This window comes from Pararhodobacter aggregans (assembly GCF_003075525.1).
In the GTDB taxonomy this organism is placed as follows: Bacteria; Pseudomonadota; Alphaproteobacteria; order Rhodobacterales; family Rhodobacteraceae; genus Pararhodobacter; species Pararhodobacter aggregans.
In genome coordinates this window covers 108,920-306,987 of sequence record NZ_QDDR01000005.1, presented here as the reverse complement: position 1 = coordinate 306,987, position 198,068 = coordinate 108,920, and the positions used below count along the sequence as shown (strand labels likewise).

Annotated in this window: 185 protein-coding genes, 2 tRNA genes, 1 pseudogene and 1 riboswitch (1 of these 189 cut by a window edge); of the genes and pseudogenes, 114 read left to right on the top strand and 74 right to left on the bottom strand. The window is 68.2% G+C overall.

All coding sequences use genetic code 11. The annotated features are described in order from the left end of the window. The first annotated feature begins 677 nt into the window (after nt 1-677). Nucleotides 678-1,112 carry a DUF302 domain-containing protein gene (locus DDE23_RS12025; protein WP_107754057.1) on the top strand — a complete coding sequence of 145 codons (435 nt, stop codon included), beginning with the start codon at nt 678-680 and terminating at the stop codon, nt 1,110-1,112. Nucleotides 1,113-1,130: 18 nt separating this feature from the next. Here the strand turns inward: DDE23_RS12025 and msrQ are convergent, their stop codons facing one another. From msrQ to xylF, 7 genes are all read right to left on the bottom strand, one after another. Then, nucleotides 1,131-1,763 carry a protein-methionine-sulfoxide reductase heme-binding subunit MsrQ gene (gene msrQ, locus DDE23_RS12020; protein WP_107754055.1) on the bottom strand — a complete coding sequence of 211 codons (633 nt, stop codon included), beginning with the start codon at nt 1,761-1,763 and terminating at the stop codon, nt 1,131-1,133. Between the two features lies 1 nt (nt 1,764). Continuing rightward, complete coding sequence (gene msrP, locus DDE23_RS12015) at nt 1,765-2,667, bottom strand: protein-methionine-sulfoxide reductase catalytic subunit MsrP (RefSeq protein ID WP_107754053.1); 903 nt, start codon at nt 2,665-2,667, stop codon at nt 1,765-1,767. Between the two features lie 193 nt (nt 2,668-2,860). Then, nucleotides 2,861-4,162, bottom strand: a complete 1,302-nt coding sequence (gene xylA, locus DDE23_RS12010) for a xylose isomerase (RefSeq protein WP_107754051.1) — start codon at nt 4,160-4,162, stop codon at nt 2,861-2,863. A 16-nt stretch (nt 4,163-4,178) separates the two neighbouring features. Then, a complete protein-coding gene (xylB, locus tag DDE23_RS12005) occupies nt 4,179-5,612 on the bottom strand; it encodes a xylulokinase (RefSeq protein ID WP_107754049.1) in 1,434 nt (477 codons plus the stop codon). A gap of 1 nt (nt 5,613) precedes the next feature. After that, a complete protein-coding gene (locus DDE23_RS12000; RefSeq protein ID WP_107754047.1) occupies nt 5,614-6,378 on the bottom strand; it encodes an ATP-binding cassette domain-containing protein in 765 nt (254 codons plus the stop codon). Continuing rightward, nucleotides 6,378-7,799 carry a sugar ABC transporter permease gene (locus tag DDE23_RS11995; protein ID WP_107754045.1) on the bottom strand — a complete coding sequence of 474 codons (1,422 nt, stop codon included), beginning with the start codon at nt 7,797-7,799 and terminating at the stop codon, nt 6,378-6,380. The genes DDE23_RS12000 and DDE23_RS11995 overlap by 1 nt, the downstream gene beginning before the upstream one ends. Before the next feature lie 80 nt (nt 7,800-7,879). Continuing rightward, nucleotides 7,880-8,902: a D-xylose ABC transporter substrate-binding protein gene (gene xylF / locus DDE23_RS11990; protein WP_107754044.1), complete on the bottom strand. Its 1,023-nt coding sequence runs from the start codon at nt 8,900-8,902 to the stop codon at nt 7,880-7,882. 219 nt (nt 8,903-9,121) lie between these two features. Here xylF and DDE23_RS11985 point away from each other — a divergent pair, with 219 nt between their 5' ends. Both DDE23_RS11985 and DDE23_RS11980 read left to right on the top strand, forming a co-directional pair. Further along, complete coding sequence (locus DDE23_RS11985) at nt 9,122-10,402, top strand: ROK family protein (protein WP_420330165.1); 1,281 nt, start codon at nt 9,122-9,124, stop codon at nt 10,400-10,402. Continuing rightward, nucleotides 10,399-11,871, top strand: a complete 1,473-nt coding sequence (locus DDE23_RS11980) for a CRTAC1 family protein (protein ID WP_107754042.1) — start codon at nt 10,399-10,401, stop codon at nt 11,869-11,871. Before DDE23_RS11985 ends, DDE23_RS11980 begins: the two co-directional genes overlap by 4 nt. A 59-nt stretch (nt 11,872-11,930) precedes the next feature. Here the strand turns inward: DDE23_RS11980 and DDE23_RS11975 are convergent, their stop codons facing one another. Beyond that, nucleotides 11,931-13,259, bottom strand: a complete 1,329-nt coding sequence (locus DDE23_RS11975) for a cytochrome-c peroxidase (RefSeq protein WP_107754040.1) — start codon at nt 13,257-13,259, stop codon at nt 11,931-11,933. Between the two features lie 58 nt (nt 13,260-13,317). Continuing rightward, the gene (locus tag DDE23_RS11970) at nt 13,318-14,247 is read right to left on the bottom strand and encodes an AEC family transporter (protein ID WP_107754038.1); all 930 of its coding nucleotides are present in this window, start codon (nt 14,245-14,247) and stop codon (nt 13,318-13,320) included. A gap of 105 nt (nt 14,248-14,352) precedes the next feature. Between DDE23_RS11970 and DDE23_RS11965 the strand changes: the two genes are divergently transcribed. Next, complete coding sequence (locus tag DDE23_RS11965; RefSeq protein ID WP_107754036.1) at nt 14,353-15,204, top strand: alpha/beta fold hydrolase; 852 nt, start codon at nt 14,353-14,355, stop codon at nt 15,202-15,204. Here DDE23_RS11965 and DDE23_RS11960 read toward each other — a convergent pair. After that, the gene (locus DDE23_RS11960) at nt 15,201-15,878 is read right to left on the bottom strand and encodes a GntR family transcriptional regulator (RefSeq protein WP_107754069.1); all 678 of its coding nucleotides are present in this window, start codon (nt 15,876-15,878) and stop codon (nt 15,201-15,203) included. The two genes, DDE23_RS11965 and DDE23_RS11960, sit on opposite strands and share 4 nt — an antisense overlap. A gap of 67 nt (nt 15,879-15,945) precedes the next feature. Here DDE23_RS11960 and DDE23_RS11955 point away from each other — a divergent pair, with 67 nt between their 5' ends. From DDE23_RS11955 to DDE23_RS11935, 5 genes are all read left to right on the top strand, one after another. Beyond that, a complete protein-coding gene (locus DDE23_RS11955; protein WP_107754034.1) occupies nt 15,946-17,004 on the top strand; it encodes an AbrB family transcriptional regulator in 1,059 nt (352 codons plus the stop codon). Further along, nucleotides 17,001-18,791 (top strand): gamma-glutamyltransferase family protein, encoded by a 1,791-nt coding sequence (locus DDE23_RS11950; RefSeq protein ID WP_107754032.1) that lies wholly within the window; start codon nt 17,001-17,003, stop codon nt 18,789-18,791. The genes DDE23_RS11955 and DDE23_RS11950 overlap by 4 nt, the downstream gene beginning before the upstream one ends. Before the next feature lie 77 nt (nt 18,792-18,868). Continuing rightward, nucleotides 18,869-19,849 (top strand): D-2-hydroxyacid dehydrogenase family protein, encoded by a 981-nt coding sequence (locus DDE23_RS11945; RefSeq protein ID WP_107754030.1) that lies wholly within the window; start codon nt 18,869-18,871, stop codon nt 19,847-19,849. Nucleotides 19,850-20,067: 218 nt separating this feature from the next. Continuing rightward, nucleotides 20,068-20,991, top strand: a complete 924-nt coding sequence (locus DDE23_RS11940; protein ID WP_107754029.1) for a TAXI family TRAP transporter solute-binding subunit — start codon at nt 20,068-20,070, stop codon at nt 20,989-20,991. Further along, the gene (locus DDE23_RS11935) at nt 20,978-22,906 is read left to right on the top strand and encodes a TRAP transporter permease (protein WP_238149966.1); all 1,929 of its coding nucleotides are present in this window, start codon (nt 20,978-20,980) and stop codon (nt 22,904-22,906) included. The genes DDE23_RS11940 and DDE23_RS11935 overlap by 14 nt, the downstream gene beginning before the upstream one ends. 172 nt (nt 22,907-23,078) lie before the next feature. Here the strand turns inward: DDE23_RS11935 and pobA are convergent. Further along, a pseudogene (pobA, locus tag DDE23_RS11930) lies at nt 23,079-24,254 on the bottom strand (4-hydroxybenzoate 3-monooxygenase). A gap of 109 nt (nt 24,255-24,363) precedes the next feature. On the opposite strand from pobA, the gene DDE23_RS11925 reads away from it, so the two are divergent. Beyond that, nucleotides 24,364-25,227, top strand: coding sequence for a helix-turn-helix domain-containing protein (locus tag DDE23_RS11925; RefSeq protein WP_107754025.1), 864 nt, complete (start codon nt 24,364-24,366; stop codon nt 25,225-25,227). Between the two features lie 94 nt (nt 25,228-25,321). Here the strand turns inward: DDE23_RS11925 and DDE23_RS11920 are convergent, their stop codons facing one another. The 3 genes from DDE23_RS11920 to DDE23_RS11910 form a co-directional block, all read right to left on the bottom strand. Then, the gene (locus DDE23_RS11920; RefSeq protein WP_107754023.1) at nt 25,322-26,167 is read right to left on the bottom strand and encodes a class III extradiol dioxygenase family protein; all 846 of its coding nucleotides are present in this window, start codon (nt 26,165-26,167) and stop codon (nt 25,322-25,324) included. A 15-nt stretch (nt 26,168-26,182) separates the two neighbouring features. Next, entirely contained in the window at nt 26,183-26,542 is a 360-nt protein-coding gene (locus tag DDE23_RS11915; RefSeq protein ID WP_107754021.1) for a protocatechuate 4,5-dioxygenase subunit alpha, read from the bottom strand. 186 nt (nt 26,543-26,728) lie between these two features. Further along, nucleotides 26,729-27,622, bottom strand: a complete 894-nt coding sequence (locus DDE23_RS11910; protein WP_272947877.1) for an amidohydrolase family protein — start codon at nt 27,620-27,622, stop codon at nt 26,729-26,731. 118 nt (nt 27,623-27,740) lie between these two features. Here DDE23_RS11910 and DDE23_RS11905 point away from each other — a divergent pair, with 118 nt between their 5' ends. The 7 genes from DDE23_RS11905 (at nt 27,741) to DDE23_RS11875 (ending at nt 34,622) form a co-directional block, all read left to right on the top strand. Then, complete coding sequence (locus DDE23_RS11905) at nt 27,741-28,991, top strand: LysR family transcriptional regulator (RefSeq protein WP_107754019.1); 1,251 nt, start codon at nt 27,741-27,743, stop codon at nt 28,989-28,991. A gap of 143 nt (nt 28,992-29,134) precedes the next feature. Next, nucleotides 29,135-29,524, top strand: a complete 390-nt coding sequence (gene ligA, locus DDE23_RS11900) for a protocatechuate 4,5-dioxygenase subunit alpha (RefSeq protein ID WP_107754017.1) — start codon at nt 29,135-29,137, stop codon at nt 29,522-29,524. Beyond that, complete coding sequence (locus DDE23_RS11895) at nt 29,524-30,408, top strand: class III extradiol dioxygenase subunit beta (protein ID WP_107754015.1); 885 nt, start codon at nt 29,524-29,526, stop codon at nt 30,406-30,408. Before ligA ends, DDE23_RS11895 begins: the two co-directional genes overlap by 1 nt. Nucleotides 30,409-30,423: 15 nt before the next feature. After that, the gene (locus DDE23_RS11890; protein WP_107754013.1) at nt 30,424-31,368 is read left to right on the top strand and encodes a Gfo/Idh/MocA family oxidoreductase; all 945 of its coding nucleotides are present in this window, start codon (nt 30,424-30,426) and stop codon (nt 31,366-31,368) included. Nucleotides 31,369-31,598: 230 nt separating this feature from the next. Next, nucleotides 31,599-32,501 carry a UTP--glucose-1-phosphate uridylyltransferase GalU gene (gene galU / locus DDE23_RS11885; RefSeq protein WP_107754011.1) on the top strand — a complete coding sequence of 301 codons (903 nt, stop codon included), beginning with the start codon at nt 31,599-31,601 and terminating at the stop codon, nt 32,499-32,501. Nucleotides 32,502-32,533: 32 nt separating this feature from the next. Then, nucleotides 32,534-33,523: a UDP-glucose 4-epimerase GalE gene (galE, locus tag DDE23_RS11880; protein WP_107754009.1), complete on the top strand. Its 990-nt coding sequence runs from the start codon at nt 32,534-32,536 to the stop codon at nt 33,521-33,523. A 22-nt stretch (nt 33,524-33,545) separates the two neighbouring features. Then, nucleotides 33,546-34,622 (top strand): glycosyl transferase family 90, encoded by a 1,077-nt coding sequence (locus DDE23_RS11875; RefSeq protein ID WP_157958014.1) that lies wholly within the window; start codon nt 33,546-33,548, stop codon nt 34,620-34,622. 54 nt (nt 34,623-34,676) lie between these two features. Here the strand turns inward: DDE23_RS11875 and katG are convergent, their stop codons facing one another. Then, on the bottom strand, nt 34,677-36,839 hold the full coding sequence (gene katG, locus DDE23_RS11870) for a catalase/peroxidase HPI (RefSeq protein ID WP_107754005.1): 2,163 nt from the start codon (nt 36,837-36,839) through the stop codon (nt 34,677-34,679). Nucleotides 36,840-37,013: 174 nt separating this feature from the next. On the opposite strand from katG, the gene DDE23_RS11865 reads away from it, so the two are divergent. Then, a complete protein-coding gene (locus tag DDE23_RS11865) occupies nt 37,014-37,952 on the top strand; it encodes a hydrogen peroxide-inducible genes activator (protein ID WP_107754003.1) in 939 nt (312 codons plus the stop codon). Here DDE23_RS11865 and DDE23_RS11860 read toward each other — a convergent pair whose 3' ends face one another. Then, nucleotides 37,953-38,966, bottom strand: a complete 1,014-nt coding sequence (locus tag DDE23_RS11860) for a hypothetical protein (RefSeq protein ID WP_133239549.1) — start codon at nt 38,964-38,966, stop codon at nt 37,953-37,955. Nucleotides 38,967-39,192: 226 nt separating this feature from the next. On the opposite strand from DDE23_RS11860, the gene DDE23_RS11855 reads away from it, so the two are divergent. The 10 genes from DDE23_RS11855 to DDE23_RS11810 are packed head-to-tail and all read left to right on the top strand — an operon-like array spanning nt 39,193 to nt 48,065. Continuing rightward, nucleotides 39,193-39,474, top strand: coding sequence for an STAS domain-containing protein (locus DDE23_RS11855; RefSeq protein WP_133239548.1), 282 nt, complete (start codon nt 39,193-39,195; stop codon nt 39,472-39,474). Then, nucleotides 39,471-39,848, top strand: coding sequence for a response regulator (locus DDE23_RS11850; protein ID WP_107753996.1), 378 nt, complete (start codon nt 39,471-39,473; stop codon nt 39,846-39,848). Before DDE23_RS11855 ends, DDE23_RS11850 begins: the two co-directional genes overlap by 4 nt. Beyond that, a complete protein-coding gene (locus DDE23_RS11845; protein WP_107753994.1) occupies nt 39,845-41,947 on the top strand; it encodes a chemotaxis protein CheA in 2,103 nt (700 codons plus the stop codon). Before DDE23_RS11850 ends, DDE23_RS11845 begins: the two co-directional genes overlap by 4 nt. 1 nt (nt 41,948) lies before the next feature. Beyond that, nucleotides 41,949-42,416: a chemotaxis protein CheW gene (locus tag DDE23_RS11840; RefSeq protein ID WP_107753992.1), complete on the top strand. Its 468-nt coding sequence runs from the start codon at nt 41,949-41,951 to the stop codon at nt 42,414-42,416. Next, a complete protein-coding gene (locus tag DDE23_RS11835) occupies nt 42,413-43,294 on the top strand; it encodes a CheR family methyltransferase (RefSeq protein ID WP_107753990.1) in 882 nt (293 codons plus the stop codon). Before DDE23_RS11840 ends, DDE23_RS11835 begins: the two co-directional genes overlap by 4 nt. Nucleotides 43,295-43,307: 13 nt before the next feature. Further along, complete coding sequence (locus DDE23_RS11830; RefSeq protein WP_107753989.1) at nt 43,308-43,694, top strand: response regulator; 387 nt, start codon at nt 43,308-43,310, stop codon at nt 43,692-43,694. Further along, nucleotides 43,691-44,110, top strand: coding sequence for a hypothetical protein (locus DDE23_RS11825; protein ID WP_107753987.1), 420 nt, complete (start codon nt 43,691-43,693; stop codon nt 44,108-44,110). Before DDE23_RS11830 ends, DDE23_RS11825 begins: the two co-directional genes overlap by 4 nt. A gap of 24 nt (nt 44,111-44,134) precedes the next feature. Further along, nucleotides 44,135-46,516: a methyl-accepting chemotaxis protein gene (locus DDE23_RS11820; protein ID WP_107753985.1), complete on the top strand. Its 2,382-nt coding sequence runs from the start codon at nt 44,135-44,137 to the stop codon at nt 46,514-46,516. Between the two features lie 29 nt (nt 46,517-46,545). Beyond that, complete coding sequence (locus DDE23_RS11815) at nt 46,546-47,502, top strand: CheB methylesterase domain-containing protein (protein WP_107753983.1); 957 nt, start codon at nt 46,546-46,548, stop codon at nt 47,500-47,502. Continuing rightward, nucleotides 47,499-48,065: a chemotaxis protein CheD gene (locus tag DDE23_RS11810; RefSeq protein WP_107753981.1), complete on the top strand. Its 567-nt coding sequence runs from the start codon at nt 47,499-47,501 to the stop codon at nt 48,063-48,065. The genes DDE23_RS11815 and DDE23_RS11810 overlap by 4 nt, the downstream gene beginning before the upstream one ends. A 243-nt stretch (nt 48,066-48,308) precedes the next feature. Here the strand turns inward: DDE23_RS11810 and DDE23_RS11805 are convergent, their stop codons facing one another. Beyond that, the gene (locus tag DDE23_RS11805) at nt 48,309-49,028 is read right to left on the bottom strand and encodes a helix-turn-helix transcriptional regulator (protein WP_157958013.1); all 720 of its coding nucleotides are present in this window, start codon (nt 49,026-49,028) and stop codon (nt 48,309-48,311) included. A 76-nt stretch (nt 49,029-49,104) separates the two neighbouring features. Here DDE23_RS11805 and DDE23_RS11800 point away from each other — a divergent pair, with 76 nt between their 5' ends. The 3 genes from DDE23_RS11800 to DDE23_RS11790 all read left to right on the top strand — a co-directional run bounded on the left by DDE23_RS11800 (nt 49,105) and on the right by DDE23_RS11790 (nt 52,165). Continuing rightward, the gene (locus tag DDE23_RS11800) at nt 49,105-49,623 is read left to right on the top strand and encodes a VOC family protein (protein WP_107753977.1); all 519 of its coding nucleotides are present in this window, start codon (nt 49,105-49,107) and stop codon (nt 49,621-49,623) included. 162 nt (nt 49,624-49,785) lie between these two features. After that, on the top strand, nt 49,786-50,961 hold the full coding sequence (locus DDE23_RS11795; RefSeq protein ID WP_107753975.1) for an alpha/beta hydrolase: 1,176 nt from the start codon (nt 49,786-49,788) through the stop codon (nt 50,959-50,961). A gap of 1 nt (nt 50,962) precedes the next feature. Continuing rightward, the gene (locus DDE23_RS11790) at nt 50,963-52,165 is read left to right on the top strand and encodes an FAD-dependent monooxygenase (RefSeq protein ID WP_107753973.1); all 1,203 of its coding nucleotides are present in this window, start codon (nt 50,963-50,965) and stop codon (nt 52,163-52,165) included. 9 nt (nt 52,166-52,174) lie between these two features. On the opposite strand, the gene DDE23_RS11785 is transcribed toward DDE23_RS11790, so the two are convergent. Then, a complete protein-coding gene (locus tag DDE23_RS11785) occupies nt 52,175-52,606 on the bottom strand; it encodes a MarR family winged helix-turn-helix transcriptional regulator (protein ID WP_238149965.1) in 432 nt (143 codons plus the stop codon). Between the two features lie 82 nt (nt 52,607-52,688). On the opposite strand from DDE23_RS11785, the gene DDE23_RS11780 reads away from it, so the two are divergent. Then, nucleotides 52,689-53,537: a p-hydroxycinnamoyl CoA hydratase/lyase gene (locus DDE23_RS11780; protein WP_107753969.1), complete on the top strand. Its 849-nt coding sequence runs from the start codon at nt 52,689-52,691 to the stop codon at nt 53,535-53,537. A gap of 134 nt (nt 53,538-53,671) precedes the next feature. Here DDE23_RS11780 and DDE23_RS11775 read toward each other — a convergent pair whose 3' ends face one another. The 3 genes from DDE23_RS11775 to DDE23_RS11765 all read right to left on the bottom strand — a co-directional run bounded on the left by DDE23_RS11775 (nt 53,672) and on the right by DDE23_RS11765 (nt 56,757). Then, nucleotides 53,672-55,195, bottom strand: coding sequence for a tripartite tricarboxylate transporter permease (locus DDE23_RS11775; RefSeq protein WP_107753967.1), 1,524 nt, complete (start codon nt 55,193-55,195; stop codon nt 53,672-53,674). Next, nucleotides 55,192-55,650, bottom strand: a complete 459-nt coding sequence (locus DDE23_RS11770) for a tripartite tricarboxylate transporter TctB family protein (RefSeq protein ID WP_157958012.1) — start codon at nt 55,648-55,650, stop codon at nt 55,192-55,194. The genes DDE23_RS11775 and DDE23_RS11770 overlap by 4 nt, the downstream gene beginning before the upstream one ends. A gap of 114 nt (nt 55,651-55,764) precedes the next feature. Next, a complete protein-coding gene (locus DDE23_RS11765; protein ID WP_107753963.1) occupies nt 55,765-56,757 on the bottom strand; it encodes a Bug family tripartite tricarboxylate transporter substrate binding protein in 993 nt (330 codons plus the stop codon). Nucleotides 56,758-57,223: 466 nt separating this feature from the next. Between DDE23_RS11765 and DDE23_RS11760 the strand changes: the two genes are divergently transcribed. From DDE23_RS11760 to ybaK, 6 genes are all read left to right on the top strand, one after another. Then, nucleotides 57,224-57,949, top strand: a complete 726-nt coding sequence (locus DDE23_RS11760) for an SDR family oxidoreductase (RefSeq protein ID WP_107753961.1) — start codon at nt 57,224-57,226, stop codon at nt 57,947-57,949. Nucleotides 57,950-58,050: 101 nt separating this feature from the next. Then, nucleotides 58,051-60,171, top strand: a complete 2,121-nt coding sequence (locus DDE23_RS11755; protein WP_107754065.1) for an acetate--CoA ligase family protein — start codon at nt 58,051-58,053, stop codon at nt 60,169-60,171. Nucleotides 60,172-60,174: 3 nt separating this feature from the next. Then, a complete protein-coding gene (locus DDE23_RS11750) occupies nt 60,175-61,623 on the top strand; it encodes an NAD-dependent succinate-semialdehyde dehydrogenase (protein WP_107753958.1) in 1,449 nt (482 codons plus the stop codon). A gap of 9 nt (nt 61,624-61,632) precedes the next feature. After that, a complete protein-coding gene (locus DDE23_RS11745) occupies nt 61,633-62,466 on the top strand; it encodes a p-hydroxycinnamoyl CoA hydratase/lyase (RefSeq protein WP_107753956.1) in 834 nt (277 codons plus the stop codon). Then, nucleotides 62,467-64,716, top strand: coding sequence for an acyl-CoA dehydrogenase family protein (locus DDE23_RS11740; protein ID WP_107753955.1), 2,250 nt, complete (start codon nt 62,467-62,469; stop codon nt 64,714-64,716). It abuts the gene before it with no gap. Nucleotides 64,717-64,752: 36 nt separating this feature from the next. After that, complete coding sequence (ybaK, locus tag DDE23_RS11735) at nt 64,753-65,226, top strand: Cys-tRNA(Pro) deacylase (RefSeq protein ID WP_107753953.1); 474 nt, start codon at nt 64,753-64,755, stop codon at nt 65,224-65,226. Nucleotides 65,227-65,568: 342 nt separating this feature from the next. On the opposite strand, the gene DDE23_RS11730 is transcribed toward ybaK, so the two are convergent. From DDE23_RS11730 to DDE23_RS11715, 4 genes are read right to left on the bottom strand one after another with little or no spacing between them, the layout of a single operon-like run. Next, nucleotides 65,569-66,936, bottom strand: coding sequence for an FAD-binding oxidoreductase (locus DDE23_RS11730; protein ID WP_107753951.1), 1,368 nt, complete (start codon nt 66,934-66,936; stop codon nt 65,569-65,571). Beyond that, complete coding sequence (locus DDE23_RS11725) at nt 66,933-68,114, bottom strand: alpha-hydroxy acid oxidase (RefSeq protein WP_107753949.1); 1,182 nt, start codon at nt 68,112-68,114, stop codon at nt 66,933-66,935. The genes DDE23_RS11730 and DDE23_RS11725 overlap by 4 nt, the downstream gene beginning before the upstream one ends. After that, nucleotides 68,114-69,814, bottom strand: a complete 1,701-nt coding sequence (locus DDE23_RS11720) for a thiamine pyrophosphate-requiring protein (RefSeq protein WP_107753947.1) — start codon at nt 69,812-69,814, stop codon at nt 68,114-68,116. The genes DDE23_RS11725 and DDE23_RS11720 overlap by 1 nt, the downstream gene beginning before the upstream one ends. An 8-nt stretch (nt 69,815-69,822) precedes the next feature. Further along, a complete protein-coding gene (locus tag DDE23_RS11715; RefSeq protein ID WP_107753945.1) occupies nt 69,823-71,283 on the bottom strand; it encodes an NAD-dependent succinate-semialdehyde dehydrogenase in 1,461 nt (486 codons plus the stop codon). 218 nt (nt 71,284-71,501) lie between these two features. On the opposite strand from DDE23_RS11715, the gene DDE23_RS11710 reads away from it, so the two are divergent. After that, nucleotides 71,502-73,838 (top strand): xanthine dehydrogenase family protein molybdopterin-binding subunit, encoded by a 2,337-nt coding sequence (locus tag DDE23_RS11710; RefSeq protein ID WP_107753943.1) that lies wholly within the window; start codon nt 71,502-71,504, stop codon nt 73,836-73,838. Then, nucleotides 73,828-74,541, top strand: coding sequence for an enoyl-CoA hydratase/isomerase family protein (locus tag DDE23_RS11705; RefSeq protein ID WP_107753940.1), 714 nt, complete (start codon nt 73,828-73,830; stop codon nt 74,539-74,541). Before DDE23_RS11710 ends, DDE23_RS11705 begins: the two co-directional genes overlap by 11 nt. Before the next feature lie 304 nt (nt 74,542-74,845). Here DDE23_RS11705 and DDE23_RS11700 read toward each other — a convergent pair whose 3' ends face one another. Continuing rightward, nucleotides 74,846-75,766: an acyl-CoA thioesterase gene (locus tag DDE23_RS11700; RefSeq protein WP_107753938.1), complete on the bottom strand. Its 921-nt coding sequence runs from the start codon at nt 75,764-75,766 to the stop codon at nt 74,846-74,848. Between the two features lie 144 nt (nt 75,767-75,910). Here DDE23_RS11700 and DDE23_RS11695 point away from each other — a divergent pair, with 144 nt between their 5' ends. From DDE23_RS11695 to DDE23_RS11680, 4 genes are read left to right on the top strand one after another with little or no spacing between them, the layout of a single operon-like run. Continuing rightward, nucleotides 75,911-76,276 (top strand): Rieske (2Fe-2S) protein, encoded by a 366-nt coding sequence (locus DDE23_RS11695; protein ID WP_107753936.1) that lies wholly within the window; start codon nt 75,911-75,913, stop codon nt 76,274-76,276. Beyond that, nucleotides 76,263-76,601 carry a hypothetical protein gene (locus DDE23_RS11690; RefSeq protein ID WP_107753934.1) on the top strand — a complete coding sequence of 113 codons (339 nt, stop codon included), beginning with the start codon at nt 76,263-76,265 and terminating at the stop codon, nt 76,599-76,601. Before DDE23_RS11695 ends, DDE23_RS11690 begins: the two co-directional genes overlap by 14 nt. Further along, on the top strand, nt 76,601-77,833 hold the full coding sequence (locus DDE23_RS11685) for an amidohydrolase family protein (RefSeq protein ID WP_107753932.1): 1,233 nt from the start codon (nt 76,601-76,603) through the stop codon (nt 77,831-77,833). Before DDE23_RS11690 ends, DDE23_RS11685 begins: the two co-directional genes overlap by 1 nt. A 54-nt stretch (nt 77,834-77,887) precedes the next feature. Continuing rightward, the gene (locus tag DDE23_RS11680; RefSeq protein WP_107753930.1) at nt 77,888-78,715 is read left to right on the top strand and encodes an IclR family transcriptional regulator; all 828 of its coding nucleotides are present in this window, start codon (nt 77,888-77,890) and stop codon (nt 78,713-78,715) included. Nucleotides 78,716-78,718: 3 nt separating this feature from the next. Here the strand turns inward: DDE23_RS11680 and DDE23_RS11675 are convergent, their stop codons facing one another. Continuing rightward, nucleotides 78,719-79,735, bottom strand: coding sequence for an amidohydrolase family protein (locus DDE23_RS11675; protein WP_107754063.1), 1,017 nt, complete (start codon nt 79,733-79,735; stop codon nt 78,719-78,721). A 204-nt stretch (nt 79,736-79,939) separates the two neighbouring features. Between DDE23_RS11675 and DDE23_RS11670 the strand changes: the two genes are divergently transcribed. The 8 genes from DDE23_RS11670 to DDE23_RS11635 all read left to right on the top strand — a co-directional run bounded on the left by DDE23_RS11670 (nt 79,940) and on the right by DDE23_RS11635 (nt 88,845). Beyond that, a complete protein-coding gene (locus DDE23_RS11670) occupies nt 79,940-80,881 on the top strand; it encodes a nucleoside hydrolase (RefSeq protein ID WP_107753928.1) in 942 nt (313 codons plus the stop codon). Continuing rightward, entirely contained in the window at nt 80,878-82,740 is a 1,863-nt protein-coding gene (locus tag DDE23_RS11665) for an adenine deaminase (protein WP_107753926.1), read from the top strand. Before DDE23_RS11670 ends, DDE23_RS11665 begins: the two co-directional genes overlap by 4 nt. Before the next feature lie 111 nt (nt 82,741-82,851). Then, nucleotides 82,852-83,883 (top strand): ABC transporter substrate-binding protein, encoded by a 1,032-nt coding sequence (locus DDE23_RS11660; RefSeq protein WP_107753924.1) that lies wholly within the window; start codon nt 82,852-82,854, stop codon nt 83,881-83,883. Between the two features lie 60 nt (nt 83,884-83,943). Further along, entirely contained in the window at nt 83,944-84,780 is an 837-nt protein-coding gene (locus tag DDE23_RS11655; RefSeq protein WP_107753922.1) for an ABC transporter permease, read from the top strand. Between the two features lies 1 nt (nt 84,781). Then, the gene (locus DDE23_RS11650) at nt 84,782-85,570 is read left to right on the top strand and encodes an ABC transporter permease (protein WP_107753920.1); all 789 of its coding nucleotides are present in this window, start codon (nt 84,782-84,784) and stop codon (nt 85,568-85,570) included. Between the two features lie 4 nt (nt 85,571-85,574). Beyond that, nucleotides 85,575-86,633 (top strand): ABC transporter ATP-binding protein, encoded by a 1,059-nt coding sequence (locus DDE23_RS11645; protein ID WP_107753918.1) that lies wholly within the window; start codon nt 85,575-85,577, stop codon nt 86,631-86,633. Continuing rightward, entirely contained in the window at nt 86,630-87,949 is a 1,320-nt protein-coding gene (locus DDE23_RS11640) for an amidohydrolase family protein (RefSeq protein ID WP_107753916.1), read from the top strand. Before DDE23_RS11645 ends, DDE23_RS11640 begins: the two co-directional genes overlap by 4 nt. Further along, nucleotides 87,946-88,845 (top strand): nucleoside hydrolase, encoded by a 900-nt coding sequence (locus DDE23_RS11635; protein WP_107753914.1) that lies wholly within the window; start codon nt 87,946-87,948, stop codon nt 88,843-88,845. The genes DDE23_RS11640 and DDE23_RS11635 overlap by 4 nt, the downstream gene beginning before the upstream one ends. On the opposite strand, the gene DDE23_RS11630 is transcribed toward DDE23_RS11635, so the two are convergent. Further along, a complete protein-coding gene (locus DDE23_RS11630) occupies nt 88,823-89,980 on the bottom strand; it encodes a M20 aminoacylase family protein (RefSeq protein ID WP_107753912.1) in 1,158 nt (385 codons plus the stop codon). The genes DDE23_RS11635 and DDE23_RS11630 overlap by 23 nt on opposite strands. A 73-nt stretch (nt 89,981-90,053) precedes the next feature. Between DDE23_RS11630 and DDE23_RS11625 the strand changes: the two genes are divergently transcribed. From DDE23_RS11625 to DDE23_RS11590, 8 genes are all read left to right on the top strand, one after another. Beyond that, complete coding sequence (locus tag DDE23_RS11625) at nt 90,054-90,740, top strand: phosphoribosyltransferase (RefSeq protein WP_107753910.1); 687 nt, start codon at nt 90,054-90,056, stop codon at nt 90,738-90,740. Between the two features lie 385 nt (nt 90,741-91,125). After that, nucleotides 91,126-92,220, top strand: coding sequence for an acyl-CoA dehydrogenase family protein (locus DDE23_RS11620; protein ID WP_107753909.1), 1,095 nt, complete (start codon nt 91,126-91,128; stop codon nt 92,218-92,220). 11 nt (nt 92,221-92,231) lie between these two features. Then, nucleotides 92,232-93,011 (top strand): enoyl-CoA hydratase/isomerase family protein, encoded by a 780-nt coding sequence (locus DDE23_RS11615; protein ID WP_107753907.1) that lies wholly within the window; start codon nt 92,232-92,234, stop codon nt 93,009-93,011. Then, nucleotides 93,011-94,195, top strand: coding sequence for an acyl-CoA dehydrogenase family protein (locus tag DDE23_RS11610; RefSeq protein ID WP_107753906.1), 1,185 nt, complete (start codon nt 93,011-93,013; stop codon nt 94,193-94,195). Before DDE23_RS11615 ends, DDE23_RS11610 begins: the two co-directional genes overlap by 1 nt. A 5-nt stretch (nt 94,196-94,200) precedes the next feature. Beyond that, nucleotides 94,201-94,953 (top strand): ABC transporter ATP-binding protein, encoded by a 753-nt coding sequence (locus DDE23_RS11605; RefSeq protein WP_107753904.1) that lies wholly within the window; start codon nt 94,201-94,203, stop codon nt 94,951-94,953. After that, on the top strand, nt 94,946-95,650 hold the full coding sequence (locus DDE23_RS11600) for an ABC transporter ATP-binding protein (RefSeq protein WP_107753902.1): 705 nt from the start codon (nt 94,946-94,948) through the stop codon (nt 95,648-95,650). Before DDE23_RS11605 ends, DDE23_RS11600 begins: the two co-directional genes overlap by 8 nt. Nucleotides 95,651-95,653: 3 nt before the next feature. Beyond that, complete coding sequence (locus DDE23_RS11595; protein WP_107753900.1) at nt 95,654-96,538, top strand: branched-chain amino acid ABC transporter permease; 885 nt, start codon at nt 95,654-95,656, stop codon at nt 96,536-96,538. Beyond that, nucleotides 96,535-97,461, top strand: coding sequence for a branched-chain amino acid ABC transporter permease (locus DDE23_RS11590; protein WP_107753898.1), 927 nt, complete (start codon nt 96,535-96,537; stop codon nt 97,459-97,461). Before DDE23_RS11595 ends, DDE23_RS11590 begins: the two co-directional genes overlap by 4 nt. 54 nt (nt 97,462-97,515) lie before the next feature. Here DDE23_RS11590 and DDE23_RS11585 read toward each other — a convergent pair whose 3' ends face one another. Further along, nucleotides 97,516-97,926, bottom strand: a complete 411-nt coding sequence (locus tag DDE23_RS11585) for a RidA family protein (RefSeq protein ID WP_107753896.1) — start codon at nt 97,924-97,926, stop codon at nt 97,516-97,518. A gap of 87 nt (nt 97,927-98,013) precedes the next feature. Here DDE23_RS11585 and DDE23_RS11580 point away from each other — a divergent pair, with 87 nt between their 5' ends. Continuing rightward, on the top strand, nt 98,014-98,739 hold the full coding sequence (locus tag DDE23_RS11580; protein ID WP_107753894.1) for a helix-turn-helix transcriptional regulator: 726 nt from the start codon (nt 98,014-98,016) through the stop codon (nt 98,737-98,739). Here DDE23_RS11580 and DDE23_RS11575 read toward each other — a convergent pair. From DDE23_RS11575 to DDE23_RS11565, 3 genes are all read right to left on the bottom strand, one after another. Beyond that, a complete protein-coding gene (locus DDE23_RS11575) occupies nt 98,714-100,348 on the bottom strand; it encodes a long-chain fatty acid--CoA ligase (protein WP_107753892.1) in 1,635 nt (544 codons plus the stop codon). The genes DDE23_RS11580 and DDE23_RS11575 overlap by 26 nt on opposite strands. A 77-nt stretch (nt 100,349-100,425) precedes the next feature. Next, nucleotides 100,426-102,075 (bottom strand): flavin-containing monooxygenase, encoded by a 1,650-nt coding sequence (locus DDE23_RS11570; RefSeq protein ID WP_107753890.1) that lies wholly within the window; start codon nt 102,073-102,075, stop codon nt 100,426-100,428. A gap of 166 nt (nt 102,076-102,241) precedes the next feature. After that, nucleotides 102,242-103,021, bottom strand: coding sequence for an IclR family transcriptional regulator (locus DDE23_RS11565; protein ID WP_107753888.1), 780 nt, complete (start codon nt 103,019-103,021; stop codon nt 102,242-102,244). A gap of 242 nt (nt 103,022-103,263) precedes the next feature. Here DDE23_RS11565 and DDE23_RS11560 point away from each other — a divergent pair, with 242 nt between their 5' ends. From DDE23_RS11560 to DDE23_RS11530, 7 genes are all read left to right on the top strand, one after another. Continuing rightward, entirely contained in the window at nt 103,264-104,022 is a 759-nt protein-coding gene (locus DDE23_RS11560) for an SDR family NAD(P)-dependent oxidoreductase (RefSeq protein ID WP_107753886.1), read from the top strand. A 51-nt stretch (nt 104,023-104,073) separates the two neighbouring features. Beyond that, the gene (locus tag DDE23_RS11555; protein WP_107753884.1) at nt 104,074-105,294 is read left to right on the top strand and encodes an ABC transporter substrate-binding protein; all 1,221 of its coding nucleotides are present in this window, start codon (nt 104,074-104,076) and stop codon (nt 105,292-105,294) included. A 66-nt stretch (nt 105,295-105,360) separates the two neighbouring features. Then, nucleotides 105,361-106,269 carry an SMP-30/gluconolactonase/LRE family protein gene (locus DDE23_RS11550; protein ID WP_107753882.1) on the top strand — a complete coding sequence of 303 codons (909 nt, stop codon included), beginning with the start codon at nt 105,361-105,363 and terminating at the stop codon, nt 106,267-106,269. Continuing rightward, nucleotides 106,262-108,352, top strand: a complete 2,091-nt coding sequence (locus tag DDE23_RS11545) for an acetate--CoA ligase family protein (protein WP_107753880.1) — start codon at nt 106,262-106,264, stop codon at nt 108,350-108,352. The genes DDE23_RS11550 and DDE23_RS11545 overlap by 8 nt, the downstream gene beginning before the upstream one ends. After that, complete coding sequence (locus DDE23_RS11540; RefSeq protein ID WP_107753878.1) at nt 108,349-108,879, top strand: nuclear transport factor 2 family protein; 531 nt, start codon at nt 108,349-108,351, stop codon at nt 108,877-108,879. Before DDE23_RS11545 ends, DDE23_RS11540 begins: the two co-directional genes overlap by 4 nt. A 15-nt stretch (nt 108,880-108,894) precedes the next feature. Further along, nucleotides 108,895-109,398, top strand: coding sequence for a flavin reductase family protein (locus DDE23_RS11535; RefSeq protein ID WP_107753876.1), 504 nt, complete (start codon nt 108,895-108,897; stop codon nt 109,396-109,398). A gap of 4 nt (nt 109,399-109,402) precedes the next feature. Beyond that, nucleotides 109,403-110,935, top strand: a complete 1,533-nt coding sequence (locus tag DDE23_RS11530; RefSeq protein WP_107753874.1) for an SDR family oxidoreductase — start codon at nt 109,403-109,405, stop codon at nt 110,933-110,935. On the opposite strand, the gene metC is transcribed toward DDE23_RS11530, so the two are convergent. Genes metC through DDE23_RS11485 form a run of 9 tightly spaced genes read right to left on the bottom strand, consistent with a single transcriptional unit; the run spans nt 110,932 to nt 121,142 of the window. Next, entirely contained in the window at nt 110,932-112,089 is a 1,158-nt protein-coding gene (gene metC / locus DDE23_RS11525) for a cystathionine beta-lyase (RefSeq protein ID WP_202863252.1), read from the bottom strand. The genes DDE23_RS11530 and metC overlap by 4 nt on opposite strands. Continuing rightward, entirely contained in the window at nt 112,086-112,931 is an 846-nt protein-coding gene (locus tag DDE23_RS11520; RefSeq protein WP_107753870.1) for a sulfurtransferase, read from the bottom strand. Before DDE23_RS11520 ends, metC begins: the two co-directional genes overlap by 4 nt. A gap of 43 nt (nt 112,932-112,974) precedes the next feature. Further along, complete coding sequence (locus DDE23_RS11515; protein WP_107753869.1) at nt 112,975-114,069, bottom strand: CaiB/BaiF CoA transferase family protein; 1,095 nt, start codon at nt 114,067-114,069, stop codon at nt 112,975-112,977. A gap of 43 nt (nt 114,070-114,112) precedes the next feature. Beyond that, entirely contained in the window at nt 114,113-115,759 is a 1,647-nt protein-coding gene (locus tag DDE23_RS11510; protein ID WP_107753867.1) for an acetate--CoA ligase, read from the bottom strand. Nucleotides 115,760-115,783: 24 nt separating this feature from the next. Beyond that, on the bottom strand, nt 115,784-116,998 hold the full coding sequence (locus DDE23_RS11505) for an acyl-CoA dehydrogenase family protein (RefSeq protein WP_202863251.1): 1,215 nt from the start codon (nt 116,996-116,998) through the stop codon (nt 115,784-115,786). A gap of 11 nt (nt 116,999-117,009) precedes the next feature. Further along, nucleotides 117,010-118,095, bottom strand: coding sequence for a phosphotransferase family protein (locus DDE23_RS11500; protein ID WP_107753865.1), 1,086 nt, complete (start codon nt 118,093-118,095; stop codon nt 117,010-117,012). Next, nucleotides 118,095-118,841 (bottom strand): SDR family NAD(P)-dependent oxidoreductase, encoded by a 747-nt coding sequence (locus DDE23_RS11495; RefSeq protein ID WP_107753863.1) that lies wholly within the window; start codon nt 118,839-118,841, stop codon nt 118,095-118,097. Before DDE23_RS11495 ends, DDE23_RS11500 begins: the two co-directional genes overlap by 1 nt. A gap of 30 nt (nt 118,842-118,871) precedes the next feature. Next, nucleotides 118,872-120,203: an NAD(P)/FAD-dependent oxidoreductase gene (locus tag DDE23_RS11490; RefSeq protein WP_202863250.1), complete on the bottom strand. Its 1,332-nt coding sequence runs from the start codon at nt 120,201-120,203 to the stop codon at nt 118,872-118,874. Between the two features lie 21 nt (nt 120,204-120,224). Beyond that, the gene (locus tag DDE23_RS11485) at nt 120,225-121,142 is read right to left on the bottom strand and encodes a LysR substrate-binding domain-containing protein (RefSeq protein WP_107753861.1); all 918 of its coding nucleotides are present in this window, start codon (nt 121,140-121,142) and stop codon (nt 120,225-120,227) included. A 184-nt stretch (nt 121,143-121,326) separates the two neighbouring features. On the opposite strand from DDE23_RS11485, the gene DDE23_RS11480 reads away from it, so the two are divergent. From DDE23_RS11480 to DDE23_RS11425, 12 genes are all read left to right on the top strand, one after another. Next, nucleotides 121,327-123,612 carry a molybdopterin-dependent oxidoreductase gene (locus DDE23_RS11480; protein WP_107753859.1) on the top strand — a complete coding sequence of 762 codons (2,286 nt, stop codon included), beginning with the start codon at nt 121,327-121,329 and terminating at the stop codon, nt 123,610-123,612. A gap of 2 nt (nt 123,613-123,614) precedes the next feature. Beyond that, on the top strand, nt 123,615-124,349 hold the full coding sequence (locus tag DDE23_RS11475) for a VOC family protein (protein WP_157958011.1): 735 nt from the start codon (nt 123,615-123,617) through the stop codon (nt 124,347-124,349). Nucleotides 124,350-124,353: 4 nt separating this feature from the next. Continuing rightward, the gene (locus DDE23_RS11470) at nt 124,354-125,025 is read left to right on the top strand and encodes an isochorismatase family protein (RefSeq protein ID WP_107753856.1); all 672 of its coding nucleotides are present in this window, start codon (nt 124,354-124,356) and stop codon (nt 125,023-125,025) included. 2 nt (nt 125,026-125,027) lie between these two features. Next, the gene (locus DDE23_RS11465) at nt 125,028-125,957 is read left to right on the top strand and encodes a polysaccharide deacetylase family protein (protein WP_107753854.1); all 930 of its coding nucleotides are present in this window, start codon (nt 125,028-125,030) and stop codon (nt 125,955-125,957) included. Next, on the top strand, nt 125,954-126,886 hold the full coding sequence (locus DDE23_RS11460; protein ID WP_107753852.1) for a polysaccharide deacetylase family protein: 933 nt from the start codon (nt 125,954-125,956) through the stop codon (nt 126,884-126,886). Before DDE23_RS11465 ends, DDE23_RS11460 begins: the two co-directional genes overlap by 4 nt. Further along, entirely contained in the window at nt 126,886-128,205 is a 1,320-nt protein-coding gene (locus DDE23_RS11455) for an amidase (protein WP_107753850.1), read from the top strand. Before DDE23_RS11460 ends, DDE23_RS11455 begins: the two co-directional genes overlap by 1 nt. 165 nt (nt 128,206-128,370) lie before the next feature. Then, entirely contained in the window at nt 128,371-129,975 is a 1,605-nt protein-coding gene (locus tag DDE23_RS11450) for an ABC transporter substrate-binding protein (RefSeq protein ID WP_107753848.1), read from the top strand. Next, nucleotides 129,972-131,018 carry an ABC transporter permease gene (locus tag DDE23_RS11445; RefSeq protein ID WP_107753846.1) on the top strand — a complete coding sequence of 349 codons (1,047 nt, stop codon included), beginning with the start codon at nt 129,972-129,974 and terminating at the stop codon, nt 131,016-131,018. Before DDE23_RS11450 ends, DDE23_RS11445 begins: the two co-directional genes overlap by 4 nt. Further along, nucleotides 131,015-131,860: an ABC transporter permease gene (locus DDE23_RS11440; RefSeq protein ID WP_107753844.1), complete on the top strand. Its 846-nt coding sequence runs from the start codon at nt 131,015-131,017 to the stop codon at nt 131,858-131,860. Before DDE23_RS11445 ends, DDE23_RS11440 begins: the two co-directional genes overlap by 4 nt. Further along, nucleotides 131,857-132,831, top strand: coding sequence for an ABC transporter ATP-binding protein (locus DDE23_RS11435; protein WP_107753842.1), 975 nt, complete (start codon nt 131,857-131,859; stop codon nt 132,829-132,831). Before DDE23_RS11440 ends, DDE23_RS11435 begins: the two co-directional genes overlap by 4 nt. Further along, complete coding sequence (locus DDE23_RS11430) at nt 132,828-133,769, top strand: ABC transporter ATP-binding protein (RefSeq protein WP_107753840.1); 942 nt, start codon at nt 132,828-132,830, stop codon at nt 133,767-133,769. The genes DDE23_RS11435 and DDE23_RS11430 overlap by 4 nt, the downstream gene beginning before the upstream one ends. A gap of 576 nt (nt 133,770-134,345) precedes the next feature. After that, a complete protein-coding gene (locus tag DDE23_RS11425) occupies nt 134,346-135,479 on the top strand; it encodes an acyl-CoA dehydrogenase family protein (protein WP_107753838.1) in 1,134 nt (377 codons plus the stop codon). Between the two features lie 47 nt (nt 135,480-135,526). Here the strand turns inward: DDE23_RS11425 and rfbA are convergent, their stop codons facing one another. The 5 genes from rfbA to DDE23_RS11400 form a co-directional block, all read right to left on the bottom strand. After that, the gene (gene rfbA / locus DDE23_RS11420; RefSeq protein WP_107753837.1) at nt 135,527-136,402 is read right to left on the bottom strand and encodes a glucose-1-phosphate thymidylyltransferase RfbA; all 876 of its coding nucleotides are present in this window, start codon (nt 136,400-136,402) and stop codon (nt 135,527-135,529) included. Further along, a complete protein-coding gene (rfbD, locus tag DDE23_RS11415; RefSeq protein WP_107753835.1) occupies nt 136,399-137,250 on the bottom strand; it encodes a dTDP-4-dehydrorhamnose reductase in 852 nt (283 codons plus the stop codon). Before rfbD ends, rfbA begins: the two co-directional genes overlap by 4 nt. Next, nucleotides 137,247-138,302, bottom strand: a complete 1,056-nt coding sequence (gene rfbB / locus DDE23_RS11410) for a dTDP-glucose 4,6-dehydratase (RefSeq protein WP_107753833.1) — start codon at nt 138,300-138,302, stop codon at nt 137,247-137,249. Before rfbB ends, rfbD begins: the two co-directional genes overlap by 4 nt. After that, nucleotides 138,299-138,865, bottom strand: a complete 567-nt coding sequence (gene rfbC, locus DDE23_RS11405; protein WP_107753831.1) for a dTDP-4-dehydrorhamnose 3,5-epimerase — start codon at nt 138,863-138,865, stop codon at nt 138,299-138,301. Before rfbC ends, rfbB begins: the two co-directional genes overlap by 4 nt. 293 nt (nt 138,866-139,158) lie before the next feature. Further along, nucleotides 139,159-139,701: a hypothetical protein gene (locus DDE23_RS11400; protein ID WP_133239547.1), complete on the bottom strand. Its 543-nt coding sequence runs from the start codon at nt 139,699-139,701 to the stop codon at nt 139,159-139,161. A gap of 232 nt (nt 139,702-139,933) precedes the next feature. Here DDE23_RS11400 and DDE23_RS11395 point away from each other — a divergent pair, with 232 nt between their 5' ends. The 3 genes from DDE23_RS11395 to DDE23_RS11385 are packed head-to-tail and all read left to right on the top strand — an operon-like array spanning nt 139,934 to nt 143,922. Continuing rightward, nucleotides 139,934-141,355, top strand: coding sequence for a mannose-1-phosphate guanylyltransferase/mannose-6-phosphate isomerase (locus DDE23_RS11395; RefSeq protein ID WP_107753827.1), 1,422 nt, complete (start codon nt 139,934-139,936; stop codon nt 141,353-141,355). A 23-nt stretch (nt 141,356-141,378) separates the two neighbouring features. Beyond that, nucleotides 141,379-142,545, top strand: a complete 1,167-nt coding sequence (locus tag DDE23_RS11390; protein ID WP_107753825.1) for a nucleotide sugar dehydrogenase — start codon at nt 141,379-141,381, stop codon at nt 142,543-142,545. 12 nt (nt 142,546-142,557) lie between these two features. Beyond that, on the top strand, nt 142,558-143,922 hold the full coding sequence (locus DDE23_RS11385; RefSeq protein ID WP_107753824.1) for a phosphohexomutase domain-containing protein: 1,365 nt from the start codon (nt 142,558-142,560) through the stop codon (nt 143,920-143,922). A 6-nt stretch (nt 143,923-143,928) separates the two neighbouring features. Here the strand turns inward: DDE23_RS11385 and DDE23_RS11380 are convergent, their stop codons facing one another. Together DDE23_RS11380 and DDE23_RS11375 are read right to left on the bottom strand one after the other, a co-directional pair. After that, on the bottom strand, nt 143,929-144,234 hold the full coding sequence (locus DDE23_RS11380) for a hypothetical protein (protein WP_107753822.1): 306 nt from the start codon (nt 144,232-144,234) through the stop codon (nt 143,929-143,931). A gap of 1 nt (nt 144,235) precedes the next feature. Beyond that, a complete protein-coding gene (locus DDE23_RS11375; RefSeq protein WP_116548241.1) occupies nt 144,236-146,677 on the bottom strand; it encodes a DUF2793 domain-containing protein in 2,442 nt (813 codons plus the stop codon). A 176-nt stretch (nt 146,678-146,853) separates the two neighbouring features. Between DDE23_RS11375 and DDE23_RS11370 the strand changes: the two genes are divergently transcribed. The 4 genes from DDE23_RS11370 to acpS all read left to right on the top strand — a co-directional run bounded on the left by DDE23_RS11370 (nt 146,854) and on the right by acpS (nt 149,095). Beyond that, entirely contained in the window at nt 146,854-147,441 is a 588-nt protein-coding gene (locus tag DDE23_RS11370; RefSeq protein WP_107753796.1) for a hypothetical protein, read from the top strand. Between the two features lie 69 nt (nt 147,442-147,510). Continuing rightward, complete coding sequence (locus tag DDE23_RS11365) at nt 147,511-148,134, top strand: LysE family translocator (RefSeq protein WP_107753794.1); 624 nt, start codon at nt 147,511-147,513, stop codon at nt 148,132-148,134. 76 nt (nt 148,135-148,210) lie between these two features. After that, nucleotides 148,211-148,669 (top strand): hypothetical protein, encoded by a 459-nt coding sequence (locus DDE23_RS11360; RefSeq protein WP_107753792.1) that lies wholly within the window; start codon nt 148,211-148,213, stop codon nt 148,667-148,669. A 24-nt stretch (nt 148,670-148,693) separates the two neighbouring features. Continuing rightward, on the top strand, nt 148,694-149,095 hold the full coding sequence (gene acpS / locus DDE23_RS11355) for a holo-ACP synthase (protein WP_107753790.1): 402 nt from the start codon (nt 148,694-148,696) through the stop codon (nt 149,093-149,095). Between the two features lie 3 nt (nt 149,096-149,098). Here acpS and DDE23_RS11350 read toward each other — a convergent pair whose 3' ends face one another. From DDE23_RS11350 to folK, 7 genes are all read right to left on the bottom strand, one after another. Then, nucleotides 149,099-149,587: an NUDIX domain-containing protein gene (locus DDE23_RS11350; protein WP_107753788.1), complete on the bottom strand. Its 489-nt coding sequence runs from the start codon at nt 149,585-149,587 to the stop codon at nt 149,099-149,101. Further along, a complete protein-coding gene (locus DDE23_RS11345; protein ID WP_238149964.1) occupies nt 149,584-151,488 on the bottom strand; it encodes a polysaccharide biosynthesis protein in 1,905 nt (634 codons plus the stop codon). Before DDE23_RS11345 ends, DDE23_RS11350 begins: the two co-directional genes overlap by 4 nt. A gap of 355 nt (nt 151,489-151,843) precedes the next feature. After that, the gene (locus DDE23_RS11340; RefSeq protein WP_107753786.1) at nt 151,844-152,590 is read right to left on the bottom strand and encodes a pyridoxine 5'-phosphate synthase; all 747 of its coding nucleotides are present in this window, start codon (nt 152,588-152,590) and stop codon (nt 151,844-151,846) included. Further along, a complete protein-coding gene (locus DDE23_RS11335) occupies nt 152,587-153,234 on the bottom strand; it encodes a DUF2062 domain-containing protein (RefSeq protein WP_107753784.1) in 648 nt (215 codons plus the stop codon). Before DDE23_RS11335 ends, DDE23_RS11340 begins: the two co-directional genes overlap by 4 nt. Nucleotides 153,235-153,264: 30 nt before the next feature. Beyond that, a complete protein-coding gene (locus DDE23_RS11330) occupies nt 153,265-155,451 on the bottom strand; it encodes a RelA/SpoT family protein (protein WP_107753817.1) in 2,187 nt (728 codons plus the stop codon). A 23-nt stretch (nt 155,452-155,474) separates the two neighbouring features. Further along, the gene (gene rpoZ / locus DDE23_RS11325; RefSeq protein WP_107753816.1) at nt 155,475-155,831 is read right to left on the bottom strand and encodes a DNA-directed RNA polymerase subunit omega; all 357 of its coding nucleotides are present in this window, start codon (nt 155,829-155,831) and stop codon (nt 155,475-155,477) included. 99 nt (nt 155,832-155,930) lie between these two features. Beyond that, nucleotides 155,931-156,515 (bottom strand): 2-amino-4-hydroxy-6-hydroxymethyldihydropteridine diphosphokinase, encoded by a 585-nt coding sequence (gene folK / locus DDE23_RS11320; protein WP_238149963.1) that lies wholly within the window; start codon nt 156,513-156,515, stop codon nt 155,931-155,933. Nucleotides 156,516-156,627: 112 nt separating this feature from the next. Here folK and DDE23_RS11315 point away from each other — a divergent pair, with 112 nt between their 5' ends. Both DDE23_RS11315 and DDE23_RS11310 read left to right on the top strand, forming a co-directional pair. Then, nucleotides 156,628-157,212, top strand: a complete 585-nt coding sequence (locus tag DDE23_RS11315; protein ID WP_107753782.1) for a LabA-like NYN domain-containing protein — start codon at nt 156,628-156,630, stop codon at nt 157,210-157,212. Nucleotides 157,213-157,317: 105 nt separating this feature from the next. Next, nucleotides 157,318-157,668: a YqaA family protein gene (locus tag DDE23_RS11310; RefSeq protein WP_337589834.1), complete on the top strand. Its 351-nt coding sequence runs from the start codon at nt 157,318-157,320 to the stop codon at nt 157,666-157,668. Here the strand turns inward: DDE23_RS11310 and DDE23_RS11305 are convergent. Then, nucleotides 157,649-158,218 (bottom strand): TetR/AcrR family transcriptional regulator, encoded by a 570-nt coding sequence (locus DDE23_RS11305; RefSeq protein ID WP_170121885.1) that lies wholly within the window; start codon nt 158,216-158,218, stop codon nt 157,649-157,651. The two genes, DDE23_RS11310 and DDE23_RS11305, sit on opposite strands and share 20 nt — an antisense overlap. An 83-nt stretch (nt 158,219-158,301) precedes the next feature. Here DDE23_RS11305 and DDE23_RS11300 point away from each other — a divergent pair, with 83 nt between their 5' ends. The 8 genes from DDE23_RS11300 (at nt 158,302) to trxC (ending at nt 163,048) form a co-directional block, all read left to right on the top strand. Then, entirely contained in the window at nt 158,302-158,697 is a 396-nt protein-coding gene (locus DDE23_RS11300) for a hypothetical protein (RefSeq protein WP_107753776.1), read from the top strand. Beyond that, on the top strand, nt 158,694-159,248 hold the full coding sequence (locus DDE23_RS11295) for a hypothetical protein (protein WP_107753774.1): 555 nt from the start codon (nt 158,694-158,696) through the stop codon (nt 159,246-159,248). The genes DDE23_RS11300 and DDE23_RS11295 overlap by 4 nt, the downstream gene beginning before the upstream one ends. Before the next feature lie 60 nt (nt 159,249-159,308). After that, nucleotides 159,309-160,259, top strand: a complete 951-nt coding sequence (gene ispH / locus DDE23_RS11290) for a 4-hydroxy-3-methylbut-2-enyl diphosphate reductase (RefSeq protein ID WP_107753772.1) — start codon at nt 159,309-159,311, stop codon at nt 160,257-160,259. Beyond that, on the top strand, nt 160,256-160,867 hold the full coding sequence (locus DDE23_RS11285) for a LysE family translocator (protein WP_107753770.1): 612 nt from the start codon (nt 160,256-160,258) through the stop codon (nt 160,865-160,867). Before ispH ends, DDE23_RS11285 begins: the two co-directional genes overlap by 4 nt. Next, entirely contained in the window at nt 160,864-161,466 is a 603-nt protein-coding gene (locus DDE23_RS11280; protein WP_107753768.1) for a class I SAM-dependent DNA methyltransferase, read from the top strand. The genes DDE23_RS11285 and DDE23_RS11280 overlap by 4 nt, the downstream gene beginning before the upstream one ends. Beyond that, nucleotides 161,459-161,911, top strand: a complete 453-nt coding sequence (rnhA, locus tag DDE23_RS11275; RefSeq protein ID WP_107753766.1) for a ribonuclease HI — start codon at nt 161,459-161,461, stop codon at nt 161,909-161,911. Before DDE23_RS11280 ends, rnhA begins: the two co-directional genes overlap by 8 nt. Further along, the gene (locus DDE23_RS11270) at nt 161,908-162,537 is read left to right on the top strand and encodes a trimeric intracellular cation channel family protein (RefSeq protein ID WP_107753764.1); all 630 of its coding nucleotides are present in this window, start codon (nt 161,908-161,910) and stop codon (nt 162,535-162,537) included. Before rnhA ends, DDE23_RS11270 begins: the two co-directional genes overlap by 4 nt. A gap of 64 nt (nt 162,538-162,601) precedes the next feature. Next, nucleotides 162,602-163,048, top strand: a complete 447-nt coding sequence (gene trxC, locus DDE23_RS11265; protein ID WP_107753762.1) for a thioredoxin TrxC — start codon at nt 162,602-162,604, stop codon at nt 163,046-163,048. 235 nt (nt 163,049-163,283) lie between these two features. Here the strand turns inward: trxC and DDE23_RS11260 are convergent, their stop codons facing one another. The 6 genes from DDE23_RS11260 to DDE23_RS11235 form a co-directional block, all read right to left on the bottom strand. After that, entirely contained in the window at nt 163,284-164,135 is an 852-nt protein-coding gene (locus tag DDE23_RS11260) for an ABC transporter permease (protein ID WP_107753760.1), read from the bottom strand. A gap of 6 nt (nt 164,136-164,141) precedes the next feature. Further along, nucleotides 164,142-165,401 carry an ABC transporter permease gene (locus tag DDE23_RS11255; RefSeq protein ID WP_202863256.1) on the bottom strand — a complete coding sequence of 420 codons (1,260 nt, stop codon included), beginning with the start codon at nt 165,399-165,401 and terminating at the stop codon, nt 164,142-164,144. Between the two features lie 103 nt (nt 165,402-165,504). Further along, nucleotides 165,505-166,608, bottom strand: coding sequence for an extracellular solute-binding protein (locus DDE23_RS11250; RefSeq protein ID WP_107753756.1), 1,104 nt, complete (start codon nt 166,606-166,608; stop codon nt 165,505-165,507). Between the two features lie 77 nt (nt 166,609-166,685). Further along, the gene (locus DDE23_RS11245) at nt 166,686-167,783 is read right to left on the bottom strand and encodes an ABC transporter ATP-binding protein (RefSeq protein WP_238149962.1); all 1,098 of its coding nucleotides are present in this window, start codon (nt 167,781-167,783) and stop codon (nt 166,686-166,688) included. Between the two features lie 365 nt (nt 167,784-168,148). Next, nucleotides 168,149-168,235, bottom strand: a tRNA-Leu gene (locus DDE23_RS11240). Nucleotides 168,236-168,264: 29 nt separating this feature from the next. Continuing rightward, nucleotides 168,265-168,786, bottom strand: a complete 522-nt coding sequence (locus tag DDE23_RS11235; RefSeq protein ID WP_107753752.1) for a DUF2306 domain-containing protein — start codon at nt 168,784-168,786, stop codon at nt 168,265-168,267. Between the two features lie 95 nt (nt 168,787-168,881). Between DDE23_RS11235 and DDE23_RS11230 the strand changes: the two genes are divergently transcribed. Continuing rightward, complete coding sequence (locus tag DDE23_RS11230; RefSeq protein WP_107753750.1) at nt 168,882-169,661, top strand: LytTR family DNA-binding domain-containing protein; 780 nt, start codon at nt 168,882-168,884, stop codon at nt 169,659-169,661. A gap of 27 nt (nt 169,662-169,688) precedes the next feature. On the opposite strand, the gene DDE23_RS11225 is transcribed toward DDE23_RS11230, so the two are convergent. Beyond that, complete coding sequence (locus tag DDE23_RS11225; RefSeq protein ID WP_107753748.1) at nt 169,689-170,975, bottom strand: peptidoglycan-binding domain-containing protein; 1,287 nt, start codon at nt 170,973-170,975, stop codon at nt 169,689-169,691. A 100-nt stretch (nt 170,976-171,075) separates the two neighbouring features. Further along, entirely contained in the window at nt 171,076-171,246 is a 171-nt protein-coding gene (locus DDE23_RS25055) for a hypothetical protein (RefSeq protein WP_157958010.1), read from the bottom strand. An 80-nt stretch (nt 171,247-171,326) separates the two neighbouring features. On the opposite strand from DDE23_RS25055, the gene lipB reads away from it, so the two are divergent. After that, nucleotides 171,327-172,037 (top strand): lipoyl(octanoyl) transferase LipB, encoded by a 711-nt coding sequence (gene lipB / locus DDE23_RS11220; RefSeq protein WP_272947878.1) that lies wholly within the window; start codon nt 171,327-171,329, stop codon nt 172,035-172,037. Nucleotides 172,038-172,061: 24 nt separating this feature from the next. Here the strand turns inward: lipB and DDE23_RS11215 are convergent, their stop codons facing one another. Further along, nucleotides 172,062-173,270 (bottom strand): aminotransferase-like domain-containing protein, encoded by a 1,209-nt coding sequence (locus DDE23_RS11215; RefSeq protein ID WP_202863249.1) that lies wholly within the window; start codon nt 173,268-173,270, stop codon nt 172,062-172,064. Nucleotides 173,271-173,575: 305 nt separating this feature from the next. On the opposite strand from DDE23_RS11215, the gene ctaD reads away from it, so the two are divergent. The 3 genes from ctaD to DDE23_RS11200 all read left to right on the top strand — a co-directional run bounded on the left by ctaD (nt 173,576) and on the right by DDE23_RS11200 (nt 176,520). Beyond that, the gene (gene ctaD, locus DDE23_RS11210; RefSeq protein ID WP_107753742.1) at nt 173,576-175,228 is read left to right on the top strand and encodes a cytochrome c oxidase subunit I; all 1,653 of its coding nucleotides are present in this window, start codon (nt 173,576-173,578) and stop codon (nt 175,226-175,228) included. Nucleotides 175,229-175,378: 150 nt separating this feature from the next. Continuing rightward, on the top strand, nt 175,379-176,026 hold the full coding sequence (locus DDE23_RS11205) for a glutathione S-transferase family protein (RefSeq protein ID WP_107753741.1): 648 nt from the start codon (nt 175,379-175,381) through the stop codon (nt 176,024-176,026). Then, the gene (locus DDE23_RS11200) at nt 176,026-176,520 is read left to right on the top strand and encodes a DUF2244 domain-containing protein (RefSeq protein WP_107753739.1); all 495 of its coding nucleotides are present in this window, start codon (nt 176,026-176,028) and stop codon (nt 176,518-176,520) included. Before DDE23_RS11205 ends, DDE23_RS11200 begins: the two co-directional genes overlap by 1 nt. A 6-nt stretch (nt 176,521-176,526) precedes the next feature. Here the strand turns inward: DDE23_RS11200 and DDE23_RS11195 are convergent, their stop codons facing one another. Continuing rightward, entirely contained in the window at nt 176,527-176,994 is a 468-nt protein-coding gene (locus tag DDE23_RS11195; RefSeq protein ID WP_107753737.1) for a GatB/YqeY domain-containing protein, read from the bottom strand. Nucleotides 176,995-177,143: 149 nt separating this feature from the next. On the opposite strand from DDE23_RS11195, the gene DDE23_RS11190 reads away from it, so the two are divergent. The 3 genes from DDE23_RS11190 to DDE23_RS11185 all read left to right on the top strand — a co-directional run bounded on the left by DDE23_RS11190 (nt 177,144) and on the right by DDE23_RS11185 (nt 178,752). Continuing rightward, a tRNA-Ala gene (locus DDE23_RS11190) sits at nt 177,144-177,219 on the top strand. A gap of 566 nt (nt 177,220-177,785) precedes the next feature. Beyond that, nucleotides 177,786-178,145 carry a hypothetical protein gene (locus DDE23_RS25545; protein WP_238149968.1) on the top strand — a complete coding sequence of 120 codons (360 nt, stop codon included), beginning with the start codon at nt 177,786-177,788 and terminating at the stop codon, nt 178,143-178,145. Nucleotide 178,146: 1 nt separating this feature from the next. Then, nucleotides 178,147-178,752: a sensor histidine kinase gene (locus DDE23_RS11185; protein ID WP_420330163.1), complete on the top strand. Its 606-nt coding sequence runs from the start codon at nt 178,147-178,149 to the stop codon at nt 178,750-178,752. A gap of 63 nt (nt 178,753-178,815) precedes the next feature. Here the strand turns inward: DDE23_RS11185 and DDE23_RS11180 are convergent, their stop codons facing one another. From DDE23_RS11180 to DDE23_RS11170, 3 genes are all read right to left on the bottom strand, one after another. After that, nucleotides 178,816-180,195: an aminomethyltransferase family protein gene (locus DDE23_RS11180; RefSeq protein ID WP_107753733.1), complete on the bottom strand. Its 1,380-nt coding sequence runs from the start codon at nt 180,193-180,195 to the stop codon at nt 178,816-178,818. A 156-nt stretch (nt 180,196-180,351) separates the two neighbouring features. Then, on the bottom strand, nt 180,352-181,155 hold the full coding sequence (locus tag DDE23_RS11175) for an IclR family transcriptional regulator domain-containing protein (RefSeq protein WP_107753731.1): 804 nt from the start codon (nt 181,153-181,155) through the stop codon (nt 180,352-180,354). Nucleotides 181,156-181,161: 6 nt separating this feature from the next. Continuing rightward, nucleotides 181,162-182,019, bottom strand: a complete 858-nt coding sequence (locus tag DDE23_RS11170) for a dioxygenase family protein (RefSeq protein WP_107753729.1) — start codon at nt 182,017-182,019, stop codon at nt 181,162-181,164. 115 nt (nt 182,020-182,134) lie between these two features. Here DDE23_RS11170 and DDE23_RS11165 point away from each other — a divergent pair, with 115 nt between their 5' ends. From DDE23_RS11165 to DDE23_RS11135, 7 genes are all read left to right on the top strand, one after another. Beyond that, nucleotides 182,135-182,947 carry a citryl-CoA lyase gene (locus DDE23_RS11165; RefSeq protein WP_107753727.1) on the top strand — a complete coding sequence of 271 codons (813 nt, stop codon included), beginning with the start codon at nt 182,135-182,137 and terminating at the stop codon, nt 182,945-182,947. Further along, nucleotides 182,944-184,086 carry a CaiB/BaiF CoA transferase family protein gene (locus DDE23_RS11160; RefSeq protein ID WP_107753725.1) on the top strand — a complete coding sequence of 381 codons (1,143 nt, stop codon included), beginning with the start codon at nt 182,944-182,946 and terminating at the stop codon, nt 184,084-184,086. The genes DDE23_RS11165 and DDE23_RS11160 overlap by 4 nt, the downstream gene beginning before the upstream one ends. 25 nt (nt 184,087-184,111) lie before the next feature. Further along, on the top strand, nt 184,112-185,005 hold the full coding sequence (locus tag DDE23_RS11155; protein ID WP_107753723.1) for an MBL fold metallo-hydrolase: 894 nt from the start codon (nt 184,112-184,114) through the stop codon (nt 185,003-185,005). A gap of 87 nt (nt 185,006-185,092) precedes the next feature. Beyond that, nucleotides 185,093-186,136: a TAXI family TRAP transporter solute-binding subunit gene (locus DDE23_RS11150; protein ID WP_107753721.1), complete on the top strand. Its 1,044-nt coding sequence runs from the start codon at nt 185,093-185,095 to the stop codon at nt 186,134-186,136. Between the two features lie 70 nt (nt 186,137-186,206). Further along, nucleotides 186,207-188,552, top strand: coding sequence for a TRAP transporter permease (locus DDE23_RS11145; protein WP_107753719.1), 2,346 nt, complete (start codon nt 186,207-186,209; stop codon nt 188,550-188,552). A gap of 196 nt (nt 188,553-188,748) precedes the next feature. Then, nucleotides 188,749-189,186 carry a YeeE/YedE family protein gene (locus DDE23_RS11140; protein WP_107753717.1) on the top strand — a complete coding sequence of 146 codons (438 nt, stop codon included), beginning with the start codon at nt 188,749-188,751 and terminating at the stop codon, nt 189,184-189,186. Continuing rightward, a complete protein-coding gene (locus DDE23_RS11135) occupies nt 189,186-189,611 on the top strand; it encodes a DUF6691 family protein (RefSeq protein ID WP_107753715.1) in 426 nt (141 codons plus the stop codon). The genes DDE23_RS11140 and DDE23_RS11135 overlap by 1 nt, the downstream gene beginning before the upstream one ends. A 2-nt stretch (nt 189,612-189,613) precedes the next feature. Here the strand turns inward: DDE23_RS11135 and DDE23_RS11130 are convergent, their stop codons facing one another. Both DDE23_RS11130 and DDE23_RS11125 read right to left on the bottom strand, forming a co-directional pair. Next, on the bottom strand, nt 189,614-190,048 hold the full coding sequence (locus tag DDE23_RS11130) for a 6,7-dimethyl-8-ribityllumazine synthase (protein ID WP_107753713.1): 435 nt from the start codon (nt 190,046-190,048) through the stop codon (nt 189,614-189,616). A gap of 68 nt (nt 190,049-190,116) precedes the next feature. Beyond that, nucleotides 190,117-190,261, bottom strand: a riboswitch (FMN riboswitch). 35 nt (nt 190,262-190,296) lie between these two features. Next, complete coding sequence (locus tag DDE23_RS11125) at nt 190,297-192,090, bottom strand: acetate/propionate family kinase (protein WP_107753711.1); 1,794 nt, start codon at nt 192,088-192,090, stop codon at nt 190,297-190,299. Nucleotides 192,091-192,378: 288 nt separating this feature from the next. Between DDE23_RS11125 and carB the strand changes: the two genes are divergently transcribed. Further along, on the top strand, nt 192,379-195,708 hold the full coding sequence (gene carB, locus DDE23_RS11120; protein WP_107753709.1) for a carbamoyl-phosphate synthase large subunit: 3,330 nt from the start codon (nt 192,379-192,381) through the stop codon (nt 195,706-195,708). 69 nt (nt 195,709-195,777) lie between these two features. On the opposite strand, the gene DDE23_RS11115 is transcribed toward carB, so the two are convergent. Then, the gene (locus DDE23_RS11115) at nt 195,778-196,206 is read right to left on the bottom strand and encodes a DUF1801 domain-containing protein (protein WP_107753708.1); all 429 of its coding nucleotides are present in this window, start codon (nt 196,204-196,206) and stop codon (nt 195,778-195,780) included. A 323-nt stretch (nt 196,207-196,529) separates the two neighbouring features. Between DDE23_RS11115 and DDE23_RS11110 the strand changes: the two genes are divergently transcribed. Then, nucleotides 196,530-197,009: a hypothetical protein gene (locus DDE23_RS11110; protein WP_107753706.1), complete on the top strand. Its 480-nt coding sequence runs from the start codon at nt 196,530-196,532 to the stop codon at nt 197,007-197,009. A 9-nt stretch (nt 197,010-197,018) separates the two neighbouring features. On the opposite strand, the gene DDE23_RS11105 is transcribed toward DDE23_RS11110, so the two are convergent. After that, nucleotides 197,019-197,546, bottom strand: a complete 528-nt coding sequence (locus tag DDE23_RS11105; RefSeq protein ID WP_107753704.1) for a flagellar basal body-associated FliL family protein — start codon at nt 197,544-197,546, stop codon at nt 197,019-197,021. Nucleotides 197,547-197,557: 11 nt separating this feature from the next. Beyond that, on the bottom strand, nt 197,558-198,068 hold the 3' portion of the coding sequence (flgH, locus tag DDE23_RS11100; protein WP_420330162.1) for a flagellar basal body L-ring protein FlgH. The gene runs 221 nt beyond the window's last position; the window shows 511 of its 732 coding nt (coding positions 222-732); its start codon lies off the right edge, out of view — the gene reads right to left on this strand; its stop codon occupies nt 197,558-197,560.

Below are 198,068 nucleotides of genomic sequence, written 5' to 3'. Positions count from 1 at the left end.
CGCAAAACAGTGAAGCTGACACCTCTATCATCGCGTTACCGCTAAGAGGCCGATATCCAGACGTCCGATCCATCGAAATGAACCAAACCGCCCACATATCCCTTCATTCACCAAATTTTCAAAAAGCGTTCCGAACACAACACGAAGACGTCGCCAGCTCCCTAGCGCCTTCGCTCGCCTTGCATCCAGATTTTCGTTCCGGCGTTTCCGCCGCCGTCGCTGCTTCGTTCGCGTTTCCGCGTCCCCGCCGCTTCGGTGAGGCGGTATCTAGGCCCAGCGACCGGAACCCGCAAGAGAAAAAATGCAGGCTCCGGCGATTTTTTTCCATCTGCCTGTCACATAGCCTTGTTTTACTGGCCCTCTGGGCGCCCCTCGTGCGGGGGCATGGCGAGAGCCCCGCGCAGGCCCCTGCGGCCCGCGTGAGGATAGTTGCGCACCAGACCCGGGTCGCGCAATTTCCTGACCATCCGGACAGGAATCGCCCCCAAATTTTTCTGAATCACCCCGAATCCCCGACTCGATCCGCCGAATCCCCCCGGTGATTCCCCCGAATCCCCTTCCGGCAGGGGGCGATTCTGGCCAACCGCCCGCTACCGCGCGATTCGAAGTGCAAAACCGCCCAAGATATGCATGATCGCGAATGTAGAGACGGGGCGCCCCGCCCCAAGGAGGATCTCATGACCAGAGTGCTTTGCGCCGTGGCGCTGGCCGCGCTGACTGCGGCCCCTGCCCTTGCCGACGAGATGCGGCTCACCCCCAGCGGCATGTCCTTCGAGGATACGACCTTCGCCCTGGAATCGGCGATCGTCGGCCGCGGGCTGGTGATCGACTACACCAGCCATGTGGGCGAGATGCTGGAACGCACCCGCGCCGATATGGGCAGCGAGGTCGTGCTGTTCGCCAATGCCGATATCTACATGTTCTGCTCGGCAGCCGTCTCGCGGCAGGTGATGGAGGCCGATTGGCAGAACGTCGCCTTCTGCCCCTATGGCATCCAGGTGATCGAACGCCCCGGCGAAGAGGTCATGGTCGGCTACCTGCACCGGGACGCGGAAAGCATGACCCCGGCGAACGAACTGCTCGCCGGGATCGTGGCCGAAGTGACAGAATGAATGTGCGGGTCACCCGGTCTACCGGGTGACCGCCCCCGCGGGCGCCCGGGCCGCCGGGCGCCGCTTCGGCACCAGCCGGATCGCCAGCAGGGCGATCACGGCGCCGAGATAGAGGAAGGGCTCCAGCGGATAGCCCTTCACCAGCCAGACGAAATGCACCGCCCCCAGCAGGATCGCCGGATAGGTCAGCTTGTGCAGCTTGCGCCAGCCCAGCGCGCCCAGCCGCCGGATCGAGGCGTTGTTCGAGGTCACCGCCAGCGGGATCAGCAGCACGAAGGCCGCGAAGCCGATGGTGATATAGGGACGGCGCACGATCTCGACACTGATGCGGGACAGGGATTGCAGGTCCAGAAGCGCCCAGACCAGGAAATGCGCCATCAGGAAGCCGAAGGCCATCAGGCCCAGCGCCCGGCGGTACTTGAGCAGGCTGATGTTGGTCCAGGTCCGGAGCGGCGTCACCACCAGCGTCGCCACCAGTAGCTGCAAGGCCAGAAGGCCATAGCGGCGTTCCAGCGCGTTGATCGGCTCGGGCCCCAGATCGCCGTTGAGCCCCAGCCAGAAAAGCCAGCCCATCCAGCCGAAGCCGATCAGGTAGATCGGCCATGCGGGCAGAACCCGCTGGGCGCGGTTGATACGCTGCGCGAGGGTCATTTCAATAATTCTCCCGCAGGTCCATGCCGGCGTAGAGCGAGGCAACCTCGTCGCCATAGCCGTTGAACATCAGCGTGTCCTGCCGGCGCGAGAAGAGCCCGCCGCCGATCCGCCGCTCGCTGGCCTGCGACCAGCGGGGGTGGTCGACCTCAGGATTCACGTTGGAGTAAAAGCCGTATTCGCGGCTGTTCAGGCGGTTCCAGGTGGTCGGCGGCTGCTGGTCGGTCAGGGTGATCCGCACGATCGACTTGATCGACTTGAAGCCGTATTTCCACGGCACCACCAGCCGGATCGGCGCGCCGTTCTGCTTCGGCATCGGCTGGCCGTAGATCCCGGTCGCCAGCAGGGTCAGCGGGTGGCGGGCCTCGTCCAGCCGCAGCCCCTCGACATAGGGGAAGGGAATGACGCGGCTGCGCACGCCCGGCATGTTCTCGGGCTGCACGACGGTCTCGAAGGCGACATAGCGCGCGCCCGATTGGACGCCGATCTTGTCCAGCACATCGGCCAGTTCCACGCCGTTCCACGGCACCACCATCGACCAGGCCTCGACACAGCGGAAGCGGTAGATGCGCTCTTCGCTTTGCAGGCCGCTCAGCAGGTCGGCCAGCGCGTATTCGCCGGGCCGGTCGACCATGCCGTCGACGCGGATGGTCCAGGGGTCGATGTCCAGCGCGCTGGCATAGGCTGCGGGGTCCTCCTTGCCGACGCCGAATTCGTAGTAATTGTTGTAGGTGGAGATCTGTTCCAGCGTGTTGGGCTCCAGCCCCTGCGCCATCGCCGGCGCTCCCGTTGCCGCCAGCGCCGCCGCGCCGCCCATCCCGGCCATGATCTGCCTGCGGTTCAGCCACAGGGGGCGGGGGGTCACATCGTCATGCGTCAGGTCATTGGTCCAGCGGCGTGCCATGGGTCTCTCCTTGGGGTGAGGCCGCGCGTCGCCGCCTCAGGATCGGGTTCACCTGCCTATACGGGCCCAGTGTAGCCCGCGTTTCGCCTGCCCGGCAATTTTTGCCGTAAACCTTTCGTGACGAGGGGGGCGCGCAGACGCGAAAGGCCCGGCGCATGGCCGGGCCCCGTGTCGCGGTGCGGAGGGTCGCGCCTCAGACGAAGCGCGAGACCAGGTTTTCCAGCCGCTCCTGCCGGCCCGAGCGGGGGCGCGGGTCCAGTTTCTTCTCCTCGACCATCCGGGCGATGCTGGCCAGGTCGCTCGACAGCAGCGCCTTGCCCTCGGGCTTGTCCCAACCGGCGTAGCGGGCGGCGCGTTGCTCTTCCAGACGACCGTCGGTCAGCATCGCCGCCGCTGCCTTCAACCCGGCCGCGCAGGCGTCCATGCCGCCGACATGGGCGAGGATCAGATCCTCGGGGTCCAGCGACTGGCGGCGGATCTTGGCGTCGAAATTGGTGCCGCCGGTGGTGAAGCCGCCCGCCTTGAGCACCTCGTAATAGGCCAGCGCCATCTCCGGCACGTTGTTGGGGAATTGGTCGGTGTCCCAGCCGGATTGGTAATCGTTGCGGTTCATGTCGATCGAGCCGAAGATCCCCAGCGAGGCCGCCAGCGCCAGCTCATGCTCGAAGGAATGACCGGCGAGGATGGCGTGGCCCTGCTCGATGTTGACCTTGACCTCGCCCTCCAGCCCGAAATCCTTGAGGAAGCCGTAGACGGTGGCGACGTCGTAATCGTATTGGTGCTTGGTCGGCTCCTGCGGCTTGGGCTCGATCAGGATCGCCCCCTTGAAGCCGGTCTTGTGCTTGTAATCCACGACCATCTGCAACATCCGCCCGGCCTGCGCGCGCTCGCGCGCAAGATCGGTGTTGAGCAGCGTCTCATACCCCTCGCGCCCGCCCCAGAGGACATAATTCTCGCCCCCCAGCTGCTGCGTCGCGTCGAGGCAGGTCTTGATCGTCGCCGCGGCGAAGGCAAAGACCTCCGGGTCGGGGTTGGTCGCCGCGCCTGCCATGTAGCGGCGGTGGCTGAACAGGTTCGCGGTGCCCCACAGCAGCTTCACGCCCGTCTCTTCCATCTTCTGCTGGAAGTAATCGGTGATCTCGCGCAGGCGGGCGGTGTTTTCGGCAAAGGACGCCCCCTCGGGCCGGACATCGGCGTCGTGGAAGCAGAAATAGGGCACGCCCAGGATCTGGAACATCTCGAAGGCGACATCGGCCTTGAGCTTGGCATGGTCCATCGTCTCGCCGAACCAGGGCCGCTCCAGGGTCTGGCCGCCGAAGGGATCGCCGCCCGGCCAGGCGAAGGAATGCCAATAGGCCGCGGCAAAGCGCAGATGGTCCTTCATCGGCTTGCCCAGCAGCATCTCGTCCGGGTTGTAGTGGCGGAAGGCGAATTCGCTGGCGCTGTCCGGGCCCTCGTAACGGATGGGCGCAATGCCGTTGAAAAAGTCAGTCATGAGGGGGCTCCTGTCGTCAGAGATTCCGGATCGCGGCATAGGCCGCCTTGTAACGCTGATGCGCCTCGGCAAAGGCCGGGGCCAGATGCGGGTCGGGGTCATGGCTGCGGGCGACCGGCGGGGGGGTGGCGATCTCGGCGCCGGCGCCGGTCGCGGCCATCATCCCCAGCCGCGCCGCGCCCATCGCCGCGCCGAATTCGCCCTGCGCGGGCACGTCGAGCGGGAAGCCCAGCGTCGTGGCCAGCACATCGAGCCAATAGCCCGAGCGCGCGCCACCGCCGATGGCCAGCGCCCGGCTTATCGTGGTGCCGGTCGCGGCCAAAGCGTCGCGGCAATCGGCAAAGGCATAGGCCACGCCCTCCATCACCGCCCGCGCCGCCGCCTGGGCGTCGGTGGCGTGGTCCAGATGCAGAAACTGGCCGCGGATCTGCGCATCGTTCAGCGGCGTCCGCTCGCCGCCGAGATAGGGCAGGAACAGGGCGCGCCCGGGTGCGGTGACGGGGCCCAGACCCTGCGTGAGCTGCGCTGCCGACTGGCCGGTCAACCGGCTCAGCCAGTTCAGTGCATCGGTCGCGGCCAGGATCACGCCCATCTGGTGCCATGTCCCCGGCACCGCGTGGCAGAAGGTATGCACCGCCGTCGCGGGATCGGGCCGGTAGCCATCGTTCGCCGCGAACAGCACGCCCGAGGTGCCGAGACTCAGGAAGGCCGAGCCGTCATGCACCACGCCCGCGCCGATGGCGGCGGCGGCGTTGTCGCCCCCGCCCCCGGCCACGACGACCGAGGGCAGGTCCAGCTCGATCGCCAGCTTGTCGCGCAACTCGCCCGAGGGGGCGCTGCCCTCGACCAGCCGGGGCATGTGCTCGCGGCTGAGGCCGCAGACGGCCAGCAACTCGTCCGACCAGTCGCGCCGCGCCGTGTCGAACCAGGCGGTCCCGGCGGCATCCGACATTTCCGAGACATGGTTGCCGGTCAGCGCCAGCCGCAGGTAATCCTTGGGCAGCAGGATCTTCGCCGTCCGGGCGAAAATCTCGGGCTCGTGCCGCCGGACCCATTCCACCTTGGGCGCTGTGAAACCCGGAAAGACGATATTGCCGGTGATCGCCCGGAAGCCGGGATCGGCATCCATCTCGGCCGCCTCGGCATGGCTGCGGGTGTCGTTCCACAGCAGGCAGGGCCTGAGCACCTGATCCTCGGCATCCAGCAACACCGCGCCATGCATGTGCCCCGAGAGGCCGATGCCCCTCAACCCCCGACACTCGTTCCGCGCCCGGATCGCCCCCAGCGCCTCGCGCGCGGCCGAGACCCAGGACTGCGGGTCCTGTTCCGACCAGCCGTCATGCGGGCGTTGCACGGTGAGCGGCACGGAATGCTCGGCCAGGACGTTTTGATTGACGTCTATCAAAATTGCCTTCAGCGACGAGGTGCCGAGATCCAGTCCGATATACATGTCAGGCCGCCAGATGCTCGGGCTTCTTGCCCAGGATAATCATGGCCAGGATGTCATCCTCGGTCACCTCATCCACCTTGACCACGCCGACCAGCTCGCCGTTCTTCATCACCGCCGCCCGGTCGCAGAGCCGCTTCACCGCGTGCACGTCGTGGTCGATCAGGAAGATCCCCAGCCCCTGCTTCTTCAGCTCCTTGATGAGGTCCGCGACCATCTGGGTTTCCTGCGGGCCCAGCGCGGCGGTGGGTTCGTCCATGATGAGGACACGGGCGTTGAAATAGACCGCGCGCGCGATCGCCACCGATTGCCGCTGCCCGCCCGACAGCGCCGAGACCGGCGCCTTGAACTTGCGGAAATTGGGGTTGAGGCGGCCCATGATCTTGCGCGTCTCGGCTTCCATGCGGCCGTCGTCGACGAAGCCCAGCGGCGTCGTGATCTCGCGCCCCAGGAACAGGTTCGCTGCGGCGTCGAGGTTATCGGCCAGCGCCAGCGTCTGATAGATCGTCTCGATGTTATAGGCGCGGGCGTCGCGGGGGTTGGTGATCTCCACCTCCTGCCCGTCGATCAGGATCTGACCCGAATCCTTGCGGTAAGCGCCGGACAGGCACTTGATGAGCGTCGATTTCCCGGCGCCGTTATGGCCCAGCAGGCCCACGACCTCGCCCGGGTAGAGGTCGACGCTGACATGATCCACCGCCTTGATGCCGCCAAAGGCGATGGAGATGTCGCGCAATTCGACCATCGGGGTTCCGCTACGGTCAACCATCAGATCATTCCTTTCCGACGCAGCAAAAGGCCAAGCCCCGCCGAGATCACAACCGCCAGCGCCACGAAGAGCCAGGAGGCGAAGAACCACACCAGCACCGGCAGCAGGATCAGATGCACCAGCAGCACCTTCGGCCGGATCGCCGCCATGCGGTAGGCGATGTCCAGCAGAACGGCCTCGACCAGCACCAGCCCCACGACGATGTTCTGGAAGGGCGCGTCGACCCCGACCATGGCCATCCCCGATTGCAGCGATTGCATGATCAGCGCGCCGAGGATCGCGCCGAAGATCGTGCCGATGCCGCCCGACAGCGCCGTGCCGCCGATCACCGCCGCGGCGATGACCCTGAGTTCGTCCAGCGTGCCGATATCATTGGCGTGGTTGGTCAGACGGGCCGAGGCCACGACCGCCGAGAGCCCGCACAGAAAGCCCATCATGGCGAAGACCTTGACGGTCAGCATTCGGGTGTTGATGCCTGACAGCTCGGCCGAATCCGGGTTGCCGCCGGTGGCGAAGATATAGCGGCCGAGGCGGGTCTTGCGGGCGATGACCGTCATCACCACGGCCAGCAGGATCAGCAACAGCACCGAGATCGGCAGGCCGTAGCCTTCGGTATAGCCCTCGGGCAGGGTCTCGCCCCTTGCCTCGAACACCCGGCGCAGGCGGGCCGCGGGGACCTCGTAGGCGTTGACGATGGCGACGAAGCCCAGGATGCAGGCGGCATAGACCACGGCCAGCACACCCTCGGCCCAGAGGGGCTTGACCGGGAATTCATGCGCCACCTTGGCCCGGCGGCTGGAAAAGAGCGCCCAGATCGACGCCGCCGCCGCGACGATGCCCAGCCCCCAGCTGATCGTCGCGCCAAGCGTGCCGTTGATGCCGCCGAACAACTGGAACGTCTCGTCCAGCGGGCCGATGGTCTGCCCGCCCGTCACGTACCACGCCACGTTGCGCCAGATCAGCAACCCGCCCAGCGTGACGATGAAGGCCGGGATCGTCAGGTAGCCGACCAGCCAGCCCTGCACCGCCCCGATCAGCGTGCCGACCGCCAGACCGACAAGGATGGCCACCGGCGCGATCAGCGGCGAGCCCAGATCCAGCCCCAGCTCGGGCAGCCAGACCTTCTGCGTCATGGCCATGAAGGCCGAGCAGGTGGCGAGCAGCGCGCCGACCGACAGGTCGATGTGGCGGGTGACGATGACGAAGACCATGCCGGTCGCCATGATCGCCACGCTGACCGTCTGGATCGACAGGTTGAAGATGTTGCGCGGGCTGAGAAACCGGCCCTCGGTCATCACGTTGAAGGCAAGGCAGATCACCACGAAGGCGGCGATCATGCCCAAGAGGCGCGTGTCGATTTCAAGGGAATCGATCACCGAACGGCGCCGAGGCTGGGCGGCGGGGCGCGCGATATCGCTCATGGCGGACTCTCGAATGGGGGGAAGGATGCCGGTGCCGATGGAACGCCCCGGCGGCCGGAACCGCCGGGGCCGCTGTCAGATCAGTTGCAGGGGGCCGGGCCGTTGGTCACGCCCTGGCAGAGCGCCTCTTGCGTGATCCAGCCCGCGTCCACGACGACCGACAGGTTGTCGCGGGTCACCGGCACCGGGGCCAGGAAGCGCGAGGTCATGACCGTGCCCGCGGGCGAGGTCCATTCCTGCGCGCCCTCGACATCGGCCATGGCGGTGCCACCGGCCAGCGCCACGGCGATCTCGGCCGCGGCACGGCCCAGTTCGCGGGCGTCCTTCCAGACCGAAACGGTCTGCGTGCCCAGCGCGATGCGGTTCAGCGCGGCATGGTCGCCGTCCTGACCCGAGACCGGGAGGCCCTGCATGCCCTGCGCGGTCAGCGCGGCGACGACACCGCCGGCGGTGCCGTCGTTCGAGGCCACGACCGCATCGACGCCGTTGTCGGTGGCGGTCAGGATCTGCTCCATGTTGCGCTGCGCGTTGGCGGGCAGCCAGCCGTCGGTATAGGCCTCGCCGACGATGGTGATGGCGCCCGAGTCAATCGCCGCCTGCAGCACTTCCTGCTGGCCGCCACGCAGGAAATCCGCGTTCGGGTCGGTGGGCGAGCCCTTGATCATGACATAGCGGCCCTCGGGCGCGGCTTCCAGAACGGCGCGGGCCTGCATCCGGCCGACTTCCACGTTGTCGAAGGTCAGGTAGAAGGCGCGCGGGTCCTCGATCAGACGGTCATAGGCCACGACCGGGATCCCCTCGTCGGCGGCGGCCTGCACGGCCGGGCCGATGGCCTGCGCGTCCTGCGCCAGCACGATCAGCGCGTCCACACCCTGGGCGATCAGCGCCTCGATATCCGACAGCTGCTTGGCCGAGGACGATTGCGCATCGGCCGAGACATAGGTCGCACCGGCGGCTTCCAGCGCCGCGACGATCGCGGCCTCATCCGTGCGCCAGCGCTCTTCCTGGAAGTTCGACCAGCTGACGCCGACGGTCAGTGCTGCGGCCATCGATGTGGTAAGACCCGCCGTCGCGACGACAGCGGCAAACAATGCTTTGCGCATTCCATTCCTCCCCTATGGTGCCCCGACTCCCGGGGCTGCGGGCTCCATCCCGACAGCCGGAAGCATAGGATATTTTGTTCACCTGTCAAAATAAAGATTCTCGCGTTGATCGAAATTTCATGCTTGGATAGGGTCAAAGGGCCGATGTTTGCGCGAACTCGGAACGTTTCCTTGGATCGCCGCGACGCAGCGAAGGAATATTTTTTGAGCCGTGAAGTTATGATGCCCGCAGATGACGCGATTGCCCTGGCCGCCAGCCCGACCCTGCCGCTGGGCTGCGGCCCCCTGCTGCCGGGTCCGGTGCAGGACCCCAAGCCCTTGCGCCAGAAGGTTTTCGAGCATGTGCGCGCCACCGGCACCGCGGCCCGGGCCGATGTCTCGCGCGCGCTCGGCATCAGCGCGGGCTCGGTCACGCAGCTCACCTCGGACCTGATCGAGCGCGGTTTCCTGCGCGAAACCGACGACAACCCCCGCGACCGCCGCGATGCCGGGCGCGGGCGGCCCGCCGTGGCCCTCACCGTGGTGCCCGAATCGCGCCGGGTGATCGGCATCAAACTCTCGGACGAGCGGCACACCGCGGTGCTGGCCGATTTCGCCGGCACCATCCTGGCCGAGGCCATGCTGCCCACCCCCGCGGTGCGCAAGACCCTCGACCAGATCGCCGAGGAAACCGCGGCGCTGGTCGAACGGCTGCTGGAACAGGCGGGCCTGCCCCGCGACGCCATTTCCGCGGTCGGCATCGGCATCTCGGGTCTGGTCGAGCCGATCGAAGGCACGATCCCCTGGTCGCCCCTCATCGCCGGCAAGGACCTGCCGCTCCGCGCCGCGCTGAACCGGCGGCTGGGCCTGCCGGTGCTGATCGACAATGACGCCAACATGCTGACCCTGGCCGAACTCTGGTTCGGCGCCGGGCGGGCGATGTCGGATTTCGCCGTCGTCACCATCGAGCACGGCGTCGGCATGGGGCTGGTGGTCGGCAATCGCCTCTATCGCGGCACCCGCGGCATGGGGATGGAGCTGGGCCACACCAAGGTGCATCTCGACGGCGCCCTCTGCCGCTGCGGCCAGCGCGGCTGTCTGGAGGCCTATCTGGCCGATTACGCGCTCGCGCGGGAGGCCGCCACCGCGCTCGGCCGCAATCCGCGCGCCATGGCCTCGGCCCAGGCGATGCTGGAGACCCTCTTCGCCGAGGCCAAGGGCGGCAACATGGCCGCGCGCTCGATCTTCCGCCGCGCCGGGCGCTATCTGGCGGTGGGCCTCTCGAACGTCATCCAGCTGTTCGATCCCGAGCTGATCATCCTCTCGGGCGAGCGGATGCGCTACGATTACCTCTATGCCGACGAGGTGATGGCCGAGACGCTGGAACTGACCCTCAACCACGGCCGCTCGCCCTGCCGGGTCGAGACGCATAATTGGGGCGACATGGTCTGGGCCCGGGGCGCGGCGGCGCTGGCCCTGGGCTATGTCACCGATACCGCGCTGGGACAGGGGGCGGCATGATGCGCTGGCTGCTGCCGTTCCTGCTGGCCCAACCCGCGGTGGCGAGCCCCTTGTTCGAGGATCTCTCGGGCACGATCCCCGACCATCGCTATACCGGCGGCTGGGAGCATTTCGTCGGCGGCGGGGTCGCGGTCTTCGATTGCAACGGCGATGCCCGGCCCGAGATCCTGGCGGCGGGGGGTGAAAATCCGATGTTGCTGCTGGGGAATGACGGCGGGTTGCGCTTCGCCCCTGTCACTTTCCCCACAATCACCGGCGCGACCGGGGCCTATCCGCTGGATATGGACGGCGACGGGTTCCTCGACCTTTTCATCCTGCGCGCCGGGCCGGACATGATCCTGCGCGGCGGGGCCGACTGCGCCTTCGCGGATGTGACCCAGGACTGGGGCCTGCCGCAGGAAGACCGCTGGACCACCGCTTTCACCGCCTGGTGGGAGGGTGAGCGCCCGACCCTGGCCATCGGCCATTACGTCGACCGTTCCAACCCCAACGGCCCGTTCCAGGCCTGCGATTCCAACAGCTTGATGAGTCCCACGCCGACCGGCTGGCAGGCCCGGGCACTGGAACCCGGCTTCTGCGCCCTCTCCATGCTGGCCGCCCGCGACGCCCGCGACCGCCCCACCCTGCGGATCTCGAACGACCGGCATTATTACGTGCGGGGCGGCTACGAGCAGATGTGGGACATCGGCAGGCACCGTTTCCTCACACCCGAGGACGGCTGGCAAAACGTTTCGCTCTGGGGCATGGGCATCGCCTCGCAGGACCTGAACGGCGACGGACGGGACGAGGTGATGCTCACCTCGATGGGCGACCAGCTGCTACAAATCGCACAATCCGACGGCACATACGCCGCCGCGCCCTATGCGATGGGCACTTATGCAACCTTGCCGCATGACGGCAGCGACGGCCGCCCCTCGACCGGCTGGCACGCGCAATTCGGCGATGTGGACAATGACGGCCTGCCCGACCTCTTCATCGCCAAGGGCAACGTGGACCAGATGCCGACCAACGCCATCCACGACCCGAACGACCTGCTGATGCAGGCGCCGGACGGCAGCTTCCATCAGGTCGCGACCGAGGCCGGGATCGCCACCAGCGAACGCTCGCGCGGCGCGGCGCTGGCCGATCTCGACGGCGACGGGCGGCTGGACCTCATCGTGGTCAACCGCCGCGCGCCGATGGAGCTTTACCGCAACATCACGCCCGACACCGGCCATTGGCTGGCCGTGGACCTGCGCCAGCCCGGCGGCAACACCCGCGCCATCGGCGCCCGGATCACCGTCACCACCGATCAGGGCAGCCAGTCGCAACAGGTGACAATCGGCGGCGGCCACGCTGGCGGGCAGGCGATCCCCCGGCATTTCGGCCTGGGCCCCGCCACCAGCGCGGTGATCCGCGTCGACTGGCCGGACGGTAGCAGCACGGAAACCGAGGCCACGGCCGACCAGATCCTGACCCTCACGCCCTGAGGCGTGGCCGGGCGGGCGGGTGCCGCCGAGCGCAGCGACGGCGCAGGCGCCCTGCCCGGTTACGGATTGGGCACCGTCAGGCCCGAGGGCACCGATGCCGGCACGCCCAGCCGCCCCGTCACCGCCACCGGATCGGTCAGCGTCTCCAGAAACGCCACCAGCGCCGCGATCTGGCCCTCGTCCGGCCGGAAGCCCCGCACCGCCGCCTCGGCAATGGCCGAGACCTGCGCCGGATCGTCCAGCACCGCCCAATCCTCGACCTCAAGTGCGGGCAACACGGCCTCGGCCCGGTCATAATCCACCGCCCCGCCATCGGTGTGATGCGCGAGGAACCCCGCCAGCGTCCGATGCGCGCCGCTGTGGCCATAGGGCGCGGTCAGCGCCACGTTGCGCAGCGCGGGCGTGCGGAAGGCGTACCAATCGCCCGCCTGCCCGGTGACCCGGAACCGCCCCTCGTCGCGGTGATGCGTCTCGAACCGCGCGCCCTTGCCGGGGCCGAATTGCGGCTCGCCCATGGCGTGGAAGCCGTGGTCGGTCAGGAACGGCCCGGCGTGGCAGCCTGAACAGCCCGCCTCGCCATAGAACAGCGCCATCCCCTCGGCCGCGCGCGGCGCCATCGTCGCCTCGCCCCGCAGCACCGCGTCGAAGGGCGCGCTGTCCGAACGGAACTCGAATTCCATGAAGGCGGCGATGGCGTTCGAGACATCGGTGAAGGCGATGGGCCGCCCCGCCGCCACCTCCGGATAGACCTCGGCGAAGAGCGCCGCGTATTCCGGCACCCCGGCCACCCGCGCCGTCAGCCGTGCCCAGGCCCCGTCGGGGCCCGAGATCATGCCCAGCCGCACCGCTGTCGAGATCTCGTTCTCCTGATAATGCCCGGCCATCTCGTCGGGCGAGACCACGGGAAACATCGTCTGCGCCGCCAGCATCGAGGCGAAGCCTGCCGGCATGTCCTCATCTAAAGGCGTGCGCATCCCGTTCGGGCGGCTCTGGTCCACCTCCACCCGCCCGTCATGGAACATCGACTGATATTCCAGCGCGCCGAGGTTCCACAGGGCCTGCGCGTTCCGCGGCACGCGCTCTTCCGGCAGGTTGTCGGGATCCGCCACGCGGTCCGGCCCCAGCCCCCGCCCGCCATCGCCCAGCCCCAGCGACAGCCCGTCCGAGGTGCCGAAGGCCGGGTGGTGACAGGTGGCGCAGGCGACCTCGCGGTTGCCCGACAGGATCGGATCGTAGAACAGCAACTGCCCCAGCCGCGCCTCCTCGATCCGCACCGGGCGGAAATCGGCGTCGCCCAGCGCGCGGGGCAGCGCGGGCGGCGTGTCGCTCGCGTAGGCGGCGATCCCCGCCACGGACAGAACCCCCAGCACAACGCCCGACCTGCGCATCACGAACCCCTCCCTGTTAGCGCACACAGTGCCAGCCGGAGGGGCGTCGCGCAACAGATCAGGTCAGGGAGGCCAGCACCAGCGTCACCGTCACCACCGAGGCCAGCGTCGTCACGATCAGCGCGGTCGAGGCGACCTCGCGCAGCGCGAAAGGCGCGGCGAGGATCGGGAAGACGGTAACCATCGGCAGCGCGGCAAAGAGGATGCCGACCGGCACCAGCGCGACCGGCACCCCCGGGATCAGCAGCAGCGCCGCCGCCACCAGCACCGGATGCAGCAGCAATTTCACCGTGGCGACCGAGATCGCCCGCGGCCAATGCCCGCTGACCGACATGCCCGCCACCGTGCCGCCGATCACGAACAGCGCGACCGGCGCCGCCGACATCGCCAGGGCCGAGATCGCGCGCTCGGTCGGCTCACCCAGCGGCAGGCCGGTGAAGCGCACCACCAGCGCCGCCACCACGGCGATCAGCAGCGGGTTTCTGAGCATCGGCTTCATCGCACCCCGAACCAGCGCGCCCAGCCCCTTCTCCGTCCCGCCCGCCATCAGCGCCAGGATCGTCGCCGCCGGGATGATGAGCACATTCTCGACGACCATGGTCATGGCAAAGACCACCGCGCCCTGTTCGCCGAACACGAGGCTGGCGATGGGGAAACCCAGAAAGCCCGAGTTCGACGTGGCCATGCCCAGCGCCAGCACCCAGCCTTGCTGCCGATCCAGCCCCAGCTTCATCCGCAGCAGCGCATAGCCCAGCCCCAGCGTCAGCACCGAGCCCCCGGCATAGGCCAGCAGGAACGGCAGGTTCAGCCCGACCTCGCCATGCGGCAGGGCGATGGCGAACAGGATCAGCGCCGGCAGGCAGACCTTCAGCGTGAACTGGCTCAGCGCCGGGACATGCGCGGACTGCAGATAGCCGCTGCGAAAGGCGATATAGCCCGCGATGATCGTCAGATAGATCGGCAGGGTGGTGAGGATCACGGCGATCATGGCGGCGCTCCGGTTGCTGGGGGTTCCTTAACACCGCAAGGGACGGGCGACGAGGGGATTTGCCCCCCGATTTGCCCTGCCCCGCCCTCGCACTATCCTTGCGCCATGCAAGAACCGACCGCACATCGTGTCACCCGGGACACGCTCACCCTCGCCGCCGAGAGTTTCGGCAACCCCGAGGATCCGCCGCTTCTGCTGGTCATGGGGGCCACGGCCTCGATGCTGGGCTGGCCCGATGCCTTCTGCCGGACGCTGGCGGCGCAGGGCCTGCGGGTGATCCGCTTCGACCACCGCGATACCGGCGGCTCGACCACCCTGCCGCCGGGAGAAGCCAGCTATACGGTCGAGACGCTGGCGGGCGACATCCTCACCCTGCTTGATGCCTTCGAGGTGTCGCGCGCGCCCTTGGTCGGCATGTCGCTGGGCGGGTATCTGGCGCAGATGGCGGCGCTGCGCTGGCCCGGGCGCGTGGCCTCGCTGACGCTGATCGCCTCGGAGCCGCTGGGCTGGGACGGGCCGGACCTGCCCGGATTGTCCGAGGCGTTCCTGTCACATTTCGGCACCCTCGGCAGGCTCGACTGGAGCGACCGCGCCGCCGTCGCCGCCTTCCTCCTGGAAACCGAACGCCTCTGCGCCGGGGCGGATTTCGACGCGGAGGTAGAAGCCGCGCGTGTGGACCGGGTGCTGGCGCGCACCCGAAGCCCTGCCAGCATGTTCAACCATGCCACGCTGTCGGTGATCGAGGACTGGACCGGTGCCTTCCGCCGCATCGACTGCCCGACGCTGGTGATCCACGGCGACAGCGATCCGATCCTGCCGCTGCCGAATGGCGAGGCATTGGCCGAGGGCATCCCCGACGCCGACCTGATGGTGCTGCCCGACACCGGCCACTGCCTGCCCGCGCGCCATCACGCCGCCATCGCCCGGCGCATCGCCGCGCAGGTCCGCGGGCTTTAATCCGGCACGTCGTCGGCAGGACGGCTTCGGAACTGCCGCAACCGCACCGCATGCGCGGCGGCCACGTGCCGCCGCATCGCCTGTTCCGCCGCCAGTTCGTCCCGGGCATCGAGCGCCGCCAGAACCTCGGCATGTTCCTCGATCGCGCCGCGCGCCCGCTCCTCGCCCTCCAGCGTCGTCGGGCCCAGCAGCAGCAGCGTTTTCTGCAACCCCGCGACCGAGCGCGCCAGATAGCGGTTGCGCGCCGCATCCAGCAGCGCCGCGTGGAACTGGCGGTTCAGCTCGTACATCCGGGCCGGATCGCCCAGCGCCGCCGCCATCTCGGCGTTGATCGCCGCCAGCTCGTCGCGCTCCACATCCGAGGCCGCCCGCGCCGCCAGCCGCGCCGCCGTCCCCTCCAGCACGCCCCGCATCTCATAGAGTTCCGTGACCTCGCCCGGATCGAGCCCCCGCACCGCCGCGCCGACGCGGGGCACATGCACCACCAGCCCGTCGGCCTCCAGCTGCCGGATCGCCTCGCGCACCGGGGTGCGGCTGATGCCCAGACGGCCGGCCAGCTCCACCTCCAGCAGGCGGTCACCCGGCTTCAGGGCGCCCGCGCGGATCTCCAGCAACAGACGGCGATAGGCGTCCTGTCCCTGCGGCAGATCGGGGTTCGGATCGGAATTTCGCATGTGCACCTTGCAGATTGCATCCATTGGTATACAATAGGCCACAACAACCGCTCTTCATAGGCCCAAAATGTCGCGCCTCGCCGCCTCGCTGCCGCCCCTGCAGCGCAGCCTTCTGACCCTTGCCCTGTCGCTGCTGGGGGTGCTGGTCTTCTGGCTTTTGCACCTGCCGCTGCCCTTCCTGTTCGGGCCAATGGTCGCCTGCCTGCTTGCCGCGCTGATCGGCCTGCCGCTCAGGGGGACCGGGCAGATCGGCGTCGGCGCGCGCACCATCCTCGGGGTTGCGGTGGGCGCCACGCTGACCCCGGCGCTGATCGCCTCGCTGCCGTCGATGCTGGCCTCGGTCGCGCTGATCCCGCTCTATATCGGGCTGATCGGGCTGATCGGCGTGCCCTTCTTCCGCCGCATGGGCTATGACCCGGCCACCGCCTGGTATTCGGCCATGCCGGGCGGGCTGCAGGACATGATCATCTTCGGGGCCGAGGCCGGGGCCAATCCCCGCACCCTGTCGCTGATCCACGCCACCCGCGTGCTCATCATCGTCACCGTCGCCCCCTTCTTCATCGTCCATGTCTTCGGCGCCTCGCTCAGCCATCCGGTCGGCGAACCGGCCCGCGACCTGCCCCTGACCGAGATGGCACTGATGGCCGCCGCCGCGCTGATCGGCTGGAAAGGGGGCGAGAAGATCGGCCTGTTCGGTGCCTCGATCCTCGGCCCGCTGATCGTTACCGGCGCGCTGTCGCTGGCGGGCCTGATCCATCACCGCCCCCCGGCCGAGGCGATCTATGTCGCGCAATTCTTCATCGGCTCGGCCATCGGCGTGGGCTATACCGGCATCACCCTGACCGAGATCCGGCGCGACGTGCTGGCGGGGGTCGGCTTCGTGGTCATCCTGGCGATGCTGGCGGCGCTGATGTCGGAACTCGTGCATCTGATGGGCATCGCCCCGCCCTTGGAGGCCTTCCTCGCCTTCGCGCCCGGCGGGCAGGCGGAAATGACCGTGCTCTCCATCGTCGTCGGCGCCGATCTGGGCTATGTCGTGGTGCACCATGTGCTGCGCATCCTGCTGGTCATCACCGGCGCCCCGATCGCCGCGCGCCTGATGCGGGTGTCCCGCAAGGAGGGATGATGACCTTCACCACGCGGCCCGAGCTGAGCGGCACGTTCGGCATGACCGCCTCGACCCACTGGATCGCCACGGCGGTCGGCATGTCGGTTCTGGAGCGCGGCGGCAACGCCTTCGACGCCGCCGTCGCCATGGGTTTCGCGCTGCATGTGGCCGAGCCGCATCTGAACGGGCCGCTGGGGGACATGCCGGCGCTGATCTGGCCCGCCGGCGCTGACGCACCGACAATGATCTGCGGTCAGGCCCCCGCGCCCGCCGGCGCCACCATCGCCCATTACCGGGCCGAGGGGCTGGACCTGATCCCCGGCTCCGGCCTGCTGGCCACCGTCATTCCCGGGGCCTTCGACGCCTGGATGCTGATGCTGCGCGACCACGGCACCTGGCCGCTGGCCGAGGTTCTGGCCCCCGCCATCCACTACGCGGCGACCGGCATCCCCCTCCTGCCCCGCATCAGCGCCGAGATCGCCGCGGTGGCCGATTTCTTCCGCGCGGAATGGCCGACCTCTGCCGCGACCTGGCTACCGGGCGGGCAGGTCCCCGCGCCGGGCGCCCTCTTCCGCAACCCCGACCTTGCCGCCACCTGGCAAAGACTCTGCGCCGAAGTTGCCGGCATTCGCGGGCGCGAGGCGCAGATCGACGCCGCACGGGAGGCCTTCGCGCAGGGCTTCATCGCCGGGGCCATCGACGATTACCTGCGCGAGGCCTGTGTCATGGACGCCAGCGGCCAGCGCCACAAGGGCGTGCTGACCGGGCAGGACATGGCCGGATGGCGGGCCTCCTACGAACCCGTGCTCAGCACAAATCATGCAAATTGGCAGATTTTTAAGGGCGGTTTCTGGTCGCAGGGGCCGGTCCAGTTGCAAGTTCTCGACATTCTGCGCGACGAGCCGCTGGCGGATCTCGACCCGCTCGGCCCCGAGGCCGTGCATCTGACCACCGAGGCGCTGAAACTCGCCTTCGCCGACCGCGAGGCCTATTACGGCGACGGGCCGGGCGTTCCGGCTGAGGCGCTGCTGTCGCCCGCCTATGCCGCCCGGCGCCGCGCCCAGATCGGCGAACAGGCCAGCGACGCGCTGCGCCCCGGCGCCATCCCGGGGGCCGGACCCCTGGCCCGGGCCGCCCTGGAGCGTCAACGCTGGCTGGCCGGACGGGCCAGCCACCGGGGCCCGGGCGTCGGCGAGCCGACCATGGGCCATCTGAAGAAACCGGGCGATACCGTGCATCTCGACGTGGCGGACCGTTGGGGCAACATGGTCTCGGCCACGCCCTCGGGCGGCTGGCTGCAAAGCTCGCCGGTGATCCCGGGCCTGGGCATGCCGCTGAACTCGCGGGCGCAGATGTTCTGGCTGGACGAGGGGTTGCCCACTTCGCTGGCCCCGGGACGGCGGCCGCGCACAACCCTGTCACCCAGCTTCGCCCGGGCACCCGACGGCACGCGGCTGGCCTATGGCACGCCGGGCGGCGACCAGCAGGACCAGTGGCAGGTGTCCTTCATCCTGCGCGTGATCCACCACGGGATGAACCTGCAACAGGCCATCGACGCGCCGCTGTTTCACACCAACCACCTGCAGGCCAGCTTCGACCCGCGCGGCTTTTCGCCTGCGCATCTGCTGGCCGAACCGGCCTTCCCGCAGGCGACGCTGGACGCGCTGCGCGCGCGCGGCCACCGGCTTCAGGTCGCCGCCCCCTGGTCGGCCGGGCGCCTGACCGCGGTCAGCCACCGGCCGGACGGGATGATGAAGGCCGCCGCCACGCCGCGGCTGATGCAGGCCTATGCCGCGGGGCGCTGAGGCCCTGTGCCAGCGCGACAACCCCTTGTAGGATGGGCAATATTGCCCATCCTACGCCCCCTGATCCAAGGTCCGCGATGAAGATCCATATCCTCGACGACTGGCACGACACGCTGCGCCACCTCCCCTCCTTCGCGAAACTCGCGGAACATGAGGTGACGATCTGGACCGACCATGTCGAGGATCCGGCGACGCTGGCCGAACGCCTGCAGGAGGCCGAGGCGCTGGTCCTCTTCCGCGAGCGTACCGCCATCGGCGCGGCGCTGCTGGACCGGCTGCCCCGGCTGCGGCTGATCTCGCAGCGCTCGCTCTATCCCCATATCGACGTCGCCGCCTGCACCCGCAACGGCGTGCTCCTGTGCTCCAACATGGCCGCCGACGCGCCCTCCATCGCCACCGCCGAACTGACCTTCGGCCTGATGATCGCCTGCGCGCGCGACCTGCTGAACCAGAACGCCAGCCTGCGCGCCGGGCACTGGCAGCGGGCACCGGGACAGACCCTGGCCGGGCGGATGCTGGGGCTCTATGGCTATGGGCGGATCGCCCGGCAGGTGGCGGTCTACGCCCGCGCCTTCGGCATGGGGGTGCAATACTGGGGCTCGGCAGAGGGCCGCGCCCGGGCTGCCGCGGCGGGCGAACAGGTGCCGCAAAGCCGCGAGGCCTTTTTCGCCACCTCCGATCTCGTCTCGCTCCACATCCGCCTCACGCCCGAGACGCGCGGCATCGTCACCAGCGCCGATCTTGCCGCGATGAAGCCCGGCGCCAGTTTCCTCAACACCTCGCGGGCCGGGCTGGTCGAGCCCGGCGCGTTGCAGGCGGCGCTGGCGGCGGGCCGTCCGGGGCGGCTGGCCCTCGATGTCTTCGACCGCGAGCCGCTGACCGATCCGCAGGATCCGCTGGTCAACCACCCGAGGGTCATCGCCACCCCGCATATCGGCTTCGTCACCGAGGACAATCTGGACCTGCAGTTTTCCGACATCTATGACCAGATCAACGCCTATGCCGCGGGCGCGCCCTTGCACATCATCAACCCCGAGGTCTGGCGCAGCAATGTCTGACCTTTCGGGCCGGCTGACCGGACCAGCGCAGGCCGGGGGTCGGCCAGAGGTGGGGTGACGTCCCACCCTGCGCCGCCACGCTCGAAATCCGGGGCCGGAGGCGCCCGCAACCCGTGCCCCCCTCGCAACTTTACAAGCGCCGCGATATCTGGATGACTGACATCAGGACGCGCGCCCGGCCCCGCCGGAGCCGCTGACCGAAACCACGGAGGATCACCATGAAACACGCCACTCTTCTTGCGGCGGCGCTGGCCGCGGCCGTCGCCCTGCCCGCCGCCGCGCAGCAGCGCGTCTCGATCGGCACCGGCGGCACCGGAGGGCTCTTCTACGTCATCGGCGCCGGCATGGCCGACCTGATTACCGAACACATGGAGGGCACCACCGCCCGCGCCGAAGTCACCGGCGCCTCGGTCGAGAACATCCGCCGCACCGCCGCGGGCGAGCTGGAGATGGGCTTCTCCTCGTCCTCGACGCTTTACGAGGCCGCCACCGGCACCGGCGCTTTCGAGGGCGATCCCCAGCCCGTCGCGGCGATGGCCTATCTCTATCCGGCCGTGCTGCAGATCGCCACGACCCAGGGCACCGGCATCACCTCGATGGCCGACCTCGCCGGGCACCGGATTTCGATGGGCCCGCCCGGCTCGAATGCCGCGGTGCTGGCCGAGCGCCTGCTGCAGGCCTATGGCGTCTATGACGAGAACAACGCGCAATACCTGTCCTATTCGGAAGGCGTCGACGCGCTGACCAATGGCACGGTGGATGCGGCGGTCGTGCTGGCCGGGGCCCCGGTCGCGGCGCTGATCGACCTCGACGCGCGGGCCGACATGGTGCTTCTGGGCGTGGACGAGGCCTCGGTCGCGGGCATGGTGCAGGAATACCCCTTCTACCAGCTCTACACGATCCCGGCCGGCACCTACCCGGACGTGACCGGGGACACGCTGGTCATCAACGACCCGGCGACGATCTTCACCCGGCAGGACGCGGACCCGGCGCTGGTCCAGGGCATGATGGCGGCGGTCTTCGACCACCTCGACCAGCTGTCGCAGGTCCATGGCGTGGCCCGGCTGATCTCGCCCGAGACGGCGGTCAACGTGCCGATCCCGCTGCACCCCGGCGCTGACGCCTATTTTGCGGCGCAGTAAGCCGGTGCTGACCGGCTGGATCGAGGCGCTGCGGCTGGAAGCGCCGCAGCGCAGCCCGCGCGAAACCGCCGTGATCTCGCTCCTCGTCGCCACCCTGGCGGTGGCGGCGACGGCGCTGGTGATCTACGGCGCCTATTTCGGCCTGATTACGGCGCTGATCCTGCGGGCCATGTTTTTCTCGCTGGTCGCGGCGGGGGGGCTTCTGCTGGTCGGATTGAAGGCACCCTGGCTCTGGCTTCGGGCGCTCAGCTACGCGCTGGCGCCCGTGGTCCTGCTGCCGGGGCTGCATATCTGGGACAGCTACGCCCAGATCGTGCGCCGGGGCGGCATGGCGCAGGACCTCGACATGTGGATCTTCGCCGGGCTGATGGCGGCGCTGGTGCTGCTCATCATCCGGTCGGTCGGCTGGGCGCTTCTGGTGCTGGTGGCGCTGGCCGTGGGCTATGCGATGTTCGGCGACCTGATCCCGGGTGAATACGGGCACCGCGGCTATACGCTGACCCGGCTGGCCTCGATGCTGATGCTCTCGACCGAGGGGATTTTCGGCCTGCCGATGGGCGTGGCCGTGCAATACATCTTCCTGTTCGCGCTGCTCGGCGGCCTCTTGATGAAGATCGGCACCGGCGAGGTCTTCGTCGACATCGCCCGGGGCCTGACCGGCCGCATGCGCGGCGGGCCCGGGCTGACCGCGGCGCTGTCCTCGACCATGCTGGGCACGATCAACGGCTCGGCGGTGGCGAATGTGGTCACGACCGGAACGTTTACCATCCCGCTGATGAAACGCGCGGGCTATTCCGCGACGCTGGCGGGCGCCATCGAGGCCGCGGCTTCGTCCGCCGGGCAGATCCTGCCGCCGGTGATGGGCGCGGCCGCGTTCCTGATGGCCGAGATCATCCGCGTCCCCTATGCCACCATCGCGCTGGCCGCGCTGATCCCCGGGCTGCTTTACGTGCTGGCGCTGATGATCGCTGTCTGGGCCGAGGCCGGGCGGCTGGGCCTCGACCGCGACCCGCAGGCGGGCTTCGCGCTGCTGAAAGAGACGCTGCTGAAACGCGGCTACCTGCTGTTGCCGCTGATCGGTTTGGTCGGCTTCCTCGCCCTGGGCTATACGCCGACCCGCGCGGCGGTCCTGTGCATGGTGGTGGCGCTGGTCATTTCCCCCTGGCGCCGCGAGACGCGCGTGGGCCTGATCGCCCTGATCCAGGTCTGCCGCGACACGCTGGTCGCCACGCTGCCCATCGTGACGGCCGTGGCGGCGGCGGGGGTGGTGATCGGCGTCCTGAACCTGACCGGGCTGGCGCTGATGCTCTCGGGCGCGATCGTCGATCTGTCGGGCAGTTCGATGCTGGCGCTGCTGGCCCTGACGGCGGTGGTCTCGTTCTTCCTCGGCATGGGGCTGCCGACCTCGGCCGCGTACCTCTTGCTGGCGGTACTGGTGGCGCCCGCGCTGACCCGCATGGGGATGGAGCCGGTCGTGGCGCATATGTTCATCTTCTACTATGGGCTCGTGTCGGCCATCACCCCGCCGGTGGCGCTGGCCGCCTATGCCGCGGCCTCGATTTCCGGGGCGGACGCCAACAAGACGGCGGTCGAGGCGGTCCGGCTGGGCTTCGTCAAGCTGCTGGTGCCGTTCCTGTTTGCCACCATGCCGGGGCTGTTGATGGTGGGATCGGGGGGCGAGATCGTCGTCTCGGCGGCGTTGGCCACGGCCGGAATCGCCGGGCTGACGCTGGCCTTCGGCGGCTGGTTCCTGGCGCCGATCCCGGGGCACTGGCGTCTGGCGGCGCTGGTTGGCGCGGCGCTGGTCCTCTGGCCCGCGCCGGTGCTGTCGGTCGAGCCACTGGTGCTGCTGGCGCGTGGAGTCGGGCTGTTCCTGCTGGCGGCGATGGTCTGGCGGCAGGCATCGCGCGCCTGAGGGGTTTCGCCCTCGGTGCCCTCGGGCGACCGGAGGCGGGGGGCTGCTCGCCCCCCGCACCCCCTCGCCAAAGGGGGGCACGCCCCCCTTTGGAAACCCCGTGGATATTTGCAGAACAAAGAAGACAGGGCGCGTTTCTTGCAGAATGGTAAACGCGCCCTGGCAAGGGAGATCAGAACGGCAGGCCGACGTAATTCTCGGCCAGAGACGACAGCGCCGCTTCCGACGAGAAGAGATAGGCCAGATCGGTATCCTGCAGCCGCTGGTCATAGGTCAGGCTGTCGGGGAAGCGGTGCAGCAGCGTCGTCATCCACCAGCTGAAGCGCTGCGCCTTCCAGACCCGGGCCAGCGCCTTCTGCGAATACTGGTCGAGCCCGGTATCGTCGCCATTCAGGTAATGCCCGACCAGCCCGTGATAGAGGTAATAGATGTCCGACGCCGCCGAGTTCAGCCCGCGCGCCCCGGTCGGCGGCACGATATGCGCGGCGTCGCCCGCCAGGAACAGGTTGCCCCAGCGCATGGGTTCCGCCACGAAGGACCGCAGCGGCGCGATGGATTTCTCGATCGAGGGGCCGGTTTCCAGCCGCTCGGCGACTTCCTCGGGCAGGCGCTTTTTCAGCTCGTCCCAGAAGGCCTCGTCCGACCAATCCTCGACCTTGTCGGTCAGCGGCACCTGGATGTAATAGCGGCTCAGCACCTGGCTGCGCAGCTAGCAGAGGGCGAAGCCGCGCTCGGATTTGGCATAGATCAGCTCCGGATTCACCGGTTTGGTGCGGCTCAGCACGCCCAGCCAGCCGAAGGGATAGACCTTCTCGTATTCGGTCAGCACATCCTTCGGGATCGCCTTGCGGCTCGGCCCGTGGAAGCCGTCGGCGCCGATCACATAGTCGCAGTCGATCCGCACCACCTCGTCGCCGTCGCGGTAGGTCACCCAGGGCTTGCCCTCGGTGTTGAGGTCATGCAGCGCCACATCCTCGACATTATGCACGACCTTGCCGCCCATGCGGTCGCGCGCCTCGTAGAGGTCGCGGGTCAGTTCCGTCTGGCCGTAAACCATGACCGAAGAGCCGCCCGAATACTTGTGCAGATCGACCCGCTTCAGGATGCCGTTGTCGGCAATCTCGAACCCGTCGTGGATCTCGCCCTCGCGGTCCATCCGCTCGCCGCACTGCGCCTCGCGCATCAGCTCGGCAAAGCCGTGCTCCAGCACGCCGGCGCGGATCCGCCCCAGCACGTATTCGCGCGAATGCCGTTCCAGCACGACCGTGTCGATGCCCTTGAGATGCAGCAGCTGGCTGAGCATCAGCCCCGAGGGGCCGCCACCAATGATACAGACCTGGGTTTTCATGGAAGTCCTCCTCCTGCGCGGGCCGGGGGGCGCCGCCTTGGGGGCCAGAATAGGAATATCCACGATCTTTGAAATGGACCCTCTGGGGGAAAACTTGTACGAATCGCGCATGAGCCGCAGCCCTGCCCCCCTGATCCCCAACTACAACCTCTTCGGCGAGGCGGGCGACCTGCCCGATGTCGTCCATTGCGAGACGATCGAGACCCGCTCGCGCCTGCACGATTGGGAACTGGCCGTCCACCGCCACGCGCGGCTGCATCAGGTGCTGCTGCTGCAGGAGGGCGGCGGCGAGGCCAGCCTGGAGGGCGCGCGCCTCGCCCTGCCGCCGGGCACGCTGCTCAATGTGCCGCGCGGCGTGGTGCACGGGTTCCGCTTCGAGCCCGAGACACGGGGACTGGTGGTGACCTTCGCCGCCGAGATGCTGGACCAGACCCTGCGCCCGGGTGAGGGATTGCGCGAAATCCTGGCCGAAGCGCGGGTGATGCCCGCCGATCCGGAGGCCACGCAAAGCCTGACCGCGCTGCTCAACGCCTTTTCGGGCCGCGATTTCGCCCGGGCACAGATCCTGCGCTCGCTGGCCGGGCTGGTGCTGGGTCAGCTGGCGCGCGCCATGGCCGGCTCGGGCGCGGCCAGCGACGCCGCCCCCGCGCCCGAGCTTCTGGCCCGGTTCGAGGCGCTGATCGACGCGCATTACCTGCAGCATTGGGGGGTGGCAGATTACGCCCAGGCGCTGGCGGTCAGCGCCGCGCATCTGTCGCGGCTGACCCGCGCGGCGACCGGGCGGCCCGCCTCGGCGCTGATCGAGGACCGGCTGGTCCGCGAGGCGCGGCGCAACCTCGTCTACACGAACTTGCCCGTATCGCGCATCGCCTATGCGCTGGGATTCGAGGATCCGGCCTATTTCACCCGGGTCTTCACCCGCGCCACGGGCCTCTCGCCCCGCGCCTTCCGGCAACGGCTGGCGCAGGCCTGATTTTTCACTTTGTCGAAAATACGCAGGGGGGTTCTCAGGGGGCGCCTGCGCCCCCTGAGGCAGGGGGTCCGGGGGGCGGCAGCCCCCCGGCCTTTCAGGCACATTCCAGCAGCAGGGTCCCCGCGGCGGTGTTCGAGATCGGGATGTGATAGTTGCGGGTGATCTCGGTCACCTCGTCGCCCAGCGCGCCGCGCATCATCATCCACATCAGGAACTCGGTCCCCTGGGCGCCGGCCTGTTTCACCAGCTCCTGCCGGGTGATCTTGGTCAGTTCCTCGGGGTTGTGGACGATATTCTCCAGGCAATATTGGTCGAAGTCCTTGTTGATGAAGCCCGCGCGCTGGCCGTCCAGCTGGTGCGACAGCCCGCCGGTCCCCAGCACGACGATCTTGGCGTCCTCGGGGAAGGACAGCAGCGCCTTCCGCAGCGCCTTGCCGAAGTTCAGCGCCCGGTTCAGCGTCGGGATCGGGTGCTGCACGGTGTTGGCGCTGATCGGCACCGCCTTCGGCATATGCGGATGATGCGGCGCGCCGGGCCAGAACAGCTGCATCGGCACCACGAAGCCATGGTCCACCGCCAGTTCCTGGCAGGAGGTGATGTCGAATTCATCCGCCACCAGCGATTCGATGATGTGCCAGCTCAGCTCGGGCGCGCCGGGGAACGGGTCCAGCGCGGGCAGGCCCCAGCCCTCGTCCTCGTTGCGGTACTCATGCGCCGCGCCAATGGCGAAGGTCGGCATCCGGTCGAGGAAGAACCCCAGCCCGTGGTCGTTGTAGATGTTGATGACGTAATCGGGACTATTGTCCTGGATCCATTGATGGACCTTCGGATAGCCGTCGAAAAAGGGCTTCCAATAGGGATCGTCGTGGAGCCCCTTCTGGATCGCGTTGCCCACTGCCGGAATATGCGAGGTGGTGATCCCGCCGAGAATGCGTGCCATCTGGATGTCCTCCGCTTACGCCTGGCTGGCGAGATATTCCTTGAATTCCTCGGTGGTGCGGCCGGTTTGCAGCCCGCCCACATCCTGCACCGAGAGCTTGAAGATCCCGGCCAGCTTGGCGAGGTAATAGATGTTCCCGCCGGCATCGATCATCGCCAGGATGTCGCGCTGGCGCACCGCGTCCTTCTGCGGCTCGGTCAGGCCGTACTTGGCCATCCAGCCCTCCTCGTCGGCCTTGAAGCCGTCGCGGTTCACCGCCTTGTTGAAGTCGTAGCACATCTTGTTCAGGGCATAGCCCTTCATGGCCTGGGTGCCGTCGAACAGGACGGTGCCGGGGATGTCGATGTGGTAGTCGTATCCGGGCATGTCGTGCATGGGATCTCCTCCTTCGCTCATGTCCCGTTGTCGCATGGGCCGGGGGCGGCCTATTTGACCTGAATCAAGTGGCCGGGGCCCCGGACGCGAAACGAATAGAGGCGACGGAAAACTTATGGCCGCGCGGGCGGCACCCATGAAAAAGGGCGCCCCGGGGGCGCCCTGCGTTCTGCCGTGTCCGGCCGCTCAATCGGCCCAGTAGAGCCGCATCGGGTTGTCGACCAGCAGCTTCTGGCGCAGCGCTTCCGTCCGGGCGATGCGGGGAATGTAATCGACCAAGAGGCCATCGTCCGGCATGTGCGATTTCATGTTCGGATGCGGCCAGTCGGTGCCCCAGAGCACGCGATCCTCGAACCGGTCGACGATCGCCTGGTAATAGGGGACGACATCGTCATAGGGCTCGCCCTGCACCGTCAGCCGCTCGGGGCAGGTCACCTTGGTCCAGATCCGCTCGTTCTGCGCCATCAGGTTGATGAAGCGCTGGAAATCGGGGTGATCGACGCCCTTCTTCACATCCGGACGGCCCATGTGATCGACGACGATGATGCCCGGCAGGGTGTTGAGGAAGGGCTCGAGGCGCTCCAGATCCTGCGCCTCGAAATAGACCACCGTGGACCAGCCGAATTCCTGGATCTTGTCGGCGATGCCCAGGAAAACCTCGGGCGGGGTCGCATCGACCAGACGCTTGACGAAGTTGAAGCGCACGCCGCGCACGCCGCCCTCATGCAGCGCCTTCAGCTCGTCCCGCGTGATGTCCTTGCCGACCGAGGCCACGCCCCGCGCCTTGTCGCCCGCGGCGATGCAGGCGTCGACCATGGCGCGGTTGTCCTTGCCGTGGCAGGTGGCCTGAACGATCACGTTGCGCTCGAAGCCCAGATAATCGCGCAGCGCGAACAGCTTGTCCTTGCCCTGATCGCCCGGCGTGTATTTGCGTTCGGGCGCATAGGGAAACTCGGCCGAGGGGCCGAAGACGTGGCAATGCGCGTCCACCGCGCCCTTGGGCAGGACGTAATCGGGCTTTTTCGGGTTGGGGTGGACCACCAGCCAGTCGGCGTCCATCGGTTGCGGTTGGGTCTTCATGCGTCTCATCTCCCTGGGCAGCCGGCCGCCGCCTTGGCGGCGCATCCTGCCGCATCCCGGGCGAATTGCCTATTTCGAACTGAGGCCCTAGAATAAGTTTTCGCTATTCGGGTGCAGCATGACCGAAGCCCTGCCCAACCTCCGCCACATGCGGGTGTTTCTGGAAACGGCGCGGACCGGCTCGGTCTCGGCCGCGGCGGAACGCTGCCTGCTGTCGCAGCCCGCGGCGACGCAGGCCATCGCCCGGCTGGAATCCGAGGTCGGCACACCGCTGCTGGTGCGCCGCACCCGCCGCTTCAGCCCGACGCCCGCCGGGACGCTCTTCGTCCGGCGGGTTGAGGCGGCGCTCGATCATCTGCACCACGGCGCCCGCAGCGCGCTGCGCGCCGCCCGCGACGGCGCGACCTGGCGGGCGGGATCGGGGCGCGCGGCCTTCGACCATCTGGTGACGGCGGCGCAGCTTCGGGCGCTGATCGCGGTGGCGGGCAGCGGCAGTTTCACCCTCGCCGCGCAGGCGCTGGGCCTGTCGCAGCCGACCATCCACCGCGCCGCCCGCTCGCTCGAGGATGTGGCGGGCGTGCCCTTCTTCCAGACCACGGTCAGCGGCGTGGAACTGACCGCCGCGGCGCAGGCCTTCGCGCTGGGGGCGAAACTGGCGCAGGCCGAGATCCGGCAGGGATTCGAGGAAATCGGCCGCGAATTGGGCGATGACCGGGGCACCTTCACCCTGGGCTCCCTGCCGCTGGCGCGGACCACCATCGTCCCCCGCGCCACGCATGCGATGATCGCCGAGACGCAGGGCGTGCAGGTCCGGGTGGTGGACGGGCGCTATTCCGAACTCCTGCGCAGCCTGCGCGAGGGCGAACTCGATTGCCTGATCGGCGCGCTGCGCAGCCCCGACCCGGCCGAGGACGTGACGCAGGAACCCCTGTTCGACGACCTGCTGGCCATCGTCGTCCATCCCCGCCACCCGCTTGCCGGGCGGACGCAAGTCTCGGTCGAAGAGACGCTGGCCTACCCCTGGGTCGCGCCGCCGAAATCGACGCCCGCGGGCAGTTACCTCTATGAAACCCTGCGCATTCAGGACCGGCCACGGACCCCGGTGCGGGTGGTTTCCTCCTCGCTGGTCTTCCTGCGCGGGCTGATGGCCGAGGGGGATTACGTCACCATCGTCTCGCTGCACCAGATCAGCACCGAGATCGCCGACGGGCATCTGGTGCCGCTCGATGTGGCACTGACCGGCAATGCCCGCAGCATCGGCCTGACCTATCGCACCAGCTGGCGCCCGACCGCGACACAGGCCCGTTTCCTGGAGCTTCTGCGCCAGTCCAGCCCGGCGGAAACCGGCCGAAAGATACCGGCGCAATAGCTTTTTTCAATGCTAGCCCGCGCGATTCTATTGGCACCGAACCGGCCGGCGGATGTATACATTGCGCGATCGGGTCTCGGCCCGCGCCGGCATCATGGCCGGGCGCGACGGGTTCGGAGCACCGCGATAAACGGGAGAATACCATGCATAAGGACTATGAGGACATCCCCGGGACCTTCGTCTTCGACGCCGACAGGTCCCGCGAGGGCTATCACCTCAACCAGTTCTGCATCTCGCTGAGGTTGCAGAAGAACCGCGACGCCTTCAACGCCAACGAGGAGGCCTATCTCGACGCCTACCCGATGACGCCCGAACAGCGCGACGCGGTCCTGAAACGCGACTGGAACCGCCTGCTCGAGCTGGGCGGGAACATCTATTACACCTCGAAACTGGCCGCCAACGACGGGATCAACTTCCAGAACCTGGCCGGGCTGATGACCGGCATGGGGGTCGAGGCCTACCGCGAGATGATGCTCAACGGCGGCCGCTCGATCGAGGGCAACCGCTACAAATCGGAATGGGAGAACAAGTAATGGCACGCATCGTCGCAGGGGTGGGTTGCTCGCATGTTCCCGCCATCGGTGTCGCGATGGACACCAAGATCACCGACCAGCCCTATTGGCAGCCGGTCTTCAAGGGCTTCGAATTCTCGCGCAAATGGATGGCCGAGGAAAAGCCCGACGTCGTCTTCCTGGTCTATAACGACCATTGCACGGCCTTCGATGCCTCCTGCATCCCGACCTTCGCGCTGGGGGCGGCCGCCAGCTTCACCCCCGCCGACGAAGGCTATGGCCCGCGCCCGGTGCCGGTGGTCTACAACCACCAGAAACTGGCCAGCCACATCGCCCAGTCGCTGATCCTGGACGAATTCGACCTGACCATCATGAACGAGATGGAGGTCGACCACGGCCTGACCGTGCCGCTCAGCGTCATGTACGGCGACAAGACGCCCGAGGACGATTGGGGCGTCAAGGTCATCCCGCTGGCGGTCAACGTGGTGCAATACCCGGCGCCCACCGGCAACCGCTGCTACAACCTCGGCAAGGCCATCAAGAAGGCGGTCGAGAGCTACCCGGAAGACCTGAAGGTCATGATCTTCGGCACCGGCGGCATGTCGCACCAGCTGCAATACAAGCGCGCGGGCCTCATCAACCCCGAATTCGACACCATGTTCCTGGACAAGCTGACCTCGGATCCGGTCGGTCTGTCGAAGGTTCCGCATGTCGATTACCTGCGCGAAGCGGGCTCGGAAGGGGTCGAGATGGTCATGTGGCACGTCATGCGCGGCGCGCTGGACGAGGAAGTGGTCGAGATCCATCGCCATTATCACGTTCCGGCCTCGAACACCGCCGTGGGCCATATCATCCTTGAAAACAAGGATTACCACGAAAGCCGCAAGCGCGTCGCGGCCGAATAAGCAGGGAGGAAACTCATGCGACTCTGTGTAGCCGGCGCCTATGGCGCCTTCGGGATCAAGCATCTCGACGCGCTGAAAGCCATTGACGGCGTGACCGTGACCTCGGTGATGGGCCCGACCCGCGCCAAGATCGACGCGCTGGCCGCCGAGCGCGGCATCGGCCACGCCGCCACCGACCTGGCCGAATGCCTGGCGCGGGACGATGTGGACGCGGTGATCCTGGCCACGCCGACGCAATTGCACGCCGAGCAGGCCATCGCCTGCATGCGGGCGGGCAAGCCGGTGCTGATCGAGATCCCGATGGCCGACAGCCTCGAGGAAAGCGAAGCGATCTGCCGGGTGCAGGAAGAGACGGGCGTGCTGGCCATGGCCGGGCAGGTCCGCCGCTTCAACCCCTCGCATCAGTGGATCAAGAACAAGATCGACGCGGGCGAGCTGAAGGTCCAGCAAATGGACGTCCAGACCTATTTCTTCCGTCGCTCGAACATGAACGCCAAGGGCGAGCCGCGCAGCTGGACCGACCATCTGCTGTGGCACCACGCCTGCCACACGGTCGACCTGTTCCAGTACCAGACCGGCGAGGTGGTGTCCGAGGCCTTCGGGCTGGAGGGGCCGCACCACCCGGAACTGGGGATCGCCATGGACATGTCCATCGGCATGAAGACCCCCTCGGGCGCGATCTGCACACTGTCGCTCAGCTTCAACAACAACGGGCCGCTCGGCACGTTCTTCCGCTACATCTGCGACAACGGCACCTATATCGCCCGCTATGACGACCTGTTCGACGGCTACGAGAAGCCGGTCGACCTGACGGGCGTCGCCGTGTCGAACAACGGGATCGAGCTGATCGACCGCGAGTTCATCGCCGCCATTCAGGAAGGCCGCCAGCCGAACGGCTCGGTGCATCAGGTTCTGGACGCGATGCGCACCCTCGACAAGATCGAGCGCTGCTTCAAGTAAGGGCAGTTCCAGCCCGGAAAAGGCGTCGGCCCCCGGGCCGGCGCCTTTTTGGTGTCCGAAGTTAACCTTAAACATTCGTGACAGACCCGGGGTGGCGGCCTGCCGTGCTATGTGGGACGAATAGGGCGCACGCATCGCGGGTGACTGGCGCAATTCGCGCCGCCGCGATAATCACGAAGCAGGGTCGGCCGCCCAGCCGCCCCGACTACGCAGACGGAAGTTATTCGATCATGAAGAGAATCAAGAAGGCAGTCTTTCCTGTTGCTGGCCTGGGGACGCGGTTCCTCCCGGCGACCAAGGCGATGCCCAAGGAACTCCTGCCGATCATCGACAAGCCGATCATCCAATACGCCGTCGAAGAGGCCATCGCCGCCGGGATCACCGAGCTGGTCTTCGTGACCGGCCGCCCCAAGCGCGCCATTGGCGACCATTTCGACGCCAACCTCGAGCTCGAGTTCCAGCTGTCCCAGAAGGGCAAGCACAAGGAACGCGACATGGTGCGCAACATCGTCCCCGAGGGCGTGCATTGCATCTTCATCCGCCAGCCCGAACCCAAGGGACTGGGCGATGCCGTGCTCTGCGCTGCGCCGGCGGTGGGCGATTCGCCCTTTGTCGTGCTGCTGGCCGACGACCTGATGAAGGGCGCCTCGCTGCCCACCGCCGAGATGGTCGCCGCCTATGAGCGCAACCCGACCAATTACCTCTGCGTCACCGAGGTCGCCGACGAGGACGTGCACAAATACGGCATCGTCAAGCCCGGTCCCGCGGGCCCGGATGGTGGCGTCACCGTCGCCGGTCTGGTCGAGAAGCCGGCGCTGAAGGACGCGCCCTCGCATCTGGCCTCGATGGGGCGCTATGTCTTCGACCCCGAGATCTTTGACGTGCTGCGCCAGACCAAGCCCGGCGCGGGCGGCGAGATCCAGCTGGCCGATGCCATCGACGAACTGGCCGCGCGCGGCCGGGTCGCGGCGATGGAGATGTCGGCGACGCGCTACGATTGCGGCTCGAAATTCGGCTATCTGACGGCGATCGTCGACCATGCGATCGTCCATGACGAATTCCGCGACCGGTTCTATGCTCTGATGCGCGACCGTCTGGCGAAGCACGATGCCGAGGCGGGCAAAGGGGCCTGACGCGTGGGGCGAGCCGGGCCGAGGGAGGCCGAATGACGAGTGCTAGAGTGCTGGTGACGGGGGGTGCGGGCTATATCGGCTCGCATGCCTGCAAGGTTCTGGCGGCCCGGGGCTATGAGCCGGTGACCTTCGACAATCTCTCGACCGGCTGGGCACAGGCGGTCAAGTTCGGCCCCTTCGTGCAGGGCGACCTGATGGACCGCGCGGCGCTCGCGGCGGCTTTCGCCGAATACCAGCCCGTCGCGGTCATGCATTTCGCCGCCTTCAGCCAGGTCGGCGAGGCGATGGTCGAGCCCGGAAAGTACTGGCGCAACAATGTGCTGGGCTCGCTCAACCTGGTCGAGGCGGCGGTCGAGGCCGGGTGCCTCGATCTGGTCTTCTCTTCGACCTGCGCGACCTATGGCGAACAGGACGGCGTGCTGCTGACCGAGGATTCGGTGCAGCAGCCGATCAACGCCTATGGCTCCTCGAAGCGCGCCATCGAGGAGATCCTGCGCGATTTCCGCGCGGCCCACGGGCTGAGGACCGTCATCTTCCGCTATTTCAACGTGGCGGGCGCCGATCCCGAGGGCGAGGTCGGCGAATGCCACCGCCCCGAGACGCACCTGATCCCGGTCATGCTGGAAGCCATCGACGGCCAGCGCCCGGAACTGGTGGTGCATGGCACCGATTATCCGACCCCGGACGGCACCTGCGTGCGCGATTACGTGCATGTCATGGACCTGGCCGAGGCGCATGTCCTTGGCCTCGACTGGCTGCGGGCGGGCCATGAGAGCCGGGTCTTCAACCTGGGCACCGGCGCCGGTTTCACCGTGCGCGAGGTCATCAGCCACGCCCGCGCCGCCACCGGCCACAAGGTCCCGCACCGTGAAGGGCCGCGGCGCGAGGGGGACGCGGCCTCGCTGGTGTCGGGCTCGCAGCGGGCGCTGAGCGAACTGGGCTGGGATCCGACGCGCTCTTCGCTCAAGACCATGATCAAGGATGCCTGGACCTGGCACCGGACGGGCGGCTACAGCGGCTGAGCGCGGGACAGGGGGCGGGGCCATGGACTTTCACCATTTCATGTGCCCGAACGTGCACCCCGAAACCGCCCGCCTGCGCGCCGAGCCCGGGCTGCTGGCACGGTTTCCGGCGCTGATGGGCATGGTCTGCGATCTGGAGGCCGGGCGGATCACCTTTCAGCAGCCCGCCCCCGCCGATGGCAGCCCCGTGCCGCTGGCCGAAACCGACACCGCGGCGGCGCTGGCCGGACCCGAGCCCTTCGGCGCCATGCGGCAGGCAAGGCGCCAGCACCAGATGGTCACGCAGATGGCCGGGCATGGCGCGCGCTGGTTCGTCAGCAACATGCACGACAGCGCCCCCTTCGCGCCCGAACTCTATGTCGGCACCCCGGCGAACCTGTTCCAATACACCCGCCGGCGGGGAGACCGCAGCGCCGTGCTCTGGCGGCTGGATGGCTATTACGAGCCCTCGCCGCGTCTGGGCTGCGTCCCTGACGGCGAGCCCCTGCGCGACGACCTGCCCTTCCGCGACAAGCGCCCCGAGGTGGTCTGGCGCGGCAACTGGACCGGGATCACCTGGACCTCGCCCCATGGTTTCGAGCGGCTGGGCACGCATCTGGACGCCGCCACCCTGCCCCGCCACTACCCCCGCGCCCGGGCGGTGCTGATGTCGCTGGAGGCGCCGGATCTGCTGGATTGCCGCTTCGTCGCCGGGGCCAAGGTCCGCCGAAAGCGCGGCAGCGAGGCGCCGCTGGGTGCGCTGGAGGACCGCAAGCGCAGCCCGGAATGGCTGCTGCGCAACCGCTACCAGCTCTGCCTGCCGGGCAATGACGTGGCGACGCAGCTGTACTGGGTGATCGGCAGCAACAGCCTGGCCCTGAAGGTCGAGACCGAGTTCGAGGTGATCGTGGATCATTTCCTGGCGCCCTGGGTGCATTACGTGCCCATCGCCGGGGATCTGAGCGACCTGCGCGACAAGGTGGCCTATTGCGAGGCCAACCCCGCGCTGTGCCTCGCCATCATCGAACGTGCCAACGAGGCCCATGCACGGATGCAGGACAAGGCCCTCTGGGCCGAGGCGGAAGGGATCGTGCTGGACCGTCTGGGCCTGCTTGCCTGAACGCAGACGGGCGCCGTCCGAAGACAGCGCCCGCCCGATGTTTTGCTGAAAGGATCAGGCGCGGGCGTCGAAGCGGTCCGCGTCCATTACCTTGGCCCAGGCGGCCACGAAGTCCTGCACGAACTTGGCGGCATTGTCGTTCTGGGCATAGACCTCGGCATAGGCGCGCAGGATCGAGTTCGAGCCGAACACCAGGTCGATGCGGGTGGCCGTGCCCTTGACCGCGCCGCTGGTGCGGTTGCGGATCTCGTAATGATCGCCCGCCTTGACCCAGGCGTAGGTCATGTCGGTCAGCACGTCGAAGACATCGGGCGTCAGCGCGCCCACCCGGTCGGTCAGCACGCCGTGACTGGTGCCGCCGTGGTTGGTGCCCATGGCCCGCATGCCGCCGAACAGCACGACCGTCTCGGGCGCGGTCAGACCCATCAGCTGCGCGCGGTCGAGCAGCAGCTCCTCCGGCGAGACGATGTAATCTTCCTTCAGCCAGTTGCGGAACCCATCGGCCAGCGGCTCCAGCACGCTGAACGAATCGGCATCGGTCTGCTCGACCGTGGCATCGCCCCGGCCCGGGGTGAAGGGCACCGTCAGCTCGTAGCCCGCGGCCTTCGCCGCCTGCTCGACCCCCAGATTGCCCGCCAGCACGATGGCATCGGCCACCGAGCAACCCGACGAGGCCGCGATCGGCTCCAGCACCGCCAGCACCTTGGCCAGACGCGCCGGTTCGTTGCCCGCCCAGTCCTTTTGCGGCGCCAGACGGATACGGGCGCCATTGGCCCCGCCCCGCATGTCCGACCCGCGATAGGTGCGGGCCGAATCCCAGGCGGTGGCGACCATCTCGGCCAGCGACAGGCCCGAGGCCGCGATCTTCGCCTTCACCGCCGCCACGTCGTAACCCGTGGGACCGGCGGGGATCGGGTCCTGCCAGATCAGATCCTCGGCCGGGACATCGGGGCCGATGTAGCGGACCTTCGGCCCCATGTCGCGGTGGGTCAGCTTGAACCAGGCGCGGGCGAAGGTGTCCTTGAAGTACTCGGGATCGGCCATGAATTTCTGGCAGATCGCGTTATAGGCCGGGTCCATCTTCATCGCCATGTCGGCGTCGGTCATGATCGGGTTCTGCCGCCTGGACGGGTCCGAGGCATCGACCGGCATGTCGGTTTCGGCGATCGAGACCGGCTCCCATTGCTGGGCGCCTGCGGGCGAGCGGCGCAATTCCCAGTCATGGCCGAAGAGCATGTCGAAATAGCCCATGTCGAACACGGTCGGATGGGTGGTCCAGGCGCCCTCGAAGCCCGAGGTCACGGCATTCGCGGCCTTGCCGCCCATATGCGGGTTGGTCCAGCCCATGCCCTGGTCGATCACATCCGCGCCCTCGGGATCGGCGCCCAGTTTGCTCGCGTCGCCGTTGCCATGGGTCTTGCCCACGGTATGGCCGCCCGCGGTGAGCGCCACGGTCTCCTCGTCGTTCATCGCCATGCGGGCGAAGGTCTCACGCACCTGGGCCGCGGTCCGCAGCGGATCGGGCTGGCCGTTCACGCCCTCGGGGTTGACGTAGATCAGGCCCATCTGCACGGCGGCGAGCGGGTTCTCCATCGTCGAGGGGTCGTTCACGTCCTCGTAGCGGTTGTCGGACGGCGCCAGCCATTCCTTTTCCGCACCCCAATAGGTGTCCTTCTCGGGCGCCCAGATGTCGGCGCGGCCGAAACCGAAGCCGAAGGTCTTCAACCCCATGGATTCATAGGCGACGTTGCCCGCGAGGATGAAGAGGTCGGCCCAGGAGACCTTGTTGCCGTATTTCTTCTTGATCGGCCACAGCAGGCGCCGCGCCTTGTCGAGCGAGGCGTTGTCCGGCCAGGAATTCAAGGGTGCGAAACGCTGGTTGCCGGTGCCCGCGCCGCCGCGACCATCGGCCAGACGGTAGGACCCCGCCGCGTGCCAGGCCATGCGGATCATCAACCCGCCGTAATGGCCCCAGTCGGCCGGCCACCAGGGCTGACTGTCGGTCATCAGCGCCCGCATGTCGGCCTTCAGCGCGTCGTAATCGAGGGTCTTGACCGCCTCGCGATAATCGAAGCCCGGCAGCGGGTTGGTCTTGCTGTCGTGCTGATGCAGAATGTCGAAGTTCAGCGAATTGGGCCACCAATCCATGACCGATTTCGCGCTGGCGGTATTGCCGCCATGCATGACCGGGCATTTGCCCGCGTTGTTACCGTCCATCTTTCTCTCCTTGCTCTCAGGCACGACGAAGGCGCAGCCGCGCGCCACCCCGGCGGGGCGGCGTTTTGCTTGGATCGTGTCGAGGGGTCCTCCCCGCCTTCGTTAGAATCACTCTAGCAAAGGGTTTCGATTAGGATAAGTTTGATTTCCTGATTGGCTCGATAAGAATAACTGATGATAAACCTCACTCTGCGCCAGTTCCGCTATTTCGAGGCGCTCGCCCGTCTGGGCCATTTCGGCCGCGCGGCCGATGCCTGCGCCATCTCGCAACCCGCCTTGTCCATGCAGATCAAGGAGATGGAGGAAACGCTGGGCACCCCGCTCTTCGAGCGCGCGGCACGGCAGGTGCGGCTGACCTCGTTCGGCGAGGAATTCGCCGGGCGGGCGCGCGAGATCCTGCGCGCGGTCGATGAGCTGGAGGATCTGGCCCGTGCCTCGCAGGCGCGGCTGGTGGGGCGGCTCAGGCTGGGGGTGATTCCGACCGTCGCGCCCTATCTGCTGCCTGGACTGATCGGCAATCTGACGCGGATGAACGCCGATCTCGACATCCATGTGCGCGAGACGGTGACGCCCAAGCTGCTGACCGAATTGCACGAGGGGCGGCTGGATACCGCCATCGTCGCCCTGCCCGTTTCGGAACCCGCTTTCACCGAGGTCGCGCTCTGTTCCGAGGATTTCGTGCTGGTCCGCCCCCGGTCCGAGGCCAATCTGCCGGTGCCGACGCCGGACCTCTTGCGTGAGATGCGGCTGCTGCTGCTGGAAGAGGGGCATTGCTTCCGCGATCAGGCGCTGAGTTTCTGCAACTTGCAAAGCGCCCTGCCGCGCGAATTGCTGGATGGCTCGTCGCTGTCGACGCTGGTGCAGATGGTGGGCGCGGGCATCGGCGTCACGCTGATCCCCGAGATGGCGGTGGCGGTCGAAACCCGGTCCGCCGATGTCGCGGTCTCGCATTTCCCCGAGCCGCAGCCGCGCCGCACGATCGGCATGATCTGGCGCAATTCCAGCCCGCTTTCCAAGCAGTTGATGCAGATCGCCGCGGTGGTGCGGGACACGGCACTGGCGCTGCCCGGCCGGATGCAGCCCGGCGCGCCCCTGGGCGCCGGGCCGCGGTGATCATTCGCCCATGAAGGACCGGCCGAGGATCGCCACGATCTGCCCCCAGCCGCGCACGGCCTCCAGCGGCACGTTGGTGCCGACCAGCTGCCCGGTCACGGCCACGTTGGTATAGACCCCGTCCTGCGTCGCCCGGCCCGAGTTCGACATGGCCAGCGTCCCGGTGATGCCATCCACGGTCGCGAAGGGATTCGGCGCCGCGAAGGGATCGCCGCCCGAGCCGCCCTCGCCCGGGACCACCAGGTTGATGACATATTCCTCGTCATGGTCCGACCCCGCCGGGGCCTCGCCCAGCGACATGTTGCCCTCCAGCCGGAACCGGGTGTTGCCGCAGGTCACGTCAAAGGCGCCGTTCCACGATTCGGCGGCGTAGGAATAGACCCAGTCGCCGTTCCAGGTGCAGCCGGTGGCATTGGCCTGTCCGACATGCGGGATGGCGAAGTTGTTGAAACTGATGGAATCGATGCGCGTGTCGTATTCCACCGGCGCGCTGCCCGCCGCGTTCTGCTGCAGATAGGCCAGCGCGTTGCGCCCGATCTCCATGGCCGAGGCCGAGGGGCTTTCCGGCATCATCACCAGATTGCCGCCGAAGGTCGTGGCCTCCTGAGGGGCCGAGCCCACGCGGCGGTAGCCCACCGTCAGCGAGCGCATGTCGGTGAAGCCGTCCTGCGAGCCCGAGATGGTGAAGCCGCCGGCGAAATCGACCCGCGGCACGCTCTGCGACGGGTTGTTGGGGTTCTTGATGACGCCCGAGCCCGAGACCGCACAGGCCTCGTCCGTGCGGCTCAGCCCGAAGAGCGCCGAGGTCCCGGCCGAGCATTCCACATTCAGCGTCGTGGTGCCGCTGCGGTCGTCGATCACCGTGCGGAACACGTCGCGGCGGGCGGTGTCGAAGAGCGACGGCTGGTTGACCTCCATGGTCAGGGTCACCGTCTCGGTTCCCGATTGGGCAAGGGCGGGCATGGCGCCAAGGCACAGCGCCTGAGCCAGGGCGGCCCCGTAAATGATCCGCATTTTGTCCTCCATGGGCAGCGGCTTGAAATAGGTCGTCGAAAATCTCTCCGCCCGGAAAATCAGGGGGGCGGGGCTCGAAGGTTACGCATGTCCGGGCGGGTCAGGCAAGTCCCGGCTGCGTGAACGGCGGCCGGGCGGGGCCTGCCCCTTGGCCACGAACCCATTTTTAAGGGTTGGCTGGCAGATACAGAGGTCAGGACGTTGCTTGTTGTTAAAAGGTGATCCCGTGCCCGATCCCGCTTCCGACCGATTGTTGCTCGATGCCGACGGCTGGAGCGATGCCCCCCAGGTCATCCTCGACCGGCTGCGGACCCGCGGCGCCACCGATCTGGTGATCGACGCCGCCGGTGCCGGGCCGATCCCCGCGCAAGTGGCGCAGATCCTGCTGGCCGCCCGCGCCACCGCCCTGTCCCGGGGCCATGCCTTCCGGATCGAGGATCCTTCCGACGCCGCCCGGCAAAGCCTGGAAGCGATCGGCCTCGGCCAGCTGCTGGAGACCGCGCTATGAATGCCAAGACCATCCTCGCGATCGACGATTCCCGCACCATCCGTCAACTCGTCTCGCAGACCCTGGGCGACGCCGGATTTTCCGTCACCACGGCGGTCGATGGCGCCGACGGGGTCAGCACCTTCCAGAACACCCGCTTCGACGCGGTGATCACCGACATCAACATGCCCAAGCTCGACGGTTTCGGCGTGATCGCGGCGATCCGCGGCGGGGGGGCCAACCGAAAGGTGCCCATCCTGGTGCTGACCACCGAAAGCTCGCCTGAATTCAAGGACAAGGCGCGCAACCTCGGCGCCACCGGCTGGATCGTCAAACCCTTCGAGGACCGGCAATTGGTCGATATCCTCAAACTGGTCACGGGGGCGGAGGGATGAGCAACGAAACCCTGCGCGACACGTTCTTCGCCGAATGCGAGGAATTGATCGAATCACTGACCGAAGGCTTGCAGGTCGTCGCCTCCGGCGCCTGGGACGGCGAGACGATCAACGCCATCTTCCGGGCGGTCCATTCGATCAAGGGCGCGGCCGGCGCCTTCGGCTTCACCGACCTGGTGACCTTCGCCCATGCCTATGAGACGGTGCTGGACCTGATCCGCTCGGACAAGCTCGACATCGCGCCGGATGTGCTGCGGCTCATCACCCGCTCCTCCGACGCGCTGGCCGAGCTGGTCGATACCACGCGCCAGCAGGGTTCGGCCTCGCTCGACCCGGTGCGCGACCTGATCGGCGAGCTGGAGGCGACGGCGAAGGACGCCAAGGCCGACACGCCGCCCGAGCCGGAATTCACCTGGGCGCCGCTGGCGCTCCTGCCGATCGAGGTCGAGGCTCCGGCCCCCGCCCAGGGCTTCACCATCCGCTTCGCCCCGGGCGCCTCGTTCTACGCCAATGGCCACGAGCCGGTGCGCTTTCTTTCGGCGCTCGACGCCTTGGGCAACCTGACCGTCACCTGCGACAGCAGCGCGGTCCCGCCGCTCGACGGGTTCGATTTCGACGCCGGCTATCTGGTCTGGACCCTGACGCTGGAAGGCGCCAGTGACGAGGAAGCGATCCGCCGCGTCTTCGCCTTCGCCGAAGGGCTTTGCACGCTCGACATCGCCCCCCTCGGGGACAGCACCGCCCCCGACCTGCCAGAGGTCGAGGTCGAAGCAGCCCCCCTCTTCATCGCCCGCGCGCCCGCCGTCGATCCCCCGGCCGATCCGCCCGCCGACGCCCCGGTCACGCCCGCCGCCGCCCCGCCCGCCCGCGCCGCCGCCCCCCGCGCGCCCGCGCCGCCGGTCCAGACCACGCTCCGCGTCGATCCCGAACGGGTGGACCGGCTGATCAACAGCGTCGGCGAATTGATCATCAACCACGCCGTCATCAGCCAGAAGCTGGAATCCTGCGGCCTCGGCACCGATTCCGAGATCATGGCCGCGCTGGACGATTACCGCTATCTGGCGCGCGAGATCCAGGAAGCGGTGATGTCGATCCGTGCCCAGCCGGTCAAGGCGCTGTTCCAGCGCATGGGCCGGGTGGTGCGCGAGGCGGGCGAGGCCACCGGCAAGGCGGTCATGTTCATCAGCGAGGGCGAAGCGACCGAGATCGACAAGACGATCCTCGAACGCCTGGCCGACCCGCTGACCCATATGCTGCGCAATTCGGTCGATCACGGGCTGGAAACCGCCGAGAAGCGCCGCGCCGCCGGGAAAAGCGAGGTGGGCAGCGTCCGCCTCAGCGCCGCGCATCGTTCCGGCCATGTGGTGATCGAGGTTTCCGACGACGGCGCCGGTCTCAACCGCGAACGGATCCTCGCCAAGGCGATGGAAAAGGGGCTGGTTCCGCCCGACGCCAAGCTGACCGAGCCCGAGATCGACAACCTCCTCTTCATGCCCGGCTTTTCCACGGCCGAGAATGTCACCAACCTTTCGGGGCGTGGGGTGGGCATGGATGTGGTCAAGACGACGATCACCTCGCTGGGGGGCAAGGTCGGCATCACCAGCCTCGCGGGCGAGGGCTCGACCTTCACCATCTCGCTGCCGCTGACGCTGGCGGTTCTGGACGGCATGATCATCGGCGTCGGCGCCGAGACCATGGTGCTGCCGCTCTCCAGCGTGGTTGAAACCGTGCGCCCGCAACGCCGCGACATCCACGAGATTGCCGGTGAACTGGTGCTCTCGGTCCGCGGCACCTATGTGCCGATCGTCGATCTGGCGCTGCTGTTCGGCATGCGCAGCGCCAAGGGGCAGAGCGCCGAACGCTCCTACGTCCTGCTCGACGCGGGCGGCGCCAGCATCGCCGTCGCCGTCGATGCGATCCAGGACCAGCGCCAGGTGGTCATCAAGAGCCTCGAAGGCAATTACGGCACCGTCCCCGGCATCGCCGCAGCAACCATTCTGGGCGACGGCAAGATCGCCCTGATCATCGATTCCGAGGCGCTGGTCGAGCTGGTCTCACCGCGCCGCAACGCCCGCCCCCTCATCGAACTGGAGGCCTGACATGAGCGACGAGGAAACCAACGACCGCGGCAATACCACTGAATTCGTGTCGCTTTCCGCGGGCGACCAGGGGTTTTGCGTGCCCATCACCTCGATCCGCGAGATCCGCCGCTGGAGCCAGGTGACCGCCCTGCCCTTCGCCGAGGATTCGGTGCTGGGGGTGATGAACCTGCGCGGCGCCGTGATCCCCATCGTCGACCTCGCCGCCCGGCTCGGCCTCGGCACCACCGAGATCGGCGCCCGCAACATCGTCGTGGTGGTCGCCATCGGCCCCCGGATCATGGGGATGCTGGTCGATTCGGTGTCCGAAATCCTCTCGGTCAACACCGAGACGATCCGCCCCAACCCCACCATCCGGCGTGACGGCGGCGCCAGCCACGTGACCGGCCTGCTGCCGGTCGACGACATCATGCTGCGGGTCCTCGACCTCGACGCGCTCTTCGCCCGCGAGGGTGAGGAGGCCGCATGACCACCCTGGCGCGCCCTTCCACCAGCGATGGCGACCTGCCCCTGACCGAGGCCGATTTCGCGCGGATCGCGCGGATCGCCAAGGCGGGCTGGGGCCTGAGCCTGGAAAGTGCCAAGCGGCCCCTGATCCGCTCGCGCCTGGGCCGCCGGGTGAAGGCGCTGGGCCTCGGCAGTTTCGATGCCTATTGCGATGTCGTCGAATCGGGCGAGGCGCAGGAATCCGACCATTTCGTCACCGCCCTGACCACCAATGTCACCCATTTCTACCGCGAGGCGCATCATTTCGAGATGCTCGAAAGCCAGATCCTGCCGCCCATCCTGCAGGCGGCGCGGCAGGGCAAGCGGGTGCGCCTGTGGTCGGCGGGTTGCTCCAGCGGGCAGGAGGCCTATTCCCTGGCCGGCTCGATCCTGGCGCTGGCACCCGACGCCGCGAAACTCGATCTGCGCATCCTTGGTACCGATATCGATCCGACCGTCCTGCAGATCGCGCAGGACGGGGTATACGACCCCAAGATCTGCCTCTTCCCGACCCCCGCGCTCGAGGAACGCGTCTTCGGTCGCGCGCCCCCGACGGGCGGCCTGCGCGCGGTCCGGCCGGAACTCAAGGCGCTGGTGACCTTTCGCCGCCTGAACCTGGTCAAACCCTGGCCGATCAGCGGGCGCTTCGACGTGATCTTCTGCCGCAACGTGGTGATCTATTTCGACAAACCCACCCAGCGCCAGCTCTGGGCCCGCTTCGCCGAGGTCCTGCATCCCGGCGCCTGGCTGCTGATCGGCCATTCCGAACGCATCGCTGACCCCCAGGAGCTGGGACTCGATCCTGCGGGCATCACCACCTACCGCCACGCCGGCGCCCCCTCCGGCAAGGCCCCCAGTTGAAGGCAGATCCGCCATGGCCCTTAAAGACGTCCTCAAGATCATGATCGTCGACGATATGTCGGTCAGCCGCGGGCTGATGACCCAGAGCCTGGAAGAGATCGGCGTCAAGAACATCGACTTCCAGACCTCGGGCGCCGAGGCGCTGAGCCGCCTGGCGGTCAATCCCGCGCATCTGGTGATCAGCGACTACAACATGCCCGGCATGAGCGGCCTCGACCTTCTGGAAACCCTGCGCGCCAACAAGATGACCGCCAAGATCGGCTTCATCCTGATCACCGGCTCGCCCAGCCAGGAGATCCTGGAACGCGGCATGAAACTGGGTCTCAACAACCTGATCAAGAAGCCCTTTACCACGGCCAGTCTGAAAGCGTCGATCGAGGCGGTGGTGGGCCGCCTATGACCCTTGCCGCGCCCTTCCCCATTCCGCCGCTTCTCGCCGGCATGGCCGAGGCCATGGGGGAGATCCGCCTGATGCTGTTGCGCTATGAGGCCGCGATGGTCGAGGCCCCGAGCAACGCCGCCAACCGGCAGGCGGTGCAGGATTTCGACCTTGCGGTCCAGCTGTTGCAGGATCTGGAGCATATCGCCCAGCTTCTGGGGCGCGAACTGCCCGCCGATCTGATGGCCCAGAGCGCCCTGCCGCTGGCGGGCCTGCGCCTCGAACGAAGTCGAACCCGTTTCCTGTCCGCGGGCGCCCGCGACCCTGCCGCAGACCAGCGGCCGCCGCCCCGGATCGATCTCTTTGCTCCCCTTGTTCCGGCTGATGACGACAGCGCGCTCCCGGCCAGACCGGCATCGCTGCCCGACACACCCTAGTCCCGTGCTTTCAGAGGTTTCGCCATGTTCCAACGCCTCACTCAATCCCGCATCGCCCTGCGTTTGCCGCTGCTGATCGCCACGGCGCTGGTCCTGAGCATCGGCGCCTCGACCTGGGTCTACCATTCGCTGTTCCGCACCGAGCTGGAATTGCAGACCGGCCAGCGGGCCCGCATGCTCGCCGAACATGCCGGTACCGCGTATACCAATTGGCTGAACCGGATGTTCCGCACGGTCGAGGATCTGGGCGAAGGCCATCTCGCCCCCGACGCGATGCGCCGCTTCAACGAGGCGCTGGCGCTGCAATCCCCGGGCTGGCAGGAAGAGGTGCGCAGCGCCTATGTCGAGCGCAATCCCCTGCCAGCCGGTCAACGCGGCGATTACGATCGCGGTAACAGCCGCCCCGCCTATGATGCGGTGCACGAAGCGTTCAACCCCTATATGCGGGCCCATCGCGACAGGTTCGGCTATTACGACCTGTTCCTGATCACCGCCGAGGGGGATGTGGTCTACAACATCTCCAAGGAAAGCGATTTCGCGATCAACCTTGGCGAAGGCGCGCTGCGCGATACCGAGCTGGCGCAGGTCTGGCGCGCGGCGATGGAGGGGCCGGTCGGAACCACCTCGTTCAGCGATTTCGCGCCCTACGCGCCCAGCAACGGCGCCCCGGCCGCCTTTGTCGCCCGCCAGATCGTCGATCACGAGGTGCCGGGCAACCCGGTGATCGGCGTGGTGGCGCTCCAACTGTCCGAGGAAGGGATCGGCGCCGCGCTCGAAGCCGCCGATCTGCTCGACCGGGACGAGATCTATGTCGTCGCCCCCGACGGTACCTCCCGCAATGCCAGCCGCATCGGCGATGCCTTCGCGATGTTCGGCGCGCTGCCCGATCTGCCGCAGGTCACCGCCGCGCGGGCCGGCGAGACGGCGGAATTCGACGAAGCGACGGGTATTCACGGTGCCGCGGCCGTCGTCGCCGTCCATCCCTTCTCGGCGCATGGCAACCAATGGAGCGCGGTGGTCGAACTTGACCAGGCCGATGCCTTTGCGGCCCTCACCGATTTCAATCAGCGCGCCATGATCGTCGTGGCGATCGGCGTGCTGCTGTCCCTGGCCATCGGCTGGGCCGTAGCCCGCTCGATCACCCGGCCGCTGGGGAGTTTTTCCCTGTCGATGCAGGCGCTGGTCGACAAGCGTTACGACCTGGCCATCACCGGCACCGCGCGTCGGGACGAAATCGGCGGCCTGTTCCGGGGTCTCGACCTGTTCCGCCAGTCGCTGTCCGCGGCCGAGGAAGCGGCGCAGGCCCAGGAACGGGGCCGCGCCGAACAATCCCGGGTGGTTGCCGATCTGGGCCGCGGCCTGCGCGATCTGGCCAGCGGGCATCTCGATATGCGCCTCGATGACCCCTATTCCGCGGGTTACGAGAAGCTGCGCACCGATTTCAACGCGACGGTGGACACGATGGAAACGCTGATGCGGACCATCGCCGCCAATGCCAGCGAGATCCGCTCCCGCGCCGAGGAGATCAGCGCCTCCTCCGACGACCTGTCGCACCGCACGGAAACCCAGGCGGCGACGCTCGAGGAAACGGCCGCCGCGCTGGACGAACTGACCGCCAGCGTGCGGGCCGCCGCCGAATCGGCCTCGGAGGTCGAAACCGTGGTCGCCGATGCCCGGAAGGAGGCCGAGAAGAGCGGCCAGGTCGTCTCGGAAGCGGTCGCCGCCATGTCGCTGATCCGCAAATCCTCGACCGAGATCTCGCAGATCATCGGCGTGATCGACGATATCGCCTTCCAGACCAACCTTCTGGCGCTGAACGCGGGGGTCGAGGCGGCCCGCGCGGGCGATGCCGGACGCGGCTTCGCGGTCGTCGCCTCCGAAGTGCGGGCGCTCGCCCAGCGCTCGTCGGAAGCGGCCAAGCAGATCAAGATCCTGATCACCGGCTCGACCGAACAGGTCGAGACGGGGGTCGGCCTGGTCGGTCGAGCCGGCGAGACGCTGACCATGATCATCCAGCGCGTCGGCAATATCGACCAGCTGATCGGCGGCATCGCCAATGGCGCCCGCGAACAGAGCTCGGGCCTGCAGGAGATCAATGTGGGCGTGTCGCAGCTCGACCAGGTGACGCAGCAGAACGCCGCGATGGTCGAGCAGGTCACGGCCGCCTCGGTGACGCTGAAGAACGAATCGCTGTCGCTCAGCCAGGTCGTGGCGCGCTTCCGGGTCCGCAACCCCGCCGAGGGGGGGCAGCAGCCCGTTCACCTCGATACCACGCCGCTGGCCGAGCTGACGCCCCGCCCGGCCGCGGACCTGGACCTGGAGCAGGCCTTTGCCGAAAGGGCGGCGGACGAGCTGCCCCCCGCCTTTCCGATCGCGGCCAACACTGCACGCTGGCAGGACTTCTGATCCTGCTGGATCCTTGAAGGGGGGTATTGATGCGCATCCTGGTGGCAGATCCTGACAAGACCCGACGCCGTCGCCTTGCCGAGCGGCTGGCCGCACTGGCCGACGTGACCATCAGCGACCTGTGCAGCGACCTGACCGAGACTTTCAACGCCGTCGAACACCGGCCACCGACTCTGGCCCTCCTGGCCGAGGAGCTGACCCGCAGGCCCGAATTCGAGATGATGGAGATCCTGTTCCGCACCCTGTCGGTGCGCTGGACGGCACTGGCGGCGCGCCCGGGTGCGCCCGGCCTCGACCCCGAGGGAGACGACGCAACCCTGGCCGAAGGACTGCGCCGCTGCCTGGTCGGCGGCCGGCTGCCGCCCCCGGCCGCAGGCGCTGGTCTGTTGCGCGCGGTGGATCCCTCGGGGGCGGACCGGCTGATCCTGATCGGCTCGTCGACCGGCGGCGTCGATGCCTTGCTGCGGGTTCTCGGCAGCTTTCCGGCCGATTGCCCGCCGACCCTGGTGGTCCAGCACACGGGTGCCGCCTACAGCGCGGGGCTGGCGCGGCTTCTCGACCGCAATGTCGTCCCCGATGTGCGCGAGGCCGCCGAGGGCGAAGTCCCGGCTTTCGGCCGCATCCTGATTGCCCCCGGCGCCGAGGCCCATCTGGTATTGGAGAATGCCACGTCCCTGCGGTGCCGCCTGAAGGCCGGGGATCGGCTGAGCGGGCATCGCCCCTCGGTCGACGCGCTTTTTCATTCTGCCGTGCCGGTGGCGCGGCGGGTGACGGCGGCGCTGCTGACCGGCATGGGGCGCGACGGGGCCGAGGGACTCCTGGCCCTGCGCCAGGCGGGCGCCCGCACCATCGGACAGGATCGCGCGACCTCGGTCGTCTATGGCATGCCGGGCGCCGCGCGCGACCTCGACGCCGTGGATCAGGAACTGCCGCTGTCGGCGATCGGGCCGGCGCTGTTGAAGGCAACACAGAGGATACGCGCGTGAGCCCGTCGAAACACTCCTGGCCGGAGGGGTACAGCACGCATGTCGTGCCGGTGATCCGCGGCGAATTCCTGGTTTCCGACGATCCCGATGTGGTTCTGTCGACGGTCCTTGGCTCCTGCGTGTCGGTCTGCCTGTTCGATCCCAATTTCGGGATCGGCGGGATGAACCATTACCTGCTTGCCGATGCCTCCGAGGGCGAGGCAACCAGCCTGAAATACGGCGCCAACGCAATGGAACTGCTGATCAACAACATGCTCAAGCGCGGCGCCTCACGGGCGCGGCTTCAGGCGAAGGTCTTTGGCGGCAGCCGGATGAGCGGCCGTTTCGCCGATATCGGGCCCCGGAACGTGGAATTCGCCCTGCGCTACCTCGCGGCCGAGGAATTCCCGGTGGTCGGCCGTGACCTCGGCGGGGCCGAGGCGCGGCGGGTGAATTTCCATCCGGCGACCGGCAAGGCGCGGGTCGTGCATGTCACCGGCACGGTGGAGCCCGCCATCGCCGCCCCACCGCCACCCCGCCCCTCGGCGCGGCCGACACCCGCAGGGGGCGTTACGTTGTTTTGACGCCACATCGGGAGAGTTCGGGCGCGCGGGATGGGCTGAGGGGCGGCCTTGCGCTCAGGTCCTGGCCCGGTGAGCGCGGAGGCGACCGGAGCGCCACACATTTGTCCCGCCCCCCCATGGCGGCAGGGGTCACGACTTTCCCACCCGAGGGCGCCTCCTCGGCACAGCGTCAGGTCGGTCAGCCAGACAGGCCCGTGGGAGAGCGTGAGCGGCACAACCTCCGTCGAGACGCGCGGCGGATCGTCACCCGGCTCCTGTCTCCAGCAGCCGCCGCAGCTGGTGGCGATCGGCGACACCCAGCTTGGCATAGGCGCGGCGACGGTAGGTGATGACGGAATGGGGCGCGAGGCCCAGGGCCTGGGCGATGCGCGGCTGGTCTTCGCCTGCGGCCGTCAGGCGCGCCACCTGCGCCTCACGCGGGCTCAGACCCGCCAGCGGATCGGCGGGCGCCGCCACGGGCACCAGCCGCGCGTGCCGCAGCAAGGCCGCGTGCAGGACCGGCGCCCGCGCGGCGAAGGCGCGCAGCGCGGCGGGCGGAAAGGGGCCGGTGTCGCGCGCGCGATAGGCGTTGGCGATGATCCCCGGCGCGCCCGCGCGATAGAGCGACAACCGCTCCAGCACCGCGCCCTCGGTATAGCATTCGTGGCGGTAATCGATGTCGCGGATTCCCTGCGCCGGGCGCTTCAGGACCTGCATCGCCCGATGCGCCCGGCCCAGCGCCGTCACCGCTGACGTGTCGCGCCGCCAGTAGCGCTGCGCATAGCGCAACGAGGCGATGCGGGCAAAGGCGCTGGCCTCGGGATCGGCGCTTTCGGCGACCAGCACCCGGGCGCTGTCGCCCTCGATGACGAAGACCGAGCACAGATCCGCCCCGCATTCGCGCCCGAGAAAGCGCATCAGAGCCGGGCCGAAGCCCGGCTCGCCCAGCGTCAGGATCAGATCGGCCAGAGCCTCGGGCATCATTCTTGTCCCCCCTTGATGGGGACGCCAGACTGCGCGCCCGCGTGCCATCCTGTCAAGGCAAGCTGAGGAGGATCCCATGCAACCGCCCAAGATCAAGGGTCTTTACCATTACTCGTTCCCCTGCCGCGACGGCGAGGAGACCCGCAAGTTCTACGAAGACATTCTGGGCCTGCCGCTGGTGGCCTGCATGATGTCGGACAAGGTGCCCTCGACCGGCGAGGAAAAACCCTATGCCCATTTCTTCTTCGAGATGGGCGACGGCTCCTACATCGCCTTCTTCGACCTGGGCGAGAACCAGATGCCGGAACCCTCGCCCAACACCCCCGGCTGGGTCATGCATTTCGCCGTCGAAGTGGCGAGCGTGGCCGAGGTCGAGGCGATGGGCGAGCGGCTGAAGGCGGCGGGCGTCAGCGTCACGCCGGTGGTCGACCACCATTTCATCAAGTCGATCTATTTCTTCGACCCGAACGGGCTGCGGCTGGAGGTGACCGCCCGGGTCGACGAGCCCGGCTATCTGGAGGAGCAGGCGCGCGAGGCGCATGACGTGCTCAAGGCCTGGGGCGCCAAGAAGGCCAAGCTGCTGGCCAAGGCCTGACCCCCGCCCTTCCCGCGAAAGGCCGCCCCGGGGGCGGCCTTTTTCATGCCCGCGAAATGGTTGACGCGGGCCAGATATTCGGAATAATTGAACCACGTTTGACAAAAGCAAATTCCCCGGCCCCGGCGGATTCCCTGGAAGAGAGACGGAAAGACACTGAAAATGCGGCAGAAAACCCCGTGGCAGCGGCATTTGCAGATTGTCTCCTTCGCCGAACAGGTCAAAGCGACCGAGGTTTACGGCTTTGCCGGAAACTCGGGGATGGTGAACCTTGAGGGGCAGCTATTGAAGGGCGGGCGCCCCTCGACGACGGTCTTCGTCTTCATGCACCCGACCTCGACCCTGCAGCTGCTGCCGATGCCGATGGCGCTGGCCGACCGGGGGTTCCATGTCCTTTGCGCCGCCAGCCGCTATGCCCGCAACGATGCCGCGCTCATCATGGAGAAGGTGGCGCTGGACCTCGGCGCCTGGATCCGCCACGCCCGCGAAACCCTGGGCTATGAGACGGTGGTGCTGGTCGGCTGGTCGGGCGGCGGGTCGCTGTCGCTCTTCTACCAGGCGCAGGCCGAGAACCCGACCATCACCCATACCCCCGCGGGCGACCCGGTGGATCTGACCGCGGCGGGGCTGATCCCGGCCGATGGCGTGATCTTCATCGCCGCGCATCTCAGCCGGGCCGAGACGCTGACCGAATGGCTGGACCCCTCGGTCCTGGACGAGACGGACCCCGACCGCCGCGACCCCGATCTCGACATCTACAGCCCCGATTGCCCGCATCAGCCGCCCTATGACCCGGCCTTCGTCGCCCGCTTCCGCGAGGCGCAGCGGGCCCGGAACCGGCGGATCACCGACTGGGCGCTGACGCTGCTGCATGACCTGAAAGCCCGCGGCACGCCCGAGGTCGAGCGCGCCTTCGTCGTCCACCGGACGATGTGCGATCCCCGCTGGCTGGACCCGACGCTGGACCCGAACGGGCGGCGGCCGGAATGGACCTATATGGGCCATCCGCTGACGGTGAACGTGGGGCCGGTGGGGCTGGCGCGGTACACCTCGCTCAGGTCCTGGCTCAGCCAGTGGAGCTATGACCTGTCCAACGCCAAGGGCCCGATGAACGCGGCGAGGATCACCCGCGCGCCGGTCCTGCAGATCGTCAACACCGCCGACGATGCGGTGCCCGCCACGCATAACCCGGCGATCCGCGACGCGCTGGCGACGCCGGACAAGACCTATGTCGAGCTGCAGGGCGCGACGCATTACTACCTGGGCCAGCCGGAATTGCTGGCGGCCTGTATCGACGCGGTGGCCGAATGGTGCGCCGCCCGCAAGCTGGAGGGCTGAGATGGCCAAGGCGAAGGTACTGATCGCGGGCGGCGGCATCGGCGGCATGACCGCGGCGCTGGCGCTCTTGCAGCGCGGCCATGACGTGACGGTCTTCGAACAGGCGCCCGAGTTGAAGGAACTGGGCGCGGGTCTGCAACTGGCGGCGAACGGCACGCGGGTGCTGATCGAGATGGGGCTGGAAGAGGCGCTGAAGCCGGTGATCTGCGAGGCCGCGGCCAAGGAGGTGCGGCTGTGGAACACCGGGCAGAGCTGGAAGCTCTTCGACCTTGGCGCGGACAGCATCGCTCGCTTCGGGGCCCCCTATTGGATGGCGCATCGGGGCGAATTGCACCGGGTGCTGACCGAGGCGGTTCTGGCGTTGAAGCCCGGCGCGGTGGTTACCGGCGCGCAGGCCACGGGGTTCGAACAGGACGAGAGCGGCGTCACGCTGCTGATGGCCGACGGGCGGCGGGCGCGGGGCGATCTGCTGGTCGGCGCGGACGGGGTGCATTCGCGGATGCGCTCGCAGATGTGGCAATCGCCGCAGGCGCGCTTCACCGGGCTGATGGCCTGGCGCGGGCTGGCCCCGATGGAGGCGCTTCCGGCCGAACTGCAACGCCCCGTGGGCACCAACTGGATCGGCCCGGGCGGCCATGTCATCACCTATCCGATCAGCGGCAACCGGCTGATGAATTTCGTGGGGCTGGTGGAAAACCGCGAATGGACCAGTGAAAGCTGGACCGCGGCGGGCAGCACCGCGGAATGCAAGGCCGATTTCGCCGGCTGGAACCCGTTGATCCATGCGGTGATCGACGTGATGGGCACGCCCTTTCGCTGGGCCTTGGCGGCGCGCGACCCGCTGCCGCACTGGACGCAGGGCCGCGTCACGCTTCTGGGCGACGCCTGCCACCCGACCCTGCCCTTCCTGGCGCAGGGCGCGATCATGGCCATCGAGGACGGCTATATCCTGGCCCGCTGTCTGGACGAGAACCAGCAGGATCCGGCCGGGGCGCTGATGACCTATGAAGGGCTGCGCAGCGAGCGGACGGCGGCGATCGTCAAGGGCTCGGAGGCCAACCTGCACCGGTTCCACAACCCGGTGCTGGCCGATCCCGTCGAGGCGCCGCGCTATGTCGAAAGCGAATGGCAGCCCGACAAGGTGCGCCTGCGCTACGACTGGCTGTTCGAATACGACGCGACGCGGTTGCCGATCCCGGCCTGAGCCGGTCCCTCAGACCTGCTGCATCATCCGGTGCAGCTGGTCGCGCAGGATCCGGTGCAGGGCCTTCAGATCGCCCGGGGGCAGACCGCCGAAGACCTCGGCCTCGACCTCGTTGGCGATGGCGTCGCATTGCGCCAGCAGGGCGCGGCCCTCGTCGGTGATCCGGGCGCAGAGGATGCGCTTGTTCGCCTCGCTCTCCGAGCGGGTGATGAGGCCCCGGCGTTCCAGCGCGGTGACGCTTTCGTTCATCGTCTGCGGCGTGACGAAGAACCGGCGCGACAATTCGGCCGAGGAAATCCCCTCGCGGTCCCGGACCAGCGTCAGGATCGTGTATTGCAGCCCGCCCAGCTGGTGCGCCTTCAGGCGCTCGTCCAGCGATTTGCGGGTCAGCAGGTTGATGTTGTTGACCAGATAGATCAGCCGGGGACGGAGGTCGGACAAAGCGGTGTTTTCGGACATTGACAGTATAAGGCACCCTGATATGGTCTCCTTCAAAGCGTAGTGGAACTCAGGGAGTCTGACAATGAGTCACGATGGTGCGGGCAAGGGCTGGGGGGAGAATGTCACCCTCGCCATCGAGGACGGCGTGGCCTGGGTCACCCTCAACCGCCCCGACAAGCGCAACGCCATCAACCCCGGGATCGTCTATGAGATGACGGCGGTCATGGACGCGCTTGAGGGCATGGACGAGGCCGAGGTGATCGTCATCACCGGCGCGGGCAACGCCTTCTCGGCCGGGCAGGACCTCAAGGAGTATTTCCGCGAGACCGAGGCCTGGCCGCCGCATGAGCGCGACAAGCTGTTCGCGATGAACGCCGCCTGGCAATGGCGCCGGACCATGTTCTACCGCAAGCCGACCATCGCCGCGGTGAACGGCTGGTGCTTCGGCGGGGCGTTCCAGGTGCTGATCGGCTGCGATCTGGCGATTGCCGCCGAGGACGCGACCTTCGGCCTGTCGGAAATCAACTGGGGCATCATCCCCGCGGGCATCGTCACCAAATCGGTGTCCATGGTCATGAGCCAGCGCGACGCGATGTATTACATCATGACCGGCGAGACCTTCGACGGCAGACAGGCCGCCGAGATGAAGCTGGTGAACAAGGCGGTGCCCGCCGACCAGCTGCATGCCGAGGTCACCAAGCTGGCGCAGACCCTCAAGGCCAAGAACCAGCACGTCCTGCGCGGCGCCAAGACCGCCTATCACCATGTGCGGCAGATGGGCTGGGATCAGGCGCTGGAATATCTGATGGCCAAGGCGGATTCGACCACCTTCCGCGACCGGACGCAGGGCGCGGCCAAGGGCATGAGCCAGTTCATCGACGAAAAGCGCTATCGCCCGGGTCTGGGCGCCTACGACCGCAGCGGCGACTGAACGCGCCATCGCGGCAAGAACGACGGGCGGCGGAGTGATCCGGCCGCCCTTTTTCCGTGCCGCTCGCCCGGGGGGCCAAAAGGAAAGGGCGGCAGGATCACCCTGCCGCCCTTTCGTCGTTCATCGGGCTCCGGTCACTCGCCGCCCGCGGCCAGCGCGGCGCGGCGGCGGGCCCGGGCGCGGAACATGCCGTAGATGGTCCAGGCCAGGATCAGCACCGCGATGCCGATGAACAGCGCCGAGATCGGCCGGGTCAGGAACACCGTATAGCTGCCGCGGTAAAGGGTCAGCGAGCGGCGCAGGTTCTCTTCCAGCATCGGCCCCAGGATCAGGCCCAGCACCAGCGGCGCCGGCTCGAACCGCAGGATGTTCATCAGGATGCCGAGGACACCGAAGAACATCAGCACATAGAGGTCCACGACCGAGTTCGAGACGCTGTAAACGCCGATGCAGATGAAGGCGATGATGAACGGGTAGAGCACCCAATACGGGATCGCCAGGATCCGCACCCAGAGCCCGATCAGCGGGATGTTGAGGATCAGCAGCATCAGGTTGCCGAAGAGGAAGCTCACCAGCAGGCCCCAGAACAGGTCGGGGTGGTTGTTGATGACCGAAACGCCGGGCTGGATGCCGTGGATGGTCAGCGCCCCCAGCATGATCGCCATGACGATATCGCCCGGGATGCCCAGGGTCAGCGTCGGGATGAAGGCGGTCTGCACGGCGGCGTTGTTGGCGGCCTCAGGCCCGGCGATGCCCTCGATGGCGCCCTTGCCGAAGCGCGACGGGTCCTTGGCGACACGGCGCTCGGTGGCGTAGGACATGAAGCTGGCCAGCAACCCTCCGGTGCCCGGCAGCGCGCCGAAGAACGACCCCAGCCCGGTGCCCCGGAACATCGCGCCCCAGCTGCGGCGCCAGTCGTCGCGCGTCGGCCACATGGACGCGAAGGAGATCGAGCGCGCCTCGACCGTGCGGCCGGTGATCTGGCCCGCGTTCTTGATGACTTCGGGCAGGCCGAAGATGCCGAGTGCCACGGCGACCAGCGGCAGGCCCTCGTACAGCTGGTCGACACCGTAGGAAAAGCGCAGCAGCCCGGAATAGAGGTCGCGCCCGACCATGCCCAGGATCAGCCCCAGCCCGATCATCGCCAGCCCCTTGATGGGCGAGCCCGAGGCGAGCGTCGAGGCCGCCACCATGCCCAGCACCATCAGCGAGAAGAACTCGGGCGCCGAGAAGCTGAAAGCCAGTGCGGCGATGGGTGGCGAGAAGATCGCCATGATCAGCATGCCGCAGATCGAGCCGATGAAGGACGCGATGGCAGTCATGAACAGCGCGACGCCGGCCCGGCCCTGCTGCGACATCGGGTAACCCTCGATACAGGTCACCGCAGACGAGGGCGTGCCGGGCAGGTTCAGCAGGATCGAGGCGGTCGAGCCGCCGTAGTTCGACCCGTAATAGATCCCCGCCAGCATGATGAGCGCATGCGCCGGTTCCATGCCGAAGGTGAGCGGCAGCAGAAGGGCGATGGCGGCCAGCGCGCCGATGCCGGGCAGGACACCGATGAAGGTGCCCAGCGTCACACCGACGAAGCAGTACCACATGGCCTGCCACGAGAAGGCGACCGAGAAGCCGAGCGCGAGGTTGGAGGCAAAATCGCTCATGGGCGCCACCGGATGACATCGACGTTGAGCGAAAGCCCGTATTTGAAGATGGCGACGCAGACGGCGGGGACGGCGACCGAGATCGTCAGCTTCTGCCAGATCGAGGTGTTGGTATCGGCCAGCGAGCCGAGGAAGACGGCGACGAAGATCGACGGGAACATGCCGAAGCGTTCGATCATCACCGCGAAAGCCGCGACGGCGGCCAGGATCAGGAAGGGCGAGCGCATCGGCGGCAAGCTCCAGCCGAAATCGCTGGCGGTCCGGGTCCAGAGGTTCTCGACCGCGATGACGAGGCCGAGGAGGACCATCAACACGCCGACGTAGAACGGGAAGTATCCCGGGCCGATGCGGCGCGATGTGCCCATGTCGAAACTGGTCGATTCAACGATGGCAAGGACGCCGATGAGTACGACGAATCCCCCTGCCAGGATGTCGACTGCCTTTATTCTGCTCAAAAGCACCTCCCGTGTGCCTTGGACCCTGGCGTCGGGCCCCTCATGCAAGAGCGTCGGAGAGCCCTGCCCCCCGACGCCCGGTTCGTGCAGGTGGCGCGATCACGCGCGCCCCGGTCAGTTGCGCGGAAGTTGCGCCAGATCGACGAGGAAGGCGCCCTGCTCGACGTTCTCCCGCATCCGCTGGTCCACTTCCTCGGGCGTGGCGATCCACGGAACGCCGCCCATCGTTCGCAGGAAGTCCTGCGTGCCCTGCTCGGCCATCACCGTGCCGAACATCTCGGCCAGGGTGGCGACGACATCGTCGGGCGTGCCGGCCGGAACCCAGGCGGCCCAGACGCCGACCTGATCTACGGTCATGCCGTATTCGGTCAGCGAGGGCACATCAGGGGCGATGTCCATCCGCGAGCCCGAGCCGGTGGCAAGCACCCGCACCCGGCCTTCGCGGGCCTGCACCATGGCGGTGACCGGATCGGTCACGGCGAAGTCGACGGCCAGGTTGACCACGTCCGGCACCATCTCGATCCCGGTGCGATAGGGCACCTCGGTCGGGGTGGCGCCGAGTTCGGACAGGTATTGCGCCGCCAGCAGCCGCCCCGAGGTGGCCGAGGTGCCATAGGTCGCGTTCTCGCCCTCGGCCAGCAGATAGGCGTTCAGCTCCTCGATCGACTGGATGGTCGACTCGACGCCGACGACGATGAAGAACGGCTGTTCGTTGATCCCGGCGACGCCGCGCAGGTCGGTGCGCGGGTCGATGGCCGGGTTGTTCCACAGCGAATAGTTCACGGCGGTGGAAAAGCCCGAATGGACATAGACGGTATAGCCGTCGGGATCCGAGCGCGCCACGAACTCGGCCGAGATCGTCCCCGCCGCGCCCGGCTTGTTGTCGACGATGATGGTGTGGCCGGTGGCTTCCTGGATCGCGTTGGCGAAATAGCGAACCAGCGTGTCGGCACCGCTCCCGGCCGGGAAGGCGCAGATGAAGGTGATCGGCCGGTTCGGAAAATCGCCGGTCTGGGCCAGCGCCGGGGCCGAAACGGCCGCGGTCATGGCCGCGGCGCCGACCAGCGACAACAGCTGGCGGCGGGTGGTCTTAAGCAGGTCCATCATAGGGTCAATCCTCCCAATCTCCCTGAGGCACGCGCGGTGTCGGCGGCAGTCGCACCCGGATTTCGTCGGAGCGGACCCGCCTTTTGCCGGGGTACGATCCGAACGGGAACCCGGTCGGGCGACCGCTTCCTGCCCTCATTCATGCGGCACGGGCCCTTGCAGTCAACAGGTATTTTCGTGGTGATTCGCGTCGAGATCAAGCCTGACGTTCACGTAAGCGTCTCGCAAATATCTGTATTATCATAATTTTTTTGTATATTCGGCTCCCGAATATCGCTTCAACTCTGTCACATGAATTTATACGATGTCGGATGACAGGCCCTGCGGGGCCGATCTTGCGGGCAGATCGCCGCGCTCGGCGGGGACCTCGGGGACCGGCGCTCAACCGCAGGAGGATTGTCGCGATCCGGGGGCTGATTCTGGCCACCGGGTCGGGGCCGGAACATCGACACTCTGGGAGGAAGACATGCTGCTGAAGGATCGTATCGCCATCGTGACCGGGGCCAGTTCGGGCATCGGGCTGGCCATTGCCGAGGCTCTGGCGGCCGAGGGCGCCAAGGTCGTCGTCGCCGCGCGCAGCGCCGACAAGCTGGCTGCGCTCGTGGCCGGGATCGAGGCCAAGGGCGGCACCGCGCTGGCCGTGCCCACCGACATGACGGATGAGGGCCAGGTCGAGGCGCTCTTTGCCGCCTGCGAGGCGGCCTTCGGCCCGCCGCGGCTGGTGGTCAACAACGCCGGCATCGCCGATCACACGCCGACCGTCGACCTGACCCTCGACCGCTGGTCCGAGGTGGTGGCGATCAACCTCACCTCGGTCTTCCTCGGCGCGCGGGCGGCGTTCCGCGCCATGATCCCGGCGGGCGGCGGGCGGGTCATCAACGTGGGCTCGATCTCGGCCAAGGTGCCGCGCCCGGATACCGCCGCCTATGCCGCGACCAAGTTCGGGCTTGAGGGGCTGACGCATTCGCTGGCGCTGGATGGCCGTCCGCATGGCATCGCCGTGTCGATGGTCCACCCGGGCTCGACCGTCAGCTCGCTGGTGCCGGGCATCACCGACCAGCCTCGCCCGGGCACCATGGCGGCCTCGGACGTGGCGCGGGTCGTGGTGCTGATGGCCTCGCTGCCCGATGACGTGAACCTCTACGAGGGCACGATCCTGCCGGTGACCATGCCCTTCCTCGGCCGCGGCTGAGGACGGGGCGAGCGGGGATCAGGGGGCGCGTTGACAGATATACGGCTCCCTGATACCCAGTTCTCGCCGGACCGAAAACCGGGACTTGAGGGAGGGGCATGATGGGCGAAACTGCAAAGCCGGAGGGCAGCGCGCGCGGCGCGGTGGAGCGCCTGCTCAACCCGCGCTCGGTGGCGATCCTGGGTGCGACGCCGGAACGCGACTCGGTGGGCGGCGGGGTTTTGTCGAACCTCGAGCTTTTCGGCTTCAAGGGCGACATCCACCTCGTCAGCCGCTCGCGCGACGAGATCAACGGGCGGCCCTGCGTCAAATCGGTGGCCGACCTGCCGAGGGGCGTGGACGTGGCCGTGCTGATCGTGCCCTTCAAGGCGATCCGCGACTCGGTCGTGGCCTGCATCGCGCAGGGCGTCGGCGCCATCGTCATCTTCACCTCGGGCTTTGCCGAGGCCTCGGACGACGGCCGCCGCGCGCAGGAGGAGCTGGCGCAGCTTTGTTCGGACGCGGGCGTGGCGCTGCTGGGTCCGAACTGCATGGGCTACACCAATTTCGTCGCCGGCGTGCCGATGACCTTCGAGCCTGTCGCCCGGCATGACGTGGGCGACGGCGCCCGCGTCGCCATCATCGCCCAATCCGGCGCCACGGCGGCCAATATCCGTTTCGCGCTGCAGGCCCGCTCGGTCGCCATCTCGCATGTCGTGGCCACCGGCAACGAGGCGCTGCTCAGCGCCGAGGATTTCATCGACCACGCGCTCGATGACGCGAAAATCGCCGTCATCGCCGTCTATGTCGAACAGCTGCGCGACCCGGCGCGGTTCCTGACGCTGGCCGCGCGCGCCCGGGGCTTGGGCAAACCCATCGTCATGCTGCACCCGGGTTCCTCGGAACGGGGGCGCAAGGCGGCGGAGTCCCACACCGGGGCGCTCGCGGGCGATCACGCGCTGATGCTGGCGGCTGCCCGGGCCGAGGCTGTGGTCTGCGTGCCGACGCTGGACGAGATGTTCGACACCTGCGCCATCCTCGCCCGCTTCCCCGCCCCCGCCCCGGGGGCTGCGGGCATCGTCACCAATTCGGGCGCCATCCGCGGCCTTGCCTTCGATTTCGGCGAGACGATCGGCCTGCCCATCGCCCAGCTCTCGCCCGAGGTCACGGCCGAACTGACCGAACAGGTCCCGCCTTACGTCCATGTCGACAACCCCTTCGACATCGGCACCACGGGCTTTGCCAATCCCGGGATCTACGGCACCTCGGCCACGGCGATGCTGAAGGACCCGGGCGTCGGCATCATCCTCAGCGTCCATGCCGGCGGCTCGCCCGCCATGCAGGAGAAGAAGATCGACTACCTGCTGCCGGTCTATCAGACCGCGGGCAAACCCATCGTCTTCTGTCTGATCGGTGACGATTACCCGCTGGCGCCCGCCTTCGTGGAGAAGGTACGCGCCTGCGGCATCCCCTTCTTCCGCTCGCCCGAACGGGCCATGCGGGCGATGAAGCTGGTCGCGGATTACGCCGCCGCCCGCGTCGCGGCCGAGGATCGCGACACGCGCAGCGCCCCGACGCTGGACCTGCCCAGGGGTGGCGCGGTGGTGGAATATCTCGGCAAGCAGGTGCTGGCCGATCTGGGCCTCTCGGTCCCGAAGGGCGGCATGGCCAAGACCGCCGACGAGGCCGTCGCGATTGCGGCGCGCATCGGCTACCCGCTGGTGCTGAAGGCGCAGGCCGCCAAGCTGAGCCACAAGAGCGACGCGGGCGGGGTCATCGTGGGCTTGAAGGACGAGGCCTCGCTCAGGGCCGGGTGGGACCGCCTTCAGGCCAATATCGCCGCCGCCGCTCCCGGCCTGACGCTGGACGGCGTGCTGGTCGAGGAGATGGTGGCCCCCGGCCTCGAACTGGTGATCGGCGCCAAGCGCGATCCGAACTGGGGGCCGATGGTGCTGGTGGGCCTTGGCGGCGTCTGGATCGAGGTGCTGCGCGATTCCCGCCTGATGCCCGCCGATGTCAGCCTCGCCCGCGCCAAGGCCGAGATCCTGTCCCTGAAATCCGCCCGTCTCCTCGGCCCGTTCCGCGGCCAGCCCGCGCGCGATGTCGATGCGGTGGCCGAGGTGGCGGTGCGGCTCGGCGCGCTGATGCGGGCCAATCCGCAGATCCTCGAGGTCGATATCAACCCGCTGGTTGTCCATGCGGAGGGCGCGGTCGCGCTCGACGCCCTCTTCGTGACGGAGTGAGCCATGACCAAGATCGACGACCGCTACGGCGCCTTGCAGCTCTTCATCGCCGGTGAATGGCTGGGGGCCGAGGGCCGGGTGACGGAGCCCGTCCTGAACCCCGCGACCGGCGAACCCGTTGGCCTGCTGCCCCATGCCAGCGCCGCGGATCTGGACCGCGCGACGGCGGCGGCGGAGACGGCCTTCGCCAGCTGGCGCCGGGTGCCCGCCTATGACCGGGCGATGATCCTGCGCAAGGCGGCCAATCTGCTGCGGGAGCGCGCCGACCATATCGGCCGCCGGATGACGCTGGAACAGGGCAAACCCTTCGCCGAGGCGCGGATGGAGGCCCTGATCTCGGCCGATATCTTCGACTATACCGCTGACGAGGGGCGCCGGACCTATGGCCGCATCGTCCCCGCCCGCGTGCCCGGCATGCGCTGGATGGTCACGCGCGAGCCGGTGGGCCCGGTCGCCGCCTTCACCCCCTGGAACTTCCCCGCCGTGATCCCGGCGCGCAAGATCTCGGCCGCGCTGGCGACCGGCTGCACCATGGTCATCAAACCGTCCGAGGAAACCCCGGCCTCGGTCATGGAACTGGCCCGCGCGCTCGATGACGCGGGCCTGCCCAAGGGCGTGCTGAACGTCGTCTATGGCGTGCCGGGCGAGGTCAGCGAACGCCTGATCGCCGCCCCGGAAATCCGCAAGATCACCTTTACCGGCTCGACCAGTGTCGGCCAGCAACTGGCGATCCTCGCCGCCAAGGCGGGCGTCAAGCGGGCGACGATGGAGCTGGGCGGCCACGCCCCGGTGATGATCTTCGCGGATGCCGATGTCGACGCCGCCGTGCAGGCGCTGGCCGGGGCGAAATTCCGCAACGCCGGCCAGATCTGCATCGCGCCGACCCGCTTCTATATCCACGAGGCGGTGCATGACCGCTTTGTCGAGGGCTTCGCCGCGGCGGCCGAAAAGCTGAAGGTCGGCGACGGCATGGACCCGGCCACGACCATGGGCCCCCTGGCCAACCCCCGCCGGATCACCGCCATGCAGGCGCTGGTCGAGGATGCGGTGAACCACGGCGCGAGCCTCCGCCTGGGCGGCGAGGCGCTGGGCAACCGCGGCAATTTCTTCGCGCCCACGATCCTGACCGATGTGCCCGACACCGCCCGCATCATGAACGAGGAGCCCTTCGGCCCCATCGCCGTGACCGCCCGGTTCCAGTCGCTGGATGAGGTGATCCATCAGGCCAACCGCCTGCCCTTCGGCCTCGCCTCCTATGCTTTCACCCGCGACAGCGCGACCGCGCAGGCGCTCTCCGACCGGGTCGAGGCGGGGATGCTCGGCATCAACAACACCATGATAAACATGCCCGAAACCCCCTTCGGCGGCGTCAAGCAATCCGGCTACGGCAGCGAGGGCGGGACCGAGGGGATGGACGCCTATCTGGTCACCAAGACCATCAGCCAATCGTAAGGAGAGACCATGTCCAATGATCCCTGGGGCCAGGATGTTCTGGTAGATTTCGAGGACGGCATCGCCTGGGTGCAGCTGAACCGCCCCGACAAGCGCAACGCCATGTCGGTGGGTCTGGCCCGTGAGATGAGCGCCACGCTCGACGCGCTGGAGGTGGACGACCGCTGCGGCGTCATCGTGCTGACCGGCGTGGGCGAGGCGTTTTCGGCCGGGATGGACCTGAAGGATTTCTTCCGCGCGACCGATGGCGTGTCGGATGTGGAGCGGATGCGCGCCTATCGCTCGACCCGCTACTGGCAATGGCGGGGGCTGATCCATTACGCCAAGCCCACCATCGCCATGGTCAACGGCTGGTGCTTCGGCGGCGCTTTCACGCCCTTGATCTGCTGCGATCTGGCGATTGCCGATGAGGGCGCGACCTTCGGCCTTTCCGAAATCAACTGGGGCGTGATCCCGGGCGGCGTGGTCTCGAAGGCGATCTCGACCGTGATGGGCGACCGCAAGGCGATGTATTACGTCATGACCGGCGAGAAATTCGACGGCCGGAAGGCCGAGGAAATGGGCCTGATCAACGAGGCCGTGCCGGCCGATCAACTCCGTGCCCGCACCACGGAACTGGCCAAGATCCTGCTGGGCAAGAACCCGACCGTGCTGCGTCAGGCGCGCATGGCCTATAAATACGCCCGGTACATGGATTGGGAGCAGGCGGCGGAATACCTGACCGCCAAGGCCGACCAGACCACCTTCGTGGACCCCGAAAAGGGCCGCGAGCACGGGTTGAAGCAATTCCTCGACGACAAGACCTATCGGCCCGGCCACGGGTCCTATGTGCGCGAGGGCTGAATGCGCCTGACCCCGGGGGATGACGAGCGCCTCTTGCGGGATGCCGCGCGGGGGCTGCTGGCGCGTGGCGCGGGCTGGGCCGATTTCGCCGAACAGGGCTGGTTGGCCTTGCCGGTGACGGAGGCGTTCGGCGGCCTCGGTGGCGCCGCTCCCCTGATCGCGGTTCTGGCCGAGGAGATGGGCCGCGCCCGTATCCCCGGCTGGGTCGCGGGCGCCGTCCTGCCCGCCGCGCTGATCGAGGCCGCGGCCAGCGAGGCGCAGAAGGCCGAATGGCTGCCCGCGCTGGCTGAGGGCCGGTTGCGCATCGCCGTCGCCCATGACGAGGACCGCACGCTTCTGGGTGTCGCGACCCGCTGGGACGGGGCGTTGCACGGACGCAAGCGCGCCGTGATGGGTGCGGGAACGGCCGACCTCTGGCTCGTCACCGCCCGGACCGACGCCGGGCTCGGCGTCTTCGCCGTGACGCCCTTTGCGGTCACGGAATACGACCACATCGACGGCGGCCGCGCTGCGGATCTGACGTTTGCCGCTACCCTCGCCGTCCCCTTGGGCGGCCCCGGCACCGATGCGACCCCCGCGCTTCTGGAAGCCCTCGACCGCGCCAATGCCGCCGCCTGCGCCGAAGCCTTGGGCGCCATGGAGGGGCTGATCGATGCAACGGTCGACTACACCAAGACACGCGTGCAATTCGGTCAGCCGCTGGCCAAGTTTCAGGCGCTCAGGCACCGCATGGCCGAGATGGCCGTCAAGCGCGACGAGGCCCGGGGTTCCGCCCTGCTCGCCGCCCTCAGCCTGACGCTCTCGCCCAGGGACCGCGCCCGCGCCGTTTCGGGCGCGCGGGCCAAGATCGGGCGGCTCTCCCGCCATGTCGCGCATGAGGCGATCCAGTTGCACGGCGCCATGGGCGTCTCCGAGGAGATGCCGCTGGGCCTCTGGCTGCGCGGCCTCTTTGCCTTCGAGAACCGCTGGGGCCATACCGACGCGCATCTGGCCCGCTACGCCGACCTCATGGCAGACCCCGCGCTGCGCGAGGAGGGCCTGTTGCGCCCGGGGTCGGACGCGGGGATGAACCTGTCGACCTCGCCCGAGGACATTGCCTTCCGCGATCAGGTCCGCGCCTTCTTCACCGCGACGCTGGACCCCGCCACCGAACGGGCCGAGCGCCTGAACCCGTCCTTCCTCGCCCATCCGCCGACCGGACTGGCGTGGCTGCAAAAACTGCCCGAGGGCTGGGCCGTGCCGTCGTGGCCTGCAGACCACGGCGGCCCCGGCTGGACCCTCACCCAGCGCTACCTCTTCGATCAGGAGAGCGAGCGCGCCGGCGAGCCGCATTTCCGCGGCGCCAGTTTCAAGATGATCGCGCCCGTCCTGATGCGCTACGGGACCGAGGCGCAGAAGGCCCATTATCTGCCCCGCATCCTGAACGGTCAGGATTTCTGGGCGCAGGGCTATTCCGAGCCCGGCTCGGGCTCGGACCTCGCCTCGCTCGCCTGCAAGGCTGTGCGCGACGGCGACGAGTATATCGTCACCGGCTCGAAGATCTGGTCCACCCATGCCCATCACGCGACGAAGATGTTCGCGCTGGTCCGCACCGACGACAGCGGCAGGAAGCAGCAGGGCATCACCTTCCTGCTGATCGACCTGAAGGCGCCGGGCGTCAGCCTGCGGCCAATCCGGTCCATCGACGGGACGCATGAGTTCAACCAGACCTTCTTCGACGGCGTGCGGGTGCCGGTGGCCGACCGCGTGGGCGAGGAAGGCGACGGCTGGGAAATCGCCAAGTATCTGCTGGAATTCGAGCGTGGGGGGGCCTTCGCCGGGGGGTTGCTCAGGGCGCTTTTCGCAAGGCTCTGGCGGATCGCCGAGGGCTCGGGCCTGACCGGTGATCCCGTGTTCCGCACGCGTTTCGCCGAGATCGGCACGGACATCGACGCCAATGACATGCTGGAACTGGGCGCGATGTCGGCCGTCGCCTCGGGCGGGAACCCCGGCGCGGTGCCGGCCGCCGTGATGAAGATCGAACGCAGCCGGATCCGGCAGGCGATCACCGAACTCGCCGCCCATTCCCTCGGCCCCGAGGCCCTGCGCTGGGAAACCACGCGGCCGCTCGACGCCCTGCCCGTGGAGAGCGCGCTGGCCGAGGAGCGCAAGGTCGCGGTCCCCGCCTATCTGAATGCGCGGGCGCAAAGCATCTTCGGCGGCTCGAACGAGATCCAGCTGGAGATCATCGCCCGGGCGCTCATCGGCTGACTTGCGCGCGCGGGGGCGTCGGGGCAGAAACGGCCCATGGCGAAGACAACCCCCGCGACACAGGCGCTGGTCAAGGCGAAGGCGGCCTTCACGCTGGCGAGCTACGCGTACGACCCCGACGCGCCCCGCGTGGGCCTGCAGGCGGCCGAGGCCCTGGGCGTGCCGCCCGCGCAGGTCTTCAAGACGCTGATGATCGAGGTCGACGGCAAGCCCGCTTGCGCCATCCTGCCCTCGGATCAGGAGCTGACGATGAAGCTGGCGGCGGCGGCTCTGGGCGGGAAGGCGGCGAAGATGATGGCCGTGCCGGATGCCGAGCGGCGGACGGGCTACAAGGTCGGCGGCGTCAGCCCCTTCGGCCAGCGCTCGCGCGCGCCGGCGGTGCTGGACGAAAGCGCGCTGGGGTTCGCGGCGATCTATGTGAACGGCGGGCAGCGCGGGTTGCAGATCCTGATCGCGCCTGGCGAGATCCTGCGGGTGCTTGGGTGCGCGACGGCGGTGCTGACGCGGTGAGGGGCGTGGTGGGGTGAAACCCCACCCTACGGGCGCCCGGCGTTGTTACGGGCGGGTAGGCCCCTAGCGGAGGCCCCGTAGGGTGGGATTTCATCCCACCTTGGCGACCAACGGCCGGCATCATGGGGCCAAGGTGCGTGCGAGCACACACTCTACGGGTGGGGAGTGTAGGGTGCGTGCTTGCACGCACCGCTCCGGCCCGACAATGTCCCGCCCGGCGGCACGCCGGGCAGCGCCCGCACCGCCCCCCCCCGGGGCGGGCGCCGCCCTCATCTCTCGGTTCAGGCCATACCGCCAACCTTCCCCGTAGGGTGCGTGCTCGCACGCACCATGCCCTCGCCCCTACCCCTCCTGCCCCAGCTTCCCCGGGTTCATGATCCCTTGCGGGTCCAGCGCCGCCTTGATCGCCTTCATCAGATCGACCCCGCCGCCATGCTCGCGCCGGAGGTACTTCAGCTTCGACACCCCCACCCCGTGCTCGCCCGAGAAGGTCCCGCCCATGTCCATCGTCCGCTGGTAGAGCCGCTCGGCCAAGGCGTCGGCGATGGCGTATTCGCCCTCGTCGCCCGGCATGATCAGATAGCCGACGTGGAAATTCCCGTCTCCCACATGGCCGATGATCTTGACCGGAAAGGGCGCCGTGTCGGCCTCGCGCCGGGCCTCCAGCACCGCCTCCGCCAGCCGCGAGACGGGGACGCAGACATCCGTCGTATAGGTCTTGCAGCCCGGGCGCAGCGACTGGTTGGAATAGATCGTCTCGTGCCGCGCCTTCCAGAGCCGCGCCCGGTCCTCGGGCCGGGTCGACCAGGCGAAATCGGCGCCGCCATTGTCCAAGGCCAGTGCCCGGACCGCCTCGGATTGCTCGGCCACCCAGCGCTCGGACCCGTGGAACTCCAGAAACAGCGTCGGCGCCACAGTCAGGCCCAGCCCGGCATGGGCATTCGCCGCCTGAACCGCCACCTCGTCCAGGAACTCGATCCGCGCCACCGGCAGGGCCGATTGCAGGGTCTCGACCACCGTCTGCACCGCCCCCTCCATCGTGGCAAAGGCGCAGATGGCCGAGGCCGTGACCTCGGGGATCGGGTGCAGCTTCACCGTGACCTCGGTGATGATGCCCAGCGTCCCCTCGGCCCCGACGAAGAGCTTCGTCAGATCATAGCCGGTCGAGGATTTCTTGACCCGCCGCCCGGTTTCCACCACCGCGCCCGAGGCCGTGACGACGCGCAGCGCGATCACCGTCTCGCGCATCGTGCCGTATCTGACCGCCGTGGTGCCCGAGGCGCGGGTCGAGGCCATGCCACCTAGCGACGCATCCGCGCCCGGATCGACGGTGAACATCAGCCCCCGGTCGCGCAGGTATTCGTTCAGCTGCTTGCGGGTCACGCCGGCCTCGACCACCGCGTCGAAATCGGCGTCGTTGACGGCGAGGATCCGGTTCATGCCCTTCAGGTCGAGGCTGATGCCGCCCTTCACCGGGATGGTATGCCCCTCCATCGACGAGCCCGCGCCGACCGCCACCACCGGAACGCCATGCGTCGCGCAGATCGTCACGGCGGCGACCACATCGGCCTCGCCGGTCGCGAAGACCACCGCGTCGGGGCGATGGGCCGGCAGGCGGCTCATGTCGTGGCCGTGGTGGTCGCGGACGGCTTCGTTGAGCGAGACCTTCTCGCCCAAAGCCGCGGTCAGCTCGGTCAGGAACGGGGTCATGAGAGGCTCCAGGCGCCGGGGTGACGGGTGGCGAGGGTCGGGATATCCTCGACGCGGGTCACGCCCGACTGGCCCATGGCGAGGCTCAATTCCTCGATGAAGGCCCCGCCCATGTGCCGCGCGCCGATGTCGCCCAGCGCGGCCAGCGACAGCATGAAGGCCCGGCCGGCCAGCACGCCCCGCGCGCCGAGCGCAAGCGCCCGCAGCACGTCGACGCCCGCCGTGACCCCGCTGTCCAGCATCACCGTGGCCCGGTCTCCCACCGCCGCCACGACCAAGGGCAGCACGTCCGCCGAGGCCGGTGCCGCGTCGAACTGCCGCCCGCCGTGGTTCGAAACGACCACCCCGTCGATGCCCAGCGCCACGGCCTTTTCCGCATCCTCGGGGTGCATCACGCCCTTGACCATCATCGCCCGGGGCCAGCGGTCGCGCAGCCGCGCCAGCGCCTCCCAGTCAAAACCGCCGCCGACATGCTTGCCGACAAAGGCCGCCGTCACGTCGCGGCCGGGGCCTGAGTAAGGCACGATATTGGCGAAGGTCGGGATGCCGTGCCGGGCGATGGCCAGCGACCAGGGCCAGGCCACGGCGGCCTGCGCGAGAAGGCTCGCGGTCAGGCGGAAGGGCATCCCGAAGCCGTTGCGCATGTCGCGCGGCCGCTTGGTGCGGGCGGGCACGTCCAGAGTCGCGGCCAGCACCCTGGCGCCCGCGCGTTCCGCCCGGTCGGCGAGGTCGAAGGTCATCCGGTGATCCTCGGCCGCCAGCGGATAGAGCTGGAACCAGGTCACATCGGGGGCCAGCGCCGCCACCGTCTCGATGGTCTCGGTCGCCAGCGTGCCGACCATATAGGGCAGGTTCAGCGCCTGCGCGGCCTCGGCGAAGGCCCGCGTCGCGCCCGGCCACATGATCCCGTCAAAGCCGATGGGCGCGATCCCCACGGGTGCCGCATAGCGGTGCCCGAAGAGGTCAGCCGAGGGGTCAACGTCCGAAACCTTGACCCCATAGCGCGGCATCACCTCGACCGCTTGCAGCGCGCGGCGGTTGCGGGGCATGCCTGTCTCGTCCCCCGCGCCGCCTTGCAGGAAGTCGAAGGCGAAACGCGGGATGCGCCAGCGCGCCCGGCGTTCCAGATCCGCCACCATGGGGAAACGACGCCGGAGCGGGACGAGGCGCGGGTCCATCAGTAGCTCACCACCACCTCAAGAAGCGCCTGTTGCCCGGCCTTGGTCGCGGCCAGCGCGCGCTGGATCGCGGCGGGCAGGTCGGCGCCGTCCACCACCTGCTCGGCATGGGCGCCATGGGCCCGGGCCGCAGCCGCGTGGTCGGGCATCGGCGCCAGCGAGGTGATCGGCATGGTGTTGGCCTGCGCCGCTTTCCCCTCTGGGTACATATAGAGCGTCGAGCGCCGCACCGCGTTCCAGATGCCGTTGTTGAACACCACCGTCAGCAGCGGCAGGCCCAGCGCCGCCGCCGTCTGGTGGCAGGCCGAGGGGTTGGCGAAAAGGTACGACCCGTCCCCCACGCAGGCCACCACCTGCCGGTCGCGCGCCGCGAGTTGCGCGCCCAGCGCCGCCGTCATCCCCCAGCCGAGGCCCCCCGACAGGGGCGAGCCGAACAGCGTCATGGGCGCGCGGAACTCCATCACCGAGGGGTCGACGCCCAGCTCGTTGAAAAAGGTGAAGCTGTCATCGGCCGCGTCCGACAGGCATTTCGAGACATAGGCCGGGCTCATCGGCTGCCCCTGCCCGGCGGCGACGCGCTTCGCCACGCCCTCGGCCTGCCTGGCGCGGAACTCGGCCACCCGGGCGCGGCGTTCGGGATGGGCGGTGTCGCCCGCCAGCGCGTCCAGTTCGGCCATCAGCGCGGCCAGCGTCGGCGTGATGCCGCCCGCCAGCGAGATGTCGATGGGGAAGCCCCGGTTCGGCACCGTCTGGTGCAAGGGATCGGGGCCCAGCGCGATAATCGTGCAATCGGAGGGCGGCTCGACCGTCTCGGGGATCCACGGCACCATGGCGTTCAAGGCCACGATCACATCGGCGTCCCTGACCCAGGGTGTGGGCTCCCGGCCCGCGTGCATCGGATGCGTGGTCGGCAGGGCCTGCCGGATCGACCAGTATTCCACGACCGGAATGGCATGGGTCTCGGCCAGCGCGGCCAGCAGATCGAAGCCCGCGAAATGGTCGGGGCTTTGCGAGATGATGACCGGGCGCTTGGCCTTGGCCAGAGCCTCGGCCGCCCGGCGGATCGCGGCGGGATCGGCGGCGGCGTAGCTGGTCGGCGCCACGTTGGTCCCCGGGCGATGCGGCGGCACGGGCTTTTCCTCGGCCAGAACCTCACGCGGGAGGGACAGATAGACCGGCCCCCGCGGCTCGCTCATGGCGATGCTGACCGCCCGGTCCACCACCGCGCCGCCCTGCTCAGGGTAGCGCAGCTCGTAATCCCATTTCACCACCTCGCGGATCATCGCCGCCTGATCGCGCATCTCCTGCCCCCAGTGGATGGGTGAGGAGCGCGCGCCGAACCTATTGCCCTCGGTCAGCGGCGTCCGGCCCGAACACATCACCACCGGCACGCTTTCCGACCGGGCGTTGACAAGGCCCATGACCGCATTGGCCAGCCCCACGTTCACATGCACCATGACCCCGGCGGGCGTGCCTTTCATCAGATACCAGCCATGCGCCATGCCCAGCGCCACGCCCTCATGCGTGATCGTGTGGACCGTGGGCAGGTCCAGCCCGCTTTCGCCCGCATTCGCATAAGCCTCGATGATCGAAGGGAAATCGGTGCCGCCATTGGCGAACAGCACCTCGACCCCCGCGGCTTTCAGGCGGCTCAGGACATCTTCGGCCGCGGTGGTGCCGGTCGGGATCTGGTATTTCATGGGCGGCCTCAGGTGACAGAGATGGTGCGGGTGACGAGATAAGCGTCCAGACCCTCGGTCCCGACCTCCGACCCCAGCCCGCTTTCCTTGACCCCGCCGAACGGGGTTTCGGGCATCGAGATGTTGAAGGAATTGATGCCGAACATCCCGGCCTCGATCTCGTCCGACAGCCGGTGGATATTGGCCACCGACTGGGTGAAGGCATAGGCCGCCAGACCATAGGGCAGCGCATTGGCCTTTTGGATCGCATCGTCGATGCCGGTGAAGCGGTTCAGCACGGCGACCGGGCCAAAGGGTTCCTCGGACATGATCCGCGCCTCGTCCGGGACATCGGCCAGCACGGTCGGGGCGTAATAGAACCCGTCATTGCCCAGCCGCTCGCCACCCGCCAGCAGCTTCGCGCCCTTGGCCACGGCGTCCTGCACCAGCGCCTCGATCCCGTCGCGGCGGCGTGCATGGACCAGGGGGCCCATCTGTGTGTCGGCGGCCAGCCCGTCGCCGACGCGGATCTTCTTGGCGCGCTCGGCGAAGCCCGCGCAGAACGCGTCATAAGTGGCATCCTGCACATAAAAGCGGGTGGGCGAGACGCAGACCTGCCCGGCGTTGCGGTATTTGCGGAAGACGGATTGCTCCAGCGTCGCCTCGAAGGGCGCGTCGTCGAAGACCAGCACCGGCGCGTGGCCGCCCAGTTCCATCGTCGTCCGCTTCACGCCTTCGGCCGCCAGCTTGATGAGGTGCTTGCCGACCGGGACCGAGCCGGTGAAGGAAATCTTGCGGATCACGGGTGAGGCGATCAGGTGGCGCGAAATGGTGTCCGGCACGCCGAAGACCACGGCGATGACGCCCGCGGGCACCCCCGCATCGACCAGACAGCGCGCGACGGCGAGGGCCGAGGCCGGGGCCTCCTCGCCCGGTTTGTAGATCATCGGGCAGCCGGCAGCGAGCGCCGAGCCCATCTTGCGGCAGGCGTTGCCGATCGGGAAATTCCAGGCCGAGAAACCGGCGGCGGGGCCGACCGGTTGACGGATCACGCTGAAGCGGGTGTCGCCGAAGCGGCCCGGCGGGATGCGGCCCCAAGTGCGGCGCGCTTCCTCGGCGAACCATTCCAGTTCCTCGCAGGCGACATGCAGCTCGATCTTGGCCTCGCCCAGCGGCTTGCCCATCTCCAGCGTGGCGAGGCGCGCGATGGCATCGCCCCTTTCGTGCAGCAGGTCGGCGGCGCGTTTCAGGATCCGGCCCCGTTCGCGCGGCGAGACTTTGCGCCATTTCGGGAATTCCCGCTCGGCGGCGACCAGCGCCCGGTCCAGATCCGCCGCATTGGCATGGGGCACGCGGCCGATGGCGCGGCCGGTCGCGGGGTTCACGATGGGCGTGGAATGCCGGGCATCGGCGCCGATCCAGTCGCCGTCGATCAGCAGTTCGGCCTCGGTATAGCCTTGCGGCACAAGCACTTCCGCGCTGTCGGTCATGCGATCCCTCCCCCTGATCCGGCCGCGCAATCGGGCCTTGCCCTCGCCCGCCGGTTCCGCTTTGATATAAGAAAGCCTGATATTGTCAATGATCGAGGTCGCCCTGTGCCCAGCCCCCAAGACCCCGGAACCGGGCCAGTCCGAAACCCCTTGCCCCGGCTTCGAATTTGTCAATGTATAAGCCGGTTTGCAATAGTCCAGAAACAGGGAGGCACCCGATGACCGAAGCGAATCGCTGGATCGGCGCCGCCCTGCCCCGGCGCGAGGATGTGGCCCTGTTGCAGGGACAGGGCCGCTTTGCCGACGATCTGGCCCTGCCCGGCGCCGCCTTCGCCGTCTTCGCCCGCGCGCCCGTGGCCCATGCCCGCATCCTCCGCATCGACACCGCCGCCGCGCGCGAAGTACCCGGCGTGCTGGCGGTGCTGACCGGCGCCGATCTGGCCGCGGCGGGCGTGGGCCCGATCCCGCATCAGATCGGCAGCGCCGACCGGGGGTCCGACATGCCGCTCCGCCAGCGCGACGGCTCGGCCCGGCTCAGGACGCTGCACCATCCGCTGCCGCTGGATGCCGTGCGCTTCGCCGGTGAGGCCTATGCCTGCGTCGTCGCCGAAACGCTGGACGCCGCCAAGGACGCGGCCGAGCTGATCGAGGCCGAGTTCGACGACCTGCCCGCCGTCACCGACGCGATGCAGGCGCTGGCCCCCGAGGCGCCTCAGGTCTGGCTCAACGTACCCGGCAATCTGGCGCTGGAGGCCGAGCTGGGCGACGCCGCCGCGACCGAGGCCGCCTTTGCGAAGGCCGCGCATATCGTCCGCTTCCAAAGCCACGTCAACCGCGTGACCGGCGTGCATATGGAGCCCCGCACCGCCGCCGCCGAGTACCGGGACGGCCGCTATATTGTGCATTGCTCGGGCGGCGGCGGCGTGGTGCAGATCCGCGAGCATGTCGCGGCCTCGCTGGGCGTGGGGATGGAGGCGGTCCGCATCCTCGCCCCGCCGGATGTCGGCGGCAATTTCGGCAGCCGCAACGCGACCTATCCCGAATGGGTGGTCATCGCCCATGCCGCCAGGCTGATCGGCCGTCCGGTCAAGCATCGGGTCGAACGGCTGGAGGCTTTCGTCAGCGATTTTCAGGCCCGCGACCTGCATATCGAGGCGGAACTGGCGCTGGACGGGGACGGGAATTTCCTCGCCCTGCGCTGCGTCAACACCTCGAACCTAGGCGCCCATACCGTCAGCTACACGCCTCTCAACAAGGGCCTGCAGTTGATGACCGGGGTCTACCGCGTGCCGGTGGCCCATGCCGTGGGGCGGGCGGTGCTGACCAACACGCCCTCGACCATCCCCTACCGCAGCGCCGGGCGGCCCGAGGCGATCTATGCCATCGAGCGGCTGGTGGATCTGGCGGCCTTGCAGACCGGCATCGACCGGGTCGCGCTGCGCCGCCGCAACATGATCCCGCGCGAGGCCTTCCCCTATCGCAACCCCTTCGGCGTGACCTATGACAGCGGCGACCATCTGGCGACGCTGGCCACCGCGCTGGAGATGGCCGACGCCGCGGGGTTCGAGGCGCGGCGGGCCGAGGCGCGGACGCGCGGCATGTACCGGGGCCTCGGCATCGGCAATTACATCGAGGGCGCGGGCGGTTTCCCCCGCGAACTCGCCGTGGTCACGGTGCTGGACGACCGGGTGGAGGTGGTGCTGGGCACCCAGGACACCGGCCAGGGCCACCGTACCGCCTTCGCCCAGCTGGTCGCGGGCTGGCTGGGGCTGGCGCCCGAACAGGTGGTGCTCAGGACCGGCGATACGGATGACGTGATCGCCGGGGGTGGCTCGCATTCGGGCCGCTCGCTGAGGTTCGGCAGCATCGTCATGGATCAGGCGGTGAAGGGCGTGCTGGCCCGCGCCAAGGCCGTCTTCGGCGTCCTGACCGGGGCGGAGGCCGAATTCGAGGACGGCGTGTTCCGCGCGCCGGGCACCAACCTCGCCATGACCCTCTTCGAACTCGCCGCCCGGACCGCCGACCCCGCCCTGCCCGAGGATCTGCAGGGGCCCCTGACGGCGGTGGGCGATGCGGTGACGGCGGGGCTGAGCTTCCCCTATGGCGCGGCAATCTGCGAGGTCGAGATTGACCCCGAGACGGGCGCGCTGACCATCCCCCGCTATACCTCGGTCGATGATGTCGGCCGGGCGCTGAACCCCTTGATCCTGCACGGCCAGACCCATGGCGGGATCGTGCAGGGCGTGGGTCAGGCCTGGCAGGAGGCGATCCGCTTCGACGCGGACGGCCAGCCGGTGACGGCCAGTTTCATGGATTACGCCATGCCCCGCGCCACGGATTACCCCGGCTTCGCCACCGCGCTGAGCGAGGTTCCGGCGACCAGCCACCCGATGGGCTTCCGCCCCGGGGGCGAGGGCGGCACGACGCCGGCGCTCGGCGTTTTCGTCAGCGCGATTGCCGATGCCCTGGGGGATCTGGGCGTGCATCATGTGGAAATGCCGGCGACGCCGCTGGCCATCTGGGACGCGATCGGGAGGGCACGCGATGGAGCTTAGGGTCGAGACGACGGGCAAGGTGCTGGAGATCACGCTCTGCCGGGGCGAGGCGGGAAACGCGCTGACCGCAGGCATGACCGAGGGGATCGCGGCGGCGGTCTCGGCCCCGCCGCCGGAGGTGACGGTGATCCTGCTCCGGGCCGAGGGGGCGGATTTCTGCACCGGCCGCGCGCCGGTCATGCCGCCCAAGGACGCGCGGCTGACGGCCAATGACCTCAGGGTGAAGATCTCGGACCCGGTGCTGGCCTTCTACGAGGCGCTACGGTCGGCGCCGGTGCCGGTGGTCGCCCGGGTGCAGGGCCGCGCAGCGGGGGTGGGCTGCGCGCTGGCGGCGCTGGCCGATGTGGCGGTGGCCGAGCGGGCGGCAGTCTTCTCGGTGCCCGAGATGAACCACGACATCGCGCCCACGCTGGTGATGGACGCGCTGGTCGACCGGGTGCCGCGGGCGGTGCTGGCCCGGCTGGTGCTGACCCGGCAGGCGGTCAGCGCGGCGGAGGCGCAGGCGATGGGGTTGGTCGGCGTGGTGGCCGAGGATCTGGACGCGGCTGTGGCGGGTGTGGTCGAGGGGCTTTCGGCCAATTCCCCGGCCGTGGTGCGGGCGGTGAAGGCGTTCCTCAAGCGCGCCCCCGAGGCCTCGGGGGCGACACGGCGGGAGCTGGCGGCGCTGTTGAACGCGGCGGCGACGGCGGAGCGGTTCCGGTAGGGGTGGGTTGAAAACCCACCCTACGGGGCCGTTCCGTGGGGCGCGGGATGGTGCGTGCGAGCACGCACCCTACGGGATGCGGTCTTGCCGCGCTCAGCCGAGTTGTGTCCCGCCCGGCGGCACGCCGGGCAGCGCCCGCACCGCCCCCCCGGGGCGGGCGCTTCTCGCCCACCCCGGCGGTACGGGCGCCGCCCTTATCGCGGGCAAGAGGGTCCTTTCACGGCTGTGCCCACCGGTAGGGTGCGTGCTCGCACGCACCGTCCAAGACCCCGTAGGGTGGGTTTTCAACCCACCCCGGTCCCCCTCACAACCCCAGATCCGGCAGGCTCAACGGGACCAGCAGCTCCCGCGCCCGGTCCGACATGCGGATCACCTTCCGCGTCTCCAGATCGAAATTCACCGCGATCGACTGCATCGTGCCGAAAACCCGCCCCGTCACCGGGTCGAGCATCCAGAACACCAGCTTCTGCACCTGCCCCTCGATCCCCTGCAACCCGCCCCGGACCTCATAGCCATCCCCCAGCCGCGGCCAGTCGAGATGCAGGATGCGGAACTCGACCACCGCGCCGCCGACCCGCGCGGGCACCGGATCGGCGTTCTGCGCGATGATGTCGCGGAAGGGCCCGGTCAGCGAGCGGATCCCGTCCGAGACCGCGCCGATGAAATGCCACGCCCCCATCCGCCCGAACGCATCGACCCGGTCGGGCCCGACCACCCCCATCGACAGCCGCGCCATGCCCTGAGCCGCCGCGGCCGAAGCCCGCGACACCACCGCCCCCACCGGGGTCGAGCGCGGGGCCGCGATCTCGGGCATGGTCACGCGCCGCGCCTCGGCCCGGGCGGCGAAACCCTCGGGCCAGGGCAGGGCCGCTCCGCTCGCCGGGCGGATGGGACGCAGGCGGATGCGGAAGGTGGCCTTCACCTCGGCTTTGGCCACATCCTCCATCACCAGCAGCACCTCGGCCCAGTCCGGCCCCGCCTCCAGCACCCCGCCCGACAGGCTCAGCGAGGCCGCCTGCCGCGCCTCGCGGTGGAAGCGGATGTGCATGTCCTCGACGGCGAAACTGGTTTCGGCATCGGCGCGGGTCGTGCCCGGCAGGCCCAGCTGCGCCAGCAGCATCGCCACCCCCTCGACCGCGCGCAGCACGTAGAAACGGGTGTTCAGATGCCCCATCTCGTCGCATTCCCAGGCCGCGACACTGCCCCGCCAGACTTCCCGATCCACCTGATCCTCCTCCGTTTCAGGCCACGCTACGGCGCGGCGGAATGTAAGGCAAGCTGATACGATGCGGCGGGGTATTGCGCCGCAACCGACACCGGATAAGATAACCATGTCATATAGCGTTCAACATGATCGAACGGAGGCGAGATGCAGGAGTACTGCGTGGGCCCCGCCGAGGCGATTGCCGAAGGTGGCCGGCTGGTGGTCGATTGCGACGGGATCGAGGTGGGGGTCTTCCGCCTCAAGGGCGCGCTGGTTGCCTGGCACAATGTCTGCCCGCACCGGCAGGGGCCGGTCTGTCAGGGCCGGATCTATGCCCGCGTCATCGAACCCGTGGCGGCCGATGGCACCACGCGGCTGCTGGCCTATGCCGAGGACGAGCCGCACCTCGTCTGCCCCTGGCACGGCTACGAATTCGACCTGGAAACCGGCCGCTGTCAGGGCCGCGCGGCGATGCGGCTCAGGCCGGCCCGGCTGCGCGAGGACGGGGGCGTGGTCTATGTCAGCCTCTGATCCCCTGAAGAACGACCCCTACGGCTGGATCGACGAGGCCGCGCGGGCCATCGACGAGGCCTCGGTCGCGCTGGTCGCGGGGGGCGAGGCGGCGCGGGTCTCGGACGAGGCGGTGGCGCAGCTGATGACCGCGGCGATCCGGCTCTATGCCGCCAAGTCGGACGGCGAGGAGCGGACCTTTTCGCCCCTGACCGGCCGCGGCGACCGGGTCAGCGCCACGGAACTCTTGACCGCCGTCTCGGAACTGCTGCGCGCCCAGCACCTCAGCCCGATGGAACTGGCCCTGTGGTTCCGCCACCGCCCTGACGAGATGAAAGCCCCGTGATGGACGCCAAACCGATCCCCGCCGCCCGCCCCCTGCCCGTGCAGGAAATCGACGTCTTCACCGACACGCGCGAGGTGCTGCGCCACGCCCAGCAAGGGGCACGGAAACGCGGCTTTCAGGACTGGCTGATTTGCGACGTCGACGCGCATCATGTCGAGACGGTGAACTGGCACGAGATGGTCCGGTACATCGAGGACCCGGTGATCCGCCATCAGGCGATGTTGTTCCATCAGGAAAAGACCGGCGGCGCGCCCTATGGGCTGAACGGCGACGCGGGGCTGAAGTATCAGGACGTGGGCGGCTGCATCCCGCATCAGGCGGGGGTGCGCGAGCCGGTGGACGACACGTCAGTCCACCGCGACGTGACGCTGACCCGCCGGGCGATGCAGGCGCTGGGGATCGACTACATGGTCCTCTTCCCCACGCCGATGCTGACCCTCGGCCTGCATCCGCAGCCCGAGATGGAGGTGCATCTGTCCCGCGCCTACAACCACTGGCTCATCGACAATGTGCTGAAGGTGGACAACCGCATCAAGACGCTGGCCTATCTGCCCTTCAACACCCCGCGCGAGGCCGAGGCGATGATCGGCGAATTCGCCGACCAGCCCGGGGTGATCGGCTTCTGCGTGCCTTCGGTCCGCCACAAGGCGCTGCACCACAACGATTACATGCGCTGCTATGCGATGCTGGAGGAGCTGGGCAAACCCGTCGCGTTCCACGCCGCCTATCACTGGCAGGACCCGTCGCTGGCGACCGTGAACCGGTTCCTGGGCATGCATGCGCTGGGGTTCGCCTGGTGCAACATGGTCCACATGACCAACTGGATCCTGAACGGCATCCCCGAGCGTTTTCCGAAGCTCAAAAGCATCTGGGTGGAAAGCGGGCTGGCCTGGGTGCCGTTCCTGATGCAGCGGCTCGATGACCAGTACCTGATGCGCCCCTCCGAGGCGCCGCAGTTGAAACGCCTGCCGTCGGAATACATGCGCGAACACTGCTGGTACACGACCCAGCCGATGGAAACCGTGAACATGAAGGCGCTGCAAGTCACGCTGGAGATGATAAACGCCGAGAGCCAGCTGCTCTTTGCCTCCGACTGGCCGCACTTCGACTTCGACCTCCCGCAGGAGATCTACGACCTGCCGTTCCTCAGCGAACAGGCCAAGCGCAACATCCTCGGGCTCAACGCGGCGAAACTCTTCGGCCTCGATCCGCGGCCCGTAAAGACCCTGTGATGGATTCCCCCCGTGAAGCCGGGTAGAACAGGTCGAAACGGGCCGGGGACAGGCATGAAGAAGGGCGATAAAGACGAGGATTGGTCGCAGCGGCGCATCCAGTCCATCGAGGTGGGCTTCAAGGTGATCCGCGCCATGGAGGCCGCCGATGGCCCGATGCCGCTGCGCGACATCGCCGCTGCTGCCGGCATGCCGCCGTCGAAAGCGCATCTCTACCTCGTCAGCTTCATCCGCGAGGGGCTGGTGCGGCAGGATCCGCATACCGGCCATTACGGCCTCGGCGCCTTTGCCATCCAGCTGGGCCATTCGGCGATCCGGCAGGTCGATATCGTCGACCTCGCGCGCGAGGAACTGGGCGTCTTGCAGGCGGCGACCGGCTTTGCCACCTATCTGTCGCTCTGGGGCAACCGGGGGCCGGGGATCGTGTCGAAGGTCGACGGCCACCGGCAGGGCTCGCTGGCCGTGCGGCTGGGCTATGTCCTGCCGCTGACCGCCTCCGCCACGGGGCAGGTGTTCCTGGCCTGGCTCGACCGCGGCGTGACCGCGCCGATCCTGGACGAGGAGCGCAACAGCGCCCGGCTGAGCGAGGAGAACTGGACGCTGAACCCCGACCTCATCGCCGATAGCGAGCGGCTGGAGGCGCTGATCCAGAGCGTCCGCGAGCGCGGCTTTGCCACCTCGAAGAACAACATCAACGCCAATTTCGCCGCCATGGCCGCGCCGGTCTTCGACCATTCCGGCCAGATCGCGGCGACGGTCACGGTGCTGGGATCCGACAAGTCGATGACCGGCACCAAGGCAAAGGCGGTCACCAGCGTCTTGCTGGAGACCACCGGCCGTTTGTCGCGGCGCCTGGGCTACGCGCCGCGCGTCAGGGCCTGAGCCTCAGAGCTTGAGGCCCAGCAGCGCGACCGCGTTGTCCTGAAAGATCTTGCGGCGCAGTTCGTCCGAGATGTCCATCCGCTCGATCAGGTTGATGGTCTCGCGGATGTAATAGGGCCCGCCTTCGGGATCGAAGGGCGCGTCGGAGGCGAAGAGCACCCGGCTCTCGCCGAAGAATTCGATGGCGTGCTCGATCGCCTTGCGCGAGCCGAAGGAGGCGGTATCGGCATAGAATTCCTTGAAATATTCCAGATGCGGCCGCTTCAGCGCGGTCCGCACCACGCTCAGGTCGCGGTCCGAGGTGCGCTTGCCCATCTGGTCCCAGCCGGGGCCGACGCGGCCCTCGAAATAGGGGATCATGCCGCCCGCGTGGTGGGTGATGATCTTGAGGTCCGGCCATTTGTCGAAGAATTGCGAGAAGACCATGCGCGCCATCGCCGCCGAGGTCTCGTAGGGCCAGCCGAAGGTCCAGAAGATCTCGTATTCCGAGCGGCTCTCGGTCTTGTAATCGGCGAAATCCTGACCCCGCGCCGGGTGCAGCCAGATCGGCTTGCCGACGCTGTTCATGTATTCGAAGAAGGGCGCATAGGCGGGCAGGTCCAGCGCGGTGCCGTTCACATTGGTGAAGATCTGCATGCCGACCGCGCCCAGCTCCTCGATGGCGCGCTTTGATTCCGTCACCATCCCCTCGGGGTGGGTGATCGGCGCGGTGCCGACGAAACCGGGGAAGCGGTCGGGGTATTTCTGGCACAGTTCCGCCATCGAATCCGAGCCGATCCTCGACAGCTCCAGCGCGATCGCCGGATCGCCGAACTTTTCCAGGGGCGGCGAGGCCAGCGACAGGATCTGGCAGTAATCCTCGCCGAACATGTCCATCACCTCGAACCGGCGGTCGAGGTCGGTCATCATCGGCACATCGCCCGACCGCTTGGTCATGTCGCTCATCGAGCCGATCTGCTTGATCAGCGCGTTGAAAAACGGCTCGGGCCAGATGTGGTTGAAAACGTCGATCTTTTTCATGCGCTCCTCCCGGGCGGCGAAATCCGGCCGCGTGCGGGGCACGCGCCACCCGCGCCTGATGCGGGCCGCGTCATTCAACATTGTATTTCGGATATACACAATATCAAATCTCAGGGAACCTGCGACGCAGCGGGGGCATCGGCGGGGCATGGACAAACGCGCGGGCTTGGGCAAAGTCAGACCCCGGGCGCGGAAAGGTGAGCGATGCGAAACAGATTGATCCTCGATACCGATGGCGGCGTGGATGACGCGCAGGCATTGCTGATGCTGATCGCCGCGGGGCATGTGCCCGATGCGGTGACGACGGTCTTCGGCAACGTCGATCTGGACACCGCGACCGGCAATATCCTGAGCGTTCTGGCCCATGGCGGCGTGCCCGAGGTACCGGTCCACAAGGGCGCGGCGGCGGCGCTGATAAACCCGCCGATCGCCGCGCGCGAGATCCATGGCGAGGACGGTCTGGGCGGCGCCCCCCGCCCCGCGACGCTGCCCGAACCGGCTGGCGAGGATGCGGTGGGCTTCCTGATCGCCGAGCTGCGCGCCGCCATCGCCGGGGGCCGGAAGGTCGATCTGATGATGATCGGCCCCCTCACCAACCTCGCGCTGGTCCTGCGGCAGGCGCCCGAGTGTGCGGCGGGCGTCGGCCGGCTGGTCATCATGGGCGGCACCATCGACGGGCGGGGCAACGTCACCCCTGCCGCCGAGTTCAACATCTACGCCGACCCCGAGGCGGCGCAGATCGTGCTGACCGCGGGCCTCGATTGCACGCTGGTCCCGTGGGAGGCCTGCGCCGATAACCGGATGCCGGGCGATCAGGTGGCGGCGCTGTTTGCTGGCCTGCCGGACGGCGACCTTGCGCGGTTCTCGGCGGCCCTGTCCGCCCATGCGATGCGGGTCATCAAGGGCTTCACCGGCAAGGAGTATTTCCGCTTCGTCGACCCCTTGGCGGCGGCGGTGCTGATCGACCCCGGCATCGTCACCGACAGCCTGAAGGCCTCGCTCGCCGTCTCGCTCGCCCCCGGCCTGACGCGCGGGATGGTCGTCGTGGACCCCTCGGGCCGCCTCGGCACCCCGCCCGTCACGTTGGTCCGCCGCTGCGACCTCGCCCGCGTCATCGCCCTTTATTCCGCTTCGGTATCCGCATGACCCTTCCCGACGACCTGCTGATTTCCCCCAAGGACGAGGTGACGATCCGCCAGCGCCTGACCCGTGTGGCGCGGGGCGATCTGCCCGCTGACCGGCGCGTCCGGGTGGGGCGGCTGCTGGACGTGCATTCCCGCATGTGGCTCAGGGATCAGGAAATCATCATCGCCGGGCGCCGCATCGCCTATGTCGGGCCCTTCGGCTCCTGGCCCGGGACGGCGGCGGAAACCCTGGACCGCTCCCACCTGATGGCGGTGCCGGGCTTCGGCGAGGTACACAAGCACATCGAATCGAGCCATGTCTCGCCGGAATGGGAGGCCGCGCTGGTCCTGCCCCATGGCAACACCTGGACCTGCGAGGCGAGCCACGAATTCTCCAACGTCAACGGCGCCAAGACGCTGGATTTCTGGCTGGCCGCGCGGCTGGCGGGCAGCCCGCAGAAGATCTTCCCCCTGCCCGGTTCCGCCGTGCCGCCCACCGCCTATGAATGGGGCGGCGGGTATTTCGGGAGGGACGAACAGGCGGCGTTCCTGTCGGAAAGCCTGATGGTCGCGGGCCTTGACGAGGTGATGGACTGGCCCGCCGTCTGGTCGCCCGAGAACCCCTCGCACGACCGGCTCTGGGGCATGATCGAGGCCACCTTCGCCGCCCGCGGCGTGGTCGAGGGGCACGCGGCCGGCATCCGCGACCTGCCCAACATCAACGCCTTCGCCGCTGCGGGGCTGGCGTCCGACCACGAGGCCTGGACGGCGGAGGAGGTGCTGGACAAGCTGCGCCGCGGCCTTTTCATGGAGCTGCGCCCCCATTCGGCGCGCGAGATGATCCAGGGGCTGCTGGCCGCAGGGCTTCAGGACTGGTCGCAATTCGCGCTGACCACCGATGACCGCTCCTGCTCGGACACGATGAAGATGGGGGCGACGGATTACAACGTGCGCCTCGCCATCGAGGCCGGGCTGGCGCCCGAGGTCGCGATCCAGATGGTCACGCTGAACCCCGCCCGCCACATGCGGCTGACGCCCTGGGTCGGCTCCATCGCACCCGGCCGCTTCGCCGATCTGGTGCTGCTGGATGACCTTCCCACCCTCTCCATCGCCGAGGTCTGGGCGGATGGGGAACAGGTGTCCGAGGGCGCGCGGTATCTCAAACCCGTGCCCCGCATCGACTGGCCGGACTGGGCCACCAGGACCGTGAACATCACCCGCCCGATGATTGCCGCCGATTTCGCCATCAAGGCCGAACCGGGGCGGCAGACGATGCAGGCCGCGTTGCTCAGACCCTTCCACTGGGCCGACGATTTCCTGACCGCCGAACTGCCGGTCGCGGACAGCGAGGTCCAGCGCGACGCCAGCCGCAACATCACCAAATTCGCCATCGTCGACCGCTTTTCCGGCGAGGGGCGGACCTCGGCCATGTTCTGGCTGGGCACCGGACCGAAGACGCCCGATTCGGCACTTGCCTGTTCGATGGGACATGACAAGCACAATATCTGGGCAGTCGGGTCGTCGGATGAGGCAATGGCCATCGCCGTCAACGCCCTGAACGATCTGCAAGGCGGCTGGGCGCTGGTGCGCGAGGGGCAGCTGGTCGCCACCGTCCGCTACGAGATCGCCGGGCTGATGACCTGCCGCCCGCCCGAGGCCCTCGACGCCGAGATGCAGCGCCTCTATGCGGAAGGGGCGAAAATCGAGTGGATGTACGAGCCCACGTTCAGCCCCCGCTGGTTCCCGGGCTTCCCCGAGCGTCTGGCCTTCGCCACCCTGACCTGCGCGCCCTGGCGCTGGGTGCTGGTCGCGCCCTCGCCGCTGGCGCCCGAGGGCTTCGTCAATGTGGCCACCGGGCAGACCCATCCGGTGGTCTGGTAGCCCGGAACGCCGGGCGGGACCGCTTGCATTGACGCTGACACGCCCTTAGCCTGCCGGCCGAGGCCGCCCGCCCGGGCGCCCCTGCCACCCCTTCCACAGCGGATGTCTGCCATGCCCCGATACCAGCGCCTTGCCCTGTCCTCGATTTCCGCCGCCGCCCTCCTCGCCGCCCTGCCCGCCGGCGCCACGACCTTCACCATCTCGTGGTGGGGCTTCAACGGCGACAAGATGCAGGAGATCATCGTCAACCCGTTCCAGGAACTCTGCGGCTGCGAAGTCGTGTTCGAGACCGGCAACAACGGCGACCGGCTGAACCGTCTGGCGATGCGCTCGGGCGCCGGGGTGGATGTCATCTACCTGACCGACAGCTACAGCCAGGCCGGGATCGAGCAGGGGCTCTTCCAGCCCATCGACCGGGCGCAGGTGCCGAACATCGCCGAACTCTATGACCTGGCCCAGGCGCCGCAGGGCGAGTTCGGCCCGGCCTATACCGTGGGCCGCATCGGGCTGGTCTATGACGCGGCCCGCGTCGACCCGCCGATCACCTCGTGGAACGACCTGTGGCGCGCGGATCTGGCAAGCTCGCTGTCGCTGCCCAACATCACCACCACCGCCGGCCCCATGGTCGTGCTGCAGGCCGGGCGCCACGCGGGGGTCGATGCCTATACCGATGAAGACGCGACCTTTGCCGCGCTGGCCGAGCTGGCGCCGAATATCGTCACCAATTACAACACCGGCTCCGAGATGATTAACCTCTTCTCGACCGGCGAGATCTCGGTGTCGATGACCCAGGACTTCACGCTGGGCCGGTTGCGCGACGCGGTGCCGACCATTGAATGGGCGACGCTCACGGATGGCGAGATCGCCGTGCTGAACACGATCAACATCCCCACCGGCTCCGAGAACGTGGAATTGGCGCATCAGTTCATCAACTTCGTCCTCTCGGCGGATATCCAGCGCCAGCTGGCCGAGCAGGGCGTCGATGCCCCGGTCAACGCCACGGTCGAGCTGTCGCCGGAAGCCGCGGGCATGTGGACCTATGGGCAAGAGCAGATCGACAGCCTGCAGCGCATCGACTATTCGCAGCTGAACCCGGCCCGCGACCGCTGGCTGGACCGCTGGAACGAAACCTTCGGCATGTAAGCCGAAGACATGCGACGACAGGCCCCCGGCTGACGGGGGCCGGACCTGCCGGAGACCCCCATGAAACGACTGGCCGGATGGATGCTCGCCTCACCGGCGACGCTGGCGATCACCTTCCTTCTGGTGATCCCGGTCGCCATCACCGTGGGCCTCAGCTTCGGCAGCCCCGGACAGGGCGACTGGGGCATCGTGCAGCCCTATGCCGATTTCTTCGCCTCGGGCTTTCGGCGCAACGTGTTGTGGCGGACCTTCACCGTGGCGGGCTGGGTGACGGTCATTTCGCTGGCGGCGGGGCTGGCCACCGCCTATGTCGTGGCCCGCTGCCCGCCCTGGATGAAATCCACGCTGATCGTGCTGGCGGTCTTTCCGCTGCTGACGGGCGTCGTGGTCCGCTCCTTCGCCTGGCTGGTGCTGCTGGGGCGCGAGGGGATGGTGAACCAGGTCCTGCAAGCCACCGGGCTGACGGATGGCCCGGTCGCCATGCTCTACACCCAGGGCGCGGTGATCGTCGCCATGGTCTATATCTTCGTGCCCTTGATGGTGCTGGTGCTGGTGGGCGTGCTGGAGAATATCCCCGAGGATCTGCTGCAAGCCTCGTCCAGCCTCGGCGCGGGGCCGGTCGCCGGGTTCTTCCAGATCACCCTGCCGCTGGCCGTGCCGGGGCTGATCGTCGGCGCGGTGCTGGTCTTCACCGCCAGCTTCACCTCCTACGCGACGCCGCATCTGCTGGGCGGCACGCGGCAGATGATGATGGGCACCTTCCTGCAACAACGCGCGCTGGTGGCCTTCGACTGGCCGGGCGCGGCCGTGGTGGCGGCGATCATGCTGGCGGTTATCGTGGCGACGGTGCTGGTCATGACGCGCGTGGCCCGGCGCCTCAACCCGATGGCGACCTGACATGGCAACCCGCATCCATCCCCTTCTGATCCTGTTCACGGTGCTGGTCTATGTCTTCCTGCTGGGCCCGCTCATCATCATCTTCGGCGCGTCGCTCAGCGACACGACCTACCTCACCTTCCCGCCGCAGGGGCTGAGTTTCCGGTGGTTCCAGAACATCTGGGATATCTCGGCCTTCCGGCGCACCATCGTCACCTCGTTGCAGATGGCCTTCCTCGGCACCGGGATCGCGCTGATCGTCGGCATCCCCGCCGCCTATGCGCTGAACCGCTACCGCGTCACCCTGCCCGGCTGGCTGTCGACGCTGTTCGTCCTGCCCATTCTGGTGCCCGAGATCGTCATCGGCTTCTCACTCCTGCGCTCGGTCACGGTGCAGGCGGGGGTGCCCGTCTGGTACGCGCTGCTGATCGGCCACACGCTGCTGGTCATTCCCTATGTGATCCGCGTCGTCTCGGCCTCGCTGGCGTCCTTCGACTTCTCCATCGAGGAGGCCGCCATCAGCCTCGGCTCGCCGCCCGCGCGGACCTTCTTCACCATCGTCCTGCCCAACATCCGCTCGGGCGTGATCGCGGCCTTCATCCTGTCGTTCATCACCTCGATCAACGATGTCTCGGTCTCGCTGTTCCTGACCGGGCCGGGGGTTTCGACCCTGCCGATCCAGCTTCTCGCCCATATGGAGCAGTTCTTCGACCCGACCATCGCCTCGGTCTCGGTCGTGCTGATGCTGCTCACCATCCTCGTCATGATCATCGTCGAGCGCACGCTCGGCCTGGCCATCGTCGCGAAATAGACCCATGACCCAAGCCCTGACCATCGACCGCATCACCGCCCATTACGGCACCACCAAGGTGCTTGAGGACCTCTCGCTATCGGTGGCCGAGGGCGAGCTTGTCTCGCTTCTGGGCGCCTCGGGCTGCGGCAAGACCACCACCCTGCGGCTGGTCGCAGGCTTCCTGCAACCGACCGCCGGGGCGATCCGGCTGGGCGACAAGGACCTGACCAGACTGCCAGCGCATCAGCGCGACATCGGGCTGGTGTTCCAGAACTACGCGCTTTTCCCCCATCTGACGGTGCGCGAGAACGTGGCTTTCGGGCTGAAACAGCGCAAGGTGGCGGGGCCCGAGCGTCTGAAACGCGCCGATGCGATGCTGGACCGGGTGGGGCTGGCGCATCTGGCCGACCGGCTGCCGGGCGCCCTGTCGGGCGGGCAGAAGCAGCGCGTGGCGTTGGCCCGCGCGCTGGTCATCGAGCCGCCGCTTCTCATGTTCGACGAGCCCTTGTCCAACCTCGACGCCAAGCTGCGCATCGACATGCGGGTCGAGATCCGCCAGCTGCAGCGCGCGAACGGCACCACCGCGCTCTATGTCACCCACGATCAGGAGGAGGCCTTCTCGATCTCCGACCGGGTGGCGATCATGCATCAGGGCCGGATCATGCAGCTCGATACGCCCGAGGTTCTGTACCAGCGCCCGGCGAATGCTTTTGTGGCGAATTTCGTCGGCTTCGAGAACCTGATCCCCCTTCAGGTCACCACCCGCAACGGCGCCGAAATCACCGCCCGGACCGCCGAAGGCGCCGCGCTCACCCTGTCGCAAGACCAACTTGGCCCGATCCCCGACGCCTTCACCCTCGCCACGCGGCCCGACGGGTTGCAGGTCACCGCGACCGGCGGCGCGGGTCTGCCCGCCACGCTGGGGCTGCGCACCTATCTCGGCCGGGCCTATCAGTATCAGGCCAGGGCGGGCGCGCTGTCCCTGACCGCGAACGGCCCCCTCTCGCAACCGCTCGACCCCGGAACCGCCGTCACGCTGGTCCCGAACCCCGAGCAATGCGCGATCCTCAAACCGGAATGAGCCTCACCCTCGCCAATGCCTGGGTGCTGACGATGGACCGGGGACTGACCGAGTTCCGCAACGGTTGGGTGAGGATCGAAGGCGAGACCATCGCCGCCCTGGGCAATGGCCCCGCGCCCGAGGGGGGCGAGGTGCTCGACATGGGCGGCGACGTCCTCATGCCCGGCATGGTCAACCCGCATTGCCACCTGCCGATGTCGCTGTTCCGGGGACTGGGCGAGGATGTGGACGACCGCCTCTTCCGCTACATCCTGCCCCTCGAACGCAAATTCGTCTCGCCCGCCATGGTCCGCGCCGGCACGGCGCTTTCCGCGCTGGAATCGATCATGGGCGGCGTGACGACCATCGCCGACATGTATTATTTCGAGACCGAGATCGCCGAGGTCATGGACCGCGCGGGCCTGCGCGCCGTGCTAGGCCAGACCCTCGCCGATTTCGCCGCCCCCGATCACGCCAGCTTCGACGAGGGTTTCGCCCTCTGCGATGCGCTGGCCGACCGGCTGGCCGGGCACCCGCGCCTCATCGCCTCCATCGCGCCGCATGCGCCCTATTCCACCGGCCCCGCCGTGCTGGAACGCGCCGCGCGCTGGCACGACGACCACCCGGGCACCCGGGTGCAGATCCATCTGGCGGAGACCGAGGCCGAAACCGCCTGGGCCCGGCGCGAACACGGCATGTCTACCACGGCACTGGCCGCCAAGTCGGGCATCCTGCGTCCCGGAACCGTGGCCGCGCATTGCCTCTTGATGGACGACGCCGACATCGCGCTGCTGGCCGAAACCGGCGCCGGGGTCGCGCATAACGCGCGCTCGAACGGCAAGGCCGGGCGGGGCATGGCGCGGGTCGAGGACATGCGCCGCGCGGGCATCCCCGTGGGCATCGCCACCGACGGGCCGATGAGCGGCAACACCCTCGACCTTTTCGCGCAATTCGGGCCGGTGTCGATCTTCGCCAAGATCCTCGGCCATTCCCGCAAGCCCCTTCCGGCGGCCGAGGTGGTCCGCATGGCCACGCTCGAAGGCGCGCGGGCGCTGGCGCTCGACGACCGGATCGGCTCGCTCGAGCCCGGGAAAAAAGCTGACATTATACGTATTTCGCTGGATGCGCCCCGCCTGCATCCCGTCTACGATGTCTATTCCATGCTGGTGTTTGCCGCCCAGCCCGCCGATGTGCACGACGTGATGGTCGCCGGGCACTGGCTGATGCGGAACCGGCAGGTCCTGACCCTGGAGACCGACAGGGTCCTGTCAGATGCGTTGCAAGTTGCCGGTCAGTTCCGGGCCGAAATGAACGCCATCGACCAAGGGCAGACATGAAAGTCATCATCGACACCGACCCCGGCCTCGACGACGCCGTGGCCATCCTCTACGCGCTGAACGAGCCGCGCTTCGACGTGCAGGCGATCACCAGCGTGGCGGGCAATATCGGCATCACCCGCACCACCGACAACGCCCTGCGCCTTGTCGCCGTCTCGGGGCGGCAGATCCCCGTGGTGCAGGGCGCCACCGGCCCCCTCAGCGGCACCGGCCGCAACGAAGAGACGATCCACGGCGCCGACGGGCTGGGGGGTGTCACGTTGCCCCTGTCGCCCAACGGCTCGCTGTCGGATGCCACCGGATTCGTGGCCAAGCGCCTGATGGCCGAGCCGCCCGGAACCCTGACCATCCTCGCGCTGGCGCCGATGACCAATCTGGCGATCCTCGCCCGCGACCACCCGCAGGCCTTCGCCCGCGTCGGCCATATCATCGCCATGGGCGGCGCGATCCACGAGAAGGGCAATGCCGGGCCCTTCGCCGAATACAACATCGGCGCCGATGGGCTGGCAGCCTCGATCGTGCTGGGCTCGGGCGTGCCGATCACCATGATCCCGCTGGACGTGACCCGCCGCTTCCGCGCCACCCTGGCCGAACTGGAGCCCCTGCGCGCCAGCGGCACGCCCGCGGGCACCACCGCCGCCTCGCTGATCGAGGCCTATTTCCTGGGTTCCGCCCGCGAATCCCGGCCGCTGCACGACCCCTGCGTCATGCTGATGGCGCTGGCGCCCGAGCTTTTCGGCTGCGACGAGATGCGGCTCGGCGTCGATCTGGTCGAGCATCCGGGCCGACTGGTCCCCGACGCCAGCCGCCCGCCGGTTCAGGTGGCGATGCGCATCGACGCGGTGGCGGTCAAGCGGATGCTCTGGGACGGGCTCATGCGCGCAGATCAGCCCTGACCAGCGCGCACCAATAGGCCACGCCCGGGGCAATCGCCGCATCGTTGAAATCGTAGCGCGTGTTGTGGTGCAGCGCCCCTTCCACCGCCGGGCCGTTGCCCAGCCAGACGTAGCAGCCCGGCACCTCCTGCGAGAAGACCGCGAAATCGTCCCCGGCGGTCGAGGGCGGGAAGGCGGTCCGCACCTTGGGCAAGGCGGCGCGGGCGGCACCCAGCGCGATGGCGGTGGCGCCCGGATCATTGACCACCGGCGGCACGCCCCGGCGATAGCTGAAGGCGGCCGTGAGGCCATAGGTCGCAGCGATGCCACGGGCGATGCGGTCGAGTTCCGCCTCAAGCTGATCGCGGACCTCGGGGGCATAGGCCCGCGCGGTGCCGCCCACCCGCGCCGTATCGGGGATCACGTTGAGCGCCGCGAAATCCCCCGCCTCCAGCGCGCAGGCGCTGACCACGGCGGGCGCCAGCGGATCGACCACCCGCGCCACGATGCTGTGGATCGCGCTCAGGAACGCCCCTGCCGCGGTGATCGGATCGCGGCCCAGATGGGGTTTCGCGCCATGCGTGCCCTCGCCGGTAAAGACCACCTCCCAGCGGTCGGAAGAGGCCAGCTGCGGCCCCTCGACCACGGCGATCTCGTCGGGGTCGAGGCCCGGCATGTTGTGCAGCCCATAGACGCGATCCACCGGAAACCGCTGGAAAAATCCATCCGCGACCATCCGCGCGGCCCCGCCCCGCCCCTCTTCCGCCGGTTGGAGGATGAAATGCACGGTGCCGTCGAACCCGCCGTCGCGCGCCAGTTCCAAGGCGGCGCCCAGCAACATCACCGTATGCCCGTCATGGCCGCAGGCATGCATCCGGCCGGGGGTGCGGCTGGCATGCGGCAGGCCGGTCAGCTCCGGCATCGCCAGCGCGTCCATATCGGCCCTGAGCGCGATCCGCCCCGGCCCGTTGCCCCGCGTCAGCGTGCCGACCACGCCGGTGACGCCCAGCCCGCGGTGGGTGGTGATCCCCGCCTCCTGCAGTACCGCTGCCACCAGATCGGCGGTGCGCGTCTCCTCGAACCCCAGTTCGGGATGGGCGTGCAGGTCGTGGCGAAGGGCCACAAGGCGGCTCAGCGCGGCGGGGGAAAGCGGCATGGCTTGTCAATCGGTCAGGAGGCTTGTCATATCCCACCTTGACCGATCCCTCCGCCGATTGCCAGAGAGCCCCATGATCCTTGAACCGCACGATTTCTGGCAGACGCTCTTCGCCCCCGGCAGCTTTCCCGTGGCCGGTATCCCCCATCGCGGCTTCTATCCCGCCACCCTGCCCGATGGCCGCCAGATCCTGCTGCCGATCCGGGTCTTGCCGGGGGATGGCGGGCAGGCGGTGGCCTCGCTGATCGTCAATCAGGCCTCGTTCGCGGTGCTGGACGCGCTGACCGAGGCCATGGTGTCCCTCTGGCGCGAGGCCCGGCCCGAGGTGGTGATCGGCGTGCCGACGCTGGGCCTACCCTTGGCCGAGGGCGTGGCGCGGCGGCTGGGGCACAGCCGCGTCGTGGCGCTGGGGACCTCGCGCAAGTTCTGGTACGACCCGGCGCTGTCGGAACCCCTGAGGTCGATCACGACGCCGGGCGGCGGCAAGGACATCTACCTCGATCCCCGGATGCTGCCGTTGCTCAGGGGCAAGCGCGTGTTGCTGGTCGATGACGTGGTGAGTTCGGGCAGTTCGCTGGCCGCGGTCCTGCGGCTGCTGGAAAAGGCCGGGATCGAGCCTCTGGGCATTGCCGTGGCGATGGAACAGGGCACCCGCTGGCAGCAGCAGATCCCCGGCGCCGACCGCATCCGCGGCGTGTTCCGCACCCCGATCCTGCAGGCCGAGGGCGACGGGTTCCGCGACCCCGGCGACACGGCCTAACGGTCCGCGACCGGCACGGGACCGCGGCCCGACGCGCCAAGGCCGGGGTGCACGCCCCGGCGCTGGTCCGGCCCGCCCCGTCCCGGCCCACCGGACGCAAGCTGACACCGATCTGCGCCGCCCCCTCCCACCGCCCGCGGCGGGCTTGCCCGGCCTCCCCTCACCCCGGTCATTTCACACTTGTGAAACTGCCTTCCCAGCATGCGATAGGTTTTGACAAAAAGCCCCCGAACCCGCCTCCTGTAGCCGGAGCGCGTGGACCTGGGTCCCGCGGGGGAGGCCAATCCAGACAGCGAAACCGTTCGCCTTCGGGCGACGAGGGTCGCCTATTGCGCCGACCCTGCCGGGAGCCTGCCGCGCCGTTGATGCAACTGCCGGAGGCACCATGCCCCTCATCCAACTCGACGATCCCGACGCCACGCTGGCCATGCTGCGCGACAGCCTCGCCGCGCTGGCGGCCGAGGCCGATGGCCCCGCCACCTTCCGCCGCCGCCGCGCCGCCGGGGCCGATCTGGACCCGCAGGTCTGGACGGCGCTGGCCGAGGCGGGCTTTCTGGCCCTGCCCCTGCCCGAGGATATGGGCGGGCTGGCGCTGGGCCGCCCCGAGCTGACCGTCGCCGCCGAGGCGCTGGGCCGGGCGCTGATCACCGAACCCTTCGCCACGCTCGCCGTCTTCCCCGGCGCCCTGCTGGCCGCGCTGCCGCCGGACGAGCACCTGCAGGCGCTCGGCGCCGGGCTGGGCCGGGGCGAGGCGATCCTGCCGGTCCTCTGGCAGGATGCCCGCGGCCGCACGGCGCCGCTGGCGCTGACCGACGACCTGCTGAACGGCACCGCCCATCTGGTGGCGGGCGCCAGTTCGGCCACCGGCTTTCTGGTGCTGGCAAATAACGCCGAGACGCCCGTGCTGATCCACCTGCCCGCCGGGGCGCCCGGGCTGCGCGTCGTCACCCGCCCGGGCATCGACGGCGCGACGCTGGCGACCGTCTCGCTGCATGACGTCCCGGCGGGGAGGGTGCTGGCCCGTGGGGCGGCGCTGGAGACCGCGCTCGGGACCGCCATCACCACGGCCCGCATGGCGCTTGCCGCGGAATTGGCGGGCATCGGCGCCCGCGCGCTGGAGATCACCGTCGAGTACACCGCGAACCGGGTCCAATTCGGCAAGACCATCGCCAGTTTCCAGGCGATCCAGCACCGGCTGGTGGACATGTGGGCCGAGGCGGAATTCGCCTGCTCGGCCTGCACCAACGCCGCCACCGCGCCCGAGGGCGAGGTCGCGCAGGCCGTGCTCGCCGCCAAGGCCCGGGCCGGCGACAGCGCCACCTCGATCACCCGCAAGGCGATCCAGCTGCATGGCGCCATGGGCTTCACCGACCAATGCGACATCGGCCTCTACCTCAAGCGCGCGATCGCCCTCAACGCGACGCTGGGCCAACCCGAAGAGCTGCGGCTGGCGTTCCTCGCCGCCGAGCGTGCTGCCTGAAAGGACATTCCATGCGAAACGAGCTGATCAAGACCGAGATCACCGACCACGTTGCCGTCATCACCATGGACGCGCCGCCCGTGAACGCCCAGTCGCGCGCCTTCATGGAGGAACTGATCGAGGTTTTCGACGCGTTGAACGAAACCCCCGGCGTGCGCTGCATCGTGCTGACCGGCGCGGGCAAGTGCTTCTCGGCCGGGGCCGACATCAAGTCGCGCGCCAAACTCGCGGACGGCGTGCCGGGCGACACCTATCGCCACCTGCGCCGCGCGCGCGAGGTGGGCTTCGTCATCATGGAGATGAACGTCCCCGTCATCGCCGCCGTGAACGGCCCGGCGCTGGGCGCGGGCATGGGCCTCGCGATCTGTTCCGACATGATCGTGGCCTCCACGAACGCGGTCTTCGGCCTGCCCGAGATCGACATCGGCCTGATGGGCGGCGTGCGCCACACGATGCGGGTCTTCCCCATGTCGCTGACCCGCCGCATGGTGCTGACCGGCTGGCGCGTGCCCGCCGCGGAACTCTACCGCCGCGGCCTGATCGAGGCCTGTGTCGCGCCCGAGGACCTGATGGACACGGCGATGGAGATCGCCCGCAACATCGCCTCGAAAAGCCCGGCCGCGATCCGGCTGGCCAAGCGCGCCCTCAACACCGTCGAGACGATGGGCCTGAAGGACGGCTACCGCTTCGAGCAGAACCTGACGGTCGAGATGACCCGCCATCCCGACAGCAAGGAAGCCATGCGCGCCTTCATGGAAAAGCGCCCGGCCGTCTTCGGGGATGGTCTGTGATGCTGACCAAGGCTGTGCCCGAGCAACAGGACTGGAACGCGCTGACGGACGAGGACTTCCGGGCGATCTTCCGCGACTGGGTGGATCAGAACTGCCCCGCCCATCTGCGCTTCATGCGCAAGCAGCGCCCGGTCTTCGACGAGGTGGCGGAATGGTATCACGCGCTGGCCCGCAAGGGCTGGCTCTCGCCGGTCTGGCCGCAGGAACACGGCGGGATGGGGCTGAACGCCGCCAAGCACATCGTCTATGTCGAGGAATGGGCGCGGCTGGGCTGTCCCCGCATTCCCGACCATGGCATCGGGCTGACCGGGCCCCTGCTGATCGAATTCGGCACCGAGGCGCAGAAGGACTTCTTCCTGCCCCGCATCCTGTCCGGTGAGCATGTCTGGTGTCAGGGCTATTCCGAACCGAACGCGGGCTCGGATCTGGCGTCCTTGCGCACCTCGGCCGTGCGGGATGGCGACGAATTCGTCATCAACGGCCAGAAGATCTGGACCACGCTGGCGCATTGCGCCAACTGGATCCTGCTCTTGGCCCGCACCGACAAGGAGGCCGCCAAGCCGCAGAACGGGATCACCGTGCTGCTCGTGGACCTCACCTCGCCCGGCGTCGTGGTCCGTACCATCCCCAACCTGCGCGAAGAGGCCGATTTCTGCGAGGTCTTCTTCGACAACGTCCGTGTCCCCGCCAAGAACGTCGTGGGCGAGGTCAACGCGGGCTGGGCGCTGGCCAAGGCCGTGCTGGGGCATGAGCGCATCTTCCTCGGCGCGCCGTCCCGGCCCGAATACGCCCTGACAAGGCTGGAGATGCTGGCCGAAGACCGCGGCGCCTTTGACGACCCCGCCTTCCGCTCGCGCTTTGCCAAGCTCAGGCTCGACCTCTACGACCTCGGCTCGGCCTTCGAGCGGTTCGCCAAGGTTCTGCGCGAGGGCGGCACTCTGGGCGCCGATGTCTCGGTCCTGAAGCTCTTCTGCACCGAACTCTACCAGCGCATCACCGAGGAGACGCTGGCCGTCGCGGGTGAGGAGGCGCGCTACTATGACGACCTGCCCCTGGGCGACGGCGGCCATGTCGACGCGATGAACCTGTTCCTCGACGCCCGCGCGCCCGCCATCTTCGGGGGTTCCAACGAGATCCAGCGCAACATCCTTGCCAAGGCCGTCCTCGGCCTGCCCTCACGGTGACGGCGATGAGCGACTATGCACTCGAAGCGCGGGGGCTGACCAAGACCTTCGGCGGCTTCCACGCGGTGAAGGACGTGAACCTGAAGGTCCGGCGCGGGTCGATCCATGCGCTGATCGGCCCCAATGGCGCCGGCAAGACCACCTGTTTCAACCTGCTGACCAAGACCCTGACGCCCACCGCGGGTCAGGTGCTGCTGGACGGGCAGGACATCACCAAGCTGCGGTCGGCACAGGTGGCGAAGCTGGGCCTCGTGCGCAGCTTCCAGATCTCGGCCACCTTCCCGCATCTGACCTGTCTGGAAAACGTCCGCGTCGCGCTGCAATCGAACAACGGCACGGCGTTCCAGTTCTGGCGCTCGCTGAAAGCGGTGGAACCGCTGAACCAGCGCGCCCGCGAGCTGCTGGCCCAAGTGGGTCTGGCCGGGCGCGAGGAGACGCCCGCGACCGAACTCAGCTACGGCAAGAAGCGCGCGCTGGAGATTGCGACGACGCTGGCGCTCGACCCCAAGGTGATGCTGCTCGACGAGCCCACCGCCGGGATGGGGCACGAGGATGTGGAGCCGATCACCGACCTGATCCGCAAGGTCTCGGCCGGGCGGACGATCCTGATCGTCGAGCATAACCTCTCGGTCGTCTCCAGCCTCTGCGAGCGGATCACCGTCTTGCAGCATGGCGAGGTCCTGACCGAAGGCACCTATGCCGAGGTCTCGACCGATCCCGAGGTGATTACCGCCTATATGGGAGGCGTCGATGACTGAGCCCCTGCTCAAGGTCCAGAATCTGGAAGCCTGGTACGGCGAATCCAAAGCCCTGCACGGCATGAACTTCGACGTGCAGCCGGGCGAGCTGGTCACGCTGATCGGCCGCAACGGCGCGGGGAAATCCACCACGCTGCGGTCGATCATGGGCATCGTCGGCAAGCGCACCGGCTCCATCCGCTTCGACGGGGCCGAGCTGATCGGCAAGCGCACCTTCCAGATCGCCCGCACCGGCATCGCCTATTGCCCCGAGGAACGCGCGATCTTCTCGTCCCTGAACGTGGCCGAGAACCTCACCCTGCCGCCGGTCCTGAAAGCGGGCGGCATCGCCGATGCCGAGCTTCTTCGGCAATTCCCGAACTTGCAGCGGCGGCTGAAAAGCCAGGGCACGAAGCTGTCGGGCGGCGAGCAGCAGATGCTGGCCATCGCCCGCATCCTGCGCACCGGCGCCCGGTTCCTGCTTCTGGACGAACCCAGCGAAGGGCTGGCCCCGGTCGTGGTCAAGGAAATCGGCGAGCAGATCAGGCAGCTGAAATCGCAGGGTTTCACCATCCTGCTGGTCGAACAGAACCTGTCCTTCGCCCGCAAGGTCGCCGACCGCCATGTGGTCGTGGAAAACGGCAAGGTGGTCGACACGCTGACCAATTCCGCGCTCGAGGCCGATATGGCCCGGGTCAAGACATACCTGGGGGTCTGAGCCATGTTCGACCACATCTCGATGCAGCTGCTGCTGGGGCAATTGCTGATCGGCCTTATCAACGGGTCTTTCTATGCCATGCTCAGCCTCGGCCTCGCCATCATCTTCGGCCTGATCCATGTGGTGAACTTCGCCCATGGCGCGCAATACATGCTGGGCGCCTTCGTCGCGCTCCTGCTGCTGAACCATCTGGGCATCCCCTATTGGGGCGCGCTCATCATCGCGCCGGTGGTGGTGGGGGCCTTTGGCCTATTGATGGAACAGACCATCCTGAAGCCGCTCAGGCACCTCGACCACCTTTACAGCCTGCTCGCCACCTTCGCGGCGGTGCTGATTATCGAGGGGTTGATGCGGCTGGAATTCGGCTCGACCGGACTGCCCTATGCCTCGCCGCTGCCGGGCGGCGTCAACCTCGGCTTCATGTTCCTGCCCTATTACCGGGGCTGGGTGGTGATCTTCTCGCTGGTCGTGTGCATCGCCACCTGGCTGCTGATCGAAAAGACCAAGCTCGGCGCCTATCTGCGGGCGGCCAATGAACGGCCCGAGATTGTCGAAAGCTTCGGCATCAACGTGCCGCGGATGATGAGCCTGACCTATGCCTTCGGCGTCGGGCTGGCGGGTCTGGGGGGCGTGCTGGCCGCGCCGATCTATCAGGTCTCGCCCTCGATGGGCTCGAACCTGATGATCGTCATCTTCGCCGTGGTGGTGATTGGCGGCATGGGCTCGATCCTCGGCGCGATCCTCACCGGCTATCTGATCGGCATTGTCGAGGGCCTGACCAAGGTCTTCTACCCCGAAGCCTCGAACCTCGCGATCTTCGTCATCATGATCGTCGCGCTGATCCTGCGGCCCAATGGCCTGTTCTCTTCGCCGGAGTCCTCCCGATGACCCGCATCCTGCTTCTCGCCGCGCTGGCCGTGGTGGCCCTTGCCGCGCCGTTCTTCGTCTATCCGATCCTGCTGATGACCATCCTGTGCTTCATGGTCTTCGCCTCCAGCTTCAACCTGCTCTTGGGCTACGCGGGGCTCCTCTGCTTCGGGCACGCCATGTTCTTCGGCACCGGCGCCTATATCGGCGGCTGGCTGATGAAGGAGGGCGGGTTCAGCATCGAGCTGGCCTTTGCTGCGACGACGCTTGCCATGGCGGCGCTGGGCTGGGTCGTGGGGCTGATCTCGGCCCGGCGCGGCGGGATCCAGTTCGCGATGATCACGCTGGCCATCTCGCAATTCGTCTATTTCCTGCTGTTGCGCGCGCCCTTCACCCATGGCGAGGACGGGTTGCAGCGCATCCCGCGCTCGGACCTCTTCGGGGTGATCGACGTGTCGTCGAACCTGTCGCTCTATTACCTGATCCTGGCCATCTCGGTGGCGGCGATCTGGTTCTTCTACCGCATCGTGCATTCCCCCTTCGGCGAGGTGCTGCGCGCCATCCGCGACAACGAGGGGCGGGTGGAATCCCTGGGCTTCGTGCCCGAACGGTTCAAGATCGTGGCGCTGACCCTCTCGGCCGGGCTGGCGGGGCTGGCGGGGGCGATGAAGGCCTCGGTCTATCAGATCGCGACGCTGCACGACCTGTCGTTCCACGTGTCCGGCACGATCATCTTCATGGCGTTGCTGGGCGGTCTTGGCACCATGGCCGGCCCCATGGTCGGCGCCGCGCTGATCGTGATGCTGAACGACCACCTCGCGCAATTCGGGGAATGGGCACTGATAATCCAGGGCACCGTGTTCCTGGTGGTGATCCTGTTCTTCCGCCGGGGCTTGGTCGGCGAGTTGCAGGCTTTCATCAGGCGCCGCTCGGCGAAGGCCTGACCACCGGCCACAAGACAGCGAGGGGCGGGTCAATCCCGCCCCTTTGCCCTGCGCTCAGTCCACCGCGACAACGGCCTCGACCTCGAACAGCATCGGCGGGATGGCGAGCGCCGAGACCCCCACCAATGTCTGAGCCGGCAAGCGATCCCCGAACAGGGCGATCACTGCCTCAGTCAGCGGACCCAGTTTCGACGGGTCGTGATCCACGACATAAGTGGTCAGCTTCACCACGCGCTCAGGCCCGGCACCCAACCCGCCGAGCACCGCGCCGAGGTTGGCATAAGCCTGCCGGACCTGAGCCGCGAAATCGGGCGACAGCGCGCCCGAGTGATCCTGCCCGCCCTGCCCGGAGATGAACGCAAGCCGTGCCGATGCGGGCGCGATCACCGCCGTGCTGTAGCCGTTCGGGCTGGGATCGGGCAGCGGCGCGGGGTTGACGATCCGGGGCAAGGTGTTGGCGGTCATGGCGAAATCTCCTGTGTCTTGAGTGCCTGACACGGGATAGCCAGCATTGGTGCCAAAACTTGTCACCAATCATGCTATCCTTGGCGCATGAACACCCGCGCCCGCCAGGACCAGCTGATCCGCCACCTCCGCCGCAACGGCCTCACCACGATCGGGACGCTGGCCCAAACGGTCGGCGCCTCGCGCCGCACGGTGCTGCGCGACCTGTCCTGCCTGCGTGATGAGGGCTACCTCATCCATTCCGAGCCCGGCCCCGGCGGTGGATTGCAGCTCGATCCGCAGGCCGCCCGGTCCGGCCCGCGCCTGTCGGTCAGCGAGGTCTTCGCGTTGATCGTCACCGTCTCGGCCATGCAGATCGCGCGGGATGTGCCCTTTGCCGAGCTGGCCGACTCGGGCCTTGCCAAGATCGAGAAAAACCTGCCGCCAGACCAACTCCGCGACCTGCGCGCGCTCTTGGAGGGGCTGCATGTCGGACGGCTGTCGCCCCTGCAGGACCTGTCCGACCGGGGCGCCATGGACCCGGCCCTGCTGCCCTGTTTCGAGACGGCGTTTCTGGACCGTCAGCCCCTGACCTTCGACTATCGCGACGCCAAGGGTCGCGCGACCCGGCGGTTGGCCGAGCCGCAGGCGATGCTGATCCTGCCGCCCTTGTGGTATCTGGTCGGCTGGGACCGCGAGCGGGCCGATTTCCGACATTTCCGCATGGACAGGATCGCGCGGCCCGAGATCGCCCCCGGACCGCCGTTCCGGCGTCGCCGTGTCCCGTTCGAAGCGGATGTCTGCCCGTTTATGGAGCTGACGCCCCGGCCCTGACCAGATGATCCCGCCAAGCCTCGCGCAGGACCTTCTTGTCCAGCTTTCCCGTCGCGGTCAGCGGCAGGGTCTCGACGAAGACCACATCGTCGGGCAACCACCAGCGCACCACCTTGTCCTCGAGGAAGGCGAGGATCGCGCCCGGTTCGACCTGCGCGCCCGGTTTCCTCACCACCAGCATCAGCGGGCGTTCCTGCCAGCGCTCGTGCGTCACGCCCACCACCGCCGCGGCCTCGACCGCCGGATGGCCCAGCGCCGCATTCTCCAGCTCGATGGAGCTGATCCACTCGCCGCCCGACTTGATGACGTCCTTGGACCGGTCCGTCAGCGTGACGAACCCCTCGGCGTCGATCTTCGCCACGTCGCCGGTCGCGAACCAGCCGCCCTCATCGACCACCTGCCCGCCGACCCCGCCGTAATAGCCCGACGTGACCCAGGGCCCCCGCACCATCAGCTCGCCCGAGGCGCTGCCGTCCTGCGGCAGTTCCGCCCCGTCCTCGCCGACGATCTTCAGCTCGACCCCGAACATCGCCCGCCCCTGCCGGGCCAGCACGTCGATCTGGCTCGCCTTCGGCAGATCCCGGTGATGAGGCAGCAGGGTGGCGACGGTGGCGACGGGGCTGGTTTCCGACATGCCCCAGGCCTGGAAGGCGTGAATCCCGGCGGCGTGGAAGCGTTCCAGCAGCGCCCGGGGCGCGGCCGAGCCACCCATCAGCACGCGCTCGAAGGGCAGGTCGCGGGTCTGGAGCCCCGCCTCGTCCAGATACTTGAACAGCCCGATCCAGACCGTCGGCACCCCCAGCGAAAAGGTGCAGCCCTCGGCCCGCGCCAGATCGAACAGCGACTGCCCGTCCAGCTTCGGCCCCGGCAGCACCAGCTTCGCCCCGCACAAGGCCGAGGCATAGGGAATCCCCCAGGCGTTCACATGGAACAGCGGCACGGCCAGCAGCGTGGAATCGGCCCGCGACAGATGCAGCCCGTCGACCTGACAGCAGAGGAAGGCGTGCAGCACGGTCGAGCGGTGGGAATAGAGCACACCCTTCGGGTTCCCGGTGGTGCCCGAGGTATAGCAGAGCCCCGAGGCCTGTTTCTCGTCGAACACCGGCCAGTCCAGCATGCCGTCCTCGGCTTCCAGAAGATCCTCGTAACAGGCCAGATCCGCGCGGCCCTCGGGCAGAGCGTCGGACAGCAGGACGCGGTGCCGGACGTGATCGAGCTTGCCCGCCAGCCCGTCGACCAGCGGCAGGAAGGGCGTGTCGAGCAACAGCACCTCGGCCGCGCCGTGGTTCAGGATGTAGTCGATCTGCTCGGGGAAAAGCCGGGGATTGACCGTGTGCAGCACCGCGCCGATCCCGGCGGCAGCATAGTAGAGTTCCAGATGCCGGTGCGTGTTCCAGGCCAGCGTCGCCACCCGGTCGCCGGGCTTCACCCCCAGCCGCCTGAGCGCCTGCGCCGCCTGCCGCGCGCGCCGGGCGATCCCCGCCCAATCGCTGCGCACCACCGCCCCCTCGCAGGTGACGGACACGATCTCGCTCTGCGGATGGTAGCGCTCGGCGTGCGTCAGAAGGGACGAGATCAGCAGCGGCCGATCCTGCATGAGACCCAGCATGGGATACCTCCGGGGTGACAGGGTTTGCCCGGCCGCGTCGGGCGCGGCCGGTGACAGCGACATCGGGGGGAAAGGCCTCAGCCGGCGACGGGTTCGGCCTGATGCGCGGGCGCGAAGCTCAGGTCACGGTAGCCGTTCGCCACCGCCGCCTCGCAGGCCTCGCGGTATTTGTGGAAACCGCCGGTGAACATCGACATGCCCTGCGGCTTGCCCTTCACGTTCGAGCCGGTCCACCAGGTCTTTGCCTTCAGCATCAGCGAGCGGCTGGCCAGCACCTGGATCTGATCCATCCAGGCATCCTCGACCGCGCGCGAGGGCTCGACCGCGCCCTGCCCCTTCGCCCGCATATGGGCGATGAGTCCGGCGATGAAATCCACATCATTCTCGGAAATGGTGAAGATATTGGCCAGCGCCGCCGGGCCGTTCGGCCCCGTGGTCATGAACATGTTCGGGAAACCCGCCATCATGATCCCGAAGAGCGAGCGCGGCCCGCCCTCCCATTTGTCCTTCAGCGCCAGCCCGTCCTTGCCGGTGATCTCGAAGGCCAAGAGCGCGCCGGTCAGCGCGTCATAGCCGGTGGCGAGGATCAGCACGTCAAGTTCATGCTCGCCCGATTGCGTGCGGATGCCCTTGTCGGTGATCTCGACGATCGGGTCCTCCAGGCAATCGACCAGATGCACGTTCGGCCGGTTGTAGGTCTCGTAATAGCCGGTATCGAGGCAGGGCCGCCGGGCGAAGATCGGATAGCCGCGCGGCTTCAGCTTTTCGGCCAGGGTCTTGTCGATCACCGTGTCGTGGATCCGGTCACGGACGAAATCCGCCACCTGATCGTTGGCCGCCTGATTGACCATCAGGTCGGAAAAGATGCCGAGGAAGGTATGCCCGCCGTGCTGCCAGGCCTGCTCCATCAGCTCCTGCCGGTGATCGGCGGGGATGGAAAAGAAGGGCCGGGTGGACACCGGGCGCGCGCCGCCCGTCGGGTTCAGCCGGCAGGCCGCGCGGATCGAGGCGTAATTCGCCTTCAGCTCCGCCACGTCACGGTCGGTGACCTTGCGGTTGCGCATCGGCAGGGTGAAGCTGGGGGTGCGCTGGAACACGAAGAGCTCGCACTCGGTGCGGCCCAACGTCTGGATGATCTGCATCCCCGAGGACCCGGTGCCCAGCACGCCGATCCGCTTTCCCTTCAGATCCGGCTCCTCATGCGGCCAGCGGGCGGCGCGCAGGGTCAGGCCCTTGAAGCGGTTCAGCCCCGGGATGTCGGGATCGGTCGGCTTGGACAAGGGGCCCGTGGACATGACGCAATACGTCGCCTCCAGCACCTTGCCGTCATTCGTCCGCACGACCCAAAGCTGGCGGGCATCGTCCCATTTGGCGCTGTCCACACGGGTGTTGAAGCGGTAATGCGGACGCAGCGTCAGCCGGTCGGCGACGAAATTGGCATAGGCCAGGATCTCGGGCTGGGCGGCGAATTGCTCGGACCAGGTCCATTCCTGCTGTACTTCTTCCGAGAAACCATAGCTGTAATCGACCGACAGCAGGTCGCAGCGCGCGCCCGGGTAGCGGTTCCAGTACCAGACACCGCCGACATCGCCGCCTTCCTCGATGCTGACGATGTTCAGGCCCATCTCACGGAACTTCCAGGTGGCATACATGCCGCCGAAACCCGCGCCGACGATGACCATGTCAATCCGTTCGGCCCCCGAGGCGACCGTTTGCGCTCGACCCATGTCGATCCTCCCTTTGAACGATGGCGCGCGACACCCGGCTGGGCGGGTCGGCGCCAGGGGCAGCCTCCTCGCCGCCCAGTCTGGGGGGATGAAACGCCGTCTTGGCCCGGCGATCAACGATTACAGCATATCGGTCGCTGACATTCACATCCGTGAAAAACCGGCGTCACAGCTCGATATGGATCGGCGTGTCGAAATCGGGCTCGGCCGGGACCGAACGCGCTGCAAGACGCAGCGCGCCCAAGTACTTGTCGAAATTCTTCTTGATCCGGTCGGTCACCCCGCCCAGCGCCAGCGTCACCGGACTGCCCAGGATCGTGCCCGGCATCAGCACGGCGATGGTGGCGCCGCCCGCGAAGGGCACGTCCTCGGCCCAGCCATAGCCACGGGCGCGAATCTCGGCCACGCGCTGGAAGATCTCGGGCACCAGCACCCGCTCGGCCGGGTTCTGCGTGGCGATATTGGCGCGGCGGACCATGTTCTCGATCTTGTCGTCGCTCATGGTCGACATCAGCACCCAGCCCGCCGCCGACCGGGTGATCGGCCGCACCGTCCCCTCGTCGATGAAGAAGCGCAGCGCGTGCAGGGATTGCTTGGTCTTCAGGTATTGCAGATAAACATCGTTGCGGGTGCCGACGAAGATCCCCTCGCTGGTCATCGCGTGGACATCGTTCATCGCATCGATGACATGCCCCGACCCGAACAGCGCGCGCGGCACCCAATCGCCCAGCCCGGTGACCTTGGTGGTCGGGAAATAGACCCGCTTGCCGCGGTCGTAGTTCAGGTAGCCGAGGTTCACGAGCGTCTTCAGCAGCACCGTGGTCGAGGACAGCGGATAGCCCAGATCGACCGAGAGTTCCGACATGGTGCGCGGCTGCTGGGTCAGGCGGAAATGTTCGAGGATCTCGAAAGCCCGCATGGCGGACTTGACCTGTGCGTTGGACATCGGCGGGACCTCCCCATCCCCGTTCGGCCGGAATTCACAAGTGTGAAACTCCACTTCACCGACGGAATTTTCTAGCCGCCTGCACGGACGCGTGCAATCCTTCCCTCACACCCAGAGACCAGCCGCATCCGGCAGGCAAGACCACCGGGACGGGCGCCACGGCGCCCCGGCCGCGTGTTGCCTGCACCCTCGGGGAGGGGGCGTGCGGCGGGTCGCGGGACCGGGAGGAAAGGACGAAGACAATGGGAGGCAGACTTGCCAACCGGGTCGCCCTGGTGACGGGCGGCGGACGCGGGATCGGCCGCGCGATCAGCGAGGCCTATGCCCGTGAAGGGGCGAAAGTGGGCGTGCTGGACCTCAAGCTCGAGGTTGCCGAGGAATGCGCCGACGCCATCCGCGCCGCGGGCGGCGAGGCGCTGGCGCTGAAGGCCAATGTGGCCGACCGTGAAGAAGTCTTCACCGCGGCCGCGCAGCTGAAACACGCTTTCGGGCCGATCACCGTGCTGGTCAACAACGCGATGTACAACCGCTACGGCCCGCTGGAAGAGCAGACCGAGCCGATGATCTCGCGCATGATCGACGTGGGCTTCAAGGGGGTGATCTGGGGCTATCAGGCGGCGGTGCCGCAGATGCGCGCGGCAGGCGGCGGGGTCATCGTTAACATCGCCTCGCCCTCGGCCGTTCTGGCGATGAAACACGGCATCATGTACTCGGCCATCAAGGCCGCGGTCGCTGCCGCGACCCGCTCGGGCGCGGCCGAATTCGGCCCCGACAACATCCGCGTCACCGCCATCGCCCCCGGCCCCACCCAGACCGACGGCGCCAATATGGTGGTGAGCGAGGACGGCTGGGAACGCCGTCGCCAGCGCATGCCCATCGGCCGGCTGGGACAACCCGCGGACATGGCCAATGCGGCCGTGTTCCTGGCCTCGGACGAGGCCTCCTTCATCACCGGCGACATGCTGTTCGTGGATGGGGGCGTCACCTACGCTTTTTCGTGAACTGACCCGGCGGGGGAGAGGAGCCCCCGCCAAACCCAAGGGAGGAAGACCATGACACTGACCAAGACCGGCGCCCTGGCGCTGATGATGACCTGTACCGCCCTCACCGCCGCGCCCGCCTGGGCCGATTTCACCGACGGCGTGATCCGGATCGGCGTGATGAACGACCAATCGGGCCCCTACGCTGACAATTGCGGCGCGGGCTCCGTCACCATGGCGCGGCTGGCCATCGAGGACCACGGCGGCGCCATCAACGGCGTGCCGGTGGAACTGGTGATCGCCGACGACCAGAACCAGCCCGACATCGGCGTCTCGACCGCCCGCCGCTGGGTCGAGGAAGAGGGCGTCGACGCCATCGTCGGCTGCTCGGCCTCGTCCATCGCGCTGGCCGTGCAGGACGTGATGCGCCAGCACGAACGCCCCTATCTGATCGCCGGCACCGCCACGACCGAGACGACCAACAGCCAGTGTTCGCCCATGACCACCAACTGGGCCTATGACACCTATACGCTGGCCCGCGGCTCGGTGAATGCTCAGATCGAGCAGGGCAACCTGCGCTGGTATTTCATCACCGTCGACTACACCTTCGGCCATGCCTGGCAGGCCGATGCCACCCGCTTCATCGAAGCGGCGGGCGGCGAGGTGCTGGGCTCGACCCTGCATCCCTTGGGCGCCACCGACTTCTCCTCGCAACTGCTGCAGGCGCAGGCCAGCGGCGCGCAGGTCATCGGCATCGCCAATGCGGGCGCCGACCTTGCCAACGTCATCAAGCAGGCCGAGGAATTCGGCATCGTCGCCGCCGGTCAGCATCTGGCGCCGCTGGGCATCCTGACCAACAACATCCACGGCATCGGGCTTGAGGCCACGCAGGGCCTGGTGTTCTCGGCCGCGGCTTACTGGAACTACTACGACGCGAGCCGCGCCCTGACCGAGCGCTACAATGCCGCCTTCGACGGGCGTTACCCGAACGAGGCGCAACTCGTCACCTATTCGGCGGTCAACCACTACCTCGAAGCGCTGTCTGCGCTGGGTTCGGACGAGGGTGTGGCGGTCATGGACCAGATGCGCGCGACGCCGGTGAACGATCCCCTGATGCAGGACGTCTCGATCCGCGAGGACGGCGTCGTCATGCATCCGATGATCATGGTGCAGGTGAAATCGCCCGCCGAATCGACCGGGCCCTGGGATTATTACAACGTGCTGGGCCTGATCCCGGCCGAACAATCCTGGCGCAGCCGCGAAGAGAGCAGCTGCGCGCTCTTCACGCAGTAATCCTCCCCGCTGGCGGCCGGGCTCAGCCCCGGCCGCCCTTTTTTTTGCCTTTTGCGGACACCAGAGATGACCTCACCCTCCGACGCCAAGATCGTCGCAACCCGCGTCGGCTCGACGCCCGACCTTCTGGGCGAAAGCCCGCTGTGGGACGACCGCCGCCAGCGGCTTTACTGGGTGGATGGCGTCTCGCGCGTGATCCGCTTCCACGAACCCGCCAGCGGGGCCGAGGGGCAGATCGCCACGCCCTCGATCATCGGCTCCATCGGGCTGTGCGAGGACGGGCGGCTGGTCGCGGGCCTTTTCGACGGGATCTATCTGGTCGATCCCGACACCGGCACCCTCGCCCCCCTCCATGTCCCGCCCAAGAACGAGCGGATGCGCTTCAACGACGGCAAGGTCGACCGGCAGGGCCGCTTCGTCTGCGGTGGCATGGGCGTCTTCGCCGAGCCGGTGGGCGAGCTGGTCCGCGTCGACGGCACCGGCCGGGCCGAGGTTCTGGCCAATGGCATCCGCATCTCGAACTCGCTCTGTTTCAGCCCCGACGGGCGGACGATGTATTTCTCGGACAGCCTGGACCGCTTCGTGCGCGCCTATGATTACGAGAACGGCGAACTGGCCCGTCCCCGGGTCTTTGCCGATACCCAGCAATTCAACTCGGGCCCCGATGGCGCCACCGTCGATGCCGAGGGGCAGGTCTGGGTGGCGCTGGTCAATGTCGGCAAGATCGCCTGCTTCGCCCCCTCGGGCAAGCTGGAGCGCCTGCTGCCCGCCCCTACCGACATGCCCAGTTGCCTTGCCTTCGGCGGGCCGGATCTGGCCACGCTCTACGTCACCTCGATCAAGGACAGCGGCTCGGGCCGGGCGATTTCCCGCCATCCGCAGGGCGGATACCTCTTTGCCGTCGACGGGCTGGGGGTCAGGGGCCTGTCCGAGCCCCGGATGCGCCTTTCCGCCGGAGGGCAAGCCGATGCGTGACGCCTTCGACGCCCTCTTCGCCCCGGCCAGCGTGGCGCTGGTCGGCGCCTCGGACGATGCCTCGCGCATCGGCGGGCGCCCGTTGCGCTATCTGCGCGAGGCCGGGTTCAAGGGCCGGGTGCTGCCGGTGAATCCCAAGCGCGAGACGGTGCAGGGCCTGCCCGCCTATGCCTCGATCGCCGCCCTCCCCGAGGTGCCGGATACCGCCATCCTCGCCCTGCCCGCCGCCGCGACCCTGCAAGCGGTCGAGGAATGCGCGGCCAGGGGCGTGCGCTCGGCGGTGATCTTCTCGGCCGGTTTCGCCGAGACGGGGGCCGAGGGCGAGGCGCTGCAAGCCCGCCTCACCGCCACCGCGCGCGCGGCCGGGATGCGGCTGCTGGGGCCCAATTGCCTGGGCGTCTTCAACCCGGCGCTGGGCTATTACGGCACGTTCTCGGTGATCCTCGACCGAGAGATGATCCACCCCGGCCCGGTCGGCATCGTCTCGCAATCGGGGGCTTATGGTGCGCATATCGCCCATTTGGCCCGCGCCCGGGGCCTCGGCATCAGCCAGTGGATCACCACCGGGAACGAGGCCGATATCGACGTGGCCGAGGCGCTGAACCACATGGTCCGCCAGCCCGACACCAAGGTCGTCATGGCCTATGCCGAGGGGGTGCGCGACCGCGACCTGTTTATCGAGGCGCTGGAAACCGCGCGGCAGATGCACAAGCCCATCGTCTTCATGAAGACCGGCCGTTCGGCCGTCGGTGCCGCCGCCGCCGCCTCGCATACCGCCGCGCTGGCCGGGTCGGACAGGGTCTTCGACGCGGTGCTGCGCCAATATGGCGTCCACCGCGCCGCGACCACCGCCGAACAGATCGACGTGGCCTATGCCGCGGCCTCGGGGCGTTTTCCCGCCGGGGACCGGGTCGGGATCTTCACCATGTCGGGCGGCTTCGGCATCCAGCTGGCCGACGATCTGGAGGCCGCGGGGCTGGATGTCGCGCCCATGCCGGAGGATGCGCAGAAGGAATTGCTGGACCTCCTGCCCTATGCCTCGCCCCGCAACCCGGTCGATGCCACGGCGCAGGCGGTGAGCGACCTGAACGTCTTGAAAGCCTGCGTGCGCACGATGATGGAGCGGGGTGGCTACGACGCCTTCACCGCCATCCTCGGCACCGGGCCGGGGTCGAAGACCTATGCCGACCCCCTGCGTGAGGCGCTGATGCAGGCGCTGGCCGGGCATGAGGGCAGCATCCGCGCCCTCACCATGTCCGCCCCGGTCGAGGCCCAGCGCCGCTACGAGGCCGACGGCTTTCTGGTCTACGAGGACGGCTCGGCGCTGGCGCATTCCTTGGGCGCGCTGGCCCGGTTCCGCGACGCCTTCGACCGCCCCGCCTCGGCCCCCGCGCCGATGGAGCCCCTGCCCCTGCCGCAGGGCCCCCTGTCCGAGGCCGGTGCCAAGGCGCTGCTGAAGCAGGCCGGCATCCAGTTCCCGGCCGAACACCTCGCCCCTGACGCCGAGGCCGCCGTGCAGGCGGCCGGGGCGCTGGGCTATCCCGTGGTGGTCAAGATCTGCTCGCCCGACATCGCCCACAAGACCGAGATCGGCGGGGTGGCGGTGAACCTCAAGGACGCCGCCGCCGTCCGGCAGGCCACCGCCGAGATCCTCGCCCGCGCCCGGGCCAAGGCCCCCGGCGCGCGCATCGAGGGCGTGCTGGTCGCGCCGATGGTCCCGGGCGGGGTCGAGGTCATTGTCGGCGTCACCCGCGACCCGGTGCTGGGGCCGGTGGTGATGGCGGGCCTCGGCGGCATCTTCGTCGAGGTGCTGAAGGACGTGACCTTCCGCGCCGCCCCCTTCGACGTGCCCGAAGCCCACCGGATGCTGCGCGAAATCCGGGGCTATGCGCTGCTGGAAGGCGTGCGCGGGGCCGAACCCGCCGATATCGACGCGCTGGCGCGGCTTCTGTCGGACCTGTCGCGCTTTGCCGCCGCGCATCGGGACGGCGTGGTCGGCATCGACCTCAACCCCGTGCGCGTCCTGCCCAAGGGACAGGGCGTCATCGCGCTCGACGCACTCATCGAACTGGAGGCCCCATGACTGACCCAGCCGCCCAGCTGCAGGAATTGCTGGACCGCGAGGCGATCCGCGATTGCCTCTACCGCTATTGCCGGGGCATCGACCGGGCCGACGAGGCCGCGTTGCGCGCGTCCTACTGGCCCGACGCGACCGACCGCCACGGCCCCTATTCCGGCCCGGTCGAGGGCTTCATCGACTGGGCGAAACGGGTCTGGGCGACGGGACCGCGCAACATCCATGTGGTCAGCAACGTCCTGATCGAGTTCACCGGCCCGACCGGCGCGGCGGTGGAAAGCTATTTCACCGCCCATCAGCGCGGCGCGGGGGCTGATGGCGTGGTGCGGCAGGTCATGCTGATCGGCCGCTATTGCGACCGGTTTGAGAAGCGCGGGACCGAGTGGCGGGTGGCCGAGCGGGTCGTGGTCTATGACTGGGCCGAGGATCAGCCGGTGCCCGAGGCCAGCGAGGCCGAGCGCTTCGGCCCCCGCCAGCCGATCGGCGCCGCCTTCCCCGACGATCCCATCTACCGCCTCGCCCCCCGGCCCTGAACGCAGGACTTGCCCATGAAGGCCCCCACCCCCGCCGCCGTCTCGGTCGATGAGTACAAGAACGCGATGCGCCATGTCGTCTCGCCCGTCGCCGTCGTGACCTGGACCCATGCCGGTGTGCCCGAGGGGCTGACCGTCACCGCCATCTGTTCCGCCACCACCGAGCCGCCGACGCTGGTGGTCTGCATCCGGGGCGACAAATCCGCGGCCGAGCGGATCCGCGAGGCGGGCCGGTTCGCGGTGAATTTCCTCAGCGACGAACAGGCCGAGATCGCCCGGCGCTTCTCGTCCCATCCGGGCGAGGAGCGCGAGGCCTTCGCGCCCGCGCTCTGGACCACCGGCGCCAGCGGCGCGCCGGTACTGGACCGCGCCGTCAGCCGCTTCGACTGCGCGGTCGAAGCGGCGTTCGAACAGGGCAGCCATTGGGTGTTTCTGGGCCGGGTCATCGACCTCGGCACCGCGCCGGGCGCCAGCCTACTCTATCGCGACGGGTTCTTCCGCCGCCTCGGAACGGAGTGAGACCATGAGCCGCACCTGTCTGATTACCGGCGCCGCGGGCGGCATCGGCCGCGCCCTGATCGCCGAATTCGGCGACCCCGACAGCCGGATCATCGCCGTCGACCTGCCCGGCAGCGGCGTCACCGGGCTGCAAGGCGTCCTCGGCCTCGAATGCGACCTGTCGGACGAGGGGCAGATCCTGTCCCTGTGGCGGCAGCTCGACGCGCTGGGGGAAAAGGTGGACGTGCTGGTCAACAACGCCGCCATCGGCCCGACCATGGCGCCGACGGTGGAGACCGACCTCGCCCATTTCCGCCTGACGCTGCGGACCAATGTGAACGGCCCGTTCCTGATGGCGCGCGAGGCGGCGCGGCGGATGGCCGGGGGCGGCGCCATCGTCAACACCGCCTCGCTGGCAGGCGTCCTGGGCAACCCGACCCGCAATGCCTATGCCGCGTCGAAGGCCGCGCTCATCTCCATGACCCGCTCGCTGGCCTGCGAATGGGCCGGGCGGGGCATCCGCGTCAACGCCATCGCGCCCGGCTATGTCCGCACGCCGATGGTCGCGGCACTGGAGGCGGCGGGCAAGGCCGACCTCGCCGCCGTGCGCCGCCGGATCCCGATGGGCCGCCTCGCCCGCGCGGACGAGATGGCCTCGGCCATCGCCTTCCTCGCCTCGGACAAGGCGCGCTATGTGACCGGCTCGATCCTGGGCGTTGATGGCGGCTGGATGTCCTTCAACCAACCGGGCGAGGCGCATCCCCCCGCCGCCGAGGTCCCCGCCGCCGAACTCGCCCGCCCCGACACCGCGCCCGGCCCCCGCCGCGTGGTCATCACCGGCGCCGCCGACGGCATCGGCGCCGCCATCGCCGCGCTCTTCGTGGCGGCGGGCGACAGGGTGTTCCTGCTGGACCGCAACGCCGGGGCGCTGACCGCCCGGGCTAAGGCGCTGGGCCCGCAGGCCACCGCGATCCCCTGCGACGTGACGGACGAGGGCGCGGTCGCGGCGGCCTTCGCGCAGATCGGCACGCTGGACGTTCTGGTCAACAACGCCGCCATCGCCGACGATTTCAAACCGGCGCTGGAGCAGGATTTCGCCGACCTCGACCGCACGCTGGAGGTCAACCTGACCGGCGCCTTTGCCTGCGCCAAGGCGGCGATCCCGCGCATGGCGCCGGGGCGCGGCGTGATCGTCAACCTCGGCTCCATCGCCGGGCTGGTTCCGATGGCGCCGCGCCATGCCTATGGCGCCTCGAAGGCCGGGATCGACATCCTGACCCGCTGCCTCGCGGCCGAACTGGGCCCCAAGGGCCTGCGGGTCGTCACTGTCGCACCGGGCTATATCCGCACGCCGGGCGTCGCGGCGCTCGAGGCGGCGGCGCGGATCGACACCGCCGCCATCCGCGCCCGCATCCCGATGGGCGATCTGGGCCGCCCCGAGGATATCGCCGAGGCCGTGGCCTTCGTCGCCTCGCCCGCCGCCAGTTACATCAGCGGCACGTTGCTGGGGGTGGACGGCGGCTGGAACGCCTTCGGCAGCGCTGGCGCCGCCAGCTAGATCCGGCCCAGCGCCTGTTCCAGATCGGCCTGCAGGTCGTCCGCGTCCTCGAGCCCGATCTGCAACCGCACCACCGGCCCCAGCGCCTGCCAGCGCGGCAGGCTGCGGCTTTCGGGATGCATCGGCAGCACCAGGCTCTCGTAGCCACCCCAGCTGAAGCCGATGCGGAAATGCTGCAGCGCGTCGATGAAGCGGCGCTTGGCCTCGGGGTCGCGGCTGGCCAGTTCGACCGAGAAGAGCCCGGCCGCCCCGTCGAAATCCCGCGCCCAATACTCGTGCCCGGGGCAGGAGGGCAGCGCCGGATGCAGGACGCGCGCCACCTCGGGCCGGCCGGCCAGCCAGCGGGCCAGCGTCAACCCCGTCTCCTCGTGCCGTTTCAGCCGCACCCCCAGCGTGCGCAAACCGCGCAGGCCGAGGTTGCATTCCTCGATCCCGGCGCAGGCGCCCAGATCCTGCGTGGCCCGGCGGATGTCGTCATAGCTGTCGGCATTGGCCGTAACCACGCCCAGCATCGCGTCGGAATGGCCGACGATATACTTGGTCGCGGCATGGATCGAGACATCGACCCCATGCTCCAGCGGCCGGAAGAACAGCGGCGTGGCCCAGGTGTTGTCGATGGCGGTGCGGATGCCCCGCGCCTGGGCCAGCGCGACGATGGCCGGCACGTCCTGCACGTCGAAGGTGCCCGAACCGGGGGATTCCAGATAGATGAGCCGGGTGTTCGGACGGATCAGATCGGCGAGCCCGGCGCCCAGCGCCGGGTCGTAGAAACTCGTCTCCACCCCCATCCGGGTCAGCGCCCGGTTGCAAAAGCGCCGCACCGGCTCATAGACCGTATCCACCACCAGCAGGTGATCGCCCTGCCTGAGGAAGGCGAGCAGCGTGGCCGAGATGGCCGAAACGCCCGAGGAGGTGGCAATCGCCCGGTGCCCGCCCTCGATCTCGGCCATGGCCTCCTCGAAAGCGAAGGTGGTGGGCGTGCCGACCCGTCCGTAGAAGGGCACGTCGAACGGGGTCTTCGCGGCGCGCTCGAACTCGGCCAAGGTGTCGAAGACGAAGGTCGAGGCCCGGACCAGCGGCGGGTTGACCGAGGTGATGCCAGTCCCCCGGGGCCGCGCGGTCGAGACGAGGGTGGTGGCAAGCTTTCCGGTCACGAGAGCGATTCCTTCGGCAGATCCGCCCGCTGGCCCCATTCGTGCCAGGAGCCGTCATAGAGCGTCACATCCGCCTTCCCCAGCCGCGCCATCTGGAAGGCGAGGATCGCCGCCGTCACGCCCGAGCCGCAGGTGGCGATCACCGGCTTTTCCAGATCGACCCCGGCGCCGGACAGCACCGCGCGCGCCGCCTCGGGCTCAAGAAAGGTGAAATCGCCCTTCTGCGGCAGCAAACCGCCCCAGGGCACGTTGACCGCGCCGGGCATGTGCCCGCCCGCGACGCCGGGATAGCCCGAGGGCAATTCGCCCGTGAACCGCTCGCGCGTGCGGGCATCGACCACGCCCGCCGCGCCATCAGCCAGCGCCGCCTGCACCTCCTGCCAGCCGGCGACCCCGCCGGTGGCGGGCCGGGCGGTGAAGGCGCGGGGGGCGATCTCGGGCGCGGGGCCGCTGGCGACGGGGCGCCCCTCGGCCTGCCAGCGCTTCCAGCCGCCGTTCAGGATGGCGACGCGCTCATGGCCGAAATGGCGGAACATCCACCAGACCCGGGCCGAGACATAGCTGGAATCATAGACCACGACATCGGTGTCCGGCCCGATGCCCAGCGCACCCGCCACCGCGGCGAATTGCGCAGGCGGCGGCAGCATGTTGACATAGGGCGAGGTCAGGTCCGAGGCCGCGTCCAGATCGAAGAACCGCGCGCCGGGGATATGCGCCGCCTCGAATTCGGCGCGGGCGCTTTTCTGCGCCTCGGGGATGTACCACGAGCAGTCGAGGGTCACGACGGCGGGATCGCCCAGCCTGTCCTGCAACCATTGGGGTTCGACCAGAAAGGGGTCCATGGGGCTCTCCTTGGCTAGGGCCGGTCCGGGACCGGCGAAGGGATCAGGGCCGGGCAAAACCCGCGTCCCGGTGTTCGTCGAGGGCAGGCGCGCGGCTCAGCGGCGCGTTCTCCCAGGCGGAAAAGCGGATCGGCTGGCGGACCACCCATTGCTCGGTCCCGTCGGCCCGGGTCACGCGGTCCAGAAGGCCGCGCGCCGTGACTTGGGGATCGGCGGGCAGGTCCGACAGCCGGTTGACCGGCCCCCACATCTGGCCCGCGCGCTCCAGCACCCCGGCCCAATGGGCGAACGGCTGGCTGGCAATCGCCCCGCCGATCCGCGCCTTCAGGACCGCGCGCTGGCCGACCCGGGCCGGGCGCTTCAGGCCGACCAGATCGTCGAGGCCGAGGTCGGCGCAGAGCCGGTCCCAATAGGCATCCTCATGGGCGATGGACAGGGTGAGCGGCCGCCCATCGGCGCAGGTAAAGAGGTCATAGGCCGGTTCGGCCTGCGGCGGCGGGTCGCCCGCCTCGCCCAGCATGCCGACAAAGGCGGTCTGCAGGGCGGTCACGCTGTCCGACATGGCGATATCCACATGCGTGCCGCGCCCCGTCGCGTCCCGTGCCCTGAGCGCTGCCAGAATGCCGATGGCCGCATAGAGCCCGGAGGCATTGTCGCCCAAGAGCAACGCTGGCGGCAGGCCGGTCACGGCACCGTCGAGCCGCTCTTCCAGCGCGCCGCCGACGCCCTGAAAGGTCAGGTCATGCGCCGGCCGGTCGCGGTAGGGGCCGGTCTGGCCGTAGCCGGTGATCGAGCAATAGATCAGCCCGGGGTTCAGCGCCGAAAGGTCGTCATACCCCAGCCCCTGCCGCGCCAGCTTGCCGGGCCGGAAGCCTTCCAGAAACACATCCGCCTCGGCCGCCAGCGCCAGAAGCCGTGCCTTGTCCGCCGGGTCGCGGATATCCAGCGCCACCGAGCGTTTGCCGCGGTTCATCGCCTCGAAGAACCCCTTGAGAAAGCGCGAGGGATCGCCGGTGCCACGGCGTTCCACCTGAATCACATCGGCGCCCATGTCGGACAGGATCAGCGTGGCCATGGGGCCGGGGTATTGCTCGGCCATCGACAGGACCTTGAGCCCCGCAAGCGGCAGGCCCGTCATCGGACGCGCCCCGGCCGGGCACCACAGGGGGCAAGGCAGGCGCTCATGCCGGGCCCCCCTTCGCCGCCTCGCGGTCGCGCAGATCCTTGCGGCGGACCTTGCCGGTCGTGGTGCGGGGCAAGGCGTCGATGAATTCGATGCGGCGGGGGTATTTGTAGGGCGCGGTCTCGCGCTTGACGAAATCCTGGATCTCGCGCGCCAGTTCGGCACTGGGTTCGTGCCCGTCATGCAGCACGATAAAGGCCTTCACGACTTCCCCGCGCTCGGCATCGGGGCTGGCCACCGCCGCGCAATCCCTGACGGCGGGATGCGCCATCACCGCGCTTTCCACCTCGGCCGGACCCACGCGGTAGCCTGCGGTGTTTATGACATCGTCCGAGCGCCCCTCGTACCAGAAATACCCCTCCGCATCCTTGTGCGCGAGGTCGCCCGAAATGTACCAGCGCTGCCCCTGCGCATCGGTCACGAAGCAGCGTTCGGTCTTCTCGGGCGCGCGCCAATAGCCCAGCATCATCCCCTCCATCGGCATGCGGATGGCGACATGGCCGACCTGCGCCGGGCCGAGGGGGCGGAAGTCTTCCTCGGAAATCACCTCGATCGGCAGGCCCGGCAGCGGCAGGCCCATGGCCCCGGGCCGGATCTCGGTCGCCGGGTAATTGGCGACGACCATCAGCGCCTCGGTCTGGCCATAGGCCTCGTGGATCCGGCAGCCCGCGCGACGCATCCAGGCGCGGGCGGTGGGGCCGTCCAGCGCCTCGCCGGCCGTGGCCGACAGCCGCAGGCGGCTCAGGTCGTGGGCCTCGATCTCCTGCGCCAGCATCTGGCGGAATTCGCTGGCGGCGGCGGCGAAGACGGTGACGCCATACTGGTCCATGATCCGCAGCCGTTCCCTGGCATCGAACGGCCCGTCATAGGTCAGCGTCCTGACCCCGGCGAGCCAGGGCCCGACCAGCGTCGCGGTCAACGAGAACGACCAGCCGGTATCCGAGGTGCCCCACATCAGGTCATCGGCCCGCTGGTCGTTCAGGTCGAACCACCAGGCCGAACATTCCAGATAGGCGCGCGGAAAATAGGCCGAATGCAGCACCCCCTTGGGCAGCCCGGTCGAGCCCGAGGTGAAGTAAAGCAGCGCCCCCTCGTCCGGGCGCATCGCCTCGGTGGCGATCTCGGCCGAACTGGCGGCGGCCAGCGCCACCAGATCCTGCCATCCCCCGGCCTCGCCCTTGCCATAGGGCACGACCAGCCGTGCGGCCCCGGGCGCGAGGCCCGCGAATTTGCCGGTTTCGGACGGCAGGGTAATCAGCGCCCGGGGCTCGGTCGCCTCGATCCGATAGGCCAGATCCTTGGGGGTCAGCATGGTGATGCAGGGGATGGCGATCGCCCCCAGCCGGAAGACCGCCAGCATCGCCATCTGCCATTCCGGCAGGCGCGGCAGCATGATGAGCACCCGGTCACCCCGGCCGACGCCCTGCGCGCGCAGCACAGAGGCCATGCGCTTCGATCCCTCGCTGATCTCGGCAAAGGTCAGGCGGCGTTCGTCCCCGGCGGCATTGAGCCAGATCAGCGCCTCCCGCGCCGGATCCCGCGCATAGCCGTCGATGATGTCGCAGTAATTGAACGTCCCGGGCGCGGGTGGCCGCCGATAGGCAGCGGCGTCCCGGGCGTAATCCTCGAGCTTTGGCAACAGCATGTGGTCTCCTCCCCCCGCGCTGCCTCAGAAATCCGTCAGATCCGGCAGCAGGTCGTCGCCCTTGGGCAGGGACCGGCGGCCGATGGCCATGCGATGCGCCTCGGACGGGCCGTCATAGATGCGGAAGGCGCGGATCGAGCGGTAGATATGCTCGACCGGGGTCATGCCGGTGACGCCCAGCCCGCCCAGGATCTGCACCGACCGGTCTACGACCCGGCTGGCCGCTTCGGAGACGAAGACCTTGGCCATCGAGCTTTCGTGCCGCCCTTGCGAGCCCGCATCGAGCACGGCGCAGGCCTGTGCGGTGACGGCGCGGGCGGCGTAGAGGTCCATCTCGTTGTCGGCCAGCTGGAAGGAGACGCCCTGATGATGGCCCAGCAGATCGCCAAAGAGGTGCCGATGCGCCGCATGGGACCGCGCCACGTCATGGCTGCGCTGGGCCGCCCCGAGCCAGCGCATGCAATGGGTCAGCCGCGCGGGCGCGAGCCGCACCTGCGCATAGCGGAACCCCTGCCCCGGCTCGCCCAGCACCGCCGAGGCCGGCACCCGCACATCGACCAGATCCACGAGGCAATGCCCGCCGGTGGAATCATGCGCCATGACCTCCATCGGGCGGATCACGTTGATCCCGGGCGTGGTCATCGGCGTCAGGAACAGGGTGGGCGCACCGCCGGCGCTGGCATCGCGGGCCATGATGATGGCAAACCGCGCGCCCAGCGCCCCGGTGATGAACCATTTGCGCCCGTTGATGACGTAATCGCCCCCGTCCCGCACCGCGAGGGTCTTCATCCCCGCAGGATCGGCCCCGGCGCCGCCCGGCTCGGTCATCAGGAAGCACGACCGCTCGCCCTCGCACAAGGGGCGCAGGTAGTCCTCGCGATGGCTGCCCTCGGCCACCACGTCCAGAAGGTGCTGGTTGCCCTCGTCGGGTGCCGCGCAATGCAGTGCCAGCGGGCCCAGCATGGAATAGCCCGCCGCCTCCAGCACCTTGGCCTTGCCGCGATGGTCGAGCCCGGCGCCGCCGAAGGCCTTCGGCAGATGCAGCCCATAGACCCCGGCGTCGCGCGCCCGCGCCATCAGCGCGCGGCGCAGTTCCTCGCTCACCTCCTCGCCCGAGGCGCGCCAGGCGGCCTCCTCGGGGATGCAGTCGCGGATCACGAAATCGCGGACCTTTTCGGCCAGGCGATCCACCGCGCCGGGCAGTTCGGACATCGTCACATCGCTGTAGAATTTCGCCATGGGTTCCTCCCTCAGATCAGGCCGCCGTCCAGTACGTCGAGGCCCCGGGCAAAGGCCCCGGGCGCGGCGGCGCCGAATTTCTCGTTGCGCCGGTTTCCCTCGGGATCGGCGCGGAACTTGTCGTAGAGTTGCAGGCACACGACCCCCAGCTTGCCGAAGGCGAGCGCCAGGAAGAAGCGCAGATCGGCCTCGTCCGTCGGGCTGTCGAAGCCGGTGGCCTGGACATAGGCCTCGGCCAGCGCCCGGCGGCTCAGCGCGCCCGGGGCTTCGGAATGGGTCAGGTTGATGGCCTTCAGCCCCGCGGGATCGTCGGCCTCGGCCCAATAGCTGAGCATCGTCGCCAGATCGAAGAAGGGCGCGCCCAGCGTCGCCATGTCCCAGTCGAGCACCGCGTTCGGCGCCAGCGTCACCGGGTCAACCACCACGTTGTCGAGCTTGAAATCGTTGTGAATGACCGTGAGCCGCGCGTCGGCGGGCCCGACCTGCCCCAGCCGGTCGAAAAGCGCGACCGCTTCGGGCGGCACCCCCGCCCCAGCACCATGCAGCCGGGCGCTCCAGCCCCGCAGCGTGCGCTCGGCGAAGCCCGAGGCCCGGCCGAGGCCCAGCGCGCCGATCGCCGCCGGGTCGAAGGCGTGGAGCTGGGTCAGGATGTCGGTCTGCAAAAGCGACAGGGCACGCGCCGTCCCGGGCGTCATCGCCGCGCCGAGGGGCGCGGTGCCGTGCAGCGGCAGGCCCGCGCGGAATTCGGAGATCAGGAACGGCGCGCCCAGCACCCCGGCATCCTCGCAATAGGCCAAGGGACGCGGGGCCAGCGGCCAGACCGGCGACAGGATCGACAATGCCCGATGCTCGCGCCCCATGTCATTGGCGCCCTTGGGGATCTCGCCCGGCGGCGGGCGGCGCAGGACCGCCCAGCGCCCGCCGACCCGGATCAGGTAGTTGAGGTTGCCATAGCCCCCGGCGAATTGCCTGAGCGGCGTGTCGTCGAGGGTCTGCCCCGCCGCCGCCAGATACCGGGCCAGCGCCGCATGGTCGAAAGGCAACGCCTGCGCGGGATCGCGGATCAGCACGGGATCAAGGGGCAGATCGGGCGCCATCAGATCGCCCAGCTTTCCGCGTCGTCCACGGTCAGCGAGGCGCCGTTGACGAAGCCGCTGGCCGGATCGCAGAGGAACAGCAGCGCCGTGTCCAGATCCCGCGGCGTGCCGACCCGGCGGCGGGGCAGCCGCGCCAGTTCCGCCTGCCCGCGCGGCGTCTCCCAGAAGGCGTCGTTGATCTCGGTGCGGATATAGCCCGGGCAAAGCGCGTTCACCCGGATCCCGTGCCGGGCCCATTCCAGCGCGTGGCAGGCAGTCATGTGCTGGAGCGCCGCCTTCGACATGCAATAGAGCGAGACGCCCGACCCCGCCCGCCTGGCCAGCATGGAGGCCACATTGACGATGGCGCCGCCGGTTCCCGCCCCGATCCAGAGCTGCGCGCAGAGCTGCGACAGCCGCCAGGGCGCGCGCAGGTTCACGGCCATGGTACGGTCGAATTCCTCGGGCGTCTGGTCCTGGGCGCGGCCGGGCAGGCTGATGCCCGCATTGTTGATGAGCAGCGTCGGCGCGCCCAGCCGCTCGGAAATCCGGTCGATCAGGGCGGGCGCGGCCTGCAGATCCTCGGCATCATAGGCGAAGGCCGCGGCGCCGTCGCCCAGTTCCCCGGCCAGCGCCGACAGCCGGTCAACGCGCCGCGCGGCCAGCGCCACCCGGGCGCCGCGCCCGGCCAGCGCCCGGGCGAATTGCGCGCCCAGCCCGCCCGACGCCCCCGTCACGATGGCGATCTGCCCCGAAAGATCCGTCATTGCGCCTTCTCCTCTGCTGCGCCCGACGCCTCAGAACCCGATCGGCCAGTGGACGATCTTCGAGCCGTCGATGAAGCGGCTGTGGCGGAAGGGCGTCGGGTCCACCACCGGGGTCTCGCCGGTAATCATCTCGGCCATGAGCTGCCCCGCCGCCGGGGCGATGCCGAAGCCGTGGCCGGAATAGCCGGTCGAGATGTAGAAACCCGGAATCGCCTCGACCGGCGAGATCACCGGGATCGCGTCGGGCGAAACGTCGATCCAGGCCGACATCCGCTCGTTCACCACCATGTCCCTGAACTGCGGGAACAATTTCTTGATGTTGACGGTTGCCTGATCGAGGATGCTGTGCCCCGGCTCGGGCCGCATGATGCGGTATTTCTCGAAGGGCGAACGCTGGTCCAGCCGCCAGCCCTTTTCCATCCCGACCTCCTGGAACGTCCGGCGCCCGATGCGGAATTTCATCGCCCGCCATTCGTTCTTCAGCGCCGGGACGTAATCCTTCAGGTAGCGGAAGCTGTCGGGCACGATATCGACCGGATGGGCCGAGCGCATGCCGACGTTGTAGCCGCCGTCCAGCCGCTCGCGGAAACCGAAGCCGGGGCCCGAGCCGCAGCCCTGCGGCCCGCCTGAAATGGGCCGGGTGCGCATCACCTGGCTCAGCATCTTCAGCTGCGGCATCTTCACATCGACCGACCGGGCAAAGAGCGACGACCAGATCCCCCCCGCCAAGACCACATGCTTGCACTTGATGCGGCCCTTTTCGGTCACCACCTCGCTCACCCGCCCGCCCTCGGTCTCGAAGCCGCGCACGGCGCAGCCCTCGATGATCCGGGCGCCCAGCCTGGCGGCGCCCCGGCCGATCAGTTTCGTGGCGATATGCGGCTCGGCGAACCCGTCCGAGGCCGTGTGCAGACCGCCGCCGAATTGCCGCGTGGCGCCGGGGACGAAACTGTTGATCTCGGCCTTGGAAACCCAGCGGGTGTCGAGGCCGAATTGCGCGACCTCCTTCATCCAGGCCTCGTAGCGGACCAGATCCGGCTCTTCATTGACGAAATAGGTGATGCCGCGCACCCGGAAGCCGACATCGGCGCCGACCATCTGCTGCATGCGGCCCCAGAGGTCCATCGCATGCTTCATCAGCGGCACTTCGCGCGGGTCGCGGCCCATCTTGCGCACCCAACCCCAGTTGCGGCCCGATTGCTCCTCGCCCAGCGTGCCCTTTTCGCACAGCACCACCGGCACGCCCTTCTGCGCCAGGAACAAGGCGGTCGAGACGCCGACGATGCCGCCGCCGACGATCACCACCTCGGTCTCGAGCGGGACAACGGAGAAGTCGGCAGTGGGGGGGAACTCAGCGTTCATGGGGCATCCTGTGGTTTGCGATCAACTGGCGGCGCGTTCCAGCGCGGCCTTGTAGGCGTCGGTCCGGCTGAGCACGAAATCGTGGAAGGCCTGGGCCGCGACCGAGAGCGAATCCTCGCTGCAGATCATGCCCAGCGAGATCGGCATGGCCGGGGTGAAGGGACGGAATTCAAGGCGGGGATTGCGCCGCAGATGCGGCGAATAGGGGCTGACGATGGACACGCCCAGCCCCGCCGCGACCAGATTGCAGACCGATTCATGCGTCGTGGCCTCGGTCAGCATGCGCCGGTCGATGCCCTTCTTCTCGAACAGGATATCGGTCTCGAAGCGGAAGGGCGCGCCGCGCGGGAAGCTGACGAAGCTTTCGTCGGCCAGATCCTCGGCCTTGATCGCGGCTTTCTCGGCCAGAGGATGACCGGCGGGCAGCACGCAGAGCGCGGGCATCTTCACCAGTTCGCGCACCGTCACCGCGGCGCTGGAAATCGGCAGCGAGACGATGCCGATATCGGCCCGGCGCGAGGCGATCCATTCGGCGATCCGGTCCTGCGGCTGGCTTTCCAGCCGGATGGCGATGTCGGGATAGCGTTTGCGGAATAGCGCCACCACCTCGGGGATCAGACCGTTGTCGTAAGGGCCCTGCGCGGCGATCGTCACCGTGCCGCTGGCCAGCGAGCGAATCGCGTGGACCTCCTGATTCATCTCCTCGAGCCCGACGAAGAATTTGTCGACCAGCACAAAAAGGCGGCGCGCATCCTCGGTCGGCTCGGCCCCGCCGCGCGATTTGCGGAACAGTTTGAAGCCGACGGCCTCTTGGAAATCCAGCATCAGGCGGGACACGGCGGGCTGAGAAATACCCAATGATTCCGCAGCCTTGGTCATGCTTCCCAGGGTGATGACCGCCCGGAAGGCCTCGATCTGTCTGACGTTGAACCGGTTCACTGAGGCTGTCCTTTCCCGCAAGCACTTGGGGAGAATGCACAAAAAATAGGCGGCGCCCTGCCCTCACTCCCAGAAGGTCTAACATAACATAAGTGTCGTCAATAGGATTGTTGACGCACAAAATATTATGTCCTAGCGTCTCATCAATCGGGGCCGCCTGCCCCCTTCCAGTCGGGAAACTCGCATGTCCGCTGCCTCCTCCCTGCCTCTGAACGCCTCGCATTGGGGGGCGTTTCGCGCCGAGGTCGAGGGCGGCAGGCTGCGCCGGATCCTGCCTTTCGAGCACGACCCCCGCCCCTCGGGCATGACCGGGGTCTGGCCGGAAATGCTGGATCATCCGTTGCGCGTGGCGCAGCCGGTGGCCCGCAAGGGCTGGCTGTCCGGCGACAAGGGCGCGGCCCGGGGCGAGGACAGCTATGTCGCGCTCGGCTGGGACGAGGCGCTTGACCTCGCCGCGGCCGAGATCGGCCGGATCCGCGCGACCCATGGCAATGGCGCGCTTTTCGGCGGCAGCTACGGCTGGTCCAGCGCCGGGCGCATCCACCACGCCCGCACCCTGGTGCGCCGCTTCTTCGGCGCCATCGGCGGGCATGTGGATCAGGAGACGAATTATTCCTATGGCGCGGCGATGGCCTTCGTCCCGCGCATCGTCGGGCGCGACATGATCGGCGCCTCGCTGACCTCGGCCGCCTCGATCCGCGAGCATTGCGACATCTTCCTGGCCTTCGGCGGCCTGCCGCTGAAGAACTGGGAAATCCAGGCGGGCGGCGTCGGCGAACATCGCTACGACAGCTTCATGGCGGGCGTGACCGGGCGGGTGCGGGCCGTCAACATCTCGCCCTGCCGCGAGGACATCGAAGAGAAATTCGGCATCGAATGGCTGCCGGTGCGGCCCAATACCGATGCCGCGCTGCTCATGGCGCTGGCGCAGGTTGTCGTGGCCGAGGGCAAGGCAGACCGCGCCTTCCTGACCAGCCATGTGAATGACGCGCAGCCCTATCTCGACTATCTGGCGGGCAAGACCGATGGCACGCCCAAGACGCCGGAATGGGCCGAAACGATCACCGGCATCCCCGCCGCGACGATCCGCGATCTGGGCCGGGCGCTGCCGGGCAAGCGGGTCATGGTCTCGCTCAACTGGTCGCTGCAACGCGCGCGGCATGGCGAACAGCCCTATTGGGCGGCCATCGCGCTCGCCTGCGTGCTGGGTCAGGTCGGCCTGCCGGGCGGCGGTTTCGCCTTCGGCTACGGCTCGTCCAACGCCATGGGCAACCCCGAATACCGCACGCCGCTCTACGGCCTGCCGGGGATCCCCAACGCCACAGGCCTGTCGATCCCCTGCGCGCGCGTCGCCGACATGCTGCTGAACCCGGGTGCTGAATACCGCTACGATGGCGAGACGCGGGTCTATCCCGAGGTGAAGCTGGTCTATTGGGCGGGCGGCAATCCGTTCCATCACCACCAGGACCTCAACCGCCTGCGCGAGGCCTTCCGCCGGCCCGAGACGGTGATCGTGAACGAGGGCTACTGGACCGCCACCGCGCGCCATGCCGATATCGTCTTCCCGGCCACCGTGACGCTGGAGCGCGACGATATCGGCGGCGCCTCGCGCGATCGCTACCTTCTGGCGATGCAGAAGCTGGTCGCCCCCCATGAATACGCCCGCGACGATTATGACATCTTCGCCGCGCTGGCGCGGCGGCTCGGCGATGCCGAGGCCTTTACCGAGGGGCGCAGCAGCGACGACTGGCTGGACTGGGCCTGGAGCCGGATCAGCACCAACCTCGCCGCCCGCGGCGTCAACGTGCCGACCTACGAGGATTTCCGCGCCCAGGGTTATCTGGCGATGCCCGAGCCGCAGGAAAGCTACGTCATGCTGTCGGATTTCCGCGCCGATCCGGTGGCGCATCCGCTGTCGACCCCCTCGGGCAGGATCGAGCTTTTCTCGGCTCAGGCCGCGGCGGAACCCGGCCAACCCGGGCACCCGGTCTGGTTGGACCCCGAGGAATGGCTGGGCCGCGCGACGGATGCCGCCCCCCTGCACCTGCTGACCCCGCAGCCCAAGCGCAAGCTGCACGGGCAGATGGATTTCTCGGCCTATTCCCGGGCGGGCAAGGTGCAGGACCGCGAGCTGTTGCAGATCAACCCGGCCGATGCCGCCGCGCGCGGCATTGCCGAGGGCGATGCGCTGCGCGTCTTCAACGCGCGGGGCGCCTGTTTCGCCATCGCCCGGATCGACCCCGGGCTGATGGCCGGTGTCGTGGTCCTGCCCACGGGTGCCACCTATGACCCGGACGGGCTGACGGACCGTTCGTCCAACCCCAATGTGCTGACCCGCGACATCGGCACTTCGGAACTGGGCCAGGGCTGCGCCGCGCAATCCTGCCTGGTCGAGGTCGCCCGCCACGACGGGCCCCTGCCGCCCCTGCGGGTGACCGCGCCCCCTCCGATCCAAGCGAAAGAAGACTGACCGTGTCCCTGCCCTTCGACCATCTCGTCCTGCTCGTCCACGACCTCGACGCCGCCGCGCGCGACTTCGCCGCGCTGGGCTTCACGGTGCAGGAGCGCGCCGATACCGAACACGGCAAGACGCAGTTCCGCTTCGTCTGCTTCGACGATGGCAGCTACATCCTGCTGACCGCCTTCACCTCGGCCGAGGGGCAGGCGAGCCACCGTCTGGGCGAGGTGCTGACCGCGGGCGAGGGCTGGGCCGACTGGAGCTTCACCGTCCCCTCCGCCGCAGACGCCGCCGACGCGCTCAAGGCCGAGGGCCTGCCGGTGCGCGGCCCGGTGCCGGTCTCGAATGTCATCGCCGATGGCAGCCGCTGGGCGCTGGAGCTGACGCTGACCGGCCGCGGCGCCGAGGGCGACGTATCCCTGCCCTTCGTGGTCTCGGACGTCGAGGGCCGCCCGGCCCGCATCCCCGCCCCCGTCCCGCACGCGAACGGCGCGACGGGGATCGCGGGTCTGTCGCTCTCGACCGGCAACCCGGCAGCGGTGGGCCGGACCCTGAAAGCGCTGGGCGGGCGGGAAACCGCACCGGGCCGCTTCGATTTCGGCAGGGTCTGGGTCGAGGTGCTGCCGCTCTCCACCCCTCTGGGCCGCAGCGGCGGCGGCATGGTCAAGGCCGCGCTCTCGGGCGGCAGTGACCGCGAGTTCGACACGCGCCTCACCCATGGCGCGCCGCTCGCCATGATCCGGGATTGAGGCCATGATCCCCACCGACAAGACCTCGAAACAGATCTTCCGCGACTATCAGGCCGCGCCGAGGGTGCCGGAACGGGGGCTTGGCCAGCGGATCGCGCAGATCAACGTCGATCTGCAGCGCCGCTACACCGATACGGCGACTTTCCCCACCGCCTATGACGGCCATCCGCGCCAGTTCGAGGGCGTGAATGCGCTGGCCGCCGCGGTGCGCAACCTGGGCGGGCCGGTGGTCTGGGCCTATGTCGCCTATCTGCCCGATGGCTCGGATGCCGGGATGTGGTCGCGGCTGTCGACGACCGAATGGGCGCTGCACAAGGTCGGCCACGACAGCCCGCAGGCGGAACTGGACCCGAGGCTCGACATCCGGGACGGCGACCTGACACTGCACAAGCGCATGTCCTCGTGCTTTTTCGAGACGCATCTGGCCAGCTATCTGAACTGGCACCGCATCGACACCGTGATCGTCACCGGCGGCGCCACCTCGGGCTGCGTGCGGGGCACGGTGATGGATGCGCTGTCCCTCGGCTATCACGTCTGCGTGCCCGAGGAGACGGTCGCCGACCGCGAGGAAGGCGCCCATTTCGCCAACCTCTACGACATCGCTTTCAAATACGGCGACGTGAAGCCCCTGGACGAGGTTCTCGCCCAGCTGGCCGCGCGCGCGCAGGAGACCTGACCATGACCAAATGGCGCGAACCCTACAGCTACGATTACGCCCCCTACGCGGGTCGGCCGAAAATCGAATGGCCGAACGGCGCGCGGGTGGCCTTCTGGGTGGCCCCGAACATCGAATTCTACGAGATGATGCCGCCCCCTTCGCCCACCCGCGAGGTCTGGTATCGCCCGGAACCCGACATCATCAATTATTCGATGCGCGATTACGGCAACCGGGTCGGCTTTGACCGGATGGCCGATGTCATGGCGAAATACGGCGTGCGGGGCTCGGTCTCGCTCAATGTCGCGGTCTGCGACCATTTCCCCGAGATCATCGAGCGCTGCTGCGAACTGGAGTGGGAGCTGTTCAGCCACGGCATCTACAACACCCGCTACCTCTACAACATGACCGAGGACCAGCAGCGCGAGATCATCCGCCAGTCGCGCGAGACGATCAAACGCGCCTCGGGTCAGGATCTGGACGGCTGGCTCTCGCCCGCCATCTCGAACGGCGAGACGACGCAGGACCTGCTGGCCGAGGAGGGGATCAAGTACACGCTCGATCTGTTCCACGATGACCAGCCGATGCCGGTGAAGACCCGCAGCACCAACCGTCTGGTCAGCGTTCCCTACATGATGGAATGCAACGACGTGCCGGTGCTGAACTTCAAGAATATCTCGCCGCGCAACTATCTGGAAATCATCAAGAACCACTTCGACCGGCTCTATGCCGAGGGCGAGGAATCCGGCACCGTGATGTGCGTGCCGCTGCATCCCTACCTGATCGGCCAGCCGCACCGGCTGCATATCCTCGACGAGGCGCTGAAATACGTCACCGGCCACGACAAGGTCTGGCTGGCGACGGGCCGCGAGATCGCCGCGCATTTCGAGGCGCATTACTACGACCGCTTCACCGCGTGGATGCAGCCCTTCACCGCGGAGGCCCAAGCATGAGCCTGATCCCCGACAGCTATTTCGACTATCCGCTGCGTCGCAAGGGCATGGACCACGACCGCTACGCCGCGCGCTATCTGCGCGATGTGCCGTCGTTCCAGTGGCAGGGCGGCAAGACGCTTCTGGTCTGGGCCTGCGTGCATCTGGAACATTTCCCGATGGACATGCCGGCAAGCCCGGTCAAGCCGATCGGCGGCATGGACCGGCCCTATCCTTCTGTCTGGGATTACTCGACGCGGGATTACGGCAACCGGGTCGGGATCGAGCGGCTGTTCCGGGTGCTGGACAAGCACGGCGTCAAGGCGACGGCGGCGATGAACGCGGCGCTGGCGCCCCGCTATCCGCATCTGATGGACGAGGTATTGAAGCGCGGTTGGGAAGTCGCGGCGGCGGGCGTGGACATGGGGCATCTGCACCATTCCCGGCTCTCCGTGGAAGAGGAGAGGGCCTTGGTTGGCGAGGCCTTCTCCACCCTCCGCGCCGCCTCGGGGCAGGCGGTCACCGGCTGGCATTCCCCTGCCCATTCGCAATCCGCCGTGACGCCTGACCTCGTGGCGGAAGCGGGAGCGAAGTACATCTGCGACTGGATCAACGACGACCTGCCTTATGCCTTCCACACGCCGGCGGGCGACCTGACCCAGCTGCCGCTCAGCTACGACCTGTCGGATCACAAGATCCTCGGCCTGCAGAACATGCCGATCGGCGATTACGAATACCAGCTCGACGCGGCTTTCGACGTGCTGCTCGATGAAAGCCGGACCCGGGGCGGGCGGATCCTGTCCCTGTCGCTGTCGCCCTGGATCATCGCCCAACCCGGCCGCATCGACGCGCTGGACCGGCTGCTGGGCCGGTTCCTGAAAGCGGACGGCGTGGCCTCGGCCACCGGCGAGGAAATCCGCAGCCAGTGGCAGGGTCTGGGGATCGCCTGATGACGGTGCCCCACGCCCCCACGCCCAATTGGCTGACCGCCGGCGAGGCGCTAGCGCGCATCGCCGGCGGTCAGCTGACGGCGCGCGGGCTGATGGCCGCCTGCCTCGACCGCTGGCGCGAGCGCGATGCGGTGGTGCGGGCCTGGACCCATCTCGACCCCGAGGCGGCGCTGACCCGGGCCGAGCACGCGCGCCCCGGCCCGCTGCAGGGCCTGCCGGTCGGCGTCAAGGACATCATCGCCACCGAAGACATGCCGACCAGCCTGAATTCCCCGCATTTTCAGGACCATTGGCCGAATGTGGATGCCGCCGCGGTGGCCATCCTGCGGCAGGCGGGCGCGGTGATGATGGGCAAGAACGACACGGTGGAATTCGCCGTGAACGGCCGCCGCGCCGCCACCACCAACCCGCATGACCCGGCCCGTACCCCCGGCGGCTCGTCGTCCGGGTCGGCGGCGGCGGTGGCGGACGGGCAGGTGCCCGTGAGCCTCGGCACCCAGACCGGCGGCTCGGTGATCCGGCCCGCCTCCTATTGCGGGGTCTATGCCATCAAGCCGACCTGGAACCTGGTCAGCCACGAGGGTTTCAAGGTCTGCGCCGCCAGCATCGACACGCTGGGCTGGTACGCCCGCTCGGCCGCCGATCTGGACTTGCTGGCCGAGGTCTTCGGCATCGAGGCCCTGCCCGCCCCGGCGACACTCACCGGCGCCCGGATCGCCATTTGCCGCAGCCCTGTCTGGGACAAGGCCGAACCCGCCACCCTCGCCGCCATGGCCGAGGCCGAGACCCGCCTGCGCACCGCCGGGGCCGAGGTCACGATGCTGGACCTGCCCCCCGCCTTCGACGGCCTGACCGAGGCGCATCGCATCGTCATGCAGGCCGAGATGCGCACCGCCTTCCTCGCCGATTACCGGCGCCTCGGCGACGCGCTCTATCCCGAGCTGGTCGGCATCCTGAAGAACGAGCGGGGCGAGAGCCGCGCCGATCTTCTGGCCGCGCTCGACCTCGCCGCCGCCTGCCGGGCCGAGTTCGACCGCCTCGCCCGACCCTTCGACGCGGTGCTGACCCCCTCGACCCCGGGCGAGGCGCCCCTCGGCCCCGACAACACCGGCGCCGCCACCTTCAACCGGATCTGGACGCTGTTGCACATGCCTTGCGTCAACGTTCCGGGCCTGCGCGGCCCCCATGGCCTGCCGGTCGGGCTGACGCTGACCGGGCCGCGCTACACCGACCGTCGCCTGATCGCCATCGCGGGCCAGCTGGGCGCGCTGCTGGCCGACCGCAACCCAGCCAGGAAAGGCCCCGTTCCCGCGACCTGATCCTTACCGCGCGCCGTGTCCCGCAAGCCGCGGCGCGCCTGCCTGCCCGGCCCCTCGGGCAAAACCGGGCGAACGGGGCCGCTCCCGTCCCGTTCGCCCACCCCGCCGTCACCGGCCCTGCGCGGCCATCCTCATCCCCTGCGTCCCGCTGCCTGGAGAAAACCCATGACCACGATGAACCGCCGTTCCTTCCTGTCGACCCTCGCCGCCGCCGGGGTCGTGCCCGCCGTCATGGCGGGGTCGCGCCGGGCGCTGGCCCAGACCTCGGGCGGCGTGCTGCGCACCCCGGCCTGGCCCGCGCCGACCTTCCTGAACTCGGCCGTCTCGACCGGCGGGCCGGAAAGCTTCCTCTCGCCCAAATTCTACGACGGCTTGCTGGGCTATGAGTACGGCATGGTGCCGAAGGCCTCGCTGGCGACCGAATGGTCGATGTCCGACGACGGGCTGACCGTCGAATTCAAGCTGCGCGACGGGGTGAAATGGCACGATGGCGAGGCCTTCACCGCGCGTGACGTGGCCTTCACCTTCATGGAGGTGCTGAAGGTTCACCACGGCCGCGGCCGCACCACCTTTGCCGCGCTGGAATCGGTGGAAACGCCCGATGATCTGACCGCGATCTTCCACCTCTCGCGCCCGACGCCGGCGCTGATGCGCGCGCTCGACAGCCGCGAAAGCCCGATCCTGCCCGCCCACCTCTACGAGGGGACGGACATCATGGCCAACCCGGTCAACACCGCCCCGGTCGGCACCGGCCCCTTCCTGCTGGAAAACTACGAGATCGGCGCCAACGTTGTCATGGTGAAGAACCCCGATTACTGGGACGAGGGCTTCCCGCGCCTCGACCGGCTGGTCATCCAGTACATCGCCGATCCCGCGACCCGCGTTGCCATGCTGGAATCGGGTCAGGCCGACGCCATCTTCCTCAACCAGATCCCCGCGCAGGAAATCCTGCGTCTGGCGGAACTGCCGGAATTCGAGATGACCACCGACGGGTTCGAGGCCATGCCCTCGGCCCAGCAGATGGATTTCAACCTCGACAACGAGATCCTCGCCAACAAGACGGTGCGCCACGCCATCGCCCATGCCATCGACGTCAACTGGATCACCCAGAACGTCTGGTACGGCATGGGCCAGCCCGGCCGCTCGCCCCTGCACTTCGACCAGCGCGCCTATTTCACCACCGAGGGCGTGCCCTCCTACCCCTATGACCCGGCGCGGGCCAATGAACTCCTGGACGAGGCGGGCTATCCCCGCGGCGCGGGCGGCATGCGCTTTGCGCTGACCCTCGACCCCTCGCCCTGGGGCACGGAATCGATCACCGCCGCCAGCTACATCAAGGAAGTGCTGCGCCAGGTCGGCATCGACGTGACGATCCGCACCCAGGATTTCGCGGTCTTCGTGCAGACCGTCTACACCGACCGCACCCATGATCTCGCGCTCTATACCGCCTCCATGGGCGTGGACCCGACCATCGGCGTGCACCGGTTCTACAACTCGGCCAGCTTCCTGCCCGGCACCGGCTTCTCGAACGGCGCGCATTACGTGAACCCCGAGGTCGACGCGCTGCTGAACGCCGCCAGCATCGAGACGGACGAGGCCGCCCGCGTGCAGGAATACGCCGACTTCCAGCGCCTCGCCTACGAGGATCTGCCGGTGCTGAAAGTCACCGACATCTCGATGGCCACCATCGCCAATGTCCGCGTCAAGGACCACACGGTCGATGCGCTGGGCGCGCTGGGCAGCCTGAAGCAGTGCTGGATCGAAGAATGAGCGAACCCGTCCCCCTGACCGGGACCGGCACGACCGGGAGGGGGCCTGCCAAGGCCCCCTCCCGCCGCCTGTCACCCGCCCTGCGCTATGTCCTGCGCCGCCTGTTGCAGGCCGTGCTGGTCATGATGCTGGTCATGGTCGGCAGCTTCCTGCTGGTCAAGCTCGCCCCCGGCGACATGGTCGATGCCATGGCCGGAACCCGCGACCTGACCGCCGACCAGATCGCCGGCCTGCGCGAACGCTACGGGCTGGATCAGTCGGTCTTCGTGCAGCTGTTGCGCTACATGGCGCTCTTGGCGACCTTTGACTTCGGCTATTCACCGATCAATGCCGCGCCCGCCATGGATGTGATCCTGGCCCGCCTGCCGGTCACCGCGATCCTGGTCGTCTGCTCGGTCAGCCTGTCCATGGTGATCGGCACGCTCTTCGGCATCCTCGCCTCGCGCTTCGCGGGCAAGGCGGTGGACCTCGGCATCTCGATGTTCATGCTGCTGCTCTACGCCACGCCCAGCTTCATCATCGCCATCCTGCTGATCCTGGTCTTCGCGGTGAAACTGCGCTGGCTGCCGATCGCCGGGTTCGAGAGCGTCGGCATGGGCTACACCGGGCTCACATACCTCAAGGACGTGGCCGCGCATCTGATCCTGCCGGTCACCGCGCTCTGCACCTTCTACATCGCCATCTATGGCAGGATCGGCCGCGCCTCGATGCTGGAGGTGCTGAAACTCGACTTCGTCCGCACCGCCCGGGGCAAGGGCCTGACCGAGGGCCGCGTCTTTTACGTGCATGCGCTGAGGAACGCGCTGCTGCCGCTGGTCACCATGGCCGGGCTGCAAGTGAGTTCCCTCTTCGGCGGCGCCGTGCTGATCGAGACGATCTTCGGCCTGCCCGGCATGGGCCGCACCGCCTTCGACGCCGTTTTCCAGCGCGACACCAACCTGCTGCTCGGGGTGGTCTTCATCTCGTCGCTGGCGGTGGTGATCGTCAATTTCGTGATCGACATGCTCTATATGGTCCTCGACCCGCGGGTGAACCTGAAATGAGGGGCGCGCTGTCCCTCCTCGGCCGCCTTGCCCGTCATCCCTCGGGTCTTGTCGGGCTGGTGCTGATCGTCATCATCGTCGCCATGTCGGCGCTGGCGGGGTTCCTGTACCCCGACGGCCCCTGGACCATGGCCGGTCCGCCGCGCCTCTGGCCCGGCGCCGACCCGCGCTTTCCGCTCGGCACCGACACGTTCGGACGCGACCTGATCCCGGCGCTCTTCTACGGCGCGCGGGTCTCGCTGCTGGTCGGCGTCTCGGCCGCCGCAGCGGCGCTGGTCATCGGCACGGTGGTGGGCGCCGTCGCCGGCTATTGGGGCGGCTGGGTCGACGATGCGCTGATGCGCCTGACCGACGCCTTCCAGACGGTGCCGAATTTCCTTTTGTCCATCGCCATCGTCGGCATCATCGGCGCCTCGCTGCCGGTCATCACCTTCGCCATCGCCATCGTCGCCTGGCCGATGATCGCCCGGCTGGTGCGCGCCGATGTCTTGCGGCTGCGGACCTATGACTTCGTGCAATCGTGCAAGATCATCGGCATGTCCGACCTGCGCATCGTCTTCCAGCAGATCCTGCCCAATTGCCTGGCGCCGATCATCGTCACCGCCTCGGTCCTGGTCGCCAATTCGATCATCGTCGAGGCGAGCCTTGCCTTCCTGGGTCTGGGCGATCCCAATGTCATGAGCTGGGGCACGATCCTCAACATCGGCCGGCAGGAACTGCGCAACGGCTGGTATCTCACCGCCGTTCCCGCCGTGGCGCTGGTGCTGACCGTCATGTCCCTGAACCTGATCGGCGACGCGCTGAACGACGTCCTGAACCCGCGCCTGAAGGAGCGGAAATGAGCCTCTTGCACATCGACAACCTGCGCATCGGACCGGGCCGCGCCGCCCCCATCGTCGAGGAATTGACGCTGAGCGTGGAGCGGGGCGAGACGGTCGGGCTGGTCGGCGAATCCGGTTGCGGCAAATCCCTGACCGCGCTGTCGATCATGGGCCTCCTGCCCGAGAACCTGCGCGTGCGCGAGGGGCGCATCCGGCTGGAAGGGCAGGAAATCCAGTCCCTGCCCCAGCGCAGGCTGCGCCATCTGCGGGGCGAAAAGATGGGGATGATCTTTCAGGAACCCCTGACGGCGCTGAACCCTGTCATGTCCATCGGCAGCCAGATCACCGAGGTCCTGCGCACCCATCGCGGCCTCTCGCAGCGGGCGGCGCGGGACCGGGCGCTGGATCTTCTGACGCTGGTCAAGATCCCCGATGCCGAGGCGCGGCTGGACGATTACCCGCACCAGATGTCGGGCGGGATGCGCCAGCGGGTGGTCATCGCCATCGCCCTGGCCTGCTCGCCCTCGCTGCTGATCGCCGACGAGCCGACGACGGCGCTGGACGTGACGGTGCAGGCGCAGATCCTGCGGCTGTTGAAGCAATTGCAGCGGGAGGAGAATCTGGGGCTGCTGTTCATCACCCATGACCTGGGCGTGGTGCGGCAGGTGGCCGACCGGATCGTGGTCATGTACGCGGGCTCGGTGGTCGAGGAGGGGCGCGTGGACGCGGTGCTGGACGCCCCCCGCCACCCCTATACCGCCGGGCTGATCGCCGCCCGCCCGCAGGGCAGCTTCGCCGCCGGCACCCCGCGTCTGGCCGATATCGCGGGCTCGGTCCCTGCCCCGGACGCAAGGCCCGATGGCTGCGTCTTCCGCGCCCGCTGCCCCCGAGCGCACCCCCGCTGCGCGGCGGAACGCCCGGCGCTGGACCGCGCCGCCTCCGGCCGCGCCGTGCGCTGCCATTTCCCGCTGACCGAGGGAGAAACCGCATGAACGCCGTCCTGAGAACCGAGGCGCTGGAACTTCACCACGCCACCGCCCGGGGGCCGCTGCGGGCCGTCGATGGCATCACGCTGGAGATCGCCAAGGGCGAGACTCTGGGTCTGGTCGGCGAATCCGGCTGCGGCAAGTCGACCCTCGCGCGCTGCATCGTCGGCATCCAGACGCCCACCGGCGGCACGCTCAGCATCGAGGGCGTGCATCCCGGCACGTCCCGCGCCACCCGGCTGGAACGGGCCCGCAACGTGCAGATGATCTTTCAGGACCCCTGGGGCGCGCTCAACCCACGCCTCTCGGTCGAGCGGATCATCACCGAACCGCTGCAGGTCGCGGGCATCGGCACCCGCGCCGAGCGCCGCGCCGCCGCGCTCGCCATCGCCCAGAAGGTCGGCCTCTCGCCCTATCACCTCGAACGGCTGCCGCATGAACTGTCCGGCGGGCAGCGCCAGCGGGTCTCCATCGCCCGGGCGCTGGTCCTGAACCCCAACCTGCTGGTCTGCGACGAAGCGGTCTCGGCCCTCGATGTCTCGGTGCAGGCGCAGGTGCTGAACCTGCTGCTGGACCTGCAAACGGAGTTGGGGCTTTCCTATCTCTTCATCTCGCATGATCTGGCCGTGGTGCGCTACATCGCCAACCGCATCGCCGTCATGTATCTGGGCCGCATCGTCGAGATCGGCCCGGCCGAGGATGTCTGGATCCACCGCCTGCACCCCTATACCCGGGCCCTCATCAACGCGATCCCGGACGAGGCCGCGCGCCAGGATGACGCCCCGATCCTGGAGGGCGATGTGCCGAGCCCGGTGAACCCGCCCTCGGGCTGCCCGTTCCGCACCCGCTGCCCCCTCGCCCGCGCCGAATGCGCCGAAACCCGGCCGGAACTGCGCCGCGTCGGCAGTCACGATGTCGCCTGTCATTTCGCCGAGGCGGGCTGACACGGGGAGCCCCGGCGCGCCGAGGGGTGGAAGCTTTGCCGGTCACCCGGACGATGATCCATGCGGCCGGAGCGATACGGGCGCCGCCCCGCGCTCCGCGCCAATGTCAGGCGTTCGTTCGCTACCCGTGCATCGGCATCGTCACCACGGGCCGCAAGGTTTCCTCGCGGCTGACCCGCTCCGCAGGTTTGTACCAGTTTCCCGGCTCATTCAGCGCCAATGCTGCCGTGAAAGTTGCAATCCTGATATCGCGGCACCCGTCGACCACGACCTGCCCGATCAGCGCCCGGCGCTGCTTGCCGCCCCGCTCCGACAGCAGGGGATCGGGGATCCGCGCCCCGCAGATCCCGGAGGCGTCCCCCCATCACCGGCCCCCGGGTCATTCCCACGCCGCGCAGCCGCTCGGGCAGGGCCTCGCGCCTGGCCGGGCCGGGCCGGGCGCAGGGCGAGGCGTCGATCGGAACCGATCCGCGGCAGGATACCCGAAACCGTTGATTACCGCGGCGCCCCTGCTTACCAGTCAGTATGGAAATTACCGGCAAGGCACAGTCCAGCCGATGCGAAGGGGGCCCCGCGATGATCCTGACCGAAGACCAGAGCATGGTGCGCGACATGGCGCGCCGCTTCGCCAGCGAGCGGCTGGCGCCGAATGCCGCCGATTGGGACGAACGGGCGCATTTCCCGCGCGAGGTCATCGCCGAGATGGGGGCGCTCGGCCTCATGGGCATGCTGGTGCCCGAGGAATGGGGCGGCGCGCTGAGCGATTCCATCGCCTATGCCTGCGCGCTGGAGGAGATCGCCGCGGGCAATGGCGCGCTGTCCACGATCATGTCGGTGCATAATTCGGTCGGCTGCGTGCCGATCCTGCGCTACGGCACCGAGGCGCAGAAGGAGGAATACCTCCGCCCGATGGCGGCGGGCGAGTGGCTGGGCGCCTTCTGCCTGACCGAACCGCAGGCGGGTTCCGACGCCTCGGCGCTCAGGACCCGGGCCACGCGGACCAACACCGGCTGGGTTCTGAACGGCGTCAAGCAGTTCATCACCTCGGGCAAGAACGCCGATGTCGCCATCGTCTTTGCCGTGACCGATCCGGCGGCGGGCAAGAAGGGCATTTCGGCCTTCATCGTGCCGACGAAAACCCCGGGCTGGCGCGTCGCCTCGATCGAGAAGAAGATCGGCCAGCACCTGTCCGACACCGCCCAGATCGCGCTCGAGAACCTCGAACTCCCGGCCGGGGCATTGTTGGGCGACGAGGGGCAAGGCTACCGCATCGCCCTGTCGAACCTCGAGGGCGGGCGCATCGGCATCGCCGCGCAATCGGTGGGCATGGCCCGCGCGGCGCTGGAGGCCGCCGTCGCCTATGCGATGGAGCGCGAAAGCATGGGCAAGACGCTCATGGACCACCAGGCCGTCGCCTTCCGGCTGGCCGATATGGCGACCCAGGTCGAGGCCGGGCGGCAGATGGTGCTGCACGCGGCGGCGCTGAAGGACGCAGGCCAGCCCGCGCTGGAAGCCGCCTCGATGGCCAAGCTTTTTGCCTCCGAGATGGCGGAACGCGTCGCCTCGGCCGCGATCCAGACCTTCGGCGGCTACGGCTATACCCGCGATTTCCCGGTCGAACGGATCTGGCGCGATGTCCGGGTCTGCCAGATCTACGAGGGCACCAGCGACATCCAGCGCCTCGTCATCGCCCGCGCACTGGCCCGGTGAGTACTGGTCCGGTGAGGACGGCCCGGTGAGGACGGCCCGGCCGCGGATCAATCCGCGGCCAGCCCCGCCAGATAGGCGCCGTATTCGTTCTTGCCGAACTGGCGGGCCCGCTCGCGCAGATGGGCCTTGGTGATCCAGCCCATCTCGTAGGCGACCTCGTCGGGCGACCCCACCTGCTGGCCCTGCCGGTTGGTCAGGGTGCGGACGAAATTCCCCGCATCCAAGAGCGAGTCATGCGTGCCGGTATCGAGCCAGGCATAGCCCCGCCCCATCCGCTGCACCCTGAGCGCGCCATCGGCCAGATAGCTTTCCAGCAGCGTGGTGATCTCCAGCTCGCCCCGGGCCGAGGGGGTGACGGCGCGGGCCCGGGCGGGGGCCGTGCCGTCGACGAAATAGAGCCCGGTCACGGCGTAGCTCGATGGCGGCACCTGCGGCTTCTCGATGATGCCGCGCACCGTGCCGTCCGGGGCGAAATCGACGACGCCATAGCGTTCGGGATCCGACACCCGGTAGCCGAAAACCGAGGCGCCATGCGCCGACTGCCCGGCCTCGCGCAGGGCCTCGGGCAGGCCGTGGCCGAAGAAGATGTTGTCGCCGAGGATCATCGCCGAGGGGGCGCCGGCCAGAAACTCCTCGGCCAGGATGAAGGCCTGGGCCAGCCCGTCGGGGCTGGGCTGGGTGACGTAGCTGAGCGAAATGCCCCATTGGCTGCCATCGCCCAGCGTGCGGCGGAACTGGTCCTGATCGTGTGGCGTGGTGATGACCAGAATCTCGCGGATCCCGGCCAGCATCAGCACGGTCAGCGGGTAGTAGATCATCGGCTTGTCATAGATCGGCAGCAGCTGCTTCGAGACGGCCGTGGTGATCGGGTAAAGCCTGGTGCCGGAGCCCCCGGCCAGGATGATGCCTTTGCGGTCGGTCATGTCGGGATGTCCAGCTCTGTGAGTGTCTGCGTGAGGGCCTGCCGCCAGTCGGGGCGTGCGATGCCGAAGACTGCCTCGGTCGTGCGGCAATCGAGGCGGGAATTCGCGGGCCGGCGCGCGGGCGTCGGGTAATCGGCGGTGGGGATCGGGGTGACTGTGGTCGCCCGGCCCGCCCGGGCAAAGATCTCGCGCGCGAAATCGGCCCAGCTGACGTCCGGCGTGCCCGCGAAATGATAGGTGCCGCTGGCGCCCGGATCGCGGCCCAGATGCGCGGCGATGGTCAGGCAGGCTCCGGCGATGGCCCGGGCGGGGGTCGGGCCGCCGATCTGGTCGGCCACGACCGTGAGACTGTCGCGGGTCTCGGACAGCCGCAGCATGGTCTTCACGAAATTCGCGCCATGGGCGGAAAAGACCCACGAGGTCCGCAGGATCGCCTGCGCCCCACCCGCGGCCCGCACCGCCTCTTCGCCCGCCAGCTTGCTGCGGCCATAGGCGCCGAGCGGCCCGGTCGGGGCGTCGGGCGCGAAGGGGTCTGTCCCCGCCCCGTCGAAGACGTAATCGGTGGAGATGGTCACAAAGGGCAGACCCAGCGCCGCGCATTCCCGGGCCATGGCGGCGGGAGCCCCGGCATTGACGCGGAGGGCATGCGCCTCGTCGCTTTCGGCGCGATCGACGGCGGTATAGGCGGCGGCGTTGATGACCGCCCGGGGCCGATGCGCCCTTATCGCTGCCGCGCAGGCCTGGGCGTCGGACAGATCCGCCGCGTCCCGCCCCAGTGCCAGAACGCCCGGGTGGCGCTGCAATTCCGTCGCCACCTGCCCGGTCTTGCCGAAGACCAGCACGCTCATGCCTTGTCCCCCGTGCCCAGCCGCTGACCGACGCCGCGCCGCTCCAGCAGCGGGCGCCACCAGGCCTCGTTGTCCAGATACCAGCGCACCGTGCGCTCCAGCCCTTCCTCGACCGTGACCGAGGGCCGCCAGCCCAGCTCCTGCCGGATCCGCGACGGGTCGATGGCGTAGCGGGCGTCATGGCCGGGGCGGTCGGTGACGAAGGTAATCAGATCGGCGTAGGAACCGCCCGGGCGGGGCACCAGCCGGTCGAGAATGCCGCAAATCGTGCGCACCAGTTGCAGGTTGCTGCGCTCGTTCTCGCCGCCGATGTTGTAGCTGCGGCCATTCTGCCCCCGCTCCAGCACCAGAAGCAGCGCGTCGGCGTGATCCTCGACATAAAGCCAGTCGCGCACGTTCGAGCCGTCGCCGTAGATCGGCAGCGGCTTGCCGGCCAGCGCATTCAGGATCACCACCGGAATCAGCTTTTCGGGGAAGTGGAAGGGCCCGTAATTGTTGGAACAATTGGTCAGGACCACCGGCAGGCCATAGGTCTCGTGCCAGGCGCGGACCAGATGGTCGGACCCCGCTTTCGAGGCCGAATAGGGGCTGCGCGGGTCATAGGCGGTGTCTTCGGTGAACTTGACCGCAGGGTCGGCGGGCAAGGATCCGAACACCTCGTCGGTCGAGATATGGTGGAAGCGGAAGCCCTCGGGCCGGCCCTCGCGCTGCCAATGGCCGCGCGCGGCCTCCAGCATCGTGAAGGTGCCGACGATATTGGTCTCGATGAAATCGGCGGGTCCGTCGATCGAGCGGTCGACATGCGATTCCGCGGCCAGATGCATCACCGCATCGGGGCGGTGGCGGGCGAAACAGCCCTCGACCGCCGCCCGGTCGCGGATGTCGATCCGCTCGAAGGCATAGCGCGGGTTGTCCGCCACCGAGGCCACGTTGTCGAGGCAGGCGGCATAGGTCAGCGCGTCGAGGTTCACCACCTCATGCCCGCGGGCAATCGCCAGCCGCACCACCGCCGAGCCGATGAACCCGGCGCCGCCGGTAATCAGGAGTTTCATGCCTCACCCCGCCAGTGGAAGGGGCTGTCCAGATCTGCCAGCAGCGGTGCCACGGCATCCTTGGCGCTGAGCACCGCCTCGCCCTGCAGCGGCCAGTCGATGCCGATGGCGGGATCGTCCCAGCGGACCGCGCCCTCGGTCTCGGGCGCGTAATAATCGGTGCATTTGTAGACGATCTCGCTGTCGGGCAGCAGCGTCATGAAACCATGCGCGAAGCCCGGCGGGACATAGAGCTGCGCGCCATTCTCGGCCGACAGCTCGAACCCCACCCAGTCGCCGAAGGTCGGGCTGCCCCTGCGGATATCGACCGCCACGTCGAAGATCGCGCCGCGCCCGCAGCGCACCAGCTTGCCCTGCGCATGGGGCGGCGCCTGGAAATGCAGCCCGCGCACCGTGCCGACCTGCGCCGAGAGCGAATGGTTGTCCTGCACGAAGTCGCCGTCGATCCCGGCCGCGGCGTAATCGCGGCGGGTATAGGTCTGGGCAAAGAACCCGCGATGATCGCCAAAGCGCCGCGGCACCACCTGGATCACGCCCTCGAGCCTGGTTGTGAACGTCTGCACTCGTACCCTCCGTTGCGGTCGGGTCGCTCCCCGACCCGTTTGCCTGTCGATAGCACAGGGCAGACCGGGATGCCCGCGTCCCCTGCCACAAGGGCGGAATGGGCGCGCAGAATCGGACTGCCGCGTTTCGCCCGAGAGGTGCGCTAGGAATATGTCAAAGATTTGCCCGGAATTTTTCGGATCTCGGACAAGCCGGCACAGGCACAGTCAAATCCGCGAAAAAGGAAAGCCGGAGCACCCGCTCGGGTGCCCCGGCTCGATGGACCGGCTCAGGCCCGGGGTCAGGCCCGGGCTCAGGCGGCGGCGAAGGCCACCACCGCCGCGGGCGTGGCCGCGATCAACGCCTGCGCCGCGGCCCGCGCGGCCTCATCCTCGGCGATGGAGGGGTTCGCCAGGCTCTCGCTGCCGGTCTGCTCTCCGCTCAGCGGATCGATCACCGGCCGCTCGATCTGCGCAGGCAGGGGGGCGATCGCCGCCTGCACGATCACCGTCTGGAACAGCGGCTGTCCCTCGGCGTCCAGATCCCCGGTCGCCAGCGTTTCGCTGACCGCCGCACGCCCCTCGGCCAGCCGGAAAAGCGCGAGACGCGCCACCGCCTGCCGGTAGGCCGCCAGCCGGATGTTGAAGAGATTGGCCTCCACCGCCCGCAGCCGCGCGGGCTCGGCCGCGTCGCGCCAGGCGGCATACTCCACGGGCGAGGCCTCGCGCATGGCCAGCGGCCAGTCACGGTCCAGGATCGCCATGATCCGGTCGGTCAATTGCTGCTTGGTCAGCGGGGCCGCGCCCGGGACCAGCCCCGCGGCGGCCAGCAGGGCCTCGATTTCGGCTTCGGTCATCAGATCCTCCAGATCCGGCAAGACCCGAGACCCTGCTCCGCAAGGCCGAAAGAAAGACGAAGCCCAAGCGCGGCGGTATCATCCTTTGGCAAGAACTCCCCCGCCGCATCGGGGCACTTCTGTGGCAGCGCGCCGCCCAGCAGACACGAAATCCTTAATTTGGCCTCGATAAGGCCCAGGATGGCAGGCAGACACGCTGAGCAAAGTTCGGTTCTGTAGCAGGAGATTCTCTGTGATCACCCCGGTTCTGTTGTCCGGAGGGTCGGGCACCCGGCTCTGGCCGCTGTCGCGGAAGTCCTATCCCAAGCAATTCACGCCGCTGATCGGCGAGGAGACGCTGTTCCAGGCCTCGGCCCGGCGGCTTTCGGGGCCGGGTTTCGCCGCGCCGCTGGTCCTGACCAATTCGGACTTCCGCTTCATCGTCACCGAGCAGCTGGCCGCCGCCGGGATCGACCCCGGCGCCGTGCTGATCGAGCCCGAAGGCAAGAATACCGCCCCCGCCGTGCTGGCCGCCGCCCTCTGGCTGGCGCGCGAAAACCCCGAGGCGCTGATGCTGGTCGCGCCTTCGGACCATGTTGTGCCCGACGCCCCCGCCTTCCGCGCCGCGGTCGAGCTGGGCCGCCCGGCCGCGCTGGCCGGGAAGCTGGTCACCTTCGGCATCGCCCCCGATCACGCCGAGACGGGCTATGGTTATCTGGAACTCGCCGAATGCCTGGACGGCGCGGCGCCCAAGGTCATGGACCTGCTGCGCTTTGTCGAAAAGCCCGACCTCGCGCGGGCCGAGGCGATGGTCGCCTCGGGCAAGCATCTGTGGAACGCGGGGATCTTCCTTTTCTCTGTCGCCGCGATCATCGAGGCCTTCCGCATCCACGCCCCCGACCTGATGGAGCCGGTCGCCGCCTCGCTCGACGCGGCGCGGCCGGACCTCGGCTTCCTGCGGCTCGACCCCGCGGCCTGGAGCCGGGTGCGCGACATCTCCATCGACTATGCGGTGATGGAACGCGCCGACAATCTGGCCGTGGTGCCCTATACGGCCGGCTGGTCCGACCTTGGCGGCTGGGACGCGGTCTGGCGCGCGGGCGAGCGCGACCAGAACGGCGTCGCCACCACCGGCCACGCCACCGCCATCGACTGCACCGATTCGCTCCTGCGGTCCGAGGATGCGCGGGTGGAACTGGTGGGCCTCGGCCTTCAGAACATCATCGCCGTCGCCATGCCCGATGCCGTGTTGGTCGCCGACGCGAGCCGGGCGCAGGACGTGAAACGCGTGGTCGCGGCGCTGAAAGCCAAGCAGGCGCGGCAGGCCGAATCCTTCCCGCGCGACCACCGGCCCTGGGGCTGGTACGAAAGTCTGGTGCTGAGCGAACGCTTTCAGGTCAAGCGCATCGTGGTCCATCCCGGCGCCGCCCTGTCCTTGCAATCGCACCATCACCGGGCCGAACACTGGATCGTCGTCTCCGGCACGGCCGAGGTGACCATCGGCACCGAGGTCCGCCTCGTCACCGAGAACCAGTCGGTCTATATCCCGCTGGGTGCGGTTCACCGGATGAAGAACCCCGGCAAGGTGCCGATGGTGCTGATCGAGGTGCAGACCGGCGCCTATCTCGGCGAGGATGACATCATCCGCTACGAAGACGATTACGCCCGCGGCTAGACCGGGCACACGGGAGTATGAGCATGAAAATCGCGGTGGTGGGGCTGGGCTATGTCGGCCTGTCGAACGCGGTGCTGCTGGCGCAGCACAACGAGGTGACAGCGGTCGATATCGCGCCCGAGAGGGTGGCGATGGTCAATGATCGCAAAAGCCCCATCGAGGATCCCGAGCTTGAGGATTTCCTTGCCCGCAAGCCGCTGTCCCTGACCGCGACAACCCATCTGGCCGCCGCGGTCGAGGGCGCCGATTACGTCATCATCGCCACGCCCACCGATTACGATTCCGAGCATAACCATTTCGACACGTCCTCGGTCGATTCGACGGTGCGCGCGGTGCTGGCCGCCAATCCCGCCGCCGCGATCATCGTCAAATCGACGGTGCCGGTCGGCCATATCCGCAAGCTGCGCCAGAAGGTCGGCAGCGACCGGGTGATCTTCTCGCCCGAATTCCTGCGCGAGGGGCGCGCGCTGCACGACAACCTCCACCCGTCGCGGATCATCGTCGGCGACCGGGGCGAGGCGGCGCGGGTCTTCGCCCGGCTGCTGCAGGAAGGGGCAGCAGAGCCGGATGTGCCGATGCTGTTCACCGACCCCGACGAGGCCGAGGCGATCAAGCTTTTCTCGAACACCTATCTCGCCATGCGGGTGGCCTTCTTCAACGAGCTGGACAGCTACGCCATGGCCGGGAACATGGACAGCCGCCAGATCATCGAGGGCGTGGGCCTCGATCCCCGGATCGGCAGCCATTACAACAACCCCTCCTTCGGCTATGGCGGTTATTGCCTGCCCAAGGACACCAAGCAATTGCTGGCCAATTACCGCGGCGTGCCACAGAACATGATCGCCGCGATTGTCGAGGCCAACCGCACCCGCAAGGATTTCCTGGCCGAGCGGATCGCCGCGACCAACCCCCGGGTGGTGGGCGTCTACCGGCTGGTGATGAAGGCGGGATCGGACAATTTCCGCCAATCCTCGATCCAGGGGATCATGAAGCGGCTCAAGGGCAAGGGGATCGAAGTCATCATTTTTGAGCCGGTGATCGCCGAGGACAGTTTCTTCGGCTCGCGGGTGATCCGCAACATCGACGCCTTCAAGGCCGGGGCCGATCTCATCATCGCCAACCGCATGACCCCGGATCTGGAGGATGTGGCCGACAAGGTCTTCACCCGCGACCTGTTCGGCGCGAATTGAGGGGGGCGGCCCATGCCGATGACCTGTTTCAAGGCCTATGACATCCGCGGCAAGCTGGGCGAGGATCTGGACGAGACTATCGCCCATGCCATCGGCCGCGCCTTTGCCGAAGCCCTGGGTGCCCGCCGGGTGGTGCTGGGCCGCGACATCCGCGCCTCGTCCGAGAGCCTGGCGGCGGCGGTGGCCGAGGGGCTGGTCGCGCAAGGGGTGGAGGTTCTGGACCTCGGCCTGTCCGGCACGGAGGAGATGTATTTCGCCACCAGCCATTTTGCGGCCGACGGTGGGATCTGCGTGACCGCCTCGCACAATCCGATGGATTACAACGGGATGAAGATGGTGAAGGCGGGCTCCGCCCCGCTCGACCCCGCAACCGACCTCGCCCGGGTCAAGGCGCTGGCCGAAAGCGGCGCCTTCGCCCCGGCCCCGCAGCCCGGTCGGGTCATCCCGGCCGAGGGCGCCCGCGACGCCTATGTCGCGCGGGTGCTGTCCTTCGTCGACATTCCGGCGCTCCGGCCGCTGAAACTGCTGGTCAATGCCGGCAACGGCGCCGCCGGCCCCACCTTCGACGCGATCATGACCGCGTTGGAGGCTCAGGGCGCCCCCCTCAGCGTCGTGCGGATGCATCACCAGCCGGACGGCCGTTTCCCCAACGGCATCCCGAACCCGCTGCTTGACGAGAACCAGCCCGCCACCGCCGAGGCCGTGCGCGCGGCGGGCGCCGATCTGGGCATCGCCTGGGACGGCGATTTCGACCGCTGCTTCTTCTTCGATGCCGAGGGCCGCTTCACCCCCGGCGAATACCTCGTGGGCCTGCTGGCCGAGGCCTTCCTCGCCAAGGAGCCCGGTGCGAAGATCGTGCACGACCCGCGCGTCGTCTGGAACACGCTCGATGTGGTCAGCGCAGCCGGGGGACAGGCGATCCAGTCCCGCACCGGGCACGCCTTCATCAAGCAGGCGATGCGCGAGACCGGCGCCGTCTATGGCGGCGAGATGTCGGCGCATCATTATTTCCGCGATTTCGTCGCCTGCGACAGCGGCATGATCCCCTGGCTGCTGGTGGTGGAACTGATGGGCCGTCGCGGCCAGACGCTGGCGCAGATGGTCGACGCCCGCCGCGCCGCCTTTCCCTCGTCCGGCGAGATCAATTTCCGCGTCGCCGATACCGCCGCCGCCATTGCCCGGGTCGAGGCCGCCTTTGCCCCGGGCGCCCTGTCACGCGACGACACCGACGGGCTGTCGCTCTGCTTTGCCGATTGGCGGCTGAACCTCAGGGCGTCCAACACCGAGCCGCTCTTGCGCCTCAATGTGGAATCGCGGGCGAACCCGGATCTGGTCGCCGCCCGCGTCGACCAGATCCGCGCGCTGATTGCGGCCTGACCCGGCTCAGGCCCGCCATTGCAGGATGTCGACCCGTGCCGCCACGGCGGGCGCCACGGCAAAGACCACCTTGTGGGTGAAACCGTCGTAGCTGACGACATAGGCGTCGCCCGGCCCCTGCCGCTGCATGACCCCGTCCTTCCAGACCACACCCGGCCGATGGCCCGCCCTGCAGGCGAAGGTCTTGGTGGTACCGTCCCCGGCATAGCCCAGCGCGGTGGGCGGGACCGCCCCGGTCCGTTGCTCAAGCCCGGCAAGGCGCGCCAGTTCCTCGCGCAGGATCAGGGAGGGTTTGTCGATACGGACATTCATCTCATTGCTCCGCGATCATGCCGCCCATCGCGCTGATCGCGGTGGTCACGGCGGTGGTGGTGTTGGCGATGCGGCGCAGGCCCCGGAAATCGCTGCGGCCCGCGCTGGTGCCGACATGCAGGAGGCCGGTCACCGGATCCTGCGCCAGCGCCGTCACGGCATCCGAGGCGCCGTAGAGCGTGCAATGCGCGCCGGGCTGAAACAGGGCCTTCTCGTCGGCGTGGATCTTGCGGATCTGCTCGGCCGAGGGGGCGGTCGCGCCGATCCGCCACAGCGCCAGCGCGCCCGCCGTCAGCGGGAACGCCCCGTTCACATTGGCCCCCAGCCGCGTCACCGCGCTGGTGTTGCTGACGCTCGCCGCATCCGCCGCCGACAGATGCAGCCGCCCGTTGAGATAGAGCTGCGCGACGCCGTCCTTCCGCAGATAGACCACATGCCCCCAGGCCCCGACCGTCATCGCCAGCGTCCCGGTCAGGGTGGCGCCGCTCGAACTTGCGGTGATCGAGCCGCCGCCGGTGTAGATCCGCAGCCGCGGGCCGGATTGGGCCGCGTCCTGCCGGGCGAAGAGATATTGCGCGCCCCCGGCGGGGTAATTCACCCAGCCCATGACGCAGAAATCCCCGGTCCCCAAGTCCAGCGCCGGGTTGTAGGCCTGCTCGAGGTAATTCGCCGCCGACCAGCCGCTGTAGCCGACCAGCTCCGCCCCGGCCGCGACCGCTGTCCGGGTCAGCGTGCCATGCACCAGAAGGCCCAGGGCGCTGGTCGAGCGGTCGGGGTCGCTCAGCGTGCCGTCCCCGACCAGCGCCGTGGCGGCGGTGCCGGCCAGCCAGGCGCCCTTGGTCGCGCCGACCAGCCAGCCGCTGGTATGGCTGGCCGAAATCGCGGTCAGCATGCCCTTGGTCGGGGCCGAGGGATCCGGCGCCAGCCGGATCAGCCCCTGGGAGCTGCCCCAGGCGTCGGGCGCAAGCCGTCTGACACCGTTGCTCGTCGCTTCCACCCCGGTCCACACCCCCGGCCATTGCCGGTCGAGGTTGTAGGCCGCGTTGTAGAGCGCGGCGTAATGCTCGTCCGACGCGCCCTTGGTGTAGCCGTTGGCCTCCAGAATGTCGGCGGCGGGGATGCGGTGGAACACATGCACCCACCGCTGGTTCATCGCCGAGGAATCGACGGAAAAGACCAGGGCGCCATCACCGCGGAAGGCCACCCGGGCGCTGACCGAATAGGCGGAATAGGCGATATCGACGACGCTGCCGTCGTCCCTGATGACCGAGACCCCGCCGCTGGTGGCCACGGCGATGGTCGGCACCGGCAGGCCGGTGGCCGGATCGGCGGGCGCCCCGGGCAGGAGGGTGAGGGCGATGTCATGGGTGACGTTGCTGACGAGGGCGGGGGTGGTGGCGGTGGTGACCCGGGGGGCGACCGACAGCGCATCGCCCGGGAAATCGAGGATCGAGACCCCGTTCGCCGCCAGCGCCACCGCGATCTGGCCGTTCCGCGCGGCGATGGCCTTGAGGCTGTAGCCTGTGAAATCCAGCACCCGCCACATCGGCAGGGCCGGGTCGTCGCCATCGTGGATGGTCAGCTTCCCCGCCTCGGCCACGATCACCGCCACCGCCGGGAATTCCCGCCGCGCGCCGCGGGTGGCGGTGTTCAGGGTCTCGTTCCACCAGCTGGTGTGCTGGCAGCGCTTGCGCCAGGCCCCGCCGTCGCTGTCGCGGCCGGTGTCATAGACCAGCACATCCACCGCCGTGATCGCCTTGCTGGCCGTGACCGCCGCCAGGTCGAGCCGCGCCATCGGCGCCAGCGCCAGCGCCACCGTGCCGGTGCCCGCGTCGATGCTCAGCGCCTCGTGCCAGCTGCTGCCATCGGCGCTGACCTTGATGTGGAAATCGTCGTCGCCCGCCAGCCCCATCTCGGCCCGGCCCGACCAATCGTCCTGAAACAGCAGCGAGGCGGTGTCCGACACGCTGGCCTTGTTGATCTTCAGCTGATGCCCGGCCCCCTCGTGGGTCAGCAGGGTATTGGCCGAGGCCACCGCCAGCCGGTTCAGCCCGTCCGAGGTGGTGTTGACCCCGACCCCCGGCAGGTTCTGCAGCGAGGGTTCCTCGGGCGCAACCCAGGCGCTGCCGGTCCAGAGGCGCAGCACGTCGGTCCCCGCCTGCGTCGCCATCCAGCCCGGCTGCGGGGTAACGAAGTGCCAATAGCCATCGGCCAGCAGCGCCAGCTCGCCGTCATGGCCCAGCCAGTCGCCACTGGCGCCGAGGCCCAGGGCATAGACCTCGCCCTCCTGCGGCAACGCGGGCGGGACCGTCTGGTCGAAGGCGACGAGGGTCAGCTGCGTCACCATGTCGAGGATCCGCAGCGCCTCGTTATGGGTCACGTGCTTCTGGGCTTGCGCGGATTGGAGATAGGGCAGGTCAAGCCGGGGCGAATGGTCGGACATCGGGGCTCCTCGCGATTTGCCCCGGAGTGATAGCGACGCCATCCTTAACGACCGCGAAGCCACCGCGCGGCGCGTTCACCTTCTGTGAAGGCCCGGCCCGGCATCGCCCCTCGACAAAGTCCGGGTTCCGGGGATCATGGCACGGGCCCGGGCCATCCCCGGAGGAGGGCTGCGCGATGATGACCGGTTCGGAACTGTCGCTGGTGCTGATCCTGATCCTGCTGGTGCGGACGCTGCTGATCGCCTCGCCCTGGCCCGCCGCCCTGCTGGTCGCGGCCAGCGCCGCCGGGGGCGGGCTGGCCCGGGGTCTGGCCGCCGCCGCCGGGGTGGTGCTGGCGGTGCTGGGCTGGACCCTGCTGGGCTGGTCGGGATTGGCGGGCGGCGTCCCGGGCGGCCGCTGGCTGACCGCGCTTTCGGCGCTGGTCCTGCTGGGGCTGGCCGGGGCCGCGGCGCGGGCCGCGTTGGGCCGGGCCGCGCAGGGGCCGGGATCGGCAGCCGTGGCCATCGGCCTCGCCGCGCTCGTGCATGGCACGCAGCCCGGCGTCGCCCTGCGCTGGGCCAGCGAGCCGGGGCAGATCGCCGATCTGGGCTGGAGCGCGCTGCCCGGGCTGGCGCTGGTCGCCGCCCTTTACGCCGCGCTCGCCTACGGCCTGTCGCGCCCCCGCCCCCGCGCCGCCTATGCAAGCCACGCCCGGATTCTGCAGAGCGTGCTGGCCGGGCTTTACCTGCTGGGCGCCCTCATCGCCCTTCTGAGGCTGGCCTGAGCGCCACTTGCCGCTTGCACCGCGCCCGCGGCCCGGTACTCTCGGCCCCGACCTGCCCCGGAGCCCGCCATGCCGCTGTCCGACCTGATCCCGATCCTCATCGCCTGGGTGATCGCCATTTCCTCGCCCGGTCCCGCCACGCTGGCCATCACCGGCACGGCGATGGGCGCCGGACGCGCGCGCGGGCTGGCGGTGGCGCTGGGCGTTGTCGCAGGCTCTGCCTGCTGGGCGCTGGTCGCCGGCATGGGGCTGGGCGCGGCGATGATGAGCCACGCCTGGGCGCTGGAGGCGCTGCGCTATGCGGGGGCGGGCTATCTGGCCTTCCTGGCGTGGAAATCGGCCCGCTCGGCGCTGCGCCCCGGCGCGGCCGCGGCCCGCGACGCGGGGGCCGAGAGCCTGCGCCACGCCTGGGCCCGCGGCGCGCTCATCCACCTGACCAACCCCAAGGCGGTGCTGTTCTGGGGCGCGGTCTTTGCCGTGGCGGTGCCGCCTGGGGCGCCTGCCTCGGTCCTCTGGCAGGTGGGGCTGTCGTGCCTCGCCACCTCGGTCCTGACCTTCACCGCCATGGCGCTGGCCTTTTCCGCCCGCCCCGTCGCCCGCGCCTATCTGCGGGCCCGGCGCTGGTTCGACGCGGCCTTCGCGGTGCTGTTCGGCTTTGCCGCTTTCAAGATCCTGACCGCCCGGCTCACCTGACCTCACGTCTTCGCGCGGGGCGTTGCCCGGGACCGCTGCATCGGGGATGATGGGGCTTTCAGAACCGGAGTTTGCCATGAAAGCCGTTCTTGCCGCCGCCTTTTCCCTGCTGGCCGCCTCGACCCAGGCGCAGGTCATCACCGAATGCGACTGGGTTGCGAACCCGGCCAATATCGCCGAACCCTGGGAGATCAGCACCCGCACCTTCGCCAACGGCGCGATCCGGGTGGCGCGGCTGGATACCGGCGGCGAACCGGTGTGCTGCGCCTCGCATCTGCTGATCCTGTCGCCCTCGGGCAATGGCTCGGACGGGCCGGTCTATCGGCAATGCCATGTCGCCTCGGCCTCGCCGGGTCAGGGATTCTATGCCGTGGACATCCCGCGCCTGACCGCCAGCTACGATCCGGCGCGCGGATTGCTGCTGTCCTTGCCGGTCTATCACTGGCATCAGGGGGTCGAGAACGGCGCCCAGCCGATCGAGGAGCGGATGGAAATCCGCATCAATCAGGCGAGCGGCGCCGTGACGGCGGAATGAGGACAGCAGGGTGAGGAACGGGGCGTGATTCTGGGCATCGGGACGGATCTGGCCAATATCGACCGGATCCAGGGCACGCTCGACCGCTTCGGCGACCGCTTCCGGCGGCGGGTCTTCACCGATCTGGAACTGGCCAAGGCCGCCCGCCGCAGGGACGAGGCCGGGACGCTCGCCAAACGCTGGGCCGCGAAAGAGGCCTGTTCCAAGGCGCTGGGAACCGGCCTTGCCATGGGCATCTCGTGGAAGGACATGGGCGTGGTGAACCGCCGGGGCGGTCAGCCGACCATGGTGCTGACCGGCTGGGCGGCCGAGAGGCTGGCGACGATGACGCCGCCCGGGCACGAGGCCGTGGTGCATGTCTCGCTCACCGACGACCATCCCTGGGCGCAGGCCTTCGTGGTGATCGAGGCCCGCCCGCTGGCCTGAGCGCTACCAGCAGGCGCTTTGCCCCAGCCCCTCGACGACCTCCCGCATCCGGCGCTCGGTGCCGGGATCGGTATCCTGCGGCAGATCCTCGAGACCGAAATAACCGATCTCGGCGATCTCGACGCTGGCGGGCTTGCCCGGCACCCGGCCGCTGACCTCGCACAGATAGGCCAGGACGTGGTCGCGCTTGCTGACCTTGCCGTTGTAGAAGACGCCGTGCAGCACCGGACGGCCGATCAGTTCCAGATCCGTCTCCTGCAGCAATTCCCGCCGCAGGGCGGTCTCGGTCGTCTGGCCCTTTTCGACACCGCCACCGGGGAAATGCCATCCGGGCGTATAGGTGTGGCGCACCAGCAGGAACTTCCCATCCGCCGACCGCACCATTGCCCGCACGCCGATGGTCAGGCTCCGGCTCATCAGGAAGTAGCCGTGCATCAGACGGCTGAACAAGGCGCGGCGAAGCCCGCCTTGTCGCTCCTCGGGCTGGCTCATGGCCGCGGGCTCGCCTGGATCAGGGCCTCGGATCCCTGCTCGGCGCCCCAGAGCCGGTCCGAGACGTCGGTGTTGAGCGGCGAATATTCCAGCGGCAGTTCGTGCAGCATGGCCAGGATCGTCGGCAGGTCGAACGCCTCGCAGGCCTTGAACAGCCGGTCCAGCGCCTCGGACAGGGCCGCGCTGGGCAGCGCGACTTCCGAGGCGGTCATGATCCGCGGATGGGTGGTCGGCGCCGGATTGTTGCCGATCAACAGCTCTTCATAGAGTTTCTCGCCCTTGCGCAACCCGGTCACGCAGACCGGAATATCGCCCTTCTCCGGCAGGAACTGATCGGGGTGATCGACCAGATAGGGGGTCAGCCCGTGCAGCTTCACCATGCTGAAGGCAAGGTCGATGATCTTGACCGGCTCGCCCATGTCCAGCACGAAGACATCGCCCCCCTGCCCCAGCGCGCCGGCCTGAATGACCAGCTGCGCGGCCTCGGGGATGGTCATGAAATAGCGGTTGATGTCCTTGTGGGTGACCGTGACCGGCCCGCCGCTTTCGATCTGGGCCCGAAAACGCGGAATGACCGAGCCCGAGGAGCCCAGCACATTGCCGAAACGGACCATGGAAAAGACCGTGCCCGAGGGCGCGTGCGCCTCGGCCTGGCAGATCAGCTCGGCGATGCGCTTGGTGGCGCCCATCACATTGGTGGGCCGCACCGCCTTGTCGGTCGAGATCAGGATGAAATTCTCGACCCCGCATTTCTTGGCGGCGGCGGTGATGGCCAGCGTGCCGAAGACATTGTTGCGGATGCCCTCGACCACGTTCTCCTCGACCAGGGGCACATGCTTGTAGGCGGCCGCGTGATAGATGGTCTGGACCTTGAACGCCCTGATCGCCATCTCGAGCCGGCGGCTGTGCTGGACCGAGCCCAGGATCGGCTCGATCCGCGTCTCGTATCCCAGCCGCTTCGAGGTTTCCGCCAATTCGGCCTCGATCGCATAGAGCGCGAATTCGGACATCTCGTAGAGCACCAGCACCGAGGGCCGCTGGCTCAGGATCTGGCGGCAGAGTTCGCTGCCGATCGAGCCCCCCGCGCCCGAAACCATGACCACCCGCCCGGTGATGTTGCGGCTCAGAAGCTCGGGATCGGGGGCGACGGGATCACGCCCCAGCAGGTCCTCGGCCGAGACCGTCCGCAATTCCGAGATCTTGGCCTTGCCGCTGATGATGTCCGACATGCCGGGGATCGTCTTGATCTCCAGCTGCAGGTCCTCCAGCGCGCCGACGATCTCGCGGCGGCGCACGCGGCCCATGCTGGGAATGGCCAGAAGCACGACCTGGGCGCCGGTTTCCTTCATCAGCGCCGGGATCTGGTCAGACGGGAAGACATTGAACCCCCCGACCGTCATGTTCTGGATGCTGGGATCATCGTCGACCAGCGCGACCGGCGCGTATTCGCGCCCGTGGAACAGGGCGTTGAGGGTCTGAAGTCCCGCTTCACCGGCGCCGTAGATGATGACCGGCCGCTTGTTCACCGTCCGCGGGCTGCGGAAATAGGCCCGCGCGACGAAGCGCGATCCGCCCACCGACAGGAACACGAACATCAGCGTGATTACGGGGACGGACCGGGGAATGCCCGCGCCGAGGGCCAGATCGGCCAGCGCCAGCGCCAGCGCCGAGACGACGGCCCCCTTGCCGACGGTGACCAGGATCTTGCCGGTGATGAATCTGACCAGCGAGCGGTAGAGCCCCAGCCAGCGGAAGGCCAGCAGCGTCGCGATCACCGCCACCAAGAGCGCGACCCAGACCGCGGGCCGGCCCATGAAGGTCAGGCTCTCCAATCGAAGAAACATCGCCATGATGAACGAGGCGACGATGAGGGCCGCATCCCACAGAAGCTGAAGGGCCACTTTTGCGCGCCGGTCCAGGGCTGCCAGCGTCTTAACGTATGTGGGCGTCAATCGGTGTTCCAATATGTTACGAGCGATCCCTTCGCCGCAGATACCGAACGAAGCGACCACAGGTTAGCAACCCCTGGCGAGAGAGCTGCCGTTCAAAGGCAATACCCCGAACGGACACTGGGCCGGACGACCGCACATGCCGGACAATCGGCGCGGACCGCCCGGAGCGCTCGCGCCAGGTACCGCCCTGATCCATACTGCACGACAAGGTCTAATGCCAGTCTCGCAACCGCAGCGCGACGCCTCCTCGGCCCCGCATCGCCGGCGGATGCCGGGCGCCGGGCAACGCCTGGACGGGCGGGGCTCAGCCCCGCGCCGCGTCCATCAGCCGCCGCATCTCGCGGATCGCCGGGTCGAGGCCCAGAAACACCGCCTCGGAAATCAGGAAATGGCCGATGTTCAGCTCGCGGATTTCCGCCGTCGCCGCGAAGGGTGAGACGGTGGCGAAGCTCAGCCCGTGGCCCGCGTGAACCTCGAGCCCCAGCGAGGCCGCGAAGCGCGCGCCCGACATCAGCGCCGCCAGTTCCAGCGCCGCATCCTCGGCCCGGCCCTCGGCCACCAGGTCGCAATAGGCGCCGGTGTGTAGTTCGATCACCGGGGCGCGGACCTGCACCGCCGCCTCGATCTGACGGGGATCATGGCCGATGAACAGCGAGACCCGGCAACCGGCCTCGGACAGGGGCGCGATGAAATCGGCCAGACGCCCGGTATCCCCGGCGACGTCAAGCCCGCCCTCGGTGGTCCGCTCCTCGCGCTTTTCCGGCACGAGACAAACGGCATGCGGCCGGTGGCGCAGCGCGATCGCCTGCATCTCGGCCGTGGCCGCCATCTCGAAATTGAGGGGCACGCGCAGCGCCGCCATCAGCGCCTCGATATCGGCGTCGCGGATGTGGCGGCGGTCTTCGCGCAGATGCGCGGTGATGCCATCCGCCCCGGCCTCTTCGGCCAGAAGCGCGGCCCGCACCGGGTCGGGATAGGCCGAGCCGCGCGCGTTGCGCAGCGTCGCCACATGGTCGATGTTCACACCCAGACGCAGGGGGGCCTTGGTCATGTCTCGTCTCCGGCTTCGAGCGCCCGCTGGCGCTGCCGCGCGGCCTCGAACCGCGCCTTCAACCGCTTGGCACGGCTGCGCTGATAGGCGCGCACCAAGGGCAGATGCACGAAATACGCAGCCACCGCAAAGGGCAAGCCCAGAAGCAGCCCGCCCACCATATAGGGCAGGTAGACGTTGGAATAGAAACCGATCAGCCGGTCCCATTGCGCCGTCTCGCCGGTGAAGACGCTGACGAGGTTGTGCATCAGCTCGCTGCCCGCGCGGCCGACGACACCGACGATCCGCGTGACCGAGACCCGCACCTCGGTCCCCAGAAGCCAGCTGCCCAGCTCCATCCCCCCCGCCGCCATCAGCGGAAAGGTCAGCGGATTGCCATAGAAGGTGCCCAGCAGCGCCGCCAGGATATTGCCGCGAAAGATCCAGGCGACCAGCGCTGCGGTCAGGAAATGCAGCCCATAGAGCGGCAGGAACGAGACATAGAGCCCGGCGGCGATGCCGATGCAGATCCGCTCGGGACTGTCGGGCAACCGCCGCATCCGGTGCAGCACATAGGTTGCCGCCCTGCGCCAGCCGCCGCGGGGCCAGAAGAACTCGCCGATGGCCCGCAACAGCGGTCTGGGATTTCGGCGCTTGAAGATCACGCGCGGCGGTCCGTGTTCAGGGGGCCCCGGTCAGGGCTTCAGGCTAAGGTCGCGAATCCTGGTGACCTGGGCCACGTCGGTTTCGGCCGATAGGACGGTCAGGATACGGTGCAAGTGCTCGGCATCCGATACCTCGATTTCGACCGCAATGAGGAAAAAGTCGGGCTTGGGGTCCTTGAACACCAGATTCGAGATATTCGCCCCCTGCTCGCCGATCAGCGTGCAGCAGCGCCCCAACACCCCCGCGCTGTTCGAGATCGTCATCTCCAGCGTGACCTTGTTGACCGCCGCGTGCTTGCCCTCGAGCCAGCGCAGATCGACCCAGCGCTCGGGCTGGTTGTCCAGATCGGCCAGGACCGGGCAATCGATGGCATGGGCAAAGACGCCCCGCCCGCGATAGGTGATGCCGACCATGCGCTCGCCCGGCAGCGGCTGGCAGCAACTGGCCCGGCGGAACGGGATGTCCTTGTCCAGACCCATCACCGGGTGGCTCGCGTCCACCTCCACCTCGGCCATGGTCGAGGTCTCGGGGTAAAGCTGCGCCACCACCGCCCGGGCGCTGATCTCCTCGGAGCCGATGCGCGCCAGCAGATCGCTTGCGCCCTTCAGCCTGAGGGTCTTTGCCGCGGTGTCCAGCGCCTTGTCGGTCACCCGGCGGCCCACCTTGTCGAAGGCCACGCGGCACAGCTCGCGCCCCAGCCGCACGAACCGCTCGCGGTCCTCCTCGCGCAGGGACCGCCGGATCGCCGCCTTGGCCCGGCCGGTATGCACCAGCTCGATCCACATGGTCTGCGGGCGCTGGCCGTCGGCGGTGATGATCTCCACCTGCTGACCGTTGCGCAGCCGGGTCCAGAGCGGCACGCGCAGCCCATCCACCTTGGCCGAGACGGTGGCATTGCCGATCCGGGTATGGATCGCATAGGCGAAATCGAGGGGCGTCGCGCCTTTGGGCAGCTGGATCACGTCGCCCTTGGGCGTGAAACAGAACACCTGATCGGCGTACATCTCCAGCTTGACGTGTTCGAGGAATTCGTCGTGATCCTCGTCCTTGTCGACATCCAGCCGCTGCGTCAGGCTCTCGATCCACTTGGCCGGGTCGATGGCGAAGGGGTTCACCGCCCGCATCCCGTCCTTGTAGGACCAATGCGCGGCGACACCGGCCTCGGCGACCTCGTGCATCTCGCGCGTGCGGATCTGCACCTCGACCCGCTTGCCGTCACGGCCCGAGACCGTGGTGTGGATCGAGCGGTAGCCGTTCGATTTCGGCTGGCTGATGTAATCCTTGAACCGCCCCGGCACCGCCCGCCAGCGCTGATGGATCAGGCCCAGCGCCTGATAGCATTCGGACACGTCATCGACGATGATGCGGAAGCCGTAGATGTCGGAGAGGCGGCTGAACGCCAGATCCTTCTCCTGCATCTTGCGCCAGACGGAATAGGGCTTTTTCGCCCGGCCATAGACGGTGCCGTCCAGATTGGCCTTTTCCAGCTCGAAACGGATATCGGCGGTGATCCGGGCGATCACGTCGCCCGATTCGCGCTGCAGCGTGATGAAGCGGCGCAGGATCGAGTTGCGGGCCTCGGGATTGATGACGCGGAAGGCCAGATCCTCCAGCTCCTCGCGCATCCATTGCATGCCCATCCGGCCGGCGAGGGGCGCGAAGATCTCCATCGTCTCGCGCGCCTTCTGCATCTGCTTGTCGGGACGCATCGAGCGGATGGTCCGCATGTTGTGCAGACGGTCGGCCAGCTTGACCAGGATCACCCGCAGGTCGCGGGACATGGCCATCAGGAGCTTGCGGAAATTCTCGGCCTGCTTGGCCTCGGGCGAGGCCTTGGCCTCGGGCGAGGAGCCGCTGCCCTTGCCATCCGCCGCCTTCTGCTCGACCGACGACAATTGCAGATTGGTCAGCTTGGTCACGCCATCGACCAGTTCGGCGACGTCATGGCCGAACATCCGCTCGACCTCGGCATAGGTCGAGCGCGTGTCTTCGATCGTGTCGTGCAGCAGGGCGGTGACGATGGTCGCATCGTCGAGCCGCATCTCGGTCAGGATCGAGGCGACCGCGACCGGATGCGTGAAATAGGGCTCGCCGGAATGGCGCATCTGCCCGGCATGCATGGATTCGCCGTACTCCCAGGCACGGCGGATCAGCGCTTCGTCGCAGGTCGGGTTGTAGTTGCGGACCAGCGCAACCAGGTCATCGGGCGTGATCAACATCGGACCCGGCCCGAGCCAACTCAGTCTTGCTCGATCTGCGCCGCGACAAGTTGCCGCAGCATCTGCTCCTCGGTCAGATCGTCAAGCTGAGGACGGTCCGCCTGGTTGCCCATGCGCATCGCCATGTCGTCGTCTTCCGGCATGTCGACTTCGTTCTGGGTGCGCATCGATTCGATCAGACGCTCGCGCAGCTGGTCGGCGCCCTGAGTCTCGTCGGCGATCTCGCGCAGGGCGACCACCGGGTCCTTGTCGTTGTCGCGATCAATGCTGATCGGCGAACCAGCCCCGATCTCGCGCGCACGATGGGCGGCCAGGATCACCAGCTCGAACCGGTTCGGAACCTTGTCAACGCAATCTTCGACCGTCACGCGGGCCATCAAGAACTCCATCTGCATGGGAGGGGTCAGCCTTTGGCATGTAACGGCATTTGCCGGGCTTGACAAGCGCAGCCCGGCCCGTTTCGGCCACCCTGACCCTCAAATCGGCCTGATCGCAGCGATTTCCGCCGGATCGAGCGCCGCCAGCATCGCCTGAACGCTCTGTCCGGTCAAGGGATGGACCCAGTCCGGCGCCACATCCGCCAGCGGCACCAGGACGAATCCGCGCTCGTGCATCCGGGGATGCGGCAGGATCAGCCGGTCGGGCGCGCGCTTCATCTGCTCGTCCAGCGGCAGCGCCATCCAGTCGCGCAGCGCCGCCTCGTCGGGCAGCACCCGCCCGCCCGAGGCCAGCAGGTCGAGGTCGATCACCCGCTGCCCCCAGCGCTCGCGCCGGACCCGGCCCATCCGCGCCTCGACCCGGTGCAGGACGGCCAGAACCCCCTCGGGTGGCAGCGGACTGTCCACAACCAGAGCGGCATTCACGAAATCCGGCCCCGCGCCCTCGGGAAAGGCGGGGGTGGAAAACAGCCGGCTCAGACGCCGGGTCGCCAAACCTTCTGCCTTGATCTCGGCGACAGCTTGCTTAAGTAGCTCGGCATTGGAGTGTTCCCGCTCCGTCGCGTTGCTGCCGAGCGCCACGAGGTGCAGGTTGCTGTGGACGGTGCGCGTAATTTTGTCCAATCTGGTTCCGGTCGCATATGGTCGCCCGCCAGACCGTGACTCCACCCAGGGGCGGCAGGCCAATCGTGGCGACGCTTATTTCAATGACGCTGCGATTTTGAAAGGAATTGCGATGTTTTACAAGGATGAGCGGCTTGCCCTCTTCATCGACGGGGCGAACCTCTTCGCTGCGGGCAAGGCGCTCGGCTTCGACATCGACTACAAGCTGCTGCGGCAGGAGTTCATGCGCCGCGGCAAGCTGCTGCGCGCCTTCTACTACACCGCGCTGCTGGAGAACGACGATTATTCGCCGATTCGCCCGCTGATCGACTGGCTGAACTACAACGGCTACACGATGGTGACGAAGCCGGCCAAGGAATACACCGATTCCATGGGCCGCCGGAAAGTGAAGGGCAACATGGACATCGAGCTGACGGTCAACGCGATGGAAATCGCGCACCGGCTCGACCACGCCGTGCTCTTCTCGGGCGATGGCGACTTCCGGCCGCTGGTCGAATCGCTGCAGCGGCAGGGGGTGCGCGTCTCGGTCGTCTCGACCATCCGCTCGCAGCCGCCGATGATCGCCGATGAACTGCGCCGTCAGGCCGACAATTTCATCGAGCTGGACGAGCTGCGCGACGTGATCGGCCGCCCGCCGCGCGAACCGCGCCCGGCGCGCGAGGATGTCACGGCCGACGAAGCCAATACGCAGGGCTGATCGCTGCTCGCCACTGTTTCCGCCCTCTCGGGCCTGTTTGCCGCGGCCTTCATCGCGGCAACACTCCTGCCCTTTCAGTCCGAACTGATCTTCGCCGCCTTGCAGGTGGCGGGGACGGCGCCCGTCTGGGCGCTGATCGTCGTGGCCTCGGTCGGCAACACGCTGGGCGCGTTCGTCAATTACTGGCTGGGCTGGAAGCTGGAGACGGCGGGCGGCCACCGCTGGCTGAAGATCCCCGAGGATAAATTCGCCAAGGCCCGCACCTGGTGGGACCGCTGGGGCGTCTGGACGCTGCTGGTCTCGTGGCTGCCGGTCGGCGATCTGACCACGGTGCTGGCCGGCGCCATGCGCACGCCGCTGTGGCTGTTCACCCTGTTCGTGGGCCTCGCCAAGACCGCGCGCTACATCGTTCTGGCCGCGATCACCGCCGGGCTTTTCAGCGGCCTGACCGGCTGAGCAACGCCGCGGTCAGCGCCGCCAGATCCCCGGCCAGTTGCGCGCGGTCCCTGATCCCCTGATGCACGGCGCCGGTATAGGCCATGAGGATCAGCCGCGCCGCCTGCGCCGCCCGTGCGCGGTCCACCCCCATCGCCGCCAGCAATCCCTCCAGATAGGCGCCCCGCGCGCGGTCGGCCTGCGCCTGCGCGGCGGAGGCCTCGGGATCGGTCCGTGCCCAGTCGCGAATCGCCGCCTCGGTCGACAATCCGCCATAAGGCTCCGCCAGATCGCCCGTCGCCAGCTCCAGCAGCCGGTCGAGGCGCCGGGCGGGATCGCTGCCCCCCGCGTCTGCCAAGGCCACGATCCGCGCCGTCGCCTGATCCAGCCAATGCGCCAGCATCCGCGCCTTCAGATCCGGCAGATCCTTGAAATGCCAATAGAAGCTGCCTTTGGACACCCCCAGATCGCGGGCAATCGCCTCGGCCCGGACAGCGCCGATCCCCCCCTGCCCAAGACGGCGAAAGGCGGCGGCGATCCAGTCTTCGGGGCTCAGTCGGTCACGGCTCATTGTCGCACCATACGGCACCGTATTGACAGGGGCAAGCCGAGGCGCCATCCATACGCCACCGTATGCCAATCCCGGAGCCGCCGATGCCTGCCCGTCCCTCTCCCCGCCTGCTGACCGCCGCCGCCCTGCTGATCGCGACCGCCGGCATCCACCTCGCGCTGGGCGGGCCCGGGGTCTATGCCGCGCTGCGTGCCGCCACCGACAACCCGGGGCTGCACCTCTACCTCGCGCTGCTGTGGCATTTCGTGACCGCCTTCTTCCTGCTGGGCGCGCTGGCCACCGGCTGGGCCGCCTTCGCCCCCGCCGCCCGGCGCCAGACCACCGCCTGCGTCGCGGCGCTGCTGCTGGCCATGGGCGCGCTCTTTGGGGGCTTCGGACTGGCTGTGCTGGGCGAGGTCTGGACCGCGCCGCAATGGATCCTCACGCTGGTCATCGGCGCGCTGCTGCTCTGGCCGCCCCGCGCGGGGAGCCCGGCATGAGCCTGCGCCGCCTCCACCGCCTGAACGCTGTCCTGCTGGGCCTCTTCCTGGCGCTGCACCTGACCAACCACGCGGCGCTTCTGGCCGGACAGGCCGCCCATTCCGGCGTGATGGCCGCGCTGCGCCCCCTTTACCGCAACCCGCTGGTGGAGCCGCTGCTGATCGCCCTTTTCGCCGCCCAGATCCTGCTCGGCCTGATGCTCGCCTGGCGCCGGGGCAGGCCGACCACCGGCTGGGCATTGGCGCAACTCGCCTCGGGCCTCACTCTGGCGGTCTTCCTGCTGCAACACATCCCCGCCGTGCTGCTGGCCCGGCCGGCGACCGATACCGACATCGCCTTCGCCGCCGCCACGGTCGAGAGCCTGCCGAAGGCCCTCTATTTCGCGCCTTATTACCTGCTGGCGGTCACCGCGCTCGCCACCCACCTCGCCGCCGCGCTCCGCTTCGCCCGCTGGCCCGCGCCGCCCGGCGTATGGGCCCGGACCCTGCCCGGGATCGGCGCTGCTTTCGGCCTTGTGATCCTTGCCGGGCTGTGGGGCGCCTTCGGCTGAGCCAAGGCGCTGGACCTCGCCCGCCCCAACGCTTACCTCTGGTCCGAACCGGAGTGACGCATGACCAAGCCCCCCCTGACCCTCTATCTCGCCGCGCCGCGCGGCTTTTGCGCCGGTGTCGACCGCGCGATCAAGATCGTCGAGCTGGCGCTGACCAAATGGGGCGCCCCGGTCTATGTCCGCCACGAGATCGTGCATAACAAATACGTCGTCGACAGCCTGCGCGCGCAGGGCGCGGTGTTTGTCGAGGAACTGGACGAATGCCCCGATGACCGCCCGGTCATCTTCTCGGCCCATGGCGTGCCGAAATCCGTGCCCTCGGCCGCGCAGGCCCGCAACATGACCTATGTCGACGCGACCTGTCCGCTGGTGTCCAAGGTCCATATCGAGGCCGAGCGCCACCACGAGGCCGGGCTGCAGATGGTGATGATCGGCCATGCCGGCCACCCCGAGACGGTGGGCACCATGGGCCAGCTGCCCGACGGCGAGGTCCTGCTGGTCGAAACAATCGAGGATGTGGCGGGCATCACCCCCCGCGATCCGGCGAAACTGGCCTTCATCACCCAGACCACCCTCTCGGTCGATGACACGGCGGGCATCGTCGCCGCGCTGCAGGCCCGCTTCCCTTCGATCATCGGCCCCCACAAGGAAGACATCTGCTACGCCACCACCAACCGGCAGGCCGCGGTGAAGCAGATCGCGCCGAAGATCGACGCGCTCTTGGTGATCGGCGCGCCGAACAGCTCCAATTCCAAGCGGTTGGTCGAGGTCGGCCGCGCCGCGGGTTGCGGCTATGCGCAACTGATCCAGCGCGCCGGGGACATCGACTGGCGCGCCCTCGACGGCATCCGCGCCGTGGGCCTGACCGCCGGGGCCTCGGCGCCCGAGACGCTGGTCAACGAGGTCCTCGACGCCTTCGCCGCCCGCTATGACCTGACCACCGAAATCGTCGAAACCGCCGTGGAATCGGTCGAGTTCAAAGTGCCCCGCGTCCTGAGGATCCCCGCATGAGCCCCGAATTCCTGCTGACCGCCTTCATCGTCTGCCTCGCCCCCGGGGTCGGCGTGATCTACACGCTCTCGACCACGCTGGGCCGGGGCCTTGCCGCCGGACTCTGGGCGGTGCTGGGCTGCACGCTGGCCACCATGCTGCACCTCGGCTTCGCCATGGCCGGGCTCGCGGCGGTGCTGCAAACCTCGGCCGTGCTGTTCACCACGATCAAATACGCGGGCGTCGCCTATCTGCTCTGGATGGCCTGGGGCACGCTCAAGGGCGCGGGCGCGCTGCAGATCACCCCCGACACCAGCCGCCACGGCGCCGCCACGCTGGTCCGCCGCGGGATCCTGCTGAACCTGTTCAACCCGAAACTGCCGATGTTCTTCGTGGCCTTCCTGCCGCAATTCATCCCGGCGGGCAGCCCCGATGCCGCCGCCCTGCTGGTCGAACTGGGGCTCGGCTTTGTCGGCCTGACCGCGGGCACCTTCCTGCTCTACGCGCTGGCCGCGGGCTGGCTGCGCCAGCGGATCCTCGAATCCGAACGCGCCATGACCTGGCTCAGGCGCGCCTTCGCCGCCTCTTTCGCCGCGCTGGGTGCCCGCCTGGCGCTCGAACGCGCGTGACCACCGATCCCCGCACCCTGGCGGTCTATGCCGCCGCCGCGACCCGCTACGCCGCGGGCGCGGCCCGGCGGAAGGACATCGACCAGCAGGCCGATCTCGACCGCTTCGCCGCCGCGGCCCCAAAGGGCGCGCGCGTCCTCGACCTCGGCTGCGGCCCGGGCCTGCATGCCGCCGCCCTGCGCGAGCGCGGCCTGACGGTCGAGGCCAGCGATGCCTCGCCCGAGATGGCCGCCCTGGCGTTGCGCGACCACGGGATCGCCGTCCGCGTCGAACCCTTCGAGGCGCTCGATGCCCAGGCCCGCTACCACGGGATCTGGGCCAGTTTCAGCCTGCTCCACGCCCCTCGCGCCGATCTGCCCGCGCTCCTCGCCCGCATCCACCGCGCGCTGGTTCCGGGCGGCGCCTTCACGCTGGGGATGAAGCTGGGCCGGGGCGAGGGCCGTGACGAGCTCGACCGTTTCTTCGCCTATTACACCGAAGCCGACCTGCGCGACCTCCTCGCCGGGGCCGGTTTCACCGTCTCCCACGCGCGGCAGGGGGTGGGCTCCGGCCTTTCCGACCAGCCCGCCAGCTATGTGATCCTGACTGCCCATGCCTGACCTTTACGCCTGGACCGACGGTGCCTGTTCCGGAAACCCCGGCCCCGGGGGCTGGGGCGTGCTGATGCGCGCCATGGAGGGCGCCACCGTGGTGAAGGAGCGCGAGCTGCAGGGCGGCGAGCCGCAGACCACCAACAACCGCATGGAACTGATGGCCGCGATCAGCGCGCTGGAGGCCCTGACGCGCCCCACCACGCTGACCATCACCACCGACAGCGCCTATGTGAAGAACGGCGTGACCCAGTGGATCCATGGCTGGAAGCGCAACGGCTGGAAGACCGCCGACAAGAAGCCGGTGAAGAACGCCGAACTCTGGCAGCGGCTGGACGAGGCGCAGCGCCGCCATACCGTCACCTGGGCCTGGATCAAGGGCCACGCCGGCCACGCCGAGAACGAGCGCGCCGACGAGCTGGCCCGGGCGGGCATGGCGCCCTACAAGCCATGACGCTGCTGCAGGGGCTCGATTACCTCTCGGTCTTCATCTTCGCCCTGACCGGGGCGCTGGTCGCGAGCCGCGCGCAGCTGGACCTCGTGGGCTTCCTGTTCATCGCCTCGCTGACCGCGGTCGGCGGTGGCACGGTGCGCGACCTGCTCCTCAACCGCGAGGCGGTGTTCTGGATCGCCAACCCCTGGTACATCGCCATCGCCTGCTGCGCCGCGGTGCTGGTCTTCTTCACCGCGCACCGGCTGGAGAACCGCCGCCGCGCCATCGACTGGCTGGACGCGGGCGCCTTGGCTGTGGCGGTCCCGGCCGGGGTCGGCGTCGCGCTCAGTCTCGGCCACGGGCCGGGCGTGGTGGTGATGATGGGCATGATGACCGGCGCCTTCGGTGGCCTCATGCGCGATGTGGTCTGCAACGAGGTGCCCCTGGTGCTGCGCCAGGGCGAGCTCTATCTGACGGCCGCCTTCGCGGGGGCGGTGACGGCGCTGCTGGTCCGCTGGGGGATCGGCCCGGCGCCGGTGGCGCTGCTGGCCTGCGCGGCGGTGACCTTCCTGTTGCGGGCGGGGTCCATGCTCTTTGGCTGGAAACTGCCGGTCTACAAATCGCGCCCGCCCAGAAACCGCATCTGAAGGGCTTGACTCGCCGGGCGCCTCTCCCCATTTCGCATTCAAACCCATGAATGCGAGGCCCGTCATGTCGCCAAAGCTCCGCCTCACCTGCCCCGAATGCGGCCAGGCCAACCAATTCCCCCGGGACAAGGCCGGGGCCGCGCCGAAATGCGGCATCTGCGGCCATGCGCTGAACGACGGCAAGGTCGCGCCGGTCGATTTCCGCACGCTCGAGAAGATGGCGAAATCGGACGGCCTGCCGCTGCTGGTCGATTTCTGGGCCCCCTGGTGCGGCCCCTGCCGGGCCATGGCGCCTGAATTCGAGAAGGCGGCCAAGGCGCTCGCCCCCCATGTCCGGCTGGCCAAGATCGACACCCAGTCGCACCCCGACGCCACGGTCCGCTACAACATCCGCGGCATCCCGGCCTTCATCCTCTTCGCCGAGGGGCGCGAGGTCGCCCGCCTTGCCGGCGCCCGCCCGGCCGCCGATGTGGTGCGCTTCGTGCAGGAAAAACTCACCCTGATCGCCTGAGACAGGCACGGGACGTTCCTAAGATTCCCTGAACGCGCCCCACCAGACCCTTGGACTCATTGAAGCACCGAAACGTCCCACGCATGGGACACCCCTGTTCATCTTTGCTCCTCAAATATCCACGGGGATTTTCAAGGGGGGCGTGCCCCCCTTGAAGCAGGGGGCGCGGGGGGCGGCAGCCCCCCGCCCTTTTGCATTCTCCGGGGGCGGCAGCCCCCCGCCTCTCCGCCCGGCCTCAGGCGGCGCTCAGGCCCCGCATCCGCTCGTTGCGCCGCCGCAGCACCTCCAGCGTCGCCAGCAGCAGGATCGACAGTCCGACCATCAGCGTCGCCACCGCCAGAATGGTCGGCGAGATCTGCTCGCGCAGCCCGATGAACATCTGCCAGGGCAGGGTCTTCTGCGCGGCGGAGCCGACGAAGATCACCACCACCACCTCGTCGAACGAGGTGATGAAGGCAAAGAGCGAGCCCGAGATCACGCCCGGCAGGATGAGCGGCAGCTGCACCTTGAAGAAGGTCCTGACCGGCCCGGCCCCCATCGAGGCCGCCGCCCGTGACAGCGAGCGGTCGAAGCCCACCAGAGTCGCCGTCACGGTGATGATGACGAAGGGGATGCCCAGAATCGCATGCGACAGCACCACCCCCCAATAGGTCCCCTGCAGCCCGATGGCCGAGAAGAAGAAATACATCCCCGCCGCCGAGATGATCAGCGGCACGATCATCGGCGAGATCAGCACCGCCATGATCGCCCGCTTGAAGGGCACATGCGATTGCGACAGCCCGATCGCCGCCAGGGTCCCCAGCGAGACCGAGATCAGCGTCGCCATCGGCGCAATGGTCAGCGAATTGCGGGTCGCCAGCTGCCAGTCGGGGTTGGTGAAGAAATCGAGGTAATGCTTCAGCGAGAACCCCTCCGGGTCCAGCGCCAGCATCTCGGGCGTGAAGGTGAAGAAATCCTGCGCGTTGAAGCTCAGCGGAATGATCACCAGGATCGGGAACATCAGGTAGAAGAAGATCAGCCCGCAGATCAAGCGGAAGGCATAGTACCAGATCCGTTGCAGGGGCGAGGCATAGGTCGGAAGCGCCATGTCAGATCACCCCAGCTTCACGTTGTCGATGCCCACGACCTTGTCGTAGACCCAATAGAGCACCAGCACCGCCAGCAAGAGGATCGTACCCAGCGCGCCGACCAGCCCCCAGTTGCCCGAGACATACCATTGGTGCGCGATCCGGTTCGAGATGAACATGCCGGACGGCCCGCCCACCAGTTCGGGGGTGATGTAATAGCCCACGGCCATGATGAAGACGAGGATCGCGCCCGCGCCGATGCCCGGCACCGATTGCGGGAAATAGACCCGCCAGAAGGCCGTCCAGTCGTTGGCCCCCAGCGATTTGGCGGCGCGCACATAGCTGGGCGGAATGGTCTTCATCACCGAATAGAGCGGCAGGATCATGAAGGGCAGCAGGATCTGGGTCATCGCCACGATCACCCCGAACTTGTTGTTGATCATGGTCAGCCGGTTGTCGTCGGCCACGAGGCCGATCCAGACCAGGAACTGGTTCACCACGCCCTGATCCTGCAACAGCACCTTCCAGCTCGAGGTCCGGACCAGGAGCGAGGTCCAGAAGGGCAGCAGCACCAGGATCAGCAGCAGGTTGGCGTGTCGCTCCTTGATATTGGCCAGAAGGAAAGCGACCGGATAGCCCAGGATCAGCGTCATGAAACAGATCAGCCCCGACATCCAGGCCGTCCGCCAGAACAGCATCAGATGCAGCGCCTGATTGTCCGGCACCGCCTCGACATGGCCCGAGACCATCGTGAGGTCCACGGCCGCCAGATAATAGCCGGTGGTATAGGGGCTGGAATAGGCCTTGAGCGAGCGCCAGGTCTCCAGCGCGCCCCAGTCGCGGTGCAGGTCCAGCACGCGCTCGCGGAACGGGCCGTCGGTCTCCAGATCCCAGTCCGGCATCTCGCGCTGGGCGCGGCGCATCATGGTGGTCCAGCCCGCGGCCTCGAAATTCATCCGCCGCGCCAGGTTCAGCGCGGTGCGGTTCTCGATCGCCACCTGCAGGTCGGCGACCAGCGCGCGGAACACCGGCTCGGGCGGCAGTTCGGTCGAATCGACATCCCAGCTTTCCAGCGCGGTGATGGTCTGGGGCAGCGTCTCGACGACGATGTTGTTCTCGACCGAGCGCACCAGCATGGACACGATGGGCATCAGGAAGCCCACGCAGATGAAGATCAGCAAGGGCGCGACCAGCATCAGCGCCCGCAGTTTCTGGCGCCTCAGCGCCCGGCCCAGCTGTCGCTTCAGGGCGCCGCCGGTCAGCTCGGGCGTCGGCGTGTCACTCATCGTCATCTGTCATTCCCTGTCGGTGCCGGTTTCCGTCTTGGCGCGGAAAGCCGGCGTCTGATGCGGAACGGCCGGCCCCGTCAGGGGGCCGGCCGCCAGCCTGTTATTGGGCCAGCCAGGCCTGGAAGCGGGCGTCGATCTCGTCGCGGTAATCCGCCCACCACAGGTAGTTGGTGACGAAGGCGCCGGTCATGTTGGCCGGGTCCGTCGGCATGTGCGGGGCCATTTCGATGCCCAGCGTCTCATGCTGGCCGACCAGCGGCGCCGACGAGGCGCGGGCCGGACCATACGAGATGTACTTGGCCTGATCGGCCAGGCGCTGGGTGTCGGTCGCGAAATAGAGGAAGTCCATCACGCGCTGCAGGCGGTCTTCCGGCAGGCCCGCGGGGACGATCCAGCCATCGATGTCCAGCATCTGATAGCCCCAGGCCATGCCGATTGGCTGGTCCTGCTCGGCGATGGCCGAGAAGAGGCGCCCGTTATAGGACGAGCCCATGAAGATCTCGCCATCGGCCAGCAGCTGGGGGGTTTCGGCGGCGGCCGACCACCAGATGGTCTGGTCCTTGATCGTGTCGAGCATGGCGAAGGCGCGGGTCAGGCCCTCTTCGGTCTCGAGCATGTCGTAGACTTCGTCATAGGGCACGCCGTCGCACAGCAGCGCCCATTCCATGTTCCCGACCGGGCGGCGGTTCAGCGCGCGGCGGCCCGGATAGGTCTCCAGGTCGAAGACGGCGCAGGCATCGGTCGGCGGCTCGACGCCTTCGGGCACCATGTCGGTGCGGTAGCCGAAGGTGGTCGAGAAGACGATCTGCGGGATGAAGCATTCCGAGACCAGCATCGGCCCGAAATCCTCGGTGGCCGAGGTGCCGTCCGGCGCGGGCGCCAGCTGCTCGTCGGCGTTGATCGGCATGGCCAGGCCTTCGTCGCACAGGCGCAGCGAATCGGCGGCCTCCACGTCGACCAGATCCCAGGTGATGTTGCCCGCCTCCTGCATGGCGCGCAGACGCGCCACCGCATCGGCCGAGCTTTCGTCGGTGATGATGTTGATGCCGGGATTGGCGGCCAGATAGGGGGTGAAATAGGCGTTGACCTGCGAGGCCTGATAGGCCCCGCCCCACGACACGATGGTCATGTCCTGCGCGCTGACGGTGGTGGCACCCAGCGCCATGACGCCGGCGGCCCCCATCAGAATCGTTTTCAGTTTCATTATTCAAGACTCCCTGGTCGGTCTGCCCGCTGATTTTGCACGCCGCCCTGCGGGCAAAGACGGCGCGATGGCATGTGTCAGGCGTCGAGCGCCCGGCAATCCTCGGGGCGCCAGCCGATGCGGATCTTGTCGCCCGCCGACAGCCTGCGCTGGTCCTGTGCGTTGCGGTATTTCATGACGAAATCGTCACGCCCCGCGACCCGCAGCCGGAACCGGAAGGTATCGCCCATGTAGATGAATTCGAGCACCTCGGCCTCGACCAGATGGGCGTCGCGCGCCAGCCGGTCAGGGTTCGATTCGACCCGCTCGGGCCGGATCGAGACGCGGGTGCGTTCGCCCGCCTTGCTGACGTTCACCGGCTGCGCGTCGATCAGCGTGCCGTCGTCCAGCCGCACCGTGCACTTATCGCCGTTGATCGTCTCGACCGTGCCGTCGAGCTTGTTGTTCTCACCGATGAACTGGGCAACGAAGCTGTTGGCGGGCCGCTCGTAGAGATCCTCGGGCGGGGCCAGCTGCTGGATGCGCCCGTCGTTGAAGACGGCGACCCGGTCCGACATGGTCAGCGCCTCGGTCTGGTCATGGGTGACATAGACCGTGGTGATCCCGAGGTTATGCGCGAGATTGGTGATCTCGAACTGCATATGCTCGCGCAGCTGCTTGTCCAGCGCGCCCAGCGGTTCGTCCATCAGCACCAGCTCGGGCTCGAAGACCAGCGCCCGGGCCAGCGCGACCCGCTGCTGCTGGCCGCCCGACAGCTGGGCCGGGCGACGGTTGCCGAAGGCGCCCATCTGCACCATGTCCAGCGCCCGCTTGATCTTGGCCTCGCGGTCCGACTTGCCGATGCCGCGCACTTCCAGCGGGAAGGAGAGGTTCTCGGCGATCGTCATATGCGGGAAGAGGGCGTAGTTCTGGAACACCATCCCGATACCGCGCTTGTGCGGCGGGATGTTGTTGATCGGCTTGCCGTCCAGCAGGATCTCTCCATGCGTGGCGGTCTCGAACCCGGCCAGCATCATCAGGCAGGTGGTTTTCCCCGACCCCGACGGGCCCAGCATGGTCAGGAATTCCCCCTTCGGCATGCTGAGGTTCAGATCCTTGACGACAAGAATTTCGCCGTCATAGCTTTTCTGCACGCGATCAAAGACGACGAAACCGTCGGCGCGGGCTTGGGACACGTAGCTTCCCCCTGTTGGGACTTTTGTTTGTTGTTCTTGGGGATCAGTAAAAACACCCCGCCCCCTCATTTCAAGCGAATATCCGCCCGCTTCCGTTCGACAAGGGTCAAACACGACAAATGGAGAGCCATTTGCGTCCTCGGCAGGAGGATCGGCCAGTCTGTGTGGATTTTGCGGGCGTTCCGCCCGGAAGGCCTGCGGTTCCTGCCGCGCAGGCGGGCAGATTTCACGGCGTCCGGCGGTTTTGCGGGCAGGAAAGAGACGCCGCGCGGGCGGTGGCGGCCGAGGGCCATGCCGCCCGCCGGGCGCCGGATAGACAAAAGCCCCTGAGAACAAGAAAGTCTTTGTTCTCAGGGGCTTTGAAATGGTGCGGTCGAGAAGACTCGAACTTCCACGGGGGTTAGCCCACAGCGACCTCAACGCTGCGCGTCTACCAATTCCGCCACGACCGCACTGGATTGGTGGGCTGCATGTAGCCGGTTCAGAAAGGGTTGTGAAGAGGGAAAGCAGCGCCCCGCGCAGCTTTCTGCACGCGCCTTTTGCGCCCCAGCCACAGCAGCGCCAGGATCAGGATCGCCATGACCGGAACGGCAAGCATCGGCGCCAGGTCGAACAGCACCCGGTTCATGGTCCGCCCCGGCCAGAGCGTGAATACCCCTGGCAGGGCCAGGCCGAAAAAATAGAGCCCTTGCATCGTCTTGCGATGCGCCGGGATGTTGCCTGAGATCGCCGCCCGCAGACCGTAGCCCAGCGAGGCGAGGGTCAGGAGCGAGAGCAGATGGATCGGGCCAAAGGGGCCGATCAGCCGAATCGAATGGATCCAGAAACTCGACAGCGCGGCGCAAGCCATGGCGGCGATCCACAGATAGCCCAGCGCCTTGTGCAGCCGGTCGCGGCGGCGCCGGAACAGGGCGACAGGGCCCAGAGTCAGAGCCAGCATCGCGGCGGCGACGTGAAGCTGGACCACCGGCGCGGCGGTCATCAGGGGCGAGAGGTTTAACATCGGGGGGCCTCGTTGTATCTGGGGGCGACGCCCCTGCCCTGCCGCAGCGCCGGCCGGCGCTCCATCGTGCTTACGCCAGTCCCGAGGAACCCTTCGTGAGTGACACCGCCCTGCGCCTCGCGCTTCGTGAAATGCACGGCATTCTGCGCCGCCCCGCGGTCTGGCAGGTCATGGCTGTGGTGGCGGCGGTGCTGGCGGTCTCGGGCCCGTTCGGCACGCTGGCCAGCCTCGGGCTGGGCGCCCGGCTGGCCTATTGGTCGGTGGTCGTGGTGGTGACGGCGACCAGCGGCTGGCTGCTCAGCCTGTGGATCGACGGCGCCTTGCGGCGGCACGGCCTGTCGTCCCTCGGCCGCTGGGCCCTGACCAGCCCGCCGGTCGCGGCGCTGGTGCTGGTCGAGGTCGCGGCGCTGAATGCGCTGGCCTTCGGGATCTCGCCCTTCGCGGCAGAGGAACTGGCCTCGCTGGCAGTCTCGACCGTGCCGGTCGCCCTGCTGGTCACCGGCGCGCTCACCTTCATCCCCCGCCCGCCGCCCGCCGTCGGTGCTGACGACCCGCAGCCCCGGCCACCGCGGCTTCTGTCGCGCCTGCCGCTGGACAAGCGCGGCGCGCTGATCTCGCTGTCGGTGCAGGATCATTACGTCGAGGTCGTGACCAGCCGCGGCCGGGCGCTGCTGCTGCTGCGATTGTCCGATGCCATCGCCGAAGCCGAGGGCTGCGCGGGCCTGCAGGTCCACCGCTCGCATTGGGTGGCCCGCGATCAGGTCCGCGCGGCGCGGCGCGAGGGCGGGCGCGGGGTGCTGACGCTGGCCGACGGGCGCGAGATCCCGGTCAGCCGGACCTACCTGGGGGCCGTGAAAGAGGCCGGGCTCCTCTGAACCCGGCCCCCGATCCCTGGCGGGACGTTACTTGCCCGCGGGCGCGGTCGGCTGCGTGACCGGCGCGGCGGGCTGGGTCGCAGCGGCGGCGGCGGGCTGGGCGCCGGTTGCCATGTCGACGGCGGCCAGGATCAGCCGGTTGCGGTCGGCCGGGCCGGGCTGGAAGGACACCGCCATCCCCTCGGCCACCGGCATGCTGGTGCGATACCATTGCGCCGCCAGATCCGGGCGCTGGGTGGCGCCGATCCCCTGCATCAGGTGATGCGCGGGCAATTCGCCATAGGCCGTCTCGCCCAGCGCGGCCAGGATCAGGGCCGAACCGATGGCGACGGCCAGGTTGTCCGTCGCATAGCCCGAGGACAGGCAGATCCGCGCATTGGTCGCCAGATCCGCGGTGCTCATCCCCGAGGTCAGCACCCATTGCGTCATGCCCGCCAGCACCACCTCACGGCTTTGCAAGGACAGCGCGGCGACCTGCGGCTCCAGCGTGGAGCCGAGGCCCGCGCATTGCGCCGCCACATCCTGCGGCACGACGCCCAGCTGGGCCATCAGCGCCTCGCCATCGGCGATGGCATAGCCGCGCGCCAGACAGAATTGCTCGTTCAGGGTGAAGCCCGGGTCGGTGATGGTGCCCAGCGTCGTGTAGCCGCCATTGGCCGAGGTCACGAGGCCCACGCGGTTGCAATGCGAGGCAAGCGAGGCCTGCTGCGCCCGCCCGCCGGAACCGACGAAATTCGGCATGCCGGTCACCGGCGCGGCGGCGGCGGTCGCCTGCGGCGCGGGTTCGGCCACCGGCGCAGCGGCGGTCAGCGTGCCCGGTTGCTGCGGGCGGCCCAGCATCTCGTCGCGCACCACCAGCAGGAAGCCGCGCAGCCCGTCCGGGTGGCTCTGGCTGACCTGGATCACCTGCGGCCCGCCGAATTGCGCCCGCTGATACGAGGTGACCAGCACCTGCCGCTCGAACTCGGTCAGCTGGCCGGTGATCGGGAAGCCCAGATAGGCCTGATATTGCGAGATCCCGGCGCGGGACTGGCGGCCCAGCACGCCATCCGGCGCGCCGACGTTGAAATAGAAGTGGTTGAGCGCGGTCTGCACCTCGCGCGCCAGCTGCCGGGCGCCGGAATCGACGATCACCGTGCGGGTCTGGGTGCGGGGGCGCTGGCTGCTCTGGATGCCGCCGACGATCAGGCCGCCGATGATGCCCCCGGCGATGGCGTCGCCGATATCGGCGCTGACCCGGCCGGTGGTCCCGGTCATGAGCGCGGCGGCAAGAAGGGTGGAGGTAAGGATCTTCGCGGACTTCTTCGCTGACATGGCTTCTATCCTGTATCCTGATACTGAAAGCGGGCTTTGAGGAATGGCGGTGAAAGGCTAGCCCCTCGGGTGATTCGCGCCAAGCGCGAAGCGCCGGGCCTTATCCTGCGGGCTGGGGCGGGACCGGCAGCGCGACCGGACGGGCGGCACCCTCGCCACCCGCCCTTGCAGGCAGCGCCGCCACGATGGGCAGCGCGGCGAGGGCGGCCAGCAGGATCAGCGTGGCGATCTGGGTCTGGGTGCGGGTCTCGGCGCGCAGGGAGCGGGACATCTCGGCCTCTTTCGGATGCGGGCTTGGTTGACTGTCCCCCTTGGGTCGTTACCTATCGGCCAACGGTTCAAAGAAAGTTCATCGCCATGGAATGGACGGTGCTGCCGGGCCTTCAGCCCTATCCCGAAACGCTGGCCGCGATGGAGGCCCGCGTCGCCGCCATCGCCCGGGGCGAGGCGGACGAGGCCGTCTGGCTGCTGGAGCATCCGCCCCTCTACACCGCCGGAACCTCGGCCCGGGCCGAGGATCTGACCGACCCCGACCGCTTCCCGGTCTTCACCGCCGGGCGCGGCGGGCAATACACCTATCACGGGCCGGGCCAGCGGGTGGCCTATGTCATGCTGGACCTCAACCAGCGGGGGCGCGACGTGCGCTGCTTCGTGCATCGGCTCGAGGATTGGGTGATCCGCACGCTCGGCGAGTTCAACGTGACGGGCGAGCGGCGCGAGGGACGGGTCGGCGTCTGGGTCCAGCGGCCCGAGAAGGCCCCCTACTCCGGCGGCCTGCCGCGCGAGGACAAGATCGCCGCCATCGGCGTGAAGCTGCGCCGCTGGGTCAGCTTCCACGGCATCTCGATCAACGTCGAACCGGATCTCGCGCATTTCACCGGCATCGTGCCCTGCGGCATCCGCGAGCATGGCGTGACCTCGCTGGTGGATCTGGGCCTGCCGGTGACGATGGCCGATCTGGACGTGGCGCTGCGGCGACAGTTCGATGCGGTGTTCGGGGCAGCGACGGCTTGCGGAGGGGGCGCGGTGCGTGCAAGCACGCACCCTACGGACGCCGTGTAGGGTGCGTGCTTGCACGCACCGCCGTCACACCGCCCTGAGCAGCCGCCCCAGCCGCTTCATCCCCTCCTCGATCATCGCCTCGTCGGCGCAGGAGAAGGCCAGCCGGATGGTGTTGCCGTTCGAGCCATCGGCGAAGAAGGCGCGGCCGGGGACGAAGGCCACCCTCTCGGACTTCAGCGACCGCGCCAGCAGATCGGCGCCCTCCATCCCCTCGGGCAGGGTCAGCCAGACGAACATCCCGCCCTCGGGTCTCGTCCAGCGCACGCCCTCGGGCATGTGCCGGGCCAGCGCCGCCAGCATCGCATCGCGCCGCGCGCCGTAGACCCGGCGCAGATTGGCGGTGTGCTCGTCGAAGATGGCGCGGGCCACCTGTTCCGTGGCAATCTGGTTCAGGGTCGGCGAATGCAGGTCGGCGGCCTGTTTCATCAAGACCAGCCGCTGGATCACCGGCGCCGCCGCCACCACCCAGCCGACGCGCAGCCCCGGCGACAGCACCTTGGAGAAAGACCCGGAATAGATCGTGCGGCAGGCATCCAGATCGCCCTTGCGCGCCAGTTCCAGCGCCAGGATCGGCGGCACCGCCTCACCGTCATAGCGCAGGGCCTGATAGGCGGCGTCCTCGATGATCGGGATATCCAGCGCCTCGGCCAGATCGAGCAGCGCCTCGCGGCCCGAGCGGTCCAGCGTCTCGCCGGTCGGATTGGCGAAATCGGCCGAGAGATAGGCGAATTTCACCCGCCCGCCTGCGGCCTCGGCCGCCTCGGCGATGGCCTCGGCCGGGCGGTTGCCCTTGGGGTCGAGCCGGTCGTAGCGCGGCTCATAGGCGTTGAAGGCGCCGAGCGCGCCCATATAGGCGGGCCATGTCACCAGCGCGGTATCGGCGGGGTCGAGGAGCAGCTTGCCCAGATAATCCAGCGCCTGCTGCGAGCCCGAGGTGATCAGCACCTGATCGGCGGCGCAGGGAATGCCGATCGAGGCCATATGCCCGGCGATCCACTCGCGCAGCGGCCTGTACCCCTCGGAGACCGAATATTGCAGCGCGGCACCGGCCATGGGACCGGTCAGTGCCCGGTCCATGGCATCGCGGAAGGCGGCGGCGGGAAAGAGCGCGGGATCGGGGATGCCCCCGGCGAACGAGATGATGTCCGGCTGGTCCAGAAGCTTGAGCAATTCGCGGATTTCCGACGCCTTCATCCGCCCGCTGCGCGTGGCCAGCACCTGTTGCCAATCCATGATGTCCCTCCCGGTCGTGCGGCGCCGACATCAGCGCGCGGCGGGATTTAAGTCAATTATGCTGACCCAATGTTACAGACCCGGCCGCGAAATGTGATCGCCGCCGGGGACCAGCCCGGCGGCGATTCGGCCTGCGGCAATGCGCCGTCCTTGACCTGCGTCAAAATTTTCCGTTCTGCGACAACAGGGACGTTGCCGCCGCGGCGTGACCATTCTAGAACGGGAATAAGTCTCGGCCGCGTGTACCCCACGATTCCGGCCCTGATCGCGTGAGAAAAAAGTTCGTAAGGGAACGGGAGCAACGAATGGCCAACGCAGCCGCCCACGGACACGAAGACCATCGCGGGTTCTTTACCCGCTGGTTCATGTCCACCAACCACAAGGACATCGGCGTCCTTTACCTGTTCACGTCGGCGATCGTCGGGTTCGTCGCGGTGGCCTTCACCGTCTACATGCGCCTGGAGCTGATGGAGCCGGGCGTGCAGTACATGTGCCACGAAGGCTTCATGGCCGCGGATTGCTCGCCCAACGGGCATCTGTGGAACGTGATCGTCACCGCCCATGGCGTGCTGATGATGTTCTTCGTCATCATCCCCGGGCTCTTCGGCGGTTTCGGCAACTATTTCATGCCGCTGCACATCGGTGCGCCGGACATGGCCTTCCCGCGGCTGAACAACCTGTCCTACTGGCTGTACGTTGCCGGTGCCTCGCTCGCCGTGATCTCGGTCTTCGTGCCGGGCGGTGAAGGCGGGCGCGGTTCGGGCGTGGGCTGGGTGCTCTATCCGCCGCTCTCGACCCGCGAGACCGGCTTCTCGATGGATTTCGCGATCTTCGCCGTGCACCTGTCGGGCGCCTCGTCGATCCTCGGCGCGATCAACATCATCACCACCTTCCTCAACATGCGCGCCCCGGGCATGACGCTGCACAAGGTGCCGCTGTTCGCCTGGTCGGTGTTCGTCACCGCCTGGATGATCCTGCTGGCCCTGCCGGTGCTGGCCGGCGCCATCACCATGCTGCTGACCGACCGCAACTTCGGGACGACCTTCTTCGACCCGGCCGGGGGCGGTGACCCGATCCTCTATCAGCACATCCTGTGGTTCTTCGGCCACCCGGAAGTCTACATCATCATCGTTCCGGGCTTCGGCATCGTCAGCCACGTGATCGCCACCTTCTCGCGCAAACCGATCTTCGGCTACCTGCCGATGGTCTACGCGATGGTTGCCATCGCCGCGCTGGGCTTCGTCGTCTGGGCGCACCACATGTACACCGTCGGCCTGTCGCTGACCCAGCAGACCTATTTCATGCTGGCCACCATGACGATCGCCGTGCCCACGGGCGTGAAGATCTTCTCGTGGATCGCCACCATGTGGCGCGGCTCGCTGTCGTTCGAGACGCCGATGCTCTGGGCTTTCGGCTTCCTGTTCCTGTTCACCGTGGGCGGCGTGACCGGCATCGTGCTGTCGCAGGCGCCCGTCGACCGGATCTATCACGACACCTATTTCGTCGTGGCGCACTTCCACTACGTGATGTCGCTGGGGGCGGTCTTTGCGCTCTTTGCCGGGATCTATTACTGGATCGGCAAGATGTCGGGCCGGCAATACCCGGAATGGGCCGGTAAACTGCACTTCTGGACCATGTTCATCGGTGCCAACCTGACCTTCTTCCCGCAGCACTTCCTGGGCCGTCAGGGCATGCCGCGCCGCTACATCGACTACCCGGAAGCCTTCGCCATGTGGAACTTCTGGTCGTCGATCGGCGCCTTCCTGTCCTTCGCCTCGTTCCTGTTCTTCATCGGCGTGATGTATTACACGCTGCGTCACGGCAAGCGCGTGACCGAGAACAACTACTGGAACGAGCACGCCGACACGCTGGAATGGACCCTGCCCTGCCCGCCGCCGGAGCACACCTTCGAGCAGCTGCCGAAGCGTGAGGACTGGGACCACTCGCGCGCCCACTGAGCCCGCGATACCCTTGAAGGCCCCGGTGCAAACCGGGGCCTTTTTCATGGCCGGACGGGGCACGGGCCCCCTCCTGCCCTGCCCGAGCCCTGTTCGCGCCGGGGCGGGCGCCTATCTCTGCCGGGGACGAGCAACAGGGGACGAGAGACGATGCTGACGATCTGGGGACGCAAGGATTCCTCCAACGTGCAGGTGGTCATGTGGGCGGTGGCCGAGCTGGGCCTGCCCCATATCCGCCACGACGTGGGCCACCGCTTCGGCGGCACCGACACGCCCGAGTTCATCGCCATGAACCCCAACCGGCTGGTGCCGGTGCTGAAGGACGGCGATTCGATCCCCTTGTGGGAATCGGGGGCGATCCTGCGCTACCTCGCCAACCGCTATGCGCCGGAAAGCTTCTGGCCCGCCGATCCGCTGGCCCGGGCCGATACCGACCGCTGGGCGGAATGGGCCAAGATCAACGTCTCGCTGGTCTTCAGCGGCTCGGTCTTCTTCCCGATGATGTTCCACAAGCCCGAGGTGCGGAACATGGCCGCGGTCGAGACCGCGATGAAGACCCTGACCCAGCGCTTCCGGGTCGCCGAGGCGCGGCTCGAACGCCATCCCTACATGATGGGTGCGGATCTGACGCTGGCTGACCTGCATTTCGGCAACCTGCTCTATCGCTATTTCACGCTGGACGGGATCACCCCCGACGCGCCACCCGCCGTGCGCGCCTATTACGACCGGCTCTGCGCCCGCCCGGCCTATGCCGAACACGTCATGGTCCCCTATGACGCGCTCCGGCCCGCCGCCTGATGCCCTATACGCTGACCCGCATTGACGAGACCCACGCCGAACTGCGCGCCTGGCCGCATAACGCGCTGAACCCGCGCGGCTTCGTCATGGTCATCGCCATGGGGGCGGCGACCATGGCCATGCCGCTGATCGCGGTGCTGGGCTCGCGGGTGCTCTGGGGGCTGCTGCCCTTCGCCGGGCTGGCGCTCTGGGGGCTGTGGTACGGGCTCGACCGGAACTGGAAGGACCGGGCGATCCTGGAGGAGATGGTGCTGGACCGCCAGGCGGTGCACCTGGTACGGACCAACCCGCGCGGGCCGCAGCAGGAATGGCGGGCCGATCCGCATTGGGTCAGCCTGCGCCTGCTGCCGCGGGGCGGCCCGGTCGAGAATTACCTGATCTTGGCGGGAGGCGGGCGCGAGGTCGAGCTTGGCGCCTTTCTCACCCCCGGCGAGCGGGTCCAGCTGCATGACGAGCTGGCACCGCTGCTGATGCGGCTGAAAAGCTACGCCTGAGGCGACTCAGGCGCCGCCGCTGAGCCGTGCCTTGACCACCGGGCCGATGGCGCCGAAATCCATCTGGCCGGTATACTTGGCCTTCAGCGCATTCATCACCCGGCCCATGTCGCGAATCGAATTGGCCTCCAGCTCGGTGATCGCCTCGGCGACGGCCGCCTCGACCTCCTCGTCGGACAGCTGGCGCGGCAGGTAATCCTCGATCACCGCGATCTCGGCCAGCTCGCGCTCGACCAGTTCCAGCCGCCCGCCCTCTTCATAGGCGCGGGCGCTTTCCTGACGCTGCTTGACCATGCGCGACAGGACGCTGGTGATTTCGCCCTCGGACATCTCGCGGTCCTCGCCCTGCCCCCTCAAGGCGATGTCGCGGTCCTTGATGGCGGCGTTGATCAGCCTGAGCGTGGAAAGCCGCAGCTGATCCTTGGCTTTCATGGCCGTCTTGAGGTCCTCGGAGATCCGGGTGCGCAGGGGCATCGGGGGGTCCTGTGATGGTGCAAAGGTCGCCCACCATACCCCCGGGCCGATGCAAGGGCAACGTCCTCGCCCGCCGCCCCGCAGGCCCGAAAATCCCCCGTCAGCGGCCCTTGACACCGCCCGCCGAATGCCGCATCTAGCGCCGCGTGGGGGCTGTAGCTCAGATGGGAGAGCGCGTCGTTCGCAATGACGAGGTCAGGGGTTCGATCCCCCTCAGCTCCACCACCAATTCATCCATCAAGAACAAGACCTGAGCAAGAATACGCCCGCAACAAGGTGGGTCGTTTTGTTGTCTTTTGCTTACGTTTTGTGACCGCACGTGACCGCATGCGTGCTCCCAGTGACATTCCGGGAGCAATCTTGGGCCAATTGCACCTCGGGGAGCAGCTTTCCTGCACCTCGGGGAGCAGCTGAATTGATGCTTCAATGAGGCCAGATCCAGTCGCTCCCGTATCGACGGCCGGCACGAACAGCCAAGAATTCACAAATTACTTCAGTCACTTCGGGTGACATGGAACCAAAATCCCGTTTGCTTCAAACTATCTGAACCGCTTGAAGCCAAGCTTCTGTTCAGACCTCAAGGCCCGGAATGACGAGCTCCCCTAGAACCCCATGTGACGTGCGACCCATGAAAGGTCGCAATTGTCAAGAGAAAATGGCTCCAGCGAGCTGACTCCAACAAAGTTTTATGAGCATTCGAACTTCGGACTTCGACGACCGGTCTGCCTCAAACGCGCGGCTTGAAGCCCAAGTCTCCGTGGGACATTTGTTGCCTTCCCAAACCGCCTGTGATGCCGCTGTCCAACGGGGGAGAAGACGGCGGCCAAACCACCGTGACCGGCGGTTTGGGTGGCTACGAGTACTTCTCTCCCGACGAAGTGGTGAGCCAAGTCGAGAACCAGATCGGGGCGCAGGGCATGCGCATCGACAGGGAGCTTTTCGGCAGGTTCGAAGACGCCGCTCGCGCCGACGCAACGCTGGCCGAGCTTGTCGCCACCCAGAAGTGGGAAGCCGCGACCCGTCACGTCATCGACGAACTTTTCGACAAGCCCAGCGAGTTCTACACCTTGGAGAAGCTGCGCAACGCAGCTGGCCCGGCTCGATGCCGCCTTCGAGGCCGAGCGCAGCTTTGCCGCCAATGCCGCGCATGAATTGCGCACGCCGCTGGCCGGGGCCATCGCCCAGATCCAGCGCCTGAAACAGGAGACGCAGGAAGCCCCGGTCATGGCCCGCGCCGCGGCCATCGAAGAGACGCTGAAACGCCTGACCCGTCTGTCCGAGCGGCTGTTGCAGCTGGCCCGGGCCGAGGGCGGCAAGCTGCGCGCCGATCAGCCGGGGGATCTGCGGCCGGTGGCGCGGCTTCTGGTCGACGATCTGGGCCGCGCAGCGCCGGGTCGGTTGCTGCTGTCGCTGCCCGAAGGGCCGGTGCTGTCCACGCTTGACCCCGACGCCTTCGGGATCGTGCTGCGCAACCTGATCGACAACGCGCTCCGCCATGGCACGCCCGGCGCCCCGGTGCAGGTCATCCTGACCGAGGGGGCCGAGCTGAGCGTCGCCAACCCCGGCCCGGTCGTGGCGCCCGAGGTGCTGGCCCGCCTCACCGACCGCTTCGCCCGCGCTTCCTCCGGCGACGGCAGTGGCCTCGGCCTCGCCATCGTCGCCGCCATCGCCGGGCGGATCGGCGGCGGTCTGACCCTCGCCTCCCCCCGCCCCGGGCTCGCGGACGGGTTCGAGGCGCGGATCACTCTGTCCGGCTGAGGCCCCCCAACGCAAAAGGCGGCCCGCCAAGGGGCCGCCTTTCGGGGTCGGGACCGGAGGGTGTCAGCCCTCGGTCTTGTTGGTCTTGGCGTAATAGGGGACCGGGGCGATGGTGGCGCGGATCTCGGTCAGCTCATGCGCCTCGACCGTGCGGCGGCGGCTGTCGGGCTCGCCCCAGAGCAACGTCACCTCCTTGCCGATCTCGCAATGCTCCAGATCCATCAGCGCCGTCGACAGCATGGCGCCCGCGTTGGACGAATAGCTCATCCAGTTCGACACGCCCGCGGGCTTGCCGCCTGCCAGCACCTGATCGGCCTGGAACGAGGAATACATCGGCACCGGCAGCGAGATGAACTTCGCGCGCGGCCCGTCATTCCTGAGCGAGTTCTGCAGCACCCGGAACACGTCGTCATTGTTCCAGATCAGCGTCATCTTGCGGCGCTTCTGGTTCTGCTTCTTCTCGACCAGCGCGTCGCGGCCGATGAAGTCGTGGTTGAGGTTCACCAGCGTGCCGTAACCCACTTCAAAGGGCTCGACATAATAATCCTCGATCCGGTCGGACATGAAGCTGCCGCCGAGCGAGCCTGCCGCCTCGAAGCTCTGCGCGGGGATCCAGCGGCGGTAATCCGCCATCGTCTCGCCCTCGTAGATCGCGGGCAGGGGCCGCGGCATCCAGCCCGATTCCTGCGCGGCGGTGCCATAGGTCACCGAACCGGCCTTGCGCAGGTCGTACTTTTCGCCGACGCGCTCGACCGCCTCGCGCACCGCCTGCTGGTCTTCCCAGGGGCCGTAAAGCTCGAACCCCGGGGTGCTGGCCATGCCGTGACGCACCGCGCGCACGTCGCAACCGGCGATCCTGAAGGCGCCCATGTGGAAGAACTTGATCTCGGGCAGCGTGCCGCCGGTCACTTCCTGCATCAGGGCCAGCGCATTCGGACCCTGCAACTGGAAGCGGTAGACATCGCGCCGCGCGCGGGGGCGGATGAAGTTCTCGTCGCGGGTGACGGTGACGTTGAGGGACGTCTTGGTGGCGTTGTATTCGACCCAGTTGGCCGCGGTGGGCGGGCCGACCACGCGCATGAAATCGGCCTCTTCGCGGAACAGCACCGCGTCCGAGATCATCCTGCCATCCGGCCCGCACATGACGATCTGCTTGGCGCGCATCACGTCGAAATTGTCGGCCCGGTTGGTCATCAGCCCTGCCATGAAGGCCAGCGCATCGGCGCCGCGCACATGCACTTCGGTCATGTGGTAGCTCTGTTCGAGCATCGCCACGCTGTGCGTCCAGGCGCGCTGTTCATCGCGCCAGTTGGTGAATTCGGGCGGGATGCCCGGGAAGATCGTCGTGCCCAGCTGCGAACTGCGCAGCAGGTTGATCGGCCCGCCGGCCGCGTCCAGCGCGTCCTGCAGGGTCGTGGGGGCAAGGCTGTGGGGTTTGTTCATCAGGTCCTCCCGATCTGGTCTGTCGTATCGCCAGTCTTTTCGCATTGCGAAAATTCTTGCTTATTACGAAAATAGCGTGTAAGAATCTCGGGCGTCAAGCCTGATTCCCGAAGCATCCGGTGAAAAGAAACGGGCGCCGGATCCCCCGGCACCCGCTCAATTGTCCAGGACCGCGCCCAGCGTGGGGAAGCGGGTCAGCTGCAAGGCGATGGATTTGGCCACCGCCCGCAACTCGCCCAGCCGCTCGGCCACCAGCGCCTCGGGCGACAGCATCCCGGAATAGCCCGAGCTGTTGACGGCGGCGATGGTGCGCCCTTCCTCGTTGATGATCGGCACAGCCAGCGCGGTGATGCCGTAATCCAGCTGGTCCACCGTGGTCGCATAGCCCTGCTGGCGCACCGTCAGGATCTCGTCCCTGAGCGCGGCCTTGTCGATGAGGGTGCGCGCGGTCAGCGGCACCGGCTCAAGCGCATCGAGCCAGGCGTCGAGCGCCGCGTCGGGCAGTCCCGCCACCAGCACCCGGCCGATCGAGGTGGCGAAGGCCGGGTAACTCGCCCCCGCCACGGCCGAGGCCCGCCTTGCCCGCTGCTGCGAGTAATGCGCGACATAGATCACGTTGTGGTCGTTCAGCGTCCCCACGGAGGAGGCATCGCCGAACATCTCCACCAGCCGGCGCAGGTCGGGCAGGATGATCTCGTCCACCCGGGCGGCGAAATAGAAGGACGAGCCCAGCGCCATCACCTTGGGCTTGAGGTGAAAGCGTTTGCCGCTTTGCCCGACATAGCCCAGCTCGATCAGCGTGATCAGCCCCCGCCGGGCCGCCGCGGGCGAGACATTCACCCGCCGCGCCACCTCGGACAGCGTCATCTCGTTATGGCGGGCGTCAAAGGCTTCGAGGATGGCGATCCCCTTGGCCAGCGCCTCGACAAAGCCCGCCGGTCTTTCGCTTTCCTCGTCCAAACCGCCTCACCCTTCCGGTGCCAGAACAAAATCCATTTCGACCACGGCATCGGGCCTCTTGTCGAGGGCATAGCCCAAGGCTTCGGTATCACGGGCGGGCTTGATGTCGCGGATCAGCGAGCGGCGAACCCCGAACACCGCGTCGTTGTCGACGTAATCGGTGTTCTTGAAGAAGACCTCGGTGGTGATGCCGGACATGCCCGGGGCGGTGACGATGAAATGCAGATGCGGCGCGCGCCAGGCATGGCGGTTGCCCGCGCGCAGCAGCACGCCGACCGGGCCGTCGTAAGGCACGGTATAGGGCTTGGGCAGCACGGTCGTGTAATAATAGCGCGCCTGGTCGTCGGTGGTGAACTTGCCGCGCAGGTCGTATTTGTCCTGCCCCTCCTCCTGGATCGGATAGGTGCCGGCGCCGTCCGCCTGCCAGGTATCGACCTGCGCGCCGGGCAGCGGGTTCTTCAGCGTGTCCGTGACGCGGCCATGGACCAGCAGCGTGACGCCCTCCCGCCCGTCGCCCAGATCGGCGCCCAAGGCCTTCGCCGGCGCGTTGTCGAGGTAGAAGGGCCCGAGGTTCGAGCCTTCGGTCGCGCCGCCCCGGGTGTTGATCATGTCGACCAGCGCCGACCAGCCCAGCACGTCCGACAGCAGGATGAATTCGTGCCGCTCGGGCGTCGAGATCTTCCCGCAATCGTAAAGGAACATCAGCGCCGCCATCCATTCCTCATGGGTGACGTTCTGCTCGCGGGTGAAATCGTGCAGATGCTCGATCAGCCCCTGCAGCAGCGATTCAAACCGGCTGCCCGGCTCGGTCTTGAAGGAATCCTTCACCGCCTGGGTGATGGTGTACTGGTTGACGTCGCTCATGCTGTCCCTCCCGCGCCTTGCGTCCGATCCGCCCACAAAGTGGCTTGACGAAGCCTAAGCCGCGCGCTTACGCTTCGGCAAGAGAAAAATGTTTCGCAATGCGAAAAGATGAGAGATGCGGATCGGAAAACAAACCCAGCCTTACACGGCTATCGCCACCTCGGACGCCCATTCCATCACGGTGCGCGGCCGGGACCTCTGCCATGACCTGATCGGCAAGATCGGCTTTACCGATTACTTCTGGCTGCTGGTGATCGGCGAGATGCCGACCGAGGCCCAGCGCCGCATGCTCGACGCCTGTCTGGTGGCCATCGCCGAACACGGGCTGGTGCCCAGCGTGCAGGCCGCGCGCATGACCCTGGCCGCGGGCCCCGAGGCCTGGCAGGGCGCCATGGCGGCGGGCCTGCTGGGGATGGGGACGGTGGTCGCAGGCTCGACCGAGACGGCGGGGCAATTCCTGCATCAGGTGCTGAGCGACGCCAAGGACGGCGACATCGCCGCCTCGGCCCAGGATCACGTCACCCAGCTGAAGCTCGAGCGCAAGAAGGTCCCGGGCCTCGGCCATCCGCAGCATGCCGAGGGCGATCCGCGGGCCATCCGGCTGCTGGAACTCTGCGACGACCTCGGCCTCAGCGGCCGCTATGTCGAGACGCTGCGCGTGCTGGGCGAACAGGCGCCGGGCATCATGCACCGGCCGCTGCCGATCAACGTCTCGGGCGCGATCCCGGCGGCGATCCTGGACGCCGGCTGGCCGCTGGAGGCGCTGAAGGCGGTGCCGCTGCTGGCGCGGGCCGCCGGGCTTTCGGCGCATCTTTACGAGGAATCCCTGCGCTCCATCGGCTTTGTCATGTCGAACCATGCGGATCTGGCGATTTCCTATGACGGCCTGCTGTCGGGCCACGAATCCCCGGCGGAGGACAAGGCATGAAGATCCTGAAGAACATCCGCGTCGTCGAACTGGGCACCTATATCACCGGCCCGGCCGCCGCCATGCATCTGGGCGATCTGGGCGCCGATGTCATCAAGGTCGAACTGCCGGGCACGGGCGACCCGTTCCGCGCCTTCAAGGGCGGGCTCTATTCGCCGCATTACCAGACCTACAACCGCAACAAGCGCTCCATCGCGCTGGATACGAAGCAGGCGGCGGATCTGGAGACCTTTCACCAGCTGATCGCCACGGCCGACGTGTTCATCCAGAACTTCCGCCCCGGCGTGGCCGAGAAGCTGGGCGCGGGCGAGGCGGCCTTGCGCGCCATCAAGCCCGACCTGATCTATTGCGCGATCTCGGGCTTCGGCCCTTCGGGCCCGGCGATGAAGCGGCCGACCTTCGATTCCGTGGCGCAGGCCGCGGCGGGCTATCTGCGGCTGCTGACGCCCCCCGACAACCCCCGCGTCATCGGCCCGGCCATCGCCGACGCCGTGACCGGGCAATACGCCGCCATGGCGGTGCTGGCGGCGCTGACGGAACGGGCGAGTTCGGGCCAGGGGCGGCGCATCGACATCTCGATGCTGGAGGCCATGTGCCATTTCAACCTCGACAGTTTCACGCATTATTATAGCGAGGGCGAGATCATGGGCCCGCTGTCGCGCCCGGTTGTCTCGCAGAGCTACACCTTCAAATGCGCGGACGGCACCTGGATCGCCTTCCACCTGTCCTCGCCCGTCAAATTCTGGGAGGGGCTACTGGAAGCCACCGGGATGCAGGCCCTGAACGACGACCCGCGCTTCAACGAACGGCTCGAACGCATCAAGCATCAGGAAGAGCTGATCGCCGCCTTCGCCCCGGTTTTTGCGCAGAAGACCCGCGCCGAATGGTGCGCCGCGCTGGAAAAGGCGGGGGTTCCCTATTCGCCCGCCTATGACAGCAACGAGGCGTTGGAGGATCCGCAGGCGAAGCACCTGGGCATCAAGCTGACCGTGCCGGGCGTCGCGGACGAGACCTTCACCACGGTTCGCGCCCCCTACAGCTTTGATGGCGAGGCCGAACGCGATGTGACCCCGCCGCCGCTGCTCGACGCCCATGGCGACGAGATCCGCCGCGAATTGAAGTCCGGCGCCCGGGCCTGAGCCCCGCCAGCAAGGAAGACGACCGATGAATGACGACGTGCTGAAAGTGACCCTGCTGGGCACCGGCATCCCGAACCCCAGCATCCATGCCTTCGGCACCTCGACCCTGATCGAGGCGGGCGGCGAGAAGGTGATGATCGACTGCGGCCGGGGCACCGTGATCCGCATGTCGCAGCTGGGCATCCCGGTCGGCTATGTCGATACGGTGATCCTGTCGCATTACCATTCCGACCATTACGCCGGGATCTTCGACCTGCTGATGTCGGGCACCATCCCGCAGGGCTGGGCCGGGCGCGGCAAGCCGCTGACCGTCTATGGCCCCGAGGGGCTGGAGGATCTGGCCGAGGGCGCCTGGCAGGCCACCCGCCCCGACCGCAACATCCGCGTCAACGACAACGAGATCGACCCCGAGCACATGCGCATCATCCCGCATGTCTATAACGAGGGCGTGGTCTATGACCGGGGCGGGCTGGTGATCCGGGCGATCCTGGTAGATCACGGCGACAACATCCCCTCGGCCTATGGCTTCCGGGTGGAATACAAGGGCCGGGTCTTCGTCCATTCGCACGACACCCGCTACAACGAGAACCTGATCGCCCAGGCGATGGGCGCCGATGTCTTCGTGCACGAGATCGCCGCCGCCCGCGACACGACGCTGGCCAATTACCCCAAGGTGAAGGTGGCCATCGACCACCACGCCTCGCCCACCGATGTGGGCAAGGTCTTTGCCCAGACCCGCCCGCGGCTGGCCATGCTCACCCATCTGGCGCTGCTGCCGCCCGATCCCTTGCCCATGGACGACGTGCTGGGGGAACTGGCGGCGGAATACGACGGGATCGTGCTGATCGCCGAGGACCTGATGACCATCCGCATCGGGCGCAACGTCTCGATCGAACCCTACCGCCATCCGGCGCGCTGAGGACCGACCCGGCGCGAGGGAGGATTCGCGCCGGTCCGAACGACACCGGGCCGCTAAGGCGGCCCACAGAAACAGAGGGAGGAACGCATGAACAAACTGGCTTTGACCACGGCGCTGAGCCTGGCGCTGGGCGCCCAAAGCGCGCTGGCGCAGGTGAACCTGACCGCGATGACCTCGACGCCCGGCGTCGCGGTGCATCTGACCATCGCCCATCTGGCCGAAGTGGCCTCGCAACGCGGGATCGCCGATATCCAGATCACCCTCGGCCAGACCGGGGTCAACGCCACGCTGGCGGTGGCCGAAGGGCGCACCGATATCGGCATCTGCCCCTTCATCCTGCCGTTCCTGATGTCGCGCGGCGTCGGTCCCTTCGCCGATCTCGGCGCCGAACGCGGGGCCGAGCTGGCGGGCAACCTGCGCGTCCTCTACCCCTATTCCTTCGGCGCCTACACGCTTTACGGCTACGAGACGGCGGGCGTCACCGGCTGGGACAACCTCGAAGGCCGCCGCGTGCTGGACGGCCCGCCTCGAGGCGCCGCCACCAACGAGGCGCGCTCGCTCATTCAGGTGATGACCGGGCTCGAGGCCGGAACCGGCTTCACCGCCGTCGAAAGCGACTGGTCGCAGATGGCCACCACCATCACCGAAGGCTCGGTCGATGTGGCGCTGCTGCCGGAATACATCCCCTCGGACCGGCCGCTTCAAGCGCTGTCGGCCGGGCGGATGAATTTCTATTCGATCCCGATCGAGCAATTCGAAAGCGAGGCGGTGCAGCGCGTGCTGACCGCCCCGGGCTCGGCCCCCTTCATCCTGAGCGCCGAGCAGATGGCGGCGCTGGGCGCGAACGCGCATGTCGTCTCGGAAGACGGCGCCTTCCGTACCCGGGGTTCGGTCGGCGGCAATTGCGTCAACGCGGCGATGGACGAGGAGCTGGCCTATCAGCTGACCCGCGCCCATATCGAGACGCTGTCGCAGATCTATGAAAAGGCCCTCTACGCCCGCAACGTCGGCTTCGAGAACCTCGATCCCGTCGCCTCGGGCATGTGCGGGCTGAACCCGGTCCGCTATCACCCCGGCGCGGTCCGCGCCTGGGAAGAGGCGGGCTACGACGTTCCCGATTGCGCCCAATGATCGCCTTGCGGTGATCGTCCGGGGGTCTGCTTCCGGGCAGGCCCCCTATCCTTTCTGACACGAGCGAGCGATGGAAACCGAAGCGCCCCAGATCCGCCCGGCCGTGCGTCGGGTTGTCTATGCCATGGCCCTGATCTTCGTGATCACCGGCATGATAAACTCAACCCCGGCGATCCCCGGATGGGACCAGTTCTGGCAGAATCTGACCGGCTGGGACTGGCTGGCCGTGCGCCGCTTTCCCTATGAATATTACTACCCGATCGCCTTTGCCTGGATGATGATCATCGTCGCGCTCTGGCATTCGATCTGGCGCGAGTGGCAGGACCGGGGCAAGGCCCGCCGCCGTCTGGGGCTGGCGCTGGACATCGCGCTGGTCGTGGCCGCGCTGACCATCGCCACCACCTACCTGATCGAGAACGAGGCCGTCTGCCTGATCGACGTCATCACCGGCGAGCGCGCCGCCTTCATCGAACGCGCGCTGGCCGCCGAGCGCGAGGTGGCGCTGGCCTTGGGCCTGCCCGCCCCCACCTCGATCGACAACCCGCGCTGCATCGCCACCACCGGCCCCTGGATCACGCTGATCGTCGGCCTCGCGGTGATCGTCTTCCTGGCCTACAACACCCAGGTCTGGGGCTTCTCGCTGGTGCTGGTCTCCATCGCGCTGGCACTCTACGCCATCGCCACGGTCACCCTCTGGTACGTCTTCGGCAGCGACGGGATGAACCGCTACCTCATCACCGCGCTGGGGGGCGAGCCGCGAACCCTGCTGGACGGCAGGCCGCGCCTGCAGGATCTGCTGGTCAACCAGGGCTCGGGCCTGCTGGGCCAGTTCCTGCATATCATGCTGAACACGGTCTTTCCCTATATCGTGCTGGGCTCGCTGCTCTCTGTCTCGGCGGGCGGGCGGACGCTTATCAAGGTCGCCGTCGTCTCGACCCGCAAGCTGCGCGGCGGCTCGGCCCATGCCGCCATCGTCGCCTCGGCGCTGTTCGGCACCACCACCGGGACGCCCGTGGTCAATGTGCTGGGCACCGGCACCATCACCATTCCGATGATGATCCGCGCCGGTTTCAAGAAAAGCTATGCCGCCGGGGTCGAGGCCGCGGCCTCGTCCGGCGGGCAGGTGATGCCGCCGATCATGGGCATCGCCGCCTTCGTGCTGGCCGCAATGACCGGCGTGCCCTACCGCGACGTGGCCATCGCCGCGGCGATCCCGGCGGTGGCCTATTTCCTCTGCATGTTCCTCTCGGTCATGTTCCAATCCCGCAAGCAGGGGATCGAGGCGGTGGGCGAGGTCCCGCCCGAGATGCGCCTCACCCCCCGCGACTTCCTGCTCCTGAGCCAGATCGCCGTGCCGCTCGCGCTCATCATCGTGCTGCTGCTGGTGCCCAAGGACGCCATCGGCTGCGATCCCCTGAGCCGCCTGCTGGGCGCCGTCGCGGTCGAGACGCCGAGCGGCGCCTGCCGGGCCGAGCAACTGCCCTGGATCATGCAGCTGATCCAGAACACGCTGGGCGACGCGGGCAGCGTCGGCTGGTGGGCGGCGGTGGTGCTGATGGGCATGCTGTTCATCGACCGCGCCTTCCGCCAGAGCCCCGGCAAGCTGGTCGATGCGCTGGCCCATGCCGGCATTACCTCGGCCGGGCTCTACCTGATGTTCCTCGCCGTCTCGGTCATCGACATCAGCCTCAACCTGACCGCTCTGCCCAGCTTCATCGCGCTCGACATCCTCGGCTGGCTGAGGGCGCTGAACCTCGGCGACAACGCACCGCTGATGTTCCAGTTCGTGGCGCTGGGGGTGACGATGGTGCTGGCGATCCTCTTGGGCATGGGGATGCCCGCGGTTCCGGCCTATGTGAACGCGGCGCTCCTGATGGGGCCGTTGCTGGTCGGCCTCGGCATGGCGCATTTCACGGCGCATATGTTCATCTTCTATTTCGCCTGCGTCAGCGCCATCACCCCGCCCGTCGCCGTCGCCTCGTATGCCGCCTCGACCATCGCCAAGTCGGACCCGGTCGGAACCTCGTTCTCGGCGGTGCGCTCGGGGATCGTGATGTTCGTCATTCCCTTCGTCTTTGCCTTCAACCCCGAGATCCTGCTGGTACAGGCCGCGGTCCTCAACCCCGATGCCGCCACCGGCGGGGCGCGGTTCCTGCCCGGCTATGACGGCGAGTTCCACCTGATGGCGCTGCTGTGGCTGCTGGCGCGGCTGGGGCTGTCGCTCTATCTGCTGGCCAGCGCGCTGGCCCGCTTCGACCAGCGGCGGCTGGCAAGCTGGGAGATGGGGCTCAGGCTGGCGCTGGCGCTCTTCGTCCTCTCGGGCAATCCGGCGCTGCAATGGCCGGCGGTCGGGGTCGGGGTCGCGCTGCTGGTCTGGCACCATATCGGCAACCGGCCCCGCGCCCTGTCGGCGTGAGACCATGGAACGGCGGGGCAGGTCCCCGCCGTTTTCGTCAGGAACGCCCTTCCATCCAGCGCCCCGGAACCGGACCCCGGTTCCACCGCACGGGCCGCGCCCGGAAGGGCCGCCCTATCTGCCGCCCCGCCCTTGCTGCGCCGCCCGGCGGAACCCCATCTCAGCCGGGAACGTTTCCTGTCAAAGGAGCCCCGCCATGACCGCAATCCCCCTCGACTGGCTGACCGGCCTCGCCGGAGGGCTGATGATCGGCCTCGCCGCCGCGCTCTTGCTTCTGGGCAACGGCCGGGTGATGGGCGCGAGCGGCATCCTCGGCAGTCTGGTCGAGAAACCGGCCGAGCCCCGGACCTGGCGCGAGACCCTGCCCTTCGTCGCCGCCCTGATCGGCGCCCCGGCGCTGGTCGTGGCACTGCGCGGCGCGCCCGACACGCATGTCACCGGCGACACCGGCCTTCTGCTGCTGGCGGGGCTGCTGGTCGGCGTCGGCACCCGGCTGGCCAATGGCTGCACCTCGGGGCATGGGGTCGTCGGCATGGCCCGGCTCTCGCCCCGCTCGATCGTCGCGACGCTGACCTTTCTGGGCGCGGGCTTCGTCGTGCTGTTCCTCGCCCGCCATGTGATGGGAGTGATCTGATGCGCCCCTGGATTTCCGCCGCTTCCGGCGCGCTGTTCGGCCTGGGCCTGCTGGTCTCGGGCATGACCGATACCGCCAAGGTACAGGGTTTCCTGGACCTGGCGGGCGACTGGGACCCGACGCTGGCCTTCGTGCTGGGGGGCGCCATCCTGCCGATGGTGCTGGCCTGGCGCCTCGCCGCCCGGCGCCCGGCCTCGGTGGTGGGCGAGCCCTTCCCCGAGCGCCCCGCCGCGAAGATCGACGCGCCGCTTCTGGGCGGCTCGGCGCTGTTCGGCGCGGGCTGGGCGCTGGCGGGCTTTTGCCCCGGTCCCGCCGTCGCCGCCCTGGGATGGAGCGGCGCCAGCGGCCTGACCTTCGTGCTGGCCATGCTGGCGGGGATGCTGGGCCTCGACTGGGCCCGGCGCCGCCTCCCCGCCCTCGCCTAGGGTCAGGCGGGCAAAGCCTGCCGCGCCGCGGTGATCTTCAGCGCCGCCTCGGCCGCCTCGCGCCCCTTGAGCACGAAATGCGCGCGATAGATCGCGTCGTGATGCGCCGTCTCCTGATACTGGTGCGGCGTCAGCGAGACCGAGAGCACCGGCACACCCGTCTCCAGCCCCGCCTGCATCAGGCCCGTCACCACCGCCTGCGCCACGAAATCGTGCCGGTAGATGCCGCCATCGACCACGAAGGCGGCGCAGGCCACGGCGCCATAGCACCCGGTGGCCGCCAGATCGCGGGCCATCAAGGGCATCTCGAAGGCGCCGGGCACGTCGAAGACATCGACCTGTTCGGCGGGGATGATCTGAAGGAAACCCTCCAGCGCGCGGTCGACGATGGCGGCATGCCAGCCGGCTTTGACAAAGGCGTAACGGGTGTGTGTCATGGTCTCTCCTCTAGCGACACGTCACCCAAGGCGATCCCATGCACCCCCGCGTGCCAGACACGGGAGGCGATGGTTCTCTTTCATCCGGACTATGACCGTCGGCCCAGGAATCGCACCTGATCTGCTGACCCTGCCCGAAGGCAGGCGCTCGCGGGCTTGCGGTTTCGGCCGCTTACCGCCGGTGGGGAATTTCGCCCCGCCCTGAGAACAGGCCCTTTGTTCCACGGCCGGGCCCGCCCCGCAAGACGTCAGACGCCGGGATCGAGATGCGCCTCCAGCGCGACGATCTCGCCCTCCCAGCCCGCGCCGATCCCGGCAGCATTGGCCTCGTCGGTGTCGATATGCATCTCGGTGAAGGCGTTCGGCTGGATGCGGATCAGCGTGCGCCCGAAGGTGAGCGAGCGCTCCCCCTGCCCCACGTTCACGCCGACGATCTGCCCGTCCTCCAGCCCCATCGCCAGCGCATCGGCCGGGTTCATGTGGATGTGGCGGGCGGCGACGATCAGCCCGTCGGTGTCGATCTGCCCGTAAGGCCCGATCAGCCGGATCACCGGCGTCCCGTCCAGCTGCCCCGAATCCCGCACCGGCGCGTCGATGCCCAGCGCGAAACTGTCGGTGCGCGAGACCTCGATCTGGGTGCGCTTGCGCAGGGGCCCCAGGATCGCCACATGCTCGATCCGGCCCTTGGGCCCGACCAGCGTCACCCGCTCCTCGGCCGCCCAATTGCCGGGCTGGCGCAGCGGCTTCTTGACCGTCAGTTCATAGCCGGGGCCGAAAAGCGCCGCCAGACTGTCCGCCGCCAGATGCACATGCCGGCCGGACACCGCCACCGGAATGGGCTTCGGCGCCGCGGCGGGCCGGGCCAGATGCTGCGCCACCTCGCGGGCGATCTGCAATTGCTCGGCGGTTTCCGTGACCAGCACCGCCACGCGCGAACCGTAAGCCTGGATCTGCGGCGCGGCGCGGTCCGTCAGATCCACCGCCTGATTGCGGTCGAAATCCAGCCTCAGCCCCATGAATTCCAGCCCGTCGCAGATCCGCCGCCGCATCGAGGGGGAATTCTCGCCGATGCCGCCGGTGAAGATCACCGCATCGACGCCCCCCATCGCCGCCGCATAGGCGCCGACGTATTTGCGCGCGCGGTGGGCATAGAGGTTGATCGCCAGCTGCGCCGCCCCGTCGCCCGCCGCCGCCCGATCCTCGACATCGCGCATGTCGGACGAGCCGGTCAGCCCCTTCAGCCCCGAGTCGCGGTTCAGCGCCGCCTCGATCTCCTCGATCGTCAGCCCCAATTGCCGGTGCAGATAGCCGAAGGCGCCCGGATCCACATCGCCAGAGCGCGTGCCCATCACCAGCCCCTCCAGGGGCGTCAGCCCCATCGAGGATTCCAGACTGCGCCCGAGGTTGATGGCGCAGACCGAGGCGCCATTGCCCAGATGGACCGAGATGATCCTCAGCGCCGTGACCGGCTGGCCTAAAGCCTCGGCCGCCCGTTCGGCCACGTATTTGTGGCTGGTACCGTGGAACCCATAGCGCCGCAGCCCTGCCGCGCGCCAGCTTTCGGGCACGGCATAGGTGGTGACGCGGGGCGGGTTGGTCAGGTGGAAACTGGTGTCGAAGACGCCCACTTGCGGCGGATCCGGCCAGACCTGCCGCGCCAGCCGCACCGCCTGCAGATTGGCCGGGTTGTGCAGGGGCGCGAGCGGCGTCAGCCGCTCGATCCGGGCCAGCGTCGCCTCGTCCAGCGTGGCGGGGCCGGTGAAATCGGGGCCGCCGTGGGCGATGCGGTGGCCCACCGCCTCGACCCCGGCGATTCCCCTCGCCGCCAGCACGCCCGGCACCGCCGCCACCGCCGCCGCCAGATCGGCGTGCGGCGCCTGCCCGGCCTCGCGCTGGCCGCCCGCCTCGACCGTCCAGTCGCAGACACCGTCGCGAAACCGCTCGAATCCCCCCTTCAGCACCTGCCGTGCCGCGCCCTGCGCGTGATCGAAGACACCGTATTTCAGGCTCGAACTGCCCGCGTTGAACACAAGAATCCGCATCCGCACCCTCCGGTTTGCCGCCACGATAGGACGCCCGCCTGGGTTACGAAACCATGACGCCGCGCCGCCGCAAAGGCCCCTGCGAAAACCCGCCCCTTCATTCTGCCCTAAATACGCCGGGGGGTCCGGGGGGCTGGCCCCCCGGTTCCGCCCCCTCCGCAAGCGCGCGATCAGCCGATCAGGGCTTGCGCCGGACCGGCCTCTGGCTATAACCCGCCTCAATTTGCGCGCCGCCCCCCGGGGGGACGGCCTTCAGCGCACGCACGTCATGCACGCACGGGGTCCGACATGCCGAAAAGAACCGATATCACCTCCATCATGATCATCGGCGCGGGACCTATCGTCATCGGCCAGGCCTGCGAGTTCGACTATTCCGGCGCCCAGGCCTGCAAGGCCCTGCGCGAGGAAGGCTACCGGGTCATCCTGGTGAACTCGAACCCCGCCACGATCATGACCGACCCGCAGCTGGCGGACGCCACCTATATCGAGCCGATCACCCCCGAAGTCGTCGCCAAGATCATCGAGGCCGAGCGTCCCGATGCCCTGCTGCCCACGATGGGCGGGCAGACCGCGCTGAACACGGCGCTGGCGCTCGACGACATGGGCGTCCTGGAGAAGTTCGGCGTCACCATGATCGGCGCCAACCGCCACGCCATCGAGATGGCCGAGGACCGCAAGCTGTTCCGCGAGGCGATGGACCGGATCGGGCTGGAAAACCCGAAAGCCACCATCGTCGCCGCGCCGAAGCTGCCCAACGGCAAATATGACATCAAGGCCGGGATCGCGCAGGCGATGCAGGACCTCGAACACATCGGCCTGCCGGCGATCATCCGCCCCGCCTTCACCCTCGGCGGCACCGGCGGCGGCGTGGCGTACAACCGCGACGATTACGAGGCCATCGTGCGCTCGGGTCTCGAAGCCTCGCCGGTGGCGCAGGTGCTGGTCGATGAAAGCCTGCTGGGCTGGAAGGAATACGAGATGGAGGTGGTCCGCGACAAGGCGGACAACGCGATCATCGTCTGCTCGATCGAGAACGTCGACCCGATGGGCGTGCACACCGGCGATTCGATCACCGTGGCCCCGGCGCTGACGCTGACCGACAAGGAATACCAGATGATGCGCTCGGCCTCGATCGCCGTGCTGCGCGAAATCGGGGTCGAGACCGGCGGCTCGAACGTCCAGTGGGCGGTCAACCCGAAAGACGGGCGCATGGTCGTGATCGAGATGAACCCGCGCGTCTCGCGCTCCTCGGCGCTGGCCTCGAAGGCCACGGGCTTCCCCATCGCCAAGGTCGCGGCGAAACTGGCCGTGGGCTATACGCTGGACGAGCTGGACAACGACATCACAAAGGTCACGCCGGCCAGCTTCGAGCCGACCATCGACTACGTGGTCACGAAGATCCCGCGCTTCGCCTTCGAGAAATTCCCGGGCTCGAAGCCCGACCTCACCACCGCCATGAAATCGGTGGGCGAGGCGATGGCCATCGGCCGCACCATCCACGAATCGCTGCAAAAGGCGCTGGCCTCGCTGGAGACCGGCCTTTCCGGCTTTGACGAGATCGCCATCCCCGGCGCCCCCGACAAGGCCGCGCTGACCCAGGCGCTGAGCCAGGCCACCCCCGACCGGCTGCGGGTCATCGCCCAGGCCATGCGTCACGGGCTTTCGGACGACGAGATCCAGCACGTCACCGCCTTCGATCCCTGGTTCCTGGCCCGCATCCGCGAGATCGTCGAGGCCGAGAATACCGTGAAGGCCGACGGCCTGCCCACCGACACCGCCGGCATCCGCGCGCTGAAGATGCTGGGCTTCACCGATGCCCGCCTCGCCATGCTGACCGGCAAGACCGAGGCCGAGGTGCGCCGCCTGCGCCGCGCCGCCAATGTCACCGCAGTCTTCAAGCGCATCGACACCTGCGCCGCCGAATTCGAGGCACAGACGCCCTATATGTATTCGACCTACGAAGTCCCGGCGATGGGCGAGGTCGAGGACGAGGCGCGTCCCTCGGACCGCAAGAAGGTGGTGATCCTCGGCGGCGGTCCCAACCGGATCGGCCAGGGGATCGAGTTCGATTATTGCTGCTGCCACGCCTGCTACGCGCTGACCGAGGCGGGCTATGAGACCATCATGGTCAACTGCAACCCCGAGACGGTCTCGACCGATTACGACACCTCGGATCGCCTCTATTTCGAGCCGCTGACCATCGAGCATGTGCTGGAAATCCTGCGCGTCGAGATGTCGAACGGCACGCTGCACGGCGTCATCGTCCAGTTCGGCGGGCAGACGCCTCTGAAACTGGCCAATGAACTCGCCGCCGAAGGGATCCCGATCCTCGGCACCAGCCCCGACGCCATCGACCTGGCCGAGGACCGCGAGCGGTTCCAGAAACTGCTGAACGATCTGGGCCTGAAACAGCCGATCAACGGCATCGCCTCGTCCGACGACCAAGCCATCGCCATCGCCGAGAAGATCGGCTTCCCGCTGGTCATCCGCCCCTCCTATGTGCTGGGCGGGCGCGCGATGGAGATCGTGCGCGACATGGATCAGCTGCGGCGCTACATCACCACCGCGGTGACTGTCTCGGGCAAGAACCCGGTGCTGCTGGACAGCTATCTGTCGGGCGCCATCGAGGTGGACGTGGACGCGCTGTCGGACGGCAAGACCGTCCATGTCGCCGGGATCATGGAACATATCGAGGAAGCGGGCGTCCATTCGGGCGACAGCGCCTGCTGCCTGCCGCCGCATTCGCTGGACCCCGCGCTGGTCGAGGAGATGAAGGTCCAGGCCGAACAGATGGCGCTGGCGCTCGGCGTTGTCGGCCTGATGAACGTGCAATTCGCGGTCAAGGACGGCGTGATCTACGTGCTGGAAGTGAACCCGCGCGCCTCGCGCACCGTGCCCTTCGTCGCCAAGGCCACCGACAGCGCCATCGCCTCGATCGCTGCCCGCCTGATGGCCGGTGAGCCGATGGCGAATTTCCCGCTGCGCGCCGCCTATCCCGAGGGCGTCGGCCCCGACACCCCCCTGCCCCTGGCCGATGCCAACACGCTGGCCGATCCGAAAACCCCGTGGTTCTCGGTCAAGGAAGCCGTGCTGCCCTTCGCCCGCTTCCCGGGCGTCGATACGCTGCTCGGCCCGGAAATGCGCTCGACCGGCGAGGTGATGGGCTGGGACCGGTCGTTCCCGCTCGCCTTCCTCAAGGCGCAGATGGGCGCGGGCACGATCCTGCCGGAAGAGGGGCGGGTCTTCGTCTCGGTCCGCGACGGTGACAAGACCGCGGCGCTGGCCGGCGCGGTGCGCGACCTCGCGGGCATGGGCTTCGAGATCGTGGCCACCGGCGGCACGGCGACCTGGCTGAAGGCCGAAGGCGTCGCGACCACCGCGGTGAACAAGGTCTACGAGGGCCGGCCGAACATCGTCGACCGGCTGAAGAACGGCGATATCGCGCTGGTCTTCAACACGACGGAAGGCGCCCAGTCGATCAACGACAGCCGCGACATCCGCCGCGTCTCGCTGATGGACAAGATCCCCTATTTCACCACCGCCGCCGGGGCGATCGCCGCGACGCAGGCGATGATGGCCCGGCGCGAGGGCTATGGGGTCCGCACCCTGCAGGGCTGAGGCCGGGTTCCTTGCACAGCAAAGCCGCGCCGCGCGACCGCTGGTCCGCGGCGCGAGGCTTTCCGGCTGTCAGGAGGCCATCACCGGCCAGTGCCGGGCCAGATCGGCAAGGCCCGCGCGGATCAGCGCCTCCAGCGCGCCCTCGTCCACCTTGGCCAGCGCGGTCAGGTAGAGACAGGACTTGCCCTTCCTGTGCGGCCCCAGCCGGTCCAGGATCGGGCCGAAATCGGCATAGCCGGGCAGGATGTAGAGCACGAGCTGCGCCTTTCGCGGGCTGAAGCCGGTGGCGAGGTAGCTGCCGGAATGGCCGCTGGCATAGGTATAGTCGTAGCGCCCGTAACCGACGATCGACGGCCCCCACATCTGCGGCTGAAACCCGGTCGCGCGGCGGAAAAGCGCGTCGAGGCGCCGCCCGTCGTCCCGGCGGCGGTCAGGCTCGACCGCGTCGAGAAAAGCCTCGACGCTGGCGCCGGTCGGGCGGGTGACGAGTTCTGCCATGGTGCGCCTCCTGCCGGAAGCCTGGCACCGGGACGGCCGGGGAACAAGGGGGCCCGGCGATTCACCGGCAGGCTGCGGGCCACGCAGGCCGGGCCGCGGGGCATTCTGGGGGCGGCTCGGCTCTCCTGCCGCGGCAGCTCGGAGATCAGGTCATCCGGCACCGCGGGGCCCGGCGCGCGCCGGGCACCCGCAGCGCCCCTTCCCGCGCGCTGATTCCCGATCTGACGGCGGCGCAGGGGCCGGAAACCGCTTCCCCGAATCCCGAAGGGTGCTAGGCTGCGTGCACAGCCCTTTTCAGCCTTTCCATTCTTTGCGAGGATTTCATGCACCGACAGTCGCTCTCTGCCCTTGCCGCGGCCAGCCTGCTTGGCCTGACCCTCAGCGCCGGTGCGTCCTTCGCCGGAACCAGCGAACGCGCCTATGGCGATGTAAACGGCTGGAACGTCGTCGCCCTTCTGGACGGCACCCGCTTCACCGGCTGCGCAGCGTCGCATCAGCAGATCGACGGTCAGGCCGGCATCGCCTACAGCGCCGACGGCAACTGGATGCTGCTGTTCGAGATGCCGACGCCGCAGGGCGAAATCCCCGCGCAGATGAGCATCGACGGCAGGTCCTGGAACTTCAGCGTCATCGGTCAGGGCAACCGCGTCAGCTTCGGCCCCTCGCTGCAGATGATGGATGCGGTGCGCGCCGGCAGCCGGCTGACGATCAGCGTGCAGGGCGCGAGCTTCACCACCACGCTGACCGGATCCTCGGCGGCCATGACCATGATTCAGACCTGCGTCAACCGGCGGGGCGGCTGACGCAAGCGCTCAACTCTCCTGCCGCAGCAATTCGGTAATCAGCACGTCCGTCACCTGCGGCCCCAGCTCCCGACGCGCCGCCTCGCGCAGGATGCGCCGCAGCGAGAGCAGCGCCTCGCCCGAGGTGAAAAGCCCGTTGAACCCGCCGATATTGGCGTGGTCGAACAGCAATTGCAGCAACACCGCCCTGAGCCGCGCCTCATCGGTCAGGACCGAGAAGCTGTGGCCCGTCTCCAGTTCCAGCGCGAGGCCGATCACCACCATCGCCTGCACCCGCCCGTCGACGATCACCGGGACCACGAACTGATTGGGCAGGCGCACCGTCTCGGTCGGCCCGGCCTCGGGGTCGTAATGGCTGGCCTCGGCGCCCGCCTCTGCCCCGTGACCGCCCGAGGCCTCGCCATGGCCGCCAGCCTGGTCGGCAGTCTCGCCATGGGCGGCCTCGCCCGCCTCGGCGGCGGGTTTGAGGAACCACCCGGCGCCGACCCCGGCCCCGAGGCCCAGGATCAGCAGCAGAACCGGAAGCAGCTTGCGCATGTCATTACCCCTTACAACGGCAACAGGATTTCGCTGATCTGCTGGCCCCAGCGCGGCTGCTGCATCTGCGTGATCTGCCCGCGCCCGCCATAGCTGATCCGCGCCCCGGCGATCCGGTCATAGGCGATCTCGTTGCGGCGCGAGATGTCCTCGGGGCGGATGTAGCCGGTGACCAGCAATTCGCGCAGCTCGTTGTTGACCCGCACCTCCTGGCTGCCCTCGATGCGCAGCACGCCATTGGGCAGCCGCTCGATGATCGTCGTCGCCACCCTCAGCGTCAGCTGCTCGTTGCGGCTGACCGTGCCCTGGCCCTGGAAACTTGAGGCGGAATCGGCCGAGACGGCGTCCGCCATGCTGGCCCCGGCGGGCAATTCCCGGTCCAGCAGTTGCGGGATGCCCAGGAAATCCGGCACGCCCATGCTTTGCGAGCCGGTGCGGCCGCGCTGCGTCGAATTCGAGATCTGCGCCGAGTCGTTGATCTCGATGACCACGGTCAGGATATCCCCCGCGACCGAGGCCCGC

Excerpts from the sequence above, each read along its gene's own strand:
- DDE23_RS11385 (WP_107753824.1), top strand. The coding sequence starts at position 142,558 with ATGCCGATGACCTGTTTCAAGGCCTATGACATCCGCGGCAAGCTGGGC.
- DDE23_RS11375 (WP_116548241.1), bottom strand. The coding sequence starts at position 146,677 with ATGTCCGACCATTCGCCCCGGCTTGACCTGCCCTATCTCCAATCCGCG.
- DDE23_RS11215 (WP_202863249.1), bottom strand. The coding sequence starts at position 173,270 with ATGGATTGGCAACAGGTGCTGGCCACGCGCAGCGGGCGGATGAAGGCG.
- DDE23_RS11235 (WP_107753752.1), bottom strand. The coding sequence starts at position 168,786 with ATGTTAAACCTCTCGCCCCTGATGACCGCCGCGCCGGTGGTCCAGCTT.
- DDE23_RS11915 (WP_107754021.1), bottom strand. The coding sequence starts at position 26,542 with ATGCACGACATGCCCGGATACGACTACCACATCGACATCCCCGGCACC.
- DDE23_RS11255 (WP_202863256.1), bottom strand. The coding sequence starts at position 165,401 with ATGAGTGACACGCCGACGCCCGAGCTGACCGGCGGCGCCCTGAAGCGA.
- DDE23_RS11980 (WP_107754042.1), top strand. The coding sequence starts at position 10,399 with ATGATGCGCTGGCTGCTGCCGTTCCTGCTGGCCCAACCCGCGGTGGCG.
- DDE23_RS11560 (WP_107753886.1), top strand. The coding sequence starts at position 103,264 with ATGGGAGGCAGACTTGCCAACCGGGTCGCCCTGGTGACGGGCGGCGGA.
- DDE23_RS11790 (WP_107753973.1), top strand. The coding sequence starts at position 50,963 with ATGGCCAAGGCGAAGGTACTGATCGCGGGCGGCGGCATCGGCGGCATG.
- DDE23_RS11440 (WP_107753844.1), top strand. The coding sequence starts at position 131,015 with ATGAGGGGCGCGCTGTCCCTCCTCGGCCGCCTTGCCCGTCATCCCTCG.
- DDE23_RS11740 (WP_107753955.1), top strand. The coding sequence starts at position 62,467 with ATGCGCCTGACCCCGGGGGATGACGAGCGCCTCTTGCGGGATGCCGCG.
- DDE23_RS11465 (WP_107753854.1), top strand. The coding sequence starts at position 125,028 with ATGACCAAATGGCGCGAACCCTACAGCTACGATTACGCCCCCTACGCG.
- msrQ (WP_107754055.1), bottom strand. The coding sequence starts at position 1,763 with ATGACCCTCGCGCAGCGTATCAACCGCGCCCAGCGGGTTCTGCCCGCA.
- ctaD (WP_107753742.1), top strand. The coding sequence starts at position 173,576 with ATGGCCAACGCAGCCGCCCACGGACACGAAGACCATCGCGGGTTCTTT.
- DDE23_RS11365 (WP_107753794.1), top strand. The coding sequence starts at position 147,511 with ATGCCGCTGTCCGACCTGATCCCGATCCTCATCGCCTGGGTGATCGCC.
- DDE23_RS11340 (WP_107753786.1), bottom strand. The coding sequence starts at position 152,590 with ATGACCAAGGCCCCCCTGCGTCTGGGTGTGAACATCGACCATGTGGCG.
- DDE23_RS11925 (WP_107754025.1), top strand. The coding sequence starts at position 24,364 with ATGAGCCGCAGCCCTGCCCCCCTGATCCCCAACTACAACCTCTTCGGC.
- xylF (WP_107754044.1), bottom strand. The coding sequence starts at position 8,902 with ATGCGCAAAGCATTGTTTGCCGCTGTCGTCGCGACGGCGGGTCTTACC.
- DDE23_RS11125 (WP_107753711.1), bottom strand. The coding sequence starts at position 192,090 with ATGCGGATTCTTGTGTTCAACGCGGGCAGTTCGAGCCTGAAATACGGT.
- DDE23_RS11680 (WP_107753930.1), top strand. The coding sequence starts at position 77,888 with ATGAAGAAGGGCGATAAAGACGAGGATTGGTCGCAGCGGCGCATCCAG.
- DDE23_RS11285 (WP_107753770.1), top strand. The coding sequence starts at position 160,256 with ATGAGCCCCGAATTCCTGCTGACCGCCTTCATCGTCTGCCTCGCCCCC.
- DDE23_RS11835 (WP_107753990.1), top strand. The coding sequence starts at position 42,413 with ATGACCACCCTGGCGCGCCCTTCCACCAGCGATGGCGACCTGCCCCTG.
- DDE23_RS11690 (WP_107753934.1), top strand. The coding sequence starts at position 76,263 with ATGTCAGCCTCTGATCCCCTGAAGAACGACCCCTACGGCTGGATCGAC.
- ybaK (WP_107753953.1), top strand. The coding sequence starts at position 64,753 with ATGGCGAAGACAACCCCCGCGACACAGGCGCTGGTCAAGGCGAAGGCG.
- DDE23_RS11660 (WP_107753924.1), top strand. The coding sequence starts at position 82,852 with ATGCCCCGATACCAGCGCCTTGCCCTGTCCTCGATTTCCGCCGCCGCC.
- DDE23_RS11765 (WP_107753963.1), bottom strand. The coding sequence starts at position 56,757 with ATGATGGACCTGCTTAAGACCACCCGCCGCCAGCTGTTGTCGCTGGTC.
- DDE23_RS11860 (WP_133239549.1), bottom strand. The coding sequence starts at position 38,966 with ATGCGGATCATTTACGGGGCCGCCCTGGCTCAGGCGCTGTGCCTTGGC.
- DDE23_RS11495 (WP_107753863.1), bottom strand. The coding sequence starts at position 118,841 with ATGACGGATCTTTCGGGGCAGATCGCCATCGTGACGGGGGCGTCGGGC.
- DDE23_RS11550 (WP_107753882.1), top strand. The coding sequence starts at position 105,361 with ATGACCTCACCCTCCGACGCCAAGATCGTCGCAACCCGCGTCGGCTCG.
- DDE23_RS11195 (WP_107753737.1), bottom strand. The coding sequence starts at position 176,994 with ATGCCCCTGCGCACCCGGATCTCCGAGGACCTCAAGACGGCCATGAAA.
- DDE23_RS11995 (WP_107754045.1), bottom strand. The coding sequence starts at position 7,799 with ATGAGCGATATCGCGCGCCCCGCCGCCCAGCCTCGGCGCCGTTCGGTG.
- DDE23_RS11455 (WP_107753850.1), top strand. The coding sequence starts at position 126,886 with ATGACGGTGCCCCACGCCCCCACGCCCAATTGGCTGACCGCCGGCGAG.
- DDE23_RS11555 (WP_107753884.1), top strand. The coding sequence starts at position 104,074 with ATGACACTGACCAAGACCGGCGCCCTGGCGCTGATGATGACCTGTACC.
- DDE23_RS11135 (WP_107753715.1), top strand. The coding sequence starts at position 189,186 with ATGCGCCCCTGGATTTCCGCCGCTTCCGGCGCGCTGTTCGGCCTGGGC.
- rfbB (WP_107753833.1), bottom strand. The coding sequence starts at position 138,302 with ATGAAACTCCTGATTACCGGCGGCGCCGGGTTCATCGGCTCGGCGGTG.
- trxC (WP_107753762.1), top strand. The coding sequence starts at position 162,602 with ATGTCGCCAAAGCTCCGCCTCACCTGCCCCGAATGCGGCCAGGCCAAC.
- DDE23_RS11530 (WP_107753874.1), top strand. The coding sequence starts at position 109,403 with ATGAGCCGCACCTGTCTGATTACCGGCGCCGCGGGCGGCATCGGCCGC.
- DDE23_RS11825 (WP_107753987.1), top strand. The coding sequence starts at position 43,691 with ATGACCCTTGCCGCGCCCTTCCCCATTCCGCCGCTTCTCGCCGGCATG.
- DDE23_RS11425 (WP_107753838.1), top strand. The coding sequence starts at position 134,346 with ATGATCCTGACCGAAGACCAGAGCATGGTGCGCGACATGGCGCGCCGC.
- DDE23_RS11165 (WP_107753727.1), top strand. The coding sequence starts at position 182,135 with ATGCGGATCGGAAAACAAACCCAGCCTTACACGGCTATCGCCACCTCG.
- DDE23_RS11605 (WP_107753904.1), top strand. The coding sequence starts at position 94,201 with ATGAGCGACTATGCACTCGAAGCGCGGGGGCTGACCAAGACCTTCGGC.
- DDE23_RS11675 (WP_107754063.1), bottom strand. The coding sequence starts at position 79,735 with ATGAAAAAGATCGACGTTTTCAACCACATCTGGCCCGAGCCGTTTTTC.
- DDE23_RS11155 (WP_107753723.1), top strand. The coding sequence starts at position 184,112 with ATGAATGACGACGTGCTGAAAGTGACCCTGCTGGGCACCGGCATCCCG.
- DDE23_RS11380 (WP_107753822.1), bottom strand. The coding sequence starts at position 144,234 with ATGAATGTCCGTATCGACAAACCCTCCCTGATCCTGCGCGAGGAACTG.
- DDE23_RS11300 (WP_107753776.1), top strand. The coding sequence starts at position 158,302 with ATGCCTGCCCGTCCCTCTCCCCGCCTGCTGACCGCCGCCGCCCTGCTG.
- DDE23_RS11865 (WP_107754003.1), top strand. The coding sequence starts at position 37,014 with ATGATAAACCTCACTCTGCGCCAGTTCCGCTATTTCGAGGCGCTCGCC.
- DDE23_RS11450 (WP_107753848.1), top strand. The coding sequence starts at position 128,371 with ATGACCACGATGAACCGCCGTTCCTTCCTGTCGACCCTCGCCGCCGCC.
- carB (WP_107753709.1), top strand. The coding sequence starts at position 192,379 with ATGCCGAAAAGAACCGATATCACCTCCATCATGATCATCGGCGCGGGA.
- DDE23_RS25055 (WP_157958010.1), bottom strand. The coding sequence starts at position 171,246 with ATGTCCCGCTCCCTGCGCGCCGAGACCCGCACCCAGACCCAGATCGCC.
- DDE23_RS11270 (WP_107753764.1), top strand. The coding sequence starts at position 161,908 with ATGACGCTGCTGCAGGGGCTCGATTACCTCTCGGTCTTCATCTTCGCC.
- ligA (WP_107754017.1), top strand. The coding sequence starts at position 29,135 with ATGCATAAGGACTATGAGGACATCCCCGGGACCTTCGTCTTCGACGCC.
- DDE23_RS11945 (WP_107754030.1), top strand. The coding sequence starts at position 18,869 with ATGAAGATCCATATCCTCGACGACTGGCACGACACGCTGCGCCACCTC.
- DDE23_RS11845 (WP_107753994.1), top strand. The coding sequence starts at position 39,845 with ATGAGCAACGAAACCCTGCGCGACACGTTCTTCGCCGAATGCGAGGAA.
- DDE23_RS11580 (WP_107753894.1), top strand. The coding sequence starts at position 98,014 with ATGAACACCCGCGCCCGCCAGGACCAGCTGATCCGCCACCTCCGCCGC.
- DDE23_RS11625 (WP_107753910.1), top strand. The coding sequence starts at position 90,054 with ATGATCCTTGAACCGCACGATTTCTGGCAGACGCTCTTCGCCCCCGGC.
- DDE23_RS11800 (WP_107753977.1), top strand. The coding sequence starts at position 49,105 with ATGCAACCGCCCAAGATCAAGGGTCTTTACCATTACTCGTTCCCCTGC.
- DDE23_RS25545 (WP_238149968.1), top strand. The coding sequence starts at position 177,786 with ATGCCGCTGTCCAACGGGGGAGAAGACGGCGGCCAAACCACCGTGACC.
- DDE23_RS11515 (WP_107753869.1), bottom strand. The coding sequence starts at position 114,069 with ATGACGGGCCTGCCGCTTGCGGGGCTCAAGGTCCTGTCGATGGCCGAG.
- DDE23_RS11655 (WP_107753922.1), top strand. The coding sequence starts at position 83,944 with ATGAAACGACTGGCCGGATGGATGCTCGCCTCACCGGCGACGCTGGCG.
- DDE23_RS11725 (WP_107753949.1), bottom strand. The coding sequence starts at position 68,114 with ATGGACCCGCGCCTCGTCCCGCTCCGGCGTCGTTTCCCCATGGTGGCG.
- DDE23_RS11850 (WP_107753996.1), top strand. The coding sequence starts at position 39,471 with ATGAATGCCAAGACCATCCTCGCGATCGACGATTCCCGCACCATCCGT.
- DDE23_RS11445 (WP_107753846.1), top strand. The coding sequence starts at position 129,972 with ATGAGCGAACCCGTCCCCCTGACCGGGACCGGCACGACCGGGAGGGGG.
- DDE23_RS11895 (WP_107754015.1), top strand. The coding sequence starts at position 29,524 with ATGGCACGCATCGTCGCAGGGGTGGGTTGCTCGCATGTTCCCGCCATC.
- DDE23_RS11370 (WP_107753796.1), top strand. The coding sequence starts at position 146,854 with ATGATGACCGGTTCGGAACTGTCGCTGGTGCTGATCCTGATCCTGCTG.
- DDE23_RS11430 (WP_107753840.1), top strand. The coding sequence starts at position 132,828 with ATGAACGCCGTCCTGAGAACCGAGGCGCTGGAACTTCACCACGCCACC.
- DDE23_RS11905 (WP_107754019.1), top strand. The coding sequence starts at position 27,741 with ATGACCGAAGCCCTGCCCAACCTCCGCCACATGCGGGTGTTTCTGGAA.
- DDE23_RS11685 (WP_107753932.1), top strand. The coding sequence starts at position 76,601 with ATGGACGCCAAACCGATCCCCGCCGCCCGCCCCCTGCCCGTGCAGGAA.
- DDE23_RS11140 (WP_107753717.1), top strand. The coding sequence starts at position 188,749 with ATGACCGCAATCCCCCTCGACTGGCTGACCGGCCTCGCCGGAGGGCTG.
- DDE23_RS11630 (WP_107753912.1), bottom strand. The coding sequence starts at position 89,980 with ATGCCGCTTTCCCCCGCCGCGCTGAGCCGCCTTGTGGCCCTTCGCCAC.
- DDE23_RS11775 (WP_107753967.1), bottom strand. The coding sequence starts at position 55,195 with ATGAGCGATTTTGCCTCCAACCTCGCGCTCGGCTTCTCGGTCGCCTTC.
- DDE23_RS11540 (WP_107753878.1), top strand. The coding sequence starts at position 108,349 with ATGACTGACCCAGCCGCCCAGCTGCAGGAATTGCTGGACCGCGAGGCG.
- DDE23_RS11470 (WP_107753856.1), top strand. The coding sequence starts at position 124,354 with ATGATCCCCACCGACAAGACCTCGAAACAGATCTTCCGCGACTATCAG.
- DDE23_RS11755 (WP_107754065.1), top strand. The coding sequence starts at position 58,051 with ATGGGCGAAACTGCAAAGCCGGAGGGCAGCGCGCGCGGCGCGGTGGAG.
- DDE23_RS11535 (WP_107753876.1), top strand. The coding sequence starts at position 108,895 with ATGAAGGCCCCCACCCCCGCCGCCGTCTCGGTCGATGAGTACAAGAAC.
- DDE23_RS11695 (WP_107753936.1), top strand. The coding sequence starts at position 75,911 with ATGCAGGAGTACTGCGTGGGCCCCGCCGAGGCGATTGCCGAAGGTGGC.
- DDE23_RS11115 (WP_107753708.1), bottom strand. The coding sequence starts at position 196,206 with ATGGCAGAACTCGTCACCCGCCCGACCGGCGCCAGCGTCGAGGCTTTT.
- DDE23_RS11780 (WP_107753969.1), top strand. The coding sequence starts at position 52,689 with ATGAGTCACGATGGTGCGGGCAAGGGCTGGGGGGAGAATGTCACCCTC.
- DDE23_RS11940 (WP_107754029.1), top strand. The coding sequence starts at position 20,068 with ATGAAACACGCCACTCTTCTTGCGGCGGCGCTGGCCGCGGCCGTCGCC.
- DDE23_RS11150 (WP_107753721.1), top strand. The coding sequence starts at position 185,093 with ATGAACAAACTGGCTTTGACCACGGCGCTGAGCCTGGCGCTGGGCGCC.
- DDE23_RS11250 (WP_107753756.1), bottom strand. The coding sequence starts at position 166,608 with ATGAAACTGAAAACGATTCTGATGGGGGCCGCCGGCGTCATGGCGCTG.
- DDE23_RS11460 (WP_107753852.1), top strand. The coding sequence starts at position 125,954 with ATGAGCCTGATCCCCGACAGCTATTTCGACTATCCGCTGCGTCGCAAG.
- rfbD (WP_107753835.1), bottom strand. The coding sequence starts at position 137,250 with ATGAGCGTGCTGGTCTTCGGCAAGACCGGGCAGGTGGCGACGGAATTG.
- DDE23_RS11510 (WP_107753867.1), bottom strand. The coding sequence starts at position 115,759 with ATGCTGTTGCCAAAGCTCGAGGATTACGCCCGGGACGCCGCTGCCTAT.
- DDE23_RS11610 (WP_107753906.1), top strand. The coding sequence starts at position 93,011 with ATGCTGACCAAGGCTGTGCCCGAGCAACAGGACTGGAACGCGCTGACG.
- DDE23_RS11200 (WP_107753739.1), top strand. The coding sequence starts at position 176,026 with ATGCCCTATACGCTGACCCGCATTGACGAGACCCACGCCGAACTGCGC.
- DDE23_RS11730 (WP_107753951.1), bottom strand. The coding sequence starts at position 66,936 with ATGACCCCGTTCCTGACCGAGCTGACCGCGGCTTTGGGCGAGAAGGTC.
- DDE23_RS11955 (WP_107754034.1), top strand. The coding sequence starts at position 15,946 with ATGTCGCGCCTCGCCGCCTCGCTGCCGCCCCTGCAGCGCAGCCTTCTG.
- katG (WP_107754005.1), bottom strand. The coding sequence starts at position 36,839 with ATGGACGGTAACAACGCGGGCAAATGCCCGGTCATGCATGGCGGCAAT.
- DDE23_RS11975 (WP_107754040.1), bottom strand. The coding sequence starts at position 13,259 with ATGCGCAGGTCGGGCGTTGTGCTGGGGGTTCTGTCCGTGGCGGGGATC.
- DDE23_RS11315 (WP_107753782.1), top strand. The coding sequence starts at position 156,628 with ATGTTTTACAAGGATGAGCGGCTTGCCCTCTTCATCGACGGGGCGAAC.
- DDE23_RS11225 (WP_107753748.1), bottom strand. The coding sequence starts at position 170,975 with ATGTCAGCGAAGAAGTCCGCGAAGATCCTTACCTCCACCCTTCTTGCC.
- DDE23_RS11635 (WP_107753914.1), top strand. The coding sequence starts at position 87,946 with ATGAAAGTCATCATCGACACCGACCCCGGCCTCGACGACGCCGTGGCC.
- DDE23_RS11640 (WP_107753916.1), top strand. The coding sequence starts at position 86,630 with ATGAGCCTCACCCTCGCCAATGCCTGGGTGCTGACGATGGACCGGGGA.
- DDE23_RS11615 (WP_107753907.1), top strand. The coding sequence starts at position 92,232 with ATGCGAAACGAGCTGATCAAGACCGAGATCACCGACCACGTTGCCGTC.
- DDE23_RS12000 (WP_107754047.1), bottom strand. The coding sequence starts at position 6,378 with ATGGTTGACCGTAGCGGAACCCCGATGGTCGAATTGCGCGACATCTCC.
- DDE23_RS12025 (WP_107754057.1), top strand. The coding sequence starts at position 678 with ATGACCAGAGTGCTTTGCGCCGTGGCGCTGGCCGCGCTGACTGCGGCC.
- DDE23_RS11350 (WP_107753788.1), bottom strand. The coding sequence starts at position 149,587 with ATGAGCCAGCCCGAGGAGCGACAAGGCGGGCTTCGCCGCGCCTTGTTC.
- DDE23_RS11710 (WP_107753943.1), top strand. The coding sequence starts at position 71,502 with ATGACCGAAGCGAATCGCTGGATCGGCGCCGCCCTGCCCCGGCGCGAG.
- DDE23_RS11500 (WP_107753865.1), bottom strand. The coding sequence starts at position 118,095 with ATGGCGCCCGATCTGCCCCTTGATCCCGTGCTGATCCGCGATCCCGCG.
- DDE23_RS11260 (WP_107753760.1), bottom strand. The coding sequence starts at position 164,135 with ATGGCGCTTCCGACCTATGCCTCGCCCCTGCAACGGATCTGGTACTAT.
- DDE23_RS11110 (WP_107753706.1), top strand. The coding sequence starts at position 196,530 with ATGCACCGACAGTCGCTCTCTGCCCTTGCCGCGGCCAGCCTGCTTGGC.
- rpoZ (WP_107753816.1), bottom strand. The coding sequence starts at position 155,831 with ATGGCCCGCGTGACGGTCGAAGATTGCGTTGACAAGGTTCCGAACCGG.
- DDE23_RS11920 (WP_107754023.1), bottom strand. The coding sequence starts at position 26,167 with ATGGCACGCATTCTCGGCGGGATCACCACCTCGCATATTCCGGCAGTG.
- DDE23_RS11795 (WP_107753975.1), top strand. The coding sequence starts at position 49,786 with ATGCGGCAGAAAACCCCGTGGCAGCGGCATTTGCAGATTGTCTCCTTC.
- DDE23_RS11170 (WP_107753729.1), bottom strand. The coding sequence starts at position 182,019 with ATGAGCGACGTCAACCAGTACACCATCACCCAGGCGGTGAAGGATTCC.
- rfbA (WP_107753837.1), bottom strand. The coding sequence starts at position 136,402 with ATGACCGACCGCAAAGGCATCATCCTGGCCGGGGGCTCCGGCACCAGG.
- DDE23_RS11480 (WP_107753859.1), top strand. The coding sequence starts at position 121,327 with ATGTCCGCTGCCTCCTCCCTGCCTCTGAACGCCTCGCATTGGGGGGCG.
- DDE23_RS11435 (WP_107753842.1), top strand. The coding sequence starts at position 131,857 with ATGAGCCTCTTGCACATCGACAACCTGCGCATCGGACCGGGCCGCGCC.
- DDE23_RS11295 (WP_107753774.1), top strand. The coding sequence starts at position 158,694 with ATGAGCCTGCGCCGCCTCCACCGCCTGAACGCTGTCCTGCTGGGCCTC.
- DDE23_RS11570 (WP_107753890.1), bottom strand. The coding sequence starts at position 102,075 with ATGGGTCGAGCGCAAACGGTCGCCTCGGGGGCCGAACGGATTGACATG.
- DDE23_RS11750 (WP_107753958.1), top strand. The coding sequence starts at position 60,175 with ATGACCAAGATCGACGACCGCTACGGCGCCTTGCAGCTCTTCATCGCC.
- DDE23_RS11520 (WP_107753870.1), bottom strand. The coding sequence starts at position 112,931 with ATGGACCCCTTTCTGGTCGAACCCCAATGGTTGCAGGACAGGCTGGGC.
- galE (WP_107754009.1), top strand. The coding sequence starts at position 32,534 with ATGACGAGTGCTAGAGTGCTGGTGACGGGGGGTGCGGGCTATATCGGC.
- rnhA (WP_107753766.1), top strand. The coding sequence starts at position 161,459 with ATGCCTGACCTTTACGCCTGGACCGACGGTGCCTGTTCCGGAAACCCC.
- DDE23_RS11360 (WP_107753792.1), top strand. The coding sequence starts at position 148,211 with ATGAAAGCCGTTCTTGCCGCCGCCTTTTCCCTGCTGGCCGCCTCGACC.
- DDE23_RS11505 (WP_202863251.1), bottom strand. The coding sequence starts at position 116,998 with ATGGCGAAATTCTACAGCGATGTGACGATGTCCGAACTGCCCGGCGCG.
- DDE23_RS11720 (WP_107753947.1), bottom strand. The coding sequence starts at position 69,814 with ATGAAATACCAGATCCCGACCGGCACCACCGCGGCCGAAGATGTCCTG.
- DDE23_RS11705 (WP_107753940.1), top strand. The coding sequence starts at position 73,828 with ATGGAGCTTAGGGTCGAGACGACGGGCAAGGTGCTGGAGATCACGCTC.
- DDE23_RS11400 (WP_133239547.1), bottom strand. The coding sequence starts at position 139,701 with ATGACCGAAGCCGAAATCGAGGCCCTGCTGGCCGCCGCGGGGCTGGTC.
- DDE23_RS11490 (WP_202863250.1), bottom strand. The coding sequence starts at position 120,203 with ATGAACGCTGAGTTCCCCCCCACTGCCGACTTCTCCGTTGTCCCGCTC.
- DDE23_RS11910 (WP_272947877.1), bottom strand. The coding sequence starts at position 27,622 with ATGAAGACCCAACCGCAACCGATGGACGCCGACTGGCTGGTGGTCCAC.
- DDE23_RS11595 (WP_107753900.1), top strand. The coding sequence starts at position 95,654 with ATGTTCGACCACATCTCGATGCAGCTGCTGCTGGGGCAATTGCTGATC.
- xylA (WP_107754051.1), bottom strand. The coding sequence starts at position 4,162 with ATGACTGACTTTTTCAACGGCATTGCGCCCATCCGTTACGAGGGCCCG.
- ispH (WP_107753772.1), top strand. The coding sequence starts at position 159,309 with ATGACCAAGCCCCCCCTGACCCTCTATCTCGCCGCGCCGCGCGGCTTT.
- DDE23_RS11960 (WP_107754069.1), bottom strand. The coding sequence starts at position 15,878 with ATGCGAAATTCCGATCCGAACCCCGATCTGCCGCAGGGACAGGACGCC.
- DDE23_RS11600 (WP_107753902.1), top strand. The coding sequence starts at position 94,946 with ATGACTGAGCCCCTGCTCAAGGTCCAGAATCTGGAAGCCTGGTACGGC.
- DDE23_RS11970 (WP_107754038.1), bottom strand. The coding sequence starts at position 14,247 with ATGATCGCCGTGATCCTCACCACCCTGCCGATCTATCTGACGATCATC.
- DDE23_RS11160 (WP_107753725.1), top strand. The coding sequence starts at position 182,944 with ATGAAGATCCTGAAGAACATCCGCGTCGTCGAACTGGGCACCTATATC.
- DDE23_RS11820 (WP_107753985.1), top strand. The coding sequence starts at position 44,135 with ATGTTCCAACGCCTCACTCAATCCCGCATCGCCCTGCGTTTGCCGCTG.
- DDE23_RS11665 (WP_107753926.1), top strand. The coding sequence starts at position 80,878 with ATGACCCTTCCCGACGACCTGCTGATTTCCCCCAAGGACGAGGTGACG.
- DDE23_RS11145 (WP_107753719.1), top strand. The coding sequence starts at position 186,207 with ATGGAAACCGAAGCGCCCCAGATCCGCCCGGCCGTGCGTCGGGTTGTC.
- DDE23_RS11670 (WP_107753928.1), top strand. The coding sequence starts at position 79,940 with ATGCGAAACAGATTGATCCTCGATACCGATGGCGGCGTGGATGACGCG.
- DDE23_RS11965 (WP_107754036.1), top strand. The coding sequence starts at position 14,353 with ATGCAAGAACCGACCGCACATCGTGTCACCCGGGACACGCTCACCCTC.
- DDE23_RS11950 (WP_107754032.1), top strand. The coding sequence starts at position 17,001 with ATGATGACCTTCACCACGCGGCCCGAGCTGAGCGGCACGTTCGGCATG.
- DDE23_RS11830 (WP_107753989.1), top strand. The coding sequence starts at position 43,308 with ATGGCCCTTAAAGACGTCCTCAAGATCATGATCGTCGACGATATGTCG.
- galU (WP_107754011.1), top strand. The coding sequence starts at position 31,599 with ATGAAGAGAATCAAGAAGGCAGTCTTTCCTGTTGCTGGCCTGGGGACG.
- DDE23_RS11760 (WP_107753961.1), top strand. The coding sequence starts at position 57,224 with ATGCTGCTGAAGGATCGTATCGCCATCGTGACCGGGGCCAGTTCGGGC.
- msrP (WP_107754053.1), bottom strand. The coding sequence starts at position 2,667 with ATGGCACGCCGCTGGACCAATGACCTGACGCATGACGATGTGACCCCC.
- DDE23_RS11305 (WP_170121885.1), bottom strand. The coding sequence starts at position 158,218 with ATGAGCCGTGACCGACTGAGCCCCGAAGACTGGATCGCCGCCGCCTTT.
- DDE23_RS11840 (WP_107753992.1), top strand. The coding sequence starts at position 41,949 with ATGAGCGACGAGGAAACCAACGACCGCGGCAATACCACTGAATTCGTG.
- DDE23_RS11565 (WP_107753888.1), bottom strand. The coding sequence starts at position 103,021 with ATGTCCAACGCACAGGTCAAGTCCGCCATGCGGGCTTTCGAGATCCTC.
- DDE23_RS11805 (WP_157958013.1), bottom strand. The coding sequence starts at position 49,028 with ATGATGCCCGAGGCTCTGGCCGATCTGATCCTGACGCTGGGCGAGCCG.
- xylB (WP_107754049.1), bottom strand. The coding sequence starts at position 5,612 with ATGTATATCGGACTGGATCTCGGCACCTCGTCGCTGAAGGCAATTTTG.
- DDE23_RS11130 (WP_107753713.1), bottom strand. The coding sequence starts at position 190,048 with ATGACACACACCCGTTACGCCTTTGTCAAAGCCGGCTGGCATGCCGCC.
- DDE23_RS11590 (WP_107753898.1), top strand. The coding sequence starts at position 96,535 with ATGACCCGCATCCTGCTTCTCGCCGCGCTGGCCGTGGTGGCCCTTGCC.
- DDE23_RS11585 (WP_107753896.1), bottom strand. The coding sequence starts at position 97,926 with ATGACCGCCAACACCTTGCCCCGGATCGTCAACCCCGCGCCGCTGCCC.
- DDE23_RS11645 (WP_107753918.1), top strand. The coding sequence starts at position 85,575 with ATGACCCAAGCCCTGACCATCGACCGCATCACCGCCCATTACGGCACC.
- DDE23_RS11620 (WP_107753909.1), top strand. The coding sequence starts at position 91,126 with ATGCCCCTCATCCAACTCGACGATCCCGACGCCACGCTGGCCATGCTG.
- DDE23_RS11575 (WP_107753892.1), bottom strand. The coding sequence starts at position 100,348 with ATGCTGGGTCTCATGCAGGATCGGCCGCTGCTGATCTCGTCCCTTCTG.
- DDE23_RS11815 (WP_107753983.1), top strand. The coding sequence starts at position 46,546 with ATGCGCATCCTGGTGGCAGATCCTGACAAGACCCGACGCCGTCGCCTT.
- DDE23_RS11745 (WP_107753956.1), top strand. The coding sequence starts at position 61,633 with ATGTCCAATGATCCCTGGGGCCAGGATGTTCTGGTAGATTTCGAGGAC.
- DDE23_RS11985 (WP_420330165.1), top strand. The coding sequence starts at position 9,122 with ATGATGCCCGCAGATGACGCGATTGCCCTGGCCGCCAGCCCGACCCTG.
- DDE23_RS11650 (WP_107753920.1), top strand. The coding sequence starts at position 84,782 with ATGGCAACCCGCATCCATCCCCTTCTGATCCTGTTCACGGTGCTGGTC.
- DDE23_RS11390 (WP_107753825.1), top strand. The coding sequence starts at position 141,379 with ATGAAAATCGCGGTGGTGGGGCTGGGCTATGTCGGCCTGTCGAACGCG.
- DDE23_RS11890 (WP_107754013.1), top strand. The coding sequence starts at position 30,424 with ATGCGACTCTGTGTAGCCGGCGCCTATGGCGCCTTCGGGATCAAGCAT.
- DDE23_RS11875 (WP_157958014.1), top strand. The coding sequence starts at position 33,546 with ATGGACTTTCACCATTTCATGTGCCCGAACGTGCACCCCGAAACCGCC.
- DDE23_RS11545 (WP_107753880.1), top strand. The coding sequence starts at position 106,262 with ATGCGTGACGCCTTCGACGCCCTCTTCGCCCCGGCCAGCGTGGCGCTG.
- DDE23_RS11715 (WP_107753945.1), bottom strand. The coding sequence starts at position 71,283 with ATGACCGACAGCGCGGAAGTGCTTGTGCCGCAAGGCTATACCGAGGCC.
- DDE23_RS11205 (WP_107753741.1), top strand. The coding sequence starts at position 175,379 with ATGCTGACGATCTGGGGACGCAAGGATTCCTCCAACGTGCAGGTGGTC.
- DDE23_RS11105 (WP_107753704.1), bottom strand. The coding sequence starts at position 197,546 with ATGCGCAAGCTGCTTCCGGTTCTGCTGCTGATCCTGGGCCTCGGGGCC.
- DDE23_RS11180 (WP_107753733.1), bottom strand. The coding sequence starts at position 180,195 with ATGAACAAACCCCACAGCCTTGCCCCCACGACCCTGCAGGACGCGCTG.